The organism is Myxococcales bacterium (assembly GCA_016720545.1).
Classification (GTDB): domain Bacteria; phylum Myxococcota_A; class Polyangia; order Polyangiales; family Polyangiaceae; genus JAAFHV01.
This window is the reverse complement of sequence record JADKKK010000007.1, coordinates 57,672-279,322: the sequence shown is the minus strand read 5'-3', so window position 1 is coordinate 279,322 and position 221,651 is coordinate 57,672. Positions and strand designations below refer to the sequence as shown.

The following is a 221,651-nucleotide window of genomic DNA, read 5'->3' as shown; positions in this document are numbered from 1 at the left end:
GGCGGCGCAGGTCACCGTGCGCAGATCGCTCTCCCACGCAGAGACCTTGGCCGCTTCGGTCGCCGGCATGGTCTCCTTGCCGAGGCGCGCCACGCTCACGCTCGTTCGCTCGCTGTTCACCGCGAACCACGGGGCGCGGCACTCGAGCTTGCCGGCGGCCGAGACGAAGACCACGCTGCCCTGCGCCCTCCCCTCGCCGCGCGGCCCTGGAGGCGACACGCTGTCGGTCACGACCACCGCGAAGCCCGCGGCCTTGGCGAGCTTACGTGCGCTCTGCACGCGAATGTTCTTGGCGTTGAAGCGGTTCGCGTACCCCAGGACCTCGGGGCTGTCGACCGCGGTGCCCCCGCAGAGCGGGGCGACGCCGGACGCGCCCGCCGCGACGTACTCGTCGGTGCCGCGCGCCATCTCGAGCAGGGTGAGCTCAGAAATCGCCAGGTAGTCAGCGTGCTCCCCGGCGCGGCACGTGGGCGCGGTCGCGGGAGCGGCGAGCGCCGCGTTCACGGGAGCCATCTGGCGCTGTATCGCCTGCCGGGCGTCGTCGAGCGACATGCAGCCCGAGGCCGACAGGCCGAGCGCTCCGACCAGCGCCCAGGCGGCACGCCGACTGAACCCAGACATTGGTAGATTCAGCTTTCTGCCACGCGAAGGTGGCCATATGCAAAACCCCCGTTCAAACCGTGCGTGCGGATTTCCCGCACACGGCTTACCGGTGGTCTCTCGTGTCGCCGCATTACGCGGCCTCCGGATACTGGACGGTGCCTCGCAGTCGGTGGAGACCGAAGCCCTTGGTGAAGTAGTCGCGGGTCCACTTCTCGAACGCGCCCGCCTTCATCCGAGAGCCCGCGCTTGACGCGCAAGGTCCTGAGACGCCGATAGACGTACGAGTCGAGCTGGTTGAACTTCACGGCGGCGTTCCCGGTCTTGAAGTAGCCGCCCCATCCACGCAGCACGGGGTTGAGCAGCGCGATGACCTCGCGCAGATCCTCGTGGCAGCGTGACCTCGGGGTCAGCTCCTTCACGCGCTGTCGGACCCGCTTCATCGCACGCGCGCTCGGCCATCTCTGGAGGAAGTAGACCCTTCGGCCTTCTCGCTCCCAGATGGGACCGCTCATGCGCTTCTGCAGGTGACAGCCGAGGAAATCGAAACCCTCCTTGCCCCAGGAGAGGTCCACCTTCCTCGTCTTCTCCGGGTGTAGCTCGAGCCCGAGCCGCGTCAGCACATGCTTCACGCGTCGCTCGGCCTCGTCGACGTCTCGCTTCGTCTTGCACAGCACGACGAAGTCGTCCGCGTAGCGAACCAGCACGCCGAGATGCGCGCACCGCTTCTCCCACACGGTGTCGAGCACGGACAGGTAGATGTTCGACAGAAGCGGAGAGATCACCCCACCTTGCGGCGTGCCGCGCGAGGGGGTCGTCACCACGCCGTCTTCCATCACGCCCGCCGTGAGCCACTGCCGCAGCAGCTTGAGCACCCTTCGGTCCGAGATGCGCCTCTCCACGAGCTTCATCAGCTTGTCGTGGTCGATGCTCCCGAAGTAGTCGCGAATGTCGGCGTCGAGCACGTGGTTGTGCCCCTTCGCGCCGAGCTTCCTCAGCGTCTCCAGGGCGTCCGTCGCGCTCCGCCTCGGTCGAAAGCCGTACGAGCTCGGACGAAAGTCCGCCTCGAAGATGGGCTCCAGCACCAGCTTCGCCGCCATCTGCACTACCCGGTCCCGTACCGTCGGGATCCCAAGCGGCCTCTTCTTCCCATCGGCCTTCGGAATGTACCGACGCAACACCGCTGCCGGCCGGTACCTGCCTGCGAGGAGCACGACGCGGAGCTCTTCCAGGAAGCTCTCCACGCCCTGCTCTTCGAGAGACGCGATCGTCAAGGCATCGACGCCCGCGGCCCCCTTGTTCTGTCTCACCCGCTTCCATGCTTCCGCGAGGACGTCACTCCTCGCGATGCGGTCGTACAGCGCATGGAAGCGGCGCTCCGGTTGCCGCTTGGCTGCGACACACAGTCGGCGTTGCAGTTGTCGCACTTTGTCCGCGGGCTCGCGCCCTCGGGGTGGTTGGAACCGGTCTCGCCGGCCATGCCCTCGCGCTTACCTGCTCTGCCGACACGACCACCCCAGGGACCTTTCCCTCCCGCCGCGTTGTTCTGCGCGGCGTTCGTTCCCGCGGCTCGCGCCCCGGTCTTCGGTACAGTGATCCCCTCGGACTCCCGCTGCGCAGACGTCGATTTCGCCACTGGCTTATACGACGCGCCTTGCCCTGACGAGGGCCGCGCAGACGGGTCTCCCGAGTTCCGCACCTCTCCTTGCACACGTGCTGCGCCCCTTACCCCGCCGGGACCGACGACGCGCTTCGGAACAAACGCCGTCGATGTTGCCTTCGCCGCGACATGATCGGCTCGGCTCCCGGATTGTTTCTCTGACGAGGCTGCAGGCTTCACTTCATGTTGCAGCCCGCGTGCTTGCTCGGTCCGTGGACCCTCTCGACGCCCCGCTCGGCCGTCGGGATCTCTCCCGCTCGGCTGGGGCCTGCTACCCGGCGCTCCGACGCCTACCGGGACGGGACTTGCACCCGCTGGAGAAGTGCGGCGCGAAGAAAGCACCTCGCCGCTTCGCGGCTCGGTCCGATCTTCTTCACGGCGCACCATGTGATGAGGATACGCCGTTCGGCGCTCACGCGCGACACGCGGCTGCTTCTTGCGCCACACGGTCACCCCCGCATGGCGACGACCGGCGGAACCCGCGCCGCCCGAAGCGCCGGCAGGAAGCCCCCGAGGAGGCCCATGACGAGCGAGAAGACGACCCCGGTGAGCACGATCCCCGGGGTGGGCTCGAAGGTGAAGACCACCTCCGACCCGGAGGCGAAGTTCATCATCGACACCTTCTGGCCCCCGAGCGCCAGCGCCGCGCCCAGACCAACGAGCCCGCCGAGGCCCGACAGCATCATCGACTCGATGACGAACGCCACGAGGATGGAGAAGCGTGAGAACCCGAGCGCCCGCAAAATGCCTACTTCGCGGCTCCGGCTGGCCACCGCGGCGTACATGGTGATCGCCGCCCCGAGGATCGCGGCGAGGGAGAAGAACACCGAGACAAGAGTGCCAATCACGGTGATGAAGAGCCCTGTCCCCTCGGACTGCTTCTCATAATACGTGGTCTCGCGCATGGCCTGCAGGCCGAGCCGCCGGTCTTGCTCCACGGCGCGCTGGTAGTCGGCGAAGGCGCCCGGGCTCGAGAGGCGAACCCGCACCGACGAGCGGATGCCCTCGCGACCGAAGGAGCTCCGCAGCGTGTCGAGCGGCACCCACACCTCCGACTCGTGCGACGAGCCCTGGTCGCTGAACACCCCCACGACGGTGACTGGGCGGTTCTTCTTGATGTCGAAGCGCTGGCCGAGCTCCATGCCACGGAAGCGCCCCCGCACGCGCTGCCCGACGATCGCCTCGTCGACGCCCGGCTTGGGCGCCCGGCCCTCCACGAGGGTGACCGTGGGCCGGAAGGCCAACACGTCGTCGTTCACGCCCCGAACGAGCAGGTTCGTGACCCCCTTCGCGCCAAGCTTCTCGACCGCCGTGACGACCACCACCTCCGCGACGAAGGCCGGCGCCCCCGCCCCGGCTCCCTTCACCTGCGTCGGCGTGGTCAAGAGCCCCACGTTCGCGTCCTCGATGGTGCTCCCGAGCTCGTTGTCGCTGCCCTTGCGGAGGACGATCGCGACGTCGTCGTGGCCCGAGGCGCCGAGCGTCTTCTTGATCCCGTTCGAGAGCATCATGGAGATCGCGAGCACCCCAACGACGAGGCCGATGCCGAGCGCCGTGGCCACCGTCGTGACCTTTCGGACAGCGAGGCTGCGCAGGTTGTAGCGAATCGGGACCATGGAACGCCTCTTTCTAGCGAGCGAAACGGGAGTGGGAGAGTTGCCTCTAGCTAGGCGATGCGGCGGAGCGCTTCGGTCACGCGGAGCTTGGAGGCGCCCACCGCCGGGATGATGGCAGCGACGACGGCCAGCGCGACCGAAAGGAACATGGCGACGGCCCAGATGTGGGGCGGCACGCTGAAGAACGGGAAGAAGCTCCCCATGTTCTCCTCCAGAAAGCGCCCGAGTCCGCGGTTCACCAGCGGATACGAGAGGAGCACCCCAACGGCGCCGCCCAGCCCACCCACAAACGCGGCCTCCGCGAGGATGAAGAACGCCACGTGGCCCGGTGAAAAGCCCATGGCCCGCAGCGTCCCGTACTCGAACGTTCGCTCGCGCACGCCCATCGCCACTGTGTTACCGAGGACGAGCATCATGATAACCAGGATGATGATCGAGATGTAGTCGACCGCCACGAGCAGCGCGGAGATGCCGGCCAGGAAGGAGGCGTTGAACGCGGCCTCGTCCTGGCTCAAGGTCTGAATGTCTTGCACATCGAACTTGGCGTCGAGCGCCAGTCCGATGTTGGCGGCCTGGGCGGGGTCGTCCACGCGGCTCACGATCCACCCCACCTGGTCTCGCGCCGTGGACGCGACTCCGTCGTTCAGCGTGTCCCACTGGAAGATGAAGCTGGAACGATCGACAGACTTGCGCGTCGCCGTGTAGATGCCGCTGATCGTGAAGGTCCAGGGGTTGTCGGGCTGGCTGGGGTAGAGCCCGGACTCGAGGGTCACCTTGTCGCCTACCTTCCACCCGAGCTTGTTGGCGAGCGCGTCGCCCACGATCGCGCCTCGGCGGTCTTCCTTCCACCGCGCGAGCTGGTCGGGGGGCACCAACATCTCGTCGTACACCTGAAAGTAGGTGTCACGGTCCACGCCAAACGCGCCGAAAAATTCCTGGTCGTGCTTCGGGTCTTTGCCCCCAAACCAGCTCGCGAACGTGCTGAGCCTCACGCCCTTGGTGGCCCGCACGTCTTCCACGTACTTCTTTGGCAGGGGCATCACGAAGGTGACTTTGTGCCTCGTGACCACGCGGTCTTTCGCCGCGAAATCGGCCTGCGCCGTCCACGCTGCCACGAGGGTTCGAAGGGTGATGAAGGCGAGAACGGCGATGCTCGCGCATGCCACCGTGAGGGCCGTGCGCACGCGGTTTCGCCACAGGTTCTTCGCGGCCAGCGTGGCGAGGTTCACGTGGCCTCCTCGCCCTCGCCGCTCGCGCGCTCGGCCACGCCGAGCCGCCCCTTGTCGAGATGAAGCCGCACGGAGGCGCGCTCCGCCGCCGCCGGATCGTGCGTCACCATCAGGATGGTCTTCTTCAGCTCCGTTGAGAGCTTCGTGAGGAGTCGAAGCACGTCGTCGGCGCTCGCCCGGTCGAGGTCTCCTGTGGGCTCGTCGGCGACGATGAGGCGTGGGTCGTGGACAATGGCCCGCGCGATGGCGACCCGCTGCTCTTGACCGCCCGAGAGCTGCCGCGGGAGGTGGTTCATGCGGTCTTCCAGGCCCACCACCCGGAGCGCGGTCTGCGCGCGGCGCCTCCGCTCGGCGCCGCCGAGCTTCGTGAGGAGCAGCGGCAGCTCCACGTTCTCGAGCGCGGTGAGGACGGGGATGAGGTTGAATGACTGAAACACAAACCCCACGTTCTCTGCGCGAAACTTCGCGAGCTCGCCTTCGCTCATTGTGTCGATTCGCTTGCCGGCGACCTCGATCGTGCCCGACGTGGGCCGGTCGAGACCGGCGAGCAGGTGGAGCAGCGTGGATTTCCCCGAGCCCGAGGGCCCCATGAGCGCTTGAAACGAGCCCTCGGGGATTTCAAGGTCCAGGCCAGAGAGCACGTGGAGCGACTCACCGCCCCGGGTGTACGTGCGCGTCACGCCCTTCACGCGGATCAGGATGGGGGCCTTCTCGGCGGGCTCGCGGTACGACTCTTTGGCGTTGCTCATTGGCTCTTCTCCTTGACCGATTGCCCATCACGGAGCTCTTGGGGGGGGCTGCGGACCACCTTGGTGCCGGGCGCTGGGCCGCTCTTCAATTCGACGTCTTCCCCGAGCGCCTCACCAAGCGAGACAGGCGCGGCGCGGACGCGATCGCCGTCGAGCACGAAGACCACTTTGGCGCCGCCACGCTCGACCACCGCCGCGGCCGGGACGACGGTCTTGGGCAGGGCCGTGCGCTCCGCCTCGGCGAGAGGGCGGCTGAGAAAGCTCACGCGCGCGGCCATCTCGGGGCGCAGGTCGCTCGGCGGGGCGTCGAGCCGCACCTTCACCTGCGCTGTGGCCTTCGAGCGGTTCAGGCGCGGGGAAATCGACACCACCTTCCCCGCGAAGCGCTCGCGCGCGATGGCCTCGAGGGCGACCTCGCACGCACCACCCGGGCGCACCTTGCCGAGGCGCCCCTCGGGCACGTCGGTCTCGATGAGGAGCGACGAGAAGTCGACGAGCTCCACGAGGGTGCTGGCCGGCCCGACGACGTCGCCCAGCTCGGCGGGCTTCGTGACAGCCACTCCGTCGATGGGGGCCTTCACGGTGGCGCTCGCGAGACCGACGGCGAGAGCGGCGAGGTCGGCGCGCGCGGCGACCACCTCCGCCTGCTGCGCCTTCACCTGCTCCCGCGCGGTGGCCACGCGGGCCGCCAGGTCGGCCACGTTCGCCGCAGGCACCGCGCCCGTCTTGGCGAGCGCCTCCTGGCGCGCGAGCTGGAGCTCGACCTCCTGGAGCTGCGCGCGGGCGGCTTCGACCTTGGCCGCAGCCGAGAGGACCCGCGCCTGCGAGGCGTTCACGGCGGCGCGCTGCTCGCTTGGGTCGAGCTCGAAGAGCACGTCGCCCGCCTTCACCGCGGCGCCCTCGCGCACGCCGACCTTCGAGATTCGTCCGGTCAGTTTGGAGCCAACTTTGGCCACGACCTGCGGCACGACGTAGCCGCTCGAGGTGACCTCGACCGCGCCCTGCACCGGCGACAGCGAGCCCACTTGGGCGAAGGCGACCTCGGTCTTGAAGAGCTGCGCGCTCGCGGCGGTGCGCGCCGCGCGCGCCCCGACGAGGACCAGGCCCACCACGAGCAGCGCGCCGACGACCTGGACGACGCGGCGCCCGGCGGCCCCCCTTGGCGCGCTCGTGGGCTCCCCGCGGTCAATGCGCGGCTCGCCATGCAGGGGGCCACGATCGATTCGCAGCGACTGGAGATCTCGGGAGAGTTGGTCGTCGGTCGACATACGGCGCGAGGTCTTCGGGGGAGGCCAGTCCTAGCGCGACGCCTTGTGGAGTGCGAGCGCTCCCGACATGTCGCGTGAGGCGCCACGCCCGCCCGGTCTCGCCGCGGCGGCGCGCTCGGTTTACCTTGGGCGCATGGCACTCACGCGCCTCACCGTGCGGTTCTTCGTCCGCGTCTCCGCCGCGGCGCTCGTCGTCACCACGGCGCTCGTCGCCGCCTGCAACGACGTCGGCTCGCTCGGCGGCTGCGCCCCCGACCACGCCGAAGGCACCGATCCGGCGGTGTGCACGAGCAAGCGCTGCAACCGCTCGCTCCTCATCAAGGAGGCGAGCAGCGGCGTCGAGCACCTCTTCTGCACCGTGCGCTGCGATCCCGACGCCGGCACCGGCTGCGCCAACGTCGAGATCTGCTACCTTGAGCCCGCGGCGCCGACCAGCGAGGCTTACTGCGCGCTCAAGTGCACCGACGAGCGCTGCAAGCCCCCGCTGAAGTGCCAGGCGAACGGCACGGTCTGCTTCTAGGTCTAGGAGCCTGGTGTTTTTCAAACACAAGGCTCCGTCGCTCCTGCTCATCAGGGAGAGGCTCGCGCCTCTCCCCCCCAAAAAAACGTCGTTTTTTGGGGTCCCCCCCTCTCCGCGGCGAGCTCCGCTCGATTCGGATTGGGTTTTTCTACGAAAAACACCAGCCTGCTAGAGCACGAGGTCGGCCTTTGTGGGGCTCGCGGGTCGCGCGCGCTTCTGCGGGCGGCGCAGCCGGGACGCCTCACGGCGCGCGTTCTCGAGCTCTTCACGGTTCTCGTACGGACGCGGCGCGGCCTGGGTCCGCGCGAGGTACGTAGGCAGGTCGACGATCTGGTAGCCGTACCGCTCGGGGCGCCGCGGGCTCCATTTCCGGTCGTAGAGATAGGCCAAGACGAGCTTCAGCGTGGGGAGCGTCGCCGGGCGTATGTCGTGGAGCAGCACCACTCCGCCGCCGTTGCGCTCGAGCTGGGCCTCGATGCGCTTCGCCATGGCCGCTGGGTCGTCGTTGAGCATGTCCTCGGCCTCCACGCTCCACAGCACGAGCTCGAGCCCTCGCTCGCGGAGCAGCTCGCGCCCCGTCGCGTCAAGCTGGCCAAACGGCGGCCGGAAGTACCTCGGCGGTTCCCCGGTGGCCTGGGCGATGAGCGCGCTGTCGTCGTCGATCTGCGCGGCCGCGTCGCTCCGCGCGAGGCTCGTGAGGAGCTTGTGGTTCTTCGTGTGGTTGCCGACCACGTGGCCGGCCCGTGCCATGTCGCGGAGCACCTTGCGCGCGCGCTCGGCCCGCACGTCGCTGCCCTCGAGGTACTGCCCGACCACGAAGAACGACGCGCGGATCTTGCGCTGATCGAGCACGCGCAGGATGGCGGGCGTGGTCTCGACGAACGGCCCGTCGTCGAAGGTGAACGTGACGTACCGGCGCCCGTCCCGTGCCTGCGGCTCGGGTCCCTCCGCGAGGAGCCACGCGCGCGAGACGCTGGCCTCCGGATTCGTGGGCGCGGTCGTCGGCGCGGTCGTCGGCGCGGTCGTCGGCGCGGTCGTCGGCGCGGCGGAGAGGTCGACGCGCGCGAAGTCGCGAGGCGCCGCGGGCCCCGACGCGGCCGGCGGCGCGGAAGCGGCCACCTTGGCGGCGAGGCTAGGCGCGAGGCGCACGCCGACGCACGCGAGAGCGACGGCAAGGAGGGCGGGCGCGAGCCACGCTGCGCGCGGGCGGCGCGTTCGGCGCTCCGGCAGCTCGGGCGCCCCTCTCCTCGTCGTACTCATGCTGGACGGATCGTAGAAAGGCGCGACGGGGCAGGGCAACTTCGTCGCGGGCCGCCCTCAGCGCTTGGCGCCGACGTTCCGGTAGACCTTGGGGACGGCGAACAGCGCCGCGTCGAGCGGACGCTCGCTGATGGCGGTCACCAAAAGGACGACCTTCCCCTTGCCCGCGGGATCCGTCCGCACCGCGCGCAGCGGGAACGCGCCGCGCGCGCCGAGCTCGCGCAGCCACCGCGGCCGCAGCGACCCCTTCGGATCCGCGAAGGCACCTCGCTGCAGAATACACACATCAAGGCGGGCGCTCCCGTCGGTCAGCCGCCACACGTCGCACGCCGCTCCGGCCACCGTGTCGTGCTCGGAGGTCTTGTCGACGAGCACGTCGCCGCCGGTCGCGTCGATGGAGGTCGCGGTGAACGTGGCCTTCGCGTCGTCCACGTGGAGGCTCCGGCCCGTGGCCGCGTCGACGACCACGCGCGGGCCGGACGCCGGCGCGAGGCGCACGAGCGAGCCCTTCACCCACACGACGCGTGACTCGCCCGACTCGAGCGTCGCGGTGACCTCGCCCTCGAGCTGCCCGGCGACGCGGGGCACAGGCACCCACCCCTGGCTCGCGTCCTGGCTCGCCTCGGCGCTCGCGGCGTCCTTCGCGGGCCGGCCCCGCTTCTTGTCGATGAGCGCCTGCGGCACGCAGTAACCGCCTTGCAGCGGCACGCCGCGCTCGTCGCGCTCGTCGAGCTCGACCGACACGCACCGGATGCCCGGCGCGCAGTCCTCGCCTACGGTGCACGGACGGCTGCATACGCCCTCGCCGGCCTCGCCGCTCGCCGACTCGCGCATGCAGCGCGGCGCCGCCGGCCCGCAGTTGACCGCCCACGCGCAGGGCCCGCCCAGGGGCGACTTCGGCGCGAGGTACTTGCCGTAGGCCCAGAAGCCCACCGAGCCGAGGCCGAGCGCGAGGAGCACGAAGCGCACGGCCCAGCGCGCGCGGCTCGTGCGTGGCGGAGCGTCGTCGAGATCCATGCGCTCTACATGCGTTCCGTCACGTGCGCGCGGCGACGTGGCCGACGAAGAAGGGCCCCATTTGGGCGATGAACTCGCTCGTCTGGCGGGTCTTTCGCATGGCCTGCACCAGGTGCGACAGCGGATGCAGAGTGCCGCCCACCAGGCCGATGACGAACTCGTTGTCCGCGGCGTCGATGCCGTGGCACGCGAGCCTCACGTCGTGGGCCAGCTCGGTCTGGCCGTACGCCATGCCGAGGGCCGCGTGCTCGCGGAGGATGTGGCTCTGGTCGATGGGCTCGAGCTTCGCGAACGTGCCCTTGCGGCGGAGCGGGTACCACACGTGCCAGGGGAGCTCCTCGCGCAGCACGTTCTTGATGGGGCGCTCGAGGAGCACGAACTCGAGGTCGGGCTCGTGGCCGGTGGAGTAGGTGCGCCCGAGCATGGTCCAGCCCGGACGGAACTCCACCTTCGAGAGCTCGGGGCCCTCGAACAGCGGGCGGACGCGGGTCACGAAATGGGCCGCGTCCTCCGCCCAGGTGAGCAGGCCGAAGCCGCGGGGCGCGTTCGCGTCGGCGTAGACCACCGCGGGCACGGCGGCCTCGCGGAGCGCGGCGACGAGCTCGGCGCGCGCGGCGGGGGCGCTCGCGCCGGCGGGCACGTCGAACACGAGCAGCTGCATGAAGAGCCGGCGGTTCAGCGCCTGCTTCACGCCGTCTCTCTTGCCGCCGTACTCGTTGACGTCGACCTCGGGGAGACCCGGCTTCTTCTCGGCTGTGGGCTCGGCGCTCATGCCCTCCGTGTACACCCAAACGGCGTCCGGGGGACAGGGCTCCGCGAGGGTCATATTTGTGCACTCTACACGAGTACGTCGAGCTCCCCGCGCAGGAAGTCGCGCGCCACCACCACGTCGTGGACCGCGTCGGGGCCGTCGGCGATGCGCGCCGCGCGCGCGTACCGGTAGAAGAGCGAGAAGGGCACGTCGTCCGAGTAGCCGAGCCCACCGTGGAGCTGGATGGCGTCGTCGAGCACCTGGCAGAGCAGCTTGGCGACGTGGTTCTTGGCCATCGACGAGTAGGGCCTCGCCTCCTTCGCGAGCCCCTTGTCGATGAGCGTGGCGCAGTGCCACGTGAGCAGGTTGCCCACGTGGATGGCCGTCGCGTTGTCGGCGAACATCTTCTGCACGAGCTGGTGGTGCACGAGCTCCTTGCCGAAGCTGCGCCGCGTGGTCGCCTGCAGTTTGCACATTTGCAGGACGCGATCGGCGAGGCCGAGCCACCGCATGCAGTGGGTGAGCCGCGCGGGCACGAGGCGCGCTTGCGCCAGCTGAAAGCCCTGCCCCACCTCGCCGAGGACCGCGTCGGCGCCCACGCGCACGCCGTGAAACTTGAGCTCCCCCTCGCGGTGCGTGAGGAGCGGGGGCGCGAGGCAGGGGATGTCGCGCACGTACTCGACCCCCTCGGCCGCGCGGTCGACGAGGAACATCGTCGCCCCGCGACGGGGATCGTCGCTCGTGCGGGCCATGACGATGAGGAACGCCGCGTCAAACGCGCCGGTCGAGTACCACTTGTGCCCGTCGATCACGAACCCGTCGCCGTCGAGCGTGGCCGTGGTGCGCAGGTTCGACGGGTCGGCCCCCGCGCCGGGCGCGGGCTCGGTCATGCAGAAGGCGCTCGTGGACTCGCCGCGCGCGAGCGGGCCGAAATAGCGGTCGCGCAGCGCGGGGCTCGCGGCGCGGAGCAGGAGATCCATGTTGCCCTGATCGGGCGCGTCGCAGTTGAAGATGGAGGCGCCGAGAAGCGAGCGCCCCATCTCGCGGAAGAGCGCGCACATGCCGAGCACGCCGAGGCCGAGGCCCCCGTGCTCTTTGGGCAGGTGGGGCACGAAGAGGCCCTCGGCCTTCGCGAGCGCGCGGAGCTCGATGAGCCGGGAGGTGTCGCCGCGGAGAGCCACGTCGAAGAGCTCGCGCTCTGCGGGCAACACTTGGGTGTCCATGAAGTCGCGCACGCGCGCGCGGAGGGCCTTCAGCTCGGGAGAAAGTTCGAAGTCCATGACAGTGCTCCTCGTGGCGTGATCCCGCTCGCGCGGGAGCCTCACTCGATGTCGGCGCGGGTGTCGAAGCGGGGGCTGTTGACGCGCAGCTTCGCGAGCAGCGAAGCGCGGAGCGCCGGGCGCATCGCGTCGAGCTCCGCGGCGGAGGTCTTCGGATCGCGGATCGCCTCGCAGAGGCGCCCCTCGAGCGCCGCGACCCGTCGCTTCTTGTCGCGCAGGCTGTCCGGCGCGGGCACGCCGTCGCCGGTGAGCGCGCGCAGACGCTCGAGCTCCGCCGCGACGTCGGCGTCCTCGTCCATCGACTCCATCGCGGCGGTGAACGCGAGGTGCGCGCCGACGAGCACGCGGAACGAGGCGCGCGGCTCCTTCACGAGCGGGCGGATCTCGCGCTCCAAGAACTTCGCGAGGCCGAGCAGGATCGTCTCGCGATCGGGTGCATCTTGCATGTTACAGGGCTCCCTTCTCGACGAGGCGCAGGGCCTCCCACTCCATCTCCGAGGCGCGCCGGCCAATCGCGAGCAGCTCGAGGTCCTCCTCCCCGCCGTGGGTGTAGCGCTCGGTCTGGCAGGCCGCGCCGAGCGCCCAGGCCACGTTGCCGAGCACCTCCCAGTAGTGGAGCTTCGCCGTATCGAGCGCGCGTCCACTGGCCGCCTCGTAGGCGTCGTAGAACGGCCTTCGCGCGGAGAACCCGCCGATGGGGAGCGCGAGCTGCCCAAAGCGCCAGTCGCGCACGGAGAGCCAGGCGAGGTCTTCGTAGGGTGAGCCGAAGTGAGCAAATTCCCAGTCGAGCACCGCGGAGAGCCCACTCGGCTCGACGAGGAAGTTGCCAGTACGGAAGTCGCCATGAGTGAGCACGCTCACCGGATCGTTGCTTGGGGCGTGCTCTTCGAGCCAGCGCACGAGCCACGCGAGCGCGGGTCGCTCGCGGCGGAGCGCGCTCATGGGCCCCCGCATGCCCTCGATGCGCGCGTGCGCGGCGCTCACGGCCGGCAGAGCATCGCCGAACAGGTGAGGCTCCGTCGTCGGCGTGACGGAGTGGATGCGCGCGAGCTCCGCCGCGAGCTCTCCCGCGAGGCCGGCGCGCGCCGCGGCGAGCTCGGGCCCCTTCACGATCTTGCGGCCGATCGCCTCGCCGGCCACGAACGGCACGAGGTAGGCCGAGGTCTTCGGCGCGAGCAGCTCGCCCAGCAGCGCGAGCGGCTCCGGGGTCTTCACGCCGGCGCGCGCGGCGGCCTTCATGACGGCGAACTCGCGGGCACGGTCGATGCTGCCCGGCAGCGACGTGCGCGCGTCGGAGCGCAAGACCCACCGCGCCGCGCCCGCCACATCGATGAGGAAGTTGTCTTGGCATGCCCCGCCCGCGAGGCGCGTCGCGCGCACCACCTCGGCGCCGAGGACCTCGCCGAGGCGGGTGAGGGTGCGTGCATCGAGCGCGAGATCCGCCATCGCGGCGAGCATAGCCCACGTGCGGGCGGCGCGTCGCCGGCGCGATTCCAGCCAGCTCGGCGCCGGTCGCGCCGCAGCGACCCGCGGGGAATGGTATGGTCTCGCCCACCATGGATGAGAGCCCTTTTCAGGCCTTTCGGTCGGTCCCCAAGACCGGTGTCATCTACGTCACGAGCGAGGCGAGCAAGCGCGGCTTCTCCCCCAGCAGCACCGACTGGTGCAACCTCGGCCAGGGCCAGCCCGAGACCGGCCCCCTGCCCGGCTCGCCGGCCCGGGTCGACAGCGTCTCCATCGGCGTCGACGACCAAGAGTACGCCCCGGTCGCCGGGCTCTGGGAGCTCCGCGAGGCGATCGCCAACCTGTACAATACCCTCTATCGCAAGGGCCGCGGCTCGAAGTACAGCGCCGAGAACGTGTGCGTCTCCGGGGGCGGCCGCGCCGCGCTCACCCGGGCCGCCGCGAGCCTCGGACAGGTCAACCTCGGGCACTTTCTCCCCGATTACACCGCCTACGAGGAGCTGCTCGACATCTTCGGCGCGTTCACGGCCATCCCCATCTTGCTCGAGGGCGACCGCGGGTACAGCTTCACCGCGCAGGATCTGCGCCGCGAGGTCTTGGGCCGGGGGCTGTCGGCCGTGCTGCTCTCGAACCCATGCAACCCGACCGGCAAGCTCGTCGGCGACGACGAGCTCGCGCGGTGGGTCGAGACCGCGCGCGAGCTCGACTGCACGCTCCTGCTCGACGAGTTCTATTCACACTACATCTATCGCGGGCGCCCCGGCCAGCTCCCGATAGAGAGCGCCGCGCGCTACGTCGACGACGTCGAGAAGGACCCCGTGGTCGTGTTCGACGGCTTCACGAAGAACTGGCGCTACCCCGGGTGGCGCATCACGTGGGCGCTCGGGCCGAGCAGCATCATGGAGAGCTTCGCGAGCGCCGGCTCGTTCCTCGACGGCGGCGGCTCGAAGCCGCTGCAGCGCGCGGCGATCCCCCTTCTGGAAGAGGCGCACGTCGTTCAAGAGACCCTCGCCATCCACAACGCCTTCAGGGAGAAGCGCGACTTCATACTCCCGCGCCTCGAGCGCCCTGGGTGTGCGGTTCGACCGCACCCCCGACGGCACCTTCTACGCGTGGGGCAACGTCGCCAACCTGCCCGCGCCGCTCAGCGAGGGGATGTCGTTCTTCCGGGCCGCGCTGGAGGAGAAGGTCATCTGCGTGCCTGGGGAGTTCTTCGACGTGAACCCGGGCAAGCGGCGCTCGAACCGCGCCTCGCGCTTCCGCGACTACGTGCGCTTCTCGTTCGGTCCCTCGCGCGAGACGCTCGAGCGCGCGCTCACGCGGCTCGACGGGCTCGTCACGCGCACCGCGTCCACGGGCTAGCGGCTCAGCGCGCGAGCTGCTTCTTGCAGAGCGCTACGCACATCTTGTCGCCCTGCTTCTGGCAGATGTCGAGGAGCAGCCGCGTCTCCTCCGTGGGCGCCTTCCCGTCGATGACCCTCGACTCGAGCAGGGCCCGCGCCTCCTTGTCTTTCCCCTTGAGGTGCAGATCCCGCGCCTTGCTGAACGGAGTGTCGGCGGGCCGCTCGACGCTCGGCGCGGCAGAAGCGCCCGCGCGTGCGCCGCCGTCCAAGGAGACCTTGCGGCCGAGCTTCCGGGCGCATTGCTGCACGCAGTCGGCGTCGCTCTGAGCCATACAGATCTCGAGCAAGAGCTCCGCCTCCGGGCGCCCGCCCTCCGCCGCGAGGGCGCGCTTCTCGACGAGCAGGCGCGCGAGCCAGTTCTGCCCGCGCGAGTGGTACTCCCGCGCCTGTTCGAGCGGGCTCTTCTCGTCGGGCCCAGGACCGGCGTCGGCGAAGGCGCTCACCGGCTGGGAGGGGACCGTCGGCTTGGGCGGCGGCTCCGGGGTTGAGACAACCTCCACGGTGCCCGGCACGTTCGCGGGATCGAGCGGCGGATCCTTCGAGCTGCACATCGGGGGGAGGGCCACGAGGAGCAGCGGGCCGGCGAGGAAGCCTCGGGTCACGGCTTCTTGATCCAGAGCTCGACGTTTCGGTCCTCCAGCTTGCCCGCGCCGCTCGCGGGGCCCCAGCCCGAGTCCATGTCGACCACCGAGCGCCGGCGCCCCTCCTTCGCGACGTCGTCGCCGTCCTGCGCGTAGTCCACGCACGTGGCCCGGAGCATGATCCAGCCGTTGTCCTGATCGAAAATCTCCACAACCCTGAATTCATTCGGGAAATCGGCGATGGCGCTGGTCATCACCTCCCAGTAGGCGTGGCCCGTCGTCGGGGTCACCGCGCGGATGCGGTGCTCGTGCGTGTGGCCCACCATGCTGAAGACGACGTTCGTGTACCCGCCGAGGAAGGTCGCCCATTCGTCGGGGAGCACCGCGTCCGCCGCGGCGGTGCCGAACACGCCGCCGTCCTTCGTGAGGCTCGCCTGCGCGTGGTGCGACGAGAGGATGACCCACTTGTTGTCGGCCTTCGCCTTGTCGAGCGCGGGCTTGATGGTGCGGTCGATCTCGGAGCGGGTGAGGAGCCCGTCGGCGCCGCCGGTGTCCGTCGCCGTGTCGATGACGAGGAAGCGGATCGGGGTGCCCTCGACGTCGAAGGTGTAGGTGGCCCGGCCCGAGGCCTTCTGCGCCTCCCCGAGGCCGTGGCCGTCCGCGTGGGAGGCGATCTTGGCCATGAGCGCCTTGCGGTCGAGCAGCGCGCGGCGCTCGTCGGCGAGGACGTCATCCCGGTTCACCTCGCCCTTCTTTCCGTCTTCGTAGTGCCGCGTTCCGCCGTTCGAGGTCACGCCCACGGCCTCGGCCTTCTTGGGCGCGCTCACGCCGAGGTTCCCCTGCACGAGCACGTCGTGGTTGCCGGTGACCCACTTCCACGGCATCGCCAGGCCCTCGGCCTTGAACGGGTCTTTGCCGTCGTTGTTGGGCCCGGCGATCACGTCGTCGTCTTTCCCCGAGTCGCACTTCAGGCGCTCGGAGCCGGAGAGGACACCGAACACCCAGTCGACCTCGTTGGTCTGAGCGCTGTCGGCGTTGTCGCCGCCGAGCAAGACGAACGCGATGGGATCCTTCTTGTGCAGCACGTTGACCGTGCGCACCGCCGCGTTGGCCATTCGGCACAGGTAGGGGTCTTGCGGCCGCAGCGCCGCGTCCGGTCCGGGCGGGGGCGAGTCGAAATTGCCGAGCCGGGTGGGCGACTCGTCGTCGGGGATCTGCAGGTCGGGCATGTGCACGAAGCGCGTGAGGCGCTTCGCGTTGGGGCCGGCGGGCGGCGGCGTCTCGGCCGTGATGGCGCGCGTGGTGTAGGCCTCGCCCTTGCCCTCCACCACCTCGCCGAACCCCTTCGTGACGTAGCTCTCGTAGGCCTCCGGGAGGGAGGGGTTCGGGCCAGACGCCGACGGCTGCCGCGGCTGCTTCGACGTGAAGGTGCGGTCGAGCGTGGTCTTCACCTCGCCGAGCGGCGCGAGCGGGATGACCTGCACCTCGCCGGGCGTCGGAGTCGGAGTCGTGCCGCCGGGCCCCGGATCGGACGAACACGCGGCGACGATGAACCCAACCCCCAGCGCGACAGCTCTTCTCACGTGCACTCTCCCGGCTCGAACCTCGGGCAATTCTACACGGTCACGCCGCGCGGGCGAGCGCCGGCTTCTCCGCGCGGCGCTCACGCTCGACGGCGCGGCCCCTTCGCGCGGCGGGGGCGGGCGACGCGCGCAAGGGGCGCGGGCGGCGCGGGCTCTCCCACGCCGGGCCCTAGCCCGCGCACGAGCAGCTCGAGCAGATCGCGGAGCGACGCCGACGCGCCGTCGATCGAGGCGAACCCCTGAAGCCACGCGGTCAGCACCGAGAAGTAGAGCGCGAACGCGGCGTGCGCCGCGAGCACGGAGCCCACGTCGCGCCGCACCTCGCCGCGCCCCTTCGCGCGCTCGACGAGGCCGGCGAGCACGCCGACGAAGCGCGTGGTGACCTCGAGGCCGTAGGCGGAGTGTTTCGCCTCGAGCGAGGGCGACATCGAGACCGAGAGGAACGCCTCGGCGACGCGGCGGTGCTGCGCGTAGAAGCCGAGCAGGCGCGAGAACATGCGCATCCACTCGTCGACCAAGGCGCCGTCGCCCACGCCGCCCGCGAGCTCGTCGACCCGCGCCTCGAGCTCGGCGTACACCACCGCGCGCAGCAGGTCGGCCTTGTCGGTCGCGTGGACGAAGACCGTGCCGGCGGCCACCCCCGCGCGCTCCGCGATGGCCTTCGTGGTCGTCGCCGCGTACCCCACGTCCGAAAAGAGCTCCCAGGCGGCGCGGCGCACGCGCTCCGCCGTCTCGTCTTTGCGTTGCTGGCGCACCTCACCACTCTACGCGAGATGGAAGGGTGAACTCGGTCATTGACTACGCTCAGCGAGCCCTGCCGCTCCCGAGCAGACTCGACGGGGCCGCGGTCGCCGCCTTGGGCACCGGCCGCGGTTCAAGGCAGGCGCCACGCTCAAGCCCGCTCAAGCCCGCTCAAGGGATCGGGCGCGTGAGGCACTCGCCCTCGCCGCGGAAGTGCCCCACGGTCCGCGTGAGCGCGGTCACGTACGCCTTGAGGTCGACGATGTCCGCGGCCGAGCCGGTGCCGTAGGGGCCATTCTCCTTCGGGAGCCGCGCGAGCTTGGTCGCCTCGAGCTCGGCCAGGGTGATCTCGCCGTTCTTGTCCGCGTCCGCGTCGGCGAGGTTCTGGAAGCGCAGCTTGGCGGAGGGCGACTGGAGGTCGTCGTAGAAGAGGTGATCGCCATGGATGGTGAGCTCGATCGAGTCGGTGCCTCCGTTCGTCACGTTGGCGCCGTCGACCTCTTTGCCGGAGACCTCCCCCTTGCAGGCGTCGAACAGGGTCTTCGCGGCGAAGCCCCACTTGAACGACCGGCTCTCGGCGCCCTTCGTGGCCTTGCCCTCGACGTAGAGCCCGAGGCCGCCCGCCACCATCGCCGCCTTGTCGGATTCGGTCGCGCCCGCCCCGAGCGCCGTGGCGGAGGACGCGGGGACGAGCTGGTAGGAGACCTTGGGCCAAGGCTGCGCGGCGAGCCCCGACGCCTCGAACACGGCCTTGGGCTGCGGCGCGACGTGGTTGAAGAGCTTCGTGCCGGTCATTTCCCCGCCGACCACGCCGGCGCCGTCGGCGACCTTCACCCCACCGAGGACGACGAGGAACGTGGAGTACTTCACCGACCAGCCGTCCTCGAGCTCGGAGGCCGGGATGCCGGCCTCGATGTACTCCTCGCCCCAGGTGGTGAACGTCACGTTCCCCACCCCGGCGCCCGAGGAGCAGCTGACCAAGGCGGCGACCGCGCAGAGGACCAGCGAGATCGTCGTGCGGTGCTTCGTCGTATGCATGCCACGATCGTTATCGTTCGTAGCACGGTCGTGTCACGAAAATAAAATTCGTGCTCTCACTTGGGCTTGGGCTCGAACGCGAACCGGTAGCGATCGGCGCCCTTGATGCTCCGCACGAGCTCGGCGCGCGGGACGTCGGCGAGCTTCGACGCGGGGCCCGGCGGCACGAGCTCGAGCTCCACCTCGGCGAACCACGCCGCGATCTGGACCGAGAGGGTGACGCGGCCGTCCGACTGGAGATCGACCTCCTTGAACGGACAGCCTTCGATCTGCAGCCTCCCGCTCGCGTCGAGCAGGTCCGCCGCGTCCACCTCGGCGCGGAAGGCGCGGGCCTCGCCGCCCTTCTTGGCCGTCCCCTCGAGCACGATGACGTGTCCCCCGAGCTCACCCGCGAGAGCGCCCGAAGGCGGCGAGGCGAACGACATCGTGGCGCTCCGAACGAGGCCCGAGAGGCCCCGGCCTTCGCCGAGGGGGGTGTCGGCCGCGAGGAGATCGACGCTCGACGCGGGGAGCAGCTCCCCGCGCGCCGCGCCGGCCACGTAGTGCCCAGGGTGGGCGTGCGCGACGCGCTCGCCGAGGAGCCACGCGAGCGGGTCGACGGACGGCGGTCGCGCCCGCGCCGTCGCGCCCGCGAACAAGGTCTCGCCGTCGAAGAAGTAGAGCGGACCTGTGGCGATCAGGGCCTTCGTGAGGGACACCTCCCACCCCTGCTTCGTGACGAAGGTCTTCGGGGCGCCGACGACCCGCACCTCCAGGGCGACCCGCCGGCCCGTGGTCGTGTCGGGAGCCGCGTCGCCGCAGCCGCTGGCGGCGAGCGCGAGCGCCGCCAGCGCCGCCAGCGCGCGACGAGGCACGTTGCGAAGGATCGAGGGCGAGGTCATACGCGTGGGCGATCCGTGTGGGTTACACATAAATGACACAGTCACAGGTGAAGCGTGAGGCTCGCGTAGATCGCGCGGGGCGGCCCCGCGGTCACGTGGCGCTCGGCGATGCGCGACGGGCTCGCGCTCCGCGCGAAGTTCGAGGCGAACACGAACTGACCGTCGTAATACGCTTGACCGAGCAAATTGGTCGCGTCGATGGAGAGCTCGACCTCGCGAAAGCGGAGGCCCGCGGTCGCGTCGGTGAGCACCACGTTCTGGCCGATCTCGCCGTAGGGGAGCGGGCGTCGAATCACGCCGTCGAGCCCCACGCCCACGCGCCCCACGAGGTCGCGAGCGCGCCACGTGGCCAGGCGATGCTCGAGGCGTACGTCGCTGCGGACGACGAGCTGCGGGACGTACGGGAGGAGATCGCCGGCCGCGTAGTCGACCGAGGACGCGACGAACGCCGCGCGCGTGTACGTCGCGCTCCCGGCGAGCACGAGGACCTGCCCAGCGCGCGCGAGCAGCTCCACGGTGCCGCCTACCCTGCGCGTGCCGGGCACGGCCTCGTTGCGCGCCGTGACGGGGTCGAACACGAGGTCGTCGGACAGCTCGGTGGTGTACGCCGCCGCCGAGGCGGAGAGCGCGCGGCCGTGTGTCCAGCGGGCGCCGAGCTCGAGGCTCGTGACCTTGGCGAAGGGCGCGTTTTGGCCATTCGCGAGGCCGCGCGCCTGCGGAGAGCGGAACCCGTCGCCGTAGCTCGCGAGCACGTGGAGGCCGCGCGCCGCCGCGTAGTCGAACGTGACCTTCTTCCCGAGGTTCGACGACTGCGACGCGCGGGTAGGGCCGGGCGTCCCGGCGCGGTCTTCCACGGAATAGGCGAGCGCGTCGACGCGGAGCCCGCCGCGCACGACGAGCTTGGGGGTGGGGCGGAGCTGGGCGTCCACGTACCCCGCGACGTTTGTGGCCGCGACGCGGGCGTCGACGGGGGTCTCGGTCACCCGATCGTCGACCTCGGCCAGGCGCCGCTGCGACTGCTCGATGCGATCGTGGCGACCGTAGACGCCGGCCTCGAGCGCGTCGTCGCTCGACAGAATCGCCACCGTCCTGCGGTACGAGCCCGTGCCGCCCAGCATGACGGAGTCTTGGAGCTGCTCGGTGTTGTCCGAGTCGAGCGTGTCGCGGCCGCCGCGCAGCGAGTCAGTCAGGTACCCGGTGAAGTTCTGGCGCAGCGACAGGCCACGAAAGGCAACGAACGGGGCGATCTGGAAGCGCCCCGCGCCCTCGTCGCGGTGGAGATCGACGAGCAGGTGCGTCCGCGTCGAGCGGCCCCCCTGCTTCGCGTCGAGCGTCGCGTAGCGATCGAGCCGCCCCGCCTCCACCTCGCGCTGCGGGACGACCCCGGCCGAGTCGAAGCGCCCCGCGTAGGTCGTGAAGAGCGCGCGGAGCGAGAAGCCCGCGTCGAAGTCGTGGGTGGCTTGGGCGACGAGCGACCCCCGGCGCGCCGCGCGGTTCGGACCGAAGCCGTCGGTCGTGTACTCCTCGAAGGACGCGAAGGTCTCGTCCGAGGCCTCTTGGGGACGGTACACGAGCAAGAGCCGCCGAGAGCCGAAGGACCCTATCGTGCCGCGCGCGTGGACACCTGGCTCCGCGTAGCCGAGCTTCATTCGCATCGAGCCCGCGACCGCAAAATCGCCCTGCCGCGGATCGTACGTGCCCCCCTGCGCGACGACCTCCTTCACCACCTCCGGCGGGACGAAATGAAGATCGGCGTAGCCCTGCCCATGGATGTTCGACACCTCGTTCACCGGGATGCCGCCGACCCAGAGCTCGACATCTTGCCCGTGGACGGCGTCGAAGCCGCGCATGAAGATCTGGTGGGCCTTCCCTTCGCCGCTGTGCTGGGTGACGAAGACGCCCGGCACCACGTTGAGCAGATCGCTCGCGGTCCGGTGCGGCGCGGCGCCGAGGACGTCCCGGCCGCGCACGACCTCGGAGGCCGAGCGCGCCCCGGCCCGCCCCTCGACGCGCACAGCGGCGGGGACGCTCGGGGGCGCGCCCGCAAGCGCGACCGCAGGCGGCGTAGCTGGAGGCGGGACCGGCGACACCGCAGGACCGACCGGGACCGCTCGCGCGAGGCCCTGGAACCGCACGACGTCGCGCACCTTCGCCGCCACGGGCTTGCCGTCGCGCGTGGCGGGCTTCCACACGGAGCGCGCGGCCGCCGCGAGCGCGGCGCGATCGATCTCCGGCGAGACGGGCGCCTCGACCTCGGCGGAGATCACCTTCCCCTCCGCGCTGACCACCAGGATCACCGGCACGACGACGTCGTGGTGATCGGGCGCGTGCGGCCACTCGCCCGCGGCGCGCGAGACGACGACCGGCGGCTCGAGCTCATGGGCGAACGCGGGGGCGGGGGCGAGCGACGCGAGCGACGCGAGCGACGCGAGAGCCACCGACAGGATCGCCCCGCGCTTCATCCTCCGGGTCGTAGCACGATTTTCTACTTTCTCGCTACGAACGCCCCCTCCACGTGCCCCCCGCCGCTCGAGGAGCACGCCGCCGGCCGCGCGAGGCGCGTCCAGGCCTTCGTCGATCGCACAAAATACTGACTGCAGTCATTGACTACGCTCACCGAGACCCTACAGCTCGATCTGGAGGTCGACGATGGAAGGCGAGCGAGACATCACCCTTCGGGCCGCGCTGGCGGGCTACTTCGCGGACAACGGCTTCGGGGCCGACGGCGGCTACGGCGACGCGTGGGTCGACTTCTCCCTCGGGCCGCTGCCCTTCCCGTTCCCCAACACCGAGGGCCGCAAGCGGGCCGTGCGGTTCCACGATCTGCACCACCTCGTCACCGGGTACCCGACGGACACCGTCGGCGAGCTCACGATCTCGGCCTGGGAGATCGGCGCCGGCTGCGGCGACTTCTACGCCGCGTGGGTCATCAACCTGAGCGGAATGGGCCTCGGGGCGCTGGTCGCGCCGTCACGGGTGTTCCGGGCGTTCGTGCGCGGGCGCGGGTCGCGCACGTTCTACGGGGAGGTCTACGAGGAGGTGCTCGAGGAGCGCGTCGCCGACGCCCGCGCGGCGCGGGTGCGGGACCGCGCGCCCACCCTCGGCGACAGGGCGCTCTTCGCGGCGGGGGCGGCCGTCGGCTGCGCGGTGGCCACCGTGTTCGCCGCCGCCGCGCTCCCGCTCTTGCCGCTCGGCCTCTTCAACCTTTGGCGAAAGCGCCGCGCCACGGCGCCGGCGGGCGTGCTCTGACGCGCGCGCAGGTCGCTGAGCGCGCTCAGCTGGGCTTGTCGGGCTCGGCCTCGGCGCCCTGCACCACGGGCTTGGGCGGCGGCGGGAACACCACCGCGTAGACCGCGAGCGCCGCGGCGCAGACCACGCCGATGACCGCGTACGTGCCCCACACCCGGAGCGGCTGCGCGGGCCCCACCTTGGGCAGGTGCGCCGCGATGAGGCGGCCCGAGAGCACGCCGCCGACGAGCCCGCCCACACCAAACGGGACCAGCCCGAGCCCCATGTAGAGGCCCTCGCGCCCCTTCGGCGCGAACGACGAGACGTACTCGTAGTAGCGCGGCGAGTAGATCATCTCGGCCAAGGCGAAGACGAAGAAGCTGCCTGCGGCGCCGAGGAGCGTGGGCACGGCGCCCATGAGCGCCATCGACAGCGCGCCCACCAAGACGCCGAACGCCATGGCCGGCACGGCGGGCAGGCGCTTCGTGACGCGGCCCACGAACACCTGGAGGAGCGCGATCGACAGCGGGTTGATGAGGGTGATCTCTTCGCGCGGCGCCTTCTCGCCGAACACGCGCACGATGTACACAGGGAACGTCTGGTAGAACTGCTCGATGAGCAGGTAGTAGCCGCTCACGACGACAAGAAAGATCACGAGCCGGCGGTCGGTCAGCGCCGCCCCCAGGCTCGGCAAGAACGCCGCGGCCGGCTTCCGAGGCGGCGTCACGGCCTCCCCCTGCGCCTCGGCGGCCTTGGCGCGCGGCGCACCGATCGCCGGCTCGAAGAACGCGAGGAACGCGACCGCGAAGCCCACCACGCAGGCGACGACCGAGTTCACCATGCTCGCGCGGAGCGACACGAGGGTGCGCACGATCTTGGTCAAGATCTTCCCCACGACGCTGCCCGCGTTCACCGACGCGTAGAAGATGGAGAAGCCCTGGGTCTCGCGGCCCGCGGGCGCGTAGCGGCGCACGGCGCCGGGGATGACGGGCTTGAGGAACGCTCCCGCGAACGCCATGCCGAACACCGCGCTCCAGGCCCCCACGCGCGACGGGAAGGCGAACAGCGCGGCGTACGCGAGCACGTAGAAGGCGAACGAGAGCAGCAGCGCGCGACGAAACCCGAGCCTGTCGGCGAGCGCGCCCGTGCCCACGGGGAGCCACGCGCGCACGAGCGCGAACAGCCCGAGGAGCGCACCGTTCTCCTTGTCCGAGAGGCCCACGGTCTGCGTGAGGTAGACGCCGAGGTTGATGTAGACGCCGTAAAACGCGAGGCGCTCGAGCACCTCGAGGCCGATCGCCACCCAGAACACCCGCGGGAAGGGCACGAGGGCCTTCACGCCCGGGCCGGCAGCGGTGAGCGCGCTCATCGACTCGGCTCGTAGCACGGGTCTCGCGGGGTCGCTGGCGCAGTTTCGGCCCGCGCCGGCGGAGAACTGGGGTAGACCGCCGGCATGGCACGGGTCGTCCGCAGTGTGGTCCGCAGGTTCAGTGCGCGCTTCGCCGCAGCGGCGGCCGCGTTCGCCCGCGAGGGCGGCCACGCGGTGGTCTGGGAGACCGAGGGCAAGGCTCGCCTTGTGGTGCGCGCGCCGAAGCGCGGCGACTTCACCGATTTGGGCGCGTGGTCGATGTACGACCTCGGCCTCGAGCGGTGGACCGTGCGCAAGACCGGGCCGTTCGCGGGGCTGGCCACCGTAAAGGTGCCGGACGACGCGCTCCACATCGTGCGGCGGCGCGCCGAGCGCGACTCGATTCACCCCGAGGCGACCCGCGAGGTCGACTTCGACTGCCTCGCGTGCGGCGCGTGCTGCCGCGACAACGAGGTCGTGCTGGACGAAGACGACGTCGCGAAGCTGCGCGCCGGCGGGCGCGCCGACCTCTTGAAGAAGCCATGGTCGAAGCGCAAGAACGGCCGGATCGTCCTCACGCTGAAGGACAACGGGCGCTGCCACCACCTGCGGCGCGACAACAAGTGCCGCATCTACGAGCTCCGGCCCGCGGCGTGCTCGGTGTTCCCGGTGGCGAGCGAGTGCTGCGTGTCGGCCCGCGAGTACGAGCTCGAGATCTTCGACGGCCTCGCCCCCGAGGGGGAGTGGCCCTGGCCCGATTGACCTGGCCCGATCCGCGCGTGAGCGGCGGCCCCTGTCAGACCGTGAGCGCGGCCACCACCGCGCCGACCACGGCCGCGGCCGCGAGCACCGTCGCGATCCCCGCGCCCCAGTAAGACACGAGCAGCGCACGACGGGCCGGCTCGCCCTCGAGGTGGTAGGCGCCCTTCAAGAACGCGAGGGTGGCGCGCGTGGGCAGCCCCGAGACGGTCGCGAGCCCGCGGATCATCGCGCGCGGGCCGACGGTGAGCGCGAGGAGCACCGCGCCCACGGGACCTATCATGAGATCCCACCCGGCCGCGTAGAGCCCGAAGCGCAGGGCGAGCGTGCGGCTTGGGCGCGAGGCGGGGTCGAGGCCGGTGTCGCGCCGGCCGCCCAGATCGATCGACAGCCCGTGGAGCACGTGCGCGAGCGAGAGGAGCACCGCGAGCCCTGGCACACCCACGGCCAGCGCGCGGAGCACGGGCCCGCGGAGCGCGGGGTCGAACAAGCACGCGCGCGCGACGTCGGGGAACAGCGCGCAGAGCGGCACCCCGAGCACCCCCAAGAGACCGAGCGCCGCGAACAGCTCCGCGGTGAGCGCGAAGGTGAGCGCGGGCCCCACGGGCCCGTCGGGCAAGCTCGCGAACAGCACCTCGCAGTCGAGCGTGGAGGCCCGCGCCGTCGCGAAGAGGCGGCGATGCCAGGGCCACTCGGCGTGCTCCCACGCGACCCGCGCGAAGACGCCGGACGCGCGGGGATCGAGGCACGAACCGCCACACTCGGAGAGGCCGCAGCGCGCGCACAAGACCGCCGCGGGCACGTCGACGCCGTCGAGCGGGTCGACCGACTGCCGCTCGGGCGCAGGGTCCGCCGGCTGGGGCGGACCGCGCGTGCTTCGCGTCGCGCTCACGTTCTCGCTCACGTTCTAAGGAGTCTGTCTCCATGCACGGGAGCCCGCCACCGCGAATCGCCTGAGCGCACGCGGCGCACGCAGCGCGAGGGACGCGCGACGACGCGGGTCGTCAGTGGAGCGTCTGCCCGCGCGACGAGCCCTTCGACACCTTGATGTCGTCCCGGGCGCCGCCGAACCGGAGCGCTGCCACGACGCCGATGAGCGAGAGGGCGAGGGTCGCGTAGAGCGGCAGGCCGAACGCGAACTGCACCTTGAAGAACGCCCCGTGCGGCGGCTTCGCGAGCAAAATACCCGCACTTATCGCTGGGATAGCCGCAAGAAAAGCCGCCGCGATGCGGGCGCCGCGCATCTGCACGATGGTGCGCCGGCTGAGCACGGTGGGGATGAGCACGGTCCACGCGACGGCCACGGCCCAGAGCCAGCCCAGCCTGTGGCGCGAGAGGTCGAAGGCCGAGAGGTCTTGCTCGTACGGGAGCCGGAGGTGAATCCACGGCAGGAAGAACAGCGGGAGCCCCACGAGCGCGAGGGCGAGCAGCACACCCTTGCCTCGCCCGAGGGAGGTCCACGGCAGGGTCTCGCTCTCGGGGAGCGCGGGCACGCCGCCGTCTTCCTGGTGCGCGTCGAGGGAGGGCGGGAGCTTGTCGAAGGGCTTCAGCGCCATCCCGCAGAGGGGACAGGCCGTGGCCTCGCCGTCTTCGAACATCTCGCGACAGAAGGGGCATGCAAGGAGCGACACGCGAGGAGCATATCCAATGGCCATCCGAACCTCCGCCAACCTTGCGACACGCGGTCGCGGAAAAGGTTCCCGGGCGCCCGAGCTTTCACGCGAGGGGGTCGCCCAGGCGGGCGACGACGGCCACGCGCGGCCACGCGCGGGCACGTTTGCGGTTGTCGGCGCGCGCGACCCATCGCAGAGTCGCCGCATGCTCCGCCCGCCCCGCCTCGACGCCGAGGTCGTCTCCGCCTGGCTCGCGACCCACCCCGGCTGGGAGCGCGACGCCGGCCCCGCCGAGGGCCTCGTGCGCGCGTACTCGTTCGCCGATTTTGCCAGCGCGCTCGCCTTCGTCGTGCGTGTAGGCCTGTTCGCGGAGCGCACCGACCACCACCCCGAGCTCGCGCTCCGGTGGGGGCTCGCGACGGTGAGGTTCTCCACGCACGAGCCGCCGGGTCTCACCCAGCTCGATTTCGACGGCGCCGAGGCGGCCGACGCCGCCTACCGCGCATGAGCCGCGCCGCGCGCCCCGCCCCGAGCGCGAGCCGCAAGGATCGCCAGCGCCTCGACGAGGCCCGAGCGCGCCTCCACGCGCGGCTCGTCGAGCTGAGCGGCGCGTCGGAGCTGTCCCGGTTCGACGAGGCCCTCACGCACCCGAGCTACTCGAACGAGGTGCCCGGCCTGCCCGACAACCAGCGCCTCGAGTTCTTGGGCGACGCCGTGCTCGGCCTGTGCGTGAGCGAGGTGCTGGCCGAGGAGAACCCCGAGGCCGACGAGGGCATGCTCACGCGCATGCGCGCGGCCCTCGTGAACGCCGAGGCCCTCGCCGCGTGGGCGCGCGCCATCGACCTCGGCGACGCGATCGCGCTCGGCAAAGGGGCGCACCTCGGCACCGAGCGCAAGCAGACCAACGTGCTCGCCGACGCCGTCGAGGCGCTCGTCGCGTGCGTGTACGAGGCCGCGGGCCTCGCCGGGGCGCGCGCGCTCGTCCGGGACGTCGTCGCCGAGCGCGTGTCGAGCGGGGCGTCGCTCCACGATCGTGATCCGAAGAGCGCGCTGCAGGAGCTCGTGCAGGCCGAGGGCCGACCGAGCCCCTCGTACCGGGTGCGCGGCTCGAGCGGGCTCGAGCACGAGCCGGTGTTCGTCGTGGAGGTGCTCGTCGGCGACGAGGTCCTCGGCTCGGGCGAGGGGCGCTCGAAGCGGCTGGCCGAGCGAGCCGCCGCGTCCGACGCGCTCCTGCGACGCGACGACACGAAGGAGCCCTGAGCGGCAACCGCCTCGCTCGCGCGACGCATCCGCCACGGACGAGCTACCTGCCGGCGACCCGAAGGCGATGGCTAACCCGCGTGAGTTTTCGCGGTTTCGGGCTAGAACGTGCGCCCTATGCCCGGTCTGCACCGCCACCCGTACGCCGACTTCGTCCACCGCGTCCAGAAGCCCGCGCGCTACCTCGGCGGCGAGCTCGGCGCGCGCGTGAAGGACTTCGACGCGACCGACGCGCGCGTCTGCCTCGCGTTCCCCGACGTCTACGACATCGGGATGAGCCACCTCGGCTTCAAGATCCTCTACAAAATCCTCAACGATCACCCGCGGATCCTCGCCGAACGGTGCTTCGCGCCGTGGGTCGACATGCAAGACGAGCTCCGCGCGCGGGGGCTCCCGCTCGTGTCGCTCGAGACCGCGCACGCGCTCTCCGAGTTCGACGTGATCGGCTTCTCCCTGCAGTTCGAGCTCACCTACTCGAACATCCTCACGATGCTCGACCTCGGGGGCGTGCCGCTGCGCGCCGCCGATCGGGGAGAGGACCATCCGCTCGTGCTCGCCGGCGGCCCTTCGGCCACGCACCCCGAGCCCATCGCGCCGTTCATGGACGCGATCGTCATCGGGGACGGGGAGGAGCGCGCGACCGAGGTGGCGCTGCTGTGGACCGACCTCCGCAAGAAAGGTGTATCTCGCACGGATCGCCTCCGGGCGCTCGCCGGGCTGCAGGGCGTTTACGTGCCTTCCCTCTACGCGGTGGAGACCTGCGCCGAGACGGGTGCGCTCGTGGTGGCGGCGCCCACCGACCCGACCCTCCCCTTCCCGATCGTGCGTTCTCTCGTGGACGACCTGAACCGCTTCCCCTTCCCCGACGACGGCCCCGTGGGCGGTCCCGAGGCCATCTTCGATCGCATGTCGATCGAGATCGCGCGCGGCTGCACGGAGGGCTGTCGCTTCTGCCAAGCCGGGATGATCTACCGCCCAGTGCGCGAGCGAGACCCCGACCAGATCGTCGAGACCGTGGCCTCTGCGGTGAAGAAGTCGGGCTACGACGAGGCGAGCCTCACCTCGCTCTCGACCGCCGACTACTCGTGCATCGCGCCGCTCATCAAGAAGGTCGCCGATCGGCTCGCGCCCGAGAAGGTGGCGCTCGGGGTCTCGTCGCTGCGCGCGTATGGCCTCGAGGAGGACGTGCTCGACGACATGACGCGCGTGCGCGCGCAGGGCGTCACGTTCGCGCCCGAGGCGGGCAGCCAGCGCATGCGCGACGTGGTGAACAAGAACGTCACGGAGGAGCAGCTGCAGACCACGGCCGAGCGCATCTTCTCGCGCAACTACGCGAGCATGAAGCTCTACTTCATGATCGGCCTGCCCACCGAGCAGGAGGACGACGTCCGCGAGATCGTGCGCGTCGGGGCGCGCACCCACGACACCGGCAAGCGACTCTGGAAGGCGCGCGGGAAGTTCGGCGCGCCGAAGGTGACCGTGAGCGTGTCGACGCACGTGCCGAAGCCGCACACGCCGTTCCAATACTGCGCGATGGACGCGCCCGACACGGTGCGCCAGAAGCAGGAGTGGCTGCGCTCCGAGGTGCGGGGCACGGGCGTCGATCTGCGCATGCACGACAGCGAGACGTCGTGGCTCGAGGGCGTGTTCGCGCGTGGCGATCGGCGCCTCGGCGCGGTGCTCGAGCGGGCGTACCGCCTCGGCGCGCGCTTCGACTCGTGGGAAGACCAGCTCCGGCTCGACCTCTGGGAGGAGGCCTTCCGCGCCGAGGGCGTGGACCCGGGGCTCTTCCTCGGCACGATCCCCACGAGCGCGCGCCTCCCCTGGGACCACATCGACGTGGGCTTGGAGGAGGGCTTCCTCGCGCGTGAGTACCGAAAGGCGCTGAAGAGCCGCCTGTCGGTGCCGTGCGGCAAGGCCGCCGGGATGTTCATCCACCACACGAACCTGGAAGACGCGAAGGCCGACCCGCGCAAGCTCGTCTGCTACGACTGCGGCGTCGCGTGCGATCTGTCGGCGATGCGCGAGGAGCGCCTCGTGCTCCTCTCGCGGCTCGGCGCCGAGAAGCGCCGCTCGCGCACCGAGGCCGAGGTGGCCGCGATCCGCGCGAAGGTGCCGAAGGGCCGCAAGCCGCCGCCGCGCATCGTGCAGGGCGAGGGCCGGCGCGTGCGCTTCGCCTACGAGAAGCTCGGGCCGAGCGCGTTCCTCTCGCACCTCGATCTCGTGCGCGCCATCCCGCGCGCGTTTCGTCGCATCGACGTGCCGATGTTCTACTCGTCCGGCTTTCACCCGAAGCCCGACATGGTGTTCGGCCCCGCGCTCTCGCTCGGCGTGTACAGCCTCGACGAGTACCTCGACCTGAAGCTCACGTGCGACGTCGACGAGGCCACGCTGGCCGAGCGGCTCTCGGCCGTGTCGCAGGACGGGCTCCGCTTCACTGGGGTGCGGGTGCTCGGGCCGAACGACGCGGGGGTGAACAAGCTCATCGCGGCGGCGCGCTACGTGCTCGCGTTCCCCACCGCCACCCTGCCCGGCGGCGTCGACTTCCTGCGCGCGCGCGCGGCCCACGTGATCGCGGCCGAGGAGCAGAAAATCCTGCGCAAGATCGAGGGGATAGGCAAATGGATCGACGTGAAGCGCTTCCTCACGGGGCTCCGCGTCGAAGACCCCTCCGCCGGGCCCATCGTCGCGCGCGCGGGGCTCGGCGGCTCGCTCGTCACGGTGCTCGTGGACGTCGCGATCACGAACGCGGGCGCCGTGAAGGCGCACGAGGTCGCCGAGGTGCTGCTCGGCGAGGGCGCGCGCGACACGCCGTACGCCGTCGTGCGCGCGGCGATGGGCGGCCTCATCGACGGCGCGCTCGTCTCCCCACTGGAGCTCGAGCGCTTCCGGAAGGCCCCGCCGGCGCGCGAGCCGCTCGGCGCGCCCGCCGCGCCCACCGCGCTCGAGACGTGAGCGATCCGTGAGCGACGTCTCGCTCCCCCTCACCCTAGGCCTCGCGGCGGCGGCGTTCGTGGCGGGCATGGTCGACGCGATCGGCGGCGGCGGCGGCCTCATCACGGTGCCCGCGCTGCTGGCAGCGGGGCTCGACCCGCGGGTCGCGCTCGCCACGAACAAGGGGCAGGCGGTGTTCGGCGCGGTCTCGAGCGCGGCGTCGTTCGGGCGCCACGGCGCGGTGGCGCCCGAGCGCGTGAAGGTCGCGTTCGCGGCGGGGTTCGTGGGCTCGCTGCTCGGCGCGCTCCTGCTCGTCACGCGGCGCCCGGAGCCGCTGCGGCCGCTCGTCATCGTGCTCCTCTTGACGGCGCTCGCCGTCGCGCTCGTGCCGCGCGACCGCCTCCCGAAGCTCACGCCGCGCCACCCCACCGTGGCGCTCGTGGCGGTGTCGCTCGGGCTCGGCGCCTACGACGGCTTCTTCGGCCCCGGGGTTGGCAGCATGCTCATCGTCGCGAACGTCGTGCTCTTTCAGGAGCCGCTCGTGCGGGCCTCGGGCAACGCGAAGATCGTGAACCTCGCGTCGAACCTCGCGGCGTTCGGCCTCTTCGCGGCCCGCGGCGCGATCCTCTGGCGCGTGGCCTTGCCCATGGCGATCGCGAACGCTCTCGGGGCAAACGTCGGCGCGCGCCTCGCGCTGAAGGGCGGCGAGAGGCTCGTGCGGCGCGTCGTCGTCTGCGTGGTGCTCGCCGTCGTCGCCAAGCTCCTCCGCGACGTCGTGAAGGGGTAGCGCTCGCGTCGCCGTCACGAGTCGCCATCGCGCCGGCGACGGGGCGCCACGAGTCAGCCCGCGGGCGCGGGTGCGCGCGAACCGAAACTTGCACCCTGAGATGTTACGCTTCCGCCATGAGCGTTCTCTCGGTGGATCTCGGCGGGACTCGGATGCGCGGCGCAGTGCTCGACGAAGACGGCGCCCTCCTTCATCGCGACGTGCGCCCCACCCCCGTGGCCGACGCGGAGCCGGCGGGGCTCGTCGATCTCATGCGGGAGCTCGTGCGGCACGGGTCGCGCCCCGCGCGCGCGATCGTGGGCGTGCCTGGCCGCGTCGATCATCGAGAAGGTCGGCTGGACCGCGCGCCCAACCTGCCGCCCTCGTGGGCGCCGCACCTCACCGAGGCAGCCCTCGGCGCGGCCATCGGCGTGCCGGTGCGGCTCGTGAACGACGCCGACCTCGCCGCGGTGGGCGAGGCGTATTTCGGCGCCGGGAGAGGGTTCTCCGACGTCGCCTACGTGACCCTGTCCACGGGGGTGGGCGGCGGGGTGCTCCTCGGCCGCCGGCTCCTCGTGGGGCGGCGCTCGCTCGCGGAGGTGGGCCACATGGTGATCGATCGCGGCGCCCACGCACGCGGCGAGCCGTCGACCTTCGAGCAGCTCGCGTCGGGGAGGGCCCTCGCGCGGGTCGCAGAGGCGCACGGCCTCGCGCTCACGGGGCGCGAGGTGGTGGAGCGGGCACGGGCGAACGACGCCGCGGCGCTCGCCGTGCTGGGCGAGATCTGCACCGCAGCTGCGATCGGCGTGCGCGACGTCGCGTTCGCGTTCAGCCCCGAGATCGTGGTGATCGGGGGCGGCCTCGGCCTGAACGACGACCTCCTGCACCCCGCGATCCGCGCGCACCTCGACGCGGAGGGGCCGCCCGCCATGCGCGTGGAGCTCGCGCGCGCCACCCTCGGGGACGACGCCGGCCTCATCGGCGCCGCCGCCCTCGAGCGAGCCCTCGCGGGGGGCCCGTGAGCGGTGACGTGAGCGGCGTGAGCGCGGAGCGCCCCGCGGCCGCTCGGCGCGACCCCGAGTCCGAGCGCCTCCTCGAGGACCTGCTCCGAAAGAAGAACTGGAAGCGCTGGGGCACCTACCTCGCCGACCGCCAGTGGGGCACGGTCCGGGAGGACTACTCGGAGGACGGCGACGCTTGGAGGCACTTCCCCCACGCCCACGCGCGCAGCCGCGTGTATCGCTGGGGGGAAGACGGGCTCTTCGGGCTCACCGATCGGCAATGCCGAATGTGCCTGTCGCTCGCCCTGTGGAACGGCAAGGACCCCATCCTCAAGGAGCGCCTGTTCGGACTCACCAACGAAGAGGGCAATCATGGGGAAGACGTAAAGGAACTTTACTTTCACCTCGACGCGACGCCCACCCACTCGTACGCGAAGGCGCTCTACAAGTATCCGCAGGCGGAGTTCCCGTACGAAGAGCTCGTCCAGCGGAGCCGCGGTCGCGGCCGCGACGCCTCCGAGATCGATCTCGAGCACCTCGGGGTCTTCGACGAAGATCGCTATTTCGACGTGACGTTCGAGTACGCGAAGCGCGGCCCCGACGATCTTCTCGGGCGCTTTACGGTCGAGAACCGCGGCCCCGAGGCGGCCGAGCTCCACGTCTTGCCCACGCTGTGGTTTCGCAACGTGTGGGGCTGGGGTCGCTCGGGCGAGGGCTACGGCCACGAGCCCACCATCTCCAGAGCGGGACGGCGCACCCTCCGGGCCGTGTCCGACGCGCTCGGCCCGTACGTCCTCGAGGTCGAGCCCCTCGAGCAAGGCGGGCGGCCGAGCGCGCAGCCCGCGCCCTTCCTCTTCACCCACAACGAGACCAACCGCGAGCGGCTGTACGGCGTGCCGAACGAGCGCGCCTCGGTGAAGGACGCGTTCCACGACGCGGTGGTGCACGGACGCTACGACGCGACGTCGGCGGACGAGTCCGGCACGAAGGCGGCGGCGCACTTCGTCATGAGGCTGCCCCCCGGCGGCCGGGCCGTGGTGCGGGTGCGGCTCTGCGACGAGAGCACCTGGCAGCCCCTCGTCGATCAAGTGGCCGAGGGCGCCCGCCCCTCCGCGAGCCCCGAGGAGCGCGCGGCCGCGATCGACGCCGTGTTCGCGGAGCGAATCGCGGAGGCCGACGCCTTCTACGCCACGAAGACCGGCGCCACCTGGTCGGAAGAAGACCGCACGATCGCGCGCCACGCGTGGGCCGGCCTCTTGTGGACCAAGCAGTTTTACCACTACGCGATCAAGGAGTGGCTCGAGGGCGATCCGTCGCAGCCGCCGCCGCCGCCACGGCGGGCCGCGCGCGCGCGCAATCGGGAGTTTTCCCACCACCTCTACAACCGCGACATCATCAGCGTGCCCGACAAATGGGAATACCCCTGGTACGCGGCGTGGGACCTGGCGTTCCACATGTTACCACTCGCCACGATCGACCCCGACTTCGCCAAGGGGCAGCTCGAGCTCTTCTTGCGTGAATGGTACATGCATCCGAACGGGCAGCTGCCTGCGTACGAGTGGAACCTGTCGGACGTGAACCCGCCGGTGCACGCCTGGGCGGCGTGGCGCGTGTACAAGCTCAGCGCCCCTCGCGGGAAGCGCGACAAGCGCTTCCTCGCCCACGTCTTCCAGAAGCTGCTCATGAACTTCACCTGGTGGGTGAACCGGAAAGACGAGGGCGGCAACAACCTGTTCTCCGGCGGGTTCCTGGGGCTCGACAACATTGGCCTCTTCGACCGCAGCAACCCGGTCCCCGGCGGCGGCCACGTCGAGCAGGCCGACGGCACCGCGTGGATGGCGTTCTATTGCACCACCATGCTGGGGATGGCCGTCGAGCTCGCCGCGAGCGATCCGGCCTACGAGGACCTCGCCAGCAAGTTCTTCGAGCACTTCGTCGCGATCGCCGAGGCGATGAACGAGCTCGGGGGGACGGGGCTCTGGAACGAAGAGGACGGCTTCTACTACGACCAAGCGACGGTGGGGAACACGTCGATCCCGCTCCGCGTGCGCTCGATGGTCGGCATCATCCCGCTCTTCGCGGTGCTCGCGATCGACGTCGACGTGCTCGAGGCGCTGCCGGGCTTCTCCAAGCGCATGAAGTGGTTCCTCGACAACCGCCCCGATCTTGGGCGCTTCGTGACCCGCCGCACCCAGCCCGACGGCAGCGTGCAGCGGCTCTTGGCCATTCCCCCGGCCGACAGGCTCGTACGCGTGCTCCGCTATGTGCTCGACGAAGAGGAGCTGCTCTCGCCGCACGGCGTGCGGTCGCTGTCGAAGGCGCACGCCCACCCGTACGAGGTCGCGCTCGGCGGGGAGATCCGCCGCATCGCCTATGTGCCCGGCGACAGCGACTCCGGCATGTTCGGCGGAAACTCCAACTGGCGAGGTCCGGTGTGGCTGCCGGTCAATCACCTCCTCATCGAGGCGCTCGACCGCTACCACTACTTCTACGGCGACTCGCTCAAGGTCGAGTGCCCCACCGGCTCCGGGCACCTCATGAACCTGCGCGACGTGGCGACGTTCCTGTCGCGACGCGTGGCGGGCCTCTTCCGGCGCGGCCCCGACGGCGCGCGCCCCTCCATGCCCCCGCACCCCGTGTTCGGCGATCTCCCGCTGTTCCACGAGTACTTCGACGGCGACACCGGCCGGGGCGTGGGCGCCGCGCACCAGACCGGGTGGACGGCCCTCGCAGTGCACGCCCTCGGGCGCTGAGGGGCGGGCGCCGGGCGCTGAGCGCGCGACGCTGTTGTATGGAATGCGAGCGTCACAGGAGACGACTTGAAGCTCGGCCGGCCCAGCGGCGGCGCTCCCAGGCGATGTGAGTCGCCATCCCGGTCGAATTCGGGCCCGGGATGAGGTTCGTCGCCCCGAGGAGCAGCGCTCTTCGGTGAGCCAATTGCGACCGGTCGCCACTTCGTCCTGCATCATCGCGACGTGCGCGCGGGCCGGTCGCGCCGAGCCGGAGGAACAGGAGCGCTCGCGCAGCGTGGTGCGTTCGTCGTTCGGCCCGACTGCCCAGCTCGGCGTGGTCGGACGCGCGCTCGCCTTCACAGAGCTCCCGGCGCGCCCTGCCGACAAGGATTGGGCGCCTCGCGAGGCTCGACCTGCAGGGTCGAGTGATCGATCTCGAACCGGTTGCGCAAGGCAGCCCCGACGTCGCCGAGAAAGCGCGGCTCGCACGTGTTCGTCGCCATGACGAGGTGCGCCGTGAGAGCGGTCTCGGTGGTGCTCATCGCCCAGATGTGAAGGTCGTGGACCTCGAGCACGCCGGGCAGACTCGCGAGGTAGAGTTGGACCTTCTCCGCGTCGATCCCATCGGGCACCGCGTCCAGCGCCAGGTTCAGCGACTTCTTGAAGAGGCCCCATGTGCCCACGAGGATGACGCCGGAGACAAGGAGGCTCACGAGAGGGTCGAGCCATGTCCAGCGCGTCCGCAGCATGATCGCCCCCGTCACGACGACACCGAGCGAGACGGCGGCGTCCGCGGCGAGGTGCAGGAAGGCCCCTCGAACGTTCGCGTCACTCTTTCGGCCCTTCGCGAACAACATCGCCGACACCCCGTTGATGACGACCCCCACCGCCGCGACGGCCATGAGCGCGCCTCCCTCGACGGGCGCCGGGTGCCGGAGCCTGCCGATCGCCTCCCATGCGACGCCGCCGACGGCCACGACGAGAAGGACGGCGTTGCCGAGGGCCGCGAGGACGGTCGTCTTCCGCAGGCCGTACGTGCGCTGCGCCGTGGGCTTCCGCCGGGCAAGCGCGAGGGCCGCCCATGCGAGCGCGAGCCCGAGAACGTCGCTCAGGTTGTGGGCCGCGTCCGCGACGAGGGCGACGGAGCCGGCGGCGATCCCGAAGGCCGCCTCGACGACGACGAAGGCTACGTTCACGGAGATTCCGATCGCGAAGGCGCGCCCGTAGCTCTCGGCGCCGGGTTCGTGGGGGTGGTCGTGGTCATGAGCCATGTGCACCTCAGTCGATCGCGAAGATTCCGGCCCCATCGGTCTGCGAGCCCCGGCGTGGCCGGAGAAATCACCCCTCGTCGCCCGCCACGCAGCACTCGCGCTCCGCACACCCGCAGTCGTCGCACGAGCGAGCGCTCGTGGTTCCGCAGTGACGCTTCATCCTGTCCCGAAGCTCGCTACGGGCACGGAAGAGCCGAACCGTGAGCGCGTTGGTGGTGAGGCCAAGCTCGGTCGCGACGACGGCGAGACGTTCTCCGCGCTCGTCGATCCGCCGAAGCACCTCAGCGTGGTGCGGCCGGAGTCGACTCGCCTGGGCGCGCACGCAGAAGCACGGCGTCGCGACAACGAGCGGAGTGGCCAGGTGATCCGTGGGGATGTCGACCCTCCCCCTAGCCTGCCGCGCTCGCGCGCGCGTCGCGTCGATGGCCTTCCGGTCCACGATGCGCCCCACCCACGCGGAGAGGCGCCCTTCGTCGCGGAGGGCTCCGGCTCGCCGGATCGCGGCAAGGACCGCGTCCTGCACAACGTCTTCCGCGTCCGCGATCGAGCCGACCGCGCGCTTCGCCCGCCGGAGCAGGCGCGCGCGCTCTCGAGCCCAAGCCTCGCTCACGCGCACCGCGGGTGTGTTGGAGCCCGGTTCGATCCACATTTCGAGCGAGGCTAGCACACTTCAACAGATAGTGAATTATCACATTGTTGGTAAGATTCCGCGAAGTCGAGCGTCACGGCAACGACCACGCTCCTCGTAACGGCCCCCCGACAGGTCTCCCATGAAGCTGCTCGTTCGAGGCGCGATCCTCGCTTCCCTCCTTCTCCCGAGGGGAGCCCGGGCCGAGCCTTCTTGCAACACGATTACGCGAGACAACGTCGCCCCGTGCGCGGTCTCTGCGAGCCTCCCCGTACGCGCCGCGGCGCTCTCCACGATCGCCCGCCGCGCCGACGCCGAGCGCGCCAGGGTGCTTCTTCCCTCCAACCCGACCCTCGCGTTGTCCCTCGCGGGGCGACGCTCGACGGGCGACTCCGCGTTCAACGCGTACGGTCAGCTTGGCCAAGAGATCGAGATCGGCGGGCAGCGGGGCGCGCGCTCGCGCGAGGCCGAAGCGCGCGTCCTCGCGAGCGAGGCGCAGCGAGGCGCCACGGCCCGCGACGTGGCCGCGGAGGCGCTGACAGCCTACTTCGAGGTGCTCGCGGCCCGCGAAGAGACCGCGCTGCTTCGCCGCGTGGAGGTCCTCGCGATCCGCGTCGCCGACACCGCGCGCGCGCAGGCGAAGGCCGGCGCGGTCGCCGAGGTGGACGCCGACGTGGGCGAGGTGCAAGCCGCGAAGCGCACGCAGGCACGCATCGTCGTCGAAGGCCGGCTCGCCGCCGCCGAGGTGCGCCTCGCTCGGCTCGTCGGTGCGAGCGGCAGCCCGGCGGTCGATGGTACTCTCCGCCCGCTCGCGGTCCCGTCGCGCAACGAGACGTCGCCACGGATCGCCGCGTTGACGAAAGAGGCTGAAGCGCTCGACGCTCAAGCCACCGTCCTCGCGCGATCGAGGATCCCGAACGTGACCGTGTCGGTCTTCGCGCAGAGCGATGGCTTCCGTGAGCGCGTGATCGGTGCCGGTCTCGCGCTCCCCATCCCGCTCCCGGAGCCCCTCGGGCAGTCGCGATCGAGCGAGATCGCGCACGCACGGGCGGAGGCCGAGAGGACGCGCACCGAGGCACAGGGCATGCGAGTCGCGCTCGCGCGCGAAGCGGACGCCTTCGAGGCCGAGGCCACGGCGCTCCTTCATGCGAGCACCGTCGTCGACGACGCTCGCGCGGCGCGCGTGGAAGCGAGCCTCGCGAGGCTCGCCAACGAGGTGGAGAAGGGGCGCCTACAAGCCAGGGACGCGTTCGTCGCTCAGGACGCCCTCGCCGACCTCCTCGTTCAGCGCGTCGCCTCGAAGCGCTCGGCCTGCGTCGCGTCGGTGCGCCTCGCAGCCCTGCGCGGCATCGCACTCGAACGAGGGAATCCTTGAGGCGCGACACGCTCGCCGCGCGCCGCATCGGGATCCTCGCCTGCGGGCTCGCAGTCGTGCTCTCGTCGGCATGCAAGACGCAAAGGGCGCCGACCGAGAAGACCGAAGGAAGGGAGAAGGTCGAGGACGGCGGCGAGGCCGAGCACGCCGAGCTCCCCAAGGTGGTGAAGCTCGACGCCGAGCCGCGCACGCGCGCTGGCGTGCGCTCCGAGCCCGCCAAGAGAGAGACCCTCGCGAAGAGCCTCTCGCTCGCGGGCGAGATCGTGGCTGACCCCGACCGGACGGCCAAGGTCTCGTCGCCCATCGCGGGGCGCCTCGAGCGCGTGGCGATGCGAGAAGGCGCGCTCGTGAAAAAGGGCGACGTGCTCGCAGAGCTCCGTGTCCCGGACCTCGGGCGCGTGCGTGGCGCCCTCGCTTCGTCGACGGCACGCGCGAAGGCAGCACGCGCAAACGAAACGCGACTCAAGGGGCTGTTCGAGGCAAAGCTGACGTCCGAACAATCGTACCTCGACGCAAGAGCAGACGCCGACGCACGGGACGCGGAGTCGCGCGCGCTCAGCCTCGAGCTCGCCGGTCTCGGGGCGGGGGGCGCAGAGGGCGGCGTGCTCCTGGCGCTCCGCGCGCCGATCTCGGGCTCGGTCGTCTCGCGCGACGCGGTCGTCGGACAGCCGGTCTCGCCAGACCAGGTGCTCGGCCAAATCACCGACATGGGCCAGGTGTGGTTCCTGGGCCGCGTCTTCGAACAGGATCTCTCGTCCCTCGTCGTCGGAGCACGCGCCGAGGTCGTGCTCAACGCGTATCCACTGTCACCGTTCTTGGGCGCTGTGGAGGCCATTGGCCAGAGGGTGGACCCCAGCGCGCGCACCGTGGTCGCGCGCATTCGCCTTGAGAACCCGAATGGCCTCTTGCGCCTCGGCCTCTTCGGGAAGGGAAGCGTGGCTATGCCCGATCCCGCCGCTACAGAGCCCGTGCTCGTCGTGCCTCGCTCCGCCGTGGTGGAGGTCGGCGGACAGAGTGTGGTCTTCGTCGAGGAGAGGGTGGACACGTTCACGCGCCATGACGTCACGCTCGGCGCTTCTGCCCCGGGAAGAGTGCAAGTGATCGCGGGCCTTCGGGAAGGCGAGGCGGTCGTCGTGGCCGGGGCGTTTACCCTAAAGAGCGTGCTGCTAAAGGCCGCCATCGCGGAGGACGACTGAGATGGCCGTCCTCGCCTTCATTGTCGCGTTCGCCCTACGAAATCGCGCGGTCGTCTTGCTCGCGACCCTGCTCTTTCTTGCGATCGGCCTGCGCGCCGCCACGACGCTCCCCGTCGACGCCGTCCCGGACATCACCAACGTCCAGGTGCAGGTGATCACGGCCTCGCCCGCGCTAGGGCCGACCGAGATGGAGAAGATCGTGACCATTCCGGTCGAGCGCGCGATGGCTGGAATTCCGAAGACGACGGAGGTGCGGTCCATCTCCAAGTACGGCGTCTCGGTCGTGACCGTCGTATTCCAGGACGGCACGGACATCTACTTCGCGCGGCAGCAGGTCAACGAGCGCATGCGCGAAGCCCAAGAGGCCATCCCCGAGGGTTATGGGAAGCCGGAGATGGGGCCGAACTCCGGGGGGCTCGGTGAAATTTACCAGTTCACGGTCGAGAACGAATCCCTCACGCTCATGGAGCGCGAGGAGGTGCTTGACTGGCAAGTTGCGCCCGCCCTTCGCGCTGTCCCTGGCATCGTCGAGGTTAACAGCTTCGGAGGGGAAGACCGACAGTACCAGATCGAACTCGACCCTGGGCGAATGCAGGCCGCGGGGCTCTCCACGGCGCAGGTCATCGACGCCCTGCGCATGGCCAACGCCAACGCGGGAGGCGGCTACCTCGAGGCCAATCGCGAGCACGTGGTCATAGGCACCGACGGCCTCGTACGCAGCCTCGACGATCTGAGGAACGTCGTCTTGGCGGCGACCACGGAGGGTGTTCCCATCACCCTCGCGTCCGTCGCCGACGTCCACTTCGGCGCGCGACTCCGGCGCGGGGCGGCTTCGCGCGACGGCAAGGGTGAGACCGTGCTCGGCGTCGCCATGATGCTCCTCGGCGAGAACTCGCGCACAGTCACGGCCGCCGTGAAGGCGAAGCTCGCGGCCATCGAGCCCTCGCTCCCTCCGGGCACGAAGCTCGTACCTTTCTACGATCGCTCGGTGCTAGTGAACCGCACGACCGGGACCGTCGGCATGAACCTGGCTGAGGGTGCTGCGCTGGTCATCTTGGTGCTCTTCGCACTCCTCGGCGATCTCCGGGCGGGCCTCGTCGTCGCGATCGTGATCCCGCTCTCGCTCCTCTTCGCGATCGCGGCCATGAACGCGCTCGGTCTGTCGGGGAACCTGATGAGCCTCGGTGCCATCGACTTCGGGCTGCTCGTGGACGGCGCGGTGATAATCGTGGAGAACGCCGAACGGAGGCTCTCGGAGGCGCGCCGCGACCGTGGGCGGGAGCTTACCCCGGAGGAGCGCACGACCGTGGTCGAGTCCGCGACGCTCGAGGTTCGCTCCGCGAGCCTCTTCGGAGAGGCCATCCTCGCGATCGTCTACCTGCCACTTCTCACGCTCAGTGGAATCGAGGGGAAGATGTTCCGCCCGATGGCCACGACCGTGCTCCTCGCGCTCGCGGGGGCGTTTCTGCTCTCGCTCACCTTGATTCCCGTCCTCGCGAGCCTCGTGCTCGTGCCTCGGAGGGAGCACAAGGAGACATGGCTACTAAGCAGGATACACGCGACTTTCGTGCCGTTGCTCGGACATGCGTTCAAACGCCGCGGGCTCGCCGTTGGCTTTGCCGTGGCCATGCTCGGCGTGGCCGTCGCGTGCGGGAGCCGGCTCGGCGCCGAGTTCATTCCGCAGCTCGACGAAGGGGACCTGCTCGTGGAAGCGCGGCGGTTGCCGGGCGCTGCGCTCAGCGAGACGATCCGGACGGACACCGAGCTCCAGCGGGCCTTGCTCAAGATTCCCGAAGTGAAGCACGCCGTATCGCGGGCGGGAGCGCCGGAGATCGCTACCGATCCGATGGGGCTCGAGCAATCGGACGTCTACATGTTGCTCGCCGATCGCTCCGAGTGGCGAAGAGGCCTCACGAGAGAGGACCTGGCGAAGCAGGTCTCCGAGACGGTCGAGAGAGAGACTCCGGAGGTCGCCGGCGGTGTCTCGCAGCCCATTCAAATGCGCACGAACGAGCTCGTGGCCGGCGTTCGCTCAGACGTCGCCTTGCTCCTCTATGGGACCGATCTGGACGAGCTCGCGCGTCTCGGTGACGTCGCGGCGAAGACGATTCGCCGCGTGCCGGGCGCCGCGGACGTGCGCGTCGAACAAGTGGCGGGCCTCCGGTACCTCCGTATCGTACCTGATCGCCGCAAGCTGGCGCGGTACGGGCTCACGGTACAAGACGTGAACCAGCTCACCGAGACGTTGTCGGTGGGGCTCTCGGTCGGCCAGGTGCTGGAGGGCGAACGGCGCTTCTCGATGGTCGTGAAGACGCGCCACGCGTACGACGGTGACGCCGCGCCGCTGCGGACCTTGCCGCTGCGAACCGTGAGCGGTCAGGTCGTCCCTCTCGGTGACGTGGCCGACATCGTCTTCGTGACCGGCCCCGCGCAGGTGAGCCGAGCGAGCCAGTCCCGCCGTCTCACCGTCGAGTTCAACGTGCGCGGGCGCGATCTCACCACCGTGGTGAACGAGGCACGCGCCGCCGTGGAGAGGGCGCAGAAGCTCCCCGTCGGCTACCGCGCCGAGTGGGGAGGTCAGTTCGAGCACTACGAAGAAGCGCGAGGGCGCCTGATGATCGTCGTGCCAATTGCGCTCGGGCTCATCGGGTTCCTGCTTTGGCTCGCATTTCGGTCCGCGAGGCTCGCCGCGCTCATGTTCTCGAACGTGCCGTTCGCCACCGTCGGGGGTGTCGTGGCGCTCGCGGTTCGCGGTATTCCCTTCTCCATCTCCGCTGGCGTCGGCTTCATCGCCCTCTTCGGGGTCGCGGTGCTGAATGGCCTCGTGCTCGTCTCGTTCGCGCGGGACCTCGAGGCGGCCGGGAGCACACACCTCGGCGCGATCCGAGAGGCCACTGAGCTGAGGCTGCGCCCGGTGCTCACCACTGCGCTCGTAGCTTCACTCGGGTTCGTCCCCATGGCGCTCTCCACCGCGCCCGGATCGGAGGTGCAACGGCCGCTCGCCACCGTGGTGATCGGTGGGCTGCTGAGCGCCACCGTGCTCACGCTCATCGTGCTCCCTGTCGTCTACGCTTGGCTCGCCCCCGACGTGGCGCACGGGACGCCTTCCCTGCGGCCTCCGCCGTCATTCCGAGTCAGAGGAGAGGCCTGAGCCGAGCGCGGCTCAGGGACGCGGGTGGTCCTTGAAGAACCGGAGGACCACGTCACCCCACGCCACCGCCGCGGGCGGCTTGCAGCTGAAGAAGAGGGTCTGCCCGGGCGCGCCCGCGCCGGGCTGGTCGGCGCCCCCGGGGACGCAGTGCCCGCGCAGTAGCAGCGGGAAGAGCGGCGGCGTGACCTCGGTGTCGTGGCGCAGAAATTCGTACGCCGTGCCCTTCGGGCTGAGGTAGCGCGTGCGCTCGTGGAGCGCGTCGGACGAGACCACGACCGGCGCGCCGAGCGACCACGCGGCGACCGCGGCGTCGCGCTGCTGGAGGCCCTTCGCGAACGGCACGAGGGCGTCCTTCGTGCCGTGCATGTGCAGGATGGGGACCTCGGCGGCCGGCGAGCCGCGGCCCTCGAACGGGCAGTCGAGGGCGAACGGGGGGCAGGCTGCCCGACAGGGTCGTGCCGTGCGCCGCCGCGATGGGCTTCACGCGATTTCACTGCGTGGTGCAGGAGGGGGCGATCACGAACCTCTACCTCACGCAGCTCACGAACGGCGCGACGGCGGCTGGGCCGGCCGCCGCCCTCCGCGTGCTCGCGCCGGCCGAGGTGAGCTACGCGGGCGCGATCGGGGCGCTCACGACGCTCACGTTCCAGAACGCGCTCGCCACCGACTACTCGGGGGCCCCCTGGTCCGCCGCAACGAAGAAGGCCTTCGACGTCGTGCTGGTCTGGACGGTGGAGGCGGCGCGCTCCAAATTCATCTACACGAAGGTGAACTCCATGCTCGGCGGCGCGGCGATCGACGGCGATCTGCGGAAGGACGTCGCGCAGAAGTACGGACACCCCCGGACCGCCGCGGGCCTCGCCGCCTTCCGCCCCCTCGATCTGTTCGACTATCGCGCGCTCTACGTGAACGACAAGGAGAAGGGCAACGTGGCGCTGGGCGTGTACGCGCAGATGGGGCTCTGAGCGCTCGCCTCAGGCCCGCGCTCGATACCCGCACAATACGTGCGTAATACATTCATTTCCGGCGCGGCGTACGCTCCGAACGCTCCTATACTTCCGGCGGGCGCGGCTCCGGTAGAGCCGGTACCGCGCGCACGGGTTGGGGGCCGACCGACGAGACGACCGCGAGGAGCTGGCATGACGGACACGCTGACCTTCGGATACTTCGCCCAGGAAGAGAGCACCCGGGAGGCCTCCGAGCGACTGCGCGCGTGGATGAGCGAGCGACTGGGCGTGCCGATGTCCCTTCATTTCTGCGGCGGCTACGAGGCGCTCGCCCGCGAAGTGGAGTCCGGGAAGGTGGACGTGGCGTGGCTGCCGCCCGTGGCGTTCGTGAAGCTGCCCCCGGAGAAGGTCGAGGCGCTGCTGGCGCTCGAGCGCGGGCGCCAGACGGGCTATAAGTCGGCGCTCGTGGTGCGCTCCGACTCCACCATCGAGTCGCTCGAGGATCTCCGGGGCGCGCGCGCAGCCTGGGTCGACGCCTGGAGCGCGAGCGGCTTCGTGGTCCCGCGGGTCGGCCTGAAGAACTTGGGCGTCGATCCGCGGAACCTGTTCCGCGTCGAGGCGTTCCACGGCTCGCACAGCGCCGCGATTCGCGCCGTGATCGACGGCGCGGCCGACGTGACGGGCACGCACGCGAGGCCCAAGGCGAGCGGCGAAGAGGGCGTCGAGGGTTCGTGGACGCTGGTCGACGGCGTGGCGATGCGTGTATTACGCACGTTTGGCGAGGTGCCCGCCGACCTCATCTGCGTGCGCCCGGCCCTCCCGACCGACCTGAAGACCCGGATCGCCGAGGCCTTCAAGGCGGCGTGCGCGGGGGAGCCGAAGGCGGACGTGAAGGCCATCTTCGGGGCCGACCGGTTCACCGACGCGCCGACCAGCGGCTACGCCGCGCTCCGCGCGTCGCTCACCGAAGCGAACGCCGCCGGGCTCTTTGACTGAGTCTGCTCACGACCAAACAGGGAGGGGGCGCGAGGGGGAACGCCCTCGCACTCGACGCCCAACTCCGTACCGCCCCGACCAACAGGGGGGGCGCGAGGGGGAACGCCCTCGCACTCGACGTCCAACTCCGTACCGCCCCGCTCGAGGAACGCCCGACGACCAAACAGGGGGGTGACGCCCTCGCACTCGACGTCCACGCCGTACCGCCCCACGCGAGGAACGCAAGACACGCAGGGGGTGTGCGCGAGGGGGAACGCCCGACGAGACAGAGGGGGGTACGCGAGGGGGAACGCCCTCGCACTCCCCAACTCCGTACCGCCCCCAACCCCCCTAGAAGCCGAGCGTCGCCCGCAGCCGCGGGTACATGTCCCGCGTGAGCACTTCGTACTCGTCCGGGGTGTCGCACTCCATGAACGGCACGTCGGGCCCGAGCCCGGCCACGTGCATCCGGTCGGCGAGCATCATGCGCTGGGTGATGTCCTCGTGCTCGCTGCGCGCCTTCGCGGTGGAGTAGCGCACGACCCACTCGGTGACGCGCGCGAGCGCGTCGTGGTCTCCGGGCTCCCACAGCAGGATGCCGGTGGCCTCGCCCACGCACCGGACGCTCGCGGTCATGGGGGTCTCCAGCATGCCCTTCCCGTGGTACCGCGGCACCTCGGGCGTGGCCGGATCGGCGAAGACGAGCACCTCTTCTTGCGTGTTCCGGAACTCGGTACAAACGAGCGTCTTGGAGCGAGGCGACGGGTGGGCCGCGAGCACGTCGAACGCGCGCGGATCGTAGAGCACGTCGGCGTCCATCAGCACGACACGCGAGCGCCCGTCGAGGATACGGTGCTCGCTCTTCCACGCAAACCAGGTGGAGTGACCGCTCCCAGAGGTGGAGACGTCTTCGGTGGGGTTCAGGATCCATGCAGCTTGCATGGTCTTGGAGCTGGGCAGCGGCGTGCCAAAGGTGCGCGCGTTCCCGACGAAATAGGCCTCTTTGCAGCCGGCGCGCTCGAGGGCGCGGAAGTGCCAATCGAGAAACGTGGGCGACGAGCCGCGCTCGCCGGAGAGCGGCAGCAGAGGCTTCGGCACGTCGCGGGCGACCGCCGAGATGCGGTTTCCGAGGCCGGCGGCGAGCACGACCGCCTTGTCGATACCGCTCATTTGGCCTCGGCCGGCCTGGAACTGGGGGGCGCGGGCTCGGCGCCGCGACGGAGCCAGCTCGCGCAGGTGAGCGAGACGACGAGGAAGGTGGTGAAGCCGGCGGCGATCATCGTCTTCTCGACCGCCGCGACGGCGAACGTGAGGAGACCGAAGTTGAAGAAGGTGATCGCGTTGTCGCCGGTCACGATGGAGGCGAAGCGGAGCAGGCGCCGGAAGCCCGGCGAGCGCGCGCGGCGCCGCGCACCCGCGGCCAGCGCGACGAGCGACGGGTCCTCGCAGCCCGCGCCGGGCCGGTCGGTCTCCCGGCGGATGCGCTCGAGGAGCGAGGGGATCGAGGAGGGCGCGAGGAGGGCGGTCTGGAGCCACTCGAAGACGAGGGCGAAGCGCACCACGACCCCGCCCTGGCCGTCGCGAGCGAGCTTGGCGCTGCGGCGCACGAGCTCTTCGGCCGGGCCGTCGTTCGTGCCCTTCAAGAGGCTCCCGAAGGTGCGCTTGTAGTAGTCGTAGGTCATCGCCATCCAGCCGGGTACGAGCAGGCCCGCGGCGAGCATGAAGACCAGGTTCTCGCCGGGCGCGTGGCGGTGGATATGCACGAGCGCGCCGACTTGCATGCCCACGTAGCCCACGCCGTCGCCCATCTCGTCGATCGTGCGGCCATAGGGCGACGCGAGCTTCTTCGCGCGGGCGACCACGCCGTCGAGGCAGTCGAAGATCATCCTCGCTTCAGCGAGGATGAAGGCGGCCACGAGCTCGCGGGGAGAGCCACGCGCGATGAGCACACCCGCGGCGATACCAATGCACGCGTGGAACGCCGTGATGTGGTTGGGCGTGAAGGGCAACCGCATGAAGACCGGGAGCATCGCCTTCGCCACGGGGTAGCGGTAATACCGGTTCATCGGGTCGGTCATCTCGGAGAGGATGGCGTCGACCTCGGCGGCGTCGTAGGGCGCGAGCGCCGGCGACGGCGCGTCCGTGGGCTCGCGGTCGGCTTCGAGATCGAACGTGCCGCTCTCGAGAGCCGCTCGGCCGAGCGAGGCGTGGGCGCCGCCCTCGGCGCTGGTCTCCATGGTGTCGATCGATGGGGTCATCAGGTCCGCTCGCCGACGCGAGGCGCCGGTTGGTTAGCACGCGTCGCGCGAGAGACCACCTCAAACGGTTGCAGAGCGGCGAGGATCCTCGGCGGCATGCCGAGGAGCTACGCAAGCTTCACGCCATCGCCGCCTGGATCTCAACGAGCAGCCGCGCCATGTCGGCGGCGTCGACGTCGCCCATGACCGCCACCCGGAACATCTCGCCCGAGAACGGCCCCTGGCCGGCGTACACGATAAACCCTGCGCGTTTCAGGTGATCGTGGAGGTGGTCGTAGGCGAGGCCCGCCGGGAGCCGGTAGCTCGCGAGGGTCGAGCCGTAGCTCTCGGCGTCTTCGAGGAAGGGGCGTATGCCAAGTGCGAAGAGCCCTTCGCGCACCTGGCCGGCCAGCGCTGCGTACTTCTGGTGACGCCTCTCCCAGCCGCCCTGGTCCTCGAGCTCGCACAGCGCCTCCTCGAGCGCGTACATCGCCTGCACCGCCTGGGTGAAGGGAGAGAAGCCGTTCTTCTGCTCCTTCCGGTAGCGGAAGAGGTCGAGGTACACGCTCGTGGCGCCCGACGTACGCTCGGTGAACACCGCCTCGTCGACGAGCACGAACGCGACGCCCGGCACGCCGTGGAGGCACTTGTTGGCGGTGGCCGCGCACGCCTCGAGGTTCCACTCGTCGAAGCGGAGGCGCTCACCGCCGAAGCTCGACACCGCGTCGAGCAAGAGCTTCACGCCGAACTTCTTGCAGAGTGCACCGAGTCCGTCGAGATCGTTGAGCCGCCCCGTCGTGGTCTCGTGGTGCACCGCGAACACGTGGCCGTAGGCGCCGCTCGCGAGGGCGCGCTCGACGGCCGGGAGGTCCATCGGCGCGGTCCACGCGGAGGTGACCACGTCGTGTGCTTTTCCCTGCGCCGTGAGCATGGCCGCCGCGCGCTCGCCGTACACGCCGTTGGCGACGACGAGCACCTTCTTGCCGCCGCTCTGCTCCGCCCGCGGGACGAGCGAGAGCATGGCCTCGACCGCCCCCGTGCCCGAGGACGTGAGCAGCACGGGCACGTAGCGCGCCGCGGCCTCCGGATAGACGCGGCGCAGGCGCTCGAGGATGCGCGTGCACATCGCGGCGAACTCGACCTCACGGTGGCAGAGGTCGGGGCGGAGCATGGCCTCGCGGACGCGCGCGGTGAGCGTGACGGGCCCCGGGTTGAGCAGCTTCATGTGACTTCCTCTGGTGTTGGCGTGGTGCTGCGGAGCCTGCGCTCAGCCCAACATGTACGCGGCGAGGCGCTCTTTGACCTGGATGGGCGTGACGGTGGGCCGCGGGAGATCGGCCGGCGCGCCAGGCTTCATCTTCACGTGCGCGAAGGTGAGCTCGGTCGTGGGCGCGGCGACGAGCGCCGCGAGCGCCTCGGCGGTGGTCACGCGCTCTACGCGCGGGTAGCCAGAGGCCGCCGCGACGAGCGCGCTGTCGACCGAGTGGGTCACCGTGGACTGTCCGCCGGTCGACTCGTGGAGCTCGTTGTCGAGCAGGACGTGCAGCAGGTTCGCGGGCCGCTCGAAGCCGAGCGTCGCGAGCGCGCCGAGCCGCATGAGCGCCGCGCCGTCGCCGTCGAGCACGATCACGCGGCGCTTCGGCTGCGCGAGCGCGAGGCCGAGCCCGAAGCTGCCCGCGCACCCCATGCTGCCCACCATGTAGAGCTGGCACGGCTTGTCGTCGAGCGCGTAGAGCTCACGCCCCGTGTAGCCCGTGGTCGCGACGACGACGTCGCCAGGCCGGAGCGCGCCCTGCACCGCCGCGAGCGCCTCGGTGCGCGAGGGTCGCTCCGCCGGCCACGCGAACTCGGACGCGAGCTTCGCGGCCGAGAGGGCCTTCGCCTCGGCCTTCGAGCGCAGCTTGTGCGAGGCGACGGCGTCTTTCCGCATGACGAGGCCGTACGGCTGCTTCTTCTCGGACATGTGCTTGGTCACCCGCTCGAGGCACGGGCCGATCGCCGCTTCCTCGTCGGGGAAGTACTCCCAGGGGATGCGCATGAGGTCGAACAGGCCGGTGGTGATCTGCCCCATGAGCGCGTGCTGAGGCTCGTCTTTCGGGCCGCCGGGCTCGCCGCGGAGCGTGGTGATGACCAGCACCGGGATGTCGAAGATCATGTTCAGCGAGGTGAGCGGGTTCACCGTGTTGCCGAAGCCCGAGTTCTGGAACATGACCACCGAGCGGCGGCCACCGAGCTCGGCGCCCGAGGCGATCGCGACCGCGTCGCCCTCGTTCGTGGCGCCCACGTAGTCGAGGTCGGGCGCGTCGATGACGTAGTTGATGAACGGCTTGAGGTACGAGCAGGGCACGCCCGTGTAGAGCGAGAAACCGTGGGCCTTCGCGGCCACGAGGAACGACTCGGCGGTGATCATGGCGGGGTCCCTCCTCAGAAGCTCGCGCCGAGGACCACGTCCTCCACGCTGTCGACGTCGAGCCAGTGGCCCGTGGTGTAGAGTACACGAATATCGTGGCCCTCCTTCAGCACGAGGCGGAGGAGATCCGGCATCTTCATGGCGTCGAAGCGCGCCTTGTCCTCGCCCTCGAGGCGCTCGAGCAGCGCCTTCAGCGCGGCGGCGCCCGCCTCGCTCAGCTTGAGGAAGCCCATCCACTCGCCCGTCACGTCGCCGCGCTCGCCGTCGCCGACGAAGTCCTTCAGGGTGACCTTCTCGAGGAACGCGCGCTTCGAGTTCGGCTGCGAGCAGGTGACGAAGTCGGCGACGCGGCCCTTGTTGCGGCTCTCGCGCCAGTTCGCGTCGACGCAGATCACAAAATCGTCGGTGGTCTCGGCGAGCTCCTGGACGATGTACTTCTTGAAGAGCACGTCGCCGTACGACACGATCGTCTGCCCCGCGAGGGACGCCTTCGCGCGCGCGAGCGACGCCACCTCCTGCGTGGTGTCGAACGTGTCGTTGTCGACGTACGTGAGGCTCGTGATGCCGAAGGCCTCCTTCTTGTAGCCGCGCACGACGGTGATGTCCTTCACGCCGACCTCGCGGTACGTGCCCGCGATGTGGGCAAGGATGGGCTGCCCCTTCACGTCGACCATCGCCTTCGGCTTGTCCTTCGTGAGGTCGCCGAGCTCCGAGCCGCGCGAGGCGGCGAGCACGATCGCGCGCGTCGACTGGCCGTGCTTGGGCAGGTAGAGCTTCTCGGCCTGCGCGAGCTCGTCCTCGCCTTGGATGCGGAACACCTCGGCGACGGTGACGACCTCGCTCTCCACGTTGAGGAGGCTCTGCTCCTCGAAGATGCGCTTGGCCGTGCGCTGCATCGCGGTGAGCGCGGAGCGCATCGCGTGGTTCGCCCAGATCACCGTGGAGAAGCCCGCGTCGCGGAACACCTCGGTCGGCGTGGTGTAGTACTTCGTGGGCACGATCACGACCGGCAGGCGGTCCCCCCACTCCTTCTTGAACGACAAGATCTCGCTCGGCGAGCGGAGCGCCGAGTGGATGAGGATCGCGTCGGCGCCGGCCAGGCGGTACGCCTCGGCGCGCTTCAGCGCTTCCTCCAGGCCCCAGCCCGCGATGAAGGCCTCGACGCGCGCGACGATCACGAAGTCGTCGTCCGACTGCGCCTCTTTGCCCGCCTTGATCTTGCCCGCGAACTCGTCGATCTCGGCGAGCGGCTGGGCCGTGCCGCGGATGAAGCTGTTCGTCTTCGGGAAGATCTTGTCCTCGATGCACACGCCCGCGCAGCCGCGCTGCTCGAGCTTGCGCACGAGGCGGCGCATCGAGTTGAAGTTGCCGTAGCCGGTGTCGCCGTCGAGCAAGATGGGGATGCGCGCGGCGTCGGCCATGAACTCCACGACCTCGAGCACCTGCGTCCAGCTCGCCTCGTTGTTGTCGCGGCAGCCGAGCGCCGCCGAGATGGACAGACCGCTGCCCCAAATGCCCTCGAAGCCGGCCTCCTCCGCGACCTTCGCGGAGAGCCCGTTGTGCGCCTCCATCAGGAACGCGAGCTCCGGGCGAGTGATGAGCTGCTTGAGTTGGGTGGTCTTCTTCGGGGTCGTGGGAGCCATGGGAGCCTCGGGGTGGTGGGTCCCGCACTTAGCACCGAATGAGACGCGTTGATTCCAAACGCGCAGCGTCAAGAACGAACCCGTCGGCCGAGTGCGCAACGCCTGACGCACCTGACGACGCTCCTGACGACGCTCCTGACGACGCTCCTGCCGGACGCGCGCGCGGCGCGGACGTGTCCACCGGACGCGACCGCGCCCGACGGAGAGAGGCGCGGGCGCGCGAGCCGTGGTACGGCGAGCGGCCATGGACGATCGGGCCAGCGCGCGCATTCTGGAGGGGCCCCTCGCGTGGGAGGTGTTCCGCTTCGGCATCCCGCTCGCGGTGGGCGCCATCCTGCAGACCTCGTTCAACCTGGTCGACGCGTACCTCATCGCGCAGCTCCCGAAGGCCGAGGTGGGGCCGGCGGTGGGCGCGCTCGGCGTGTGCGATCAGCTCGCCGCCGTGGGCACGATCTTCAGCTATGGCGTGTCGACGGCGGCCGCCACGCTGGTGTCGCACCACAAGGGCAAGGGCGACGCCGAGGCGGTCAAGCGCGCGGCCTGGCAGTCGTTCATCGTCGTGGCCGGGCTCTCGCTGCTCTTCGGTGTTCTGGGCGCGGTCGCGGGCCCGATCGCGTCGAGCGTGATCGGCCTGAAGGGCGCGGTCGCCGACGTGGCGACGCGCTACCTCCGCGTCATCCTCGCGGGCAGCGGCACGATGTTCATGCTGCTGCAGCTGACGAGCATCCAGCGGGCGCTCGGCTCGTCGAAGACGCCCGTGGCGCTCCTCGTGCTCGGCAACGTGTTCAACGTGGTGTTCGCGGTGGTGTGCCTCTTCGGGCCGGTCGCGCCCAACGAGGGCCTCGCGTGGGGCGCGAGGCTCGCGCAGCTCTCCGGCGTGCCGGCCATGGGCATGGAGGGCGCGGCCTGGGCCACCGTCGTCGCGCGGGCGCTCGTGCTCGCGCCGAGCTTCCTCGTGCTCGCGCGGCGCTTCGACATCCTGCCGGCCAAGGGCGCGCGCGGCCCCGACGCCCGCGCCATCCGCGAGCTGATGGCGCTCGCGTGGCCCACGAGCGCGCAGTTCGTGCTTCGCATCACTGCGATGTTGCTGATCAATTCGCTGGTCGCGCGGTTCTACTCGACCGAGACCGATCAGACCGCGACCACGGCGATGGGCCTCGTCTTCCGCGTCGACTCCGTCGCGCTCTTCGTGGCGATGGGCTGGGGCGGCGCCGCGCAGACCTTCGTGGGGCAGAACCTGGGGGCGGGCAAGCTCGATCGCGCGAGCCGCGCCGGCCTCCTCGCCGCGGCCTACGACGCCGCGATGAACCTCGCGTTCCTCGCGCTCCTCTCGGTCCACGCCGAGCGCGTGCTGCGGTTCTTCGGCAAGGACGACGCGCCCGTCGCCATAGGCCTCGAGTACCTGCACATCGTCGCGCCGAGCTACGTGGGGCTCGGCGTGGGCATCGTGCTCGGCAACGCGATGGCGGGCGCGCGCGCCGCCAAGCTCGCGTTCCGCATCGACCTCGGCGTGCTCGTGGGCTTCCAGCTGCCGGTGTGCCTCGCGGGGGTGCTGCTCGTCCACATGCGGCTCAACGCCCTCTTCGGGTGCGTGACCGCGACGGCGTTCGCCGGGGCGCTCGTTTACGGGGCGATCTACGCGCGCCGCAAGTGGCTGACCGTCGCGCCAGAGCCCGCTCCGAGGGAGACGGCGGCCGCGCCCGCCTCGGGGTAACAGCGGGGTAACAGCCGGGTAACAGCCGGCCGCCCGAGGTCCCGAGACCTCACCCGCGTGCGCACCGGCGCGCGCTCACGCTTGCAGAGCGAGGGGGACGCTGGCACCGTTCTGCCCGTGCGGCGCGGCGTTCTCGCGCCCCGAGGAGGAGCGATCCAATGGCGATGTTGCGACGTGGGCTCTCTGGCGAGCCGGTCCGAATTCTTCAAGAGCGCCTCGGCCTCACGGCCGACGGGATCTTCGGCCCCAACACCGAGGCGGCCGTGCGCGAGTTCCAGAGCAACAACGGCCTCCAGGTCGACGGCGTCGCGGGCCCTGACACCTTCATGGCGCTCGAGCTCCCGCAGCTCGTGATCCTGCACAAGCCGCTCCGCGGCGAGCAGGTGCGCCGCCTCCAAGAGGCCCTCGGCGTCGACGCCGACGGCAAGTTCGGCCCGGGCACCGAGGCCGCGGTCAAGCAGTTCCAAGAGCAGAACGGCCTCGAGGCCGACGGCTTCGCGGGCCCGCAGACCCTCGCGCTGCTGCCGGGCTTCGCCATCGAGCCCGAGCAGGTGGAGGCGTCGCTCATCACGGAGGAGACGCCGGAGATCCCCGAGGAGGTCATCGAGCAGGCGAAGGCCGAGGAGCCCCCGCCCCCGGAGCCGAGCGGCTTCGTGTCGACGCTCGCGGCGGTGGCGTTCCCGCTGCCCACGATCGGCAAGACCATCTGGAGCACGGTAAAGAAGATTTTCTAGTTCGCCACGCAGGTACGGACGGCCCGCCGAGCCACGCTCGCGCGGGCCGTTCTCTTTTCGTGCGGGCTCTGGGCTACGCGCCGAGCGCGCGCGCGACCACGAGCACGTTGCCCGAGGGATCGGCGAAGTACGCCGCCTCGTCGCCCCACGGGCGCGGGGCGCGAGGGCTGAGGCAGCGCGCCCCCGCGGCCTCGAGCGCGGCGATGGCGGCCTCGAGGTCGTCGGCGTGGAGGTAGAGCTCGGTGGTCGAGAGCGCTCCCGCGGGCACGCGCGCGGGCACTTGCCCCGTGTTCCGGCCGAAGGCCTCGCGCTCGTAGAGGCCCAGGCGCTGGCCGCCGGGCAGCGCGAGCTCGACGTAGACGGGGGTCTCGACGGCCTCCGGCCACGCGAAGGCGGCGCGGTAGAACGCGACGCTCTCGGCCAGGCGCTCGACGGCGAGGATGGTGAGTGTGTGACGCACGAGCATGGAGGTTCTCTTGGGGAACGCGCGCGGGGGCGAGCGGTCGGCCGAAGCAGGAAGCCCTTGCGCGCCGGCGCGCCAGCGGCTAAGTGCAGGGCGGCCTTTGGAGAGGTGACCGAGTGGCCGAAGGTACTCCCTTGCTAAGGGAGCGCGGGTCAAAAGCCTGCCGCGGGTTCGAATCCCGCCCTCTCCGCAGTAGTTCTTGAGACGCCTGCCCTTGAGGCCGAACGGCGCAAGTCCGCGTCCGGCGGCACCGTCGTCGACGGTCACGTCGCTTGGTGACCTCTCCGTCTCGCCGTCCGCAGCGCGACCACTCCTGACGCGGTCGCCGGCGCGAGTATGTCGAAGGACCCTTCCCACACGACGACGAGCGCCCCTCGCGGCCCGGGCAGCCATGGCACAGAGTGGCACGGGGACGCGCCGTTATCCCGCGCGCTCGCACCCGCCCCAAGGACGCGCGCTGGGAACAAGCCGCGCCGACCGGTGGGGCACGCTTCATGCTGCTCTCGCGGGCATGAAGATCTTTCGATGGCTGCCTCTCCTCGCCCTCGCGGGCGTCCCCCTCGTGAACTGCGGCGGGACCACGCCGATCACGCCCGCTCCCGACGGCTCGGTCCCCGACGCCTCCGCGGACGTGACGCCGACTCCGCCCCTCGACGCGGCTACGCCACAGCCGACGCGGACAGCGGCCCGCCGAAGCCGCCCCCGGGCCCGCCCACGCTGTCGAAGGTCGACGTACTCTTCGTGGTCGACAACTCGCGCGCGATGCTCGAGAAGCAGCGCGTGCTCGCGGCCTCCGCCGGCACGTTCATCGAGCGACTGCTGACGCCACGGTGCGTCGACGCCGCCGGCGCGGTCGTAGGGCGCTCGGTCGACGGGGTGTGCGCGAGCGGAGCGCTCGAGCACCCGCAGGTGAAAGACCTCCACGTCGGCGTGATCACCTCTGCGCTGGGCGGAATGGGCTCCGACGTCTGCGCGCCCGATACCGTGGGGAACGACGACAAGGGGCGGCTCGTCAACCGCCCGAACCTCGCGAGCGCGCCTGGCGGGTTCTTGGCCTTCGCGCCCGGTGCGCCGGCGCCCGCGCTCACCGAGCCCGCCGCGCTCGTGCGCGACACCGCGACGCTCGTGAGCGGCGTGGGAGAGCGCGGCTGCGGGCTCGAGGGGCCCCTCGAGTCGATGTACCGCTTCCTCATCGCGCCCGACCCGGCCGCGCCCGTGCGGGCGGGCAATCAGGCGAGCGCCGGGCCCCTCGACGTGACGCTGCTCGCCCAACGCAAGGCGTTCCTTCGCGAGGACTCGGTGCTCGCCGTGATACTCCTCACCGACGAGGACGACTCGACGGTCGACCCCTATGCCCTCGGCGGTCAGGGGTGGGCCTTCATGAACATGGTCTTTCCCGCGTCGGCCGGCATCGCAGGTGCGCAGCGATCGCCCAACCGCGGCGGCAGCACCGCGCCGAAGGGCACGACCGCGTGCGCGCAGAACCCCGCCTCCGCCGACTGCACCTCGTGCGGCTTCCGCGCCGATCCGAGGGTCACGGCGGACCCTCGGTGCGCGGAGAACAGCGGCTATTACGGCCCCAACGACGACGACATGAACGTGCGCTTCTTCGACATGAAGCGCCGCTTCGGAGTGGATCCGCAGTACCCGGTGAAGCGCTACGTCGACGGCCTCGGCGCCCTGCAGATCTCTCGCGGCGCCACCGAACACGACGCGAATGGCAACTACGTCGGCGGGACCGAGTGTCGTAATCCGCTCTTCGCCAAAGACCTCCCGAGCAGCGGCTCGGCCGAGCTGTGTCGCCTCTCGCCCGGGCCGCGGACTCCCTACGACGTGTTCTTCACAGTCCTCACGGGGCTGCCCCCGGCGCTCGGCTCGCGGCCCTCGGCGACGGGCGCGCCGGTGCCGCTCACCGCGGGCGAGTGGACGAAGCTCGTGGGGCGCGATCCGGACGCGTACGACGCGACCGGGCTCGATCCCCACATGGTGCAGTCGACGGAGCCTCGCGCCGGCCTCGCCCCGCCGAGCGCGGCGAACGACGCCGATCCGGTCCACGGCCGCGAGTGGAGCACGAATAAGCAGGACCTCCAGTCGGCGTGCACGTTCGCCCTCGCGACTCCCCTCGACTGCTCGCTGCCGGCGAACCGGGAGGTCTGCGACTGCACGGCAGGCGCCACGGCGCCGCTCTGCAGCGCTGCGTCTCCCACGGTCCAGGAGCGAGGGCGCGCCCTGCCCGGCATTCGCCACCTCCGCGTGGCGAAGGGCCTCGGCGACCAATCGGTCGTGGGCTCCATCTGTCCCACGCAATCGAACGATCCCGCGCGCGACGACTTCGGCTATGCGCCGACGCTCTCGCAGCTCGGAGTGCGTGTGGGTCAGCGCCTCCGCCGGTAGGACGGGGTTCGCGGAGACAAGGGGCGGGATTGCTGTACGCTTGGGCCATGCGCTCGCCCCGTACGCTCCCCCGCTCCGGCGGCCCGCCGCGCTCCCTCGCCCCGCTCCTCGCGCTGGTCCCGCTCGTCCCGCTGGTCGCGCTGCTTCATTGTGGCGCGGGCGAGGCGCCGCCCGCCGGGGTGACCTTTCCCCCGGTGGACGCGGCGATCGCGCCGCCGCCCGACGCGAGCACGACCGCCGACGCGACCACGGCCGACGCGAGAGCTCCCGACGCCACCCCCGCGGACGCGGCCCCCTGACGCGTCCGATGCGGCCGTCGACGCGGCCGACGCGGCCGTCCGCTATTTGCCCACGTTCTACGCGGTGAACCACGTGCTCTCGACCGGCCAGAGCCTCTCGGTCGGCTCGCAGGGCACGCCTGTTCTGTCGACGAGCCAGCCCTTCGACAACCGCATGCTCAACACAGGCGTGCTGCGGAGCGCGACGCGCGCGACGTCGTTCCTCCCTCTCGTGGAGGGGAGCGTCGAGACCATGTCGAGCGGGCTCGCGAACCTGGTGGCCGACGTGGCGCAGACCGAGGTGCTCTTTGGGCTCCCGGCGCCGAACGATCGGCATCGACTCCTCGTCAGCTGCCACGGGATCGGCGGCACCGCCTACGTGGGGCTGAAGAAGGGCACGGCCGCCTTCACGTCCGGCCTAAACCAAGTACGCGACGCGAAGACGATCGCGACGGCGGCGATGGAGAGCTACGTCGTGAGGGCGGTAACCAACGTGCACGGCGAGTCGGACCACGTCGCCGGGAACGCCACCTACGCGGCCGATCTCGCGGAGTGGCAGTCAGACTACGAGACCGAGGTGAAGGCCATCACGGGTCAGACCGAGCCCATCCCCATGTTTCACACGCAGATGAGCTCGTGGACCAAGTACGGACAGGCCACGAGCGCGATACCCCTCCAGCAGCTCGAGGCGTCGATCGTCAGCAACGGCAAGATCGTCCTCGTGGGGCCGAAATACAACGTCCAATACGCTCCCGACGGCGTGCACCTCACGGCCGCGGGCTACCGGCACATGGGCGAGTACTACGCCAAGGTCTATAGGCGGGTCGTGCTGGAGGGGAGGCGCTGGGAGCCCCTGCGGCCGGTCTCGGCCACCCTGACCGGCGACGAGATCCGAGTGAAGTTCGTCGTGCCCGTCGCGCCGCTGGTGTTCGACACGACCACGGTCACCGATCCCGGCAACAAGGGCTTCGAGTACGTCGACGACAGCGCCTCGCCGCCCACGATCACGGCCGTCACGCTGGAGGGGCCGGACACCGTGCGCATCAAGCTCTCCGCGGCCCCGGTGGGCGCCGGCAAGACCATTCGCTACGCGGCGACCGGCGCCGTGGGCGCGCGCGCGGGCGCCACCACCGGGCCCCGCGGCAACCTCCGCGACTCGGACGCGTCGAAGTCCAGAAATGGCGACAAGCTCGAGAACTGGGCTGTGCACTTCGCGATCCCCGTTCCGTAACGCTGACGATCGGGCTCGAAGAAAGCTCAACCAGCCGTGGCCGGCGCGAAGAAGGTGTCGGGCAGCACGCCGTAGTCGCGCATCGACTCGCGCACGGCCTCCCAGCCCTGCTCGGCGGCCAGATCGAACGACTCGAGCGCCCGCTCGACGCGCTCCTCCTTGTTGGAGAAATCGCTGAACGAGAACGTGCGCCAGAAGGGGAAATACTCAAATCGCACGAGCGGCTTCATGCAGAGCGCCCGCAGAATGGGGCAGTCGAACTTCGCGAGCTCGCGGGCGATGCCCGGGGCCACCGTGAGCTCTTGTTCGAAGTGCAGCGCCTGGACGAACAGGTGTCTCTTGCGGGTAAGGTCGAGCTCGCGCCCGGCCGCGCGCGCGGCGTGCGCCTCGTTCAAGGCCTCGAGGAGCGCGCCGTTCACGAGCGCCTCGGCGCCTCGTTCGCGCCCGTGCTCCCGCGTGAAGTACCAGTTCGTGTAGGTGTCGATGAACACCTCGCGGTTCACCGCCTTGAAGCCCTCGGCGAAGGCGTTCAGCATGGCGTGGCGCGTGGCCTTCTCCTCGGCGTCGAGGAAGTAGCGGTAGGAGATGATCTCGCCCAGCTTGCCTGTGGTCTCGAAGAAGTTGTAGCCCCAGAGCGCACCGTGGAGCGCGATCAGCGGGAAGGCGTGGTTGCCCCGCGAGTCCTGGTAGATCGCGTGGTGCTCCATCACCCGCTGCGCGATGTCGCCCGGGCGACCGGCCCGCGCGCGGGCGCGCGCCTTGAGCGCGTCGTAGGCGGCGCGGAGCCGGTCGGACATGCTCGCAATCTAGCAGCGGCGTTCCCGCGGGGTCGAGGCGCGGCGGGATCGCCTTCGGGGCTCACTTCAGGTTCTCGGTTCGGCGAGTTGCGGCTACCTTTGCGGCCGATGCCGAGGCGCCGCGACTCCCGTAGGGGCTCCCTCGCCGCGCGCTCGGCGGGGCGAGCGACCGCGGCGCTCGTGGGTCTCCTGGCCCTCGCGACCCCGAGCGCGGCGTGGAGTCGGCCCCAAGCGCGCCTCCTCCACGTGCGTGAACCGGGGGCCGACCGGTGTCCCTCCGCCGAGCAGCTGCGGTCCCGCGTCGCCGAGCGCCTGGGGTACGACCCGTTTCGTGACGACGCTCACATGACCGTCCGCGCAGCGTTTCGCCTGGACGAGCGCCAGGAGAACAAGCTCGCGGCCGAGGTGGAGGCGTTCGACGACCGCTCGACGCTGCTCGGGCGGCGAAGCCTCGCGAGCACCGACGAGACGTGCCGCGATCTGGCCGACAGCGTCGTCCTCGCGGTGACCCTTCTGCTCGATGCGCCCACGTCGAACGGCTCGAACGGCTCCGCGGCCGCCCCCGCGACCGGCCCGGCGAGCCCAACCATCGCCTCGGGGCCTCTGCGCGAGCCCGGCGCGGGCCCGCCTCCCGCTCGCCCCACGCCCGCCCCCGCGCTGCCCTGGACCGTGTCGGTCGGCCTCGATCTCGTGGCCGGGGTGGGCTTCGCGCCTGCGCCTTCGGTGGGCGCGCGGCTCACCGCGAGCCTCCGCCGCGGTCCCTGGTCGGTGGTCGCGGGCGGGCGGTTCGATCTGCCCGCGGAGGGGCGCTACGCCGTCGGTACGGTCGAGACCGCCGTCCGCTTGGGTGAGCTCGCCGGGTGTGGACACCTCGGGCGCGGGTTCCTCTGCATCGTCGGCGCGGCCGGCGCCATCGCGGCCGACGGAACGAACGTGCTCCAGGCCCGGCGCACCGTCGGCCCCTTCGGGACGCTCGGGGCGCGGGTGGGCGGCGATCTCGCGCTCTTCGGGCCGGTCGCCCTCCGCGCCTCCGCCGACGTCGCGACGCTGCTCGTGCGCACCAACATCACGGTCGGCCCGGAGACCCTGTTCACCACCCCCGCCCTGGGGGGCACCGTCGGAATCGGCCTCGTCGGTCGATTTCCGTGACGGATCCTCCCCTAGAGGGCGAATGTCGCTCGGGAAGCATGGATTTCCGCCGGATCTTCGACGAGCACGCCTCCTATGTCTTTCATTCACTTGCCCGGCTCGGCGTGCCCAACCACCACCGCGACGACCTCGTCCAGGAGGTGTTCATGACGGTCCATGCGCTCTTCGAGGACTACGATCAGAGCAGACCTTTTCGCCCCTGGGTGTTCGCCATCGCGTACCGGGTCTGCCTTCGGCACCGCCGGAAGAGCGGGAGAAACCGCGAGCTGCTCGTCGAGAGCGACGCGCCTTCGACCGAGGCGGGACCGCACGAGGCGCTCGAGGGGGCGGAGGCGCGCGCGCGCGTCCGCGAGGCCCTCGCGAACGTGGAGGTCCACCGCCGCGCGGTGCTCATCCTCAAGGACATCGACGGACAGTCGATCCCCGAGATCGCCCACGCGCTCGGCATTCCCCTGAACACCGCCTATTCTCGCCTCAGGCTCGCTCGCGCGGATCTGGCGGCCGCGCTCACCGCGAAGGACGTCACGACGGGAGGTGCGGCGTGATGGACGACGAGCTCGACCCCGCGCTCGCGGCGCTGCTCGCTCCGGAGCGGGACGCCCCCGCCGTGGACGCCGCGCGCCTCGAGGCCGTCCGCAAGAACCTCGAGGCCGCGATCGCGCCGACGGCGGGGGCGGACCCGTCGCCTCGAGCGCCCGCTCCGCCGCTCCCGGCGTCCGGCGCGTCCGCCGCGCCGAGCGGGCTCGTTCGCCTGGGCGGCATGTTCGCCTTGGGCCTGGTGGTGGGCGCCGCCGGCTACGCTACACTTGGACCCAAGCCCATGCCGCTCGCGCCTCCCCTCGAGCCCACGCCCGTCGTGCTCTCGGTGCGGTCGCCGGAACCGGCGCCGCCCGTCGTGCAGCTGGCGCCACCGGGCACCGCGAGCCCCGCGCCCTCGAGCGCCCCCGCGCGGGCGGTCGTGTCCGCCCACGCCCCGCCTGCCGCGAGCTCGAGTGGCGTCGCGCTCGCACCGACGGCACTGACGGCAGCGCCGCCCGCACCTCCGCTCGCACGACCCGCGCCCGAGCCGAGCGCGCGGCCGCAGACCCTCCTCGACGAGGAGCGCGGTCTCCTCGAGCGAGGCCGCGTGGCCTTGGGCCGGCGGGACTGGGTGTCGTCGCTCGAGGCCGTGCGCGCGCACCGACAGCGATTCCCGAAGGGGCAGCTCGCCGAGGAGCGTGACGCGCTCGAGGTTCAAGGTCTCGCGGCAGGCGGCCACACCGCCGACGCTCGCCGACGGGGCGAGGCGTTCCTCGCGGCCTATCCCCAGAGCATCCTGCGCGGCCGCATCGACGCCCTGCTCCGAGAGCTTCCCCGGTGACCACGCAAAATCGTTCTCGTGTCGTGACGGAAACGGACCGGTGCCGCGAACAAGGGAATATGAAGAAGCACTCTCACACGTCACTCTTCGCGCTCGCCGCTTGGCTCGTCGTCGGATGTGGGTCGAACCTCAACATCGGAGACCCCGAGCCTACGCCGGCGCCCACGGCGCCCACGGGCACGACCGCTTCACCCGAGCCGACGCCGGCACCGACGAGCTCCTCGCCCGCGCCTCCCTCTTCATCGTCACTCGTGCCTTGTGCCACGGGCACGCTCTGTTGGGCCAACACCGAGTCCACGCGAAACGACCTGGTCTCCACCTGGGCCTCCGACGCGGCGCGCAGCGTGTGGTCCGTCACGCGCCACGGGGAGATTCTTCACTGGGACGGCGTCTACCAGACGCTGCGGTTTCGGATCGACGGGACGTTCGACGACGCGCTCGTGTTGGGCACCGCGGCGGACAACGTCTACGCGTTCTTTCACCGCGCGAAGACGCCCGCCGAACCCTTCGGCGCGACGACCGTCGTGCGCTTCCACGACGGGGCCTTTCAAGTGCACGCGAGCAGCGGCGCTTACGCGATCGGCGCGCTTCGCCCCGTCCAGGTGCCGAAGCTCGGCATCGTCGCCGTCCTCTCGAAGGCCAACGATCCGGCGAGCGTCGCCCTCGTCGACGCCGACCTCAAGCCGCAGCTCGTGCTCCCCGCGCTCCCGATCGCGAGCGAGCTCGCCGCGAGGGTCGACGAGACCTTCGACGCCACCGCTTCGGTGAACGCCGTCAACGTGCTGTCCGTGTGGGTCTTGACGAAGACCGGGCGGGTCTTTCGATGGACCGAGGGAGGCGCGGCGTGGGACGAGATCAGGCCCTTTCCTCCGACGAGCGTCGGTCCCGGCGAGTATTCCGAACTCTCGCGCGGGACCGGGATCGCGACCCGAGGGGAAGGAGTCCAGGTGATTCGAGACACATGGCTCACGAGGACCGGGAACATCGACCTCGGCTATGGTCATCGAGCGGTCGCCACGTTGGAGGGGAGCGGCTCCGTCGTCACGAGCATTCCACGAGGGGTCCAACCAGAAGAAATCCTTCCGCACGGCCGGTCGGTAACACCCGGATACGGAGGCGCTCGATTCGTGGGCGCGGGCGGGAGTTGTGGTGGTTTGGGGTGCGGCTGGTGGGGAACCATCCTCTCGCAATGGGACAATGTTTGGACCAGGTTCGAACTTCCGATTGACGCAGGGTTTGTCCTGGGCGACGAATCCGGCGGGCTTCACACGGTAGGTACGGGGGGCCAGTTGTACACTCGGCTTTCTACGCCGAATGGCTCGATCGATGCCAATTGGGTGCGCAGAGAGGGGCGGAGCCCCTCGGACCGAGTCTTTGCGATCGACGCGCTCGCGGATGACGACGTGTGGGCGTTGGAGTCCCGCGAGGGGACCCACCGAGCACGGCACTACGACGGGCGCACCTGGTCCGAAGGGGTTGTTGCGCCAGGTCGCAGCGGGGCACCCAGCCGCTTTGTGGAAGGGGTTGATGAGGCGCCGCCCGGCGACACGATGGTCGCCTTGAAGGACAGCGTGTGGTTCAAGAATTCCGAGGTCTTGTCCCGCTGGAAGGGGGGAGGCTGGACCACCTTCTCCCTTGGCGCGCCGGTGTCGCGACTGGCGAAAGACGGCCCGGACTCGCTGTGGGCCGTGAGCCAATCGTCGCCGGCGGGGGGCGGCGTTCGGGTCGCGCGGCTCCATCGATGGGACGGGACAGCTTGGTCTGACTTGGGCAGCCCGTTTGCTCCGAACGAGGACATCCGCGGCCTCGCGGCGGCGGGCGGTGTGGTGTGGGCAACGGGGGACGCCATCTATCGACGTGAGGGAGCTCGCACCGACACGATCGTGTGCTCTAGCCTGCCAACGGGCACCGCGTATTCCGCGGTCTTCGCTGTCGGGGACGAGGCGTGGGTCGTGGCGTCCCTGCCGACGCCGGGGGCGCGGGAGACCGCCCTGCTCCACATTGCGGGCACGAGGTGCATGGTGGTGGGGACCCCTCCCGGGGAACAGCTGAGTATTCGAAACGTCGTCGGTGTCCGCGCCTCGGACGCCTGGGTAGTGGCCACGACGACGGTTCCCTCGAACGGCAACCCGACTCGAGACCGGACCGAACCTCGCCTCTTCCGTTGGAACGGTCGGACCCTCGAGCCCGCGAAGCTCGCGGTCGACCCCAGGTTCGTCTCGGCGTCGGTGTCACCGCTCGGCACCCTCTGGGTCGGCGGCACTCACGGGGCCATCCTGCGGTCGGCGGTGCCGAAACCGAACTAGAGCACCGAACAGGTTGAATCCCGTCGGCTTTCGCAGGTTTAGCGGCGCCTCGCGTTGTCGCTCCTCCTCGGATACGATAGTATCCGTCGTCGTCGCTCCTAGCGATGCTTGCTAACCCAGCGAAATCCTCGGTCCTTCAACCTGATCGGTGCTCTACGGCTCCGCTCATCGACCGCGGGGTGCGAGATGGGCGCCTCGCGGTCGTACAAAATCGTTCTCCTGGCGTGACGGAAACGGACCGGAGCCGCGAACAAGGGAATATGAAGACGCACTCTCACACTTCACTCTTCGCGTTCGCCGCGTGGCTCGTCGTCGGATGTGGGTCGACTCTCAACATCGGGGACGCACCTCCCACGACGGACGTTCGATTGCCCCCGACGGCCACGAGCGCGGAGCCCGAGACGACGAGCTCCTCGCCCGCGCCTCCCCCCTCGGCGTCGCTCATGCCTTGTCCCACGGGCACGCTCTGCTGGGCCAATACGGAGTCCACGCGCAACACGCTGGTCTCCGCTTGGGCCAGCAACACCGATAACGGCATATGGTCCGTCTCGCGCCGCGGAGAGATCGTGCGCTGGGACGGCGTGAGCCAGAAGGCGCAGTTTCGGCTCGACGGGGACTTCGACGACGCGCTCGTGTGGGGCACCGGAGCGGACAACGTGTACGCGTTCTTCCATCGCCCGAAGACGCCGGCCGAACCCTTCGGCGCGACGACCGTGCTGCGCCTCCGCGACGGGGCCTTCCAGGTGCATCCGAGCAGCGGCGCCTACGCGATAGGCGCGCTCCGCTCCGCGGACGTGCCGAGGCTGGGCGTCGTTGGGGTCCTCTCGAAGGCGCACGATCCGGCGAGCGTCGTCCTCGTCGACGCCGACCTCGAGCCGCGCCTCGTGCTCCCCGCGCTCCCGCTCGCGAGCGGCAGCGGCGCGACGGTCGACGAGACGCTCGACGCCAGCGCTTCTTTGAGCGCCGAGGACGTGCTGTCGGTCTGGGTCTTGACCCGCGCCGGCCGCGTCTTCCGGTGGACCGAGGGAGGCGCGGCGTGGGCCGAAATTCGGCCATTTCCGAAGAGCGGAGGTCTCGCCGAGGTCTCGCGAGGGACCGGGATGGCGCCGACACGAATCCAGAACGTGAACGGCGTTCAGGTGATTCGAGACGTATTCCGTGCGGAGGGGGGGCATCTCCGCCGGGAGATCGCCACCTTGGAGGGGAGCGGCTCCATCGTCACGAGCGTCCCCCCGCGGCCGATCTACGCCGCGGGCGATATTCTCCCGCACGGCCGCTCGGTCACTTACGACCCGTCCCCGGGCATCTATGGCTGGGACCCGCCCCTCGTCGACTCCGGCCCGTGGTGTTGGTCGATGGGGTGTCGCTCGTGGGGGACCGTCGACTGGCAACAAGATGGAGTGTGGACCAACACGGCCTTGCCGGTAGACGGGGCCCCTCTCATCCTAGGCTCCACGCGCAGCACACGGTACGCGGTGGGGACGGGTGGCCAAGTGTACACGCGGGGCCGTTCGACCCCTCCAGCGCGCGCGCTCGACGCCATGTGGGTGCGCAGAGAGGGGCGGGGCAGCGGAGAGCAGGTCCTGGCGATGGACGCGCTCTCGGACGACGACGTGTGGGCGGTGGAGCACACCGAGGGGACCTACCAAGCACGACACTACGACGGACGCGCGTGGGCCGAAGGGTTCCGCGCGCCAGCCGGCAGCGTGATGGTCGCCTTGAAGGACAGCCTGTGGTTCACGGGTACTCTGGACTCGGCGACAAACGAAACCGGGCGGGTGTCGCGCTGGAAGGCCGGCCAGTGGACGACCTTCTCCGTTGGCGCGGGCGCGCGTGTGTCGCTGCTGGCGAAAGACGGCCCTGATGCCCTCTGGGCCATTGGCCACGAGACCACGACGAGCGGCGCGCTCACCCCGCGACTCTATCGATGGGACGGGACGGCTTGGGCGAGCGTCGGTGCCCCGTTCTCTTTGAACGAGCAGTTCGGCGGTCTCTCGGCGGCGGGCGGCGTCGTGTGGGCCACCGGGTTCGACATCTATCGACGTGAGGGGGCACGCACCGACACGATCGTGTGCCCAGGTCGCCCACCCACGACGCACGATCGGACGTGGTACGGCCCTGTCCTCGCTCTCGGGGACAAGGCGCGGGACGAGGCGTGGACCGTGGACGCCGAGTCGACGCTGTTCCACATTTCGGGCACGACGTGCACGCAGGTGGGCCCCGTGGGAGCGAAGCTGTCGATTCGGAACATCGTCGGCGTGAACGCCTCGGACGTGTGGATAGTGGGCTTTTCGGTAGTCGACGCGGGCGGGCCTCGCCTCGTTCATTGGAACGGGCGGACCCTCGAGCCGGCGAAGCTCGCGTTCGACCCCGTCTTCCTCTCGGCGTCCGTGTCACCGCTCGGCAACCTCTGGGTCGGCGGCACCCACGGGGCCATCCTGCGGTCGGCGGTGCCGAAGCCGAATCAGAGCACCGAATAGGTTCCGCTCATCGACCGCGCGGGCGACGAGGGCCCTCGCGATCGGCGCCTCGCGTTCGTGCTAGAGGAGCGCCCATGAGCACGAAGCGCCTCCTCTTCCTCGAGGGTCTCCTCCAGAAGGGCACCGACGACCCGATGGCGTACTACGGCCTCGCGATGGAGTACCGGAGCGCGGGCCGGGTCGACGACTCGCTGCGGGTGTTCGGCGAGCTCAAAGCGAAGAAGCCCGACTACGTGGCCATGTACCTCATGTGCGGTCAGCTCCTTCAGGAGGCCAACCGCAAAGACGAGGCCCGCGCGTGGCTCGAGGAGGGCATCGGCTGGGCTCGCAAGACTGGCAATAGCCACGCCCAGGGCGAGCTCGAGTCCGCGCTCGGGGCGCTGTAGCGACAGCTCGGGCGCGCGGGGCTCAGCGCGGCTCGGGTCCAGCGTCGCCGCAGGAGCCCCAGGGAGTCCAGCCGCCGCTCTCGCACACGAACAGATCCTCGCACCCGCAGCAGCCTGTCGAGCACGCGAAGCCGGTCGCGAGCGGGCAATCGGGGGGCTGGAGCGTGCGGCACCCTGGCCCGCCCGAGGCGCCCGGCGGCAGCACGAACCCGGCGTCGCGAGGCGAGATCGCGGCGTCCGGCGGTGGCGCTACGGGGCCTGCGGAGGCCTCGCGCTCGGGGCAGAGCTTCTCGAGCTCCCAGGTGTTGTCCTCGCGGCAGAGATACACGGCCTTGCACGTGGGGTCTTCGCACGCGACCCCGCGCGAGCGCGGGCAGCCGCCGTCGGGCACGTTGCGGCAGGGCTGTGCCGGCGGAACGTCTTCGCGGCACGCGACCGTGGTCGCGCCGAGCGCCGCGGCGATCAGCAGGCCAAATGCGAGCTCGACGGCCAGGCGTGGCGAGCGAGGCGAGCGCGTGCGTGACAGGAGCGGCACGCGCGGAGGGTGGCACGGCCGCAGGGGGGCGTCGAGGCCCGCGCGCGCGCCCTGAAACTCGGGTAGCTTTGGGGGCATGTCGACCGTGCGCCTCGCCCTCGCGTCCCTTCTGTTGCCCTCGGGGGTCGTGCTCGCGGCTGCCGCCTGCGGGGCGCCGCCCAAGGCACCCGACGGCCCGGCCGCCGCGACCTCTGCCGCCGCTTCGGGGTCTGCGTCCGCGCCTGCCGCCGAGCCCACGAGCCCGCCCACCACCACGACCCAGCTCGAGGCCGACGCGGGGCTCGGGACGAAGCTCGAGCCCAAGCGCTCCACCGACGGCCGGGGCGCCGCCGACATCGACGCGGCCGTGAAGGCCCGCAAGGCCGACACCCGCGCCTGCTACGACAAGGTCGCGTCGAAGGACCCGAAGATCGAGGGCGACGTCCGCGTCTCGTGGACGATCGACACGAAGGGCGCGGTCACCAACGTGGCGGTCGACCCGGCGCAGACCAACGTCGGCGACGACGCGGTCGGCAAGTGCCTGGTCGAAGTGGTCAAGTCCCTTCACTTTCCCGCGAGCACCAAAGGCTTCGAGACGCCGAGCGGCTACAAGTGGAATTTCCGCCGAAACATGGAGCAGTTCCGCGCAGCCCGCGACGCCGGGCTCGTCCCGTAGAAGCCCGTCCCGCGCTCTCGTTTGCGGGTCGTGGCGAGCGGTCAGCCGGTCGCGAGGTAGGGCTCCCACTCGGGGAAGTGCGCCGCCGTGGACATGGCGAGGTGCGCGGCGAGGGCCCAGCGCGGGCGCGCGGGGCGGCGCGCGAGCTTCATGCCGGCCTCCTCCGGGGTCCGCCAGCCCTTCTTCAGGTTGCATGGGCGGCAGGCGATCACGAGGTTCTCCCAGGTGTCCTGGCCGCCGCGCGAGCGGGCCTGCACGTGGTCGATGTTGAGATCGCGGAGCGGCGGGCGCTTCAGGCAGTATTGGCACTGCTGCTCGTCGCGGAGCATGAGGTTCTTCCGCGTGAGCCGGAGCCGGAGCCGTGGCGCGCGATCGTACTCCACGAGGTGCAGCACGCGCGGCACGCGCAGGGCGCCGCCGACGATCGGGATGGCGTCGTCGTCCTGGCGCACCGGCAGCCGACGCCAGGAGTCGAAGTCGCATGGGGCTCCCGACTCGTCGAGCGCGTGGGCCGCGCCGCCGTAGAGCAGCACCATGCCCCGCTTCGCCGTGGTGAGCTGCACGGGGGCGTAGTTTCGATTCAGGACGAGCACGGGCTGGGCGAGGACATCGGGCAAGGCACACCTCGAAGCGGTCAGGGCGCGGCGCGAAAACGCGAAAACGCGAAAACGCAGAGACGCGACCCGACTCTCTTGAACGTAGCAACGCGCCGCGAGAAGGCACGCGGTGCGACCCTCCGACCGCCGCCAGGGTCCGAGTGGACGCGGGTCGCCGTCCGCCCTACACTTCGCCGTGCATGACGGAGCCCACCCAAGACCCGCCCGAGCCGCCCCGCGACGAGCTCGCGAGCCCTACGTACGAGGTGCCGCTCCGCCGCCGTGAGCGCGAGGCCCTGGACACGACCACGCGCACGGGGCTGCTCATCGTGATCCCCCTCGTCATGGCGGCCGCCGCGGTGGTGGGCCTGGTGTTCACGGGCATGGAGGGCAAGGGCATCTACTCGAAGCCGGTGGACGAGCTCGTGAAGGCCAAGGGCGCCTTCAAGGGGCGCGCGGTCCGCGCCGAGGGCAACCTCGTGCACGGCACGCTCCAGAAGCGCGAGCAGCCTTGCGAGTACCGCTTCACCATCGAAAAGAACGGCGTCCAGGTGCCCGTGCGCTTCGCGCAGTGCGTGGTGCCCGACACCTTCCGCGACGTGCCCGACATGGACGTGGCCGTGACCGTGGAGGGCGAGCTCCTGGCCGACAATTCGTTCGAGGCGACCAGCGTGCTCGCGAAGTGCCCCAGCAAATACGAGATGAAGGATCGCGCGCAGAAGGGCGAGCGCATGCCCCACTCGGCCACGCCCCCACCTTCGATGTGAGGCGGGGGGCCGAGTGAACGTCACCTCCGTCCCTTGGATCGCCGAGTTCGCCGCGACCCGAGGCTTCCGCTACGAGCCCGACGCCGACGAGCGCTGGCTGCGCGTGTGGGAGCCGTTCGCGACCTTGCGGGTGCCGCACCGCTACGCCCACGCGCTGAGCGCGACCGGCGGCATCGGCTCGATCTCGCTCGCCATGATGGTGCTCGACGTGCCCGCGCCACACATGGTCGCGGGGACCCGCGAGATCGCCACGTGGATCGCGATCGTGCAAGACACACGTATCAGCGCGCGGTTCGCGGTGACGAGCGACCGTCAGCTCGTCTTCGGCGAGTCGCTCGACCTCGTGTCGATGCCGCGCCAGAGCGGCGGCGACGCGTGGTTCGACGGCGTCTTCGCCACGTTCGCGGCCACCCAAGAGGCCGTGAACGACGGGCTGACGCCCAGCCTGAAGAAGCTCCTGCTCGGCTGGCAGACGCCGCTCCACGCGGAGGTGCGCCCGGGCGGCTTCATCCTCTCGGCGACGGCGCTGCCGCCCGACTACGCCGGCCTGGCGTGGCTCGCCGAGGCCACCACGCTCTTCGGCGAGAAGGCGACCAAGTCCCGGGCGCTCCGCCCTCTCTGAACGGTCTTTTCCATGCCCCACGCTCTCCCCTCAGCCACGCACCCCTCCCGCGAGCCCCGCCACCTTCGCCCCCGCGTCCGCGCGCTCCTCCCCCGCGCCATCGGCGTCGGCGCGGTCGCGCTCGGTCTCGCTCTCGGCGGCTCCGCGCGCGCCGCGCAGCCGCTGGAGTATCCGCCCGCCACTTGCACCCGCGCAGAGTCACCGGACGCCTCGCGCGCCGCGTTCGTGCGGGCAACGGCGGCCTACGATCAGTCGAGCAACGACGAGGCCGTGACTCAGTTCGCGCTCGCCTACCGCCTCGACTGCACGCGCCACACGTTCCTCTCGTTCCTCGCGCAGGTGCTGGAGCGCCAGACCCGCTTCGAAGAGGCCGTCGGCGCGCTCGAGGTCTACCTCCAGCGCGCCCCGGATGTCCCCGCGAGCGAGCGCGCGACGATCGAGGCCAAGGTGAAGAATCTGCGCGAGCAGGCGCGCAAGAAGAAAGCCGACGAAGCCGCCAAGGCAGCCGCGTTCGCCGCCGCGGCGGCCGAAGCCGCCAAGAACGCGCGCCCCGCCGAGATCCGCGAGCACACCGTCCCGCCGTGGCTCGTCGTCGGTGTCGGCGGCGCGGCGGTCGCGACGGGCATCGTCCTCATCGCGGTGGCGCCCGACCTGCCCAAGACGTGCGACGAGAAGACGCGCCAGTGCCTCATCACGGCGAGCCAGGCCGACCGCGATCAGGCGGGGCTCTCCCAGAACCTCCCGCTCGCCGGCACCATCACGGTGATCGGTGGCGGCGCGCTCGTGGCCGGGGGTCTCTTGTGGCACTTCCTCGAGCCCACCGGCCCCGTGACCACCGGTTCGCCTCGCACGCTGGTCCCCGCGTTTGGCCCGGGCTACGCCGGCCTGGCCGCGAGCGGCACGTTTTGAAGGGAGCGGCCCGGCTCGTGGCCCTGGAGGACGTCGGCGCGGGGCTCACGCGGGTCTCGCTCGCGGCGGTGCCCGGCGTGCGTGAGACGTACACGCGGCCGGGCCAGGTCGTGCAGGTCAGCGCAGGCGGTGAGACGGGCTACTTCGCGCTGGCGTCGCTCGTGGGGGCCGACACGTGGGAGCTGCTCGTGCGCGACGCGGGCGTCGTCGCGCGGGCCCTGCTCTCCGCGCCCCTCGGGGCCGACTTCGACGCGGAGATGACCTCACTCGCGGGCTTCCCCCGCACGCAGGGCGAGCCCGGCCCGTTCACGCTCGTCGCGGTGGGCAGCGCGCTCGGCGCGGTGCGCGGGCTGCTGCTCTCGCTCGAAGCCGAGGGCCGGTGCGGCGAGGCGCGCCTGCTCTTGGGTGTCCACAGCGCTTCCCGGGTCCCGCTCGTGGGTGAGCTCACGCGGCTCGCGGGGGCGGGTCTGCGCGTCACGCTCTGCCTGTCCGACGCGCCGCCCACGCCCGGAGCGCACCCCTCGTTCGAGCAACACGCGGGCCTCGTGCAGAGCGCGCTCGCGCACGCGCGCGAGGACCGCGACGCGATCGGCGCCGTGTTCGTGGCCGGCCCACCTGAAATGATGAACGAATTTAGAGACTTGGGACGCTCGCGCGGCTTCGTGGTGCACGCGAACGCCTGAGCCCCCCGCGCGACCGCGGGTTGAAGTCGGCGGCACCTCCTGTACGCTCGCGACATCGTGAGCAAGTCCGCCAGCGCGCAGGCCAGCACCGTCAAAGGGGGGAAGGAGGAGCTCCGGGCCTCCGTGCTGAAGCCGTACCTGCTCCGCCTGCGCGCCGAGCAAGGCGAGAAGGGCGTCCGCAAGCTGCTCGCGGGCGCGGGGATCGATCCGGCGACCGCGGAGAACGAGACCTCGTGGCTCAGCGTCACGGCCGTGCGCCGGGCGCTCCGCGGCGTGGTCGCGCTCTTCGGTGAGGACGCGCTGCGTAAGCCCGGCGAGTGGGCCACGAGCCCCGAGGCGCTCGGCACGATGGTGCGCATGCTGCGCTCGGCCGAGCACCCCATCGACGCCTACCGCTTCCTCGCGCAGAACTACAAGGAGCTCACGCGCATCGCCGTGTACGAGCTCGACGAGCGCCTCGACGGCAAGAACGCGCCCGCCGACCCTGGCAACCCTGGCAACCCTGGCAACCCTGGCAACCCTGGCAACCCTGCGAAGGCGTCGAAGGCCAGCATCTCCGAGGTGCGCGTCAGCTACCGGCTGCGCCCCGACGCGTACGAAGACGGCGTCGACGCGGAGGCCGCCGACGAGGACGTGCTGTGCGCCGCGCGCGAGGGCCAGCTCGCCTCCTTCCCGTGCATGTGGGGGCTGCCCGAGGCCACTGTCACCCACGAGGCGTGCCTCGCCAAGGGCGGCGACGAGTGCCTCTACCGCGTGTCGTGGCAGGCCTCGCGCCCCGCGCGTGGCGCGATCGCGATGGGCATCGCGGCCGCGCTGCTCTGCGGCACGTTGATGGCCGTGGCGGGCGGCCTCGCGGCGGCGATCCTCGGCGCCCTCCTTGGCGGCGGCCTTGGCGCCGGGGTCGGCTTCTTCTGGGACCGCACCCGCGGAGAGGAGGCGCTGCGCGTCTTCGAGAAGAACCGCATCAAGGCGCTCGAGCGAGGCCTCGACCTGCGCGGCGAGACGACCCCTGCGATGCAGGGCGAGCTCACCGGCACCATCCTCGGCGCGAAGTACAAGATCGGCCGCAAGATCGGATCGGGAGGGATCGGCGCCGTGTACGCGGCCGAGCACACGTCGCTCGGCCACGAGGTGGCCGTCAAGGTGCTGCGCGGCGCCGCGGCCCGCGACGGCAGCGAGATAGCCCGCCTGCGCCGCGAGGCGCACATCCAGGTGCACGTCGACCACCCGAACGTGGCGCGGGTGCTCGACCTCGACCAGATGCCCGACGGCTCCATGTACGTGGTCATGGAGCGCCTGCACGGCAAGTCGCTCGCCGACAAGCTCGGCCGCGAGTACGTGGTCACGCCCGCGTTCGGCGTCCCGGTGTTCATCGACGTCTGCAAGGCGCTCGCGGCCGCGCACGCGAAGGACGTCGTGCACCGCGATCTGAAGCCCGGGAACGTGTTTCTCTGCGACGACGGCACGGCGAAGGTCCTCGACTTCGGCATGGGAAAGCTCACCTCGGCCGAGTCGCTCACGCAAGCCGGGTACACGCTCGGCACGCCCGAGTACATGGCGCCCGAGCAGTGCATCGGCGCCGCCGTCGAGCCACGCACCGATCTCTACGCCCTCGGCGTGCTCATGTACGAGGCGCTCGTGGGGGAGCTGCCCATCCAAGCGCCCAACCGCCGCGATCTGCTCGACATGCACCAGCGCACGCACCCCACCCCCATGCGCGTGCGCCGGCCCGATCTCGACCTGCCGCAGGCGCTCGACGACCTCGTGCTCAAGTGCCTGAAGAAGAAGGTCGCCGATCGCCCGAAGGACGCCGCCGAGCTCGAGCGGTTGCTGGCCGCGGTGCCTCTCGAGGGGCTGCCGCTGAAGTACCCGGCGGGCGTGGCGCGCAAGAAGAGCTCGCGCCCGACTCCGGTGCCGGCGGCCCGCGAAGAGGAGAGCACGCTCGACAAGGTCCTCGTGCCGCCTCCGCCGAGCCGCCCCGAGGGTTGACCGATTTCCGGGTGCCAGCCCGGTCGAGTCGCTAGATTTGGGGCGTGCCACGCCCGTCGCCGCTCCCGCCCGCGCCTCCGTCGATGCTCGATCCCGAAGGGCGCCCCGTGCTGGGGGCGTTCACGGGGCCGCTGCCGCCGGTGCGCCTCGGCGCGAGACACGACGGGCTCCGCGCGCGCACCTTCCGCCGCAAGCGCTGGCTCTTCTTGTCGGTGCAGACCGACACGTGGCTCTTCGGCATGGCCGTCGTGCACCTCGGCTACATCGCGAAGAGCTTCGCCTACGCGTTCGACGGGACGCGCCGCCGCATCGTCGCCACGAAGTCCTCGCTCGGCCCCACCGCGGCGTGCCGCGTGGGAGAGACGTGGGGGCCGGGCGCGGTCGCCAGCTACCGGTTCGGCGGCCTCCAGACGCGCCTCGCCCGATCCGAGAGCGCGACGGACGAGCTGCGCGCCTCGGTCTCGGCCGCCGGGCTCGAGGTCGCGGCGGCGGTCGATCTCGCGGGAGCGCCGGCCACCCTCGCGGTGGTCGTGCACCCCAACGGCGATCGGTCGCTCTTGAACGCCAACGAGAAGCGCCTGCTGCTCCCCACGCGGGGCGTCGCCACGGTGAACGGGCGCGAGATCTCGCTCGACGGCGGGTTCGGCGCGTACGACTACACGCACGGCGTCCTGCCGCGGCGCACGCAGTGGCGCTGGGTGTCGTTCGCCGGACGCGCGGCCTGTGGGACCCCGCTCGGCCTGAACCTCGTCGAGGGCTTCAACGGCGAGCCCGAGTGCGCCGCGTGGATCGGCGACGAGCTCGTGCCGCTCGGGGAAGGCATCGTCTCGTACGACCGTAAGAACCCTCGCTCGAGCTGGTCGATCAAGACCCGCTGCGGCGCCGTCGACCTCACGCTCGACGTCGGCGATCTCCACCAAGAGACCACGAATTTCAAGCTCGTCGCGGCGAGCTTCACCCAGGCGACGGGCCACTACAGCGGCACCGTCACCCTGCCGGGACGCCCGCCCCTCCGGCTCGAGGGCGTGCTCGGCGTCGCCGAAGACCAAGACACCTTGTGGTAGGAGACCTCGTGCCGCTGCTGCCTCCACGCGCTCCACGCGCTCCACGCGCTCCACGCGCTCCACGCGCGGCCGCGCTGACCGCGCTGACCGCGGCGCTCCTCGCTCTGCCGGCCTGCGGCCCGGGGGCCGTCGCGCAGGCCGTGACGCCCAACGCCGGCCACGACACGGCGCCGCTCGCGCGCTGCACCGTCGCGGCGAGCCACGATCAGCCGCTCGTGACCGAGTGGCCCGCCTCGTACAAGGCGCGCCTCGAGGCGGTGATCCACGAGGGCGCCGTGGCGGTGGAGTACTCGGGGTGCGAGCTTCGCATCGTGGACACCTGCCGCATCCCCGGCGCGTACACGTGGAAGAAGACCACGTTCTCGACCGACACCACCGACATCCACGACGAAGACGACCTCTACGCGAAGCTGCCGCTCGGCGCGCTCGCCCTCTCGGGCCAGCTCAAGACCTCCGGCTCGCTGCACGTGCAGACCTCGGTGTCCGGGCAGATGCAGCTCGTGAGCCGCCCCGGCGACGACGCGACCCGCGGGGCGGAGTGCCAGAAGGCCACGCACCTCGTGACGGCGCTCAGCATCGGCGCGTTCAAGCTCGTCGCCGGCGGCGCGGCGTCGGCCACCGTCGGCGCGGAGAGCGGCGCTGTCGGGGTGCACGGTACGGGCTCACAGACCAAGTCGGTGCTGCGCTCCGCCGGCGATCCCGAGGGCTGCACGCGCGCCACGCAGTCGGAGCCCAACGCCGACTGCCGGTCCCCCATCCAGATCTTCCTCACGCCCATCCGCCGATCGGTGCCGCTCAACAAGCTGTCGCCGTTGCCCGACGAAAAAGGCTGACATTTCATGCATATGCGCGCCAATTTGCGCGTCTCCCGCGCCCGCCGACGTGGCCGCGCCGCCCTCTCGGCGGGCACCGCGCTCGCCGCGCTCGCCGCGCTCGGTGCGTCGGCGTGCGGGCGCTCGTTCCCCACGCCGTTCACGACCTCGGATCTGGCGCGCGAGGGCTCGGGCGCGGCGCTGACCCACTACCTCCACCAGCCCGGGGCGACCGCGACCGTGTGCGATCGGCGCGCGCAAGGCGAAGGCTTCCGCGGCGAGTCGCGCGAAGACTTCGAGGCGCTCGCGGGCGGCTTGCTCTCCGGCACGATCGCGCCCGCGCTGTGGCAGCGCTGCGCGATGCTCATGCTCGAGAGCCTCCCGGCGGGAGGCGCCGCGTCGCTCCTGGACGAGCTCGCCCACGCCTACCGCACGCTCGTGTCGCGGAGCGCGGTCGAGACCGATCCGGCCGAGCGCGCGCGCCTCGAGGCGCTGCACAAGACGCTGCTCTTTCGACCGCGGGGCACGGCGCCTCACCCCGAGGCCGTCGCCGACGACGTCGCCAAACTCACCGCGGCGCTCGACAAGGGTCGCCTCGGCCCCATTGCCGCCCGGTATGGGCGCGATCTGCTCCTCGACATCGACCTCGACCGCGGCGTGCTGTCGGGCGCGCCGGTCACGGTGGCCACGCTCGACGCGCTGGCCGCGCGGAAGGACGAGCTGCTCCTCCGCCGCGTCGCGCAGCGCGTCCCCGACGCGACCCTCCGGGACGAGGCGCGCCGTCGGGTCGTGCGGCTGCATGTGGCGGCGAGCGAGTCTCCGTACGTTCGCGCCCACCGGGACGAGGCGCAAGCGCGCGTCATGGCCGAGGGCCGCAACGCCGTCGACCTCGGCCAGCACCCGCCGACCGCCGGCTGGGTCGACGAGGAGCGGCTGCGCGTTCGTGGCCTGCTCGTGCGGCAGAACGTGTGGAAGCAGACCTCCACGCTCCTCGCGGTGGGGGGCGCGGGGCGCGCGCCCGGCGGGCCCCAGGTGCTCCCGTCGATCGAGCTGCGCGGCGCCCTCTTCGTGCGCGCCACGGGCTTCGAGGAGCCCCTCACCGTGTGCGCCCCGCCCGACGCGCTCGACGTCACCCCCTGCGTGCTGCCGAGCGAGGTGCGCCCGGCGATCCCCATCGTGCAGGTCGACGGGCAGGGCCTGCTGCACTTCGTCGAGCGCATCGCCACGAAGGACGCGCTGAAGCTTGTGTACAATACACCAAACCTCCCGCTCCCCATTCTGGTGCACGAGAAGGAGCTGTTCACCCTCGAGTGGCCCATCCGGTTCGAGCGCCCAAGCCCGATCGTCTTCACCGGTCCGACCAGCGGGCGCGGGCCCGACCTCCGGGTGGCGCTCCAGCGGCGCTACGCGCCCCGCGTGCTCTTCGAGGTGAACGGCCCCGAGGGCCCGCTCGTCGGCGTGGTGGAGGCGGAAGACCTCGACGCCTTCGTCATCGCGACGCGCGGCGGCGCCGGACCCGCCGGCGCGCGCGGCACCGACGGGGCGCGGGGCTCGAACGGCTCGAGCGGCTCACCGGGCTCCTGCCCTGGCAGCCCGGGGACCAGCGGCGGCTCGGGCGGCGCGGGCGGCAGCGGCACCGCGGGCGGGCCGGGCGGCCCGGGCGGACGCGGCGGCGACGTCGTGGTCCGAGGCTCGTGCGTCACCGGCGACTGCGCCGCGCTCGCGAAGGCCGCGCGGAGCTTCGTGCGCAGCGAGGGCGGCGCGGGCGGCCCCGGCGGCGAGGGCGGGCGCGGGGGCCAGGGCGGCTCGGGCGGCTCGGGCGGCTCGGGCGCTTCGTGCACGGTGAACGGGCGCTTCACCTCGGTGAGCGGCGGCATGACCGGCTCGGCGGGCAGCAACGGCGCGAACGGCGCGCGCGGCGCGAACGGCGCGAACGGCGCGCCGGGGCGGGTCGAGGTGCGCGTCGATTCGCCGCCTTGAGGCGCCGGCTCGACGCACCGGACGTCGCGGTTTGGATGGCACGCTTGATCCGCCGGATCTCGCAGGGCGGCTGATGCGCCGAAGGACCTCGGTGAGCCGCCCTATGCCCTCGCGCGGACGTTCCCGCACCTGCTCCAACCCGAGTGGCACGCCTCGAATTTCATGGTAGAGTCTCGCGTCTTCCATCCGTCCCGCCGAGCCCCGCCTGAGCGTGGGCCCCTCCGCCACCACCGGGGCCCCCCCACCCCCCCCCCCCCCCCCCCCCCCCCCCCCCCCCCCCGGCGGCCGGCCCCAACTCCCCCCCCCCCCCCCCGCCCCCCCCCCCCGGGAGAGCTTCCTCTCCGCGGTGCGCGTGCGGAGTCATCTGCGCGCCGGGCGGATTCTCACCTCCGGCGCCGCCCAAGAGAGCGCGGGCGGCATCCGGCTGAAGTAGCGGCAGCCGACGCCTGCCGGCGCAGACCCTACGGCTGGGCACGCGCGCATCCGCTCCGAGGTTGGTCGACATGCCCACGCCCCAGACCTCCCTCGCCGCCGCCTTCGAGGCCCAGCTCGCCTCACTGGAGCGGCTCGGCCCTTCGCCTGGGCTCGGCGGTCGCCCACGCATCCACCACGAGCACGTCGCCGCGGGCGATCTCCTCGTGGTGCTCCCGGCACGGCAGCCCTCGCGCCCCGAGCTCGAAGGCGCGGCATCGCGTGGTTGTGCGGCCGTGGCGCTGCGCCCTGAGGATCGCCACCTCACCGCGGGTTTGCCCATCACCACCTTCTTGTGCGACGACCCCCTCGCGCTCTGGGGTCGACTGGCCGCGGCGTACCGGGCGATCGCCCTGTCGATGCCCGTCGTCGCCATCACGGGCTCGATGGGCAAGACGACGGTCAAGGAGCTCTGCCTGGCCGCGACCGCGGGCGCCGGGACGCTCGGCAATCAGAACAACCTCGAGAGCGTCCCGTTCACGCTGCTCGGCATTCCGCCCAGCGCACCCTGCGCGGTGCTCGAGCTCGGGACGAACGCGCGCGGGGAGATCGCGCGTCTGGCAGCGATCGTCGCGCCGACCATCGCGGTGCTCACGACCATCGCGCCCGCCCACCTTGAAGCGTTCGGCTCGCTCGATGGCGTGGCCGCAGAGAAAGGCGCCCTCCTCGACGCGACCGACCCGAGCGGCGCCGCCGTGCTCAACGCCGACGAGCCGCGCGTCGTGGCGCTGCGGCGGCGCTTCAGAGGGAGCCGGGTGCTCTGGACGTCGGCCTCGGGGCTCGCGCACGCGGATCTCGCCGTGACCCGCGTCCTTCACAGCGACGCGAGATCGCTCGCCGCGCGCGTACGCGTCTTCGACCGCGAGCACGAGCTCGAGCTCGGGTTGCCGGGGTGCACAACCTCGGCAACGCCCTCGCGGCGATCGGCGCCGCGATCGCTGCCGGCGTCGAGGTCGAACGCGCGCTCGATCGCCTGCGCCGCGCGCGCCCGACCTCGATGCGCTTCGAGGTCCACCGAGTCGGTGGCCGAACGCTGATCGACGACAGCTACAACGCCAACCCGGCGTCGGTGCGTGCCAGCGTCGCGTCGGCGCTCGAGCTCTCCCAGTTGCGCCCGCTCGTGGTCTGCCTCGGTGATCTCGCCGAGCTTGGTCCGGACGCGGGCGCTCACCACGCGGAGCTCGGTCGTTGGCTCGCCCAGCAGGGCGTCCACCGCGTCCTGGCGACGGGCGAACGAACGCGGGCGCTGGTCGACGCCGCGCGCAGCGAAGGGTTGCCCACCGCCGAGCACCTCCCCGATCCGCTCGCGCTGGTCGAGCGCGCGCGAGAGGCCACGCCGGACGGAGGGATGTGCCTGGTGAAGGGCTCACGGGTCGCCGAGATGGAGCGCGTCGCGATTTCCCTACGCGCCGAGTGGGCGCGCGGGCTCGGCTGGCGCGAGCGGCTCCGCGTGCGCGCCGCGTGCGTCTGCGGCTGCGGCTTCGACGAGGTCGACGGCGGCCTCGCGGATCTCCTCGAGCAGCTCGAGGAGCGGCTCGGCGCCCCGCTCCCGCTGACCTCGGTCTGCCGCTGCGCGCGCCACAACGAGGCGGTGGGCGGCGACGACGCGAGCCCACACACGCGCGGGTTGGCGGCGGACCGCGTGCCGCGACGACCGCCTGCGCCAGCGCATCGTGACGTCGTGGATCGAGCTGCTCGCCGCGCACAACCGGCGCCCGGACGCGGCCCTCGTGCCCGTGCGTGTCGAGCTCGGGCCGGAGCACGTCCACCTCGACGTCGATCGCCACCTGCCACCGCGACTTTGGTTCGCCCCGCCCACCTTCGTCGACCTGGGCAACGGCGGCCGAGCTCCCGCGGCCCCCCTCACGATCGGCGTGACGGGCACCAACGGCAAGACGACGACCACCACCCTCCTGGCGGCGGCGCTGCGCACGCTCGGTCGGTCGACCCTCGCGGTGACCACGGTGGGCAGCTTCGGGGGCCGGCCCCCCCCGCCGCCGCCCGGCGCCCGGGCGACCGGCGCCGGGCGCCCGCGGTGGGGCGGCGGCCCTGGGCAAGCGGGGCGCTGGCCGCCCCCCCCGGGGCCGCCGGCGCGCCCCCCCCCCCGGCCTGTCGCGGGATCACCTTCACTCCCACGGGACGGTGGAGCGCTACCTCGCGGCGAAGGCCGGCTATTTTCCCCCCCCCCGCCCGCCGCCCGACGGGCCTCTGAAGGCTCTGCGCGCTGCTCTGCTCCCTGGGGACGCGTGCTCCGCTACGGCCTCCGCGCAGGCCGCCTCGCGCCTGCACCTCAGGGGAGGTCGAGCTGGCTCGGGGCACGACCGCCCAATCGCGCGACCTCCCGACCGCTGGCGGAGTGCCGCGCTCCGCACGCGCGTGGGAGGTCCACGCCGAACGCCCTCCGGCGTTCCTCGCGGCTGGCGGCGGGCGTCTCGCGACCGCGGCGCGGCGATCGCCGAAGACACACCCGGCGGTTCGAGGGATCCCCGCCGTGGTCGCGTACTCGCGCCTCCCCGTGGACCTTCAGCGCGCGCTTGACGGGGATTGTGGGTGGTCGTGGTGGGCGGTCACGAGGTGCGCGTGTGGGCGCGCCGCGGTGATTTCGGGATGCGGCGGTGCCTCGCCTCGGGCTCCGCGGCCTGCCGAATCGTGATGGCGTCGCGATGCGCTCGCGATCAGGCGTCCTCGGAGGTCGACCTCGTGTGCTCGCGGGGGCGGACACGAGGCCGGAGAGGCCGCAGACGATCCGCACGGGGGCGCCTCGGACGCCGACCTCGCGCGGATTGCGCTCGCCGAGCGGCAGACCGCGGCCGCGCCCGCGACGCACGCTGTACGTTAGCAGCCCGTTGATAAACTCCCGTCGCCCCCGCGCCGCCGCATCGGCACGGGCTGCGTTGCGATCCTCCGGTGCCTGCTCCCTCAAAGCAGGCTCCGCGGGCTCCTCGGATCGCCCTTGCCCGATGCCGCGCGGACCGACCGAATCGTCCCAGGCCGGCACGCCACGGTCGAAGGCCCCGGTCCCGGCTCTCGTGAGAAGCCGAAGGCGCGAGCCGTGGGATTTCGGGCTCGATCACAGTGAGCACTGCCTTAGCTGTTCGGGGTCGTGTCCACGAGGCGCTCGAAGGATGAAGCTGCTCGCGCACCCGTACGGATACGTCGCGGCGTCGCCCACGTCGCCGCCCCGGTCGGGTCCGCACCGTTGGAGATCGTGACCTGCGCAGTCGGAATCCCCTACGGAGTGAGCTTCGCCACGAACACTCCATCACCCGAGTGCCGTGTCGCCCCGATCGTGACGCCCTGGACGAGCACGCCCGTAAGGAACACGCTCCCGAGCGAGTCGACGCCGATGCCCAGGCCGCGGGCCCTGGACGAGCTCGCAAGCCCTCTGCTCCAGAGCGGTGTGCCCGAAGGGCTGAGCTCGAGGACGAATGCGTTCTCGGTGCCGCCAGCGAAAGGGATCGTGCCGGTGCCGAAGGGCACAGGGCCGGAGTGATATCCGGTAACAAAGACGTTGTTCGACGCGTCGGTCGCGACGCCGGCGGGATACTCGTTCCGAGGGGAGCCAAAGCGCCGAGCGAAGATGGGAGTACCAGCAGGGCTGAATTTCCCAATGATGACGTCCAAGAGGCCATTGTCGAGCAAAACGCCGGTACCCAGGTCCGCGGGACCGCTGGCGCCGCCCGTGACGACGACGTCGCCGGCTGCGTCAACCGTCACGCCTGCTCCGCTCTGGTAGCCGTTCAAAGCTCCCCACTTCTTGCTCCATTGATGCTGCCCGCTCGCGTCGAGGGCGATGAGGAAGCCATCCGACTCGCCAATCCCGGGAGCAGGCCCCTCGCCGAGGTCCGTGGTTCCTTTGCATGTTCCGACCACGAAGACCTCGCCGGCGGGCCCGGACGCGATCCCGCTCGCGCGGCTCTCCGGGCTCGTAGCTACGTGCTTGCTCCAAACGTGGTTTCCCGCGGAGTCGAGCTTGGCAACGAACCCCGCGAAACCAGACGAGGTAAGCGGCCCTCCGCCGAAATCGAGCGAGCCCGAGGCCATGCCCCCAATCAAGATGTTGCCCGTCGCATCGAACGCGACGGCGTTCCCCTCCTGCTGATTTACGTCGCCGAACCGCTTGCTCCAGAGGTGATTTCCGTTCGCGTCTAGTTGAAGAACGAAGACGTCCCATACGCCGGAGGTCACGAGCGGACCGCCACCAAAGTCGACCGTGCCGCTCATCATGCCGGTCACGACGATGTTGCCGGCCGCGTCGGTCGCGATCGCGGTGGACCTATCGTCGCCGGTGCCCCCGAAGCGACGGCTCCAAACGGTGTTGCCGTTCGAGTCGATCTTGGCCACGTAAATGTCGCTGCTGCCAGCGGAGGTGAGAGTGCCTCTTCCAAAGTCGATGGTTTGAGCGAAGGTTCCCGTGACGACCGGCGCTCCGGTGGTGTCCACCGCGAGCCCAGTGGCGAGCTTGTACCACTGGTCTCCGTAGGACTTGCTCCAAGCCGAACGTCGGCACGTGCCCAGACACGCACCCTCGTTGTCGCACGTCTCGCTGCCGGCGACGATACCGTCGCCACATACGGTGTCGCAAACCATGGGGGCACCGGAGCAGGACCAGCCGCGCTCGATCTGGCAGTTGGCGTTGCAGCCGTCACCCGTCGTGAGATTGCCATCGTCACACTGTTCGCCCACCGCGACCACTGAATCGCCGCACACGGCGGGGGCTGCGTCACGCGGAGAGGGAGCGCCGGCGTCATGGGGACCGGTGTCGCCCGGAGCCGCATCTCGCGACCCGTCGGCGGCGCTGCCACCGTCGTGGCCATCGCGCCCGCCGCCATCGCCCACGCTGCCTACCCCCGGATCGTAGATGAGGCCTCCGCAGTTGATGAGGGTGGCCGCGAGGAGAACGAAGGTGAGTGAGCCGAGCCGAGACATCGTGGCACCATAACGTGGCGTCGCTTCATTGTCTTCCATGGGCGGCAGCCCTCCAGCCTCGGCTCGGAGGATATCGAGACGTTCCGCTCCCACTCTTGGGGTGAAGCTGCCGCTCACGGAATCTGGACGGGCGAGTGCCTGTTGATGGTCGTGCCGTCGCCCAGCTGACCTTCGGTGTTGCGCCCCCAGCAAAAGAGCCTTCCGTCGAACTTGCAGGCGCACGTATGTGTCCCGGCGCTCACGTCGCTCCAATCAGTGGCATCGTCGACCCTCGCGGGCGAGAGGAGCTCGCCGGTGGTTCCGTTGCCCAGCTGCCCCTCGTCGTTGTGTCCCCAGCACCAGAGCGTGCCGTCACGCTTGCGAGCGCATGTGTGGTTGCCCGCCGTGCTCACCTGCACCCAGTCGGTATCCGTGCCGACTCGAACAGGCGACAGCCGTGGGGTCTTGGTTCCGTCGCCCAGCTGACCGGCGACGTTGCTGCCCCAGCACCAGAGCGTGCCGTCCTGCCTCCGCCCACACGTGAAGCCGAAGCCTGCGTTCACTTCGACCCAGTCGGTATCTGCGCCGACCCGAACCGGCGATAGCCGTCGGGTGGTGGTGCCATCGCCGAGACGACCGGATATGTTGCCGCCCCAGCACCAGAGCGTGCCATCGAGCTTACGAGCGCACGTGTGATCACCCCCTCCGCTCACCTCGACCCAGTCGGTCTCCACGCCCATCTTGGAGGGCGCGAGCCGCCCGGTGGTGGTTCCGTCTCCCAACTGCCCAGCGGAGTTGCTCCCCCAGCACCAGAGCGTGCCATCGAGCTTGCGAGCGCACGTGTGGCTGCCGCCTACCCCCAGCCCGGTCCAGTCGGTTGCGACGCCAACTCGAACAGGCGAAAGGCGATCATCAAATTGCGTGCCGTCGCCCAGCTGACCCTGGTTGTTGCCACCCCAACAAAAGAGCATGCCATTGATCTTGCGGGCGCAGCCGTGGCTCTCGGCCCTCAGCTCGATCCAGTCGGTCGCAGCGCCAACTCGAACCGGTGAGAGTCGCGTGGTGTAGGTGCCGTCACCAAGCGTGCCATAGATGTTCCAGCCCCAGCACCAGATGGAGCCCTCGACGGTGCGGCCACATGAGTGCGTACCCGCGGTGCTCACGGACACCCACGCCCGGCCGCCCACCTCCGCATCGGACGTATGTCCCGCATCGGCCGCGTCGGCGGGAAGTGTGGCGCTCATGCCATCCGATGGGCCATCCGGCGCCCCGGCTTTCGGCGGGGAATGGCCGCCCGAGTCTTCGGGCAGGTCTCCCCCGAGAAGCCCAAGCTCGCTGCGCGAGCAGGCCGCCGTTGCGAAGAGAAGGACAACAGCGAGCGTCGCGACATTCATGCAGTTCATCGATTCCATACGCGCGATTCGCCGGCTTGTGTGTGCGTGTGTGGCGGCGCCCTACGGCCCGGTGCGCTTCGGGTCGAACTGGCCTTCGTATTCGCGGGCGTCCCCTCCGAGAGGAGAGGCCAAGCAGAGCAGATTTCCCACCCAGATCGTCGTGACCTGCGCGGTCGGAATCCCCTAGGAGGGGCCTGCTGATCAACAGCGGAGCCGGGACGTCGCACCAAGGGTAGACTCCGCTCCGGGAAGCACCCCGATCCGAGTGGCCTTGGTGGACGGGGACGGAAGGCCCGACTTCGTGGTGGCCGACCACGACAGCAGCGCCGTGAGTGTCCTGATGAGCGGAGGCCCCGTGCCTGCGGTGGAGTCGGTGGAGTAGCTCACCGGTGATTCGGCTCGAGCGAGTGGCGAGCGCACCTGAACCCAGGCGCCTCCAGACGGGTGCCGCCGTCCTCACGAGAGCCGCCGGCGCCTCTGGACACGTGCCGCGGGTTCTCGCGAGAACCCAGCACTTCCAGGCGGGTGCCGCGGGTTCTCGCGAGGACCGCTGGCGCGACGGCCCGTAGGGACCTGCCTCACGAGAGGCTCGGGCGGCCTTCACGGAGACGGCCTTCACCCCGCCCGAGGCTCCCGAAGCCCACGAGCCTCCGGGCTCATGCTCGTAAGAGCAGGCCTTCGTACCAGGGGCCGCGCGGATCGTTCCGCGGCGGCGCGAAGTCCCCTCGGCTCGTGGTACGCTTTCGTCATGTCCGGGACCAAGCCAACATGGACCGGGGGGCGCGTGGGGAGCCACCGAGAGCTCGACGCGGCAGACCAGGCCTTCTGGGACGACGCGGGCCCGGTCGCGCGGTTCGAGGCGTGCGTCGAGCTCTCGCAGACGGTCTGGAGCCTGAGCCACCCCGATGAGCCTACCCCGCGATTTGATCGAGCTTCTCTGTGCGCTCACGGCGGCCGGCGTGCGTTTCCTGGTCGTGGGCGGGCACGCCGTCTCGCTCCACGCGCGCCCGCGATCGACGAAGGACCTCGACCTGTGGCTCGACGCCGCACCTGAGAACATCGCGCGCGCGTGCGACGCCCTCCTCCGCTTCGGAGTGCCCGAGGTCCTCGTGGGCGAGCTGCGCTGCGCGCGATCCGACGAGATCGTGTGGCTTGGGCGCGCCCCCGCGCGCGTGGACCTTCTTCAGGAGCTCCCCGGTGTGACCTTCGAAGAGTCATGGCTCCGCCGGGTGACGGTCGACCTTCCCGGCGGGCAGGCGACGTTCATCGCGGACGCCTCATTCCACTGAACGCCCGAGTACCCATGGAGCACACGGGCGTGTAGAATGCGCGCATGCGCCTCGTGACGATCGCCCGCGAAGGGGTGCTGCGCGTCGACGGCGCGCCCCTCGGCGGCGCCGCGGGCGCGTTGGCCGACGACCCGAACCGGCTGACGTTCTCGAGCGCGAAGGACCCCGCGGCCAAGACGTACGCGCGGGCGCTGCGCCTGCTCACGCTGCGCGCCCGCACGGTCCACGAGCTGCGCACGAGCCTGCTCGAGAAGGGCGAGCCCGCAGAGAACGTCGAACCGGTGCTCTCGCGCCTCACGGTGGCGGGGCTGCTCAACGACGCGAAGTTCGCGGAGGACCGAGCCCGCGCGCAGCTCATGGGCAAGGCGCGCTCGCGGCGTCGGCTCGAGCACGACCTGGCGGCACGCGGCGTTCCCCGCGAGGTGGCGAGCGCCGCGATCCGACGCGCCCTCGTGGTGGCCGAGACGACCGAGGCCGACGTGGCCGAGCAGGCCGCGCGCCGCAAGCACCGGGCCCTCGCGCGCCTACCCCTTGAGGAGCAACGCGTGAAGCTGTTCGCCTACCTCGCGCGGCAGGGCCACCCCGCCGACGCCGCGCGCGACGCCGTGCGGAAGGTGCTCGGCACCCGCTGACGAGAACCTGCGGACGCCCGCGCATCTGGCGCTTTGTGCGGACGCGCGGGCGCCGTATCGTCAGGTGATGGCGTCCTTCGTCCCCTGCCCCCGGTGTCACCGGCACGTGCGCTCCACCGAGACCGCGTGCGTCTTCTGCGGTGTCGCCCGCGCGTCCCAGGCGGCGGCGCTCCTCTCCGCCGCGGCGCTCGCCCTCGGGGGCTGCGATCCCAAGCCCGCCGCGGAGGTGCCGACCCCGCCGGCCACGTCCGCGAGCGCGACCGCACCCTCGGCGGACCCGGCGCCGTCGGGCGCGGCGGTGACGCCCTCGGCCACTGCGCCCGCCGTCGCGGCGTCGGTCGCGCCGACTGCGCCCGTCATGGGCGCGCAGGAGCCGCCGGTGCGCCCCGCCATGCGCTACGGCATCGCGCCGCGCAAATAGCCCGCCGATGACCGGGCCTCGCAGGCGCGCGTCTTCACCGGCGTCGGGGGTCGCGCGGCTCCCAGTCTTGCCGAGCGCGCCCGCGCAGCGACGGCACCTGCCGCTGGCCGAGGCCGCGAGGCCGGCGGATCGCGCCGCGCGTCCGGGGTACGTCGTGTGGGAGCTCACGCTCAAGTGTGATCTCAACTGCCTGCACTGCGGCTCCCGCGCGGGCAAGGCGAGGAGGGGCGAGCTCACCACGGCCGAGGCCCTCGGCCTCGCCGAGCAGATCGCCGACCTCGGCGCACGCGAGGTGACCCTCATCGGCGGCGAGGCGTACTTGCACGACGGCTGGCTCGACGTCATCGCCGCGCTCCACTCGCGAGGGGTCGAGGTGGGCCTCCTGACGGGCGGGCGAGGGCTCACCCGTGAGCGCGCTCGCCTCGCGAAAGACGCTGGGGCGACCACGCTCAGCGTCTCGGTCGACGCCTGCGAGGCGACGCACGACTTCTTGCGCGGGCGAGCGGGCAGCTACGCGAGCGCGCTCGCCGCGATCGAGCACGCGCACGCGGCGGGCCTTCGGGTCTCCGCGAACACCCAGATCGCGCGGCCCGCGCTGCGCGAGATCGAGCCCATGTTCCAGGTGCTCCTGGACCGCGGCGTGTGCGCGTGGCAGGTGTCGATGACCGTGCCCATGGGGCGGGCGGCCGACCACCCCGAGCTGCTCCTCGAGCCGTACAGCGTGATCGAGGTGCTGCCCATGCTCGCGCGCATCGCGCGCCGCGCGAAGGCGCGGGGCGTAGGGGTCTTCCCGGGGAACGACATCGGGTATTTCGGGCCGCACGAGCACGAGCTGCGGCCCGAGGCGCACCGCTCGCCGTGCAGCGCGGGTGTGCTCGGGATGGGCATCGAGGCCGACGGCGCCATCAAGGGGTGTCCGTCGCTCCCCTCTCGCGACTACGTGGGTGGGAGCGTGCGCGACGCCTCGCTGCGCGACGTGTGGGAGCGCGCGGCGCCGCTGCAGTTCAACCGCGGCCGAGGTGTGGAGTCGTTGTGGGGCTATTGCGCGACCTGCTACTACGCCGAGGCGTGTCTCGGAGGCTGCTCATGGACTGCCCACGTCCTCTTCAGCCGAATAGGCAACAATCCTTACTGTCACCATCGCGCGCTCGAGCTCCTGGCTGAGGGACTCCGGGAGCGCATCGTTCCGGTGGCCCGCGCGCCGGGCGAGCCCTTCGACTACGGTCGCTTCGCGTGTGTCACCGAGCCATGGCCTGGGGAGGCGCGCGGGCGCGCCGAGCAGATCGTCGCCAGCGGCGAGGGCTTCCTCGAGGGCGACTGATCGCGCCGTGCGCGGTGGCGCCCTCGAGGCCGTGGCACCCCGGGCGTGCCGCGGGGCGGAGATGGGCTTCGGCGGTGGGGTCCTCCCGTGGGCGGGCCCCGAGGCGGCGCCCGGGCTCTGCCCAGATGCGGGAACTCGAGCCCACCTGGGCCTTGAAGGGGCCGGTCGTGGGGCGGGGCGGGCGGGCGCTTCGGTCGTCCCCTGGTCACCGCCCGAGTTCGACAATAGAAGCCCGATGGTGCCATCGCAGTCGCTGATCGATCGGGCGCGGGCGGGCGAACGGGCTGCGCTGGAGGAGCTGCTTGAGAGCGTCGCCCCGTCGATCCATCGCTTCGGCCTGCGCATGTGCCGGAACACCCACGACGCCGACGACGTGCTCCAAGACACGCTCCTCAGCGTCACGAAGCACCTCGCGGAGTTCGAGGGGCGCTCCTCGCTTACGAGCTGGGTCTTCGCCCTCACGCGCAGCGCCTGCGCGCGGCGACGACGTGGCCTGAAGAACCAGCCTCCCGTGAGCGACGACCGCATGGCCGACGAGCCGCACGCGGGCCGGAGCCCGGAGGCGGAGACCGCCGATCACGAGCTCGGCGAGGCGCTTGGCCGCGCGCTCGACGCCCTGCCCGAGGAGCACCGCGAGGTGGTGATGCTCCGCGACGTGGAGGGGCTCACGGCCCCCGAGACGGCAGAGGCCCTCGGGGTGTCGGTCGACGCCGTCAAGAGCCGCCTGCACCGCGCGCGCGATGCGCTCCGGCGCGAGCTGAGGCCGCTGCTCGAGGCGCCCGCGCCCGCGCATGCGAAGCCCTCCACGTGCCCGGACGTGTCGGCGATGTGGTCGCGGAAGCTCGAGGGCGATCTCAGCCAGGGCGACTGCGCGGCCATGGAAGCCCACCTCACGACCTGCCCCGCGTGCGCAAGCGCCTGCGACGCGCTGCGACGCGCCCTGCTCGCCTGCCGCCACGTGAGCACCCGCGCGGTGCCGCCGGAGGTTCAGGCGCGGGTCAAGGCCGCCGTGCGGGCCTGGGCCGGCGAGCTCACGGCTCCAGGCGCGCCCCGCTAACGCACACCCTGGTTCGTCGAGGAGGAGCTCCTGCACGCCGTGGCGCGTCGGATGGGTGCGCGGGCGGTCGCGCGAGTGGTAGCCTGAGGGCTCATGCAACTGCGTGCCGACAAGGAGGTCCTCCGGCGCACGGCGCTGTTTCGTCGCCTCGACGAGCACGAGCTCACCGCGCTCGCGGTGTGCCTCCGCGTGCGCGTGTGCGACGCGGGCGCGTGGTTGTTCCGGCAAGGTGACCCCGGCGCCTCCATGCTCCTGGTCGCCGAGGGGGCGTTCGCAGCGACCGTCCGCGAGCACAGCGAAGAGGAGCGCGAGATCAACCGCATGGGGCCGGGCGAGGTCATCGGCGAGATGGCCTTCCTCGACGCAGCCCCGCGCTCGGCGTCGGTGCGCGCCATCACGTCCGCGACCTACTACGAGCTGGATCGCGACGGCATGGAAGCCCTGCGCGCCCACTCGCCTAGCGCGGCGGCGGCCGTCACCTGGGCTGTCATTCGCGACGTGACCCGACGCCTGCGGCGCATGGATGCGCTCATCGAGGTCGAGCTCGAGCGCGCGGGACGGATCGCCTGAACCCGCTGGCGACCGAGCTCCCGAGCGGGACGCCTTTCGGGCGCTACATCATCGACGGCGCGCTCGGCTCGGGCGCCATGGCCGTGGTCTACCGCGCCCACCACGCCGAGCTAGGGCGAGCGGTCGCGCTGAAGGTGATGCACGGCGCGTTCGTGTTCAGCGAGCCTCACGTCGAGCGCTTCATGGCGGAGGCCCGGGCGTCCGCGACGCTCCGTCACCCCCACATCGTCGACGTCTCCGACGTGGGCGAGCTCGACGGGCGCCCCTACATCGTCATGGAGTACCTCGAGGGCGAGACGCTGGCGGCGCTGCTCGCCCGGCGGGGCCGCCTCCCGGCGGGCGCCGTGGCCGATCTCGCCCTGCCGCTCGTGTCCGCCGTGGCGGCCGCGCACGCCGCGGGCATCGTCCACCGCGACATCAAGCCCGAGAACATTTTCCTCGCGACCGACGCGCGCGGAGGTGAGCGCCCCGTGCTCCTCGACTTCGGTATCTCCAAGAACGCCGCGCCTCGGAAGAAGGCGCTGACCGAGGCCGGCCTCGTGCTCGGCACGCCGTACTACATGTCGCCAGAGCAGGTGCAGCGCGCGAGCGAGCTCGACGGCCGCGCCGATCAGTACTCCCTCGGCGTGACGCTCTACGAGCTCTGCACCGGCGTGCTCCCGTTTCGCTCCGACGCCTCGCTCTTCATGTTGATGGCGGAGATCATGCACGGGCGGCCTGAGGCGCCGTGCAGCCTGGTGCCGGAGCTGCCCGCCGGCTTCGAGCGCGTCGTGCTCCGCGCCATGGCCACGTCTCGCGACGAGCGCTTCGCCTCGATGGCCGACTTCGGGCGCGCGCTGTTGCCGTTCTGCACCGATGAGGTGCGCGCGAAGTGGGTCGGCGAGCTCGGCCTGCCCGGCCAGAGCGAGGTGCGCGTCCCCTCGCTCAGCCACCTCCGCCCCAAGCCCTCGTGGCGGGTCACCGCCGACGAGCCTCCGGCGAGCGCGCTGCCGATGGCCCCCTGCGCGCTGCGCGCGGCCGACCTCCGGGCGATCCCTTGGCTCGACGGCTGCTCGGACGCCGAGCTCGCGACCTTCCTCGGCGGAGTGACCCCCCATCGCTACGCCGCCGGTGCGCCGCTGTTCGCGCAGGGCGAGCACGCGACCACGGCCTTCCTCGTCGTCTCGGGGCAGCTCTCGATCGACGTGGTCGCCGACGACGCGAGCCCCGACTTGGCGCTCATCGGCCCGGGGGAGCTGGCCGGCCAGATCGCCCTCATCGAGGACATCCCGCGCGCGGCCTCGGTGCGAGCGCGGACCGCGACGACCGTCCTCGCGCTCGAGCGCGACGCCTTCGAGCGCCTCCTCGCCGCCGCGAGCCCCGTCGCCGCCCACGTGCAGCTCATGGTGGCCGTGGCGGGCATCCGGCAGCTCCGCTGCGCGACGAAGCGGCTCGCGGTCCTCATGGAGGAGCGCGACGAGGCCGACGCCGCGGGAGCGAAGTCGCGACGCCTCCAGCACCTGCGCGCGGCGATCGCCGAGTGGTCGGTCACGATTGAGGCGAGCTCGACCGCGCGGGCCTGAGCGGCGCCGTCCGAGTCTTCAGCTCCGCTCCACCGGGTAGCCCTTGTCGGCCCAGTCGGTGGAGAAGCGGGTCGGCAGGTCGAGGACGAACACGTTCTTGCGGCCAAGCGCCTTCACCGCCTCGCCGGCGGGCCGGACGTTGGGGCAGTTGCGGACGGGGCAACAGCCACAATAAACAACGATTTCCGTACCTTCCGGAGTTGCCTTGAGCGCGGCCTTCAGCTTCTCGAGGCCCTCCTCGGAGTCGACCTCGGAGAGCGCCTTGGCGCCCGGCACGCGGCCCCGCCCGAACAGCGCGCGCGGCCCCACGTAGAACACCGCGATCTTCCCCGACTTCACCTCGTCGACCCGGGCAGCCAGGGTGGCGGGCGCCATCATCGGCCCAGACGCGGAAGAGGGTCCGGCGTCGCGGCACGCGAGGAGGCCCGCCCCCGCGCTCACCCCCGCGCCCATGGTGACGACCCCCAAGAGTAGCGCGCGTCGACGAACCTTCACGGCAGATCGCATGTGCAGAAGAGCCAGCAGCCGCCGAAATGGGTTCACCGGGCGCGCTGGTGGAACGCCCACGCGTCGCCGACGATCTCGTCGAGGCTCGTGCGCTTGGCCTGCCAGCCGAAGGTCTCGAGGGCCTTCTTGGCGCTCGCGACCAGCACCGCCGGATCCCCGTCGCGACGCGGCCGCACCACGACAGGCACGGGCCGCCCGGAGACGCGCTCGACCGAGGCGATGATCTCGTTCACCGTCGTGCCGCGCCCGGTGCCGAGGTTGTAAGCCCCCGAGCCACCGCCGGACTCCAGGTGGCCCAAGGCCGCGAGGTGCGCGTCGGCGAGGTCGAGCACGTGGATGTAGTCGCGCTCGCAGGTGCCGTCGCGCGTCTCCCAGTCGTCGCCGAAGACCCCGATGTCCTTGCGGAGCCCGGCCGCCGCGTCGAGCACGAGCGGGATGAGGTGCGTCTCGGGATCGTGGCGCTCACCCAGGCCCGCGGCCGGATCGGCGCCCGACGCGTTGAAGTAGCGCAGCGCGGCGTACTTCAGCCCGTAGGCGTCGTGGTAGCGGCGCAGCGCGTGCTCGATGAAGAGCTTCGACTCCCCGTAGGTGTTCACGGGGCGCTTCGGGTGCGCCTCGTCGATCGGCGTGTACTCGGGATCGCCGTACACCGCCGCCGTGGACGACAGGATGAACGCGCCCACGCGCTCGTCGAGCAGGGTCTCGAGGAGCGCGAGCGTGGCCACCAGGTTGTCCTGGAAGTACACGCGCGGCTTCACCATCGACTCGCCGACCTGGATCTTCGCGGCGAAGTGGACCACGCCCGTGACCCGGTGCTCCTTCACCAGCGCCGCGACCTTCGCGCGATCGCGGATGTCGCCGTGCACGAAGCGGGCCTTCGGGTGCACGGCGTCTTCGTGGCCGCTCGAGAGATCGTCGAGGACGACGACCTCCCTGCCCGCCGCGATCAGGGTCTTGACCATGTGCGAGCCGATGTAGCCCGCGCCTCCCGTGACCAGGATGCTCGCCATCGCGTTCAGCGTACCACCGGCGGTCGCGCCGGCCGGGCCAGCGTGGCGCCGCGGGTTAGAAATAGTGCGCGCAAAAAAAGAGGAGCCCAGCCGAGGCTGAGCTCCTAAGAGTGGGCGAAGACGGACTTGAACCGTCAGCCAATGGATTAAGAGTCCACTGCTCTACCAATTGAGCTATTCGCCCGAGAGGGCCGGGTGGATACCGCCTGCAGCCGGGGGTGTCAATCAAAAACCGATCGGCGCCTCGTGGGTGCGCTTGACGACCATGCGGCCCGTGAGATCGATGCGGTGGAGGAGCGGACGGTTCGTGCCGAACTCCGGGCCCGCGAAGTACTCATCGACGGCCTTGCGGGCGCCCTGCCAGTAGCCGTAGTCGTCGAGGATCAGCACGCCGCCCTCGACGAGGCGCGGGTAGAGCACCTCGAGCTCGTGCTTGGTCGACTCGTACCAGTCGGTGTCGAGGCGGAGCAGCGCGATGCGCTCCGGAGCGGCTTCGGGGAGGGTGTCCTCGACCTTGCCGCGCACGAAGTGCACACGGCGAGAGGGGTACCCGGTGCTGAAGACGTTCTGGCGGACGTCGTCCTCCCCCGCGATGCACCACGCGGAGCGCCCCGCCTCGCGGCTGGTCTTCTCGAGCATCTCCTCCGCGGTGCGCGAGTCGAAGGCGCGGTCGTGCTCGGTGGGGGGGCTCATGCCCTCGAACGTGTCGCACAGGTAGAGATCGCGAGCGTCGCCCAAGGCGAGCAGGGTCTTCGCGACGACCATCATGCTCCCGCCTCGCCACACCCCGCACTCGACGACGTCGCCCTCGATGCCGTTCTGCACGAGGTAACGGACGGCGTCGTGGAGCGCGAGGATGCGCTCGGGGCTCGTCATGGTGAAGTCGGCGACGGCCTCGCAGAGGGCGATGTCGGCGGGGCGGAAATCTGGCGGATAGGTGACCTGCTCGACGGCCTGACGGACCCAGTCGCTCGCCTTGCGCGGCAAGAGGCGGCTCATCACACTGCGGGGGGCTCGCGTTCCACTCGTGCTCATCGGGCTGCTCCGTTCTCCGTGGCTCGCGCCTTCACGCCGCTCTCACGCTTCTCACGCTTCTCGCGCCGCTCACGCTCTCTTCGCGCTCCCGTGTGCACGGAGCGCGCCTAGGCCGCGCCGGGCCGGGCAACGACCAGGTACACGGCCGCGTTGTCGCGCAAGATCGCCCGAGGCGTGATGGCGTCCTCGAGCGTCATGCGCACGTTCATCGCCGTCGCCAGGGCCGGCACGAGGGCGCGCCCCACGAGGGGCACGGCCGCGAGGGCGTGCCGCAGGCCGAGGAGGCGAAACTGGGTCGTCCAAGCGAGCGGCCCCACGAGCGAGTCGGTGTGCTCGACGACGAAGCCCGACGACGCGAGCTGGCGCTCGAGCCCCTCGCGCGTCCACCGGTGAAAGTCGGTGGGGTGAGGGTGGTAGAGCCAGGTGCCGTGGGTCGACAGCAGGAGCCTGCCGCCCGGCTTCAGGAGGCGCCGCGCCTCGGCGAGGTAGGTGTCCACGTCCCACACGTGCTCGAGCACCTGGAAGGAGACCACGGCGTCGGCCGAGGCGTCCGGCAGCGGGACGGGCTCGCCGGGCGTGAGGATCACGTCGGCGTCGCCGCCGAGATCGCAGCCCACGTACGCAGCTCCCGCGGCGGTGAAGAGCGACGCGTACGGCTTGTCGCCGCAGCCGAGGTCGACCACGCGCGCGCCCGGCGCGAGGCGGAGCCGCGGAAGGTGCTCGCGGATCGAGCGCGCGAGCGCCCGGAGCACGTGCCGCTGGTGGTCCCAGAGCGGCGGATCGAGCCGCGCAGCGCCCTCGTCCATCAGGACGCGCGCTCCCATAGCGAGAGGAACTGGAGACCGTTCGTGGCGAGCCCCACGGGGCCGCGGTTGACGGCCATGGGGTGGAGGTGGATGCGCCGCGCGAAGCCGGCTCGCTCGAGCACCCGGTCCCACGTGAACCGCCGCTGGTAGTGGTAGTTGCTGGGCACGCCGAACTTGCGGTTGCCGATCTCGTCGAGGACGCCGAGCGCGAGCCACCCGAGCTTCGTGCGATAGGTATGATCTTTTATCAGGAAGAAGCGCGAGGTGCACCGCAAGATCTCTTGCAGGCTGGCCTCCGGATCCGGCGTGTGGTGCAGCACGTCGAAGGCCGAGGACACGTCGAATGAGCGGTCCTCGAATGGCAGCGTGACTCCGTCGTACATGACCGGCTCGATGAGCACGCGCTCGCGGCGGAGCACGTCGACGGGCACCACCTCGCGCGCCAGCCCCTTCGCCGCGATCTGCTGGGCGAAGAAGCCGTCGCCCGAGCCGAAGTCGAGCCACCGATCGACCGGCGCGAACAGCCGACACCAGGGGACGATCTCGTCCAGGATGCGTCGCCGATAGGGGTTCATCGGTGGCCCTCATAGCACGGCCCGCGCCGCGCGCGGCGTTCCACCGCGACGGAGAGTGGGGTACCTTGCGCGCCGAATGGTCCTGCTCGCCCTGCTGACGACGCTCGCCTTCGCGGCCTCGCTCGCGACGGCGACGCGTGTCCTGAAGGGCACCGCGGTCGGCGAGGACGACGAGGCCGCGGCGGCCGAGGCTGAGCCGCCCGAGCCTGCCGCGCTCGCTGCGCCTGCTGAGCCTGAGCCCGCGGAGACCGACGCGCCCGCGCAGAGCCCGGCCGAGCGCCTGGTCGCGACGATGGTCGTGCTGAACGCCCTGCTGGTGGGGCCCGTGTACGTGCTCGGCCTCGCGAACGTGCTCACCCGGGCGACGCTCGGCCGGACGGTCGTGGTGCTCTCGGTCGGGCTGCTGGGGTTCGCGTATCACCGCGGCCTGCGGCCGAAGGCGCTCGCGCGCGCGTGGCTCGACTGCCTGCTCCTGCCGCTCCGGGCGGCCTGGGCCACGGTCCGCACGGCCAGCTTCACCTCGATCGGGTTCGCGTTCGCCGTGTGGTTTCTCGTGTGGACCGCGATCGCCGTCGTCCACGCGCCCACGTGGCGCGACTGGGACGGCCCCTGGTACCACGAGTCGATGGTGGGGTTTACCCTACAAAACCACGGGTTTTCCATCGTCCCGCTGCCCGAGTACCTCCAGAAGATAAACGGGTATCAGCGCCTCGGTGAGATGTCCCAGCTCTGGTTCGCCATGTGGGCGGGGAGGCCGATGGTCGAGGCGTCGAACCTCTTCTACTCGCCCATCCTCGTGGGCTCGGTCTACCTGCTCACTCGCCGCTACACGCGTGACCGCGTGACCGCGATCGCATGGTCCATCGCGTTCCTGCTCGTCCCGGGCAACGCGCGCCTCCTCCAGAGCACCATGGTCGACCCCCACGCGGCGGCGCTCTTCGTGGCGGCGGCGTTCTACGCGACCGAGGAGCGGCTGACCCTCCGCACCGCGTGGCTCGCGATCGTCGCGCTCACGATGGCGGTGGGCGCGAAGACCTTCCTGCTCATTCCCGGCTTCTTCCTCGCCCTGCTCTTCCTCGCGAGGCTCATCGCCAATCGCCGCGAGCTCGGCGGCAAGGCCACGGCGGGCACGATCGCCCTCGGCAGCACGCTGCTCATTGGCATGGTGTGCGAGACGCACCTGCGCAACTACATCTATTTCAGGAACCCGGTGTGGCCCGACCTCTCGGTCGACGTGCCCTCCCTCGGGATTCACTGGAAGGGCATGGCGGTCTTGTTCGACCCGGACCTGCCCACGACCCAGCGCGTCAACGCGAACGTCGACGCCAGCGATCTGTACGAGAAGATCATCGCGCCCCCGTGGTCCAACACCTGGGGCGATCACTCCTGGCAGATCGCCGACTACGGCCCCGGCGTAAGCTGGTTCGCCCTCCCCGTGGGCCTCTTGGTGTGCGTCGTCGTCGCGCTCGTGCTCCTCCGAGACCTCGTCTGGAGGCTCCGAAAGCGCCCGGTGAACGACGCGCGCGCGACGCGGACCCGCCTCGCGGCGATGCTCGCGGTGCCCGTCCTCTTCGCGTACGCCGCCTCGCCCGCGGTGTACATCGGCCGGTACCACACGGCGCTCGTGGGGCTCTTGTTCGGGCTGCTCGCGTGGGTGGGCTCGCACGCGCGCTTCCGACGTTTCTCGGAGGGGCTGCCGCTCATGCTCCAGCTCACCGCGATCATGATGACGCTGTGGACCCCCGCGGCGCGCCGATACTGGCTCACCACCGACCAGATGAAGGAGCTCTGGCGCACGCCCTCCGCCGAGCGCGAGGTGGCCGAGCGCCTCGGCGCGCCCCTCCACGAGGCCACCGGCCTCGCGCGCGAGGCCGAGATCCACGCGGGCGACGTGGTCGGCTTCGACGGGTTGCACTTCGTCTCGCTCCTCTGGAACAACCAGTACTCGAACTACGTCGCGTGGCTCGGCGCCGAGCGGGACCCCCTCGGGAAGGCCGAGGCGATCGGCGCAAAGTGGGTGTGCGCGGGCAGGGGCACGGTGCTGGGGAGGCAGGTCGCCGGTAACCCGCGGTGGGTGCTCGTCGGGTGGCTCGAGGCCGAGCGCTTCTCCGTGGTGTACCGGCGGCGCTGAGGCGGGCGCGACTTCCACGTTTCGGTTCCCGAAACAGGCGAACGCGACTATGGTCCGCTCGCTTTTCGCCGTGGAAACTCCGCCAGACCCAGAACAGCCGCTCGAGCTCTCGGTCGTCATCCCTTGCCTGAACGAGGAGAAGACGATCACGTTCTGCATCGAGAAGGCGCTGCGGGCGATGAAGGAGCACGACATCCGCGGCGAGGTGCTCGTCAGCGACAACGGCAGCACCGACGGCAGCATCGCGATCTCGCGGGCGGCGGGCGCGCGCGTGGTCGCGTGCCCCACGCCCGGGTACGGGGCCGCCGTGAAGTACGGGTTCGAGAACGCCTGGGGCGCGTACGTGCTCATGGGCGACGCCGACGACTCCTACGACTTCTCCGAGCTGCCGCGGTTCATCGACAAGGCCCGCGAGGGCCACGACTACGTCATGGGCACCCGCCTCCGCGGCACCATCATGCCGGGCGCCATGCCCTTCCTGAACCGGCACCTCGGCACGCCGGTGCTCACGCGCATTCTGAACTGGCTGTTCGACACGCGCATCACCGACTGCAACTCCGGCATGCGGTGCATGAAGCGCGAGATGGTGCTCGGCCTCGGGCTCATCTCTCCGGGCATGGAGTTCGCTTCGGAGCTCATCGTGAAGGCCGCGAAGGCCGGCGTGAACATCGTGGAGGTGCCCATCACCCTCCACAAGGACAAGCGCGACAGGCCCCCGCACCTGCGCCCCTGGCGCGACGGCTGGCGCCACCTGCGCCTTCTTCTTTGGTACGCCCCCAACAAGACCATGACCCAGCCGGGCCTCGTGCTCCTCGGCGTGGGCCTCGCGCTGGTGGTGAGTCAGCTGTTCGGTCCGTTCACCCTTGGCGGCGTGCGGTTCGATTTTCACTTCATGATCCTGGGGCTCACGCTGAGCCAGCTCGGCCTCTCGGCCACGTCCATGGGCGTGGCGATTTACGCGGTCATGCCGGAGCCGAAGCGCCACTCGCCCCTCGTCGACTGGCTCACGTTCGACAAGGGCGTGGTGCTCGGCGCGGCGCTGTTCCTCGCGGGCCTCGCCTGCGATGGCTACGTCCTCGGCCACTGGCTGGCGACCCACCGCGGCGAGATCACGCCAGGCCTCACCCGGCTCACGCTCGCGGGCATCTTGCTCATGGCGATGGGCTTTCAGTGCATTCTGGCGGGGCTCCTCATGGGGAGCGCGCTGACGGCCCAGGCTGGCCACAAGGCGCGTGCCGCGCGCGGTGATGACTGATCCCCTCCGCCCGCCGATGGCGCTCTTGTGGCCCATCTCGGCGTGCATCCTCTACGTCGCGGTCGCGATTGTGTCGCGCCTCCGCCTCCCGAGCCGCGGAGAGCGCATCGTGGCGGTCGCGCTCGTCGCGAACGTCGTCGCCGTAGCCCCGATCTTCCTGCTCGGGGCCGCCAACGCCCTCACTCGCACCTCGCTGGGCGTGGCGATCATCGTGATCACGGCCGCGACGACCCTCGCGGCCAACGGCCTCCGCAAGGAGGGCGTCGCGCTCGCGAAGGAGCTCGTGGCGGTGCCTGTCGCCGTGTTCCGCGAGGCGCTGAAGCAGAACGCGCCGGTCGCGCTCGTCGCGCTCGCGACCGCCGGGTACGGGCTCTTCTCGATGTACGCGGCGTACTGGGCCCCTACGTGGCGCAGCTTCGACTCGATTTGGTACCACGAGCCCATCGTGGGCTTCACGATCCAGAACCGCGGCTTCGCCTGGGTGTCGGTCCCGGTCGAGCTCGAGGTCGTGAACGCGAACCCCCGCGCCAGCGAAATGCTGCAGGTGCTCTTCGCGCTCTACGGCGGGCGCCGGGTCGTCGAGCTGCCCGCGAGCTTGGCGTTCCTCGGCGCGGGGCCCGCGCTCTACGCGCTGCTCGGGCGCGTAAGCTCACGCGTCGATCAGCGCGTCGGCTTCGCGACGGCGATCCTGCTCGTCCCCGCGTTCTTCATCCAGCTCGGCACCACCTACATCGACACACACGTCTTCGCGCTCCTCGTGGCGGCGTGGGTCTTCGCCTCGACGCGCGAGCTCACGCGCGCGCACCTCTGGCTCGTCGCCGTCGCCATGTGCCTCGCGATGGGCGCCAAGGCCACGATGTACCTGCCCGGTGGCCTCACCATGGCGGGGGTCGCCGCCCGCTACGCGTACGAGCGGCCCTCGCGAGCGCGGGGCGCCGCGGAGAGCGCGCTCGCCCTCACCGGCTCGCTCGCCCTCGCCGCCCACACCCTCACACGGAACTGGATCCACTACCGAAATCCGGTGTTCCCGATCCCCCTCTCCGTGCCGTCGTTGGGTATCGATTGGGCCGGGCTCGGCAAGCCCTTCGAAGACGAGGCCGTACTCGAACCCTTCGCGGACGTGTGGAAGAACGCGCTGGCGCAGCCGCTCGGCGACGGCCGATACAACTATCCGTTCTTCGTCTTGCCCCACACGGCGAGGGAGGCGGCGTCCGCCTACAACTACGGCTACGCGGTCGCGTACGTGCTCGTGCCCTTCGGCTGCGTCGCGCTGCTCTTCCTCGGTATGCGTCTCGCGCTGTCCCCGGCGCTCGGCCTCCCCGCCCACCGCCTCCGCGGCTCGGTCCTCCTCCTCTTCGCGGGCGTCGTGGCGGGCGCGCATTGGCATACGCTCCACTACCTCCACCTCGCGCGCTACCACGGCGTCCTCCTCGTGCTGCTGGCGGCGGCGATCGGCGCGGCGACGGAGGCGCTGGGCGCCACTCGCTGGGGCGCGGCGCTGTCGGGGGGCGCCTGCCTCCTCGCCGTGGTCACGCTGCACCTCGAGAAGCCTCGCTGCTACCTCCTCCCCACGGACGTGCAGGACATGGCCGAGGTGCCCTACCCCGACCGCGAGGTGGCGCCGGAGCACGGCGCTCCCACCACGCTCACGGGCGGGCGCATTCGCGCGCTCGACTTCGGCCCTGGCTCGATCGTCGCCTACACCGACGGCCTCCAGGCGATAGCGCCGCTGTGGAACGACTCGTATTCGAACGAGGTGGTCTACGTGCGGGAGGCGCGCGCCATGCTTCCCGCGCTCGAGGCGAGCGGCGCCGGCCACTTCGTGTGCGGGAGCAACTGCTGGGACCACCAAGACGTGCGCCGCGCGTGGCGAATGGTGGGCCCTTTCTTCTCGTTCAGCACGACCACCTCACTGTACGCCCGGCCCGCCCCTTCGGCAGATTCGGGCGGCGGACTTCGCGTGGGGCGTCGCCTCGGGTACGGTGGCCCCCCATGACCCGCGAGACCGCAGCGGCCCAGGCGACGGACGCCACGAGCGAGCGACCGGCGCCGCAGGGGCCCGCCTCGTTCCTCGTGTCCGCGGCGGTGCTCGCGGTCGCCCTCTTCGCGGGTGAACAAGCCTATCGGCGCTCGCCGCTCCCCGCAGCGATCGTCCCCACCGACACCTACCAGACCAAGGTCGCCGACTACGCCCGAGGCGGCGGCGCCGACGTCGTGGTCGTCGGCAGCTCGCGGGTGTACCACGGGGCCAACACCCCGCTGCTGAGTCGGCTCGCCACGCAGGCGGTCGGCCACCCGGTGTCGGTCTACAACTTCGGTGTGCCTGCGGGCGATCTGCCGGGCTACCTGCTCACCGTCGAGGACGTGCTCCGGCCCGGCCTGAAGCGCCCCGCCCTGTTCGTGTTCGGCATGAGCCCCATCGAGTGGACGTGCTGCCCCACGACCAGCGTGCCCTCCTCGGCCAAGTGGATCTCCGCCGTGCGCCCGCGCCACGCTCTGGGCCTTTTTTTCGCGGCGAGCGACGCGGAGGAGGCCTTCACCGACCTCACCGTGGGCATGTTTCAGAGCTACGGCGCGCGCACCCACGTGCTCAACCAGGTGCTCCGCGGAGTGGCGCCGCAGGGCTACGCCGACCCCGGTCGTCAGGGCTGGGTGAGCTTCGGCGGGTCGGTCGACCCGTACACCCAGAACGTCCGCGCCACCGGGCGCGCCGAGGCCTATCGCCCGAACTTCTACGCGCCCAAACACTTCGACCGCGGCGGGTCGATGCGTTACTTCTCGCGCGCGCTCGCCCGCCTCGAGGGCGCGGGCGTGAAGGTGGCGATCGTGGGCACTCCGCAGGCGAGGCAGCTCGACCGCAACAACGACGCCGCGGGGTATTACCCCGAGTACGTCGCGACCCTCGAGGCCGAGGCCCGCGCGCACGGCACCGAGCTCGTGAACTTCAACGATTTTCCCGGCCTGGTGAACTCCGACTTCGGCGACGGCGATCACCTGCTCGAGGGAGGCTCGGTGAAGTTCTCGCGCGCCCTCTCGGAGCGCGTGATCGTCCCCTCACTCCGCGGCGAGCGCCCCCTCCCGCTCCCCGCGAAGTAGCCCTCAGGGGACCCTCACGCCTTCGCGCGCGGCTCGGCCACCACGTACTCGTCGAGGAGGTTCGACGCGAAGTCGGCGAGCAGGCCGTCGGTGACGCGCAGTCTCCGAGACATCTCGCGCGCGATGTTCAGCACGATGAGCGTGTAGGCCTTCAGGTCGTAGCGGTAGAGGGCGTCCATGTCCTCCGACGAGACCCGGAGGAGGCGAGCCTGGCCGAGCGAGCGCACGCTGGCCGAGCGCGGCTGGAGGTCGATGATCGACATCTCGCCGAACGCGTCGTTCGGCCCGAAGATCGCCACGCGGGTGTCGCGGCCGCGGCGGCTCTTCTTCATGACCTCCATCTCGCCCTCGAGGACCACGTAGAGCTCCCTGCCGTGTTCGCCCTCGCGGAAGATGACGTCGCCCGGGTGGACCCGCAGCGTCTTCAGCGTGCCGCACAGGTGCTCGAGCACGTCGTCGGGGAGCGCGCCGAAGAGGCCTATCTCGCGAAGCTGGGCGGGGGTGACGGGAGCGTCGACGCGTGGCGCGACGAGCATGCGTGAAGACGAGCGGTCGGTCACGGGCTTCCTTTCGACATCAGGCGCTCGGGCCGAGCACCTTGGTGAACACGAGGCGCTTCCGGTCGCGACCCGCGTAATCGTCAATCGCCTCGGTCTCCCAGCCGACGGCCTCGTGGAACCGAATCGAGCCCTCGTTTCCGAGGGTGGTGATGGCCTTCATGCGCTCGCACTCGGCCCGCCGGCAGCGCTCGGTGAACTCGGCGTACAGCACGCGCCCGACCCCACGGCGGCGGTAGTCGGGGTGAATGCCCACGAGGTGGACATAGCCGGTGCGCACGGGTCGATGCGCGATGAAGCCGAGCAAGAAGCCAATCATCTTGTTGTCTTCCTCCACGATGAGGGCGTGGTCGCCGAGCTCGTAGAAGAAGATGGGGTGGGCGAACGTCCCGATGGGCCCCCCCCACCAGCGATCGATCACCTCGACGATCTCGTCGAAGTACGCCTTGGTGATCTCGCGCGTCTGCATCACGCACAGGTTCGACCCATTCACTGCGCGACGCAAGGCCGAGCGACCCACGCAGAAACTGCGCCTCGCGCGTGCGCGCGCCACGCCGCGCTTGACGCAGCGGTCGCGGGCTGCGAACCACGGGACATGAGCCGTGCGCGCGTGCGAGTCGCCCCGTCGATCCTCTCTGCCGACTTCGCCCGCCTGGGCGAGGAGGTCCGGGCGCTCGAGGCGGCCGGCGCCGACTGGATCCACGTGGACGTGATGGACGGGCGCTTCGTCCCCAACATCACGCTCGGCCCACCCGTCGTGGCGGCGCTCCGCAAGGTGACGAGGCTGCCGCTCGACTGCCACCTCATGATCGTGGAGCCCGAACGCTACGTGGAGGCCTTCGCCGAGGCAGGAGCCGACACGATCTCGGTGCACGCTGAGGCGAGCACCCACCTCCATCGCACTCTGTCGCACATACGCTCCCTGGGGAAGCGCGCGGGCGTCGTGCTGAACCCCAGCACCGACGAGCACGCGCTACGCTACGTCCTCGAGGTGACCGATCTCGTGCTGGTGATGACCGTGAACCCGGGCTTCGGCGGGCAGAGCTTCATCGAGCCGGCGCTGCCAAAGATCGAGCGCGTGCGCCGGCTCATCGACGCGCAGGGCCTCGCGATCGACCTCGAGGTCGACGGCGGGGTGCACCGCGGCAACGCCCAGCGAGTGGTCGACGCGGGCGCGGACGTGCTCGTGGCGGGCAACGCCGTCTTCTCCGCGCCGAGCTACGCCGAGGCGATCGCCGCGCTCCGGAGCCCGGCATGAGCCGCGCCGCGGGTAGGGCTCGGTGGTGGGCCTGCCTCGCGGCCGCCTCGTGGGCGGGCCTCGCGGGGTGCGATGGGCCGCGGGTCCCCGCGCTGACCCCCCGCGCCACGCCGCCGGCTGCGGTGCCGAGCGCCGATCCCGCGGTCCCGCCGGCCGGCGCCGCGCGCGCGGGCACACCGGGCCCCTCCCCACAGGAGAAGCGGATCGCGGCCATTTTGCGACGCGCCAGCGAGGCGCGCGGGCTCGCGGCGCTTCGCCCGGTGCCAGGCGTGGTGCTCGAGCGCACCGAGCTCGTCGCCGCCGTGCGCCGGAAGGCGAACGACGAATATCCGCCCGCGGCGCTCGAGCGCGACGCGCGCGTCGTGGAGCTCATGGGCTTCGCGCCGACGCCCTTCGACTACCTGAAGGAGCTGTCGGCCCTGCTCGAGGCGCAGCTCGACGGCTTCTACGAGCCGAAGACGGGCACGATGTACGTGGCCGCCGACCTCACGGGCGACACGGCGCAGCTCGCGCTCTCCCACGAGCTCGTCCACGCCCTCCAAGACCAGCACTTCGACCTCAAGAAGCGCTCCGGCTACCACCCCGGGATGAGCGATCAGGTCATGGCCGGGAGCCTCCTGGCCGAGGGCGACGCCACGAGCGCGATGCTCGACGTGATGATGCGCCCGCAGGGTCAGACCGCGCTCGACCTGCCCGAGGCCATGTTCACGAACATGCTCATGAACGCCATGAACGTCGGCGAGGCCGCGAACGCGCCGCGTTTTCTGCGCAGCACCCTCGTTTTTCCCTATGTCGAGGGCACGTTGTTCGTGCACGCGCTCCGTCGCGAGGGTGGGTTCGCGCGGGTCGACGAGGCCTGGAGGAGCCTGCCCACGTCGACCGAACAGGTGCTCCACCCGGCGAAGTGGGCGTCCCACGAGCCGGCGTTGGTCGTGCCCGCGCCCACCGCCACGGCGCTCGGCCCCGGGTTCGCCCGCGTCGACGAGGACACGACCGGCGAGGGCGGGCTGCTCATCGCGTTCGAGGAGTGGGCGCGCCCGGCCGACGCGCGCGCCGCGGCCGCGGGCTGGGGTGGCGATCGCACCGGCGTGTTCTCGCGGGGCGCCGAGTGGGCGAACGCCGAGCTCGTCGTGTACGACAAAGACGGCCCCGCGGGCGACGGCTTCGCGAAGCGGGCCTTCGAGAAAATGAAGCCTGGAATCGCGGGGATCGCCGGCCCGGGCGGCTCGGCCGGACGGATCGGCGCGAACGACGCGAGCTTCGTGTGCGTCGAGCGGCCGGCGCTCGGGCCCCTCGCGCTCGCGCGACGCGGGCGCGCCCTCGCGCTCCTCGCGGGGCCGGCAGAGCGCAGCGTCTCGGCCGTGTGGACGCCGAAGGCCACGTGCGCCTCGACCCGAAAGTGGGCCGACGAGGTGCTGGCGCAGGGCGCGACGGTCAGGTGAGGCTCACGTGAGCTCGGCCGCGGCCCGGCGCAAGAGCTCGAGGCCACAGCGCGCCGCGTACGCCTGGACGTGCTCGCGATCGTGCGCGAAGGACCGGTGCTCGACCCGGGTCTCGCGCGCCGTCGACACCGCGAGGTAGACCGTGCCCACGGGCTTCTCGACCGAGCCGCCCCCCGGCCCGGCGACGCCCGTGATCGCGAGGCCGACGTCGGCGCCCGCCCGGAGGCGCACGCCCTCGGCCATCTCGCGCGCGACCTCCGGGCTGACGGCGCCGTGCGCGGCCAGCGTGTCAGGCGAGACGCCCGCGAACGTGGTCTTCGCGGAGTTGGCGTACGTCACGGCGCCCGCGAGAAAATACGCGCTCGCGCCCGCCCCCCGCGTGAGGAGGTGCGCCACGAGCCCACCGGTGCAGCTCTCGGCGAGCGCCATCGTCAGGTGCCGGTCGACGAACGCCCGCGCGACCACCTCGGCGAACGCGCCGCGCCCCTCGCCCCACACGGCCTCACCGAGCCGCTCGCGGACCTCGGCCGCCGCGGCCTCGGCGAGCGCCCGCGCCTCGACGGCGGCGTCGGCGCGCGCGTGGACCTTCACCTCCACCTCGGGGAAGTGCGCCCGGTACCCGAGGGTGACGCCGGGGTAGCCCGCCTCGATCCCCGCGAGCCGCTCGCCGATGACGCTCTCCGCCATGCCGAACGTCCGCAGGCTGATCTGGTGGGTGTCCGCCGGGGCGAGGGCGCGGACGCGGGGGATCACCTCGACCTCGAACATGCGCTCCATCTCGCTCGGCACCCCGGGCATGAAGAAGAAGCGGCACCCGTCGAGCACGATCCCGAAGCCCGCGGCGCTGCCCACGGGGTTCGCCAGCACCTCGGCCCCTTCCGGAAAATCTGCTTGTTTTTCGTTCGTTTGGCTCATTGTGCGACCGAGCCTCGTGAAGCGCGCGCGCATGTGCGCGAGGGACGCCTCGTCGCGCACGAGCCCAACCCCGAGGGCTGTCGCCGCGCACTCGGTGGTGAGGTCGTCCGTGGTCGGGCCGAGCCCCCCCGTCACGACGACGAGCTCGAACCCGGCCGCCATGCGCTTCAGCGCGCCGACCACGCGCGTCCGGTCGTCGGGGATCACGAGGTGCTCGCCCACCTCGAAGCCGAGCTCGGTCAGCCGCTCGGAGAGCCAGGCGGCGTTGCCGTTCACGAGCTCGCCGCGGGTGAGCTCGGTGCCGATGGTCAAGACTGCGCACGTCATAGGGGGCCCTCTCGGTGAGCCCGGAGGTTTGTGCCCGGCGGGGCGCCACGGCAAGCCCTACCTGATGTCGCGGACGTCGCGGATGTCGCAGCCGTCGACCGCACCGGTCATCGCCCGCGTGCGGCGTCGTAGGCACAGCGAACCCCCGCGTCGTCGCGGGCGTCGGGGCCGACGTCGCGCGAGGCCCACGTACGCAGCTCGGTGGCGAGCGACGTGGCGAACGAGCCGCCGCGGAGGCGCGGCTGGCCGCTCGGAGTCTCGACCCACTCGGCCACGTTCCCCGCCAGGTCGTGCACGCCGAGGTCGCTGTCCCCGTCGACGTGCGCGCCCACGGTGTCGGGGCCCTCGCCGCCCGTGGCGCACGGGCCCCGCGCGGTGCCCCACGCGCCCCGCCGGCACACCGCGCCGGTGTCGCCCCACGGGTACCTACGCGGCCGGGCGCCGCCGGCCGCCACGAGCCACTCGTCGTCGGTGGGGAGACGCCCGCCCTTCGCCGCGCAGTGCGCCCGCGCGGTGGCGAGATCGAGCCCGCCCATCGCCCGCCCAGGATCGCCGGCCCTGTAGAGCGCAGGGCGCGGCATGAGGCAGGTCGGGCAGGTGAGCTCGTCCACCTGCGCTTCGAAGGCGTCGATCCAAAAAGGTGCGGTATGCACGCGCCTCGGGGCGACCCGGCCCTCGGCCTCCCAGTCGGAGGGGCCCACGAGCACGTCGGTCTCGGGGATGGCCACGCGGCGAGGCGCCCCCACGCAGCCCCTCGGGCCGCGCGTGAGCGGCGTGGGGCACGGCAGCCCGGACGGCGCGTCGCCGCCACCGCACGCGCCGGTCGGCGCCACGCAGCAGCGCGCGGCGCGTGGGAAGAAGCCACCGCCGCACGAGGCGCCGGGAGCCGGGGAGTGCCCCACCGCGACCACTACGGCGAGCCCGATGCCCACGAGCGACACGACGCCCACGGCGACGAGGCGCGCGCGCTGCGAGGGCGCGGTCACGCCTGGTCGCGCACGCCGACGCGCAGCTCTCCGATGCCGTCGATGGCCACCACGAGCTCGTCGCCCGCGGCCAGCGGCCCTACCCCCTCGGGCGTGCCCGTCACCAGCAGATCGCCGGGCTCGAGGGTCATGACGTGGCTCATGGCGCTGAGCAGCGTGGCCACCGAGAACACCATCTGCGACGTGCGCCCCGACTGGCGGAGCGCGCCGGAGACGAGGCAGCGCACGGCGAGGTCGGACGGATCGAGCTCGGTCTCGAGCCACGGCCCGGTAGGGCAGAACGTGTCGAAGCCCTTCGCCCGGGTGAACTGCACGTCCTTCCGCTGGAGGTCGCGGGCGGTCACGTCGCACACGCACGTGTACCCGAACACGTACCCCAGCGCTTCCTCGGGTGACACGCGCCGCGCGCGCCGCCCGACGACCACCCCGAGCTCGGCCTCGTGCTCCACCCGCTCGCTCGCGCGCGGCCGCACGATCTGCTCGCCCGGCCCGATGATGGCGCTCGGGGGCTTGAGGAAGAGCAGCGGCTCCTTCGGCACCTCGTTGCCCAGCTCCTTCGCGTGCGCCGCGTAGTTTCGGCCCACGCACACGACCTTGGAGGGTCGGACCGGCGCCCGAAGCTCGGTCGGGAGCCAGCGCACGCGCCGCTCGCCGAGGAGGCCTCCCTCGAACGGCGACCCGTCGAAAGCCGTCGCCCAGGCGTCGTCGTCGAGCCGATAGAACGAGGGGCCACTTCCTTGATCGAGCACCGCGACGCGCATCGCCACGGTGTACCAAATCGCGCGCCCGAGGACACGCGCGGCTGGTCCCAAGGCGCCTCGCGCCCTACGTGAGGGCCGCCGCGGTCGACGAGGGTTGCCTTCCCCGCGTCGTCCGTGCGCAAAGTGGCGCGCGATGGGGCGGGGCGGGGTGGCCCGCTCGCCTCGCTGCCCGCCTGCCAGGAGCCTCCCGTGCCGACCTTGAGCCTCGCGTTCTCGCCCGACAGCGACGACATCTTCATGTTCCTGCCGCTGCTCCGCGGCGACGTCGACACGGAGGGGGTGACCTTCCGGCACACGCGAGCCGACACGGAAACCCTCAATGATCTCGCTGCAAAGGGCGAGGTCGACGTGCTCGCGCTCAGCGTCGCCACCTACGCCCGCCTCTCGGGCACCTACGCCCTCATGCGGAGCGGCGCGTCCGTCGGTCGGGGCTACGGCCCGGTGCTCGTGTCGCGGGAGGGCGGGGCGCTCGAGGCGTACCGCGGCAAGCGCATCGGCATCCCCGGCCACGGCACCACCGCGGCCATGGTGCTGCGGCTGCTCCTGCCCGAGTTCGAGCCGGTCGTCGTCCCCATCGCCCCGTACGCTCGCTCGTTCGAGGCCCTCCGCGCGGGCGAGGTCGACGCGGCGGTGCTCATCCACGAGGGTCGCCTGCTCTACGAAGCGGAGGGCTTCCCCCTCGTGCGCGACCTCGGCGAGGGGTTCGCCGCGCTCACGGGCCTGCCGCTCGCCCTTGGCGGAAACGCGGTGCGCCGCGGCCTCGGGCCCGAGACGATGAAGCGCGTCGCGAGGCTCTGCAAACGGTCCATCGCGTGGGCGCTCGAGCACCGCGAGGCGATGATGGACGCCCTGCTCGCCGACGAGTCGCGAGGCGATCTCGCGCTCGACCGCGGCCTCCTCGACCGCTACCTCACGATGTACGCCAACGCCGACACGCTCGAGGCGCCAGACGACGTGCGCCTCGGGATCGTGGAGCTCTTCAAGCGCGCCCACGCGGCGGGGCTGCTCGCCTCGGTCCCCGAGGTCACGTTCGCCGAGGATGGCGGTCAGGGCTGAACGTGCGTCACGCTGGCGCCGTGTGCAGCCAGATCTTGCGCCCCTGCCCGCGGGCCGTACACTGCCTTCGGGGGCTGCCCGTGTGTCTGGCTTGTCGAGCAGGAGTTCCATGATCCGTCGCTTTCGCTTCGCCTCCGCGCTGTCCGCGTCGTTCGTCGTGGGCACCTTGGCGGCGCTGCCTGCCTGCTCGTCGCACCCCGCCGAGGGGTCGCCCGAGCTCGGTACGAGCACGCACGGCATCCAGGGCGGCACCCTCGACTCCAGCAACGAGTACACGTTCAACGTGGGCCTGTGCCTGGGCGGCCGCGGAAACTGCCGCTCCGTGTGCTCCGGCACCCTCATCACGCCGAACCTCGTGCTGACGGCGCGCCATTGCGTCGACGACTCCCCCGACAAGGTCGACTGCTCCAGCGGCGAGGTCTTTGGCGGTCAGGTCATCGCGACCAACCAGATGTTCGTGACCACCCACAACCAGATGACCGGCCAGAGCACCCAGGGCTGGCACTCGGTCAAGCAGGTCCTTCGGCCGCCGGTGAACCTCCCCTGTGGCGCCGACATCGCGCTGCTCGTGCTGAACGATCGCGCCACCGAGGCCAAAATCGCGATCCCCGCGGTGCAGTCGGCCGTGTGGGATCGGGCCCGCTACGGCTCCGTCATGCAGGCCATCGGCTACGGCAGAACGTCGTTCGCCAACAACGACGCGGGCACCCGCCGCTACCGGCCGAACGTGCCCATCCTTTGCATTCCGGGCTCGCCGAACAACAACTACCGGGAGGCCTGCCCGACGGGGATCTCGGAGAACGAGTTCGTGGGCGGCGATGGCGTGTGCCCCGGCGACTCGGGGTCGGGCGCGATGGACCAGGCGTCGCTCGCGACAGCAACCCCGATCGCCCTCGGCGTCGTCGTGCGCACGGGTCAGGACGGCAGCGACTGCCAGGACAGCTTGCTCACCCGCACCGACGTCTGGCGCGATTTCATCATCGCGGGCGCGCGCACGGCGTCGGCCAACTGGTCGCTCTACCCCGAGCCCAGCTGGACCACCTTCGTCGCGCCGCCCCCTCTGCCGCCGCGCCCGAGCGGCCCCACGACTCCCAAGCCGCTCGGCGAGGCCTGCAAGCTCCTCGTCGACTGCGAGTCTCGGCTCTGCAAGAACCGCCCGGACGACGGCTCTCTCGTCTGCTCGCAGGCGTGCAGCCCCTCGAAGGAGTGCCCCGCCGGCTACGAGTGCGTGGACAAGCTCTGCTTCACGCCCACCCCGCCAGAGCCCCAGCCCACGCCCGCGCCGGCCGCGCCCGCCCCCGCGCAGCCTCCGGCCGCGGAGGCTCCCGCCACGGTCACCACGACCACCTCGGGCTGCTCGGCCGCGCCCGACCCCACGAAGCCCGTCCCTTGGCGCGCCGTCGCGGGCCTCGCCGCCGCGCTGGGCCTCACCCTGCTCCGCCGTCGGCGCCGCCCCTGAGCGTGACGCGCGGCCTCTCCCGACGCGGCGCGCTCGTCGGCGCGCTCGCGCTGGGGGTGGGCTGCGCTCGCTCTACGCAAGCGACCCGTGGCTCGGACGCGGGCGCCGCGCCCCGCGTCGTCTCGCTCGGACCCGCCACCACGGAGGCGCTCTTCGCGATCGGCGCGGGGTCCCGGGTGGTCGGGCGCTCGCGGTTCTGCGACAAGCCCCCCGAGGCGCGGGCGCTCCCGTCGATCGGCGGCCTCACCGACCCGAACCTGGAGGCCATCCTCGCCTTGCGGCCGACCCTCGTGGTGGGCGTGCGAGGGCCCGCGGGCGCCGCGCTCGTCGCCGCGCTCGAGGCGCGTGGCGTGCAGACGTACGTGCCCGAGGCCGAGTCGAAGAGCCAAATTGTCGAGCTCATTCATGAACTTGGGGCTCGCACGGGGTGCACACAGGGGGCCACGACCGTGGTCGCAGCGCTAGAGCGGACGCTGGCCGAGGTGCGCGCGTCGGTGGCGGGGCGCGCCCACCCGAGGGTGCTGCTCTTGTTCGGGCGCACGCCGCTCGTGGCCGCGGGCTCGCGCAGCTTCCCCGACGAGATGCTGGCGCTCGCCGGCCTCGACAACGCGTGCTCCTCGCGCGAGCGCTACCCCACGATCGAGCTCGAGCGGGTGCTCGCGATGGATCCTGACGTGGTCCTCGACGCGTCGATGGAGGGCGACGACGCCAGCTACTTCTCGGGCGCGGGCTGGCGGCGCGCGCGCGCCGTGCGCGAGCGGCGCGTCCTGCGCGTGACGGACGTGGACGTGCTCCGGCCGGGTCCGTCCCTGGCGAACGGGGTTGCGACGCTCGCACGAATGGTGCACGGAACGACCGCGGGCGCAGGCAACGCGGGGAAGGGGCCAACGTAGCCGTGGCGATCAAGGTTCGCATCGACCAGCGGATGGTGCAGCTCGGCCTCGCCGACTCGCGCACCCGCGCGCAGGCCCTCTTGCTCGCGGGCGTGGTCGAGGTGCGCGGCCAACGCGTCGACAAGGCGGGCACCCTCGTCCCCGCCGACGCGGAGGTGCGGGTCCGCGGGGCCGATCACCCGTTCGTCTCGCGCGGCGGGGTGAAGCTCGAGGGCGCGCTCGCGACGCTCGGGGTCGACGTGACGGGCCTCCGCTGCCTCGACCTCGGCGCGTCCACGGGAGGCTTCACCGACTGCCTCCTCCAGCGCGGCGCCGCGCGCGTGGTCGCGGTCGACGTGGGGTACGGCCAGCTCGCCCAGAAGCTGCGCGACGATCCGCGCGTGGACGTGCACGAGCGCACGAACGCACGCTCGCTCACGGCCGCCCTCGTGGGGGGCGAGGTCGACCTCACCGTGGTCGACGCGTCCTTCATCGGCCTCGGCAAGCTGATGCCCGCCATCGCGCTCTGCACCCGCGCGGGGGGTCAGCTCGTGGCGCTCGTGAAGCCACAGTTCGAGGTGGGCCGCGCGGAGGCCTCGCGGGGTCGCGGGGTCGTGCGCGATCCCAGCGCGCGGAGCCGCGCCATCGCCGGCGCCTCGGACGACGTGAGCGCCGCGGGGTTCGAGCTGCTCGGCACGTGCGACTGCGCCATTCGTGGCCCGAAGGGCAACCTCGAGGCGTTCGTCCATGCGCGCCGGACTGGGGCCGTCATGGGCGGCGGGTGAACCGGGGCTGAGCGCGACCAGTTACTTCTCGCCAACAACGCGAACGCGAACGCGCAGCGGGCGCGCAGCGGCGCCCCTTGCGGGTGGCTCGGCCACGCGCGAGGCACCGGCGGCGAGCTCACAGTCGTCACCCCGTCGACGCGAGCGCGCCCTCTGCCGCGCGCAGGGAGCGCGAGCTTCCGCTAGATCGTTTCCGCCCATCGCGCGTAGCCGCTCCATGCGCCACCGTGCCCCTCGGGCCCTCCTCACGGCCGCCACGCTCGGACTGAGCCTCGCCCTCGGCGCCCACGCAGCAGCCTGCGCGCCAAGCCCCGATCCGGTGGTGTCTGGTCGACCCCCTCCGGACAGCTCGCCGCTTCAGCGCGCCGAGTCCCTCGACCGCCGCGCGAGCGCACTGGAGCTCGAAGCCACGCACCTCACGCTCGAGGCCACGGCGCTGTCGCGGCGCGCCTCCTCGCTCCGCGTGCAGGCTTCGTCGTGGGGCGAAGAGCGCGCCCGGCTGCTGGCCCTCGCCACGAGCATCGAGAGTGACTCGGCCTCGCTGCGCGCCGCCGCGACCGCCGCCCGCGGGCCGCGACGCCGGCCCGCGCGCGCGGCGCCGCCCGTCGATTACGGCCGCGCGAGCGAGGCGAAGAGGAGCGCTGCTCGGCGCGGGGGCGCGCCGGCCTCCAACCGCGGTGAGAGGGAGAGGGGGCGGCCGCGACCGCTTGCGTCGATTACGGACCGCGTATGCCGCCGTCTCGCGAAAGGGCTCGGGAAATCCGGGTGCCCCCAGCGGTAAGTGGGCGAAAGCGGCGGGCGGTCGGTAAGGTGGCCCCGGCGCGCCCCTCCGGGCCTGGGATGGGCATATTCGGCAGCGGCGGCGGCGCGCTCGCGGCCCGCGCCCGTGGCCAACCGCGCGATGACGAGGATGATTTGGCGCCGTGGCGAGTTCTCCGTCGACGGCGACGTGGTGGGCTCGCGCTGGGGCAACCACGGCGGCCCGATGATCACCACTCAGGTGTACACCGCACTCGATGCGGCCGCGCCGGCTCCCGGCGTGATTCGGTACACCCTCCCCGCCGGCGCGACCGGCGCCGCCACCGCGAGGAGCCTTGCGTTCAGCAAGGCCACGGGGCTCCCCAACACGTTTTTCTATGGCGCCGACGGCATGGTCGACCTGCCCTTCGGAAATCTCGCGATGCTCACGTACACGGGGAGCGGGGCGGGCTTCCCCGGCGAGGCGCTGCTCTACTCGAAGGACTACGACCGAGTCGTCGCCCGCGCGAGGAGCAACGGGGTCTATTCCACGGTGGGCACGGGGACCAAGACGTTCGTCTACGCGGCGCTCTCGCCGTTCGCCGCGGCCGCCAGCGCGAGCACCGACAACGGCCTCTATGCCTCGGAGCTCTGCGCTCAGGAGCTCGTCGCCACGGGAGCTTGCAAGGCGCCCGCGAAGCTCTTCGGATGGACCGGGAGCTCCGGGCCCGTCGCGGTGGACGGACTCGGCAACGCGTTCGTAGGCGCCTCTCTCTCCGGTGGAGACGCGATCTACGGGGCCGCGGCCTCCGAGGTGGCCCGCGTGGGCGCGGCGACTCGCGTGGAGCTCGCCACCGTGACGAGCCTCGGGACCTCCTCGCTGGCCGCGATCGCGCCCGAGGGCACCGCCCCCGGGTTCGTGGTGGCGAAGACCTACGACGGCGCGACGCCCTCACCGGCGTACGCGCAGGCGTACACCGCGGCCGGGGAGCTGAAGAAGCAGGGCGCGCTCCTTCCCGAGGCCGTCAAGGCGGGGCCCGCCGCCGAAGGCTTCTCGGTCTTCGCGAACCCTGCCGGCGATCTCTGGATTGCCGTCGACCTGAAGTCCGGATCGCCGAAGCACGCCTTCGTTCAGCTGCGAAGGAGACCGTGAAGTGTGCGGCGACCCCGCGTCTCCGCGATGACCCGGGCCCCGGCCGGCTCTTCCCCGAGAGCGGGGCGCAGCCCTGCGTTCACCCGTGGCGCCGCGCCGACGGAGCTCTCCTCACCGCGGACTGGCCAGTGGGCGTGCGTCGAAAGAGGGTGCGACTGCTCGGCGTATTCGTCGTTGGCGGAACCCTCACGGGCGCCGCCCTCGCCCACATCCCAGCACCCCACAGGATGCCGGTTGAACAACTCCCGCACGCGCGCCGCCGCGTCGGCGCGGGCTTCGTTGCGATCCTCCGTCGAGGTCGGGGCCCAGAAAAACGGCGTCGGTAGCGGTCTCCAGGCGCTTGGGTTACACAAGCGCGATGGGCTCGGGGACCGCGGCGCGAAGACTCGGCGACGTGATTGGCAAGTACACGCTCGTGGGCGTGCTTGGCGAAGGCGGGATGGCCACGGTCTTCGCCGCCGTTCACCGCAACGGCAACCATGTCGCGCTGAAGCTCCTCCATCCGCAGCTCGCTGTTCACGGTGACGTGCGCGCGCGCTTCATCGAAGAGGCGTACACGGCCAACAAGATCGCGCATCCTGGCGTCGTTCGCGTCCTCGACGACGACGTGACGGCCCAGGGCGAGGCCTACATGGTCATGGACCTCCTCGTGGGCGAGACACTCGACGCCTGGCAGCGGCGCGTCGGGCCGCGGTTACCCGCCGAGGAGGTCTTCGTCGCGGTGAGCGACGTGCTCGATGTGCTCGCGGCGGCCCACGACGCGGGCATCGTTCACCGCGATCTCAAGCCCGAGAATCTCTTTCGAACAACCGAGGGGCGCATCAAGGTGCTCGACTTCGGTATCGCGCGAACCGCCGATTCGAATAGGCCCGGGAGGACCGGCGTGGGCAGTCTCCTCGGGACGCCAGGGTACATGCCTCCTGAGCAAGCGCAGGGGCGCACCGAGCGTATCGACGGGCGAAGCGACATCTGGGCAGTGGGAGCGACCGCGTTCTGTCTGCTCACGGGGCGCTGCGTCCACGAGGCCGAGACCGCCGCGCTGATGCGGATCTCGTCCGCGATGGAGCCCGCCCCACCCGTATCCTCGTTCGCGGGCGGGTTGTCGTCGGAGCTCGCCGCCGTGGTCGACACCGCCCTACGGTTCGCTCGAGAAGAACGATGGCAGAGCGCACGCGACATGCACCGCGCCCTCGACGAGGCGTTCACACGAACCTATGGTCGCGGGTTGGCTCGCCCGTCGTCTCCCCCGGCGTCTGCGTTGGGCGCCCCCCCTCGGGCAGGCGCGAGCGTGCGCCCCGAGGGGGTTCACGCGAACCCGCGCTCGGCGCACGCCACCACGCTGCACGCGATCGGCCCCACGCTCGCGGCCCCCTCGACGGCCCCCGACGGCCCGGGTCCTCCGGTCGGAGCCCCTCGCGCCATCCTGGTCGTGGACGACGACGCGCCGGTGGGCGAGATCCTCGGGGCCCAGCTTCGACAAGCCGGATACGACTGCCAGGTGGTGACGTCGGGCGCGCAGGCGCTCGAGGCGCTCGAGCGTCGCCCATTCGCCATGGTGCTCTCGGATCTCCAGATGCCCCGAATGGACGGTCGGGCGCTCTTGGCCGAGATCGGAGCGCGCTGGCCACACGTGCCCGTCGCCCTCGTCAGCGCGTACGGCACAGTCTCGGTCGCGGTGGAGGCGATGAAGGCAGGCGCCGTAGATTTCGTGCAGAAGCCCTTCGATCGCGCCGAGCTGCTCTACGTCGTCGGGAAGGTGTTGGAGACGCGGTCGGCCGCCTCGACGTTGTCGAAGCCTGCCTCGCGCGCGGGAGCCGATGGGCTCGACTCGGAGGGTCTGCGAGAGCTGCGGACGCTCATCGCGCGCGTGGCGCCCGGGAGCGGGGCTGTGCTGGTCCGCGGAGAGCCGGGGACGGAGAAGGCGCTCGTGGCGCGCGCCATTCACGACACGAGCCCCCGCGCGGCGAAGTCCTTCGTTACCGTGCGGTGCGCGGCCTTCTCCGACGAGCTCCTCGAGCGCGAGCTGTTCGGCTACGAGAAAGGCGCCTTCGTAGGCGCGGCGCAGTCGAAGCCGGGCCGCGCGGAGCTCGCGGAGGGAGGGACCCTATTTCTTGATGAGATCGGGAGTATTCCGCTACCAATCCAGGTGCGGCTCGTCCATCTGTTGGCGGAGCGCGAGATCGAGCGAGTCGGCGCGACTCGATCGATGGCAGTCGACGTGCGCATCGTCGCGGCCACACACGCCGATCTCGGCGCCCTCGTCGCGGCAGGCGCGTTCCGAGAGGACCTCTATTATCGACTGAACGTCGTGCCGATCGAGATCCCTCCACTCCGCGCGCGTCCTCGGGACATCGACGCCATCGCGAGCCGACTGGCCACCGAGCACGCAGCCTCGGGCGGGCAACCCGTGACGTTCTCATCCGAGGCGCTCGCCTGCCTCCGCGCGCAGCCGTGGGCGAACAACGTGCCCGAGCTCCACGCCTTCGTCGAGCGCCTGCTGATTCTTCATGAAGGAGCCACGCTGGAAGCTGACGAAGTCGAGAGCGCGCTCAGCCGGTAGCGACGCGGAGTCGCTGCCCCCTGCACTTTGCAGCTTTCCCGGGGGCTCGTCGGGTCGACCCGCGACCGGCGCTGCTGGCGGCGCTCGCCCCGTCACTCGTTCTCACGCTGGGTGCCTCGGCTTCGAGGAGCGGAGCGCTAGCGCTTTCCCGCGCTCGGCTTGGGAGGCGCGACCGCGCCGGCAGAGGTGAACGGCTTGGGCGCGGGGGGCGCCGGCGTGTCGACGGCTGGCTCGGGCGGCGGGATGTCCTGGGGCGGGGTGACCAACCCTGGTGCGCGCGGAGGCGCGGCCGGCTTGGGCGCGGGCGCCTCCGAGCGTGGCCACGCCAGGAAGGCCACGAGCGCCAGGGCCACGAGCGCGAGCGCCACGAACAACCCAACGGGTTGCCGCGCCGGCACCTGGAGCTCGTCGCCGGGGTCTGCGGTCTCCCGGTCGACGGTCTCGAGCTCCTCGGAGGGGGCCGCCGGGGGCTCTGCGACTCGCGCGGAGGGCTCGGGGTCGCGCGGGGAAGACGGGGCCATGGACACCGCCTCGAACCACGGCCCGGGCGGAGGTGCCTCGCTCGGGTTCGCCGGTGCGCTCATCGAGGAGGGGCGAGGCGGCGGGTGGGAAGGCGGCGGCCACTCGCCGAGCGTGGACGTCACGGGGTTGCTGCTGGGGCGCACCGACTCCGGGGCGGGTTCCGCGTCGGAAGCGGGCTCGGCGAGCGTGGGGAGCGCGAGCTCCACGGACGTGACGGCGTCCACGGCGGGCGCGCGAGCCGTGCGGCGCAGCGAGGTCGGCCCCAGCGGACTCACCGAGCTCGCCCCCGCGTACCCGGGCACCTCGCGGAGCGCCTCCTGCATCGCCGCCGCGTCCTCGAAGCGATCGTTCTTGTCGAAGGCGAGCGCACGATCCACGAGCGCGATGAGCTCGTCGGGGAGCTCAGGCGCCGCCTCGCGCAGCGAGCGCGCCGGCCGGGTCGCCGTGTAGATGATCATCTGCTGCGGTGTCTCGGCGACGTGGACGTAGTCGCCCGTGAGCAGCGTGAACATCACCGCGCCGAGCGCCCACAGGTCGGTGCGCCCATCGATCTCGCGGGTGAGCCCCTGCGCTTGCTCGGGCGGCAGGTACCCCGGCGTGCCCATCAACACCCCGGAGCGCGTGGCCGAGAGACCCGCCGTGCGGGCGCGTGCGATCCCAAAATCGAGGACGCGGACGGTGCCTGCCGTCATGACGAACAGGTTCTCGGGCTTGATGTCGCGGTGGACGATTCCCTTTTCGTGCGCGGCCCCGAGCACCTCGAGGATCTCGTGGGCGAAATACGTGACCTCCGCGACGCTCAGCGTGCCGCCGAGGCGGCGGCGGCGCGCCTCGATCGTCTCGCCCTCGAGCAGGTCCATCACCAGGTAGACCGAGCCGTCCTCGGCCACGTCGTCGTCGAGCACGCGGACCGTGCCCGCGTGGTCGACCGAGTTCGCGACGTAGCCCTCCTTCAGGAACCGCGCCGAGACCTCCTGGTGCCGGGAAAAGACCGGGTGGAGCATCTTGATGGCGACGCGGTTGCCGTTCTTGCGGTGGCGGCCTCGGTAGACCACCGCCATGCCGCCAAGCCCGATCAGCCCCTCGAGCTCGTACTTGTTGGACAAGTGCTGCCCGATTCGGCTTTTGGCGAACTCGAGCTCGTCGTCCACGCGCCCAGCCTATCATGGGTGCGCTGGCACCCAAGGATCATGCGCGGTCGTCCCCGGGCTCGTCTGCCCCGTCGCCCGCCGGCCGCGTCGGGTCGGGGCTGTCGCCCGGCGGGCCGTCGCTCGAGGGCGTCGCTTGGGCACTCACCTCGGGGCTGGCGGCCACCGCCGGTCCCTCCGTGGCCTGAGGCTGCGCCCCCGCTTGCGCCCAGGCGTGGGCCGCCGCCGGGTCCCAGTAGCCCTGCGGAGAGACCGGCCCCTGCTGCGGGAGGGCCTGGGGGCGGACCGGCTTGGGCCGCGGCGGGCTCTTCTTCCATCCTCCACCGGTCGTGAACGCGCCCCAGCCCCACTTGAGCCAGCGGATGACCGCGAGCGCGGTCCACAGCGCCCAGCCGAGCATCAGCCCGCGGTACCCGAGGATGGGGAGCGACACCAACCACGGCCCAGGCAGCGCGGCGTCGGTGCGGTCCTGAAACCACCGGAGCTCCGAGAGCGACGAGCCGTTACCGCGCACCTGCATCTCGGGATCGCCGAGCAGGCCATTGTAGATCGACGCGAAGAGCACGGCGATGGCGGCGAACGTGAGGACCGCGAGCCCGATCTGGCGAAGGTTGAACGTCGCCGGGGAGAGCCCCGCGCCGTCCGACTTCTCGCGGTACCCGAGCGCGAGCAGCCACGCCACGAAGAGCCCTCCGAGGACGATGTGCACCTGCGAGAGGCCGATCGCGAGCAGCAGCCAGTGACCGGTCTTGAGTGGCGTCTTCGCGTTGCGGCCGAGGAGCACGGCCACCACGAGGAGGACGGCGAGCAAGCTCCAGAAGAGCACCGCCGGGCCCAGGCGGGGGCCGCCGACGAAGAGCAGCCAGCGCCCGCCCGGCACGTGGACGACCACGTTGGCGTTCACCGTGGCCGCGCCCGCGTCGAGCGGGCTCACGGCGAAAAACGGTGAAAGTCCGCGATCTTCGCGGAACCCGAGCGTTACCGTCTGCGCGCCTGGCACCACCGGAAAAGTCACCGCCCGCGAGTCTTGACGAATGGGCTGCGTGGCGCCGTTGATGGAGAGCGACTCGAGCACGGCGCCCTCGGGCAAGGTCACCGTGTGCTGGGCGCCGCGGCTCGACCTGAGCTGAAGGGTGAGGGTCGTGTCGGTCGAGCGGATCCCGGGCCGTACGTCGAGGGTGCTCTCGTCGACCGTGAGCGTCTGGCCGGGCACGCCGTCCGGGCGCCCGAGCGTGACGCTCGCCTCCTCGCCGGGCCAAGGCCGCCACTCGGGGAAGCGCACGCCGGCGACGGGCTGGGTGTGCACGAAGGGGATGCCCCCGTAGGTGGCGTGCCAGATCGGCCCCACGTCGAGCCGCCACACCTCGATCCACGCGGTCGACTTCGGCGCCGCGAGCTTCACGGGAGAGCGCTGCTCGAGCACGGAGTTCCACGTGACCTCGGTGACGCGCGGGCCCATGTTCACGAGGGCCTTGCCGCCGACCACGCGCACGTCGGCGGTGGTCACGTTCTCTCCGGCGAGCAGCGGCACCTCGAGCACCACCGCGCTCCCCGCGGGAGAGAGCCGCACCACGCGCGTGTCGACCTGCCAGTTGAGCCCGACGCGGAGCGTGCGCTCGACGCGGACGAACGGGGGCAGCGCGCCGGGCTGGAGCGACGCGCCGCCGTCGGTGGCGACGCGTTTGCGTGTAAACTGCAAATTGTCGTCGGCGAGCCCGTCCTCGTGGATGCCCTCGACGGTCCAGCCCTCGGCGATCGCCGAGACGTGGTGGGGCTTCTGCGGGAGCGCGAGCTGGAGCGACTCTCGCTCGGGCATGGGGCCCTCGACGACGACCTGGTGCCTGCCGGGCGCGAGCAGCGTGTAGAGCTGTCCCCCGTCGCCGCGGAGCAGCGCCTTCGCGGGCTGCCCGTCGACGAGCACCTCTCGCGGAACGAACTGCCCGATCGACCCCGGGAGCGCGAAAGGTGCGCTCGCCGCGCTGTCGACCTCGAGCCGCGCGCGCAGGCTGTCGCCGCGCGCCTCGAGGAGCATGCGCCCGCTCGTGGTGCACGCCGGCGTGCACTCGGGCTTCCGCAGGAGCTTCGTCCGCAGCTCGTCGAGCATCGACGAGTCCGGCACCTCCGCGCGTGCGCCGCCGGCCGTGAGCAGCAGGGCGAACAGCGTCGCGGCCGAGGCCGCCGCGGGTCCCCAGCCCTTCGGGAAGAAGCGCTGCGTGTACGGGAAGAGCCGCAGAAACACGACGAGGAGCAGGAGGGCGCGGAGGAGCGCGAGCGCGAAGTTCTCGCCAGGCGAGGCGAGGTAGAGGTGCAGCCGCTGCGCCGCGGTGACCGGCCCGCTCCAGCTGAGCTCGAGGGAGGTCCACTGCCAGCGCGGCAGACCTGGGCCGGTCTGCACGATCGCCGCCGGATCGTACGTCATCGCGTTCGACTGGAACGTGGTGGACTTCCTCGACGAGCCCCAGGCCTGCACCGGCGCGGTCGTCGCGGGCGCGGACCGGGCCTCAGCCTTCTTGCCGTCCTGCTGTGGCTCGATGTCCGCCGGCGGGGCCGCCGCCCGCGCGACGCCCGCCGCCCCTGCCCCTTCGCGCGGGCCTTGCTCCGCGGGCTTCTCGGACTCCGCCAGCGCGATGTCACTGCTGCGCGGCGCCTCGGCCTTCGCCAGGAGCGAGATGGCGTCCGTCGCCTCCCCCGCGTGCGTGGGCTCCGCCAGCGCGGGCCTCGCGCCCTCGCGGACGTGCTGCACGAGGAACGGCACCGTGACGAGCGCGACGACGACGAGCGCGAGCCCTCGCGCCCACGAAAACACGGTCTTCGCCTTCCCGACGGGGAGCGCACGAAAGAGCGCCTCGCACGCGAGCACGGGCACCCACGACCACTTCGGGGCGCCGCCCTCGGGGAACGAAAGACCGAACAAGATCAAAGCGATGACACCCCAGCGTGGCCCGTAGAGGCGCCCCACGGCGACGGTGAGGACGAGCGCCAGAAAGAGCTCGAGGAGCGACCAGTGGCGGACCCAGGTGCCGGGCACGTCGTCGACCCCGGCGGCGTGCAGCAGGCGATAGCCGGGCGGCAGGTGGAGCGTCGCGTGCACCTTGTGGAAGTCGTGGGCCCAGCTCACCGCGGGCACGTCGACCGGGCTCCCCACGATGCGGCTGTCCGCGGCGACCGAGAGCTGCCCCTGGCGGATCTCGACGCCCGAGCCGAGCCCCGCGAGCTTCGTGATGAACTGGTCCTTTCCGTTGATGGCGACGCGGCCGAGCGTCGTCGAGTCGGCCATCGTGAGCCGCGAGTCGCGCGAGAGCGTGCCCTGGAGCGAGTCGCTCACGGTGAAGCCCTTGCCGTCGAAGTCGAGCCAGAGCCTCCGCGTGAGCGAGAGCTGGTTCTGCGGAGGATCCGCGTCGCCGCGGCGTCGCTCCTCGAGCGTGAGCGTGTCGCCGAGCTTCATGGGGTACGCGGGCAGGCGCTTCCACTCGTCGGGCAGCGTCGTCTGAGACGGATCGATCGAAGGTACACCCTCGACGGTCACGACCCGGAGGTCGGCGCGCGCGTCGAACACCCACACCTCGTCGCCCTCGCGCCACGGGCCCTCGGGCTTCGGGCGCGCGAGCTTCGAGACGGGACCCTCGCCGCGGGCGACGAGCTCGAGCGTGAACACGCCCGGGCGGAGCTGGACGCGGATGTGCCCGTCGGGCTCGAGGCGCGCGGGGATGGGCGACTCGAGGGACAGCGGGACGAAGCCGGGAGGCAGGGCGCGGCCGAGGAGCGCCTCGCGGTTCTTTCCCGAGGCGTGCAGCTCGATGCGCGTCGTGAGGAGCAGCGGAATGTCGTCGCTGACCTTGCGGTGGACGACGAACTCGAGCGCGTCGCCCTCCTCGTTCTTGGCGGTCTTCTGAAGCCACACCACGCCCTCGGCGTCGCGGTTGGGAGAGGGCACGGCGGTCCCGCGGAGCGTGAGCGAGAGGAGGCCGGTCTCGGGAGGAATGCGGAGCGACTCCGGCAGGCCTTCCCACACGAAGCTGCCCGTAACCACATGATCGCCGCGCTCGAGCCTCACGCTCGGCGCGCCCCCGCGGAGCACGACCGCGCCGCCGGCAGCGCCGCTCTTCACGTCGAGCGGCCATCGCTTCGCGTCGCCGGGCAGCGGCACCCACTGGGGCGCCTCGAGGTGCCAGCGCTGCGTGAACCTTCCGCCCTTCTCGTCGAGCACGAGGTCGGCGCGGGCGGGCCACGCGCAGCGAGGCCGCTCCTGCGGGGGTGTGCCCGCCGGCCGCAGGTTCCCGAGCCCGCCCACGCTGTCGGGCAGCACGGGGCAGGTGGCCTCGTCCCGGCCGTCGAGCACCCACGGCACCCACGGGCGGAGCTCGGGCGGCAGCGCCTTGGGGTCGGCCGGCTGCGCGCGGACTCCTCGCGGGTACCCCACGAGGAGGGCGACGGCCACCAGGCACACCAACAGGACCAACGCCGGGAGGCGCGCGAGACGAGACATCGAGGAAGGCTCGGTCACCGCCCGAGGCGTGTCAATCGACGCGGTCGCGGCGCCTCGACGCCACGCCCGAGCCAACGCGAGGGTCGCGGGCGGTGCCCTCCCCGGACGCGAGCGACGCTCTACGCGCCAGCGCACGGACCCCGCGAGGCTCCCGCCGCGACGCGCGTGAGCTCTGCGGGTCGCGCCACGCCGCCCCGCGGCGGGTCGTGCTAGGTAAGGCCGCCCATGGCAGCAAGAAGGGCCTCGCTCGGCGCCATATTCCTCACGGTGTTCCTCGACCTGCTGGGCTTCGGGCTCGTGCTCCCGTTCCTCGCACAGGAGGCCCGCGCCACCTTCCACGTGTCGGCGTTCACCGGCACGCTGCTCTCAGCGGTGTACTCCGCGTCTCAGTTTCTGTTCATCCCCATTTGGGGCCGCCTCTCCGACCGCGTGGGGCGCAAGCCCGTGCTCGTGTGGTCGGTCTTGGCCACCGCGCTCGGCATGGCCGCGCTCGCCGGCTCGCTCGTGTTCGGGAGCACCGTCGCCCTGCTCTTCCTCGCGCGCGCGTGGAGCGGCATGGCCACCGCGAACCTCGGCACCGCCTCCGCGTACATCGCCGACGTGACCGGCCCCGAGGATCGCGCGAAGGGCATGGGCCTCATCGGCGTCGCGTTCGGCCTCGGCTTCATCCTCGGGCCCAGCCTCGGCGGGCCGCTGGCGGAGATCGCCATCCACGGGCGCACCGGCGCCGTGCCCTGCATCGTCGCGGCGTGCCTCAGCCTCGTGAACTTCGCGTGGATCGTCTTCGGCCTGCCCGAGTCGCTCCCGAAGGAGGCGCGCGCCCCGTCGAAGCGGCGCCTCACCCCGATCGACCTCGAGGCGCTCCGCGAGGCCTTCACCCTGCCCGGCGTGGCCACGGCGGTGCTGGTGAACTTCGTGCTGATCTTCGCCTTCACCGGCATGGAGCAGACCTTCCGATTCTTCAACGAAGACCTCTTCGCGATGGGCCCTCGCGACACCGGCTACCTGCTCGCGATGATCGGCGTCGTCGCCGCGCTCGTGCAGGGCGGCATGCGGCAGCTCTCGAAGCGCTTCACCGAGGCCCAGCTCATTCGCGCCGGAAGTCTGCTGCAAGCCGTTGCTTTTACAGGATTTTGCGCCTCTCCGGTGGTGGGGAAGTGGTTCCTCTACGTGTCGGGCGCCGTGCTCGCGCTCGGCAACGGGCTCACCCAGCCGAACACCTCGGCCTACGTCTCGAAGCGCGCGACCAAGCAGAACCAGGGGGCGACGCTCGGCGTAAACCAGTCGATCGCGAGCCTCGCGCGCACCTTCGGGCCCGCCGCGGGCGGCCTCCTCTACTCGGCCGTCGGCGCGCGCGCGCCCTACGTGGCCTCGGGGCTCGGCATGCTCCTCGCGTTCGGGCTGGCCCTCCGGCTGACCGAGGCGGGCGTCGTGGGCGCCGGGGGCGAGCGCGCCCAGCGCGGAGCGAGCCCCGAGCCGGTGGCGCCCGCCTCGTAAGACCGAGCGCGATCGCGTGAATGCCCCGCGCGCTTGGTCGTCCATTCCTGGCTCGGCTACCCTCGAGTCATCCGCCTATGCAACCTCACCACCCGCCCTCGCCCGCGCCGAACCGACGTCGACGCACGGCCCTCTTCGTCGCGCTCTTTTCCGTCGGCGGGCTCCTCGTGGTGGGCGGCGGGCTGCTCGGGAGGGCGCTCATCCAGCCGAGCGACGGCGGGTTCCTGCACTTTGCCGGGCAGACCCCGCGCAACGAGTGGCGCAGCGTCGACAAGAAGCACTGGCAGGCCGTCGCCGCGGCGGGCACGATCGAGGCCACCGACATCACCGACGCGCGCGAGAAGAACCGCGGCGCGTGCGGGCCCGGCATGGTCGAGGTGAGCGGCCGCTACAAGCTGGACGCCGACGGGAAAGACTCCTCCGGGGGCGTCGAGGAGCTCCAAAACAGCGCCTGCGTCGACTGGATCAGCAAAGAGTTCCCCGCGCGCTGCAAGACCTTCGACCGGCCGGGCTGGCTCGACCTCTCCCAGAAGCTGCCCACGAAGCCGCTCCGCTACTGCATGGACCGCTTCGAGTACCCCAACAAGAAGGGTGAAAACCCAATTATTGTGGTCACTTACAACGAAAGCACGGCGCTCTGCAAGGCGGCGGGCAAGCGCCTCTGCAACGAGACCGAGTGGACCTTCGCCTGCGAGGGCGAGGAGGCCGTGCCCTACCCCTACGGCTACGAGCGCGACGCGGAGGCGTGCAACGTCGATCGCCCGTGGAAGCCCTTCGCGGAGAACGGCCTCGCCCCGCGCGACGGCCAGAAGGCGCGGGCCGAGCTCGACCGCCTGTGGCAAGGGCAGCCTTCGGGGGCGAGCCCGAAGTGCAAGAGCCCGTTCGGCCTCTACGACATGACCGGCAACGTCGACGAGTGGACCAAGACCACCCGCACGAGCGGCGGCTTCGCGTCGGTCCTGAAGGGCGGCTACTGGGGCCCGGTGCGCGCGCGCTGCCGCCCAGCCACCCGAGCGCACAACGAGAACTTCGTGGCGTACCAGCAGAGCTTCCGGTGCTGCTCCGACGCGCCGGCCTCCACGACGACGGGCCTGGCCGACGCGGGCTCAGGGCCGGACGCAGGGCCGGACGCGGGGCCCGCCGAGCCGCAGCCCGCAGGCGTGCGCCTCGTGCCCGTCCCTCAGGAGGCGCGTAGGTCGGTCGAGGTGGACGACCAGGACGAGCAGGAGGAGCTGGCGAAGAAGGTCGGCCTCCAGTGTGGTGTGCGCGCCGTCGGTGATGTCGGCGATGTGGGCGATGCCGGCGCGTTCGCGGCCTTCGCCGTGGCGACCGCGCTCGGGGCCCGCCGCCTCCGCAGGCGGTCTGCGGGCTGAGACTTGACACCCCCGCGCCCGCGGGGGATATCCGCGGCATGGCCGACACGCACGCCCCGCGAGAGGAAGAGCCCAAGACCCCGATGTGGCTCCCGGCGCTCGGGGCCGCGCTGTTTCTCCTCGGGGGCATGTGGTGGGCGTGGTCGAGCTCGCCCTCGGCCACCCCGGCGGACCCGGCCCACCCCGCGGCCGGCAAGCCCGCGGCGGCGGCGCACCCCTGACGACCGTCGCGGGGTCGCCCGCGCAACGCCGCTGCCGGCGCGGTCTGCTTTCGCGGCGAAAGCGCTACCGCGACCGTAAGCCTTGAAGTTTGCGGAAAAACCCCGTAACCGCGCACGCCGTGAGCACCGCGCATCGGGTCATCATCGTCGGCGCCTCGGGGTACTCGGGCGGAGTGCTCGCGCGCCTCGTCGCGAGCCACCCTCGCCTCGAGCTCGCGGCCGCCACCTCCGACGCCCGCGCGGGCCGCTCGGTCGGGCGTGAGCTCGGCCTCCAGAGCGATCTCGCGTTCGTGAAGAACGGCGAGGCGCTCTCCGCCGCGGCCGGGTGCGACGTCGCGTTCCTCGCCACGCCCGCGGAGGTGTCTGCGGAGCTCGGCCCGCGCCTCGCAGAGGGTGGGCGGACGGTGATCGACCTCTCGGGCGCCTTCCGCCTCGCGACCGCCGACGACGTGCGTGTACATTACAGCTTTGCGCACCCCGACCCGGGTCGCCTCGGCAGCACGCCCTACGGGTTGCCCGAGCTCTTCGGTACGCCGCCGCGCGGCGCGCTGGTCGCCAACCCTGGCTGCTACCCCACCGCGACGCTGCTCGCGCTCGCGCCGCTCCTCCGCGCCGGGCTCATCGAGGCCGAGGGCCTCGTGGTGGACGCGAAGTCGGGCACCACGGGCGCGGGCCGCCAGGCCAAGGAAGAGCACTCGTTCGCCGAGGTGGCCGAGAACCTCCGCGCGTACAAGGTCCTCGCGCACCAGCACGAGCCCGAGATCGCGCAGAAGCTCGCGGCGTACGCGGGAACCCCTCCGCCCGGCGGGCCACCCGTCGCGCACGACCTGGTGTTCACCCCGCACCTCCTGCCCGTGCGACGCGGCCTGCTCGCGACCTGCTACGCGCGCCCGCGCGGCGGCGCCAACCTCGACGCCCTCGACGCGTGCCTGCGCGCGGCCTACGCGGGCGCGCCCTTCGTCGACGTCGTGGCGCCCGGCGAGGTGACCCTCGCCGCCGTGGTGGGCACGAACGTGTGCCGCGTCGGTGTGGCCGCACGGCCGGGCCGCGTGATCGTCATTGCAGCCATCGACAACCTCCTGAAGGGCGCCGCCGGCCAGGCCCTCCAGAACGCCAACCTCGCCCTCGGCCTCCCCGAGGCCATGGGCCTCGACGGCCTCCACCGGAGCGCAGCATGAGGATTCCTAAGGGTTTTTCGTTCGCTGGGGTCAACGCCGGGGTGAAGGCGCACCGCAAGGACATGGCGCTCGTGGCGAGCTCGGAGCCGTGCTCCGCCGCGGGCGTCTTCACCGTCAGCGCCGCGCGCGCGGCGCCGGTGGCCGACGCCGCCGCACGGCTCCCCGGCACGGGCTTTCGCGCCATCGTGGCCAACAGCGGCAACGCGAACGCCCTCACGGGCGCGCAGGGCCGCGACGACGTGGCGGCGGTTCACGCGGCCATGGGCAAGGCGCTGGGCGTGCCCGTCGAGAGCGTGCTGTCGGCCTCGACCGGCGTGATCGGCGTGCCCCTGCCGGTCGGCAAGCTCGTCGCGGGCTGCGCCGCCCTCGCCAAGCAGCGGGGCGACGCCCTCATCCCCGCGGCCGAGGCGATCCTCACCACCGACACGCGCGTGAAGCTCACGCACCGCACGGTCGCGGTCGGCGGCGTCACGGTCACGATCAGCGCGTTCTGCAAGGGCTCGGGCATGATCGCCCCCGAGCTCGCGACCCTGCTCGCGTTCATCGTCACCGACGCGACCGTCGACCCCAAGACGCTCCAGGCGATGCTCGAGCGCGTCACCCAGGGCAGCTTCGGCTGCCTCAACGTCGACAACGAGATGAGCACCAACGACGCGGTGTTCATGCTCGCGAACGGCGCCTCCGGAGCGCCCGCGCTCCGCGACAAGGCCGAGCTCGCGAACTTCGAGACCGCCCTCGCGAGCCTGTGCGTCGAGCTCACGCGCGCCGTGGCCGAGGACGGCGAGGGCGCCACCAAGCTCGTCGAGGTGCGGGTCTCGGGCGCGCCCACCGTGGAGATCGCGCGCGATCTCGCGAAGATCGTGGCAGGGTCGAACCTCGTGAAGGCGGCCATCTTCGGCGCCGATCCCAACTGGGGGCGCGTGCTCGCGTCGGTCGGCGCGCGGGCCGGGGCGAAGAAGTACCCGGTCGACGTGCTGAACGCGCGGGTGAGCATCCAGGGCGAGGTCGTGTTCGCCGAGGGCCGCCCGGCCGACGTCGACAGCGCGCAGCTCCGCGCCCGCATGCGCGAGCCGCAGGTGAAGATCGACGTGGCGTTCGCAGTCGGCGGAGGCGTCGGCGGCGCCGCCGAGGCGCTCGCGTGGGGCTGCGATTTCTCCTACGACTACGTGAAGATCAACGCCGACTACATGAGCCTCACCGGGGCCTCCCCCGAGGGCGTGGTCTCGCGTGACGACCGCCTCACGAACTACAGCCCCGCCTTCAAGCGCACGCTGCTGGTCGAGGCGCTCTCGTACATCGACAAGTTCGCGAAGAAGCGCACGGTCATCAAATACGGCGGCGCGGCCATGGTGAAGGACTCCCTGAAGGCGAGCTTTGCCAACGATATCAATCTCTTGCGTTCAGCCGGACTCCTGCCCGTGGTGGTGCACGGGGGCGGCCCCGAGATCTCCCGCACCCTCGAGAAGCTCGGGCAGGGCAAGAGCGAGTTCGTCGACGGCGTGCGCATCACCGGCGTAGAGGACGTCAAGGTGGTGGAGATGGTGCTCACCGGGCGCATCAACACCGAGCTCGTGTCGCTGCTGAACCAGCGCAGCGCGAACGCCGTGGGCGTGTCGGGCAAAGACGCGGGCCTGCTCCGCGCGCGCCGCCTCTACGGGAAAGAGGGCCGCGATCTCGGCATGGTGGGCGAGGTCGTGCAGGTGAACCGCGAGTACCTCGAGATGCTCCTCGAGAAGGGCTACGTGCCCGTGGTCTCGCCCGTGGGCCTCGGCGAAGACGGCGCGGGCTACAACATCAACGCCGACACCGCCGCGGCCGAGATCGCCGTGGCGCTGCAGGCCGAGAAGCTCATCTACCTGTCGGACGTGGCGGGCATCCTCGACCGGGGCGAGCTCATCAGCGAGATCTCCGCCACGGAGCTCCGCGCGCGCATCGACTCCGGCGTCATCGCCGGCGGCATGGCCGCCAAGGCGGAGAGCATCCTCAAGGCGCTCACCGGCGGCGTGCAGTCGGTGCACATCATCGACGGGCGCACCCCGCACGGCCTCATCGCGGAGCTCTTCACCGACCGCGGCATCGGCACCCTCGTACGGAGAGACTGACATGGCGACCGACCCGACCCCCGCCGCGAGCCTCGCCCGCACGGCCGCCACTGGCGCCGGCGGCATGCTCCCCGAGCTGCTCGCGTGGAGCTCGTCGATGGACGACGATCGCGGCCTCGCCCGGGAGGATCTGCTGGGCAGCGCGGCCCACGTCACGATGCTGGGCGTCACGGGGCTCGTGCCAGCCGAAGACGCGCGCGCGCTCCGCGCCGAGCTCCTCGCCATGCACGCGGCCGCCGAGCGCGACGAGCTGCCGCTCCTCACGGAGCCGTCGAACGAAGAAGACGTGCACATGGCCATCGAGGCCGCGCTCACCGCGAAGCTCGGCCTCGTGGGCAAAAGGCTGCATACTGCACGCTCCAGGAACGACCAGGTCTCCACGGCCCTGCGGCTCCACGTGCGCCGCGCGCGCGGCGAGCTGCTCGCGCAGGCGGGCGGCCTCTTGCTCGAGCTCGCGGGCCGCGGCCGCGAGGAGCTCGACCTCGTGCTCCCCGCGTACACCCACCGGCAGCGCGCGCAGCCCATCAGCGGGGGCTTCCTGCTCGCCGCGTGGGCGACCGGTCTCCACCGCGCCGCGCTCCGCCTCCGCGCGGTCGACGTGGGGCGCTGTCCGCTCGGCTCGGGCGCGTGCTCGGGCTCCTCGCTCGGCATCGATCGCGCTCTCACCGCGTCACTCCTCGGCTTCCGCGGCGGGCCCACCGAGAACGCGCTCGACACGGTGGGCGATCGCGACTTCTCGCTCGACTACGCGTACGCGGGCGCGCGGGTGCTCCTCGCGCTGTCGCGGCTGGCGACCGACGTCATCGACTACGCCACGAGCGAGTTCGGCTTCGTGAAGCTCGGCGACTGCATCTCTGCCGGGTCCAGCATGATGCCGCAGAAGAAGAACCCCGACGTGTTCGAGCTCGTCCGCTCGAAGGCCTCGTTCGGGGCAGGCAACGTCGTGCAGATGCTCACCCTCGTGCGGGGCCTCCACGCCGGCTACAGCCGCGACCTGCAAGACGATCGGCGCGCGACGCTCTCCACCGGGCCGCTCGTCCACGGCGCCCTGCGGGCCGTGCGCCTCGCGCTCCCGCACGTCACGTTCGACCGCGCGGCGTGCCTCCGCGCCGTCTCTGACGGCTCGACGCAGGCGACCGATCTCGCCGAGGCCCTCGTGCGGGCGGGCACGCCGTTCCGCGAGGCGTACCAGGCGGTGGGCGCGCTCGTGAGGGAGGCGACGGTGCTCGGCCGCCCGCTCGTCTCGCTCACGCCGGAGGTGGCCGCCCGCGTGCACCCCGCGCTCACGGCCGAGGCGCTCCTCGCCCTCGACCCTCGGCGCGCGGTGGCCGCGAAGGAGAGCGCTGGCGGCACGGGACCACGGGCAGTCACGGCGCAGCTCGAGGGCCTCGAGCGCGCCGCCGGCGAGCTGCTCGAGGCCGCAGGGCGTGACTCGCTCGCGGGCGTGCCCGAGCGCATCGCCGCGGTCGCCCTCTAGCGCTGGCCCCTCGCGCTCACAAAAGCGCAACTCTTTCGGGAACCTACAATGAAACGTGACTTCCTCTGCCTCTCCGATCTCACGCGCGCCGAGCTCGACTCGGTGCTCGACCTCGCGGCCACGCTCAAGGCCAAGCCGCGGGGCGCGGGCGTGCACCTGCTGCGCGGTCGCGCGATCGCGATCGTCATGGAGAAGGCCAGCACCCGCACGCGCATCTCGTTCGAGGTGGGCGTGGCGCAGCTCGGGGGGCACCCGGTCATCGTAACGACGCAGGGCACCCAGCTCGCGCGCGGCGAGCCCGTGCGCGACACGGCGCGGGTCCTCGCCCGCTACTGCGACGCCATCGTGTATCGAACCTTCGAGACCGCGCGCCTCCGCGAGATGGCCAGCGTGGGCGTGCCCGTCGTGAACGCGCTCACCGACGACGCGCACCCCGTGCAGGTGCTCGCCGACGTGCTCACCATGCGCGAGAGCCTCGCGGCGCGGGGCCTCGGCGCGCTCGCGGGCAAGCGCGTGGCGTTCGTGGGCGACGGCTCGAGCAACATGGCCCGCTCGTTCGTCGAGGCGGCGCGGGTCTTCGAGTTTCACCTCGCGCTCGCGTCGCCGAGCGACTTCCGTCCGCCGCCCGGAGAGCTCGAGACGGCCGGCTCGTGGGTGTCGGTCCACGCGAGGCCAGAGCCCGCGTGCGAGGGCGCCGAGTTCGTGCACACCGACGTGTGGACCAGCATGGGTCAAGAGGCCGAGAACGCCCGGCGCCAGGCGGCCTTCGCGGGCTACACGCTCGACGCCACGCTGCTCGCGAAAGCCTCCACCACCGCGCGAGTGATGCACTGCCTGCCCGCACACCGCGGCGAGGAGGTCACGGCAGACGTGCTCGAGTCGCAGGCCTCGATCGTCTTCGATCAAGCCGAGAACCGCCTCCATGCGCAGAAGGCGCTGCTCCTCTTCCTGCTCGGCCTCGGCGACGCCGACCTGGGCGCGTAGCCACGCCTCGCAAGCTCGACCGCGCGACGTGCGCGACGTGTCGAGAGTAGCCGCGGTCTCGCGCGGGGGCGCTCGGCGTCGTTCATCGACGGAGGCCTACGGCGTAGATCGAGCCCGCGGTCGAGGGATCGACCCACGCCGACACCTCGAGCTGCTGCGAGCCTCGGCGAAACGTGAGCGCGATGGCGCCCTCGCTCGCCACGAAGTCGGCCTCGACGAACCCATGGCTCAGCGCGAGCGCGCGGAAGTGCGCGGCGACCTCGCTGGGCGCGCCGGTCGGCAGGGTGAAGCGGTACGAGCGCTCACGCGGGCGGTCCTGGAAGGTGTCCGGCGTGGAGCCCGGCACGGGCACGAGCGTGAGCCCCCACGCGTCGAGCACGGTAGGCGGGAGCGGCGACGATGAGCGTCGGCGCGCGCAGTTGTCGGCCATGAAGGTGAGCAGCGGCGTGCGGGTCGAGTCGACCGTACACGTCACGGTGAGCAGGATGGTGGACCGCTCGGCGCTGAGCGAGAACGCCCCGGCCTCGAACGTACGCCCGAGCGTGTGGAACGAGGCGTCGTCGATGGCCGCGTCGTAGTGGGCGAGGAGGTGGCCGAGGTCGTCACCCGCGCACGCGAAGCTCGTGTGGCGCACGCCCTCTTCCTCTTCGTCGAGCAGCGGCTCCAGCGGCCGGTGCAGCTTGAGCCGTGATTCCCAGAGCGCGAGCTCCTCCATACTGAAACCCCCACCACGGACCCTAGCGCGTGCGCGCGCCGGGCGCGACTCGCGTACGGCGTGCGACTCGCAAGCCCTCGATTTCACGCAAGTAAGCGCCCCCCGCCGCGAGGCGAGGGGCGCTCCATGCGACGCGCTACGGTTCAGTAGCCCGCGCCGTAGCCCCCGGGCGGCGGGCCGCCGTAGCCACCCCCTGGCGAGCCGTAGCCACCCCCGAAGCCGCCCGCCGGAGGAGGCCCGCCGGGCGCGCCGAAGCCGCCGGAGAACCCGCCACCCGAGAAGCCCCCGTAGGTGGGATCTTGTCCGGTGAGGCGGAGGTACACGATGGCGTACGCCAGCGACACGAGGGGGAGCGCGACGAACATGCCGATGTAGCAGGCGACGCAGCCGACGATGAGGATGCCGACCGAGATGAGGCCGAGCAAGAAGAGCTTCACCTTGTGCCCGTTGGTCGCCTCCCAGCTCGCCTTCAGCGCCTGGATGGGGCCCATGTTCTTGTCGACGACGAAGTACTGCGCGAGGCCGAGCCCGAGGGCGAGGATGACGCCCGGGACGAGGAAGAAGAGCATGCCCGCGTAGATCGCGAGCATCATGAGGAACATCGCGGCGAGCATGGCCGGGAAGCGCCCCATCGACGAGAACATGTCGCCGAACTGAGGCGTGCCGCCGCGGCCGGCGGTGAGCCAGATCTTGATGAGGCCCGGCTGGAAGAGCATCTGCACGATGAAGCCGATGAGCGCGCAGACGCCGTTCACGGCCTGGTACTCGTCGCTGTGCACGTCCATGGCGCCGCTGGCGACCAGCCCCGCGGGGAACGCGCGCGGGATGCCACCGATGAGGCCCGCGAGGAACATCGAGAACACGAGCGTCGCCCAGTGGGGGCCAAACTTGCCCCACGCCGAGCTCACGATCTCGCCCGGTTCCCAAGGCTGCGGCGCGCCGCTGGCCTGGGCGAAGCCGTCTGGCGAGGGCCCGCCGGGCTGCGCGGGCGCGGAGTACGGATTGTAGTTCATGGCAACCCCTCGCCTTCGGCTCGGGCTCGCCTTCGACCTGCGTTCGCCCCTTCGGGGCTCACTTCGAGGTTCATGGCAACCCCTCGCCTCGGCTTCGGCTCGCCTTCGGCTCGCCTTCGACCTGCGTTCGCCCCTTCGGGGCTCACTTCGAGGTTCATCGGGGGTCTCTCCTCGCGATTGCGGACGCCTCGCGGCGTGGTTCGGCGCCCATCGCGGAGCGCTTGCGCGGAGTGTAGCTCCCGATCCGAGCGTGCGCGACCGAATCGCTTCGAGCGTCAGCGCCGGCTCGAAGGCGGCCGTGCGCTCGCCGGGCCGGTCGCGACGCGCTCCGCGGCGTCGCGCTTCACCGTGGATGGTGGCGGCGTGGAGGCTCGACTCGCCCGCCGGTCGGCGAGGCGCCCGTGGCGGATGTCCTTGCCGCGCACCATGAACACCACCATCTCGGCGATGTTGGTGGCGTGGTCGGCGAGGCGCTCGATGTACTTCGCGATCGATTGGACCCGCGTCGCGCGGTAGATGTTGCGCGGGTTCTCCATCATGTAGGTGAGGAGATCCCGGAAGATAGAGTCGTAGTAGGCGTCGACCGCGGCGTCGCGCTCGATCACGGACTCCGCGCGCGTCACATCGGAGGCGACGAACGCGTCGAGCGCGTCGCGCAGCATTCCCTGCGCGGCCTCCGCCATGTTCACGAGGTCGACGTAAGGCTTCAGCGTGGGCTCCGTGTTGAGCTCGAGCACGCGCTCGCAGATGTTCACGCCGAGGTCGCCCATGCGCTCGAGGTCGGTCACGAGCTTGAGGGCGATGGTCAGGAAGCGCAGGTCGGAGGCGACGGGCTGCCGCCTCGCGAGCACCCGCAAGCAGAGCTCGTCGGTCTCCACCTCGAGGCGGTTGATCTGGCGGTCGGTGTCGAGGGTGCGCTGGGCGAGCTCGCTGTCGCGCTCGATGAGCGCGCGCATGCTGTCGCGCAGCATGTCCTCCACCTTGGCGCCCATGAGGAGGAGCTGCTCGCGGATCTTTCGCAGCTCACCTTCGTACTCGCGGTCGGTGTGGGCCCGGCTCATTCGACGGGGCACGGTGTAGTCGAAATTGGACCGCACCGCGAAGTCGCTGTTCCGCGCCACGCCACGCGTGCGAAGATTCCGCCAGGAGGTGGACATGGCGCTCCGAGCGACGCTGGGTGCATGGGTGACGGTGGGGCTGATGGCCTGCGGGCCTGCGATCCCCGAGGACGGCTTCTCGCAGCAAATCACGGCCCGGTGCGCGACGGCCGGCGGATGCGAAGAGGCGCTGAAAGAGGCCAACGCACGCGCGGCGAGCTGCAAGGCGAAGGGCGGTGACTGCATCTGGGTCAACGAAGACCTCGCCTCGGTCCAGCGCCTGAACAAGCGGCACGTCGACGAGTCGCAAGCTCGGGCGGCCCGCGCCGCCCAGCCCGCTCCCACCGCGGCGCCCACGAGCTCGGCCGTCGCGGCGTCCCTCGCGGCCGTGCCTATGTCGGAGCACGAGTCCGTGCTGCGGACGGCGCTGGCCGACTGCAAGGCGACGGCGAAGCTCGAGCGGTGCACCGAAGGCGCCTCCCCCGCGGAGCAGGCGAAGTGCGAGGACGAGTGCAAGAAGTTCGGGGCCCAGCGCTCCGACGACCTCTTCAAGGGGCAGCTCCGCGCCTGCGCCGAGGCCGCGGTGGCCGATCCGAAGGCGACCCAGTGCGCCACCGACGGGCGCGTGTGGGCCCCCAAGGAGCGCCTGGGGGAGTGCTCGAAGAAGTGCGCCGCGCTGGGCCCGAAGCTCCGCGCGTACGACGCGGCCCGCGTGAAGTGCTGCGACGGCACGCGCTCGGCCACCTGCACGAACGCGATGCACGGGGCCGAGTGCTGCGCGGCGAACGGCGGGGTGTGCCAGGAGCCCAAGCCCACCGAGTGACCCTCCGACCCCCGCGACGAGCAGGCTCCTCGTCCTCCACGCCGCGGGGGCGAACGCGGAACCTCCGCCGCCAGATCCAGGTGCCTCTCCGCGCCGACGGCGGCCTCACGCTCGTGGTCGTAGCCGACACGCACAGCGAGCCGCACGCCGAGGCCACGCGACGGATCGCCGCGGTTGGCCCCGATCTTATCGTGCACGCGGGAGATATCGGCGCGCGCCGCGTGCTCGACGACCTCGGCGCGCTCGCGCCCGTCTACGCCGTGCGGGGCAACATCGACGAGCGGGCGCCCGACCTGGCCGACGAGCTCATCCTCGACCTCACCGACGCGGCCGGCGCGGTGGCGCTCCGGCTCGCCGTGCTCCACATCGGGCAGAACGGTCCTCGCCTCCGCGCCGACGCGACGCGCCTCGCGCGCGCCGAGGGCGCCGATCTGCTCGTGTGCGGGCACTCGCACGTGCCCTTCGTCGGGCGCGACGCGGGCGTGGTCGTGTTCAACCCGGGGTCGATCGGGCCGCGGCGCTTCCACCTGCCGATCGTGTTCGGCGTGCTCGAGATCGCGGCGGGCGCGATGCGCACGCGCCACGTGTGCTGCGAGACGGGCGAGCCGTGGTTGCCCGCGCCGCCGCGGCCGTAGCCCGAAGCCGCGTAACGGCATAGAATCACTAAAGAATGCACCCCCTACTGGTCGGCGGCGTATGCGCACTGCACCAGCGCACACGACTCGGCGGCGCAGTGCACGAACGCACGCCGGCGCGCGGGCACGATGGCGCTCAGGGCGGCTCGGCACGCGTCGAACGTCATGTGCCGATAGCGACGCGGCACCCGGGCGCAGCGGTCGGCGACGTCCCGGCACTCGCGATCGATCGCCGGGGTCGGGTCGAGACACGCGACGCCGAAGGACTCCGCGGCGCACGCCATCGCCGCGTTGAACTCGCAGAGCTCGGCCTTGCCGCTCTTCGCTTGGAGGCACGCGGCGGCGTGGGCGGCCGCGCGGGGCGTGAGCCACCGCTTGAAGCGCTGGCACTCGTTCAGGGTGTCGCGATAGCTCTCGCAGGTCGGGCCCGGCGGCCGCGAGAGGGCGCAGCCTGGCCACGCGCCGACCGCGTTTCCGGCGGTGGCGCAGGCTTGCGGGTGGAGGCTGCTCGCGAGCGGCGGCGTCGCACCACTCCCGGGCTCGTACGGGGCCTCGTCGCCCGTATCGCTCGCCGCGGACGCTGGCTGTGGCTGTGGCGGCTCGGGCGCGACGGGGCGCTCGGGCACACCCGCGTCGAGCGCGACGGGCGCGACGGGCGCGACGGGCGGCGGAGGGAGCTCCGGCACCGTGACCGAGTCGGCCGCGACCGGCGGCGCCGTCGGACCGCAGGCGGCGAAGAGCGCGGCGGTGAGGGCGAGAAAGCTCGCGCGATCGACCTGCATGGCCCGAAGGTATCACTTCGCGCCCGCGCGCAAGCAGCGGCCGGGAGCGTACAATCGACGGATGCGGCTCGGTCCCTGCCTCCTCCTGCTTGGCTGCGCCGCGCCCGCGCGCCTCGAGGGCACGGCCGGGGCGGCGGGCGCTCCGGCCTCTTCGGGCGCTCCGGCCTCTTCGGGCGCTCTGGCCTCTTCGGGCGCTCCGGCGACCGCGTCCGTCGCGACGGTGACCTCCGAAGCCCCCACGTCCGCGGAGGGCCCCTGCGGAGGGCGCGCGAAGCGGTGGTCCTTCAACGAGGGCTCGCAGGCCTTCGCCCGCGTGCAGCGAGGGTGGTCGAAGGCTCGGGTCAGCGCGGCGCTCGGCGCACCGTCCAGCTGCGAGCGCGACGTGTGGACGTACGTCGGCGGACCGTACACGGGACCGGAGGTGCGTTACCGGCTCACCTTCGCGCGCGGAGTGGTCGCGGCCATCGACCACTCCGCCGTGGCCTGCCGCATGGTGGAGCGCACCGAGTGAACAGTACCCCGAATCACGCCGCGACCGTCGCCGCACGCCACCTCGTTGGCGTCGCGGCCCGCGCCCGACGGGCGGTGCGCTCATGAGCGACGACAAGACGAACGACGCCCCGACGCCTGCCACGGCCGAGGACCGCGAGGACCGCGACGCGATCGTGGCCCGGAGGCGCCTGCTCGTGGACGCGACTCTCCGAGCGCCGGTGACACCGCGCCCACCCACCGGAGCGCCCCAGGCGTCGCCGATGCCCTGCCTCAGCATCGCGTCCGGGCACCCGATGGAGCCCGTCGCGCCCGCCGGCTTCGAGCTGCCGCCGCCGCCGCCGGACAACGCGCGGCCCGCGCGCCTCGCCCTCGGGGCGCTGGCCCCGATCACCGCCGTCGGCGCCTTCGTCCTGGGCGTCCCCGAGCTCAGCCTCGTGTCCGTCGCGTTCGCCGCGCTCTGCGCGCTCACCGTGCGGGGGCGGCGGGAGACGGTGGGGCAGTCGCTCGCGATGGCCGCGCTCGACCGCGCGGCGCGCGGGCGTTTCGACGAGGCGCGCGCGCTGCTCGACGCGGTGGCTCCGCCCCGACACTTCTCGCACCTCGGCCAGGTGGTCGACTCGCAGCGGGCCGCGCTCGCGCTCTACGAGGGCGACCTCGAGGCCGCCGAGGCGTTCGCCACGGAGGCCGCGCGGGAGGGCGCGCGGCTGGGAATGTTGGGTGAGCTGCACCGGGGGAGCGCCCTCTCTCTGCGCGCCGTTGCGCGGGCGGCCCTTGGCAAAAAAGACGATTCTTTGTCTGATGTTGCGAAGCTTCGAGGGTCCTCGTTTCGGCAGGGTTCGTTCGTGGCGAGGGCCGCGCTCGCCGAGGCGCTCTTGTTCGCGCGGGAGCGTGATCTCGAGTCGCTCTCTCGTGTGCTCCGCGACGAGCGTGCGCTCCTGTTCGGTGCCACCGGCCCGCGCGAGCGCATGGTGGCGAGGGCCCTCGCGCGCATGGTGGCGGCCCGAAGGGTGAGCGTCTACCGGGAGCCGGGCAAACGCGACGAAGAGCCGCTCAGCGAACAGGCCTCGTGGGTGGCGCGGCTCGCGCCGGACGCGGCGGCCTACGCGAACACGGCAACGCTCGGCGCGCCCCAACCCGCCCCCGCTCGCCTCGACCCGGACGTGATCGCACGCGCAGAGAAGGGCGCGCCAAAGCCGCGCTCGCGTCGTGCGCGGCTCCTCGCGGTCGCGGGGTTGCTCCTCCTCGGGTTCTCCGCGCTCCTCGTGCTCGTCCGCGCGCGCGGACCGGCGCTCGAGCCGGCACCGATCGAGCCGGCGCCGATCCTCCCGCTCACGGTCGCGCTCCCGGTCCTCGCCGGGCTCGTGGGCGTCATCGCTTATCGGTACCTGCGCAGCAAGCGCCGGGTCGCGGACCTCAGCGCGGCCGGCGAGCTGCGTCTCCGCGGGCTCCACGAGGAGGCGCGCGCGGTGCTCGCGCCGCTGGTTCGCGACAAAGGGCTCCTGGTGGCGCCCCAGGCGCACCGCGAGCTCGCCGCGATCGCCAACGCGACGGGCGATCCGCGCGAGGCCGCCGCCCAGGCCGAGGCGGGCATTCGTGGCGTGCACGTCAGCGAGACCTCGAGGACGCTAGCGAGGCCCGTGCTGCTCCCGCAGCTCTACGGGGAGCTCGCGGCGGCGCTCGCCGCGGAGGGCCGCGTCGCCCGCGCAGAGGAGGAGCTCGACCGCGTCCGCGCGCTGCACGCCGACTACCCGTTCCTCGCGCGCGACACGTTCCGCGTGCGGCTCGTAGGCCTAGCCGCCACCGGGCGCCTCGACGAGGCCGCAGAGCTCGCCCGCTCGCGCCCCGTCGACCTCTTCCTCTCGATGCACGAGGAGCTCCTCTGCGACGCGCTGCGCGTCCACGCCGGCGACAGGCTCCCGGAAGGAGAGCGCGAGCGCGTCGAGCTCGAGGTCGGCGAGGAGCCCCGCGGCGGCTTCCTCGCGCGGGTCGCGCCTGCGCTGCACGCCGAGCTGCCCCGTCGCGGGGCGCGCGTCGTGGTCGCGGAGGAGCCCCCTCCCTCGAGCGGCCTGGCCGACGACCAAGAGGTCGAGGAGTCGGAGCCTCCGGAGCGCGCACAAACGCGATGAGCGCGATGAGCGCGATGAGCGCGATGAGCGCGATGAGCGCGATGAGCGCGATGAGCGCGATGAGCGCGCCTCAGCCGAAGCGACCGGTGATGTACTCCTCGGTGCGCGGATCTTCGGGCCGCGTGAAGAGGACGTCGGCCAGGCCGTACTCGACCACCTCACCCAGGTAGAAGAACGCCGTGTAGTCGGACACGCGCGCCGCCTGCTGCATCGAGTGGGTCACGATCACGATGGTGTACCGGTCGCTGAGCTCGTGAATGAGCTCCTCGATGCGCGCGGTGGCGATCGGATCGAGCGACGAGCACGGCTCGTCCATGAGGATCACCTCCGGCTCCAGGGCGAGACACCGCGCGATACAGAGCCTCTGCTGCTGCCCGCCGGAGAGGCCGCCAGCGGTCCTCCCGAGCCCGTCCTTCATCTCCGACCAGAGCGCCGCCTGGCTGAGCGCCGCCTCGACCACCGAGTCGGCGTTGGCGGGCCGGATGCCGTTCAGGCGCAGGCCGGAGAGCACGTTGTCGCGCACGGACATGTCCGGGAAAGGATTGGGTTTTTGGAACACCATCCCGACCCGACGCCGCACACTCACGGGGTCGACCTCGGGCCCGTAGATGCTCTCGCCGTCGAGCAGCACCTCGCCCGTGCGCGTGGCCCCGGGGACCACCTCGTGCATGCGGTTCAGGCACCGGATGAACGTGGACTTGCCGCAGCCCGAGGGCCCGATCACGGCGGTGACGCGGTTCTCGACGACCGGCATCGTCACGCGCTTCAGCGCGACGGCCTCGCGGAACGCCGCGCCGAGCGCGACGGCCTCCATCTTCGCGGGCCGGGGCTTCGGCGGCGGCGCGCTCGAGCGGCTCATGGGCGCTCCTCGCGGCTAGGACGAGACGGGGAGACGAGGCGCGCGACGACGTGAAACGTCAGGACCACCGCCACGAGCGCGAGGGCGGCGCTCCAGGCGCGCGCGCTGGCGACGGCGGGGTCGGGCTCGGTCGAGGCCGTGTACACCGCCACGGAGAGCGCCTCGACGCGAGCGCTCGCGCCGAGGAGCAAGAGCGGCGCGGTCTCCCCGGCAGCACGCCCGATCGCGACGAGCGCGCCGGTCGCGATGCCCCGGGCCGCGCTCGGGAGCACCACGCGCGCGATGACCTGGAACCGGGTCGCGCCGAGCGCGAGCGCCGCCTCACGCACGCGCTCGGGGACGCTGCGGACGGCGACCTCGGTGGCGCGCGCCACCGTGGGCACCATCACCAGCGCGAGCACGGCGCTGCCGAGGAGCGACGACGGGCGCGCGCCGGTGCCCGCGACGACCACCGCGGCGAAGGCGGCGAACACGACCGACGGGATGGCCGCGAGCCCGTCGGCCGCGACGCGCGCGGCGGCGACGAGACGGCCGGTGCGCGCCTCGGCGAGGTGCACGCCTGCGAAGAACCCCACGGGGAGCGCCGCCGCGCACGCCACGCCCACGACCTCGGCCGTCCCGAGGGCCGCGCGAAGCAGCCCCGCGCCGCCCCGTGCGTGCGCGAGCCCGCGGAGCCCGTGAGCGATCACGGAGAACAGGACCTCGCCGAGCGCCACGACCGTGATCACGGTCGCCACCGTGGCGAGCCCGCGCACGAGGGCTTCGCTCGCGCGGCGCGAGCCGAGGGTGCGCTCGGAGCGGGCGCCGTCCAGCGCAGCCAGGGGCCCGCGGGGGATCTCCGGGCGCGCGCGCGCGGCGGTGGAGGGGCTGGGCGTGGCGAGGCTCATGGCGCCTCGCCGAGCTCGCCCTCGGAGGGACCGGTCGAGAGCCCCGCCGAGCGGCGGCGGAGCGTGCGCCGGACGACGCCGTGGGCGCCGAGATTGAAGGCCACGGTGGTCACGAGCAGCACGAGCCCAAGCTCGCTCAGGGCGGAGGCGTGCGCGCCCTCCGCGCCCCCGAGCTCCGCGAGGAGCAGGCTGGCCGCGGTGTGCGCGGGCGTGAGGAGCGACGACGCAGAGCGCACGCTGCCGCCGATCACCATCGAGACCGCCATCGTCTCGCCGAGCGCGCGGCCGAGCCCGAGCATCACCGCCGCGAACAGGCCCGCGCGCGCGTGGGGCAGCACGACATACCGCACCACCTCCCACCTCGTACCTCCAAGCGCGAGCCCCGCCTCGCGCAGCGACGCGGGCACGGCGGAGATCACGTCGCGCATGACGGCCGTGATCGTGGGGAGGGCCATGAGGGCGAGCACGAGCGCCGCGGAGAGCACGCCGAAGCCCGCGCGCGGGTCGTGGTGGACGGGGCGCGCGAGGGCCTCGCGCACGAACGGGACGAGGACCGCGATCCCCCAGAGGCCGTAGACGACCCCGGGCACGGCCGCGAGCACCTCGACCAGCGACGCGAGCGGCCCTCGCGCCCTCGGCGGCGCGAACTCGGTCACGTAGAGGGCGACGAGGAAGCCGCCCGGGACGGCGAGGGCGAGCGCGAGGGCCGACGTGAGCCACGTGTCCGCTAGCACGGTGAGCGCGCCGAAGCTGCCCGCGGCCGGGTCCCACGTGGACGTCGAGACGAACCGGAGCCCCTCGGACGAGAGGGCCCCCCGCGCGCCGAGCGCGAGCGCCACGACCATCCCGGCCACCGTGGCCACGAGCAGGACGCACGCGGCCTGCGCGAGGCCACGCAGCGACACCGCGACGCCGCGCGTGACGCGCTCGACGGGCCGGCTCACGCCTCGCTCCCCTCGCTCGCGTTTGGCGCTCACGGCAGCGCCCGGTTCGAGGGGCGCTCGCGCGGCGTGATCTTCTGCGCGGGGAGGCTCACCGTGAAGCACATTCCGCGGCCCGGCGAGCTCTGCACCTTCACGCCGCCATCCATGGCCTCCGAGAGGTGCTTCACGATCGCGAGCCCGAGCCCGGTGCCGCCCACGTCGCGCGAGCGCCCCGGGTCGACCCGGTAGAACCGCTCGAAGAGGCGCGGCAGGTGCTGCGCCTCCACGCCCGGGCCCGTATCGCTCACCGTGAGGCGCGCGAGGGGACCCTCCAGCGTGGCGCCGATCGTGACCGACGAACCCTCCGGGCAGTACTTGACCGCGTTGTCGACGAGGTTCGTCACGACCTGCTCGAGGGCGCGGCGGTCGGCGTAGACCTCGACGCCGTCGGCGACGTCGACCAGCACGCGCATGTCCTTCTTCTGCGCGCGCTCCTTGAAGAGCGTCGCGACGTGTTGAGCGAAGGCGCGAAACGCGAGCAGCTCGGGCTTGAGCTTGAGCTCGCGCGACTCGATGCGCGAGAGATCGAGCAAATCCTCGATGAGGCGCTGGAGCCGCTCGCCGTTGCGCTCGATGATCGAGAGGAACTGCTCGGCGGCCTCGGGGTCTCTTCGCTGCGCGATGCGGAGGGTCTCCGCCGCCGAGAGCACCGCCGTCACGGGCGTGCGCAGCTCGTGGGAGACGTTCGCCACGAAGTCGCGACGCAGCGACTCGAGTCGACGGATCTCGGTGACGTCGAAGAACACGGCGAGCACGCCGCCGCCCTCGCCCTCGAACGACGAGGCGCGCACGAGGAGCCGCCGCGGCTTGATGCCGCCCACCTCGACCTCGCCCGAGCACGCAGACCTAAGCTTGCGCGCGCGGTCGAACAGCTCCTTCAGCTCGGCGTGCCGCACGACCTCGAGGAGCGGCACGCCCACCATGTCGCTGCGCACGAGCAGCATCTCGCGAAACGCAGGGTTCATGAGCGCCACGTCCCCCGCCCCGTCGAGCAACATCACGCCCTCTTGCATGCCCTCGAGCACGCCGCTCAGGAGGTCGCGCTCCTCGCGCAGCTCACCGAGGGTGCGCGCGAGGTTGCTGGCGAGCTGGTCGAGCGCTTGACCGAGCTCGCGGGACTCTTCTTGCTCGTGGACGCCGAGGGTCCGCGCGCTGAGGTCTCCCTCTTGAATGCGACGCGCCGCCTCGGTCAGCGGGCGCACGAGCGACAGCGCCGCCCGCGCCGAGGCCTCCGAGACCAGCGCCGCGCACACCGCCGCGCCGAACAGCGCCGCGAGCGCCGCGCCGCCCGTGAGCCTCGAGGTGAGCGCGAGCGTCGTCGCGCCGAACAGCGCAAAGAGCGCCAACGACAGGGGAAACAACCGCCCGCGAACGCCGCCGCGCAAGGCGCCTAGCTCGCGTCGTCGGGCGTCGACGCGAAGCGATAGCCCACGCCGCGCACGGTCTCGATGTAGTCGCCCGACGCGCCTAGCTTCTCGCGCAGCCGCTTCACGTGGGTGTCCACCGTGCGCGTGGTGATGTCGGCCTCGATCCCCCAGACGTCGCTCAGCAGCGTGGCGCGGCTCTGCACGCGGTTCTTGCGGTCGTACAGCGTGACGAGCAGCTTGAACTCGAGCGCGGTGAGCTCGAGCTCGTCGCCCGCGGACCACACGCGGTGCGCGTCGCGGTCGATCTTCAGAGTGCCGAACACGATCTCCGCGCCCGCCGTGGGCTCGAGCGTGCCGCGCCGGAGAATGGCCTGAATGCGGAGCAGCAGCTCGCGCACGCTGAACGGCTTGACCACGTAGTCGTCGGCGCCGAGCTCGAAGCCGACGACGCGATCGATCTCCTCGCCCTTCGCCGTGAGGATGACGACCTGCGTCCCGCGGAGCGCCGGATCGGCCTTGATCTGACGACAGACCTCGGTGCCGGACATGTCGGGGAGCATGAGGTCGAGGAGCACGAGATCGGGCTTCTTCTCGCGCACGGCGCGGAGCCCGTCGTCGCCCCGGCTCGCCACCACGACCTTGTGGCCCCGGTCGCGCAGGTTGTACTCGAGGACCTGCTGGATGTCCGCCTCGTCTTCGATGACAAGGATCTTCGCCATGCGCGCAGTCTAGGCCGTCGAGGGGCGTGGGCTGTGACGAATGGGTGTCATGAGCGCGACGACGCGCACGCGCCTCGCGGTCGTAGCGGTTGACGCGGCGCCCGCGCCGTTCGATAGCAGCGTTGGGATGTTCGAAGGGATCCGCGTGGTCGTCGTCGTGCCGGCCTACGACGAGGAGCGGCACCTCCGCGCGGTGCTCGCGGGCCTGCCCGCGTGGGTCGACTCCGCGCTCGTGGTCGACGACGCGAGCCGCGACGGCACCCGCCGCGTGGCGCGCGAGGTGGCGGCGCTCGACGGGCGCGTGCGACTGCTTTGTCACCCCTCGAACCGCGGCGTCGGCGCGGCGATCGTGACCGGCTACCGCGAGGGCGCGGCCCTGCACCCGGGCGACCGCGTCGCCCTCGTGGTCATGGCGGGCGACGGGCAAATGAGCCCCTCCGACCTGCCCGCCCTGGTGGCGCCGATCGCCGCCGACGCCGCCGACTACGTGAAGGGAAACCGCTTCGCGCGCCCCTCGATCGCCCAGATGCCGCGCGATCGCTACCTGGGCTCGCTCGTGTTCTCGCGGCTCACCGCCGCCGCGACGGGCCTCCCCATCCACGACAGCCAGTGTGGGTACACCGCGCTCTCCGGCGAGGCGTGCGCGGCCCTCGACCTTGACACACTCTGGCCCGGCTTCGGGTATCCCAACGACCTCCTGGGGCAGCTCGCGGTTCGCGGGCTCCGGGTGGCGGAGGTGCCCGTCGAGGCGAGCTACGCCGACGAGACCAGCAAGCTCCGGTGGCGCCACCTCCCCGCGATCGCCTGGCTGGTTGGCCGCGCCCTCTGGCGGCGCCGCGGCCGGGAGCCCCGCCGACGGTGACCCGTGCGTGCGCTGACGGAGGCGCCCCACCTCTGCCCTCCACGCGCGAGCGGACGCCGAATCCACGCCTGAGCAGGTCGGCACATCTTTTGCTTACTCACACCGCTCACTCACCCGAAGGAACGCTGATGCCCCGTATCCCCCGTCGACTCACCCGGCCGCTGGCGCTCTTCGCGTCGCCCGTGCTCCTCGGGTTCGCCGCGCTGGCCTCGCTGACCGTGCCGGCCTGCGGGGGCCTGGTGACCGATCCGCCCCCGGCCGAGGTCGACTCCGGCGTGGTCGTGCCGCCGCCGCCGCCGCCGCGCGACGCGGGTCGGCCGGGGCTCGACGCCGCTCTCCCGCCGGCTCCGCCGCGGCCGCCGCTGCCGCCCGTGACGCAAGCGCCCGAAATCCTGTTCGACCCCGTCGAGTCCGGCCAGACCGTCACGCTCGCGGTGCCGCCCAACGCGCTCGGCTTCAACGTCGTGGTGCGCGGCGAGGCGAACGACGTGGTCGGCATTCGGACCCTCACCAGCCCATCGGGCGAGGTGGTCCTCCGCGACCACCGGGTCATCGGAGCCTCCTTCGAGACGAGCGAGGGCGACCAAGGCATCGCCGCCGCGTCGGTGCCCCAGAACCGCCTCGCGTCCGCGGCCCCGGTCGAGCCTGGCGCGTGGACCGTGCAGGTGACCGGCCCCACCGGCCGCGCCCTGCGTGTGTCGGCGCGCGTTCAGATCTCCGGGGACGGCACGTTCCGAGGGGGCGCCGCCGATCTCCACGTCTACCTGCCCAAGGGGCTGCGCATCGACGACCCCACGTCCTCGCACGTCGTCAGCGCCGCGACCGCGGCCACGGATCGGGCCGTCGAGGCGCGCCTGTCCCCGTTGTTTCAAGGGCTCGAGGCCGGCTTCGGCGTCATCCGGGGCGACGTGACCTTCCACGACGTCGACGCAGCCTTCCTCCGCATCGCCAACGAGAGCGCCCTCGCGCGCGCGTTCGGCGCGTCGAGTGGCGTGGCCGACGGGGGGCAGGCGCTCCACGTGCTGTTCACCAACGACCTCGACCTCGGCGACGGCGTCTGGGGCATCGCCCCCGGCATTCCGGGAGCGGCCACGCGCACGGGCACGTCCATGAGCGGCGTGGTGCTCGCCATCACGCCGGAGACGCCCGCCGACCTCGACGGCCTCGCCTTGCTCCACGAGTTTGGGCACTTCATCGGGCTCGCCCACACGACCGAGTTCAGCCGCGACTTCGTCGATCCGCTCGACGACACGCCCTCCTGTGTCGGGATCCTCGATCCACAGCGACCGTCGAGCATCGACCGCTGCCCCGACAAAAACAACCTCATGTTCCCCACGCTTTGGGGAGACACGATCACCGTGAGCGACTCGCAGCGCATCATTCTGCGCGGCTCACCCTCGTACAAGGCGTTCGTCGGCGCCGCCACGCCCGTCGCCGACGCCGGGACCCCGCTCGACGCCGGGACCCCGCCCGGCTTCATGCCGCCGCGCGCCCCCGGACCGACCGCGCTGCCGATCGCTCGCGGGGCGATCCGGCTCACGCGCTCTGGGCGGCCCCTCACCGCGACCGAGCGCTTCGTGTTCGGTGGCCTGTGCGGACAGACCCCGCTCGACGCCGGGCGCTTCGCAGGTCACCTTGGCGGGGTCGCGGCCCGCGAGGAGCTCGCCCGCATGGCCCACGACGCGGACCTCCCAGGTATCCTGCGCACGCGCGCCGCCCGCATGCTCGCCCACGCGCCGCGCTGAGACCCGCGCGCCTCGCCTACTCGAGGCGCTCCTTGGCGACCTCGATGCCGCGGAGCGCCTCCTCGGCGACCGCGAGGAAGTCGCTCGCGGTGATCATGCCCACGAGGGCCCCGTCTTCGGCGACCACCGGCAGCGAGTGGATGCCCGAGTCGAGCATCGTTCGCGCCGCCGTGTGGGCGTGGGTGGTAGCCCGCACGGACTTCACGGGCGTCTGCATCACCGCGCCCACCGGATCGGTGCGGTTCTTGTCACCCGCGAGCGCGTTCAGCAGGTCGCGATCGGAGACCAGCCCGACCAGGTGGTAGCGACCATCGACCACGGGGAGGTGGTGCACCCGCGCCGTCGCCATGACGTGCATGGCCTTGGCGATGGGCTCCCCCTCGCGGACGGAGAGGACGTCGGTGATCATCAGCTCGTCGACCTGGCGGTGGTGACGGTGCATGGCTTGCTCCTCGTGTCGGGTCATGGGCTCGCCCGGCGCAGGTGTCGCGCGGCGCGACAGAAGCAGAGCACAGCCGCTGGGGGCGTCAATCGGCGTGGAACAGCCGGCGCTCTTCCGCGTGCTCGCGCAGCAACGTGGCGGGCTTGAAGCGCTCGCCGAAACGCGCCTCGTACCCACGCAGGCGGCGAAGCAGCTCGACCGCTCCGAGCGTGTCCACGTAGCGGAAGGGGCCGCCGCGGAGGGCGGGGAAGCCGAGCCCGAGCACGGCGCCCACGTCGCCATCGCGTGCCGAGCGGAGGACCCCCTCTTCCAAACAGCGGACGGCCTCGTTCACGAGGGGGAGCGCGCAGCGCATCTGCACCTCTTCGGCCGCGAGGCGCTTGCTCGGCTCCACCCCGATGACCTCGTAAATAGTGGGATCTACATACTTTCCAGGCGTTCGGCCGGTGTACGAGTAGAACCCGAGGCCGCTCTTCCGTCCGAGCCGACCTCGCGCGACCAGACGCTCGAGCCCCGCCGGGGCGCGCATGCGATCGCCGTAGGCCGCGGCGGTGCGGGTCGCCACGCGAGCGCACACGTCGAGGCCGATCTCGTCGAGCAGCCGCAGCGGCCCCACCGGGAAGCCCCACGCCACCAGCGCCGCGTCGATGGCGTCGATGGCGACACCCTCGGCGAGCAGGTAGGCCGCCTCGTTCAGGTACGGCGTGAGCGTGCGGGTCGTGAAGAAGCCCGTGCCGTCTTGGACGACGATGACCGTCTTGCCCTGGCGTTTGCCGAGGGCCACGGCGGCCGCGATCGCGGGATCGCCGGTGCGCTCGCCACGGACGACCTCGAGCAGCGGCATGCGATGCACGGGGTGCGCGTAGTGCATCCCCACGACCCGCTCCGGGCGCGCCGCGCCCTCCGCGATACGGGTGATCGGCACGGACGAGGTGCAGGAACCGATCACGCAGCCAGGGCTCGCAGCCTCGATCTCGCGCACGACGCGGCGCTTCAGCTCGAGGTCCTCGAAGACCGCCTCGACGACGAGCCCGCAGCGACCGAGCCCCTCGTACCCGACCCCACCTTCCACGCGCGCGAGGATCCGCGCGGGCTCCGCGAGCGCGATGCGACCGCGGGCCGCCCACGTGTCGAGCAGCGACCGGATGTGGCGACGCGCCCCCGAGAGCGCCGCGCTGTCGAGATCGCTCAGCGTCACGTGGAGCCCAGCGAGCGCGCTCACGTAGCCGATGCCCGCGCCCATGACGCCCGCGCCCACCACGGCGACCTCGGCCGGCGCCTCGGCCGGCGCGGGGGCGCTCGGGCGGGCGCGTGGGTCGAGGCCGGTCTCCTTCTTCAGCGCCGTCGTCGCGAAGAAGAGCGTCATGAGCTGCTTGGCCACGTCGCCCACGACGAGCTCGCCGAAGGCCTGGGCCTCGAGCGCCCCGGACGCCTCGAACCCCTTGCGCGAGTGGCGCTCGAGCACGTCGACGATGCGCTCCGGCGCGGGATAGAGGCCGCGGGTCTTGGCGTGGAGGTCGGCGCGCGCCTTCGCGAACAGCACACGGGTACCGATCGCGTTTCGCTCGAGCAGAAGGGTGCGGAGGGCCTCTCCTGGGGTGGCGCGCGGGAGCCTCCGGCGCGGCCCGCGCTTGTCGCGGGCGAGGGTGAGGGCCCGCGCGACGGCGGTGGCGAGGAGGGCCTCCTCCGAGCAGACCTCGTCGATGAGCCCGAGCCGCAGGGCCTCTTCGGCGCTAACCGTGCGCCCGCTGAGCCCGAGGTCGAGAGCGCGCTCGAGCCCGGCGCGGTCGGCCAGGCGCTGGAGGCCGTTCGAGAACGGGAGGAGGCCGAGCTTCACCTCAGGCAGGCCAAAGCACGTGCGGGGATCGCGCGTGGCCACCACGGCGCGCGCCGCGAGGGCGAGCTCGAAGCCGCCGCCGAGCGCCGCTCCGTGGACCGCCACCACGACCGGGTGCCCGGTGGTGAGCTCGGCGAGCCGCCGGGCGAGCTCCAGGGCGAGATCGCGCGCCTCGGCCGCGACCCGCACGGCGCGGAGGTGCCCGATGTCGGCCCCGGCCACGAACGAGCCCGGCTTTCCGCTGCGGACCACGATGCCGAGCACGCTCGAGTCGTCGCGGAGCGCCCGCAGGGCCGTCGCGAGGTCGTCGCCCAGCTCGGGGCCCAGCACGTTCAGCGGGCGCGCGGGATCGTCGAGCGTGACGACCGCCACGTGGTCGTCGCGCACCGCCACCGACGCCTTCGGCGTGCGGCCCGCATCACCACCTGGGTCCGCCGCCACGGGGCCGCCCAGCCTCACCGGCGGCGCGCCACGGGTGGAGAGGTCGGCGGCATCATGCCGCGACTATCGCCACCCTAGCGCGTCGCGTCAACCTGCATGGCGACACCGCGCCTCCGGCCCGGGCCTTCGGCTCACGTGGCGGTTCGCGACCAGGTAGCGAAAATCACGAAACATTTCGACAATGTTAGGGCGCCGCCCGGACTCACGTGCGCGATAGGATAAAGTGTGTTAGGGGGGCACAACAGGGTGTGCGGCGAAGCGCGCCTTCCGGGAGCCCAACGGCGGGCCCCGGCCGCCCTCCTCGACAGGTGCACGATGCCCACGCTCTCGGAAGTACTCACGAACGAAGCCAAGAAGAGCCAAGTGATCAAAGACTGCTGCGAGCTCATCGACGCAGAGGTGAAGGACAAGAGCGGGATCTCCGGGCTCGCGATCAAGGCGGGCTTCAGCGCGGTGAAGGGTATCAAGCCGGGCTTCGTCGAGCACGCGGTCGAGGACCTCCTCCCCGAGTTCGCGCGAGTCCTCGACCCGCTCTTCCAGGACGCGAAGGGCGCGAGCCGCACGGCCCACGAGCACTTCTCCGCGCACTCCGGCAAGGTCGCCGACGCGCTCCTCCAAATCACCGACGCGAAGGCTACCCGCGCCAAGAACACGATCGCCAAAGGCGCCTACGAGAAGCTCCGCGGGACCGCGAAGAAGAACGTCGAGGCCGCCGCGCCGCGCCTCGGCAAGATGATCGACAAGTACACCTGAGCGCCGCCGCGCTTGACGCGCGCTCCGCATGAGGTTGACGAAGGGAGCCACTCCCCGATGATGATCGGGTGGCTCCCTTCGTTCGTCGTGGCCTGAGGCGCATCGTGGCTGGGGTCGCGTCGGTCGCCGCGCTCGCGACGTGCGCGCCCGCGAGCCCGCGCGGCGCCGGGCCCGCGCCCGCGGTCCCCGCTGCCCGGGGCGCGCCCCCCGCGTCGGGGCCGAGGACGATCACCTACGACGTCACGTACGACCCGGCGACGATGCGACTCACGGTGGACGCCCGCTTCCCCCCCGGGACGGGCTTGCTGGCCGTCGAGCCCGGCGCGGAGCGGTGGCTGCAGGGACTGGTCGTGCCGGCGGGCGAGGCGGGCGCGGTGCATGCGCGCGCCGACGGCCGCGTCGCGGTGGAGTGCGCGGGAGGCTGTGGGGTGCGGTACGGCTATGCCGTCGGCGAGGCGGGCCGCGCGCTCCGAGATCTCGACGTCGCCTACACCGCCGGCGCCACGGTCATCGCGCCCGCCTCGAGCTGGTTGCTCGCGCCCGTCGGCGCCCCCGAGGACACGAGTGCACTCTACACAGTTCGCGCCCGGGCGCCGGCGACGTTCGTGTCCGGCCTGGCGCCCGATCCCGGCGGCGAGCGACGGAGCGCGACCCTCGCCCATTTGCGCCGCGCCCCGTACTCGGCCTTCGGTGAGCTCGACGTCGTCCCCGTGCGCGCGGAGGACACGGAGCTCACGCTCGCGCTGCCCCGCGGCGCGCCCGCGCCGCCGCGCGCGGATCTCGTCGCCTGGGTGGAGCGCAGCGCACGCGCCGTGCGAGCCGCGCTCGGGGTCTTCCCCGCGCGCCACGCGGCGCTCCTCGTGTTGCCCGTCCCGGGCGACGACGTGGAGGTCGGCTTCTCGATGGCAGGCTCGTCGATCGTGCTCCGCGTGGGCCGCGACACCCCGCGGTCGGCGCTCGAACGAGACTGGGTCCTCACCCACGAGATGCTCCACTTCGCGTGCCCCTCGCAGCCCGTCGCGCGCGACTGGGCCGAGGAGGGCATGGCCACCTACGTCGAGCCGTTCGCGCGCGCGCGCGCCGGGCTCATCACCAGGGAGGAGGCGTGGTCGGGCCTCGTGCGCGGCTTCCACTTCGGCCAACCGCAGGCGGGCGACGAGGGGCTCGACCTCACGCGCACCTGGGGCCGCGTCTACTGGGGAGGGGCCCTGTTCTACTTTGTCGCGGACTACACGCTCCGAGTCCGCACCGCCGGGAAGAAGACGTTGTTCGACGCGCTGGCGGCGATCGTCGCCGACGGCGGGACCAACGCCGCCACCTGGCCGCTCGAGCGGGTCTTCGCGATCGGTGACGCGGCGACCGGCGCGACCGTGCTGAACGAGCTGCTCCTCGCGCACGGCGCGCGGCCCACGCGCTTCGACTACGAGGCGGCCCTCGCCGACCTGGGCGTGCAGCGCCGAGGCGAGGTCGTGGTGCTCGACCCACGCGCGCCCCGCGCGGCCCTGGCGCGCGCCTGGTAGCGCCCAATTCGAAGAGACCGTCCCCTCCCCGCGAGGCTTCCCCGCGGGCGCGACCCGCGTAGACTCCGCTCGCCTTGCCCGCCCTCGCGCCCCAACGCACGCGCCCCCGGCCGCGCCCCCGCCCGCCCTCGCCTCGCGACGCGCGCGCGCGCGCCGGCGTGCTCGCGCTCGCGGTCGCGGCGACCCTCGCGCCGGTCGTGGCCGCGGCAGACGGCCCACCCAGCGGGCCCGACCCTACGAAACGCACCTCGACCCTCGGCTGGCTTCGCCTCGGTGGCGCGGAGGGGTGCGTCGCCACGCAGCCCCTCGCCCGCGCGGTGGAGGAGCGTCTCGGCCGCACCGTCTTCGTCTCGCCGGCCGATGCGGACGTCTCGGTAGAGGGGCGTATCGAACGAAAAGGACAGGGTTTTTCGGCGACGATCTTGCTCCGCGACGCCGAGGGTAGGGCGCTCGGCACCCGTACGCTCGATCGGGTGGAGCCTCGGTGCGAGGCGCTGACCGAGTCCCTCGTGCTCATCATCGCGGTGATGATCGATCCGGACGCCGCGCTCGCCCCCGCGGGCAAGGCGTCCGCCTCCGCGTCGTCTTCGGCGCCGCCCAGCGGCTCGGCCACGCCACCCCCGTCGGCGCCCGCGAGCTCGACCGCGCCGCCCGCCGCGCCCTCGATCCCTCCGCCGCCTACACCCGCTCGGCCCTCGGAGCCCGCCGTGCGCGTGGAGGGAGGCCTCGGAGGGCGGCTCGCCCTCGGGGTCGTGCCTGGCGTGGGGGGCGTGGGGGTCGGGGCCTCGGCCTTCGGCGTCCTCGTGCCGCGCGGGTTCCCTGGCCTCCAGGTGCGGGCCGCGTTCCTGTTCCCGCAGAGCAGCGCCGCGGCGCCGGGGAAGAGCGGCGCGGAGTCGGCCGAGGTCTCTTTCGCCCACGCGAGCCTCGGGAGCGCGCTCTGCCCGCTCGCCCACGAGACCGGGCGGCTGTTCCTCACGGCGTGCGTCGAGGGCGAGCTCGGCCTCCTGCTCGCGCGCCCGTCGGGGCTCCCGCGCGCGGTGAACGAGGCCCGACCGACGCTGGCCGGCGGCGCGAGCTTCGGGCTCTCCGTCCGCCTCGTGGGCCCGCTCACGCTGCGCGCGGGGGCCCTCGGCCTCGTCCCGCTGCTCCGCGACTCGTTCCGCATTTCTTTGCCAAGTGGCGAAGACTACGAGGTTTTTCGCCAGTCACCGGTGACCGGCGCGCTCGACCTGGGGCTCGGTCTCCGATTTCCCTAATAATCGCGGACGCGGCCCTCCACTCACTGGGAGTCCGCTCGATCCCCGCAAGAGAGACCCCTGTGCAGGCCGCCGCCACGCTCCCCGATCCGCTCCCCGATCCGGTCCAGGATCCGCTTCAGGATCCGCGGGGCGCCCCGCTCGACGTGGCGACGGTGTTCCGCGAGCACCTCCCGTTCGTGTTCCGCGCGCTCCGGCGGCTGGGGGTCGCGGAGGGCGACATCGACGACGTGTGTCAGGAGGTCTTCGTGGTGGTCATGCGCAAGCTCGCGGAGTTCGAGGGCCGCTCCCAGCTACGCACGTGGATCTACGGAATCTGCGTGCGGAGCGCCTCCGACTACCGCAAGCGGGCGCCGCGGCGCCGCGAGGTGCTGACCGACGAGGTCCCCGAGGGCGTCACCGGCAAGGGGCCGCACGAGTACGCGACCGAGGCCGAGGCCCGCGATCTGCTGGACCGCCTGCTCGCCGAGCTCGACGACGACAAGCGCGCGGTGTTCGTGCTCTACGAAATCGAGGAGCTGACGATGGCCGAGGTGGCGCTCGCCCTCGAGTGCCCGCTCCAGACCGCGTACTCGCGGCTCCACGCCGCGCGGAGGCGGGTGCAAGAGCGCGCGACGGAGCTCGCCGCCGCCGAAGGGCTCGCACCGAAGGAAGGACGGCGCCCGTGACCGACGATCCCATTCGCTTGCGGGACGAGGGCTCGGACTTCTTGAAGAAGGCCCTCGCCTCGGCGCGCGCCGAGGTCCCCGACGCCGCGCGCGCCGCCGCGCTGGAGGCCCGGATTCTGCCGCTGATGTTGCCGCCTCCGACGCCTCCGACGCCTCCGACACCTCCGACACCTCCGACGCCCCCGGGGGCAGCGGGGGCCGGCGGCGTTTCTGGGGGCCTCGTCGTCGCGAAGGGCCTGGTCTCCTTGAAGGCGGCGGTCGGGATCGCGGCGCTGGCGCTCGCGGGGAGCGCGGCCATCGCCGTCACGCGCCCCAGCGGCCCGTCGCTCCCCGCGGCCCCGGCCCCGAGCGTCGTCTTGGTTTCCGCGCGCGCGCCCGCGCCTGCGACTCCAAGCGCGCTCGTGCCGCTCGTGCCGCTCGTGCCGCTCGACGTGGGGCCAAGCGCGCCCGCGCCCGCGCCCAGCGCGCACCCCTCACCCGTGGTCCCTCGGTCGAGCGCCAGCGTCGACGATCTCGCGGCCGAGGCCGCCCTGCTGCGGGCCGCGCAAGACGGCCTCCGGGGTGATCCGAGCGCGGCCCTCGCCCGAGCGAGCGAGCACGCGCGGCGCTTCCCGCGCGGGGCCCTGACCCAGGAGCGCGAGGCCATCGCGATCGAGGCCCTCGTCAAGCTCGGCCGCGGCGGGGAGGCGCGCGCGCGGGCCGAGCGGTTCGCGAAGACCTTCCCGGGCTCGACCCACCAGCGGCGCCTCGACGCGCTCGTGGGTCGCTGAGTCAAAGAGCTCGAACTCAGGACGCATTTCGGCTGTCGATGCGATCGACTCCCCCCCCCCCGCCGCGGCCCCCCCCCCCCCCCCCCCCCCCCGCCCCCCCCCCCCGGCCCCCCCCCCCCCCCCCCCCCCCCCCCCCCGGCCCCCCCCCCCCCCCCCCGCCCCCCCCCCCCCCCCCCCCCCCCCCCTCCCCCCCCCCCCCCCCCCCCCCCCCCCCCCCCCCCGGGCCCCGCCCCCCGCCCCCCCACCCCCCCCCCCCGGGGCAGCGCGAGCCGAGGAACCACTGCTCGCGGAACCACGAGGGCATGCCGAGGGTCTCGGCGGGCAGCTCGGCCTGGCGCTCGAGCCCGTCGAGCTCCCCGGCGAGCCCAAGGCGCGCGGCGATCGACGCGATGAGCGCTCGCTCGTCCGCGGAGTAGTCGCCGTCGATCCGCGCGAGGAAGATGAGGTCCCGCACGATCGCCACGCGGGTGCGGCGGGAGAGCGTGGCCGAGTGCGCCAGCGCAGGCTCGAGGGCCGCTCGGTGCTCTCGCGTGGCCGTCGAGAGATCGAGCGGCACGCCGAGCAGGTGCGCCTGCTCCTCGATGAATCCTCGCTCGCGCTCGTGCAGCACCTCGTCGGCCATGGCCACCGCGCGCAACGTGGCGAGGTAGGCCCGCGCGTCGAACGCGCCGTCGCCCGCGTGCCGAGGCTCGTCCGTCTCGCGCCGGCCCGGCGCCCGGGAGAGCGCCGCCTCGTCGGCCTCACGGAGCGCCTCCCCGTCGCGGGGCGCCGCGCAGAGCACCGAGATGATGGGCTCGCCGCCAAACTCGATCGACGCGTGGGTGTCCCGCGCGCGAACCTCCACGCCGCCCTCCGCGGGCATCGGGACGCTCGCGTCGAACCGCGCCTCCCACCCGCTCGCCTCGAGACGCCGGAGCCACGACGCCGTGCTCTCGTGCCGCTCGGTCCTGCGGCCCTCGGGGCGCCCGAGCATGTCGACGATCTCGCGCCCGAAGAAGCAGACCTTCAGCGCGTTCTTGTCGCGGTCCTGCACGGGCAGGGCGTCGATGGCGGCGAAGACCACCTCGAAGTGGCTGAAACACAAGCAGAATCGGGTGTAGAAGTCGCGCTCGTGGCTGTGCAGGTTGGGCTCGCTCAAGACGAGCAGACGCGGGCCGAGCCACCGCAGGCGGCGCAGCACGTCGTCGCGCACGTCGCGGCCGTCGAGATCCGCCACGTGGTGGAGGGCGAACGAAGCGTTGATGACCGGCGGGCTCGGGCAGAGCGCGCGCATGCGGCGCCAGTCGCTCGCCGTGAGGGACTCGGCGGCCCCTTCGAAGGCGTGGAACGTCACCGCGACACCCGCGCGCCCGCCGCCTCCGCGACGCTCCGCCCCGCCTCCGAGAGGGCCGCGCCGGCCGGCTCCACCCCGAGGATCGTGAGGGAGGGTGGCGCCGCGAGGCCGGCCGGCGAGGCCGCCCCGAGCGCCTCGATGAGCGTGACGAGCTGCCGCCCCGAGCCGACGCCGACGTCGATCACCGTCGGCGAGGGGTCGCCTAGGCAGGCCCGGGCGAGCAGCGTGTTCGACAGCGACGTCGCGAGCCCGACGAGCGGCAGCGACGTCACGAGGAGCTGGAACAGGTGGATCTGCGGCACCTCGAACTGCTCGAGGTAGAGGCCCGCGCGACGCTCGGTCGCGGGCGACAGGCGACGCGCGAGGGCCGCGCCGAAGACATAGAGCAGCACCGCGCGCGGATCCGCGTCGTCGCCCACGTCGTCGAGCAGGCCCGCCAGCTCGCGGTCCGCCCCGGCCTCGTCGTGGGCGATCCGTTGGGCGATTCGGTGCAGTTGGTCGACACGAGCTTGGTGCAAGAGTCCTCCGAGCGAGGCGCGGAGGGTAGCAGCGGACCCACGCGCGGAGCACGCCTCCGCCGTCCGAACGCGAGCCAAACAAAAAAGTGCACGCCCCTCATAACGGGCCCGCCCTACCGCCACCCACCCTCCGAGCGACGAGCAGCGTGAACGATTGCGCGCGCGCGGGGCGCGACGCGCGGCACGGGTCGCGACGCGGAGGTGAGCATGAACCCCAGCGGCTCCCAGACGCCCGTCACCCACGCGGCCGGTACCTCGGGGCAGACCCCTACCAAGCAGCGCCTGGCCTTCAAGAGCCTCACGCTCTTCGCCACGCGCGAGGACGCCGCGGCCGATCGCGGCGGCTATGCGGTGTACGACCTCGGCGCGAAGCCCGTCGAGGCGGGCGTCGGCCAGGGGGAGGACACGGTCATCACCAAGCTGCCCATCCGCTCGCTCCGGGCCGGGCATTACGCCGCGGCGCGCGTGCGCGTGGCCTACGTGCGGTACGCCGTGCGCTCCACCCCTGCACTCGCTCGGCTACGCGGTGCCCGGCGAGTACGAGAACGTCCAGGTGCTCGCCAGCGACACTCTGCTCGACGGCCAGCTGCGCCAGAGGGGCTACTACCGCTACACGTTCCGCTCCCCCCTGACCGCCCCGGTGAGCGTCGAGGGGACCGACGCGCCCGTCCCGCTCACCACCGGGCTCGGGGGGATCTCTCTGGAGACCGGGGCCGACGGGTTGACCTACCTCGTGCCGGTCGACCTCACGATCGACACGGCGGTGTCATACGACCTGCACGCGATCTACGAGGTCAACACCCACGAGAGCTTCCGCTGGCGGGATGAGGCGGCGCCCGGCTACGCCGCCGGCGTCTACGACACCACGCCCACCTCGTTCGAGCCGGTGGTCAGCTTCGGGGCGAACAGCGCGCGGCTCTACTGGGAGCAGTGAGCGAGCGCGGCGTGGGTCGCGCCCGAAGAGAGCGGGCTCGCGTTCACGTGTGAGGTGCCGTAGACCTCGGGAATGCCCGGGGTCGCTCGCCTCGTCGTCGCGTTGACCTTCGCCCTCTCCGCGCTCGGCTTCGCCGTGAGCGGCTGCGGCTCCAACGTGGACCTAGGCGGCTTCCGGTCCGCCGACGCCGGCCCCGACGCCCCGGACGCCTCGACCGACTGAGCGCTCGACGCCCCGCCCCGCACGCCGGGGCGCCCGCGTACGGGCCCTGCGCGCCGCGCGGCCGCAGCCGCCCGGACATCCTGTAGGATGTCGGCCCGGCGGATGCTCTTCAACAGCTTCTTGTTCCTCTACTTTTTTCTGACGGTGTTCGCCCTCCGCTGGGCGCTACCGCAGCGCTTCGTCGGGCCGTTCCTCCTCGCGGCCAGCTACGCGTTCTACCTCTCGTGGGGGCTGAAGTACGGCGGGCTCATCCTCGGGATGACCCTCTTCACGTACGTGGCCGCCGGCCGCATCAAGAGCGCGCCGGACGCCGCCACCAAGAAGCGACGCCTCCTCGGCACGGTGGTGCTGCTGCTCTTGCCGCTCGTGTTCTTCAAGTACACCGACTTCCTCCTTGGCACGGTGGGCTCGAAGACTCGCCTCGAGATGGCGCTGCCGCTCGGCATTTCGTTCTTCACGTTCGAGATGCTGAGCTACGTGATCGATCTCTATCGGGGTGGCCCAGAGGCCAAGAGCGTCACCGAGTTCTTCCTGTACATTGCCTACTTCCCGCACCTCGTGGCCGGCCCGATCGTGCGCGCGGACGAGCTCTTGCCGGAGCTCGGGCGGGAGCACACCTTCGACTCCGAGAAGGTGTCCGAGGGCGCCTTCATCGCCCTGTTCGGCCTGGCGAAGAAGGTCGTCATCGCCGACAACCTGGGCGCCTTCGCGAACGCCGTCTTCGGCGCGCCCGACAAGCAGACAGGCCCGTATCTCTGGCTGGGCGTGCTGGCCTACACAGGTCAGATCTTCTGTGATTTCTCGGGATACACCGACATCGCGCGGGGCGGGTCGCTCATGCTCGGCTACGAGCTCCCCGACAACTTCGACTACCCGTACGCGAGCGCGAACATCGCCGAGTTCTGGCGCCGCTGGCACATGACCCTCTCGCGCTGGCTTCGCGACTATCTCTACATCTCGCTCGGGGGCAATCGCGGGGGCGCGCTCCGCACCTATCGGAACCTGTTCCTCACGATGCTGCTCGGCGGCCTGTGGCACGGCCCGCGGTGGACGTTCGTGGTGTGGGGCGGCTACCACGGGGCGCTCCTCGCGCTCCACAAGCTCTACGCCGACCGCACCGCGAAGGTGCCGGCGCTCGCCGCGCTTCGCAGATCCCTGCCCTACCGGGCGGTGGCCGTCGCCGTCACACTCCTCCAGGTGGTCGTAGGGTGGGTGTTCTTTCGAGCGGAGACCTTCGAGAAGGCCTGGACCGTGCTCCGCGGGATGGCGCTCGCGCGCGGCCCGGTGCCCACCTACGCCACCCTCCCCGACGACGCGAAGCTCACGCTCGGCCTCCTCGGCCTGCTCGTGGTCATTCATGTCTTCGGGGTGCACAAGGCGGGACTCCGCGCGCACCGCTGGCTGCCCGCGCCCGCGCGCGGCCTCGTGTGGGCCGCCCTCGCCTACGTGTGCTTCTTCTTCGCCACGAGCTCGCCGCTCTTCATCTATTTCAACTTCTGAGCGCACCCAGTGAGCCGCACAGACGACGCTGCGATAGCCCGCCCCGACACGCCCGCGCCCCTCCCCCCCGTGCACGACAGACCGCGCCCCGCGCGCCTCGCCGCGGCCAGGGCCTGGGCTCGGCGGCGCGTGGGGCTCATCGCCGTGTGGGCCGTGGCAGCCCTCGCGCTGGTCGACTACACGACGCGCTGCGCGCGGGTCATCACCCGCGACGACCCCGCCGAGCTCCAGGTGCTCGCGCTCGCCGGCGGGATCCCGCACGGCACGAGCTATCCCCTCTACGTGTGGCTCGTGCGGCTCTTCGTGAAGCTGCCGCTCGGGCCCATCGCCCTGCGCTTCAACCTGTTCTCGTCGCTGTGCGGGGCCCTCACGCTGTGCGCGCTCGGCGCGCTCGTGGCCGTCGTCGCGCGGCGCGACGGGGCGCGCGGGTGGTTCGCGGGCGCGTTCGCGGCGGGCGTGTTCGCGGTGGGTCACAGCTTCACCCAGGTGTCGATCTTCACCGGGATGTACACCCTCCACACCCTCATGGCCTTCGGGGGCTCTTCTTCTTCGCGCGCTGGATCGTGGGGCGAGACGGCCAGCGCCAGGGACGCGACGTGCAGATCGCGCTCGGCATTTTTGGCGCGATGTTGGCCAATCACGTCATGACCGTCGCCCTCTATCCGGGGGTGCTCGCGCTGCTCCTCTGGACCGGATACCGCGACAAGACGCAGCGATGGGCCATCGCCAAGGGCGTCGCGTGGGGCGCCGTCGCGGTGCTCACGCTCGACATCTTTCTCTATTATCTCCTCTGGCGAAACCACGTCCGCTACGACCACTGGGCGAGCATCTTGGCGGCGCCCAAGTTCTTCGACGTGCGCCCCGACCAGGCGCGCTCCTTCTGGTACTCGTGGTGGTACGAGGTGACGTGTCGTCAGTTCCGGTTCGACGTGACCGGCGCGACGTGGGGGCAGCGGGCCGCGCAGCTCGGCCTCATCTTTCCTCGCCTCTCGTGCGAGCTCTCCCCGGTGGTGGTCGCCCTCGCCATCGCCGGGGTGGGGCGGCTGTACATGCACGATCGCCGGCTCTGGTCCCTGTTGGCGCTCGTCATCTTCATGCACATCTATTTGGCGACGGGCTACACGGCGACCCTGAAGACTCATATCTATCTGCTCCCCGTCACCGGGCTCACCGCCTGCCTCGCGGGGTATGGTGTGCTCCCGCTCTTCGCGTTCGCGCGCGCGAAGCTCGGACTCCGTCGGCACGCGAGCCCAGCCTTCTTCGCCGCCGTCGCGCTCCTCGGGCTCGCCGCCCTCCCGCACCCCGTGAGCCGCAACCTCTTCGAGCGGTTGGCGCGGCACCACCCGAACGCGGGCACGCTCCTCCCCTTGCTCGGTGAGCGCCCCGATGAGCGCGAGGAATGGGAGAACCTCGCGGAGGCGCGGCTCACGGTCAGCGCGTTGCCTCCGCGCGCCCTGGTGTTCGCCGGGTGGTCCATCGCCTACGCCATCCAGTACGTCGGCCGCTTCGAGCGAGGCACGCACGAGCTCGAGGTGTACGAGCCGATGCCGTACGGCGTGGGCCGTTGGGAGTTCCCCATCGACTACGTCGAGCGCATCACGGACCCGAACCGCACGATACCTGTCTACTTTCAAGGCCAGAGCCAGCCGCCTGCGATACCCGGCTTCGTGCCCGTGCGCCGCACCCCCCAGCTCGTGGAGATGGTGAAGCAGCTTTGAAGCCGATGCGCATCCTCACCGTCACGCACTACATGCCTCCCCACCTGGGCGGCATCGAGATGGTCGCGGACGCGCTCGTCCGCGGCCTCGCGGCGCGCGGCCACGACACCCGCTGGGTCGCCTCGGCGGTGCCCGCGCGCCCAGGCTGGGACGGCTCGCGACTCCGCGTGCCCGCGTGGAACGCGCTCGAGGCGCGGGCCGGGCTGCCCTATCCGCTCTGGGCCGCCCGCGGGCTGCGCGACCTCGATAGGCAAGTCACCCTCGCCGACGTGGTGCACGTGCACGACTGCCTCTACATGGGCTCGGCCGCCGCCGTCGCCTCGGCCAGGCGCCTGGGAAAGCCGGTGTTGCTCACCCAGCACATCGGGATGGTGCCGTATGGACCGGTGCTCGATCGCGTCGAGCGGCTCGCCTACGCGACGCTCGGGCGCGCCGTGCTCGCAGGCGCCGACAAGCTCGTCGCGTGCGCCCCGCACGTGCCCGCGTTCTTCGCGGAGCTCGGCGTCGCGAGGCCGTTCGAGCTCATCCGCAACGGAATCGACGCCGAGCGCTTCGTGGGGGCGAGCCGCGAACGCCGCGCCGCCCTCCGCGCGCGCTACGACCTCGCCGACCGCGCGTGGTCCTCTTCTCCGGGGCGCCTGGTCGCGAAGAAGGGGTCGACAAGGTGGCCACCCTCCAGCGGACCCTCGCGGCCGACACGCCGGGGTCGGAGCTCTTCGTGGCCGGCGATGGCCCCCTGGCGCACCTGCTCCACGGCTCCCCGCGCACGCGCCGGCTGGGCGTCGTGTCGCCCGCCCAGATGCCGGAGCTCTACGCGCTCGCCGACCTGATGGTGCTTCCGTCGCACGGCGAGGGGCTGCCGCTCGGCGTGCAGGAGGCCATGCTCTCAGGAGCGAGCGTCGTCGTGTCGGACGACCCCGCGTTCCGCGACGGCCTCACCGGGATGCCGGGCGTGCGCTTCGCCCGGACCGCGGAGGAGCTGCTCGCCGCGAGCCGGCTCACGCTCGCGTCGCCCACGCCGCGCGCGTGGGTTCGCGAGGCCGCGGCGGCGCGCTGGGGCCTCGAGCCCTTCCTGGACGCGTACGAGCGCGCTCGCGTCGCTCCTGAAGGAATGAGTACTCGAAACCCGTGTCGAATATGGCGACTGAATAGAGCGATTGATTATTGCGACTAAATAGAGGAGCTAAATAGAGGGTCTGATTGTGCCGCCTGCTCGTGGCGACTGGGGCCTCAGTCCCGGGTCGCGTCGGGCGAGGCGTCACCGCCGTCGACCGAGGCGTCACCGCCGTCGACCGAGGCGTCGCCAGCGTCGACCGAGGCGTCGGGAGAGCTACCGTCGAGCCCGGGGGAAGCGTCGGATAGCGGCGGGGTCGAGGCGTCTCGCGGCAGAGCGGCCTCGCCATCGCCAAAGTTGCCGCCCGCGGAGGGCGCGCCCGTGGGCTCGGCCGCGATGCGATCGTCGTCGCCCGGCGGCAGCGGCTGCGGATTCAAGCTGCACGCGACGGTCGCACCCAGGAGGGCGCCGGCCGACGCGAGCGCGAGCGCGAGCCCGACGGCGGCCCGGGCGGGCAGACGAGGACGTCGGCGGTGGCGAGGACATCGTCCTCCGATGCGCGTGCGAGGTGCGCGGGTTCGGCATGGGAGACCTGAGGAGAATAGCGCGCCCGAGGCTCGGACGCATGGGACCTCTAGCAAGGTCTGCGCCCAGCGGCTCCCGGGCAAATCGAGGGGATCGCGCCCATGTGCCAGAGGAGGTCGTTCGGAGCCGGCACTTGGTGGCACACGATCCTTGCTACACTGCCCGGGTGGGCCCTGTTGTGCGAGTCGAGGCGGTGGAGCAAGCGCGTACGCGACGGCGACAGCGAGGGCCGCCGCACTGTGCTCGCCGAAGTCTCGTTCTCCATCGAACGCGGTGGACTCGTGATCCTCCGCGGCCCGAGCGGCTCCGGGCAAGACGACGCTCCTCGCGGTGGTGGGCGGCATGCTCTCCCCGACCTCCGGCGAGGTGTACCTCGACGGCGAGCCCACCTCCCGGCTCCGCGAGGCACACCGGGCGGAGGTGCGACGGCGCAAGGTGGGGTTCTTGTTCCAAGACCTCCAGCTCATCGACGCCCTCACCGCGCTCGAGAACGTGCTGCTCCCCGAGGTGCCGCTCCACGCCGTCACGCGGGCTCGGGAGGATCGCGCCATGGGGCTCCTGCGGCGCTTTGGGGTCGATCACCTCGCCGCCACCCCCGCGCGCTCGCTGTCGGGCGGCGAGCGGCAGCGCGTGGGCTCGCCCGCGCCTGCTCTTCGATCCCGCCTCGTGCTCGACGAGCCCACCGCCCACCTGGACGACGCCCGGACGCGGATCCGGGGACGAGCTCGTCGCCATGAAGGCCGAAGGCCGCGCCATCCTCGTCGCCAGCCACGACACGCGCGTCGCCTCGCACCCCGCGGTCACTCGGGTCCTCGTGCTGGCCGATGGCGCCTTGACACCTGAAGCGGACACGCCGGTCGGTGGGAGGAAGACCTCGTGAGGAACCTCGCGAGCCCCTAGGGCGAACGATGGTCTATGGCGGCCGCGAGCCGAAGGCGAGGTGTCGCCATGAACACGCAAGCGAGCCACCGGCGAGCGGCGTGCCGGCCGCCCGACCAGGAGGAAGGCGAACACGCAAGCGAGCCACCGGCGAGCGGCGTGCCTATGCCGCCCGACCGAAGGGAGGAAGGCATGAACACGCAAGCGAGCCACCGGCGAGCGGCGTGCCTATGCCGCCCGACCGAAGGGAGGAAGGCATGAACACGCAAGCGAGCCACCGGCGAGCGGCGTGCCTATGCCGCGCGAGCGGCGTGCTTATGCCGCCCGACCGAAGGGAGGAAGGCATGAACACGCAAGCGAGCCACCGGCGAGCGGCGCCTATGCCGCCCGACCGAAGGGAGGAAGGCATGAACACGCAAGCGAGCCACCGGCGGGCGGCGTGCCTATGCCGCCCGACCGAAGGGGAGGAAGGCATGAACACGCAAGCGAGCCACTGGCGAGCGGCGTGCCTAGCCGCCCGACAGGGAGGAAGGCATGAACACGCAAGCGAGCCACCGGCGAGCGGCGTGCGTCGCCCGACCGAAGGGAGGAAGGCATGAACACGCAAGAGCCACCGGCGAGCGGCGTGCCTATGCCGGGGGGGAAAACTTCGTTCTCCCAAGCAGCCCCCCGGCGAGCTTCCCGACCGAAGGGAGGAAGGCATGAACCTGCTCGAGCCCTGGGTGGCGCTGCGACTGGCCGCCGGCCTCGTCTCGGGCGTCTTGCTTTTGCGTGCATCTTCAGGACTCCGGTGCTCCGCCATTTCGGCTGGCGCGCGCCACCGAGGGGCAGCTCTTGCTCGAGCGGCGCGTCGAGCTCGCCGGCACGTTCGTGCGCGTGGGCGCCTTCGTGCAGGTCGCGTGTGTGGCGTTCTCGGCCCTCGCCGCCGACCGCCTGAGCCTCGGCATCCGCGGCGCCATGTGCGGGTACGGCGTCTTCCAGGCGAGCCCCTGGGGCTTCCTCGCTGCTCGCCGACGCGGGCCTGGCGCTCGTCGCGGGGCTCGTGGTGCAGGTCTTCGCGTTCGACGCGCGGATGCGCACCTTCGAGCTCGCGCGGCCGCTCGCGCTCTTCATGGTCGGCCTCGGGCCGCTCGCGCTGCTCGATCTCGCGCTCTCGACGCGCTTTCTGCTCGATCTCGACCTCACCGTCGTCGCGTCCTGCTGCTCGGTGAGCCTCGACGGGCTCGAAGCGGGCGGCGCGGGCGGGCACGCGCCGACGGGCCGCGCGCCGCGACGACCCTCGCCGCGCTCGTCGCGATCGTCGCCACGCTCGCGGTGGGCGCCCTCGCCGCCCGCCGCCCGAGCCGCGGGCGGGCCGTCCTCGCGGGGCGCTCTCCGCTCGCCGCCCTGCCCTTCGCGGTCGGGGCCGCGATGCTCGAGGTCGCGCCGCACGCCTTCGAGGTGCCGCAGCACGTCTGCCCGTTCTGCCTGCTCAAGCCCGAGGTGCTCGCCCTGGGGTACCCGCTGTTCGGCGCCATGTTCGTGGGGGCCACGTGGGCGGGCGGCGCGGCCCTCGGCGCGGCGCTCGCGCGCAGCGAGACGGCCCGCGCGACCTTCGCGGGGTTCGCGCGCGAGGCCTCCGCGCCGCCTCGTACGCGTGGCTCGCCGTGCTAGTGGTCGGCGCGGCGCCGATCGTGCGCTATGCGGTCGTCTCGAACTTCACGCCCCTCTTCCCATGAAGCACCCGTCTCACTCACACACGCACTTGCACTCGACGCCGCGCGCGCCGTTCACCCGCCGCCGGGCCCTCGGCGCGCTCCTCGCCGTCGCGCTCGCGGCGAGCGGCTGCAAGAAGGACGCGACCACCGCGCCGGCAGCCGCCCCCCCCGGCCGCTGCGCCCACTGCGGCATGAAGCTCACGCCCGGCAGCGCCTGGCTGACCGAGCTCGTGGCCGCCGACGGGTCCAAGAGGTCGTTCGACACGCCTCGCTGCGCCCTCACCGCGCGCCTCGCGGGTGGCGGCGCCAAGGTGCGCGTCCAAGACTTCTACGACCGGACGTGGCGCGACGCCGGCGACGTGCTCTTCGTCGTCGGGAGCGACGTCCTTGGGCCCATGGGCCCCGATCTCGTCCCCGTCGACACGGCCAGGGCCCCTAAATTCCTGAAGGATCACGAGGGCGAACGCGCGCTCAAGCTCGACGAGATCACCAAACCCGTCCTCGAGGGTCTCAAGTAGCGCATGTCGGAGCCGGTCCCGCCTCTCCCGCCGCCCCCTGCCCGCGCCTCCTCCGGCGGATCCTCGAGCTCGTGTACGGCGTCGACGGCGTGGTCGAGGCGCGCGTGTGGGAGTGGGAAGCGGGCGTCGCGGTGGGCGTGCGGCCCAGCGCGAGCTCGTCGGCGACCGAGCTGCTGGCGCGCGTGGAGGCGCAGGTGCTCGTGGTGCGGCAGCCCGGCGAGGCGTGGAGCTTCGGCGTGCTCGACGACTGAGGCCGCGGCGGCCCCGCGGGCGCTCAGCGCGGGCCCGCGTCCGCCAGATCGACCCGCACGGTCGCGAGCGCCGCCTGGTCGATCTCGACCTTGTGCTTCTTCTTGAGCTCCGGGGCACGGCCTGCTCGCGGTCGCGGATCTTGTCCTGCGCGAGCTTCACCCGGATGACCCGCTCGGCCTCCGCGAACGTGCGGTCGCGCGCGTCGAGCTTCTGGGAGAGCCGCACGACCCAGTACTTCCCGGTGGCCTTGATCACCTTCGGGAGCACCTGCCCGACGCCCTCGATCTGGAAGGCCGCGGCGCGCACCTCCTCCGGCACGCGCGCGTTCTCTCCGCGGGCGTCCCCGGGCGGGCTCACGATGCCAAAGTCGCCCGCGAGGTCGACCGGTACGCTCGCCCGCGCCTGCAGGTCGGTCGATCGCTGGCGCACCACCTCGCCCCACGCGGCGGCGGTGGTCGCCGCGCGCGCTGCGTCGAGCGCGACCTTCGCGGCGGTCGTCTTTGGTGACGATGCACGAGACCCGCCGGCGCTCCGGATCGTGGTAGTCGGCCTTGTGGGCGTCGAAGTACGCGCGCACTTCGCCCTCCGGGATATCGGCCGGCGACGGGGAGCCCTTCCGCGCGTCCGCCAGCATCGCCTCGCGGAGAACGGCGCGGAGCTCCGCCTGCGCGACGGGGTCCTTGTCGTAGCCCTTCTGGGTCGCCTCTTGAGCGAGGAGCTCGACGCGGATCATCTCCTCGAGCAGCTCCTTGCGGCGCTCGGGGGCGCGGTAGCGGAGGCGATCGAACTGATCCATGTGCTCGAGCGCCGCGAGGTAATCGCCGAGCGTGATGGTGCGGTCGCCCACCTTCGCGAGCACCTTGGCGGAGAGCTCGGGGGTGAGCTGCTCCGTCGTGGCGTGCTGCTCCCCCGCATCGACTTGGGGCGCCGGGCCGCCACCCTTGCACCCGTCGCACCCCGCGGTGAAGCCCAGCGCAGCCACCAGGACGAGCGGTCCCAGCGTTCCTGCGAGGGTGGATCGGCCGGGCGGACGCATGCGCGTGAAGACTTACCACCGACCCCACGCCTCGTGCCACGCTCGATTGCGGAGCGCTTCCGGCCCGAGTAGAACGCGACCCATGAGCTCCGACGACCGCCAGGCCGACTTCACCGTCTCACCGCCCGCGATTCACCCCGGGCTCCGCTACAAGCGCATCCTCCTCAAGCTGAGCGGCGAAGCGCTCGGGGGCGCGCAGGGTGGCCTCGACCCGACGTGCTCCGCGAGACCGCTTCCGAGCTCGCGGGGGTCTACAGGCTCGGCGTGCAGGTGGGCATCGTGGTCGGCGGCGGCAACATCTTCCGAGGCCTGAAGGGCGCGGCCGCGGGCATGGATCGCACGCAGAGCGATTACATGGGCATGCTCGCCACCGTCATGAACGCGCTCGCGCTGCAAGACGGCCTCGAGAAAGTCGGCGTCCCGACGCGCGTGCAGACCGCCATCGAGATCCGCCAAATGGCCGAGCCCTACATTCGCCGGCGCGCGATGCGGCACCTCGAGAAGGGCCGCTTCGTGATTTTCGCTGCGGGCACGGGCAACCCGTTCTTCTCGACCGACACGGCCGCCGCCCTCCGCGCGATGGAGATTGGCGCCGAGGGGTGTTCAAGGCCACCAAGGTCGAGGGCGTCTACGACCGCGATCCTGTGAAATTCCCCGACGCGCGCATGGTGTCGACCATGAGCTACGACCGCTTCATCTCCGAGCGCATCGGCGTGATGGACTCCACGGCCGCGACGATGTGCCGCGACAACGGTATGCCCATCCGCGTGTTCAAGCTGGCGCCCGGGAACATCACCCGCGCCGTCATGGGCGAGGCGATCGGCACCACCGTCGGCGGCTCGTCGGCCTGAGCAAGCCTGGGCGAACCTGACGCGCGCCGCTCACTGGAGCAGCGCGCCGTGCTGGAGCGCGGGCGACGGCGCGGGCCCGCAGGCGGCGCAGGCGTCCCGGGCGTCGGGGGTGAGGTCTTGGCGGGCGCAGCGACCGCGGGCTTCGGCTTCATGGCGAGTGGCTTGTCCCCCACACGTGCGGGCGCCTCCGCGGGTGCGGCGGCGGCCGGTGGTGCGGCAGCCGGTGGCGCGGCAGCGGCCCCCACCGCGGCGGTCGGTGGTGGCGTGGCCGGCGGTGGCGTGGCCGGCGGCACGGCGGCGCGGCGGCGGCCGAGGTGCGCGGCGCACCCAGGAGGCCATCGTGGTGGAGCACCACGGGCAAGCCCACGAGGAACGAGGCGGTCAGCGACGCGCCGAACGCGAGGGCGCGCTGCGCGACGGTGAACCGGGGCGCGAGGCCGGCGAGCGGCGCGGCGCCGGTCGGCGCGCCCGCCACGCGGGTGCTGCCGTGGGTCGAGCGCCCGTCGGACTCGGGCCCGCCCAGCGAGGCCAGGAGCGTGTCGGTGCCGGGCGCGCCACCGCTCCCTCTCGATCCGGCGCTCGGCGGCGCCCTCCGTTGCTCCCCGCGTTCTCGCTCATGCTCCCCTCCTAGTCTAGCGCAGCAGCGAGCACCCGGTAAGCGGAGGGCACGCCACCGTGGACGAGCCTTCACTGTGCCCGGGCCGGGCGCCCGCTTTTCGTGCGGGCGGGCAAGCGACAGCCTGGCACCAGGCTTGCTGGACCGCCTGCCATGGCCCCTCCCCGCGCCTCCCGGCCTCGCCACCACCCGACCGTGCTCGCGCGCGCCCTCGCCCTCACGTCGGTGGCGGTCGTCGTGCTGCCGGGCTGTCTCCGCGGCGACGCGCTCAAGCTCGCCACCATCGCCGCGGTGGTCGCCGTGAAGACCGTGCAGCTCGTCGCCGCCTCCTCACGGCAGGAGGGTCGCGGGAAGGTCTCGAGCGGGAGCGGCGGCTACAGCGGGCGGGCCGGCGGTCCCTGCGGCGTCTGCCGGGAGCCCGACAACGGCTACGCGGTGTGCTTCGTCTCGACGTGCGAGATCCGCTGCATCGATGGCTACGTGCTCGTGGGCGACCGCTGCGAGTCGGCCTCGCGCTCCGGGTGGGAGGCGCCCGACGGCTGACGTGTCGCTGACTTTCGGTTCTCTCGCCCTTGACACCGCGAGGCTGGTACGGGTCTTGCGCGCGCCTGGGGCGTGCTTATTTCCATGGCGTGCCCGCTCTCTTGGGGAGCGAGCCCAAGCGACGGTCTACCAGCGGCGATCTGCCCGCGGCGGATCGAAGAGAACCACTTCGGCGGCTCGAAGCCGCCGCGAAGGGAGAGTCACATGCGCCCCGAGAAGCTGACCACGAAGAGCCAGGAAGCGTTCGCCGCCGCGCTCGACATCGCCGCGCGCCGAGGGAGCCCCGAGCTCATCCCCGAGCATCTCCTCGTCGCGATGCTCGCGCAGGACGAGGGCGTCGCGAGGCCGCTCGTCCAGAAGGCGGGCGCCGACGTCGACGCCCTCACGGCCGACGCCGCGAAGGTGGTCGAGGGCCTGCCGCGCGTCACGGGCGGCGCCGATCCCAGGCTACTCGCGCCGCACCATGGAGGTGCTGCGCCGCGCCGAAGACGAGGCCAAGTCGCTGCGCGACGACTTCGTGTCGGTCGAGCACTTCCTGCTCGCGATGGCGAAGCACGACCGCGAGCTCAAGACCGCGTTCGAGCGCCACGGCGTCACCTACGACAAGCTGCTCGCCGCGCTCGCCGCGGTGCGAGGGAGCCAACGGGTGACCGACCGCGATCCGGAGGGGAAGTTCCAGGCCCTCGACAAGTACTGTCGCGACCTCACCGAGGCGGCGCGGAAGGCAAGATCGATCCGGTCATCGGCCGCGACGAGGAGATCCGCCGCGTGATGCAGGTGCTCTCGCGCCGCGGGAAGAACAACCCCGTGCTCATCGGCGAGCCCGGCGTCGGCAAGACCGCCATCGTCGAGGGCATCGCCCACCGCATCGTGCGCGGCGACGTCCCCGAGTCGCTGCGCGACAAGCGCCTCGTGTCGCTCGACATGGGCGCGCTCATCGCCGGCGCAAAGTACCGCGGCGAGTTCGAAGATCGCCTGAAGGCCGTGCTGAAGGAGGTCGAGGCGAACCAGGGCAAGATCGTGCTCTTCATCGACGAGCTCCACACCATCGTGGGCGCCGGCGCCTCCGAGGGCTCCATGGACGCCGCCAACCTGCTGAAGCCGGCGCTGGCCCGCGGCGAGCTTCGCTGCATCGGCGCCACCACGCTCGACGAGTACCGAAAGCACATCGAGAAGGACGCCGCGCTCGAGCGCCGCTTCCAGCCGGTGGTCGTCGCGCAGCCGAGCGTCGAGGACACCGTCGCCATCCTCCGCGGCCTGAAGGAGCGGTACGAGGTGCACCACGGCATCCGCATCCAGGACGCCGCGCTGGTGGCCGCCGCCACGCTCTCCGATCGCTACCTCACCGAGCGGTTCTTGCCGGACAAGGCGATCGACCTCGTCGACGAGGCCGCGGCCAAGATCAAGATCGAGGTCGACAGCATGCCGGCGGACATCGATCGGGTCGAGCGCAAGCTCACCCAGCTCCGCATCGAGCAGCAGGCGCTCAAGAAGGAGCGCGACGCCGCGTCGAAGGCGCGCCTCGAGGCGCTGGCCGGCGAGCTCGCCGACCTCGAGGAGGAGAGCTCGGGCATGAAGGCCCAGTGGCTCCGCGAGAAGGAGATCATCGACCAGATCCGCGAGGCGAAGCCCAAGCTCGAGGAGCTTCGAAACGACGCCGAGACCGCCCAGCGCAAGGGCGACCTCGGGCGGGCCGCCGAGCTCCGCTACGGCAAGCTGCCGGAGGCCGAGCGCGCCATCGAGGCCTTACGAGCCAAGCTATCGAAAGTACAGGAAAAACAGGCCTATCTCACCGAGGAGGTCACCGAGCACGACATCGCCCAGATCGTCGCCAAGTGGACGGGCATCCCCGTCGCCAAGATGCTCGAGGGCGAGATGGAGAAGCTCCTCCGCATGGAGGACGCCCTCGCCTCACGCGTGGTGGGCCAGCGCGACGCGATCGAGGCCGTCTCGAACGCGGTGCGACGCTCGCGGGCGGGGCTCGGCGACGAGAAGCGGCCGGTCGGCAGCTTCCTCTTCCTCGGCACCACCGGCGTCGGCAAGACCGAGCTCGCGCGCGCCCTCGCCGAGTTCCTGTTCGACGACGAGCGGGCGCTCCTGCGGCTCGACATGAGCGAGTACCACGACAAACACACTGTGAGCCGGCTCATCGGCGCGCCGCCCGGGTACGTGGGCTACGACGAGGGCGGCCAGCTCACCGAGCCGGTGCGCAGGCGGCCCTACTCGGTCATCCTGTTCGACGAGGTCGAGAAGGCGCACCCCGACGTGTGGAACACGCTGCTCCAGGTGCTCGACGACGGGCGCCTGACCGACGGCCAGGGGCGCACGGTCGACTTCAAGAACACCGTGATCATCCTCACGAGCAACATCGGCTCGCACCACGCCGAGGCGCTCGCGGAGGACCCCGCGCTCACGGAAGAGGAGCGGCGCGCGGTGTTCGAGGAGTCCGTGCTCTCCGACGTGCGGCAAGCGTTCCGGCCCGAGTTCCTGAACCGCCTCGACGAGATGGTCGTCTTCCAGCGCCTCGATCGCGCCGAAGTGCGGCAGATCGTCGACCTCCAGCTCGCCCGGTTCACGAACCGCCTCGCGTCGCGCTCGCTCGTGGTCGACCTCACCGACGACGCGAAGGCCTTCCTCGCCGAGGTCGGCTGGGATCCGAAGCGGGGCGCGACCGCTGAAGCGCGCCGTGCGCAAGCACCTCGAGGACGAGCTCGCGAAGCACGTGCTCGGCGGGCGGTACTCGCCCGGCAGCGTCGTGCGGGTCGAGCGCGGAGGCAGCGGCCTCGTGTTCCACGAGCTCGCCTCGAACTGACCGCGGGCGGACGGTCGCGCGCGGGTTCCAGGTGGGAGGCCGCGCGCGACGTGTTTTGTGCGGTCGGCGCGGGGTCCGCCGAGCTCCGGGCTACTTGCCCTTCTTCGCCTCGGCGCCCGACTTGCTCGCCTTGGCCGCGGCGGCGGCGCTCTTCTTGTTCTTGTCGGACGCGTCCTGCTTCTTCGCCTTGTCTTTGCTCTTCGGAGACTTGTCGCCCATGGAATCACCGCCCGGTAGGAGTGTCCTGAGAGCATCCGCGCTTCACGCGAACAAGTCCACGTGTGTCTGAGGGTCTCGTGATTCCGCCTCACCCGCGAGAGCCGAAGAGCGCGCGGAGCCGCGTTCGAGCCCGAGGGAGCGCGCTGGCGACCTGAAGCTCCGCGAGGCGCGTCTCCACGGGGCCCAGCGTCCAGCAGGCTTCCTCGCGGAGCTCCTCCAGCGCTTCACCGGGCTCGTTCTTGGGACAGTTGTCGCGCAGCTCGTGCTGATGCAGAGGCTCGCTCCCGGCGCCCCCCGCGCTCGGTTCATCCTCCTCCAGCCAGCGCAGCGGGAGGCCCTGCGTTCGGCACACGTACGGGCGGTCCTCGTAGATGCGACAGGCACCCTCCGCGTCGAGGAAGGCGCACGCCCCCGCGGGGTGGGCCGCCCCCGAGGCGAGGAGTCCGCCGTGGTGCCGGCGAATACGGGCCGCCTCGACCTCGAACACGGTCAGCTCGTCCACGCAGCAGGAGGCGCTGCCGCTCCGACACTGGAGGCGCGACGCGTGGAGCACGTGCAGGTGGCGTGTCTCGCGCTCGACCTCCGCGTGGAGCGCGACGACCGCGTCGCCGAGGTCGGCCTCGTCGGCGTCGCTCAGGTCGCGTCGGAGGGGCAATTCGATGAGTCCATGAGGCCTTGTAGCGCGCCTGCGCAGAGCGGAGCGATTCGGCGCACGCGCGGCGCAGCGCCACGAGAAGATAGTCACGAATGGGCTCGCGCGGCTCTCCGACCGGGCTCCGAAGCCAGCAACCACCCGAATCACCGCTGCCAACGCGGTGGATTCCGTTGGGTCTTCAACGGGGAGTGCAAGGAGGCGAGAAGTCGTTGGAGGATGCAGCCTGCCAGACGACCGGTGGGGCCTGGAGGACGCGCCCTCCTCGCCGGCGGACGGACCTCAGGCCCTCTCCGCCATGAGCTGCTTGGCCCGCGCCTCCACGCGCGCGTCGAGGCCGGCCCCGCGGCTGAGGGCGCGCTCCAAGTGGACCCTCGCGTCGGCGGCGTCGCCCGCGGCGAGCGCGAGCTCGCCGCGCGACGCGAGCAGCGGGGGTCGTCGGGCAGCACGGCGAGGCCGGCCTCGAGCACGCGCAGGCCTCTTCGAGGGGACCCGGACGCGCGGGCTCGAAGGCCCGAAAGCCCAGAAACGACGTGAGCGGCTCGAACGAGCGGGCGGGAGGCCAGTAAGCGGCGCCGCGAGGCGCGCGAGGGCGTCGGTGGGGAGAGGCGCGTCCTCCGCCGCGGCGAGGAGCGCGGCCACGATCGCCTTGAGCTCCTTCAGGCACGCCGCCATCGCCTCGCGCGGCGAGGCCAGCGGGCTCTTGCGGCGCTCCATGGCCACCCGCTCGCCGTAGTGCACGAGGTCCGACCAGCGCCGCGCGGCGCTGACCGGGAGGCCAATCGCGAGCGCCGCGGCGATGGGCGGGACCTCGCTCGCCTCGTACGGCACGAACGTCGCCGACGCGCGGTCGAGCCGGAAGTAGCGCGCCTCGCGCGGGAAGAGGCACACCTCGAGCCTCGCCGCTCGATCGCCGACGCGCGTGGTCACGACGTGTCGACCGGGGCACACGCTGCGCAGCCCGTGGGGGCCGGCGCCGAGCAGCTCGGGCCGCTCGCGGTACCCGGCCTCGCCCGGCGCGGGGCTCGGTGGCTGGACGCCGCGCACGGGCACCGGCACGCCGTCGACCTCGCACGCGTCCCAGTCGTTGTGACCGAGGACGAGCACGCACTGGTCGTCCCCGGTGCACGCCGCCTCGAGCTCCGTCCAGTGCTCTCGCTGAAGGATCTGCTCGGTCGACTCGGACGAGGGCAGGTACCCCGCGCTCGACTTCGAGGGGTCGTTCAGCAGGTTGTAGAAGAGGTTGGCGAGGCCCTGAAGGAGGCGAAGGATGAGGCCAACGGGGATCAACATGGCGGCGCGAGTATGCACGGCGGCGAGACGGCGCGCTGCCCATTCGCGGTCTCATTCATTCCAAGGATGGTGGGGCACTTCACCTTACGAAATGAATGACGGTGGGCACCGAACAGCATCGGCCTCGACGTGGGTCAGCGTTCGGCGACACCACGCCAGGTCGAGCCGCCTCGGCGAGGCCATCGGGCACCGTTCAGGTGCCTCGACCCGCGCCGTCCCGCCGTACTCCAGCTTGTAGAGAATGGCTCAATTCGCCTACGCTTCGCCTGCGGGGGAGAACAGCGCCGTGTGTGGGCAAGTCGAGCAGTACTCGAATTGAGCGGGGGAGCTGACGATGAGCATCCGTGAGAAGTTTCGCGTTCTGTTCGGCGCGTCCAGTTTGATCGCGACCGGCGCACTCGGCGTCTCGCCGGCGGGATGCGCGACCAACCTCACCGCGACCACGAGCGGTCGCACAGCCGGCGAGGTCGTGGACGGCGAGCTCCGCTGCTCGGCGATCGCCGCGCAGGCGCAGCCGCTCGTCGTCGACTGGACCGACGAGGATCGCGCGCAGCTGAGCGAGGCAATGGCCGGGGGGCTAGCGGTCTTCCGCTACGACTGCGCGGGCCTGAAGCTGCTCCGTGGGTGCAAGGCACAAGGCTCGTACGGCTTCGCCGGGACGAGTCGAAAGGAGGAGCTCGTCCGACTTGCCGACCGCTCCGAGGTGCGCCTCAACCTGCCCACCTTCGGAGGCGCGCTCGCCTCGAGCCTCGCGTCGCGTGACCGAACGCTCGACGTCGCGATGGTCCTCATCGGAAAGCAGCGCGCCCTCAGCACGAGCGTCGGAGCGAAGCAGCTCGAGGGGGCGGGCGCCTGCGCAGGGGCGACCCACTTCCTGCGAGGCGCTCACCTCGGCGCGTTCGCCCTCGATACCGGGGCGAAGGGCACGCCGCGCCAGCCGTCGTCGGTGTTCGAGGCGCACGCGGCCGGAAGCCCACTCTCGGTGCGCCGCGACGGAGACGTACGCCGCTGCGCCGAGACCGATCCCACGGCGGTACGACCTCCGGATGGCTGCGGTTCGTTCGTTCGTCTCGAGCTCACGAAGGTGGGAACGCCGGGCGGCGAGGACGCCGCAGAGGACGCCTGCCCGTCCGGGCTCGTCCTGGCCGAAGGAAAGTGCGCACTTCCAACGAGTGCAACCGCGCACCAGTGCAAAAAGACCGAACCAAACGACTGCGTGGCCCAGTGTGCGCGTGGCCATGCGAGGAGCTGCGAGACGTTGAGCTTCCTGCTCGGTGAGGGGCGCGGTGTCGAGAAGGATCAGGGACGAGCATTCGAGATCGCACAGAAGGCGTGCGACGACGGCGCTTCTGGAGCGTGCTTCCTAGCCGGCCACGCGCTCCACGAGGGACGCGGAGTCCGGCGCGATCCGTCCCGAGCCGCTGTGCTCTACCGTCGTGCGTGTGACGACGGCGAGATGGTCGCGTGCTGGGCGCTCGGCAGCCTGACGAAGAAGGGGCTCGGCGTTCCGAAGAACGCGGCGGTCGCCGTCGCTCTCTACAAGAAGGCATGCAACGGCGCCGTCCCCGGTGCGTGTATCGCCCTCGCCGAGGTGATCGCTGCTGACGAACCGGTCGAAGCCGCGAAGATCGTGGCGCGGACCTGCGATGCGGGACACGACGCCGCCTGCGTCTCCGTCGCCAAGTGTTTTCTCAACGGCATCGGAGTGCCCAAGGATGCGGAGCGCGCCGCAAAGCTCGCCGGCGAAGTGTGCGAGCGGAAGGAAGCGAGCGCGTGCGCGCTGCTCGGCTCGATGCACGAGGCGGGGGACATGGAAGGCGCCAGCGCCGTGGAAGCCCGGCGCCTGCTCCAGAAGGCGTGCGACCTCGGCAACGGTCCCGCGTGCTCCGACCTGGGCGTGATGTTCAATGCGGGCAAAGGAGGGGAGAAGCTGCCTGAGCGCGCCGCCGAGCTCTACGCTCGCGGATGCGATCTCGGCTTCTCGTCGGGCTGTTCCAACGCCGGACTCTTGTATTCTCAGGGCAAGGGAGTGGCCGCGGATCCAGCGCGCGCAGTGAGCTTCTTCGAGCGCGGCTGCGAGGGGGGCGACGGCAGGTCGTGCAACTTCTTGGGTGAGCACCTCGAATCAGGGGAGGGCGTGCCGAAGGACCAGAAGCGCTCGGCGGAGGTCTACGAGCGTGCGTGCGAGCTGGGGCATGCCCACGGCTGCTATGGCCTTGGCTGGCTCTACGCGAAAGGAATCGGCGTACCCCAGAGCGACACGACCGCGACGAGCTGGCTGCGCCGCGCCTGCCGTGGCGGAAACCGACAGGCGTGCGAGATGCTCCGCGGGGCCGGACAGAGCGAAAGATGAGCGCTCCGTTTCAGGTTCGAGCTGGGACCACCGGAGGGCTCGCGCTTTGCCTCGGGGTCCTTGCTGCGTGCGGCGCGACGCCAGGAGCGCCCACGGGCGCTCGTTCGCCGAGCGAGGCGCTCGATGGCGAGGTCCGCTGCTCGTCGATCGCCGATCGCGCACAGCCGCTCGTCGTCGATTGGAACCAGGACGAGCGCGCTCACGTTCGGGAGGCGATGGCCAGTGGGCTCCCCGTGTTTCGCCACGACTGCGGAGGACTCGTCCTTCTCCGCGGTTGCACCGCGCGAGGCGCCTACGGATTCGTCGGCTCCAGTCGCAAGGAGGAGCTCGTGCGACTGGCGGACAAGTCCGAGGTAGTCCTCAACCTGCCGACGTTCGGGGCGAGCCTTGCCCGAACCTTGTCGTCGCAAGAGCGGACACTCGACATCGCGACGGTGCTCGTCGGCATGGAGCGGACACTTCACTCGAGCGTTTCCCCGCACCAGCTGGAAGGTGGTGCCGCATGCGCAGGGGCGACGCACTTCCTACGTGGCGCTCACGTTGGAGCATTCGCGCTCGACCTCGGGGTGAAGACCGGTGCAGCGCGTCGAGCGTCGAGCGTGTTCGAGTCGCGCACGCATGATGGACCGCTCGCGACGCGACGCGACGGGGACGTGCGTGCCTGCAACGACAGCTTGCCCACCGCCGTGCGAGCTCCGGATCGGTGCTCCACACTGGTTCGGCTGGAGCTGACGAGGATTGGCATCGAGCACGGCGACGACGCAGCGGACGACTTCTGTCCGTCGGGCCTGGTCTTCGCCGAAGGGAGGTGCACTCTCCCGACGAGCGCAGCCTCTCACCGGTGCAAGAAGACCGATCCCGGCGACTGCGAGCGGCAATGTCGCCTGGGGAATGTTCAGAGCTGCGCAACTCTCAGCTCTCTGCTGGGCGATGGCCGTGGCGTCGAGAAGAACGAGGTTCGCGCCTTCGAGCTCGCGCGAAAGGCGTGCGACGACGCCTCGCCCGACGGCTGCTTTCTGGCGGGCCTCGCGCTGCAGTTCGGCAGGGGCGTGGCCAAGGACACGGCCGAGGCCGTCAAGGCTCACGAGCGCGCTTGTGATGACGGCGTGCTCACCGGTTGCTGGGCGCTCGGCGACCTCGTGAGGAAGGGCGCAGGCGTTCCGCGTGACCCCGCTCGCGCGCTCGCACTCCACAAGAAGGCCTGCAGCGGCGGGCTGTCGATCGCGTGTATCGAGCTTGCGAAGCTCACGTCGCAACACGATCCGAAAGAGGGCGCCGCTTTGATGGCTCGCACGTGCGAGGCGGGGCACCCCAAGGCCTGTGCTGTCCTTTCGGCGTACTACGCCGAAGGAACGGGCGTCGAGCGTGACTTCGAGAAGGCCACCGAGCTCGCCAGCCGAGCGTGTGCGAAGAACGATGCGACCGGCTGCTTCCACCTCGGCCTGCTTCATCAGAAGAGCATCATCGCCACCCCGGACATCGCGGAGGCAAGGCGCCTCTTCGAGAAGGCGTGCGAGATGAAGGAGGGACCTGCCTGCAACAACCTTGGCGTCATGTACGAGCTTGGCCAAGGAGGCAGCAAGGACCCGGCGCAGGGGCTCGCGATGCACGTGCGTGGATGCGAGCTCGGTTGGGGGACCTCATGTCTGAACGCTGGCCTCTCCCACGCACAGGGAAAGAGCGCGGCTCCGAACGGAGAGCGCGCCGCGCATTTCTTCCGCGAAGGATGTGATCGCGGCGACGCACAATCCTGCTCGATGCTCGCGGAATGCTTCAAGGATGGCACCGGGGTCGAGGAGGACCCGAAGCGCGCAGCGGAGCTCCACCGGCATGCCTGCGAGCTTGGACACGCCCGCGGTTGTTCCGATCTGGGGTCGCTCTACTTCAAAGGGCGAGGCGTTCCGCAGAGCAACGAGGACGCATTCACCTGGCTTCGTCGCGGATGTCGGGGGGGCGACACCTGGGCTTGCGATCAGCTCAGGCGCAACGGGCGGATGTAGGGGCCGAAGCTCCTCGGAGAGAAGCACCATCAAGACCTCCGACGCCGGAGGTGCCACGACTTCCCTCGATTTCATTGACGTTTTCGAACCCTTGCCGAACCGGGACGGGGGTCGGTTTTGTGTCGCGAGGGGGTCAGTTTACAACGCTCAACACCTGGTGATCGACGTCAACTATTCTTGCAGGCGCATTGACTCGCCCGGGTTGCTACTGGGCGGGGGTCGTTGCCTCATCAACTTTGCTACCCGAGGGGCGGGTGGGAAGGAGACCTCGATGGCAACGATCAGCAAGGAAACTCGGCGCCAGCTCGTGCTGGCCGTCGGCGAGAGGTACCGAGTGGCCGACCGGGAGACCCGCGAACGAATTCTGAACGAGTTCGTCGCGACCACCGGCTACCACAGGAAGCACGCGATACGCCTGCTCAACAGCACGCAGCGCAACGTGAGGCCTCCACCGGTGCCGAAGCGACTCCGCTTGTACGACGACGCGGTGAGGGAGGCGCTCGTCACGATGTGGGAAGCGTCAGACCGCGTCTGCGGGAAGCGCCTCAAGGCGCTCCTTCCCACCCTCGTCCCCGCCCTCGAGCGCCACGGGCATCTCCATCTCGACGAGACGGTCCGCAAGGCGTTGATGGCGATCAGTTCGGCGACGATCGACCGCGCCCTCGCACCACAGCGGTCTGTGCGACGTCGAGTCTCTCGGAAACCAGCCGTGCGGAGCGAAGTGCCCGTACGGACATTTGCAGACTGGGACGACCCCGAACCTGGGTTCCTCGAAATCGATCTCGTGGCGCATTGCGGTGGCAACGCCTCAGGCAGTTTCGCACACACGCTGACGTTGACCGACGTTGCGAGCGGATGGACCGAGTGCGTGCCGCTCCTGGTGCGAGGCCACGCTCGTCGCCGACGGGCTCGAGCGCCATGCGTCTCTCGATGCCGTTTCCGCTTCGTGGGGTCGATGCCGACAACGGATCGGAGTTCATCAACGAGGTACTCATTGCCTATTGCCGTGATCGTAATATCGAGTTCACTCGTTCGCGCCCATATCGCAAGAATGATCAAGCCTGGGTCGAGCAAAAGAACGGATCAGTCGTTCGGCGCCTTGTCGGCTACGGGCGTATCGAGGGAATTGCCGGGGCCGAAGCGCTCTCGCGCCTGTATTCCGCGTCGCGTTTATTCGTGAACTTCTTCCAGCCATCGTTCAAGCTCGCCGAGAAGACCCGCGTCGGAGCGAAGGTGAGCAAGCGTTATCATCCACCGGAGACTCCTGCGGCACGCCTGCTTGCATCGGCGGCGATCGCGGACTCGATGAAGGAGCGGCTTCGTGCGACCCTTCTCACGCTCGATCCCCTCCGGCTCCTCGACGAGATCCGAATGGTCCAGGAGCATGTCGCGGCCATCGTCTCGGGGGACGATGTCCACGTGCTCGCGCATCGCGACGCGGATCTGGATAGGTTCCTGAAGACCCTCGCGGTCGCGTGGAAAGACGGTGAGGTCAGGCCAACCCACCGTCGCGGACCGAAGCCGGCCCGTCACTGGCGCACGCGCACGGATCCGTTCGCCGAGGTGTGGGCACGCATCGTGGTGTGGCTCAACGAAGAGCCCCATAGGACACCGCGAGAGCTCCTCGCGCGCCTCGAAAGGGAGGGAGTCTCCTGGCACGGTCTCCGTCTCACAACTTCGAACCCTTCAGCGGCGGGTCAGGGAGTGGAGGCGGGCGGAAGCCCGGCGGCTCGTCTTGTAACCGGTGCACATGGCGCGCGCGGCGTCGGAGGAGCGCGACCCACTGGGCAGGGCAAGACGGCAAGCGGGGGGGCTCGCGGCGAGCTGATCACGAAGCGGGAGCGGAGGTCGTCCCCCGATCACGCCGGGATGAGGGCGAGCGGCGGCGGGACGGTGACGTCGCCGAGGGGGGCCTCGAGCTCGTCCGGGTCGAGGCGCGCGCGGGTGGCCCCCCAGTTCTTCGGGGCGAGCTCGAGGTACCGGTCCTTCGGCCAGGTCGCGAGGAGTCTGAGCACCTCCTCGAGGTAGATCTGCGGATCGAGGTCGTGGAGTCGGCAGGAGGCTACGAGGCTGAAAGAGCGCGGCGGCGGCGTGGGCGTGGAGATCGCTGCCATAGAAGAGCCAGTTCTTGCGGCCGACCACGATGGTGCGAAGGGCCCGCTCGCTGCGTGTGTTGTCGAGGGGGAGGCGGCCGTCGAGGAAGACGCGGCGGAGCTCCTGCTCCTGGTTCTCGGCGTAGCCGAGCGCCTTCGTGGCGAGCGTCCTGCCGAGGGTCGCGCGCGCGGTCGTTCGCACCCAGGCAAAGAACTCGTCGACGAGCGGGAGGACGCGCGTGAGACGCTCTCTCGTCCGATCGATGGGCGGCATGTGGGCGAGCGCGTTGTCGGCGACGTAGATCGCGCGGATCCGCGTGAGGCCTGCGACTCCGATGGGGTACTTGCAGATCGCAGCTTCGAAGAAGTAGCGGCGGGTGTGGGCCCAGCAGCCGACGAGGAGCACCGGCGGATCTGCGCCGCCGTGTCCGCGGTCGAGGATGTCGTAGACGCTGCTGGCGTCGGACTGGAGATAGCCACGGAAGCCCTTGAAGAGCGAGGCGACGGCGTCCTGCGTGTGGCGCTCGACATAGGAGAAGAGCACGTGATCGCGATCGGCCACGATGGTGAAGAAGTGGCCCTTCTTGCAGGCGCGTTTGGGGCCCGTCGCGGGCGCCCGGCTGGATGGCGGCGCCCGTGGCGTCGGTCGAGAGGACCGAGCACGTCTCGATGGCGTCGCGCAGCATGGCGTGCACGATGGTCGCGCCGAGCGTGCTGCCAAGGCCCTCGAGGTTGCGGCACATGGTCGAGCGATCGAGGACTCGCCCATCGCCGAGACGTGTCGCTCGAGGCGGTAGTTCGGGACCCCGAGCGCGAACTTCTGCACGGCGAGCCAGGCGAGCACCGAGGTGTGGAGCATGGCGCGCGGGAACAGCGGCTTCGGCGAGGGCGCGACCATCACCCTCGCCGCGCCGTGAACGGAGACTTCGTACTTCGCCACCTTCTTCACGAGGACCTTGAAGCAGGCGCGCTGGAACATCAGCTGATAGCTCGTCTCCCAGTCAATGAGCCTTCCGCCGCTCGCCTCGGCGCCGCCATCGCGGATCTCGACCACCACCCGCGGGAGCTTGGACGCGGAGAGATCGCGGCGCCCCTTCGGGCGCGGCTTCTCGCTCTCGGCCTCCTCGGGCGGAGGCGGGGGCGAAGCCGGCTCCGGTGCCGGCTCCGGCGCGCCGTTCTCTCCCGTGGTCCCCGTAGGTTGCTTCGTGAGCGCGTCGAGCTCCGCTTGGAGCTTCGCCTGATCCGCGAGCAAGTTGCCGAGCGTGAGCTGAAGCTCGCTGGTGCCGCTTCGTTCGGACTTCGTGCCGTACAGCCGCCGCTTGAGTAGCTCGTTCTCGCTCGCGTGGTTCGTGAGCGCGCTCTCGAGCGCGGCGATCGTCCCCTGCAGCGACGCGATGAGCGCCTGAAGCGACGCGGCGAACAGGGCCTCGAACGCGACCTCGCTCACGATCACGCTCGTCTCTCCCTCCCTCTCGGGTCTGGGGATCTCGAACACCCCGCGGTCCAGGCGCTTGTACCAGAGCACCGCTCCCGTGCCGTCCCACGTCAGTATTTTTACAGTCTGCCGACGCTTGCCGAAGAACACGAACAGCGCCTTGGACCGAGGCTCACGCCCCCATCCGCTCGCGCACCAGCCCCGCCCAGGCGCTCGAACCCGAAGCGCATGTCCACGGGCTCGACGGCCACGAAGATCTCCACTCCCTGCGGGATCACGACGCGCCCCGGCCAGCGCCCTCACGACCTCGCGCAGGAGCCCCGCGTCGAACCCCGGCTCGACGCGCACCTTCGCGGGCCCCACCTCCACGACGAGGCCTCCCACCGCGCGGGGCGCGACCTCGAGGCGCACGAACGCTGTCCGTGGCTCGGGAGCCGGCCGGACTCGAGACCCCGCCCGTCCACCTCCGCGGCCCAGCGACAGAGGCTCCCCTTCGACAGCCCGTGCTCTTCGCTATACTTCGCAGCGCTCACCCCGCTCGCCCGCCACGCCCGCACTTCCGCCCCGCGCTCGCCCCTGCTTCGCTGTCGTCCCATGGGTGCAGTTTGCACTCCCCCGATCACTCGCGCGACGTGGGGTCCGCGCAGCGGTTACGATTGACGAGACCATCGAGATATTGGCGCCAGGAAAGACTTGTTCCAGCAGTAGCCCGAGCCGCAGGTACTCCTTCTCGTCGATCGTCACGATGAGCGCCGAGTCGTCCGGGTTCAGTAGCTCCTTCGCGAGCAGCAGCCGCCGCTCCATGAACGCCAGCCACTTCGAGTGGCGATACAGGTCGTCGCCCTCGACGTAGTCGTTGTTGTACTTCCAGTCCTTCGCGCCCGTGTTGTACGGCGGGTCGATGTAGATGCAGTCGACCTTGCCGCGGTGGGTGAAGGTGAGGGCCTTGAGGGCGTGGAAGTTCTCGGCGTTGATCACGGTGTGGAACGGCTTGTCGCCGCCGCGCTCCACCTTCCCGGTGGACACCAGGCCCGGGTAGATCGCGTCGCGGAAGCCGGCGACTACGACGAGATCGTCGACTGCGGCCGTGATGTTCTCGGGTCCCGCTTCGACCTTCGCGAGGGCGAGCTGATCGCCGCCCTCCGCGTCCACCACCACCGCCTCCAACCGCGCCTTGCCCGCGGCGCGGTCGAGCGCGACGACTCGCCACAGCTTCTCGTCCGCCTTCTTCGGGGCCTTCCCACGCGGCGCCAGCACACGCACCTTGTCACCCTTGCGAACGGGCCGCCCGGGCAGCTCCACCGCCTCCGGCACGTGCCGCTCGAAGTTCAGCCCGAACGCGCGCCGGTCGTTTAGCGCGGTTACCTCGCGTTCGAGGTCCCGCGCCAGGACCGGTTCTCGGTTTCGCAACGTGGCGTGATGACCATGCCGTACACCCGCGCCCAAGAGGACGCGATCGCGTGCCTTGACAGACCGCTCCAGATCATCGCGTGCGCGGGCTCAGGCAAGACCCAGGTCATCTCCCAGCGCATCGCAAAGATCCTCGGGCAGCCCGGCGTGCGTCCTCGCAACGTCGTCGCGTTCACGTTCACCGAGAGGGCCGCGGCCGAGCTGAAGGAGCGCGTTCTCCGCATCGTACAGAAGGAGCTCGGCGAGCTGCCAGGTATGGCCGAGATGTACATCGGCACCATGCACGGCTACTGCCTGGACCTGCTGCAGCGGCTCGTGCCGGAGAAGTTCAAGTTCTCCGTCTTGACCGACGTCACGTCGCGTCTGCTTGTCGATCGCTACAGCGCCAAGTCCGGCCTGAGCCGGTGCCCGACGACGGCCAAGCAAGGGGTGCTCAGGCGCTACCTGAACTCTCGGCTCTACTTGCAGGTCGTCAGCGTCCTGCGAGAGGACGACGTCGACCTCAAGGCCGTCCCGCCCGACGTCGTCGCGTCATCGGAGTTGTACCTGGCGCTCCTTCAAGAGCGGGCGATGTTCGACTACACGGAGATCATCGGCGCCGCCGTTCGATACCTCGAGGGCGACCCCCTGGAGGACGACGACTTCGATCACGTCCAGGACCACGCACGGGACGACATTCGCTACCTCGTCGTCGACGAATACCAGGACGTGAACGCCCTGCAGGAGCGCCTTGTCCGCGGCCTCGTGCGGTTCGGCGCGAACCTCTGCGTCGTAGGCGACGACGACCAGACCATTTACCAGTGGCGAGGGAGCCAGGTCTCCAACATCGTCCGGTTCGCCGAACGCTACGAGGCCGTCGCGCAGGTCACCCTCGACGACAACTTCCGATCGAGCAAGGGCGTCGTCGAGCTCGGCAAGTCCATCGCCCAGCGCATTCCCGCTCAGCAACGGCTGCCGAAGGCGATGGTCGCGGCGGGACACCAAACCTGGCAGCGGGGGGACCTGCTCGCGGTGGAGCTCGGCGACCCCGCCGACGAAGCGAGGTGGATCGCCGACCGCATCCAGCACCTTCGCGGCGTGCCATTCAACGACGGCCCCGACGCGACGCCGCGCGGCCTGTCGTGGTCGGACTGCGCGGTGCTCTACCGCTCCGTCGCGCGGGACTCCGAGCCGCTCGTCTTGGAGCTGCGGCGCCGCAACATCCCGTTCGTCGTGAAGGGCCTCAACCGGCTCTTCGACAGTCCGGAGATCGTAGCGGTCGTCGGCGTCTTCCGGTTCGTGGTTCGGGCCATCGACGCCGCGCAGCTGCGGGCGCTTTGGGACGCGGCCTCGTTGGTGCCGTCCGAGGCTGACTGGTTGAAGGCCATGAAGGTCCTCGAGGGCGGGCGCGACTTCGACGCGAAGAAGCGGCACGCGGTCTACAACATCCAGCGCCTCTACCTCGACTTCCTCGAGGCGCTCGACTTGCGCGAGGACACCCTGCCGGGCGACCCGAGCCGACGCGAGCTGGTCTTCTACCAGCTCGGCAAGTTCAGCCAGGCCATCTCGGACTACGAGCAGATCCACTTCACGACGACGCCAAAGGCCAAGTATGAGGGGTTCGCCCAGTGGCTCGAGCATCAAGCCCCCGACTACTATGCGGACGCAGATTCCGATGCCGGCTACGCGGCGCCGGACGCCGTGACCATCGCGACGGTCCACCAGTCCAAGGGCCTCCAGTGGCCCGCCGTGTTCCTGCCCGCGATGCGCAAGAACCGGTTCCCGTCGCGCCCGATGGGCGGCGTGCAGCTCCACCACGTCATTCCGGAGGTCGCGCTGGTCAACCCGGAGCGCTACCGCGGCACGGTGGAGGACGAGACGCGCCTGCTCTACGTGGCAGTCACTCGCGCGCAGAAGTACCTGTACGTCACGTACGCCCCGATCGCGGACAATCAACAGCAGCGGTCGCGCTCCGAGTTCTTCGACCACATCGCGAAGCAGCAGTGGGTGTCGACAGTCCAGGTGGCCATCGGTGAGGCTCGGCTCCCGCCGCAGCCCAAGCAGGAGACGCCACGGGTCTCGCTGTCATTCTCCGAGTTGAAGTACCTGTTCGAGTGCCACTACCAGTTCAAGCTGAGGTTCCTCTACGGGTTCAACGCGCCCATCCACGAGGCGCTCGGCTACGGCAAGGCCCTGCACGACGCGCTGTCCGAGATCCACAAGCGTGCGCTCGAAGGCGACTTCGTCACGAAGGACTCGGCCGGCCCGCTGCTCGAGCGCCACCTGAACGCGCCGTTCGCGTACGGAAGCGCTGCGCGAGCAGCTGAAGAAGTCGGGCGTGAAGGCGATCGAGCGGTACCTGGACGCGCACGGCGACGAGCTCGCCAACACCGAGTTCTCAGAGAAGCCCATCCAGGTTCACATTGCGCCGGGCATCACCGTCGACGGGCGCATCGACCTCATTCGCCGCCTCGACACGGGCGAGACGGCGATCGTGGACTTCAAGTCCAGCGAGCGCGCTCAAGCCGAGGACGTGACCCGCGACCAGTTGCACGTGTACGCAGTCGGGTATCAGGAGCTGACTGGCAAGAGCGCCGACCTCATCGAGGTGCTCAACCTCGACGAGAAGGGGAAGACGACGCGCGAGCCGGTGAACGCCCCGCTCCTGACCGGCGTCCGCGACAAGATCCGAGCCGCGGGAGAGGCGCTGCGCGCGAACGACCTGCCACGCTTGCCCACGTGGGAGAAGCACGCGTGCGGCTCGTGCGACATGGTAGGCCTGTGCCGGAAGCGCCCTACGGAGCAGGAAGGTAGGAACGCCAGGAACGAGGCCCAGCGAAGTTGAAAGCTGGGGATTGGCGGTCGCTCTGTTGGTCACCTTTTTCGCTGTCGCCCACCGCACGCGTTGGCTTGTCCACGTCGAGCATCGGCGCGCGATCGACCACGAGGTCGACCATGCAGGACTCCTCGCCCCGGCGCGCGAGGAGCCTGCGAAACTCCGGGAATGTCTTCACGGGCTCCGTCGTGCCGCCGAGCGAAATGGCCGCCGTGGAGAGCGCCCTGGCCGCGTCATCGAGCGACGCGCCCGGCGGAGCGAACAGATCGAGATCCTCGGTCGTGCGGTGGCCGAGGTAGAAGCCAGACAGTGCCGCGCCCCCGGTGAGGAAGAACCCCTCCTGTCGCTCGAAGAACGCGACGAGCAGGTCGCGCTGCAGCGCCGTCAGCTTGCTACGATGCGAGAAGTCCACGTGCCCGCCACCCTTCGAGGAGGAAGTCCCAGAACGCGCGCGAGCGTCCGAGGTGCCGACGGATCCACGACCAGTCACGGACGACCTCGTCGAGAGACACGTACCGCCACACGTCCGCGAACCGCGCCTCGCGCATGACCCGCGCCTGCCACTGAGCGCGGATCTGCGGATCGGACGCGCGACTGTGACCTTCGTTGGTTTCAAGCACGGCTGAACCCAGGAACGGCGAGCGGTCGACGCAACCAAACCCGCTGCGACCACTGGCCCACGCGCACGAGGGCTACGGCTACGGCTACGGCTACGGCTACGGCTACGGCTACGGCTACGGCTACGGCTACGGCTACGGCTACGGCTACGGCTACGGCAGGAGGGGGCCGGGGCGGTTCGTGGGGATCGTGTTGGGCTCTTGGTGCGAGGTTGGCCATGGGATCGCTGCCCGGGGCCGCGCGAGGATTGGGTTTTTGGGTCACGCGAGAGCGCGCACGAGTCGCGCCAGCGCTGTCGCGGGACGGTACGCGGCTCGGGCGCTGTCACGACTCCTGCGCGACCGGGGGCATGACCCAAAAACCCAATCCTCGCGCTGCAACGCTTCCGCACCACCGGCTCATTGCGTACGGCGTGTCCGTCGAGCTCCTCCTGGCCGTCAAGGCCGCCAACATCCGCGACGCCAAGCTCCGGGACGAGGCGGTCCGTGCGGCGAAGGGCACCTGCCTCAACTGCGCGGAGGCCGCGGGCCGCGTCTCGCGCGCCGACAAAGCTCGCGTGTTCGCCATCGCTCGAGGTGAAGCGGTCGAGGCCATCGCCGCGGTCGAGATCGCTGCCCACGCCGGAGACACCACCTCCGCGGCCGCCGAGCAATGCGTCCTCATCGGCGAGAGGCTGCTCGCCCTACTCACCGCGCTCACTCGATAGCCAACACCAGGGCCCCTCTCCCCTCGTGGGAGAGGGGCTCGCGGGCGCCACTACGCAGCGCGAGGGGAGAGGGCTCGCGCGATGAGGTTCGTTGCGACGAGGCACCTAGACCGCAGCGAAAAGCTCGCACTCCGCACCGCAGGACCGAGGCGTACTGTCCCGGAGATCGACGAGGTCCTTGATCTCCGCACGGCCGAGGAGCGCGCTGATCTTGTTGGCCGCAATCTCCCGCGCGAGCAGGTCGCGCTGCAGCGCCGTCAGCTTGCTACGGGGCGAGAACCTTCCGCAATGGCCCGATTTCCATCCGCCTGCTATGACCACCGCATGGAAGCGCTCACGCCTGAGGCTGCGGCGAAGGTCGTGCTCGCTGGGCTCGAGGGCCACCAGCGCCGCTTTTCCATCGTCGGTCGTCAGGGCTCGGGCAAGTCGTCCACCTTGGACGCGGTCGGCGTCGGCCTCACGAAGCGCGGCCGGCCCTTTGTCCGACTTGGGTTCTCTCACGACGAGGACGCTCCCTTCTCCGCGCTGATCGACCTCGCGTCCCAGCTCTCGATCACCTCGCCCGATCTTCTCCATCTCGTCCGCGACGCCGGCGTGGGCTGGCGCGCCAAGCTCGAGCGGGTAACGAGCGAGCTCGTGCTCGCCGCGCCGGTGGTGTTGTTCGACGAGCCTCGGTCGCCCGGCACCACCCTCGGACGAGGCGTGTTCGCGAGCTGCGCTCACGAGCTGAGCCACGCCATCCTCTCGGCGGACAAGCTCCGGGTCGTCGCGGGAGAGCAGACTCACGGCAGCTTCGTTCCCTCACACGCGGTCGTCTCCGTGCAGCCTACATCGCTCCCTCGCCAGGTGCTCGAGCGTGCATGGTCGAACAAGGCGCTGGAAGCCGCTGCCGCCGCCCTCATGGAGCAGGACGCCACGCGGCTAGCCCGCTATTCCCCTCTCGAGCTTCGCCTCGCGGCGGCATGCGTGGCAAACGGCGCCCGCGCCCGCGATCTCGCGGAGCGGCGGTGGAGCCCGCCCGAGCTCGTTCGGTGCGCCGTCTCCAACGATGCGCTTCGCGGCGCCGTCGCGCGGCTGGCACTCTGCCGCATGGGAGCCCCGCACGATCTCGCGCACGATCTTGCTGCAACCGGCGAGCTCTACGCGTTCCTGAAGGACGTCGTCTTTATCGAGTCGCCCGCCGGCGCGATCGTGCACGACGTCATCGCGCACGAAGCGCTCGAGGGACGATGGCTTCCCGACCTCTCCGCAGAGCAAGCGCACGCCACCATCGCCGCCTGGCACCGGCGCCAGTTTGAGGAGGCGAGCGCCGTGAACGACCTCTCCAAGGCGACGCGTCACGAAGTGGAGGTGGTGCACCACCTCACCGAGTCGCGCGACGCGGTAGGTGTGCTCTCTGCGGCGGTGTTCTTCTCCGAGCAATACGATCTGCTTGGGAAGGAGCTCAGCCTCGCCAAGCGGTACCAAGACGCGGTAGACGCGTACGAGCGCGCCCTCGCCTACGACGCGAACGACGCGTACGCGCACCACTACCTCGCGTTCAATCTCGACGCGCAGGGCAAGCAGGCGAGCCGCGTAAAGGCTGGCTACGAACGGGCCCGCGACCTCCATCCGCAGCGCGCGCGCTACCACGGCCGCTACGCGACGTTCTTGGTCACCGTGGGCCGAATGGCCGAAGCCGACGACGCCTGGGCGCAGGCGCTCAGCGAGCTTGGGTACGACGCGTTCGACCCCGCGCTCCTCGTCCGCCAGCTCCACCTGCCGCTCGCCGCGCTATTGCTCCATCGGGGTGAGCTGGATTTTGCCGAGCGCGTGCTCTCGGCCTTTCCTCGGTCCTTGCGCGACCGGCCGGCGTTTCGCTCGCTCGAGCTGCGCCTCACTCTCCTGCGCGAGGTGGAGAACGAGACCAACGTCTTTCCGCCCGCTCTCGCGATCGAGAGCCGCTGGAAGAGACCCGCCCTCTTCGACGCCGCGGACCCACGCAAGGTGACGCGTTATCGGCCCGGCCGCATCTGCGACGTGAGCGAGCGCGGCGCACGCGTGCTCATGGGCGAGCGCGCGGCAGACGGGCCGCCCTCGTACCGATACGTCAACTTCACGCGCGCCGAGCTTGCGGCATTGGGCGCCGAGAGGCGTAGTGGCTTCCCTCTCGCGGTCGGCACGTTCGTCGAGCACCTCGAGCTGGACGACGGCACCGAGCGCTTCCTGAGCTGGCAGCCGCAAGCGAACGCCCTTCCATCCCTCGAGCTCGGCTTCCCGCCCGACCGCTACATCCGTGTCGCTGCCTCCGCTTCGGAATGACGCGCTGACGGTCTTCGTGCTCGGACCGGGCACGGGCGAGTCAGTCGTGGTGCATGCGCCATGCGGCGCGTGGATGGTCGTGGATAGCTGTCGATCGAGTGGGAAGGGCCTCGCGCGGAAGCTCCTCGACCACTACGAAGCGCGCCCGAGCTTGCTCGCCCTCACGCACCCGCACCTCGACCATGCCTCGGGCTTTTCGGACCTCGTGAATGCCTTTACGAAGCCGGGCGACAGCCAATGGCCCAAGCTCGGAATCGTGCCGTCGCCGGCCACCAAGACGGCGGACGGCTGGTGGGACTTGGAGCCCGCGCTGAAGAGTGGCCAAGTGCAGCAAGCCATCGCGGCGGTGCTCACGCGATGGGAAGATCGGGAAACGTCGCGGTGGGACATGAAGCAGGGCGAAGTCGAGCCGCTCGGCGACGCGAAGGTTTACGTCATCTCGCCCAGCCCAGCCGAGCGTGCCGCGGCGCGCGACGCATGGAACCGGGGATCGGACCACGACTTCAACCGCGCATCGTCTGCTTTCATCGTGGAGTGGCAAGGGCGCACCGTGCTTCTCGGCTCCGACCTGGTGGAGAATCCGGGCAAGGGATGGTCGGACGCGACCACCATGTTTACCCACGCGGTCTCGCACGACGTCTACAAGCTCGCGCATCACGGCTCGGATGGCGCACGAGGGCCGCAGCTCGGGACGGCCACAGCCACCGCGCGGGTATGGATCGCCACGCCGTTTGCGCGACAAGACTTGCCGACGGCCCAGGACCTCGCGCCGCACTTGGCGATAGAGCCGAGCGTGCATCTCACCGGGCTACCGACGAGATACGACGACCAAAGCAGCCGGCATCGAACAGTAGCCGTCGGCGGGCTCGGAGCGCTCCATGCAACGCCGCCTCCGGGAGGATTTCCTGATTGTTTTGTGTGTGTGGTGGTGCCGCGGGCGGGGCCGTGCGTGGTGACGTGCGGCTCGGGGGCGGTCACAGTCACGAGGTAATGTGAGAGGCTCTTGCGCATACCGGTGAGCCCGTGAGCGGGGCTGTGGATCTCCGCTGCGGTACCCGAGCTCGCGCCAGGCGCCTCAACCAGCGCCGCTTCTGGTAAAACCCCCTCCCCATGAGCTCTCGCGCGTCGCGGTTCGTGGGCCCCTTCGTCGTCGCGCTCGCCTCCGTGGCGTGCGGAGGTGCGGCGTTCACGTCGACCAAGGCGGCCGAGCCCGTGCTCATCGCCAAGTCCGAGTCGCCCGCCGAGGTGCGCGCGGCCGTCGTGAGGGCCATGCAGAGCCGGCGCTTTTCTGCCCTCGGCGAGGAGCCCGGCAAGATCTCCGCGCGCCTCACCAGGGGCGACGTCACCCTCGACGTCGACGTCGAGTACTCGGGCACGCAGTACCTGGTGCGCTACGTGAAGAGCTCGGGCCTCAAGACCAAGCCCGGCCCCGGCGGCGAGGTGCTGGTCGACGATCACTGGGCCGGCTGGGTGCGGGGCCTCCGCGCGCGCATCGGCGAGGAGCTCCTCGTGCCCGCCAAAGAGGCCGCCGAGACGGCCAAGCGCGAGCGCGACTACCAGCTCCTCCTGGAGCAGCACAAGACGGCCCAGGCGCAGGCGAACGCGCAGGCCGCGCAGCAAACGAACGCGCAGCCGGCGCAGCCCACCGAGGTCTCGTCGCCTGCGCAGCCCGCGCCCGCGCAGCCCGCGCCCGCGCAGCCGCCGATCGTGATCCAGCCGGTCATCCCGGCCCTCCCCGTTCCGGTGCCGCAGCTCCCCGCCGGTGGCGTCAACCTGAGTCGCTCGACGACGCAGGGCAGCCAGACGATCACGTGCTGCATCAACGGGGCGCTCTACGTGTGCCCGAGCCAAGGGCCTTCAAGAAGTGCTTGCGCTTCGGGCCGCACGAGTGCACGCGGGACCCGAGCAAGAGCTGCAAGTAGCCGTTCTGCAGCGTACGCCGCGTACGACAGCGGCGGCAGCGGCTTCGGTTCACCCCTTGGGCTCGCGGAGCGACGGCACGTGGAGGTCGTCGAGCATGCGAAAGAACGAGCCGTCGCGGGCCGCACGCCGGCGCGACTGCGCCTGCTCGTCGCTCAGGGTGGCGCGCACGCGGAGCGCCTCGACGCGCAGCTCGCCAGCGGTGGGCCACCGCTGCTCGCGGTCGTAGGCGAGGGCCTTGTCGACGAGGGTCACGAGGGCCGGCGGCGCCTCGGGGGCGGGCACCGCGAGGGAGCGCGCCGGCTGGGTGGCCGCGGCGAACCAGGCCGAGTAGTCGTCCTGGCCCTCGTGGACGCGCTCGCCCACGAGGCACTGGAAGAGCACCGCCCCCAGCGAGAAGACGTCGGCGCGCCCGTCGACCACGCTCGCGCCCTGCGCCTGCTCGGGCGCCATGTACGCGGGGGTGCCGAGCAGCGACCCGGCCGCGGTCTTCATGGCGATCGCGCGGCTCTTGCCTACGCCGAAGTCGAGGAGCTTCACGCCGGCGGCCGTGAGGAACACGTTCGGCGGCTTGAGGTCGCGGTGGACGATGCCCGCGCCGTGGACCTGGCTCAGCGTGTCGGCGAGCGCGATGGCGATGTCGAGCGACTCGCCGATCGTGAGGCACCCCTCCTCCGCGAGCCGGTCCTCGAGGGTCTGCCCCGCGAGCAGCTCCATGACGAGGTAGGGGCACCGGTCGGCCTCGGAGACGCCGTCGTCGACCACGACGCACACGCCGGGGTGCTTCACGCTGTTGGCGAGGTAGGCCTCCTCGAAGAACCTCGCGACCGCCACGTCGTCGGCGGTGAGCGGGCGGTGGAGGACCTTCATCGCGAAGCGCGTCCCGCGGTCGTCGGCGACAGCGTAGACCGTGGCCATCCCGCCGAGGCCGATGATGCTCTCGAGGAGGTATTTCCCCACGCGCGTTCCGACGCGCCTGTCCTTGGTCACGGGTGTCGCCATGTGCCCCTCTCGACGTCGCCTCGGGGCCAGGCTACCACGCGGCGCGCTCGCTCGACGCGGCTCGACGCGGCACGCTCATTCGCCGCGCTCGAGCACGCGGTAGAGCCCCTGGCGGCTGAGGCCGAGGGCGCGGGCGGCCTCGCGCTTGTTGCCGTCGGCGGCGGCGATCGCGCGACCCACGAGCTCGCGGAGCTCGGCCTGGTGCCTCGCGCGCAGCGCCGAGAGCGTGGTCTCGCGGAGCTCGCGCTCGGCGCGCGGACCTCCCGCGGGCGCGCGCGCCATCGCGGCGGTGATGTCGGGGCGCCCGATCACGAGGCCGTCGGCGAGGGCCGCCGCCGCGCGGAGCACGTTGCCGAGCTCGCGGACGTTCCCGGGCCACGCGTGCTCGGTGAGCGAGGTGAGCGCCGGCACGTCGAGCGTGTGGGCGCGCGTGCCGGGCTCGCGCGCGAGGAGGGCCCGCGCGACGAGGGGGATGTCCTCCATGCGCTCGCGGAGCGAGGGCACGGGCACGGTCAGCGCGGCGAGGCGGTAGTACAGGTCCTGCCGGAAGGCGCCCCGCTCGACGAGCTCCGGCAGCGCGCGGTGCGTCGCGGCGACGACCCGGAGGTCCACCTTGCGGGCCCGACCACCCCCGAGCGCGCGCACCTCCCGGTCCTCGAGGACCCGGAGCAGCTTGACCTGCATTTGTGGAGTCATTTCAGCGACTTCGTCGAGGAACAGCGTCCCGCCCTCGGCCTCCTCGAAGAGCCCGCGGCGGGCGCGCTCGGCCCCCGTGAACGCGCCGCGCTCGTGGCCGAAGAGCTCCGCCTCGAGCAGCGGCTCGGGCACGGCGCCGCAGTTGATGGCGACGAAGGGCCCTCGAGCGCGCTCGGAGATCTGGTGGACGAGGCGCGCGAACAGCTCCTTGCCGGCGCCGGTCTCGCCGAGGAGCAGCACGCTCGTGGCGCTGCGGGCGGCGCGCGCGAGGGTCGCGACGCTCCCGAGGAGCGCGGGAGACTCGCCCACGAGACCGACGCTCGTCATCGCGCGGCGCACCGGCTCACTGACCCGCGCGTCCGCGGCTGTGGAGGCCCCATGGGCGCGCTGCTCGGCGAGGCGGCGCTCGATGCGGCGGAGCAGGCGCCGGAAGGGGGCGCGGTGCTCGGTGGGCGTGCGGTCGACGAGGCGAGCGCGCAGCACGGGCAGCGTCGCGCGGGCGAGGCTCCCGATCGGGTCGGGCTCGCTCACGAGGGCGGCGCACGCCTCGTGCTCCACCCGGCCCGCCGCGCCGCTCCCCGCGATCGCGAGCGCGCCGAGCCAGCGGAGGAGCCAGGCCCCGGGCGGTCCGGCCCGCGCCGCGAGCGCGAGGGCCTCGGCGGCGTGCAGGCGAATGCCGGCGTTCGCCTGGGGCCCCATCAGGGCTATCCCCACGCGCTCCGCCTCCGCGCGGCCGCCGAGCGCGAGGTGGGCGTCCGCGCGCACCTTCTCCAGCGCGAACCGCACGGGCCGCAGCAGCGCGGGGAGCGCGAGCCCCTGCTCGGCGAGCGCGACGGCGCGGCGCGGGTCGCCCGTGCCCTCGAGGGCGAGCGTCGCCTCCAGGGCGAGGTGCTGCGCGCGCTGCCACGACGGCGCGTCGTCGTCGAACGCCGCCTCGCCCAAGATGGCGTCGGCCGCTGAGAACGCGCCCACGTCGAGCAGGGTCTGCACGCGCGCGTGGCGCAGCGCCCAGTCGGCGTGCCCGCCGGCGCCCCCATCCGCGAGGTCCGCGGCCTGGCCGAGCACCACGAAGGCCTCCGAGAAGCGGCCCGCGGCGCGGTGCACGCCCGCCAGGTTGTAGAGTACACGAAATGCGCGCGACGGCGGCAGGTCGTCGAGCGGCGTCGCGAGGAGCAGCTCGAACGCCTCGCGGGCGCGCTCGTGATCGCCGAGCCGGCCGAGCAGCAGCGCATAGTCGGCGAGCACCACCCGCTCGGTCGCGGGATCCTTCGCGCGGGCCGCGAGGGTGCGCGCGCGGGCGGCGTGCTTCAGCCCCGCGATGTACTCGCCGGCCGCGCGGCGCACGTCGGCGAGCACGAGCTCCCCGAGCGCCTCGTCGCGGTACGAGCGCGCGGTCCGGGCGACGCGCACCGCCTCGGCCGCGACGCGCTCGGCCTCGGTCGCGTCGTCGTCGAGCAGGAGCGCCGTCGCGAGCAGCCGGCGGCTCGCGGCGCGGGCGCCGTCGCGCGGGTCACGATCGGCGCGCGCCACCGCGCGCTCCGCGAGCGCGCGCGCGCCGCGAAAGTCTGCGCGGTCGAGGGCGGCCTGCGCGGCCACGAGGAGGTCCTCGCAGGTGGCGCCCGGGACGGGCAGGCCCCGCGCGGCGCGGGATCGTTCGCGGGACATGTGTCCGAATGGTGGACACTCTCGCGCGGCGCGGTCAAGTGGGTTGACGTTTGGGCGGGCCGCTACTCGGCTGGGGAAGGCGCCTCGCTCGGGCCCGGGGGCGAAGCCTTGATGCCGAAGAGGCGCGCGAGGTGGCCCTTCGTGTTCTCGATGGTGAGGTACACGACGGGCACGACCACGAGCGACAGGATGGTGGAGCTGATGACCCCACCGATGACGGCGATGGCCATCGGCGAGCGGAACTCGCTGCCTTCTCCGTTGGACGTCGCTGTCGGGAGCATGCCGAGGATCATCGCGGCGCTGGTCATGAGGATGGGCCGGAGGCGCTCTGGGCCCGCCGCGAGGATGGCCTCGAGCGGCGTGTCGCCGTGCTCACGCACCCGCACGAGCGCGCGGTCGAGCAGCAGGATGGCGTTCTTGGTGACGAGCCCCATGAGCAAGATGATGCCGATCATCGCGCCCATCGCCATGGTGCGCTGGGCGATGAAGAGGCCGTAGAACGCGCCCACGAAGCCGAGCGGGAGCGTGAGCATGATCGTGAGCGGGTGGATGAAGCTCTCGAACTGCGACGCGAGGATGAGATAGATGAAGATGATGCCGAGCCCCATGGCCGCGCCCATCGAGCCGTTCGTCTCGGTCATCTGACGGATCTGCCCGTCGAAGTGGTAGCTCGCGCCCGGGGGCAGCTTGATCTTCGCGAACGCGGCGGTGAGCTCGGGCACGATCTCGCCGAGCGATCGGCCCTTGGTCGAGGCCCAGATCACGATCTGGCGCTCGCGATCCTCGCGCTCGATGACGCTGGGGCCCTCGCCGCGCTCGACGGTCGCGAGATCCGCGAGCGCCATCGGGCCGCTCGGGGTCTGCACGGTCATGCGGAGCACGTCGTCGACCGTGGCGCGGTCGCCCGACCGGAGGCGCACGCGGATGGGCACCTCGTCTTTGCCCTGCCGCATCTTGCCGGCCTCGTCGCCCTCGACCGAGGCGCGGAGCGCGAGGGCGATCTGCGCCACGGGCACGCCGGCGCGCGCGGCCTTGTCGCGGTCGACGCGCACGCGGAGCTCGGGCTGGCCCGGGCTATATTTGACCTGGAGGTCAGCCATGCCGGGGATGGCGCGCATGGCCTGCTCGAACTCGTGGGCGAGCGGCGCGAGCTCGTCGTAGGTGGCGCCCCGCACCTGGACCATGATGGGCGCCTCGGTGGCGGCGCCCTCGACGAAGGGCGGGTCGGTGACGGTGATCTTGGCGCCGGGCATCGCGGCGTACGCGATGTCGCGGGCGCGGTCTTTCAGGTCGGCGAGCGGAACGTCGCGGTGGCTCTTCGGCACGGTGACCACGCGCCAGCGCACCTTGTTCACCTCGCCGGCCGCGCCGAGCGTGGAGAGCACGGTGATGAACCTTTTGTCCTCCAGCACCTTGAGCTCGGCGGGGAGCGACAGGCGCGCGGTCTCGTCGAGCTTGGTGCCGGCGGGCAGCTCGGCCTCGAGCACGAACTGGCCGCGGTCCTCCTGGTTGACGAACTCGTTGCCCATGAGGCCGGCGACGGGGCCGATCGAGAACAGCGCCAGGAACGCCCCGAGCCCGACGACGATCTTGTTCCGGAGCGCGAACCCGAGCACGCGGCGGTAGACGCCCTCGATCCCCTCGAAGACGGCCAGGAACGGCCGCTTGAGGGGCATGAACGGGTCCTTCGCGCCGGCCACGTGCGCCTTCGAGAAGCGGCTCGAGAGCATGGGGTCGAGCGTGAACGCCACGAAGAGCGACACCAGCACGGCCGCGGTGATGGTGAGCCCGAACTGGCGGAAGAACTGGCCCACGATGCCGCTCATGAACGCGACGGGCACGAACACGGCGACGATGGTGAGCGTGGTCGCGAGCACCGAGAGCGAGATCTCGCGGGTGCCCTCGAGCGCCGCGCGCCGGGGCTCCACCCCCCTCTCCAGGTGCTTCGAGATGTTCTCGCGCACGACCACCGCGTCGTCGATGAGGAGCCCAATCGCCAGCGAGAGCGCGAGCAGGGTCATCATGTTGAGCGTGAAGTGCAGCGCGTACATCACGAAGAACGTGGAGACCACGCTGGTCGGCAGCGCGACCGAGCTGATCAAGGTCGAGCGCAGATCGAGCATGAACATGAGGATGACCAGGATGGCCATCGCGCCGCCGAAGAGGATGGCGACCTCCACCTCGTGCGCGTTCTCGCGGATGAACTTCGACTGGTCGACGATGACCGAGGCCTTGTACCCCTCGGGGAAGGTGCGCTCGAGCCCCGCGAGCTTCGCCTTCACGAGGTCGGCGACCGCGACGGTGTTCTTGCCCGACTGCTTCACCACGTCGAACGACACGGCCTGCGAGCCGTTCGCGCGGATGCGCATGCGGAGCTCTTCGTAGCCGTCCTCCACCTGTGCGATGTCGGAGAGGCGCACGCTCGAGCCGTCCTTCGTGGTCGCCACGATCGTGTCGCGGATCGCCTCCACCGTGCGGAGCTCGCCCACGGTGCGGACGCTGATCTCCTTTACGCCCTCGTCGAAGTGACCGGCGGGCACGTTCAGGTTCTGCGCGCGCAGCTGCTGGAGGATGGCGATGGGCGAGAGGTGGAGCGCGTCGATGCGCGCGAGGTCGAGGTCGACGTGCACCTCGCGCTCGGCGCCGCCGAGCACGTTCACCGCGGCGACGCCCTCCACCTGCTCGAGCGAAGGCTTGATGACGTCGCGCGCGAACTTCGCGGTCTCCGAGAGCGAGCGGCCGCCGCCCTCGAGGGTGTAGGTGATGACCGGCGCCGCACCCACATCGATGCGGCTGATGAGGGGCTCTTTGGTCTCCGTGGGGAGCTTGTAGCGGGTCTGCGCGACGCGCTCGCGCACCTCGGTGGCGGCCTGCTGGATGTCGACGTCGAGCTTGAAGAGGACGATGACCTGCGACGCGCCCTCGCGCGAGTAGGTCTTCACGCGGTCGATGCCGTTCAGTGAGACGACGGCCTCTTCTAGCGGGCGCGTGACGAGCTGCTCGACCTCGCCGGGCGCCGCGCCGGGGTACGGCACGGTGACGGCGACGACGGGGAACGACACGTCCGGGAAGAGGTCGGTCCCGAGCTGGGTGTAGCCCATCACCCCGAGCACCATGAGGGCCAGGGTGACCATCACGGTGAAGACCGGGCGATTGATGGCGATCGATGAGATGTTCACGGGCGGATCTCCAGAGGCGTGGTCTGGCGCGTCACTTTTTGTCGGGCGAGGGCGCGGCGATCTCCACCGGGTCGCCCTCGTGCAGGTCGTCGGAGGGGCTCAGCACCAGCTGGTCGGTCGGCGCGAGGCCGCCGGTCACGATCCACGAGCCGTCGGTGTCCACCGACTGGACCACCCGCACGCGCTGCGCCTTCCCGCCGACGACGCGCACGACCTCGTTCTGCGAGCCGACCCGCCGCGCCGCGGCCGGCACGCGCAAGGCGGCCACTTCTTCTGTGCCGTCGATCTGCGCGCGCACGAAGCCATAGCCGAGCAGCTTCGCGCTCGCGTCGGTGGGGACCTCGATCTCGACGGGCGCGCGGCGCGTGGCCTGGTCGAGCGAGGGCACGAGCGCGATGACCTTCCCCACGACCTTGTGGCCTTGGTAGGCGATCGTGACGGGGGAGCCGAGGCGGACGATGCCCACGTCTTGCTCGCTCAGCGTGGCGCTCAGGCGAAAGCGCGTCACGTCCTCGAGGCGAATCAGCGGGACGCCCGGGTTCACCACGCTGCCGATCGCCGTCGGGGCCCGGGTGACGACGCCGGCGAAGGGGGCGACGATGGAGTGCATGCCGGCGCCCTGCTGCGCGAGGTTCGTCGTCGCGCGCGCGCCCTCGAGCTGGGCCCGCGCGAGCGCGACCTGCTGCCGCGCCTGCTCGGCCTGGGCCTCGGGGATCGACTTGGTGGCGATGAGCGCGTCGGTGCGGCGGAGGTTGTCTTCGGCGATGGCGAGGTTCGCCTCGGCGGCCTTGGTCTGCGCCACGGCCTGGTTCACCTGGGCGCCGGCGCGCGAGGCGTCGAGCACCGCGAGCAGCGCGCCGGCCTTCACCGTGTCGCCGGTGGCGACGTTGAGCTTCACCAAACGCCCCGGGGTCTCGAAGCCGATCTCGGCCTCTCGCCAGGGCTTGAGCGTGCCCGTGAGCTCGACCCGCGGCTTCCAGCGCATGGGGGTGGGCGACACGACAGAGACGGGCGGGCGCTTGGCCAGCGCGGCGGCCGCGACGGTGCGCTCCTCCGAGGTGTCCTTCCGCTTCTGGAGGGCCTGGGTCACGCGGAGGCCCATGATCCCCGCGAGGCCGAGCCCCGCCACCAGACCGACGATGAGCACGACGCGGCCGCCGCCGCCCCCCCCCTTGGAGGGCGCGGGCGCCTCCGACGAGGTGGTGGGGTAAGAGTGTCCGGGCTCCAACTGGGGGCTGCCTGTATGCATGGGTTTTCTGTGTAGTTTCGTGCTTGTAACAGTGACTGAGCGGGCCTCAGCTCGACGGGCGCCTCGGCCGAGCGACGCGCCGCGCCGCGCCGGCCGCGCGGTGGCTGGACTCTGAGGTCGGCAGGGTCACCCGGGAAGAGGGGGCCCTCGGGATCGTGCTCGCTTTGTGATCGGCGGTGAGGCCGAGCGCGAACACGCGGTGCGTGGCGAGGAGCCAGTCGCGCAGCGGAGGCTTGCGCTCGCTCGCGAGCATGGCCTTGGCGAGCTCCCCGTGCGCGCCCACGATCAACGTCGCGACGAGCTGGGGGTCGAGGTCGGCCCGGTAGAGGCCGCGGCGCATGAAGAGCTCGACCCAGCCCTTCGCGTTGCTGAGGAGATCGCGGTGGAACGCCTCGAAGAGGTAGGCGTAGTCGCCCTTGCAGGTGTGCAAAATGGCCAAAATCGCGCGATTTTGCCACAAGAACTCGAAGAGCTCGACGTTCTCGTCGACGCCACACTCCGCGATGTCTTGGCCCTGCTTGCTGTCGAGCAGCTCAGCCGAAGGGCTGCGCAGCAGGCTGCCGCACCGCGCGAGGAACGCCTCCACCACCTGGAGGAACGCCTCCTCCTTCCCGGAGAAGTGCAGATAGAACGCCCCCTTCGAGACGCCCGCGAGGCGCGCGATCTCTTCGACCTTCGCGGACTCGAGGCCCTTCTTGGCGAAGACCTCCTCGGCGGCGCGGAGCAGCGAGATGCGGGCGGTGGGATCGGCGACGCGAGACATTGTGACCGGCTGGTCAGTTATAGGCACGCCTCGGGCGGAGGCAAGCCGGGGCGACACATTCGTCGCGCTCTTTTTTTGGCCCACCCCGGCGGCGCGTGCGACCACCTACTCCGATGACCAGTCGTGCCGCACCCGAGCTCGTTGAAATCCGCAAGGCCGCCGAGGAGCTCGCGAAGGGGCGAGGCGAGCGCTTCTCGACCGCGCACGTGCTCGCGGCGCTCTCGGCCAGGCCGGGGGACGTATCGCAGCTCCTGGCCGACAGGCGGCTCGACGGCGACACGCTGCTGCGGGCCGCGCGCGTCGCGACCGACGGCTCGCCCGACGCGCTCCTCCGCGCCGTGACCCGCGCGCAAGACTTCGCGCAGCGGGCGGTCCAGCGCGCTCCGCTCGCGCGCGGCGAGAAAGACAGCCGGGCGCCGAACGCGCTGCACCTCCTGTTCGCGCTCTGCCAAGACACCACGTCGGCCGCGTACCGCGCGATGGTCCAGTGCGGCACCGACGTCTCGAAGGTGCGCTCCGCGGCGCTCCAGCTCGCGACGGGCGCGAGCCTGCCCCGGAGGCCTTCTGCGCCGCCGCCGCCCGCCAGCCCCCCCAGCCCAACGACCCAGCTCCAGCGTGCTCCAGCGCCGCTCACGAGGACCGCGGCCCCCACCCGCCCGGCGCCGCGCCTCTCGTCGGAGCCCCCGGCCTCGGCCGGCCCCACCGCGCTGCCAGGAGAGGCCCGGCCCGTCGTGGGGACGCGGGCGCCCCGCCGCGGCGAGCCGAAGCGCACAGCGCTGCCCGCGCACGAGCTGGATCCAAAGCAGTTTCCGCTACTTACGTCCCTTGGTCGGGACCTCACCAAGCTGGCCCGCGAGGGCGCCTTGGACCCGGTCGTCGGGCGCGACGAGGAGGTCGAGCGTACGCTCGACGTGCTCGCGAAGCGCACCGCCAACAACCCCTGCCTCATCGGCCAGGCGGGCGTCGGCAAGACCAGCGTCGTGCGCGGGCTGGCCCAGCGCATCGCCGCGGGCGAGGGTGTGGCGTCGCTCGATGACCGGCTGGTCATCGAAATCGAGCTCCCGCAGCTCTTGGCCGGCACGGGCGTGCGCGGCTCGCTCGCCGAGCGCCTCGGGCAGCTCCGCGCCGAGGTGAAGCGCGCGCAGGGCAAGGTCGTGGTGTTTTTCGACGAGGTGCACACGCTGTTCGGGCCCGACGCCGGCGACGAGGCCCAGGCCGAGCTCAAGCTCGCGCTCGCGCGGGGGGAGCTGCCGTGCATTGGCGCGACCACGACCGAGGAGTACCGCCGGTTCATCGAGTCGGATCCGGCGCTCGCGCGGAGATTCACCCCGGTCGAGGTCGTCGAGCTCGGCCCGGAGGAGGCGTTCCTCGCGATCGAGCAGGTCGCGCCGCTCTACGAGGCGCACCACGCGGCGAAGTACCAGCCGGAGGCGCTCGCGCGGGCGGTGACCTGGAGCGTGCGCTACCTGCCGGGCCGCGCGCTCCCGGACAAGGCCATCTCCATCCTCGACCTGGCGGGCGCGCGCGCGCGCCGGCGCGGCGGCCACGAGATCACGCCGGAGGGCGTCGCCGAGGTGGTGGCGGAGCTGTCGGGCGTGCCCGAGGAGCGCCTGCTCGAGACCGACGGCGACCGGCTGCTCCGCTTCGAGCAGCTGCTCGCCGAGCGGATCGTGGGGCACTCGTCGGCCCTCGCGAAGGTCGCCACGGTGCTCCGCCGCAACGCCTCCGGGTTTCGCTCGAAGCGCCCGGTGGGCACCTTCCTCCTGCTCGGGCCGACCGGCGTGGGCAAGACCGAGACGGCGAAGGCGGTCGCGGAGTGCCTGTTCTTCAGCGAGAGCGCGATGACCCGCATCGACATGAGCGAGTACGCGGAGGCGCACGCCATCGCCCGGCTCGTCGGCGCCCCGCCCGGGTACGTGGGCCACGACTCCGGGGGCCAGCTCACCGAGGCGGTTCGCCGCAGGCCCTACCAGGTGATCTTGCTCGACGAGATCGAGAAGGCCCACCGCGACGTGCTCGAGGGCTTCCTCCAGGTGTTCGACGAGGGGCGCCTAACGGACGGGCGCGGGCGCACGGTCGATTTCACCAACACGGTGCTCCTCCTCACCTCGAACATCGGCGCGCACGTCTCCGACGACGAGACCCGCGAGCGCGGCCGGATCGGCTTCGGCAAGCGCGGCTCGACCCCACGGGACGCCACACGCTACGAAGAGGCGATGGCCGAGGCCGCGCGCGCGGCGCTGCCGCCAGAGCTCTACAACCGCCTCGACGAGGTGCTCGCGTTCGCGCCCCTCGAGCGCGCCGACGTGGCCGAGGTCGCGCGGCGCATGCTTCGGGGCCTCTCGGGCGACCTCGAGCGGCAGCGCGGGGTGTCGCTCACGATCACCGAGGACGCGATCGAGGTGCTCCTCGACGCGGGCGGCTTCGACCGTGCGCTCGGCGCGAGGCCCATGCGGCGTACCCTCGGACGCCTCGTCGAGGCGCCCGTGGCCGAGATGCTCCTCCGCGGCGAGCTCACGCGGGGCGACGCGGCCCAGATCGGCGTCGAGCGCGACCGCATCGTCATTCTGCGCGCGCCGCGAGGCCGCGCCCCGCGTGACGCGCCGCTCTCGATCTCCCTGTAGCGCGACCTCGGCTCCGCCGGGCTTCCGCCCGCCACCCCGCGTTTGGCGCCGCTGTGCGTCAAGCGCACGCGACGTGCTGCCGAGTGTTGCGGGGTGCTCTGGTGTGCGCTAGACGGCCGCTCCATGCGACGCTGGCACTTGTTTCCGCTCTTTGGGTCCCTGCTCCTCCTCGCCTGTGGCTCGACCAGCGGTGTCCCGACCGAGGGCGAGGTCAGCGACGAGGTCACGGCCGAGGCGGAGGACGCCCTCAAGGCGGACGGCCGGTCCACGTTCTATTTCGCGCGCCACGACGATCGCCGCTGCGCCTCGCCCATGTGCGGCGGCGCGTGGGTCCGACGCGTGAACTACCCCACCACCCGCTGCTCCGACGGCACCTACCAGGCCGAGTGCTACGTCTCGGAGCTCCGGCTCCCCGCGGACGTGGCCGAGGTCCCCACGGCGCAGGCGCTCTACCGCGGCACGATCGGCACCAAGACCTACTCGGGCATCGGCCGCTTCGGCGTCTTCAAGGCGACCGAGGTGTGGAGCCCCGACGCCGACACGGTCGACGAGCCATCGACGTCGGCGGGCACGTTCTATCGCGTCGAGGCGTCCGGCGTCGTGTGCGTGCGCGCGCCCTGCCCCAGCCTCCGGCAGGGCAAGCTAAACTCGACCGCCCGCCCGACGAGCCTCACGGTGCTCGATCTCTCCGGCGCGCCGGGCACCGCGGCGCAGCACCGCGCGGCGGCGTCGGAGGCCCTCACCTCGGCCGTGCTCGCCGTCGGGACGAACATCCTCGGCAAGGACGGGCTGCAGCTCACCGCGACCCAGTACTACCGCCGCGTGCAAGCGGCCGCGCCGGTCGAGGGCAAGGCCGACGGCGACACCTGCGCCGACACGAGCGAGTGCGCGGGCGGCCTCGAGTGCTGCTACCCGTGCGGCATCCAGGGCTGCGTGAACCGCTGCATGCCGCCCGCGCCCGGCGGCGGCTGCCCCCTGTTCCCCTGAGCTTGTGCCCTGAAGTTCGCCCGCGACGCGAATTCTGGCCTCGCCAGCGCCACCCCTCAAGGGGCGAGCGTGATGGCGCGCCGGTAGCGCTCGCGACGAGCGGGATCTCGAAGGATTTCATAGGCTTCCTCGAGCACCACGGCGATGTGCTCGACGTCTTCGCGGAGGTCGGCCGTGGCCGCCGTGAGCATGCGAGAGGGCTCGAACTCGCGGCGTAGCGCGAGGTAAGCGCGCCGCACCTCGTAGCCCGTCGCGTCGTGACCGAGGCCGAGCACCGCGAAGTAGTCGCCGTCTTCGACCGGCGCCATTCGGGCGCGCACGCGGGCGCGGATGGCCTCCTCGTCGAGGGCGAGGACATCGCCTTCGGGGACGTCGTCTTCGCGGTCGCGCTCGCGGGCGCGGTCGCGCTCGAGCCGCTCTCCTCGATCGCTCCGACGCGGCGCGCCGAGCGCGCGCACGACGACGAGCGCGCCTAGCAGCACGAGGGCGAAGGCGATGGGGAGCGCGTCGGCGTTCGACTCGAGGACCTCGGCCACGGTGCGGCCCTTCGCCGCGTCCAGCGCCCGCGCGTCGTCGGGGGCGAGGTGGGCCTCGACGACGAGCTTCGCGTTGGGCCCGTCGGCGAGCTTCACGTCCACGCCGAGGCGCTCCGCCGCCACCGCGGGATCGAAGACGCTGCGGACCGCCTCGACGAACGTCGCGACGCCGGGGGCGCCGCCGAACACGTTGGGCTCAGTCTTCAAACGCCCCGTGAGCTCGACCTCCAGCGTCGCGGTGCCACCCGCCACACGCAGGCACGCCGCCAAGACCCACTCGGCGTGGGCGCGAAGCACGGGCCAGAGTTGGTCCTGCACGAGGTGGCCGTGCGCCACCAGCGCCGCCCCCGCGTGGCGGCCGTAGGGAGGCAGCTTGGGCCGAAGCTGCGCGGCGACGTCACGGGGCAGCTCGCCCCGCTTGCTCAGGAAGGCCACCAGCGACTCTTCCTCTTCGCTCGAGGCGGCGGTGACGATGTCGCCCTCGCGCAACAGCACGCGACGGAGGGTGCCCTCCGACGCGAAGGCGAGCGCGCCCGAGAGGCGCCCGGAGATGGCCTCCGCCAGGGCCCGTGGTGCGTCGAGGCTCCCGAGCACGACCGTCTTGCCCGCCTCGCGCAGCGGGAGAGGAGGCAGCGTCAGAGCGCGCTCGCTCGCTCGCGGCGGAGACGGCACGGCGGCGGTCATGGGCGGAGGGGCGGGCGGCGGCGGGCGCTCGGCGACGCGGGCGCGCCCCAGCCCGTCGCGTGGCGTGGGCGGCAGCTCGCTGTCCCGAGACGGCGTCGGGGGCCGGCTCGGCCGCGGGGGCTTCGCGGTGACCCGGCGTTCATCCCGCTCCTGTTCCTCGCGCTCGTGGCGGAGCCGCTGCTCGGCCTCTTGGCGTTCGCGTTCGCGTTCGCGTTCGAGGCGCAGCCGCTGCTCACGCTCGGCCTCGTGCTTCTGCCGCTCTCTCTCTCGCTGCTCGCGCTCCGCCTCGTGGCGCTCGCGCTCACGCTCGTGCGCCTCGCGCTCGCGCTCACGCTCGTAAGCCCGGGCGCGGTCGCGCTCCAGCTCGTGGGCCAGCTCCCGGGCACGCTCGATCTCGCGGGCGCGGTCGTGGGCCTCGCGCTCCACCTCGAGCTCGCGCTCGCGGACACGCACGAGGTCGCGCGCCTCACGCTCGCGGCGCAGCGACGTCTGGCGATCTCCAGTGCCCGTCCGGGCGCCCGTGCCAGTGCCGCTCGAGGTCCCGCCCTTCGCCGGGCCGACGATCGCGTCGAGCTCGTCGTCCTCGTCGATGGGCTCGTCGAGCGAGTCGAGGAGATCGGCAGGCAGCACGGCCTCGAGCTCCTCTTCCGGCGACAGCGGCCCCTCGGTGTGACCCTGCACGCGCTGCTCGGCCTGGGCAAGCATGAGCTCGAGCTCGGGGCTGAGCGGGTTCACGAGGGACGGGCGCGCGGCGGGGAGCAGCGATGGACCGCTGAGCGGCGCCGGCGGCATGAGGCCCGCGGCCCCGTGACCGGAGCGGGCGGTGTGCGGCTCCGACTTGAGCGGCGCGGAGGGGACGCTCGGCGCGGCGGGCGGCTGGGACGGGCTGCGAAAGTTCGACGGCGGCAGCGTGGGCCGCGTCGCGCGCCGGGGCGCCGGCGGGCCGAGGACCTGCTCGATCGCCGAGAGGAGCGCGGGCTCTTCGATGGGTCGCCTGAAAAACCTCGTAATTCCGACGCTTTGCGCGTGTGCAACGTCCCGGATTGCGCCCGCCTGGCGGCCGAAGGCGAACACGCCGATAGGGGTCGGGTGGGCGAGCTCGCGGAGCTTGCCCAAGGTGTCGATCGCGGCCTCTTCGTCGGCGTCGAGCAGCACGAGCGCGGGCGGCTGCACCGTGACCCTCTCGCGGAGCAGCGAGAGCGGCACGTCGACGACGGTGTACCCGAGCATGCGCGCCCTCTGGGCCACGCCCTCGAGCTCGGCCGACGCGTCGGTGAGAAAGATGAGGCCCCGGTCCCCCGCCAGGGCGGGAGACTCGACTTCGGGCGGGCGGCTCGGGCGGGGCTCCTGGGACACGGCGTGCTTCGAGCCTTAGCTTGGGTCGTGGCTGTCGGGAAGGTGATCACTTCGGGTCGCGGGCGCCGGCGCCGGCGCACCGGCCGGGACGCCGCGCGAGAACAGCCGCCCGAGGAACCGGCCGAAGCGCGGCAGGAGGCCGGCGGCGTAGATGAGCGCGAAGATGAACGCGGTGAGGCCGAACTCGGCCCGGGTCATGCCCAGGATCATGGGGGTCCGTGGTGGGAGAGCGTGGCTGAGCGATCCCGAAAGAGGATGTCTTCTTCGCGAACAACATCTTTACCACGGGTCGCCGGCTGGGTCAGATTGCCGGCAATGAGCGCGAACGACGCGGAAGACGGCGGGCTGCCGCAGCCGCCCGAGCACGCCGCGCGCGACGTCGTCTACGTGCGGGAGCCAGGCGGGACGGCGAGCCGCGTCCCGATCGCGGCGCTGACGCACGGCGACCGGCCGGCGCCCGTGCGCGTGTCCGCGCACACCGAGGTCGCGATCTCGGCCCGCGGGCCCTTCGAGCCGCTCGCCTTCGCGGTCGCGCGCGACGCCGCGATGCGCTCGCGGCTCGCCGCGGGGCTGAACCTCCCGATCGTAGGGGCTTATTCGCGGCTCCGGCCCTTCTTTTACGTGGGCCTCGTGCCGTTGCTCATGCTCGCCGAGCTCGACCGCGAGATGCTCCACGGATACCACGGCGCGCGGGTGCGCCTCGCGCTCGGCCTCGCGTTCGCCGTGGGCATGGCGGTGGATTTCGCGCGGAGGGTGCCGCGCCACGCCGGGGCGTCGGCGGCGGTGCTGCTGTGGGTGGCCGCGCGCTACGCGCACATCCTCGCCGTCACCTGCGGCCGCACCGAGAACGCGGCGGTCGGCGTGTTCGCGCCGGCGCTCGCCGTGGGCGTGGCGCTCACGCTGCTCGCGCGGGCGCCCAGCGGGAACCGGCTCACCGAGGCGATCCTCGACAGGCTCGGCGTCGACCCCTCCGAGGTGGTGCGCGTGCGCCTCGGCGAGCCACCGTCGCGCGCGCTCGTGGCCACGAGCGTCGGCGCCGCGGTCGCGCTCCCGCTGCTGCTCGCCGCGATGAACCGCGCGGGGGCGGGCCTCTGGACCACGGGGCTCACGCTCGTGCTCTACGGCGCCGTCGTCCCAGACCTCGTCACGCGCCTCCTCGAGCGCCCCGCCAGCCCTGCGCCCCCCGCGCCCCCCACGCCGCGCGCGCGCTTCGGTCGAATCGCGCTCGCGGCCACGGTCGGGTTCGCCCTCACCTACGGGCTCGTGTCCGGCGCACACCGCAGCTTCGACGCGGGGATTTACCTGCAGCGCTGTACGCACCCGGACGCGTTCGAGCGCGAGGGGCGTCGCCTCCTCGAGGCGGAGACGCGCGAGGTCGAGCGCGGCGTCGCGCGCGCGAAGGACCGGCTGCCGATCCTGCTCATGACCGTGCTCGCCGTACCGCTCGCCGAGGAGCGCCTCTACCGAGGGCTCCTCCAGCGCGTGCTCACGCGACGCTACGGCGAGCGACGCGGGCTGGTGGCCGCCTCGCTGTTGTTCGGCGCCGCGCACCTCGCGGTGTACCGCGTGGCGTCCTACCAGGCCGCGCTGCTCGGGTTCGGGTTCGGGACCGCGTGGGTCGGGGGCGGCCTGCCCGCCTCGCTCCTCGCACACGCGGTCTGGAACGCGCACCTGCTCTTGTGAGCCCGTTCCCCGAACGGCACACCTACGCAACCCACGTAGTTCTCGAACAACGCCGGGCCGCGGGTGGACTCAGCCGAGGACCTTGTCGACCAGGAGCCCGCGGATGCGGTGGGTCTCGGGGAAGCCCGACCCGACCAGCGGCCGGCAGTACGAGTAGAACGCGTCGGTCACGCCGTTGCCGGCCTCGTTGATGAACGCGTCGGGCATGGTCTTGGTCTTCGCCGCGACCTCCTCGACGGGGACGAGGTCGTACTCGACCGAGTAGTTCAGCACGGGGCGCCGGAGCACGATCGAGCCGTCGACGTTGTCCCACATGGCGAACTGCACGGCCTTCTCGCCCACCTCGCGCGCCTCGTGCGCGTCGCGGTCGGACACGCACCCGACGAACGAGCGCTGGAGGTACCCGAACGTGTCGGAGCGGACCCGCTTGATGCCGAGGCGCTGCTTCACCGTGCCGGCGAGCAAATCGGCGAGGGCGCCGGTGCCGGAGAGCTCCACGTTGCCGTGGGCGTCGCGCTCCCGCTCGACGAGCGTGGTGAGGATCGGCGTGTGGTTCGCGTCGGCGATGCCCTCCGACACCGAGACGATGCAGCGCCCGTGACGCGCGTAGACCTCCTGCACCTCGCCGAGGAAGCGGTCGAGCGAGAAGGTGCGCTCGGGCACGTAGATGAGGTGCGGCCCCTCGTCGACGTACTTGCGCGCGAGCGAGGCCGACGCCGCGAGGAACCCGGCGTGCCGGCCCATGATGACCGCGATGTACACGCCAGGCAGCGCGCGCGTGTCGAGGTTGATGCCCATGAAGGCCTGCCCGACGAAGCGCGCCGCCGAGCCGAAGCCCGGGCAGTGGTCGTTGATGACCAGATCGTTGTCGATGGTCTTGGGGATGTGGATCGCGCGGAGCTCGTAGTTGGCCGCGTCGGCCTGGTCCTTGACGATGCGCACGGTGTCGGAGGAGTCGTTCCCACCAACATAGAAAAAGTAACGAATATCATGCGCTTGCATCACCTTGAACATGCGCGCACAGTACTCTTCGTTGGGCTTCTCGCGGGTCGACAGCAGCGCCGACGAGGGAGTGTTCGCGACGCTCTCGAGGTTGTGCGTGGTCTCCCGGGTGAGGTCCACGAACTCCTCGTTCACGATGCCCTTCACGCCGTGGAGCGCGCCGTAGACGCGCGTCACCTGGGTGAACTTGCGGGCCTCGAGCACGGCCCCCACGAGGCTCTGGTTGATGACGGCCGTCGGGCCGCCGCCCTGCGCGACGAGGACCTTCCCTTCGAGTCTGCTCATGGTGTCTCCAGTTCCTTTTGTCCGGGTACTGCCCGTACTGCCCTGCCCGATCTCTCATGAAACGGCCGGCCTGACCACACGTGAGGCGAGGCGCGCAGAGCAGCCTCGAGGCGACGAGGCTCACCACCGTCGCCGTGAGCATCAGCGCTAGAAACATGACGACCCCCGAGAGCGTCGCCCCATGCGACGCTCACCTGCTCACCCCTGCGCGCCCCCTGCTCACCCCCTGCTCGCCCCCTGCTCACCCCCTGCTCACCCCCTGCTCACCCCCTGCTCACCCCCTGCTCACCCCCTGCGCGCCCCCTGCGCGCCCCCTGCGCGCCCCCTGCGCGCCCCCTGCTCCCCGCCCTGCTCGCGAGGTACACCCGCCATGACACGAACCTCGACCCCCTCTCTGTCCTCACCCCCTTCCGCCGCGCTCGCCGGCCGCTGGCCGTTGCCGTACTACGCTGTCATTTTCACCTCCGTTCGCGCGGCTCGAGACGAGGGCTACGGCGACACGGCGAACCGAATGCTCGAGCGCGCCCGCACGCAGCCGGGCTTCCTGGGGATCGACTCCGCCCGGGACGGCGTGGGCATTACGGTGAGCTACTGGCAGACTCTGGAGGCGATCGCCGCGTGGAAGCGCGACAGCGAGCACCTCGCGGCGCAGGAGGCCGGCCGCCGCGCGTGGTATGTCGCGTACAACACGCGCGTCGCCAAGGTGGAGCGCGAGTACGACTTCGCAGCGACGTAGGGAGCACCCCGGCGTCGAACCGCTCGTGCGACCGGGCGGGGGCGGCTACGCTCTCAGGCATGGGATACCTCCGCCACGCGCTCGCCGTCTCCGCGCTCGCGCTCGCCGCCTCCGCGCTCGCCTGTAGCCGGGCCGAGCGAGCGCCCGCGACGGCCAAGTCCCAGGAGCCGCCCACCAGCGGCATGGCCCCGGGGTCACCGCCCGTGGCCGCCGCGCCGCTGCCCACCACCGAGCCACGGAAGGAGCCGCCGGCACCGCAGCCGCCACCGCCACCGCCACCGCCACCGGGCGGCAACCTGAAGGGGGCGGGCGGAGGCCGCCCGGGCGGCGGGACAGTCTCCGCCGGGACGGCGCAGGTGTCGGGCTCGCTGGCGCCCGAGGTCATCGCGCGGGTGGTGCGCCAGAGCTTCGATCGCATGCAGGCGTGCTACTCGACCGGGCTCCGCGCGAACCCCACGCTGCAGGGCCGCGTGAGCGTCAAGCTCGTGATCGGGAAGAACGGGGGCACCAAGTCGGCCGCGGTCGCCTCCACCGATCTCGCCGACAAAGAGGTCGCGACCTGCGTCGCCAAGGTCTTCGGGAGCCTCTCGTTTCCGCAGCCCGAGCGCGACGAGGTGACGGTGGTGTACCCGATCGCGTTCAGCCCGGGCGAGGCGCCGTAGGCGCGCGCGCGGCCTGTCAGGGCACGATCTTCATGGCGTACCGCTCGAGCGCGCCGGTCGACACCAGAGAGCCGTCGCTGAACTTGCAGAAGCCGTCCTCGCCGCCAGGGCCGCGCCCGTTCAGCAGCTCGTTCTTCAACGCCTGGCACACGCGCGCCCCGGGGCTCATCCGGCCATCGAGCAGCGCCTTCTTGATCGGCACCACCTCGCCCGCCTTCAGCGTGCGGAGCGCCTCGCAGTCGAGGGCGGCGCCCCGGAGACAAGAGGCCTTCGAAAGGGTGATGCGTGGGCCAGCAAACATGAGAAAATCGGTGGGACCGAGCTCCTCCAGGTTCCACGACTCCACCTTGGCCTGCGCGGGATCGAGCTCGGGGAAGGTCGCGCCAGCGCGCGCCCGGGAGCAGCCCGCCAAGGCCCCCGCGAGGGTGAGCGCAGCGAAGATCGCGCTGGCCGGCGTCGCGAGGCGTGGGAGGCAGCGTGGGTCGGTCATCGGGACGCCTGTCGAGAGAGAGTGAACGTGCTGCAGCCCGAGCTCCCCAGGCGCCCCTGGAAGCCCGCGGGCCCAAGGGTACCTTCGAGGTCGGCGGCGTCGAGATCGTCAGACTCGTCGGTCCAGTCGCCGGCCTCGAGGCGCATGCGGTGCGTCGCGGCGGCGTACGTGCCCGTGACCCTGTAGGTGCCCGTGCTCGCGCCACGCGCGCTCACCTGCACCGTGCCGGTCACGTCTTCGCCGTCGAGCCCCTCGACGTGCAGGACGAGCGTCCGCGGCGTCCGCCGGCAGATCGCGGTGCCACGAAAGACGTCTCCGGCGTGGAGCATCTCGCCGGTCTCCCCGCGGATCGCGCTGTCGGTCCCCGCGTCTTCGGAGGTGGGGAGCACGGCGGACTTCGCCCCCGTGGGCAGGATGGGCGCGTCGACCAGGGCGCTGCGCCCGCACGCCCAGATCCCGCCGACGGCCAGCAGCGCGCCGGCGAGCGAGAGGGTGCGCCGTGGGATCGTCGGCGGAGGGCTCACCCGCTCAGTTTACCAGGACGTCTCCCGCGGCGGGCGAATCCTGCGGCGCGGTCTCCGAGGGCGCGGTCGCCCGGGCACGCGCGGCGAGCACGCGCGCGACCTCCGCGTCCATCTCGCCGCGGGCGATCTTCCCCCACATGACGAAGTCGGCCTTGAGCGACCAGAGGGGGTAGGTGAACGTGGCAGGCCGGTTCTTCTCGATGAAGAAGTGGCTGACCCACGCGGGCCCGTAGCCACAGAGCGGAGCGACGGCGAGGAGCCAGCGCTTGCCGAAGAGGAGCCCGGCCGCGGCGCAGCCCACCGCCGCGGTGGTGCCGACGAAGTGGAGGGTGCGCGTCGACTTCTTCGCGTGCTCACCCACGTAGTACGGCCAAAACTCTTCGAAACTCCGGATTCGCTCGCTCGTGTTGGGTGAGCTCAAGGCGCGCCTCGCGTGGGGGACTGCGTGGGGGACTCGGACGAGTCGTGGGTCGATGTGTGCGGCGCCCAGCATGGCCTCGAGGCGCGCGTCGCGCAACCGGGCGCGCAAAGAACGCGCCGCCCCGCCTCGCGCGGGCGGGGCGGGGCGGGGCGGGGCGGGGCGGGGCGGGGCGGGGCGGGGCGGGGCGGGGCGGGCCGCGGGGCGATCAGTCGGCGGGGCTGAACGCGAGCGGGTAGACGACGGTCACCTGTCCGCCCGAAGGCGCGGGGAACGAGAGGTTCTGGAAGCTCCGCACGACGCAGTTCACCACCTCGGAGCTCGGCAGGTCCGAGCCGCCGTTCAGGCTGACGCCGACCGCGCCGTCGCGACCGATGACGAACTTGGTGACGACGCGGCCAGCGAGGGCGGGGTTCGTGCGCAGACCTGCGTCGTAGCAGTTGCGGAAGCGACCGAAGTTCGAGCGGACGATGCGCTGGATGACGTCCGCGGGGAGGTGTCCGTTCACCTCGGTCTTGAGCTCGCGGATGGGGCCAGGGCCCTTCGGCTTGTGCGCGCCGTTGACGTGGCCGCGCGAGTTGCCGAGCCCGTCGCGCCCCGGGCCGAAGCCCTGACCGTCGCCGCCGCCGAGGCCGTGGCCGAGCCCGCCGACCCGATCGAGGCCGATGCCCTGGCCGAGGCCGCCACCACCCTCCTCGTTGCCCGACAGGCCGAAGCCGCCGGCGCCGAGCGCGTCACCGATCGAGGGCGCCCACATGCTGCCCATGGCGCTCTTGGAGTCCGCGCCCTCCGCGGCGAAGGCGCCCCACTTGGCCGACGGGGCGTTCGGGTCGTTCGCCGAAGGACCGGCCGTGTTCGTGAGCAGGAGCTCCACCATGCCGAACTGCCGCGCGAGCTCGCGGTCGCTCTGCTGCACTTTGGGATCCTTCGACTCGCCCTTGAAGGCCCAGCGACCGCTGGTCGCCGCCGTGGACTTGCCCATGGTGCCCTCGGCGCCCTGGGCGCGCTCGCCCTTGCCGCCCGACTCGGCGGGGGTCGACTCGCCGCCGGACGAGCCGGGCTCCTCCTTCTGCTCCGCGGGCGCGCTCGCGTTCAGGTATTTCTGCATGAGGAGGAAGTTCTCGCGCGACGCGGACTCGGCGTCGTCCGCCGCCATGCTCGGCATGAAGTAGGCGAGGCTCGCGACGACGCCGAGGTGACCCACGAGGGAGAGGCCCACGTACTTGCTGACGGCCCCGGAGATCGCCCCGAGGAGGCCGACCGCGGCCGGCGCGCGGCCGGCGCGCACGCCGCGGACGACGTAGGAGATGTCGCTGCCGCGGAGGGTCACGCGGACGCTCTGGTCGGCGACGATGGGCAGCGCGAGCGTCTGGTCCGTGGCGGACGACGCGCGGCCGAGCGCGAGGAGGTCGGCGGCGCTCTGGGGAGCGGCGTCGCCGACGCGGACGGTGGCGTCCATGGGGACGATGACCTGCGGCGCGCCGCTGGAGGCGTCGACGAGGGACAGGCGCTCGCGGCCGAGCGTCTCGGCGGCGAGGACGAAATCCGCGCCCTCGCCCGACCCCACGATGAACCCCTTCCCGTCCGTCACGTGCGCGACCGACAGCACCGTCGCGCCCCAGAGCACCTGCACCTCGACGGCCGACGCCGGCGTCTCGAGCTCCTCCGCGGAGACCGCCGGACCCTGCGCGAACAGCGCGTAGCTCTCCTCGCCGACGGCGGGAGCGGCCACGGGGGCGGCCGCGACGGGCGCGGGCGAGAAGGGGTTCTGGGTGGGGGCGAAGGCGAACGACGGCTTGGAGAACGAGGTGGACATGGCTTGGCCTCACTGCCACACGGGCATGGAGATGCGCGTGGGCGCACGGTTCGTGGTTGGTTGGGTGGGAAGGCGCCCGGGCGCTCCGGGCTCTCGCCCTCGCCGCTTCATCGAACGCCTTCGTGCCTAAGGACAAGGCGTCGCCGAGAAGGTTCCGGGAGCTCGGAAAAAATCTCTCGCTACTCGGCCACGCGCTGGGGGCCGGACACGCTTACTCGTCCGTAACTATAGGAGATTTCCTTCACGTAGCGACCCTTGACGTCGACGGCTTTCGCGTGGATACGGCTCGGATCACCGGTCGTCTTCATCTCCGCCATGGCGCGCGGGAACACGAGCTGGGCGAGCACGCGGGGGGCGCTGTCGGCCGCGGTGAGCGTCGTGGAACCGGGTGGCTGCGCGCGCCCGACGACGAAGCCGCACCGGCGCGCAGGGCCTTCCGGCGTGCAGCCCCCGAACACGAGCAGGTCCTCGTTGCCTACGGGCTGCCAGATCCACGCGCGGTCGACCGCCAGGTCGCGGCTGCCCCACTCGGCCGTGTCGAGGAGAGGGAGGAGCGGCGCGGCGCGCTCTTCGGGCTTCGCGAGGAGGGTGAGGGTGTGGGCCGCCAGGTGCACGTCGAGGGTGACCTCGGCCGAGCTCGGGTCGCCCGCGCAGCAACGAAACCCAAACGACGCCTGTCGCTTGCTCGCGGGGCGCCCGATCGCGTTCGCGCAGCGACCGACGATCTCGCCGGCCTCGGCGTTTCCGCCGCGGAGCACCCCCATCGAAGGATCGTGGGTGCCGCGGCCCCAGGTGCTCTGGGTCCACTCCCACGCGCCCCCGTGCAGCTCGCGCACACCGAAGCCGCTTCGGCAGGCGGAGCGCTCACCGGACGGCCGACGGAAGCCGAGCTCGGCGGACTGACCCGTGCCACAGAGGGAGCTGCGGTAGGTGTCGCCGTACTCGTAGGTCGCGCTGTCGGGCCCCTTGCAGGCGCGCTCCCACTCGAGCTCGGTGCAGAGGCGCTTGCCCTTCTCGCCGCACAGGCGCGCCGCTTCGTCGCGCGAGACGTTGGGCTGCGGGATGGCGCCGGGCTCGTTCGGGAAGGGGAAAATGTCGATGTAGAACGGGCCCATCTCGACGGGGACGCCAGGCAGCTCCTCGGTGGCGATTCGCGGCGCGCGATCGAGCGGCGTGCCCGCGCGAAAGGTGCCCGCGGGGATGAACGCCATGCCGGGCCTCGGGGCGCCAGGGCGGGGCGCCGCGTCGAACCCGACGAGGGCGCCCCCGTCGCCCCCGGACGGGCCCGCGTCCTGGCCCGCGGCGCGGCAGCCGCGGCACCCCACGAGCGCGACGGCGACCGCGACCGCGACCGCCAGACGAGGGCATGTGCCGCGACGTCGGGTCGGCGGGCGCCCGCCGCAGACGTGCGGCGACCACATCAGTCGGCCTTCTCGGCGGCCTCGCGCAGGCCGAGCTCTTTCATTTTGAGCTGCAGGCCCTTCCGCGAGATCTTGAGGAGGCGCGCGGCGTGGGTCACGTTGCCGTTCGTCTGGGTGAGGGCGCGGCTCACGATGTCGCGCTCGAGCCGGCTCATGGCGACCTTCACGTGCTCCTTCAGGCCGGCCTCGCCGGAGAGGTTCACGGGCGCGGCCGACACGTACGGCGGCAGGGGCGTCGTCGTGTTGCCGTCACCGCGGAGCTCTTGGGGGAGGTTGGCCGCGGTGAGGTGCTGGCCGTCGCAGAAGAGCACGGCGCGCTCCATCACGTTCTCGAGCTCACGGATGTTGCCGGGCCAGCCGTAGGCGGCGAGCGCCTCGAGCGCCGCCGGCTCGAGCCCTTGCACGCTCTTCTTTAGGCGCTCGTTGAACTTGGTGAGGAAATGTTCGGTGAGGAGCGGGATGTCCGACACGCGCTCTCGCAGCGCGGGCAGCCGGATGGACACGACGTTGAGGCGATAGAACAGATCTTCTCGGAAGGTGCCCTGCGCGATGAGCTTCTTCAGATCGCGGTTCGTCGCCGCGACGAGGCGCACGTCGACGCGGATGGTCTTGATGCCGCCGACCCGCTCGAACTCGCTCTCCTGCAAGGCGCGCAGCAGCTTCACCTGCATCTCGATGGGGATCTCGCCGATCTCGTCGAGGAAGAGCGTGCCGCCGGACGCGAGCTCGAAGCGCCCCGGCTTGGACGAGACCGCGCCGGTGAAGGCGCCGCGCTCGTAGCCAAAGAGCTCGCTCTCGATGAGCTCCTTCGGGATGGCCGCGCAGTTCACCTTGATGAACGGCTTGCCGCGGCGGGACGAGTGGTCGTGGAGCGCGCGCGCGACGAGCTCCTTGCCCGTGCCGCTCTCGCCCGTGATGAGCACGGTGGTGGGGCTGTCCGCCACGCGCTCGAGCACCGAGTAGACCTCGTTCAGTCCCGAGGCGCTGCCGATGATGCCGAACCGCGCGCCCGGGACGAGGTTGGGAGACTGCGAGGCCTCTTGGCCGGCGAGGTGGCGCGTGCGGAGCGCCTTCGCGACGATCTGCCGCACCTCGTCTTTGTCGAAGGGCTTGGTGAGGTAGTCGAAGGCCCCGGTCTTCAGGGCCTCGACGGCCGTGTCGACGGTGCCGTGCGCGGTGATCATGACCACCGGCAGATCGGGGTCTTCGCGCAGCGCCTCGCGGAGCAGCGTCATGCCATCGACCCTCGGCATGCGCAGGTCGGTGATCATGAGGTCGATGTGGTGCTCGCGGAGGGTGGCGAGGCCCTCCTCGCCGTCCTCCGCGAGGAGCACGTCGTACCCGTCCCGCGAGAGCTGAGCGGCCAGGATCTTGCGCAGGTTCGGCTCGTCATCGACGATGAGGACCTGCTTCTTCTCGGGGAGCATGTGCGGCGGAGCTTACCAAACCCCGCGCCGATGCGCGCTGCCTTCGCAGCCCACGCGAGCGCGTGCCCCCAGGAAGCGCCTACAAGCTCGCGGCGTAGAGGGCGGCGAGGTCGGCCTCGGTGCAGGCCCGCGGGTTCGAGGCGTGGCACCCGTCCTGGATGGCCTTGGCGGCGAGCTTGGGGATGTCGGCGTCCGTCACGCCCTGGGCCGCGAGGCCGGCGGGCAGCCCGAGCGCGGCCCGGAGCGCGCGGAGCCCCTCGGCGAGGGTGCTCGCCGCGGGGCACAAGAGCTGGCGCACGCGCTCGACGCGCTCGGGCACGACGGACGCGTTGAACTCGACCACCGCGGGCAGACAGAGCGCGTTCGCGAGGCCGTGGTGCATGTCTTTCTCGCTCGACAGCGGGTGCGCGAGCGAGTGGCAGGCGCCGAGCCCCTTCTGGAAGGCGACGGCGCCCATCATCGCGGCCTGCATCATGCCCCCGCGCGCGTCGAGATCGCCGCCGTGCTGGGTGGCCCGGACGAGGTGGTCGCGGCAGAGCTCGATGCCGGCGAGCGCGATCCCGTCGGCCATGGGGTGACAGCCCTTGGAGAGGTAGGCCTCGAGGCAGTGGGTGAGCGCGTCGAAGCCGGTCGCCGCGGTGACGTGGGCGGGCATCGAGGTGGTGAGCTCGGGGTCGAGGAGCGCGACCTTCGCCAGCAAATACGGGCTAAAAATCACGGTCTTACGGCCGTTTGCGGTGAGCGTGACGACGCCGGAGCGCCCGACCTCGCTGCCCGTGCCGGCGGTGGTGGGCACGGTGATGATCGGCGGCACGTTGGGGCCGATGAAGGCGTCGCCGCCGGTCGCGTCGTCGTAGTCGACCAGGGGTCGATCGTGCGTGGTCATGAGGGCGATGAGCTTGCCGGCGTCCAGCGGGGAGCCACCGCCCACGGCCACGAGCAGATCGGCGTTGTGCGCCTTGTACGCGGCGACGCCCTCGAACACGTTCTGCTCGATCGGGTTGGGCGAGACGGCGTCGAACACGCGCGCCGGCACGCCGGCGGCCTCGAGGATCGCGGTGAGCTTGGCGACGATGCCGGCTTTCACGACGCCAGGATCGGCGACGACGAGCACGCGCTTCCCGCCGAGGCGGGTGACGTGGTCGGCGAGCTGCGCGGCCGCGCCTGGACCAAAGACGATGGTGGTGGGGAAGCTCCAGCGGGCGAGGGTCATTGCGCGACAGGCTACCGAAGTCGGCGGCGCTCGCGTGAGACTTTCAGCAGGTGTCCTTCAGGAGCTCGAGGACGGCCGACGCAGGGAACGGCTTGTCGAGGCGCGGCAGGCCCACCTCGGCGAGGAACGCCTTCGCCCGGGGCGTGAAGGCGCCGCCGCTCATGAACACGAAGCGGGCAGCCTGCGCTGGGTCGCGCTCGCGGACCGCCGCGTGGACGTCCATGCCGGTGAGCCCCGGCATCATCAGATCGCACAGCACCAGATCGTAGCGCTCGCCTGCCTCGAGGCGGCGCAGGCCCTCCGCGCCGCTCGTCGCGATGTCGACGGCGTGGGCGTCGAGCAGGCGCGCGAGGGTGCGCGCGAGGTTGGGCTCGTCGTCGATGATGAGGAGCCGGGCGCGCGGGGGCTGCGGCGCGGGCGACGGCGCGGGCGCCGCCACAGAGGGCGTGGCGCCCGTGCCCACCGGGAGCAACACGCGGAAGGTGCTCCCCTCGCCCGCGGTGCTCTCGACCGTGATTTCGCCGTCGAGCTCGGTGATGATCTCGTGGCAAATCCAGAGCCCGAGCCCGGTGCCCTGGCCGACCGGCTTCGTCGTGAAGAAGGGCGCGAAGAGCCGCGGCAGGTGCTCCGCCGGGATCCCGACGCCGTTGTCCGAGATCTCGACCATCACGCGCCCGTCGAGGAGGGCCGTGCGGACGCGGATGACGTTGTCGTCGGCGCGCTCCTCCGGCAGGGCGTGGGCGGCGTTCACGAGCAGGTTCAGGAACACCTGACCGAGCCGCGCGTGGTTGCCCAAAATGGCCGGCACGCCCGCGAAGTCGCGCTCCACGCGGGCGCGATAGCGGAGCTCGGCGGCGGCCAAGCTGAGCGCGCCGTCGAGCGCGCTGGCCACGTCGACGAGGCCCGTCTTGGTCTCTTCCGGTCGGGTGAACCCCTTGAGATCACGAACGATTCTCTGAATGCGGCGCGCGCCGTCCTGGACCTCGCCGAGCCGCGAGACGAGCCGGTCGGGCTCGATCTCGGAGGGCCTCGCGAGCTGTCGCTCGATCCACTCGAGGCCGAGCATGACGAACGTGAGGGGGCTGTTCAGCTCGTGGGCGACGCCCGCGGCCATGGTGCCGAGCGAGGCGAGGCGCTCCGCGAGGGCCAGCCGCTCCCGGCTCTGGTTGTACTCGGTCATGTTGCGGACGACCGCCACCGCCTGATCGGTGCCGTTGGGGACGATCCGCGCTTCGTAGTCTTGCGCGCCGCGTGGCCGCGGGAGGCGGTAGGTGACGAGCTGGAGCTGGCGCTCCTCGAGCGCGCGACGAACGCCCACCATCAGCTCGTGGGCGACCTCGCGGGGCAGCACTTCGTCGACGTGCTTGCCGAGGAGAGTCTCGATGGGGGCCGAGGGCCCCGCCCCTCGCGGCGTGTGGACGCCAAGGTAGCGCCCGTCCGCGCTCACTCGCACCACCAGATCGGGGAGCGCGTCGACGATGGCGCTCGCCTCGAGGCGGCTCTCCGCGAGCTTCGCGCGCGCCTGCAGCACCTCGGTGACGTCGGTCGCGATGAGGGTCGCGCCGCTCGGCGCGCCGTCGCGAGACTCGCGAGCGTCGGAGAACGGGACGACGCGCACGCGGTAGTGGGCCCCGTGCGACACGGCGTCGTAGGACTGCGACTCGCCCGTGGCCATCGCGCGCTCGAGCGCGCCGAGGAAGGCCGGCGCCGTGGCGGGCGGGAGGTGATCGATCGCGCGGGTGCCGACCGTCTCGCGCACGGTGCTCGCCATGGCGTCCCGGTTCATGTAGGTGATGTGGCCGTCGGCGTCGACTTGCAGAATGAAATCGGTGGTTTGCGCCAGAGCTGTGGCGGCACCGCGCGGGGGCGTCGGCGCACGGGGGGCGCGATCGGCGTGCCGCAGCAGGACGCGAACGCGGCCGAGCTGGGACGGGGTGAGGACGTCGTCGAAGCCGTCTTCGAGGGCCTGATCGACCACGGCCGACGTGGCGTCGGTCACGACGGCCACGAGGTAGGGGCGGTGCTCGCCCGCCTGCCGCGGGAAGGCGGCGCTCAGGTGCTCGGACGCCAGAGCGCGCTCGCCGGGCGCACCGCCTACGAAGACCACGGCGAGGTCACCCATGCCCGCGAGATCCGCCGGTTGGCTCGCGAGGGTCACGTCGGTGCAACGGCAACGCGCCAGCGCCGCCACGAGCGACGCCAGCGCCCGCCCGTCGGGTTCATACACTCCTGCGCGCAACCCTGCCCCCATCCTCGGGGGAAAGTCTGCCACGCCGCGCCGCGGGGCGGGGAAAAACGTGTGGCCCCAGGACGGGGCGCGGCGGGCGCCTACCGACGGACACCTCGGGCGCGCTCCGCGAGGGCGAGCACGCCGGCCATGACGCGGGGGTAGCCGCGCGGCAGCAGCCTCACCATCGCCTCGATCAGGTGGGCGTCGGGGCCGACGAGGATGCGCGGCTCGTTGGCCAGCACGCCTCGCCAGATGGTCTCGGCGGCCTTCTCCGGGGTGGTGCCCGCGAGGCGTTCGAACGTCGCGGACAGGGTCTGCGTGTCGACGGGGCGCCCGTGCACGTCCTGGTAGTGTCGACCGTTGGCGACGATGCCGGTCTTCACGCCGCCGGGGCAGACCACCGACACGCGCACGTTCGTGCCGATGAGCTCCTGGGCCATCGCCTCGCTGAAGCCTCGCACGGCAAATTTGCTCGCGTTGTAGGCCGACTGGCGGGGCACGCCGATGAGGCCGAAGACGCTCGACACGTTGACGACGTGGGCCTCGTCGCGCCGGTGGAGCTGGGGGAGGAACGCCTCGGTGCCTCGCACGACGCCCCAGAAGTTGATGTCCATGAGCCACGCGAAATCGTCGCGCTTCATCGTGCCGACCGAGTCGGAGAGAGACACGCCCGCGTTGTTGACGACCACGTGCGCGCCCCCGAGCTCACGCTCGACCTCGGCGGCGAACGCGAGGACCTCGTCGTCGCTGCGGACGTCGACCTTGCGAGTCAGCGCGCGCCGCGCCGACGCGCCCGTGAGCGCGAGGGTCTCGTCGAGGCCCTCGGCGTTCCAGTCGGAGAGGGCCAGCGAAGCGCCGCGGCGGGCCGCGCCGATCGCGAGCGCGCGGCCGATCCCGGAGCCCGCGCCGGTGATGACGACGACCTTGTCTTCGAGGGTCTTCATGGAGGAGCTCCGTGACGTGCGTGGGCACCTGCGCGTGCGTGCGCTGAGAGAACACTACGCCGCGGAGGACGCCCTGTCGTCGACCGACTCGCGGCCCTCGGGGTCGAAGCCGAGCTTCTCTCGCGCGCGCCGCAGCGCCTCGGTGGTGTCGCGGTCCCACGGGTGAAAGCCCGGCCGGTAGTAGTCGAGGTACGCGGGCACGAGCTTGCGGAACCAGCCTGGGTTGCCCCAGAGGGTCCAGGTGCTCTGGAGCCGCACACGCAGCCCCTCGAGGCCCTTCGCCGCGCGCACGTTCGGGTCGTTCTTCATGAGCTGCTGCTTCATCCACGCGACGTGCGTGATGAACCGAAAGGTGATGATCGCCATCGCGAGCACACGGCGCGGATACGTGCCGCCCACGTGCTCGTACACGTCGAACGCGACCGACTTGTGCTCGGTCTCCTCGATGGCGTGCCAGAGCCAGAGCTCGGCCATCTTCGGGTCGAACTGCGCGAGCATTTCGGGCTCGGTCAGGAGCTGCTCGGCCATGATCGCGGTGAAGTGCTCGAGCGCGCAGGTCGCCGCGAGGCGCATGATGGGCGGGAAGTGCTTGCGCCCGAGCGCGATGCGCTCTTTCACGCTCGCCAGGAGCGGCTCGTTGTCGAAGCCCTGCGCCCGCACCCACGCGTTGAGCTCCTCGTGCGCCTTCGCGTGCGTCGCCTCCTGCGCGAGGAAGCGCGCGACCTCCTTCTTCAGCGCGGGGTCGGTGATCTGCTTTCGGTAGTGCGCCACCGAGTCCATGAACATGCGCTCGCCGTCGGGGAACGCCGCCGAGAGCGCGTGCAGCAGGTGCGTGAGCGACGGCTCGCCGAGCATCCAGTAGGGCCGCTCGTTCGAGAAGTCGAACGCCACGCGGCGCACCGGGATGGGTCGCGGCTCGCGGCTCGCGGGAGCGGGACCGGCCTGATGATCGGGGCCAGCCGGACGAGCGAGGGGCGTAGGCGCGGGGTGGGCAGCGGTGGTCATGGGGCCTCGAGAGGGCGGGGTGGGCGCCGCGTGGCGCAGGCCTCGGCGAGGCCTCGCGCGGCGCGATTCACCGATTGTGGCTCCTGTTGAACGAAAGTCAATAGACCGAGCGAGCACCTACGCGCTGGAGGCGTCGAGCCCGAGCAGAGTGCGCCGGAGCGCCTCGGCGTCGACCGGGAGCTTCCAGCCGCGGGCCACACACGCGATGCAGGTGACGAAGGTCTCCATGGCGAGCGAGAGCGGCTCCTCGAGCGAGACCGTGTGGGGCTCGCGCGCGGCCCACTCGAGGCTGAGCGCCTCGACGAACCCGATCCACCCGCGGAGCGCGAGCACGACTCGCGGATCTGCTCTTTGCTCCTCGGGGAACGGAAGGCTGGTCACGATGCGATCGAGCAGGCGCTGCCTCGTGCGCTCGAGGATCTTGGCGATGCTGCCGCCGCTGCGCCCGCGCATGAGGGCGACG

At 71.6% G+C, this 221,651-nt stretch carries 179 protein-coding genes, 2 tRNA genes and 7 pseudogenes (1 of these 188 only partly in view); 100 read left to right on the top strand and 88 right to left on the bottom strand.

The window, feature by feature from the left end; genetic code table 11:
- From IPQ09_16960 to IPQ09_16935, 6 genes are all read right to left on the bottom strand, one after another.
- Positions 1-621: hypothetical protein (locus IPQ09_16960; protein MBL0195881.1), on the bottom strand; the 621-nt coding region annotated here is incomplete at its 3' end.
- 8 nt (positions 622-629) lie between these two features.
- Complete coding sequence (gene ltrA, locus IPQ09_16955; protein MBL0195880.1) at positions 630-1,910, bottom strand: group II intron reverse transcriptase/maturase; 1,281 nt, start codon at positions 1,908-1,910, stop codon at positions 630-632.
- A gap of 799 nt (positions 1,911-2,709) precedes the next feature.
- On the bottom strand, positions 2,710-3,876 hold the full coding sequence (locus IPQ09_16950; protein MBL0195879.1) for an ABC transporter permease: 1,167 nt from the start codon (positions 3,874-3,876) through the stop codon (positions 2,710-2,712).
- Positions 3,877-3,926: 50 nt separating this feature from the next.
- The gene (locus IPQ09_16945) at positions 3,927-5,105 is read right to left on the bottom strand and encodes an ABC transporter permease (protein ID MBL0195878.1); all 1,179 of its coding nucleotides are present in this window, start codon (positions 5,103-5,105) and stop codon (positions 3,927-3,929) included.
- A complete protein-coding gene (locus tag IPQ09_16940; protein ID MBL0195877.1) occupies positions 5,102-5,854 on the bottom strand; it encodes an ABC transporter ATP-binding protein in 753 nt (250 codons plus the stop codon). Before IPQ09_16940 ends, IPQ09_16945 begins: the two co-directional genes overlap by 4 nt.
- A complete protein-coding gene (locus tag IPQ09_16935) occupies positions 5,851-7,122 on the bottom strand; it encodes an efflux RND transporter periplasmic adaptor subunit (protein MBL0195876.1) in 1,272 nt (423 codons plus the stop codon). The genes IPQ09_16940 and IPQ09_16935 overlap by 4 nt, the downstream gene beginning before the upstream one ends.
- 133 nt (positions 7,123-7,255) lie before the next feature.
- Between IPQ09_16935 and IPQ09_16930 the strand changes: the two genes are divergently transcribed.
- Entirely contained in the window at positions 7,256-7,642 is a 387-nt protein-coding gene (locus IPQ09_16930; GenBank protein MBL0195875.1) for a hypothetical protein, read from the top strand.
- A gap of 168 nt (positions 7,643-7,810) precedes the next feature.
- Here the strand turns inward: IPQ09_16930 and IPQ09_16925 are convergent, their stop codons facing one another.
- From IPQ09_16925 to IPQ09_16900, 6 genes are all read right to left on the bottom strand, one after another.
- The gene (locus IPQ09_16925) at positions 7,811-8,902 is read right to left on the bottom strand and encodes a polysaccharide deacetylase family protein (GenBank protein MBL0195874.1); all 1,092 of its coding nucleotides are present in this window, start codon (positions 8,900-8,902) and stop codon (positions 7,811-7,813) included.
- Positions 8,903-8,959: 57 nt separating this feature from the next.
- Positions 8,960-9,919, bottom strand: coding sequence for a DUF4412 domain-containing protein (locus IPQ09_16920; GenBank protein ID MBL0195873.1), 960 nt, complete (start codon positions 9,917-9,919; stop codon positions 8,960-8,962).
- A gap of 19 nt (positions 9,920-9,938) precedes the next feature.
- The gene (locus IPQ09_16915) at positions 9,939-10,691 is read right to left on the bottom strand and encodes a chlorite dismutase family protein (protein ID MBL0195872.1); all 753 of its coding nucleotides are present in this window, start codon (positions 10,689-10,691) and stop codon (positions 9,939-9,941) included.
- Positions 10,692-10,756: 65 nt separating this feature from the next.
- Positions 10,757-11,950 carry an acyl-CoA dehydrogenase family protein gene (locus IPQ09_16910; GenBank protein MBL0195871.1) on the bottom strand — a complete coding sequence of 398 codons (1,194 nt, stop codon included), beginning with the start codon at positions 11,948-11,950 and terminating at the stop codon, positions 10,757-10,759.
- Between the two features lie 41 nt (positions 11,951-11,991).
- Positions 11,992-12,396: a hypothetical protein gene (locus tag IPQ09_16905; GenBank protein MBL0195870.1), complete on the bottom strand. Its 405-nt coding sequence runs from the start codon at positions 12,394-12,396 to the stop codon at positions 11,992-11,994.
- Between the two features lies 1 nt (position 12,397).
- On the bottom strand, positions 12,398-13,396 hold the full coding sequence (locus IPQ09_16900) for a phosphotransferase family protein (GenBank protein ID MBL0195869.1): 999 nt from the start codon (positions 13,394-13,396) through the stop codon (positions 12,398-12,400).
- Between the two features lie 110 nt (positions 13,397-13,506).
- On the opposite strand from IPQ09_16900, the pseudogene IPQ09_16895 reads away from it, so the two are divergent.
- A pseudogene (locus IPQ09_16895) lies at positions 13,507-14,776 on the top strand (pyridoxal phosphate-dependent aminotransferase).
- Between the two features lie 4 nt (positions 14,777-14,780).
- Here IPQ09_16895 and IPQ09_16890 read toward each other — a convergent pair.
- The 6 genes from IPQ09_16890 to IPQ09_16865 all read right to left on the bottom strand — a co-directional run bounded on the left by IPQ09_16890 (position 14,781) and on the right by IPQ09_16865 (position 22,103).
- Positions 14,781-15,419, bottom strand: coding sequence for a hypothetical protein (locus tag IPQ09_16890; GenBank protein ID MBL0195868.1), 639 nt, complete (start codon positions 15,417-15,419; stop codon positions 14,781-14,783).
- Positions 15,416-16,981, bottom strand: a complete 1,566-nt coding sequence (locus tag IPQ09_16885; GenBank protein ID MBL0195867.1) for a hypothetical protein — start codon at positions 16,979-16,981, stop codon at positions 15,416-15,418. Before IPQ09_16885 ends, IPQ09_16890 begins: the two co-directional genes overlap by 4 nt.
- A gap of 80 nt (positions 16,982-17,061) precedes the next feature.
- Positions 17,062-17,736, bottom strand: coding sequence for a TetR/AcrR family transcriptional regulator (locus IPQ09_16880; GenBank protein ID MBL0195866.1), 675 nt, complete (start codon positions 17,734-17,736; stop codon positions 17,062-17,064).
- A 157-nt stretch (positions 17,737-17,893) separates the two neighbouring features.
- Positions 17,894-18,760, bottom strand: coding sequence for a hypothetical protein (locus IPQ09_16875; protein MBL0195865.1), 867 nt, complete (start codon positions 18,758-18,760; stop codon positions 17,894-17,896).
- A gap of 56 nt (positions 18,761-18,816) precedes the next feature.
- Positions 18,817-19,641 (bottom strand): hypothetical protein, encoded by an 825-nt coding sequence (locus IPQ09_16870; GenBank protein MBL0195864.1) that lies wholly within the window; start codon positions 19,639-19,641, stop codon positions 18,817-18,819.
- A 41-nt stretch (positions 19,642-19,682) separates the two neighbouring features.
- Complete coding sequence (locus IPQ09_16865; GenBank protein MBL0195863.1) at positions 19,683-22,103, bottom strand: TonB-dependent receptor; 2,421 nt, start codon at positions 22,101-22,103, stop codon at positions 19,683-19,685.
- Positions 22,104-22,290: 187 nt separating this feature from the next.
- Between IPQ09_16865 and IPQ09_16860 the strand changes: the two genes are divergently transcribed.
- Positions 22,291-22,890, top strand: a complete 600-nt coding sequence (locus IPQ09_16860; GenBank protein MBL0195862.1) for a hypothetical protein — start codon at positions 22,291-22,293, stop codon at positions 22,888-22,890.
- A gap of 25 nt (positions 22,891-22,915) precedes the next feature.
- Here IPQ09_16860 and IPQ09_16855 read toward each other — a convergent pair whose 3' ends face one another.
- Positions 22,916-24,238, bottom strand: a complete 1,323-nt coding sequence (locus tag IPQ09_16855; protein MBL0195861.1) for an MFS transporter — start codon at positions 24,236-24,238, stop codon at positions 22,916-22,918.
- Between the two features lie 84 nt (positions 24,239-24,322).
- Here IPQ09_16855 and IPQ09_16850 point away from each other — a divergent pair, with 84 nt between their 5' ends.
- The gene (locus IPQ09_16850; protein ID MBL0195860.1) at positions 24,323-24,979 is read left to right on the top strand and encodes a YkgJ family cysteine cluster protein; all 657 of its coding nucleotides are present in this window, start codon (positions 24,323-24,325) and stop codon (positions 24,977-24,979) included.
- A 34-nt stretch (positions 24,980-25,013) separates the two neighbouring features.
- On the opposite strand, the gene IPQ09_16845 is transcribed toward IPQ09_16850, so the two are convergent.
- Both IPQ09_16845 and IPQ09_16840 read right to left on the bottom strand, forming a co-directional pair.
- Entirely contained in the window at positions 25,014-25,880 is an 867-nt protein-coding gene (locus IPQ09_16845) for a hypothetical protein (protein MBL0195859.1), read from the bottom strand.
- Between the two features lie 100 nt (positions 25,881-25,980).
- Positions 25,981-26,574, bottom strand: coding sequence for a hypothetical protein (locus IPQ09_16840; GenBank protein ID MBL0195858.1), 594 nt, complete (start codon positions 26,572-26,574; stop codon positions 25,981-25,983).
- Positions 26,575-26,794: 220 nt separating this feature from the next.
- On the opposite strand from IPQ09_16840, the gene IPQ09_16835 reads away from it, so the two are divergent.
- The 6 genes and pseudogenes from IPQ09_16835 (at position 26,795) to IPQ09_16810 (ending at position 35,303) form a co-directional block, all read left to right on the top strand.
- On the top strand, positions 26,795-27,097 hold the full coding sequence (locus IPQ09_16835; GenBank protein ID MBL0195857.1) for a 4a-hydroxytetrahydrobiopterin dehydratase: 303 nt from the start codon (positions 26,795-26,797) through the stop codon (positions 27,095-27,097).
- A complete protein-coding gene (rnc, locus tag IPQ09_16830; GenBank protein MBL0195856.1) occupies positions 27,094-27,849 on the top strand; it encodes a ribonuclease III in 756 nt (251 codons plus the stop codon). The genes IPQ09_16835 and rnc overlap by 4 nt, the downstream gene beginning before the upstream one ends.
- Before the next feature lie 108 nt (positions 27,850-27,957).
- Positions 27,958-30,645 (top strand): annotated as a pseudogene (locus tag IPQ09_16825) (TIGR03960 family B12-binding radical SAM protein).
- Positions 30,646-30,871: 226 nt separating this feature from the next.
- Positions 30,872-31,570, top strand: coding sequence for a TSUP family transporter (locus tag IPQ09_16820; GenBank protein ID MBL0195855.1), 699 nt, complete (start codon positions 30,872-30,874; stop codon positions 31,568-31,570).
- Between the two features lie 116 nt (positions 31,571-31,686).
- Positions 31,687-32,571 carry an ROK family protein gene (locus tag IPQ09_16815; GenBank protein MBL0195854.1) on the top strand — a complete coding sequence of 295 codons (885 nt, stop codon included), beginning with the start codon at positions 31,687-31,689 and terminating at the stop codon, positions 32,569-32,571.
- A 17-nt stretch (positions 32,572-32,588) separates the two neighbouring features.
- Positions 32,589-35,303 carry a glucosidase gene (locus tag IPQ09_16810; GenBank protein MBL0195853.1) on the top strand — a complete coding sequence of 905 codons (2,715 nt, stop codon included), beginning with the start codon at positions 32,589-32,591 and terminating at the stop codon, positions 35,301-35,303.
- A gap of 335 nt (positions 35,304-35,638) precedes the next feature.
- Here IPQ09_16810 and IPQ09_16805 read toward each other — a convergent pair whose 3' ends face one another.
- Positions 35,639-36,553, bottom strand: coding sequence for a cation transporter (locus IPQ09_16805; GenBank protein MBL0195852.1), 915 nt, complete (start codon positions 36,551-36,553; stop codon positions 35,639-35,641).
- A gap of 67 nt (positions 36,554-36,620) precedes the next feature.
- Positions 36,621-37,202 carry a sigma-70 family RNA polymerase sigma factor gene (locus IPQ09_16800; protein ID MBL0195851.1) on the bottom strand — a complete coding sequence of 194 codons (582 nt, stop codon included), beginning with the start codon at positions 37,200-37,202 and terminating at the stop codon, positions 36,621-36,623.
- A gap of 121 nt (positions 37,203-37,323) precedes the next feature.
- Here IPQ09_16800 and IPQ09_16795 point away from each other — a divergent pair, with 121 nt between their 5' ends.
- Genes IPQ09_16795 through IPQ09_16785 form a run of 3 tightly spaced genes read left to right on the top strand, consistent with a single transcriptional unit; the run spans position 37,324 to position 42,903 of the window.
- The gene (locus tag IPQ09_16795) at positions 37,324-38,556 is read left to right on the top strand and encodes a TolC family protein (GenBank protein ID MBL0195850.1); all 1,233 of its coding nucleotides are present in this window, start codon (positions 37,324-37,326) and stop codon (positions 38,554-38,556) included.
- Positions 38,553-39,752, top strand: a complete 1,200-nt coding sequence (locus IPQ09_16790; protein MBL0195849.1) for an efflux RND transporter periplasmic adaptor subunit — start codon at positions 38,553-38,555, stop codon at positions 39,750-39,752. The genes IPQ09_16795 and IPQ09_16790 overlap by 4 nt, the downstream gene beginning before the upstream one ends.
- A 1-nt stretch (position 39,753) precedes the next feature.
- Positions 39,754-42,903, top strand: coding sequence for an efflux RND transporter permease subunit (locus IPQ09_16785; GenBank protein ID MBL0195848.1), 3,150 nt, complete (start codon positions 39,754-39,756; stop codon positions 42,901-42,903).
- Positions 42,904-42,915: 12 nt separating this feature from the next.
- Here the strand turns inward: IPQ09_16785 and IPQ09_16780 are convergent, their stop codons facing one another.
- Positions 42,916-43,269, bottom strand: a complete 354-nt coding sequence (locus tag IPQ09_16780; protein MBL0195847.1) for a hypothetical protein — start codon at positions 43,267-43,269, stop codon at positions 42,916-42,918.
- An 89-nt stretch (positions 43,270-43,358) separates the two neighbouring features.
- Between IPQ09_16780 and IPQ09_16775 the strand changes: the two genes are divergently transcribed.
- Both IPQ09_16775 and phnD read left to right on the top strand, forming a co-directional pair.
- Positions 43,359-43,868, top strand: coding sequence for a hypothetical protein (locus IPQ09_16775; protein MBL0195846.1), 510 nt, complete (start codon positions 43,359-43,361; stop codon positions 43,866-43,868).
- Positions 43,869-44,042: 174 nt separating this feature from the next.
- Positions 44,043-44,846, top strand: coding sequence for a phosphate/phosphite/phosphonate ABC transporter substrate-binding protein (gene phnD / locus IPQ09_16770; GenBank protein ID MBL0195845.1), 804 nt, complete (start codon positions 44,043-44,045; stop codon positions 44,844-44,846).
- A 330-nt stretch (positions 44,847-45,176) separates the two neighbouring features.
- Here the strand turns inward: phnD and IPQ09_16765 are convergent, their stop codons facing one another.
- From IPQ09_16765 to aepX, 5 genes are all read right to left on the bottom strand, one after another.
- Complete coding sequence (locus tag IPQ09_16765; protein ID MBL0195844.1) at positions 45,177-45,995, bottom strand: NTP transferase domain-containing protein; 819 nt, start codon at positions 45,993-45,995, stop codon at positions 45,177-45,179.
- Positions 45,992-47,083, bottom strand: coding sequence for a CDP-alcohol phosphatidyltransferase family protein (locus tag IPQ09_16760; protein MBL0195843.1), 1,092 nt, complete (start codon positions 47,081-47,083; stop codon positions 45,992-45,994). Before IPQ09_16760 ends, IPQ09_16765 begins: the two co-directional genes overlap by 4 nt.
- A 118-nt stretch (positions 47,084-47,201) precedes the next feature.
- Positions 47,202-48,287 carry an aminotransferase class V-fold PLP-dependent enzyme gene (locus IPQ09_16755; protein ID MBL0195842.1) on the bottom strand — a complete coding sequence of 362 codons (1,086 nt, stop codon included), beginning with the start codon at positions 48,285-48,287 and terminating at the stop codon, positions 47,202-47,204.
- Positions 48,288-48,329: 42 nt separating this feature from the next.
- Positions 48,330-49,472 (bottom strand): phosphonopyruvate decarboxylase, encoded by a 1,143-nt coding sequence (gene aepY / locus IPQ09_16750; GenBank protein MBL0195841.1) that lies wholly within the window; start codon positions 49,470-49,472, stop codon positions 48,330-48,332.
- 14 nt (positions 49,473-49,486) lie between these two features.
- Positions 49,487-51,115: a phosphoenolpyruvate mutase gene (gene aepX / locus IPQ09_16745; GenBank protein MBL0195840.1), complete on the bottom strand. Its 1,629-nt coding sequence runs from the start codon at positions 51,113-51,115 to the stop codon at positions 49,487-49,489.
- A 244-nt stretch (positions 51,116-51,359) separates the two neighbouring features.
- Between aepX and IPQ09_16740 the strand changes: the two genes are divergently transcribed.
- Complete coding sequence (locus IPQ09_16740; protein ID MBL0195839.1) at positions 51,360-52,829, top strand: MATE family efflux transporter; 1,470 nt, start codon at positions 51,360-51,362, stop codon at positions 52,827-52,829.
- Between the two features lie 158 nt (positions 52,830-52,987).
- Positions 52,988-53,563: a peptidoglycan-binding protein gene (locus tag IPQ09_16735; protein MBL0195838.1), complete on the top strand. Its 576-nt coding sequence runs from the start codon at positions 52,988-52,990 to the stop codon at positions 53,561-53,563.
- 73 nt (positions 53,564-53,636) lie between these two features.
- On the opposite strand, the gene IPQ09_16730 is transcribed toward IPQ09_16735, so the two are convergent.
- Positions 53,637-54,029, bottom strand: a complete 393-nt coding sequence (locus IPQ09_16730) for a VOC family protein (GenBank protein MBL0195837.1) — start codon at positions 54,027-54,029, stop codon at positions 53,637-53,639.
- A gap of 99 nt (positions 54,030-54,128) precedes the next feature.
- Here IPQ09_16730 and IPQ09_16725 point away from each other — a divergent pair.
- The 4 genes from IPQ09_16725 (at position 54,129) to IPQ09_16710 (ending at position 57,929) form a co-directional block, all read left to right on the top strand.
- Positions 54,129-54,216: transfer RNA gene (locus IPQ09_16725), tRNA-Ser, on the top strand.
- A 551-nt stretch (positions 54,217-54,767) separates the two neighbouring features.
- Positions 54,768-56,420 carry a hypothetical protein gene (locus tag IPQ09_16720; protein MBL0195836.1) on the top strand — a complete coding sequence of 551 codons (1,653 nt, stop codon included), beginning with the start codon at positions 54,768-54,770 and terminating at the stop codon, positions 56,418-56,420.
- A gap of 47 nt (positions 56,421-56,467) precedes the next feature.
- Positions 56,468-56,719, top strand: a complete 252-nt coding sequence (locus IPQ09_16715; protein ID MBL0195835.1) for a hypothetical protein — start codon at positions 56,468-56,470, stop codon at positions 56,717-56,719.
- A 46-nt stretch (positions 56,720-56,765) separates the two neighbouring features.
- On the top strand, positions 56,766-57,929 hold the full coding sequence (locus IPQ09_16710; protein ID MBL0195834.1) for a hypothetical protein: 1,164 nt from the start codon (positions 56,766-56,768) through the stop codon (positions 57,927-57,929).
- Between the two features lie 26 nt (positions 57,930-57,955).
- Here the strand turns inward: IPQ09_16710 and IPQ09_16705 are convergent, their stop codons facing one another.
- Positions 57,956-58,726, bottom strand: a complete 771-nt coding sequence (locus IPQ09_16705) for a hypothetical protein (GenBank protein ID MBL0195833.1) — start codon at positions 58,724-58,726, stop codon at positions 57,956-57,958.
- Between the two features lie 345 nt (positions 58,727-59,071).
- Here IPQ09_16705 and IPQ09_16700 point away from each other — a divergent pair, with 345 nt between their 5' ends.
- The 6 genes from IPQ09_16700 to IPQ09_16675 all read left to right on the top strand — a co-directional run bounded on the left by IPQ09_16700 (position 59,072) and on the right by IPQ09_16675 (position 66,407).
- Positions 59,072-59,875 (top strand): hypothetical protein, encoded by an 804-nt coding sequence (locus tag IPQ09_16700; protein ID MBL0195832.1) that lies wholly within the window; start codon positions 59,072-59,074, stop codon positions 59,873-59,875.
- Positions 59,876-59,913: 38 nt separating this feature from the next.
- Positions 59,914-60,420, top strand: a complete 507-nt coding sequence (locus IPQ09_16695) for a sigma-70 family RNA polymerase sigma factor (protein ID MBL0195831.1) — start codon at positions 59,914-59,916, stop codon at positions 60,418-60,420.
- Positions 60,420-61,235 (top strand): hypothetical protein, encoded by an 816-nt coding sequence (locus IPQ09_16690; protein MBL0195830.1) that lies wholly within the window; start codon positions 60,420-60,422, stop codon positions 61,233-61,235. The genes IPQ09_16695 and IPQ09_16690 overlap by 1 nt, the downstream gene beginning before the upstream one ends.
- A 59-nt stretch (positions 61,236-61,294) precedes the next feature.
- Positions 61,295-63,541 (top strand): hypothetical protein, encoded by a 2,247-nt coding sequence (locus IPQ09_16685; protein ID MBL0195829.1) that lies wholly within the window; start codon positions 61,295-61,297, stop codon positions 63,539-63,541.
- A 260-nt stretch (positions 63,542-63,801) separates the two neighbouring features.
- Positions 63,802-66,021, top strand: coding sequence for a hypothetical protein (locus IPQ09_16680; GenBank protein MBL0195828.1), 2,220 nt, complete (start codon positions 63,802-63,804; stop codon positions 66,019-66,021).
- A gap of 74 nt (positions 66,022-66,095) precedes the next feature.
- Complete coding sequence (locus IPQ09_16675) at positions 66,096-66,407, top strand: tetratricopeptide repeat protein (protein ID MBL0195827.1); 312 nt, start codon at positions 66,096-66,098, stop codon at positions 66,405-66,407.
- Between the two features lie 22 nt (positions 66,408-66,429).
- Here IPQ09_16675 and IPQ09_16670 read toward each other — a convergent pair whose 3' ends face one another.
- Positions 66,430-67,020: a hypothetical protein gene (locus tag IPQ09_16670; protein MBL0195826.1), complete on the bottom strand. Its 591-nt coding sequence runs from the start codon at positions 67,018-67,020 to the stop codon at positions 66,430-66,432.
- Between IPQ09_16670 and IPQ09_16665 the strand changes: the two genes are divergently transcribed.
- Positions 67,019-67,597 (top strand): AgmX/PglI C-terminal domain-containing protein, encoded by a 579-nt coding sequence (locus IPQ09_16665; GenBank protein MBL0195825.1) that lies wholly within the window; start codon positions 67,019-67,021, stop codon positions 67,595-67,597. The genes IPQ09_16670 and IPQ09_16665 overlap by 2 nt on opposite strands.
- A gap of 41 nt (positions 67,598-67,638) precedes the next feature.
- Here the strand turns inward: IPQ09_16665 and IPQ09_16660 are convergent, their stop codons facing one another.
- Positions 67,639-68,133: an HNH endonuclease gene (locus IPQ09_16660; protein ID MBL0195824.1), complete on the bottom strand. Its 495-nt coding sequence runs from the start codon at positions 68,131-68,133 to the stop codon at positions 67,639-67,641.
- Between the two features lie 260 nt (positions 68,134-68,393).
- Between IPQ09_16660 and IPQ09_16655 the strand changes: the two genes are divergently transcribed.
- From IPQ09_16655 to IPQ09_16615, 9 genes are all read left to right on the top strand, one after another.
- Positions 68,394-68,960, top strand: a complete 567-nt coding sequence (locus IPQ09_16655; GenBank protein ID MBL0195823.1) for a cytochrome c maturation protein CcmE — start codon at positions 68,394-68,396, stop codon at positions 68,958-68,960.
- 13 nt (positions 68,961-68,973) lie between these two features.
- Positions 68,974-69,582, top strand: a complete 609-nt coding sequence (locus IPQ09_16650; protein ID MBL0195822.1) for a hypothetical protein — start codon at positions 68,974-68,976, stop codon at positions 69,580-69,582.
- Positions 69,583-69,594: 12 nt separating this feature from the next.
- Positions 69,595-70,491, top strand: coding sequence for a hypothetical protein (locus tag IPQ09_16645; protein ID MBL0195821.1), 897 nt, complete (start codon positions 69,595-69,597; stop codon positions 70,489-70,491).
- A gap of 17 nt (positions 70,492-70,508) precedes the next feature.
- The gene (locus tag IPQ09_16640; GenBank protein ID MBL0195820.1) at positions 70,509-71,174 is read left to right on the top strand and encodes a hypothetical protein; all 666 of its coding nucleotides are present in this window, start codon (positions 70,509-70,511) and stop codon (positions 71,172-71,174) included.
- Positions 71,175-71,231: 57 nt separating this feature from the next.
- Entirely contained in the window at positions 71,232-73,163 is a 1,932-nt protein-coding gene (locus tag IPQ09_16635) for a serine/threonine protein kinase (protein ID MBL0195819.1), read from the top strand.
- A gap of 44 nt (positions 73,164-73,207) precedes the next feature.
- Positions 73,208-74,227, top strand: coding sequence for a DUF2804 domain-containing protein (locus IPQ09_16630; GenBank protein ID MBL0195818.1), 1,020 nt, complete (start codon positions 73,208-73,210; stop codon positions 74,225-74,227).
- An 8-nt stretch (positions 74,228-74,235) separates the two neighbouring features.
- The gene (locus IPQ09_16625) at positions 74,236-75,060 is read left to right on the top strand and encodes a hypothetical protein (GenBank protein ID MBL0195817.1); all 825 of its coding nucleotides are present in this window, start codon (positions 74,236-74,238) and stop codon (positions 75,058-75,060) included.
- Positions 75,061-75,066: 6 nt separating this feature from the next.
- Positions 75,067-77,019, top strand: coding sequence for a hypothetical protein (locus tag IPQ09_16620; GenBank protein ID MBL0195816.1), 1,953 nt, complete (start codon positions 75,067-75,069; stop codon positions 77,017-77,019).
- A 1,363-nt stretch (positions 77,020-78,382) separates the two neighbouring features.
- Complete coding sequence (locus IPQ09_16615) at positions 78,383-79,702, top strand: hypothetical protein (GenBank protein ID MBL0195815.1); 1,320 nt, start codon at positions 78,383-78,385, stop codon at positions 79,700-79,702.
- Between the two features lie 1,019 nt (positions 79,703-80,721).
- Here IPQ09_16615 and IPQ09_16610 read toward each other — a convergent pair.
- Positions 80,722-82,419, bottom strand: a complete 1,698-nt coding sequence (locus IPQ09_16610) for a DUF4215 domain-containing protein (GenBank protein MBL0195814.1) — start codon at positions 82,417-82,419, stop codon at positions 80,722-80,724.
- A gap of 113 nt (positions 82,420-82,532) precedes the next feature.
- Positions 82,533-83,810, bottom strand: a complete 1,278-nt coding sequence (locus tag IPQ09_16605; GenBank protein MBL0195813.1) for a hypothetical protein — start codon at positions 83,808-83,810, stop codon at positions 82,533-82,535.
- 887 nt (positions 83,811-84,697) lie between these two features.
- Here IPQ09_16605 and IPQ09_16600 point away from each other — a divergent pair.
- The 7 genes from IPQ09_16600 (at position 84,698) to IPQ09_16570 (ending at position 90,644) form a co-directional block, all read left to right on the top strand.
- Positions 84,698-85,081: a hypothetical protein gene (locus IPQ09_16600; GenBank protein ID MBL0195812.1), complete on the top strand. Its 384-nt coding sequence runs from the start codon at positions 84,698-84,700 to the stop codon at positions 85,079-85,081.
- 44 nt (positions 85,082-85,125) lie between these two features.
- Positions 85,126-85,713, top strand: coding sequence for a regulatory protein RecX (locus IPQ09_16595; GenBank protein ID MBL0195811.1), 588 nt, complete (start codon positions 85,126-85,128; stop codon positions 85,711-85,713).
- Between the two features lie 67 nt (positions 85,714-85,780).
- Positions 85,781-86,134 (top strand): hypothetical protein, encoded by a 354-nt coding sequence (locus IPQ09_16590; GenBank protein MBL0195810.1) that lies wholly within the window; start codon positions 85,781-85,783, stop codon positions 86,132-86,134.
- A gap of 67 nt (positions 86,135-86,201) precedes the next feature.
- Positions 86,202-87,455 (top strand): radical SAM protein, encoded by a 1,254-nt coding sequence (locus tag IPQ09_16585; GenBank protein MBL0195809.1) that lies wholly within the window; start codon positions 86,202-86,204, stop codon positions 87,453-87,455.
- A gap of 235 nt (positions 87,456-87,690) precedes the next feature.
- Positions 87,691-88,512, top strand: a complete 822-nt coding sequence (locus tag IPQ09_16580) for a sigma-70 family RNA polymerase sigma factor (protein MBL0195808.1) — start codon at positions 87,691-87,693, stop codon at positions 88,510-88,512.
- A gap of 93 nt (positions 88,513-88,605) precedes the next feature.
- A complete protein-coding gene (locus tag IPQ09_16575; GenBank protein MBL0195807.1) occupies positions 88,606-89,082 on the top strand; it encodes a cyclic nucleotide-binding domain-containing protein in 477 nt (158 codons plus the stop codon).
- Positions 89,083-89,159: 77 nt separating this feature from the next.
- On the top strand, positions 89,160-90,644 hold the full coding sequence (locus IPQ09_16570; GenBank protein MBL0195806.1) for a protein kinase: 1,485 nt from the start codon (positions 89,160-89,162) through the stop codon (positions 90,642-90,644).
- 18 nt (positions 90,645-90,662) lie between these two features.
- On the opposite strand, the gene IPQ09_16565 is transcribed toward IPQ09_16570, so the two are convergent.
- The 6 genes from IPQ09_16565 to IPQ09_16540 form a co-directional block, all read right to left on the bottom strand.
- Positions 90,663-91,151, bottom strand: a complete 489-nt coding sequence (locus IPQ09_16565; GenBank protein MBL0195805.1) for a rhodanese-like domain-containing protein — start codon at positions 91,149-91,151, stop codon at positions 90,663-90,665.
- A 32-nt stretch (positions 91,152-91,183) separates the two neighbouring features.
- A complete protein-coding gene (gene galE, locus IPQ09_16560) occupies positions 91,184-92,161 on the bottom strand; it encodes a UDP-glucose 4-epimerase GalE (GenBank protein ID MBL0195804.1) in 978 nt (325 codons plus the stop codon).
- A gap of 111 nt (positions 92,162-92,272) precedes the next feature.
- A tRNA-Lys gene (locus IPQ09_16555) sits at positions 92,273-92,345 on the bottom strand.
- A 41-nt stretch (positions 92,346-92,386) separates the two neighbouring features.
- Entirely contained in the window at positions 92,387-93,160 is a 774-nt protein-coding gene (locus IPQ09_16550; protein ID MBL0195803.1) for a class I SAM-dependent methyltransferase, read from the bottom strand.
- A 143-nt stretch (positions 93,161-93,303) separates the two neighbouring features.
- Positions 93,304-94,020: a class I SAM-dependent methyltransferase gene (locus IPQ09_16545; GenBank protein ID MBL0195802.1), complete on the bottom strand. Its 717-nt coding sequence runs from the start codon at positions 94,018-94,020 to the stop codon at positions 93,304-93,306.
- Positions 94,002-94,577, bottom strand: coding sequence for a class I SAM-dependent methyltransferase (locus IPQ09_16540; protein ID MBL0195801.1), 576 nt, complete (start codon positions 94,575-94,577; stop codon positions 94,002-94,004). Before IPQ09_16540 ends, IPQ09_16545 begins: the two co-directional genes overlap by 19 nt.
- Positions 94,578-94,653: 76 nt before the next feature.
- Here IPQ09_16540 and IPQ09_16535 point away from each other — a divergent pair, with 76 nt between their 5' ends.
- From IPQ09_16535 to IPQ09_16520, 4 genes are all read left to right on the top strand, one after another.
- On the top strand, positions 94,654-96,708 hold the full coding sequence (locus IPQ09_16535) for a hypothetical protein (GenBank protein MBL0195800.1): 2,055 nt from the start codon (positions 94,654-94,656) through the stop codon (positions 96,706-96,708).
- Positions 96,709-96,778: 70 nt separating this feature from the next.
- Positions 96,779-97,963, top strand: coding sequence for a glycosyltransferase family 2 protein (locus IPQ09_16530; GenBank protein MBL0195799.1), 1,185 nt, complete (start codon positions 96,779-96,781; stop codon positions 97,961-97,963).
- Entirely contained in the window at positions 97,953-99,959 is a 2,007-nt protein-coding gene (locus IPQ09_16525; GenBank protein MBL0195798.1) for a hypothetical protein, read from the top strand. The genes IPQ09_16530 and IPQ09_16525 overlap by 11 nt, the downstream gene beginning before the upstream one ends.
- Entirely contained in the window at positions 99,956-101,059 is a 1,104-nt protein-coding gene (locus IPQ09_16520; protein ID MBL0195797.1) for a hypothetical protein, read from the top strand. The genes IPQ09_16525 and IPQ09_16520 overlap by 4 nt, the downstream gene beginning before the upstream one ends.
- Before the next feature lie 14 nt (positions 101,060-101,073).
- Here IPQ09_16520 and IPQ09_16515 read toward each other — a convergent pair whose 3' ends face one another.
- Together IPQ09_16515 and IPQ09_16510 are read right to left on the bottom strand one after the other, a co-directional pair.
- A complete protein-coding gene (locus tag IPQ09_16515) occupies positions 101,074-101,595 on the bottom strand; it encodes a cyclic nucleotide-binding domain-containing protein (GenBank protein ID MBL0195796.1) in 522 nt (173 codons plus the stop codon).
- A 40-nt stretch (positions 101,596-101,635) separates the two neighbouring features.
- Positions 101,636-102,085 (bottom strand): GNAT family N-acetyltransferase, encoded by a 450-nt coding sequence (locus tag IPQ09_16510; protein ID MBL0195795.1) that lies wholly within the window; start codon positions 102,083-102,085, stop codon positions 101,636-101,638.
- A gap of 126 nt (positions 102,086-102,211) precedes the next feature.
- On the opposite strand from IPQ09_16510, the gene IPQ09_16505 reads away from it, so the two are divergent.
- Positions 102,212-102,874, top strand: a complete 663-nt coding sequence (locus tag IPQ09_16505; protein ID MBL0195794.1) for a ribulose-phosphate 3-epimerase — start codon at positions 102,212-102,214, stop codon at positions 102,872-102,874.
- Complete coding sequence (locus tag IPQ09_16500) at positions 102,871-104,316, top strand: hypothetical protein (protein ID MBL0195793.1); 1,446 nt, start codon at positions 102,871-102,873, stop codon at positions 104,314-104,316. The genes IPQ09_16505 and IPQ09_16500 overlap by 4 nt, the downstream gene beginning before the upstream one ends.
- A gap of 3 nt (positions 104,317-104,319) precedes the next feature.
- Here IPQ09_16500 and IPQ09_16495 read toward each other — a convergent pair whose 3' ends face one another.
- The 3 genes from IPQ09_16495 to IPQ09_16485 all read right to left on the bottom strand — a co-directional run bounded on the left by IPQ09_16495 (position 104,320) and on the right by IPQ09_16485 (position 107,305).
- Positions 104,320-105,558 carry a competence/damage-inducible protein A gene (locus IPQ09_16495; protein MBL0195792.1) on the bottom strand — a complete coding sequence of 413 codons (1,239 nt, stop codon included), beginning with the start codon at positions 105,556-105,558 and terminating at the stop codon, positions 104,320-104,322.
- A 107-nt stretch (positions 105,559-105,665) separates the two neighbouring features.
- Positions 105,666-106,544: an SUMF1/EgtB/PvdO family nonheme iron enzyme gene (locus IPQ09_16490; protein ID MBL0195791.1), complete on the bottom strand. Its 879-nt coding sequence runs from the start codon at positions 106,542-106,544 to the stop codon at positions 105,666-105,668.
- The gene (locus tag IPQ09_16485) at positions 106,541-107,305 is read right to left on the bottom strand and encodes a fumarylacetoacetate hydrolase family protein (protein MBL0195790.1); all 765 of its coding nucleotides are present in this window, start codon (positions 107,303-107,305) and stop codon (positions 106,541-106,543) included. The genes IPQ09_16490 and IPQ09_16485 overlap by 4 nt, the downstream gene beginning before the upstream one ends.
- 189 nt (positions 107,306-107,494) lie before the next feature.
- On the opposite strand from IPQ09_16485, the gene IPQ09_16480 reads away from it, so the two are divergent.
- The 6 genes from IPQ09_16480 to IPQ09_16455 all read left to right on the top strand — a co-directional run bounded on the left by IPQ09_16480 (position 107,495) and on the right by IPQ09_16455 (position 115,928).
- The gene (locus IPQ09_16480) at positions 107,495-108,361 is read left to right on the top strand and encodes an ABC transporter substrate-binding protein (protein ID MBL0195789.1); all 867 of its coding nucleotides are present in this window, start codon (positions 107,495-107,497) and stop codon (positions 108,359-108,361) included.
- Positions 108,362-108,470: 109 nt separating this feature from the next.
- Positions 108,471-109,820, top strand: coding sequence for a trypsin-like serine protease (locus tag IPQ09_16475; protein MBL0195788.1), 1,350 nt, complete (start codon positions 108,471-108,473; stop codon positions 109,818-109,820).
- 2 nt (positions 109,821-109,822) lie between these two features.
- On the top strand, positions 109,823-110,713 hold the full coding sequence (locus IPQ09_16470) for an ABC transporter substrate-binding protein (protein ID MBL0195787.1): 891 nt from the start codon (positions 109,823-109,825) through the stop codon (positions 110,711-110,713).
- 2 nt (positions 110,714-110,715) lie between these two features.
- Entirely contained in the window at positions 110,716-111,477 is a 762-nt protein-coding gene (locus tag IPQ09_16465) for a TlyA family RNA methyltransferase (GenBank protein ID MBL0195786.1), read from the top strand.
- 910 nt (positions 111,478-112,387) lie between these two features.
- A complete protein-coding gene (locus IPQ09_16460; protein ID MBL0195785.1) occupies positions 112,388-113,368 on the top strand; it encodes a hypothetical protein in 981 nt (326 codons plus the stop codon).
- Between the two features lie 358 nt (positions 113,369-113,726).
- Entirely contained in the window at positions 113,727-115,928 is a 2,202-nt protein-coding gene (locus IPQ09_16455) for a sigma 54-interacting transcriptional regulator (protein MBL0195784.1), read from the top strand.
- A gap of 137 nt (positions 115,929-116,065) precedes the next feature.
- Here IPQ09_16455 and IPQ09_16450 read toward each other — a convergent pair whose 3' ends face one another.
- Together IPQ09_16450 and IPQ09_16445 are read right to left on the bottom strand one after the other, a co-directional pair.
- A complete protein-coding gene (locus IPQ09_16450; protein ID MBL0195783.1) occupies positions 116,066-117,601 on the bottom strand; it encodes a protein kinase in 1,536 nt (511 codons plus the stop codon).
- Positions 117,602-117,638: 37 nt separating this feature from the next.
- Entirely contained in the window at positions 117,639-122,084 is a 4,446-nt protein-coding gene (locus tag IPQ09_16445) for a hypothetical protein (GenBank protein MBL0195782.1), read from the bottom strand.
- Positions 122,085-122,309: 225 nt separating this feature from the next.
- Here IPQ09_16445 and IPQ09_16440 point away from each other — a divergent pair, with 225 nt between their 5' ends.
- From IPQ09_16440 to argF, 7 genes are all read left to right on the top strand, one after another.
- Positions 122,310-123,581: an MFS transporter gene (locus IPQ09_16440; GenBank protein ID MBL0195781.1), complete on the top strand. Its 1,272-nt coding sequence runs from the start codon at positions 122,310-122,312 to the stop codon at positions 123,579-123,581.
- A 77-nt stretch (positions 123,582-123,658) separates the two neighbouring features.
- The gene (locus IPQ09_16435) at positions 123,659-124,954 is read left to right on the top strand and encodes an SUMF1/EgtB/PvdO family nonheme iron enzyme (protein ID MBL0195780.1); all 1,296 of its coding nucleotides are present in this window, start codon (positions 123,659-123,661) and stop codon (positions 124,952-124,954) included.
- A 38-nt stretch (positions 124,955-124,992) separates the two neighbouring features.
- The gene (locus IPQ09_16430) at positions 124,993-125,175 is read left to right on the top strand and encodes a hypothetical protein (GenBank protein ID MBL0195779.1); all 183 of its coding nucleotides are present in this window, start codon (positions 124,993-124,995) and stop codon (positions 125,173-125,175) included.
- A 119-nt stretch (positions 125,176-125,294) separates the two neighbouring features.
- The gene (gene argC / locus IPQ09_16425) at positions 125,295-126,353 is read left to right on the top strand and encodes an N-acetyl-gamma-glutamyl-phosphate reductase (protein MBL0195778.1); all 1,059 of its coding nucleotides are present in this window, start codon (positions 125,295-125,297) and stop codon (positions 126,351-126,353) included.
- On the top strand, positions 126,350-128,455 hold the full coding sequence (gene argJ / locus IPQ09_16420) for a bifunctional glutamate N-acetyltransferase/amino-acid acetyltransferase ArgJ (GenBank protein ID MBL0195777.1): 2,106 nt from the start codon (positions 126,350-126,352) through the stop codon (positions 128,453-128,455). Before argC ends, argJ begins: the two co-directional genes overlap by 4 nt.
- A 1-nt stretch (position 128,456) precedes the next feature.
- Positions 128,457-129,932: an argininosuccinate lyase gene (gene argH, locus IPQ09_16415; protein ID MBL0195776.1), complete on the top strand. Its 1,476-nt coding sequence runs from the start codon at positions 128,457-128,459 to the stop codon at positions 129,930-129,932.
- Between the two features lie 48 nt (positions 129,933-129,980).
- Entirely contained in the window at positions 129,981-130,916 is a 936-nt protein-coding gene (gene argF, locus IPQ09_16410) for an ornithine carbamoyltransferase (GenBank protein MBL0195775.1), read from the top strand.
- A gap of 82 nt (positions 130,917-130,998) precedes the next feature.
- Here argF and IPQ09_16405 read toward each other — a convergent pair whose 3' ends face one another.
- The 3 genes from IPQ09_16405 to phoU form a co-directional block, all read right to left on the bottom strand.
- Positions 130,999-131,631 (bottom strand): hypothetical protein, encoded by a 633-nt coding sequence (locus IPQ09_16405; protein MBL0195774.1) that lies wholly within the window; start codon positions 131,629-131,631, stop codon positions 130,999-131,001.
- 143 nt (positions 131,632-131,774) lie between these two features.
- Positions 131,775-132,644, bottom strand: coding sequence for a hypothetical protein (locus tag IPQ09_16400; protein ID MBL0195773.1), 870 nt, complete (start codon positions 132,642-132,644; stop codon positions 131,775-131,777).
- 275 nt (positions 132,645-132,919) lie between these two features.
- A complete protein-coding gene (gene phoU / locus IPQ09_16395) occupies positions 132,920-133,705 on the bottom strand; it encodes a phosphate signaling complex protein PhoU (protein MBL0195772.1) in 786 nt (261 codons plus the stop codon).
- Positions 133,706-133,799: 94 nt separating this feature from the next.
- Between phoU and IPQ09_16390 the strand changes: the two genes are divergently transcribed.
- Positions 133,800-134,564 (top strand): hypothetical protein, encoded by a 765-nt coding sequence (locus IPQ09_16390; protein MBL0195771.1) that lies wholly within the window; start codon positions 133,800-133,802, stop codon positions 134,562-134,564.
- Complete coding sequence (locus IPQ09_16385; protein MBL0195770.1) at positions 134,561-135,199, top strand: metallophosphoesterase family protein; 639 nt, start codon at positions 134,561-134,563, stop codon at positions 135,197-135,199. Before IPQ09_16390 ends, IPQ09_16385 begins: the two co-directional genes overlap by 4 nt.
- Positions 135,200-135,243: 44 nt before the next feature.
- On the opposite strand, the gene IPQ09_16380 is transcribed toward IPQ09_16385, so the two are convergent.
- Positions 135,244-135,981: a hypothetical protein gene (locus IPQ09_16380; protein ID MBL0195769.1), complete on the bottom strand. Its 738-nt coding sequence runs from the start codon at positions 135,979-135,981 to the stop codon at positions 135,244-135,246.
- Positions 135,982-136,042: 61 nt separating this feature from the next.
- Between IPQ09_16380 and IPQ09_16375 the strand changes: the two genes are divergently transcribed.
- Together IPQ09_16375 and IPQ09_16370 are read left to right on the top strand one after the other, a co-directional pair.
- Entirely contained in the window at positions 136,043-136,492 is a 450-nt protein-coding gene (locus tag IPQ09_16375) for a hypothetical protein (protein MBL0195768.1), read from the top strand.
- Positions 136,493-136,574: 82 nt separating this feature from the next.
- Positions 136,575-138,599: a hypothetical protein gene (locus tag IPQ09_16370; GenBank protein ID MBL0195767.1), complete on the top strand. Its 2,025-nt coding sequence runs from the start codon at positions 136,575-136,577 to the stop codon at positions 138,597-138,599.
- A 70-nt stretch (positions 138,600-138,669) separates the two neighbouring features.
- Here IPQ09_16370 and pstB read toward each other — a convergent pair whose 3' ends face one another.
- The 5 genes from pstB to IPQ09_16345 are packed head-to-tail and all read right to left on the bottom strand — an operon-like array spanning position 138,670 to position 143,414.
- Positions 138,670-139,458, bottom strand: a complete 789-nt coding sequence (gene pstB / locus IPQ09_16365) for a phosphate ABC transporter ATP-binding protein (GenBank protein MBL0195766.1) — start codon at positions 139,456-139,458, stop codon at positions 138,670-138,672.
- On the bottom strand, positions 139,455-140,345 hold the full coding sequence (locus tag IPQ09_16360) for an ABC transporter permease subunit (GenBank protein ID MBL0195765.1): 891 nt from the start codon (positions 140,343-140,345) through the stop codon (positions 139,455-139,457). Before IPQ09_16360 ends, pstB begins: the two co-directional genes overlap by 4 nt.
- Positions 140,342-141,289: a phosphate ABC transporter permease subunit PstC gene (gene pstC / locus IPQ09_16355; GenBank protein ID MBL0195764.1), complete on the bottom strand. Its 948-nt coding sequence runs from the start codon at positions 141,287-141,289 to the stop codon at positions 140,342-140,344. Before pstC ends, IPQ09_16360 begins: the two co-directional genes overlap by 4 nt.
- A gap of 29 nt (positions 141,290-141,318) precedes the next feature.
- Positions 141,319-142,674 (bottom strand): PAS domain-containing protein, encoded by a 1,356-nt coding sequence (locus tag IPQ09_16350; GenBank protein MBL0195763.1) that lies wholly within the window; start codon positions 142,672-142,674, stop codon positions 141,319-141,321.
- A 44-nt stretch (positions 142,675-142,718) separates the two neighbouring features.
- Positions 142,719-143,414 carry a response regulator transcription factor gene (locus IPQ09_16345; GenBank protein ID MBL0195762.1) on the bottom strand — a complete coding sequence of 232 codons (696 nt, stop codon included), beginning with the start codon at positions 143,412-143,414 and terminating at the stop codon, positions 142,719-142,721.
- 127 nt (positions 143,415-143,541) lie between these two features.
- Between IPQ09_16345 and IPQ09_16340 the strand changes: the two genes are divergently transcribed.
- Both IPQ09_16340 and IPQ09_16335 read left to right on the top strand, forming a co-directional pair.
- On the top strand, positions 143,542-144,276 hold the full coding sequence (locus IPQ09_16340; GenBank protein ID MBL0195761.1) for a glycosyltransferase family 2 protein: 735 nt from the start codon (positions 143,542-143,544) through the stop codon (positions 144,274-144,276).
- A gap of 128 nt (positions 144,277-144,404) precedes the next feature.
- A complete protein-coding gene (locus tag IPQ09_16335) occupies positions 144,405-146,021 on the top strand; it encodes a hypothetical protein (GenBank protein ID MBL0195760.1) in 1,617 nt (538 codons plus the stop codon).
- Positions 146,022-146,037: 16 nt separating this feature from the next.
- Here IPQ09_16335 and IPQ09_16330 read toward each other — a convergent pair whose 3' ends face one another.
- Positions 146,038-146,463, bottom strand: a complete 426-nt coding sequence (locus IPQ09_16330; GenBank protein ID MBL0195759.1) for a CBS domain-containing protein — start codon at positions 146,461-146,463, stop codon at positions 146,038-146,040.
- Between the two features lie 85 nt (positions 146,464-146,548).
- Positions 146,549-148,753, bottom strand: coding sequence for an enoyl-CoA hydratase/isomerase family protein (locus tag IPQ09_16325; GenBank protein MBL0195758.1), 2,205 nt, complete (start codon positions 148,751-148,753; stop codon positions 146,549-146,551).
- 303 nt (positions 148,754-149,056) lie between these two features.
- On the opposite strand from IPQ09_16325, the gene IPQ09_16320 reads away from it, so the two are divergent.
- From IPQ09_16320 to IPQ09_16300, 5 genes are all read left to right on the top strand, one after another.
- Positions 149,057-149,494, top strand: coding sequence for a hypothetical protein (locus IPQ09_16320; GenBank protein MBL0195757.1), 438 nt, complete (start codon positions 149,057-149,059; stop codon positions 149,492-149,494).
- 104 nt (positions 149,495-149,598) lie between these two features.
- Entirely contained in the window at positions 149,599-151,014 is a 1,416-nt protein-coding gene (locus tag IPQ09_16315) for a hypothetical protein (GenBank protein MBL0195756.1), read from the top strand.
- Positions 151,015-151,088: 74 nt separating this feature from the next.
- Positions 151,089-152,270, top strand: coding sequence for a hypothetical protein (locus tag IPQ09_16310; protein ID MBL0195755.1), 1,182 nt, complete (start codon positions 151,089-151,091; stop codon positions 152,268-152,270).
- Between the two features lie 62 nt (positions 152,271-152,332).
- Positions 152,333-152,938: a sigma-70 family RNA polymerase sigma factor gene (locus IPQ09_16305; protein ID MBL0195754.1), complete on the top strand. Its 606-nt coding sequence runs from the start codon at positions 152,333-152,335 to the stop codon at positions 152,936-152,938.
- Positions 152,935-153,708, top strand: a complete 774-nt coding sequence (locus IPQ09_16300) for a hypothetical protein (protein ID MBL0195753.1) — start codon at positions 152,935-152,937, stop codon at positions 153,706-153,708. Before IPQ09_16305 ends, IPQ09_16300 begins: the two co-directional genes overlap by 4 nt.
- Before the next feature lie 16 nt (positions 153,709-153,724).
- Here IPQ09_16300 and IPQ09_16295 read toward each other — a convergent pair whose 3' ends face one another.
- Positions 153,725-155,041 (bottom strand): hypothetical protein, encoded by a 1,317-nt coding sequence (locus tag IPQ09_16295; GenBank protein ID MBL0195752.1) that lies wholly within the window; start codon positions 155,039-155,041, stop codon positions 153,725-153,727.
- Positions 155,038-155,559, bottom strand: coding sequence for a hypothetical protein (locus IPQ09_16290; protein MBL0195751.1), 522 nt, complete (start codon positions 155,557-155,559; stop codon positions 155,038-155,040). Before IPQ09_16290 ends, IPQ09_16295 begins: the two co-directional genes overlap by 4 nt.
- Before the next feature lie 526 nt (positions 155,560-156,085).
- On the opposite strand from IPQ09_16290, the gene IPQ09_16285 reads away from it, so the two are divergent.
- From IPQ09_16285 to IPQ09_16255, 7 genes are all read left to right on the top strand, one after another.
- Complete coding sequence (locus tag IPQ09_16285) at positions 156,086-156,493, top strand: hypothetical protein (GenBank protein ID MBL0195750.1); 408 nt, start codon at positions 156,086-156,088, stop codon at positions 156,491-156,493.
- Between the two features lie 72 nt (positions 156,494-156,565).
- Positions 156,566-156,715 carry a hypothetical protein gene (locus tag IPQ09_16280; protein ID MBL0195749.1) on the top strand — a complete coding sequence of 50 codons (150 nt, stop codon included), beginning with the start codon at positions 156,566-156,568 and terminating at the stop codon, positions 156,713-156,715.
- Between the two features lie 102 nt (positions 156,716-156,817).
- Positions 156,818-158,215 carry an MBOAT family protein gene (locus tag IPQ09_16275; GenBank protein MBL0195748.1) on the top strand — a complete coding sequence of 466 codons (1,398 nt, stop codon included), beginning with the start codon at positions 156,818-156,820 and terminating at the stop codon, positions 158,213-158,215.
- 69 nt (positions 158,216-158,284) lie between these two features.
- Positions 158,285-158,863, top strand: a complete 579-nt coding sequence (locus IPQ09_16270; protein ID MBL0195747.1) for a DUF2723 domain-containing protein — start codon at positions 158,285-158,287, stop codon at positions 158,861-158,863.
- Complete coding sequence (locus IPQ09_16265) at positions 158,812-159,933, top strand: hypothetical protein (protein MBL0195746.1); 1,122 nt, start codon at positions 158,812-158,814, stop codon at positions 159,931-159,933. The genes IPQ09_16270 and IPQ09_16265 overlap by 52 nt, the downstream gene beginning before the upstream one ends.
- A 5-nt stretch (positions 159,934-159,938) precedes the next feature.
- Complete coding sequence (locus IPQ09_16260; GenBank protein MBL0195745.1) at positions 159,939-160,763, top strand: glycosyltransferase family 4 protein; 825 nt, start codon at positions 159,939-159,941, stop codon at positions 160,761-160,763.
- Positions 160,733-161,107, top strand: a complete 375-nt coding sequence (locus tag IPQ09_16255) for a glycosyltransferase family 4 protein (protein ID MBL0195744.1) — start codon at positions 160,733-160,735, stop codon at positions 161,105-161,107. The genes IPQ09_16260 and IPQ09_16255 overlap by 31 nt, the downstream gene beginning before the upstream one ends.
- Positions 161,108-161,163: 56 nt before the next feature.
- Here IPQ09_16255 and IPQ09_16250 read toward each other — a convergent pair whose 3' ends face one another.
- The gene (locus IPQ09_16250; protein ID MBL0195743.1) at positions 161,164-161,424 is read right to left on the bottom strand and encodes a hypothetical protein; all 261 of its coding nucleotides are present in this window, start codon (positions 161,422-161,424) and stop codon (positions 161,164-161,166) included.
- Between the two features lie 490 nt (positions 161,425-161,914).
- On the opposite strand from IPQ09_16250, the gene IPQ09_16245 reads away from it, so the two are divergent.
- The 4 genes from IPQ09_16245 to IPQ09_16230 all read left to right on the top strand — a co-directional run bounded on the left by IPQ09_16245 (position 161,915) and on the right by IPQ09_16230 (position 164,917).
- Positions 161,915-162,415 carry an ATP-binding cassette domain-containing protein gene (locus IPQ09_16245; protein MBL0195742.1) on the top strand — a complete coding sequence of 167 codons (501 nt, stop codon included), beginning with the start codon at positions 161,915-161,917 and terminating at the stop codon, positions 162,413-162,415.
- Positions 162,416-163,222: 807 nt separating this feature from the next.
- The gene (locus IPQ09_16240; protein ID MBL0195741.1) at positions 163,223-164,104 is read left to right on the top strand and encodes a hypothetical protein; all 882 of its coding nucleotides are present in this window, start codon (positions 163,223-163,225) and stop codon (positions 164,102-164,104) included.
- Between the two features lie 61 nt (positions 164,105-164,165).
- Positions 164,166-164,666 (top strand): nitrous oxide reductase accessory protein NosL, encoded by a 501-nt coding sequence (locus IPQ09_16235; GenBank protein ID MBL0195740.1) that lies wholly within the window; start codon positions 164,166-164,168, stop codon positions 164,664-164,666.
- 71 nt (positions 164,667-164,737) lie between these two features.
- Positions 164,738-164,917 carry a hypothetical protein gene (locus tag IPQ09_16230; protein ID MBL0195739.1) on the top strand — a complete coding sequence of 60 codons (180 nt, stop codon included), beginning with the start codon at positions 164,738-164,740 and terminating at the stop codon, positions 164,915-164,917.
- A 172-nt stretch (positions 164,918-165,089) separates the two neighbouring features.
- Here IPQ09_16230 and IPQ09_16225 read toward each other — a convergent pair.
- Positions 165,090-165,512: pseudogene (locus tag IPQ09_16225) on the bottom strand (peptidyl-prolyl cis-trans isomerase).
- Between the two features lie 524 nt (positions 165,513-166,036).
- Between IPQ09_16225 and IPQ09_16220 the strand changes: the two are divergent.
- From IPQ09_16220 to clpB, 3 genes and pseudogenes are all read left to right on the top strand, one after another.
- Positions 166,037-166,805 (top strand): annotated as a pseudogene (locus IPQ09_16220) (UMP kinase).
- A gap of 769 nt (positions 166,806-167,574) precedes the next feature.
- Entirely contained in the window at positions 167,575-167,964 is a 390-nt protein-coding gene (locus IPQ09_16215; GenBank protein MBL0195738.1) for a hypothetical protein, read from the top strand.
- 204 nt (positions 167,965-168,168) lie between these two features.
- Positions 168,169-170,776: pseudogene (gene clpB / locus IPQ09_16210) on the top strand (ATP-dependent chaperone ClpB).
- Between the two features lie 307 nt (positions 170,777-171,083).
- Here clpB and IPQ09_16205 read toward each other — a convergent pair.
- Together IPQ09_16205 and IPQ09_16200 are read right to left on the bottom strand one after the other, a co-directional pair.
- Positions 171,084-171,650, bottom strand: a complete 567-nt coding sequence (locus IPQ09_16205; GenBank protein ID MBL0195737.1) for a YkgJ family cysteine cluster protein — start codon at positions 171,648-171,650, stop codon at positions 171,084-171,086.
- Between the two features lie 279 nt (positions 171,651-171,929).
- A complete protein-coding gene (locus tag IPQ09_16200) occupies positions 171,930-172,940 on the bottom strand; it encodes a hypothetical protein (GenBank protein MBL0195736.1) in 1,011 nt (336 codons plus the stop codon).
- A gap of 334 nt (positions 172,941-173,274) precedes the next feature.
- On the opposite strand from IPQ09_16200, the gene IPQ09_16195 reads away from it, so the two are divergent.
- The 3 genes and pseudogenes from IPQ09_16195 (at position 173,275) to IPQ09_16185 (ending at position 179,034) form a co-directional block, all read left to right on the top strand.
- A complete protein-coding gene (locus tag IPQ09_16195) occupies positions 173,275-175,293 on the top strand; it encodes a sel1 repeat family protein (protein ID MBL0195735.1) in 2,019 nt (672 codons plus the stop codon).
- Positions 175,290-177,293, top strand: a complete 2,004-nt coding sequence (locus IPQ09_16190; protein ID MBL0195734.1) for a sel1 repeat family protein — start codon at positions 175,290-175,292, stop codon at positions 177,291-177,293. The genes IPQ09_16195 and IPQ09_16190 overlap by 4 nt, the downstream gene beginning before the upstream one ends.
- A 271-nt stretch (positions 177,294-177,564) precedes the next feature.
- Positions 177,565-179,034, top strand: a pseudogene (locus IPQ09_16185) (transposase family protein).
- Here IPQ09_16185 and IPQ09_16180 read toward each other — a convergent pair.
- Together IPQ09_16180 and IPQ09_16175 are read right to left on the bottom strand one after the other, a co-directional pair.
- Positions 178,980-180,971 carry a transposase gene (locus tag IPQ09_16180; protein MBL0195733.1) on the bottom strand — a complete coding sequence of 664 codons (1,992 nt, stop codon included), beginning with the start codon at positions 180,969-180,971 and terminating at the stop codon, positions 178,980-178,982. The pseudogene IPQ09_16185 and the gene IPQ09_16180 sit on opposite strands and share 55 nt — an antisense overlap.
- A 363-nt stretch (positions 180,972-181,334) precedes the next feature.
- Positions 181,335-182,231 carry a site-specific DNA-methyltransferase gene (locus tag IPQ09_16175; GenBank protein MBL0195732.1) on the bottom strand — a complete coding sequence of 299 codons (897 nt, stop codon included), beginning with the start codon at positions 182,229-182,231 and terminating at the stop codon, positions 181,335-181,337.
- Between the two features lie 9 nt (positions 182,232-182,240).
- Between IPQ09_16175 and IPQ09_16170 the strand changes: the two are divergent.
- Positions 182,241-185,055: pseudogene (locus IPQ09_16170) on the top strand (ATP-dependent helicase).
- Here the strand turns inward: IPQ09_16170 and IPQ09_16165 are convergent.
- Complete coding sequence (locus tag IPQ09_16165; GenBank protein ID MBL0195731.1) at positions 185,006-185,458, bottom strand: nucleotidyl transferase AbiEii/AbiGii toxin family protein; 453 nt, start codon at positions 185,456-185,458, stop codon at positions 185,006-185,008. The pseudogene IPQ09_16170 and the gene IPQ09_16165 overlap by 50 nt on opposite strands.
- Positions 185,459-186,013: 555 nt before the next feature.
- Here IPQ09_16165 and IPQ09_16160 point away from each other — a divergent pair.
- The 3 genes from IPQ09_16160 (at position 186,014) to IPQ09_16150 (ending at position 189,662) form a co-directional block, all read left to right on the top strand.
- Positions 186,014-186,370, top strand: a complete 357-nt coding sequence (locus IPQ09_16160) for a four helix bundle protein (protein ID MBL0195730.1) — start codon at positions 186,014-186,016, stop codon at positions 186,368-186,370.
- A 324-nt stretch (positions 186,371-186,694) separates the two neighbouring features.
- Complete coding sequence (locus IPQ09_16155) at positions 186,695-188,671, top strand: hypothetical protein (GenBank protein MBL0195729.1); 1,977 nt, start codon at positions 186,695-186,697, stop codon at positions 188,669-188,671.
- Positions 188,646-189,662: a hypothetical protein gene (locus IPQ09_16150; GenBank protein ID MBL0195728.1), complete on the top strand. Its 1,017-nt coding sequence runs from the start codon at positions 188,646-188,648 to the stop codon at positions 189,660-189,662. Before IPQ09_16155 ends, IPQ09_16150 begins: the two co-directional genes overlap by 26 nt.
- A gap of 562 nt (positions 189,663-190,224) precedes the next feature.
- On the opposite strand, the gene IPQ09_16145 is transcribed toward IPQ09_16150, so the two are convergent.
- The 6 genes from IPQ09_16145 to IPQ09_16120 form a co-directional block, all read right to left on the bottom strand.
- On the bottom strand, positions 190,225-190,491 hold the full coding sequence (locus IPQ09_16145) for a hypothetical protein (GenBank protein ID MBL0195727.1): 267 nt from the start codon (positions 190,489-190,491) through the stop codon (positions 190,225-190,227).
- Positions 190,492-190,642: 151 nt separating this feature from the next.
- A complete protein-coding gene (locus IPQ09_16140; GenBank protein ID MBL0195726.1) occupies positions 190,643-191,593 on the bottom strand; it encodes a serine/threonine protein kinase in 951 nt (316 codons plus the stop codon).
- Positions 191,594-191,668: 75 nt separating this feature from the next.
- Positions 191,669-193,954: a sigma 54-interacting transcriptional regulator gene (locus tag IPQ09_16135; protein MBL0195725.1), complete on the bottom strand. Its 2,286-nt coding sequence runs from the start codon at positions 193,952-193,954 to the stop codon at positions 191,669-191,671.
- Between the two features lie 62 nt (positions 193,955-194,016).
- Positions 194,017-197,133: an efflux RND transporter permease subunit gene (locus IPQ09_16130; protein ID MBL0195724.1), complete on the bottom strand. Its 3,117-nt coding sequence runs from the start codon at positions 197,131-197,133 to the stop codon at positions 194,017-194,019.
- A 31-nt stretch (positions 197,134-197,164) separates the two neighbouring features.
- Positions 197,165-198,382 carry an efflux RND transporter periplasmic adaptor subunit gene (locus tag IPQ09_16125; GenBank protein MBL0195723.1) on the bottom strand — a complete coding sequence of 406 codons (1,218 nt, stop codon included), beginning with the start codon at positions 198,380-198,382 and terminating at the stop codon, positions 197,165-197,167.
- A 46-nt stretch (positions 198,383-198,428) separates the two neighbouring features.
- Entirely contained in the window at positions 198,429-199,145 is a 717-nt protein-coding gene (locus tag IPQ09_16120; GenBank protein ID MBL0195722.1) for a helix-turn-helix transcriptional regulator, read from the bottom strand.
- A 113-nt stretch (positions 199,146-199,258) separates the two neighbouring features.
- On the opposite strand from IPQ09_16120, the gene IPQ09_16115 reads away from it, so the two are divergent.
- Positions 199,259-201,769 (top strand): ATP-dependent Clp protease ATP-binding subunit, encoded by a 2,511-nt coding sequence (locus IPQ09_16115; protein ID MBL0195721.1) that lies wholly within the window; start codon positions 199,259-199,261, stop codon positions 201,767-201,769.
- 123 nt (positions 201,770-201,892) lie between these two features.
- Positions 201,893-202,756 carry a hypothetical protein gene (locus tag IPQ09_16110; GenBank protein MBL0195720.1) on the top strand — a complete coding sequence of 288 codons (864 nt, stop codon included), beginning with the start codon at positions 201,893-201,895 and terminating at the stop codon, positions 202,754-202,756.
- 56 nt (positions 202,757-202,812) lie between these two features.
- Here IPQ09_16110 and IPQ09_16105 read toward each other — a convergent pair whose 3' ends face one another.
- Complete coding sequence (locus tag IPQ09_16105) at positions 202,813-205,332, bottom strand: hypothetical protein (GenBank protein MBL0195719.1); 2,520 nt, start codon at positions 205,330-205,332, stop codon at positions 202,813-202,815.
- Between the two features lie 15 nt (positions 205,333-205,347).
- On the bottom strand, positions 205,348-205,530 hold the full coding sequence (locus IPQ09_16100) for a hypothetical protein (GenBank protein MBL0195718.1): 183 nt from the start codon (positions 205,528-205,530) through the stop codon (positions 205,348-205,350).
- 117 nt (positions 205,531-205,647) lie between these two features.
- On the opposite strand from IPQ09_16100, the gene IPQ09_16095 reads away from it, so the two are divergent.
- Positions 205,648-207,015: a CPBP family intramembrane metalloprotease gene (locus IPQ09_16095; protein ID MBL0195717.1), complete on the top strand. Its 1,368-nt coding sequence runs from the start codon at positions 205,648-205,650 to the stop codon at positions 207,013-207,015.
- Positions 207,016-207,084: 69 nt separating this feature from the next.
- Here IPQ09_16095 and IPQ09_16090 read toward each other — a convergent pair whose 3' ends face one another.
- Positions 207,085-208,302: a 6-phosphofructokinase gene (locus IPQ09_16090; GenBank protein ID MBL0195716.1), complete on the bottom strand. Its 1,218-nt coding sequence runs from the start codon at positions 208,300-208,302 to the stop codon at positions 207,085-207,087.
- 370 nt (positions 208,303-208,672) lie between these two features.
- On the opposite strand from IPQ09_16090, the gene IPQ09_16085 reads away from it, so the two are divergent.
- Complete coding sequence (locus tag IPQ09_16085) at positions 208,673-209,038, top strand: antibiotic biosynthesis monooxygenase (protein ID MBL0195715.1); 366 nt, start codon at positions 208,673-208,675, stop codon at positions 209,036-209,038.
- Between the two features lie 59 nt (positions 209,039-209,097).
- On the top strand, positions 209,098-209,700 hold the full coding sequence (locus tag IPQ09_16080) for an AgmX/PglI C-terminal domain-containing protein (protein MBL0195714.1): 603 nt from the start codon (positions 209,098-209,100) through the stop codon (positions 209,698-209,700).
- 16 nt (positions 209,701-209,716) lie between these two features.
- On the opposite strand, the gene IPQ09_16075 is transcribed toward IPQ09_16080, so the two are convergent.
- From IPQ09_16075 to IPQ09_16025, 11 genes are all read right to left on the bottom strand, one after another.
- Positions 209,717-210,190, bottom strand: coding sequence for a hypothetical protein (locus IPQ09_16075; protein ID MBL0195713.1), 474 nt, complete (start codon positions 210,188-210,190; stop codon positions 209,717-209,719).
- Entirely contained in the window at positions 210,187-210,714 is a 528-nt protein-coding gene (locus tag IPQ09_16070; protein ID MBL0195712.1) for a hypothetical protein, read from the bottom strand. Before IPQ09_16070 ends, IPQ09_16075 begins: the two co-directional genes overlap by 4 nt.
- Positions 210,715-210,718: 4 nt before the next feature.
- Entirely contained in the window at positions 210,719-211,207 is a 489-nt protein-coding gene (locus IPQ09_16065; protein MBL0195711.1) for a DUF962 domain-containing protein, read from the bottom strand.
- Between the two features lie 133 nt (positions 211,208-211,340).
- The gene (locus IPQ09_16060) at positions 211,341-212,948 is read right to left on the bottom strand and encodes an AgmX/PglI C-terminal domain-containing protein (protein ID MBL0195710.1); all 1,608 of its coding nucleotides are present in this window, start codon (positions 212,946-212,948) and stop codon (positions 211,341-211,343) included.
- A gap of 179 nt (positions 212,949-213,127) precedes the next feature.
- Positions 213,128-214,369, bottom strand: coding sequence for an SUMF1/EgtB/PvdO family nonheme iron enzyme (locus IPQ09_16055; protein MBL0195709.1), 1,242 nt, complete (start codon positions 214,367-214,369; stop codon positions 213,128-213,130).
- Positions 214,369-215,796 (bottom strand): sigma-54-dependent Fis family transcriptional regulator, encoded by a 1,428-nt coding sequence (locus tag IPQ09_16050; GenBank protein ID MBL0195708.1) that lies wholly within the window; start codon positions 215,794-215,796, stop codon positions 214,369-214,371. The genes IPQ09_16055 and IPQ09_16050 overlap by 1 nt, the downstream gene beginning before the upstream one ends.
- Positions 215,797-215,875: 79 nt before the next feature.
- A complete protein-coding gene (locus IPQ09_16045) occupies positions 215,876-217,009 on the bottom strand; it encodes an iron-containing alcohol dehydrogenase (GenBank protein MBL0195707.1) in 1,134 nt (377 codons plus the stop codon).
- 43 nt (positions 217,010-217,052) lie between these two features.
- A complete protein-coding gene (locus IPQ09_16040) occupies positions 217,053-219,236 on the bottom strand; it encodes a PAS domain-containing protein (protein MBL0195706.1) in 2,184 nt (727 codons plus the stop codon).
- 101 nt (positions 219,237-219,337) lie between these two features.
- Positions 219,338-220,183 (bottom strand): SDR family oxidoreductase, encoded by an 846-nt coding sequence (locus IPQ09_16035; GenBank protein MBL0195705.1) that lies wholly within the window; start codon positions 220,181-220,183, stop codon positions 219,338-219,340.
- Positions 220,184-220,237: 54 nt separating this feature from the next.
- Entirely contained in the window at positions 220,238-221,188 is a 951-nt protein-coding gene (locus tag IPQ09_16030) for a metal-dependent hydrolase (GenBank protein ID MBL0195704.1), read from the bottom strand.
- A gap of 117 nt (positions 221,189-221,305) precedes the next feature.
- On the bottom strand, positions 221,306-221,651 hold the end of the coding sequence (locus IPQ09_16025; protein ID MBL0195703.1) for a TetR/AcrR family transcriptional regulator. 440 nt of this gene lie beyond the right edge of the window; only the last 346 of its 786 coding nucleotides appear in the window; its start codon lies beyond the right edge, outside the window — the gene reads right to left on this strand; it ends in the stop codon at positions 221,306-221,308.

What these genes read in the sequence shown, in the direction of transcription:
- IPQ09_16075 (MBL0195713.1), bottom strand. Translation starts at nt 210,190, where the DNA reads ATGACCGACCCACGCTGCCTCCCACGCCTCGCGACGCCGGCCAGCGCG.
- IPQ09_16610 (MBL0195814.1), bottom strand. Translation starts at nt 82,419, where the DNA reads ATGTCTCGGCTCGGCTCACTCACCTTCGTTCTCCTCGCGGCCACCCTC.
- IPQ09_16340 (MBL0195761.1), top strand. Translation starts at nt 143,542, where the DNA reads ATGTTCGAAGGGATCCGCGTGGTCGTCGTCGTGCCGGCCTACGACGAG.
- IPQ09_16920 (MBL0195873.1), bottom strand. Translation starts at nt 9,919, where the DNA reads ATGGATCTCGACGACGCTCCGCCACGCACGAGCCGCGCGCGCTGGGCC.
- IPQ09_16245 (MBL0195742.1), top strand. Translation starts at nt 161,915, where the DNA reads ATGCTCTCCCCGACCTCCGGCGAGGTGTACCTCGACGGCGAGCCCACC.
- IPQ09_16280 (MBL0195749.1), top strand. Translation starts at nt 156,566, where the DNA reads ATGCCCGGGGTCGCTCGCCTCGTCGTCGCGTTGACCTTCGCCCTCTCC.
- IPQ09_16620 (MBL0195816.1), top strand. Translation starts at nt 75,067, where the DNA reads ATGCATATGCGCGCCAATTTGCGCGTCTCCCGCGCCCGCCGACGTGGC.
- IPQ09_16870 (MBL0195864.1), bottom strand. Translation starts at nt 19,641, where the DNA reads ATGACCTCGCCCTCGATCCTTCGCAACGTGCCTCGTCGCGCGCTGGCG.
- IPQ09_16565 (MBL0195805.1), bottom strand. Translation starts at nt 91,151, where the DNA reads ATGCGATCTGCCGTGAAGGTTCGTCGACGCGCGCTACTCTTGGGGGTC.
- IPQ09_16655 (MBL0195823.1), top strand. Translation starts at nt 68,394, where the DNA reads ATGACGGAGCCCACCCAAGACCCGCCCGAGCCGCCCCGCGACGAGCTC.
- IPQ09_16580 (MBL0195808.1), top strand. Translation starts at nt 87,691, where the DNA reads ATGGTGCCATCGCAGTCGCTGATCGATCGGGCGCGGGCGGGCGAACGG.
- IPQ09_16200 (MBL0195736.1), bottom strand. Translation starts at nt 172,940, where the DNA reads ATGTTGATCCCCGTTGGCCTCATCCTTCGCCTCCTTCAGGGCCTCGCC.
- IPQ09_16030 (MBL0195704.1), bottom strand. Translation starts at nt 221,188, where the DNA reads ATGACCACCGCTGCCCACCCCGCGCCTACGCCCCTCGCTCGTCCGGCT.
- IPQ09_16160 (MBL0195730.1), top strand. Translation starts at nt 186,014, where the DNA reads ATGACCCAAAAACCCAATCCTCGCGCTGCAACGCTTCCGCACCACCGG.
- IPQ09_16345 (MBL0195762.1), bottom strand. Translation starts at nt 143,414, where the DNA reads ATGGCGAAGATCCTTGTCATCGAAGACGAGGCGGACATCCAGCAGGTC.
- IPQ09_16570 (MBL0195806.1), top strand. Translation starts at nt 89,160, where the DNA reads ATGGCCGTGGTCTACCGCGCCCACCACGCCGAGCTAGGGCGAGCGGTC.
- IPQ09_16700 (MBL0195832.1), top strand. Translation starts at nt 59,072, where the DNA reads ATGACCGTCCGCGCAGCGTTTCGCCTGGACGAGCGCCAGGAGAACAAG.
- IPQ09_16485 (MBL0195790.1), bottom strand. Translation starts at nt 107,305, where the DNA reads ATGCGCGTCGCGGTGCTCGATCAAGGAAGTGGCCCCTCGTTCTATCGG.
- IPQ09_16320 (MBL0195757.1), top strand. Translation starts at nt 149,057, where the DNA reads ATGCCCACGCTCTCGGAAGTACTCACGAACGAAGCCAAGAAGAGCCAA.
- aepY (MBL0195841.1), bottom strand. Translation starts at nt 49,472, where the DNA reads ATGATCACCGCCGAGTCGTTCCTCGTGGCCGCGAAGGCCCACGGTTTC.
- IPQ09_16235 (MBL0195740.1), top strand. Translation starts at nt 164,166, where the DNA reads ATGAAGCACCCGTCTCACTCACACACGCACTTGCACTCGACGCCGCGC.
- IPQ09_16455 (MBL0195784.1), top strand. Translation starts at nt 113,727, where the DNA reads ATGGGCTCGGGGACCGCGGCGCGAAGACTCGGCGACGTGATTGGCAAG.
- IPQ09_16360 (MBL0195765.1), bottom strand. Translation starts at nt 140,345, where the DNA reads ATGAGCCTCGCCACGCCCAGCCCCTCCACCGCCGCGCGCGCGCGCCCG.
- IPQ09_16670 (MBL0195826.1), bottom strand. Translation starts at nt 67,020, where the DNA reads ATGCCCCCAAAGCTACCCGAGTTTCAGGGCGCGCGCGCGGGCCTCGAC.
- IPQ09_16095 (MBL0195717.1), top strand. Translation starts at nt 205,648, where the DNA reads ATGAGCGCGAACGACGCGGAAGACGGCGGGCTGCCGCAGCCGCCCGAG.
- IPQ09_16260 (MBL0195745.1), top strand. Translation starts at nt 159,939, where the DNA reads ATGCGCATCCTCACCGTCACGCACTACATGCCTCCCCACCTGGGCGGC.
- IPQ09_16515 (MBL0195796.1), bottom strand. Translation starts at nt 101,595, where the DNA reads ATGCTCGTCGCGCCACGCGTCGACGCTCCCGTCACCCCCGCCCAGCTT.
- IPQ09_16780 (MBL0195847.1), bottom strand. Translation starts at nt 43,269, where the DNA reads ATGCACGGCACGAAGGACGCCCTCGTGCCGTTCGCGAAGGGCCTCCAG.
- IPQ09_16405 (MBL0195774.1), bottom strand. Translation starts at nt 131,631, where the DNA reads ATGGAGGAGCTCGCGCTCTGGGAATCACGGCTCAAGCTGCACCGGCCG.
- argH (MBL0195776.1), top strand. Translation starts at nt 128,457, where the DNA reads ATGGCGACCGACCCGACCCCCGCCGCGAGCCTCGCCCGCACGGCCGCC.
- IPQ09_16375 (MBL0195768.1), top strand. Translation starts at nt 136,043, where the DNA reads ATGCGGCTCGGTCCCTGCCTCCTCCTGCTTGGCTGCGCCGCGCCCGCG.
- IPQ09_16060 (MBL0195710.1), bottom strand. Translation starts at nt 212,948, where the DNA reads ATGTCCACCTCGTTCTCCAAGCCGTCGTTCGCCTTCGCCCCCACCCAG.
- IPQ09_16665 (MBL0195825.1), top strand. Translation starts at nt 67,019, where the DNA reads ATGTCGACCGTGCGCCTCGCCCTCGCGTCCCTTCTGTTGCCCTCGGGG.
- IPQ09_16125 (MBL0195723.1), bottom strand. Translation starts at nt 198,382, where the DNA reads ATGCATACAGGCAGCCCCCAGTTGGAGCCCGGACACTCTTACCCCACC.
- aepX (MBL0195840.1), bottom strand. Translation starts at nt 51,115, where the DNA reads ATGGCTCCCACGACCCCGAAGAAGACCACCCAACTCAAGCAGCTCATC.
- IPQ09_16400 (MBL0195773.1), bottom strand. Translation starts at nt 132,644, where the DNA reads ATGAACTACAATCCGTACTCCGCGCCCGCGCAGCCCGGCGGGCCCTCG.
- IPQ09_16500 (MBL0195793.1), top strand. Translation starts at nt 102,871, where the DNA reads ATGAGCCGCGCCGCGGGTAGGGCTCGGTGGTGGGCCTGCCTCGCGGCC.
- IPQ09_16840 (MBL0195858.1), bottom strand. Translation starts at nt 26,574, where the DNA reads ATGTTCGAAGACGGCGAGGCCACGGCCTGTCCCCTCTGCGGGATGGCG.
- IPQ09_16900 (MBL0195869.1), bottom strand. Translation starts at nt 13,396, where the DNA reads ATGGCGGATCTCGCGCTCGATGCACGCACCCTCACCCGCCTCGGCGAG.
- IPQ09_16545 (MBL0195802.1), bottom strand. Translation starts at nt 94,020, where the DNA reads ATGGGAGCGCGCGTCCTGATGGACGAGGGCGCTGCGCGGCTCGATCCG.
- IPQ09_16055 (MBL0195709.1), bottom strand. Translation starts at nt 214,369, where the DNA reads ATGTGGTCGCCGCACGTCTGCGGCGGGCGCCCGCCGACCCGACGTCGC.
- IPQ09_16535 (MBL0195800.1), top strand. Translation starts at nt 94,654, where the DNA reads ATGGTCCTGCTCGCCCTGCTGACGACGCTCGCCTTCGCGGCCTCGCTC.
- IPQ09_16115 (MBL0195721.1), top strand. Translation starts at nt 199,259, where the DNA reads ATGACCAGTCGTGCCGCACCCGAGCTCGTTGAAATCCGCAAGGCCGCC.
- IPQ09_16135 (MBL0195725.1), bottom strand. Translation starts at nt 193,954, where the DNA reads ATGTCCCGCGAACGATCCCGCGCCGCGCGGGGCCTGCCCGTCCCGGGC.
- argJ (MBL0195777.1), top strand. Translation starts at nt 126,350, where the DNA reads ATGAGGATTCCTAAGGGTTTTTCGTTCGCTGGGGTCAACGCCGGGGTG.
- IPQ09_16940 (MBL0195877.1), bottom strand. Translation starts at nt 5,854, where the DNA reads ATGAGCAACGCCAAAGAGTCGTACCGCGAGCCCGCCGAGAAGGCCCCC.
- IPQ09_16930 (MBL0195875.1), top strand. Translation starts at nt 7,256, where the DNA reads ATGGCACTCACGCGCCTCACCGTGCGGTTCTTCGTCCGCGTCTCCGCC.
- IPQ09_16380 (MBL0195769.1), bottom strand. Translation starts at nt 135,981, where the DNA reads ATGCAGGTCGATCGCGCGAGCTTTCTCGCCCTCACCGCCGCGCTCTTC.
- IPQ09_16440 (MBL0195781.1), top strand. Translation starts at nt 122,310, where the DNA reads ATGGCAGCAAGAAGGGCCTCGCTCGGCGCCATATTCCTCACGGTGTTC.
- phnD (MBL0195845.1), top strand. Translation starts at nt 44,043, where the DNA reads ATGACGGACACGCTGACCTTCGGATACTTCGCCCAGGAAGAGAGCACC.
- IPQ09_16795 (MBL0195850.1), top strand. Translation starts at nt 37,324, where the DNA reads ATGAAGCTGCTCGTTCGAGGCGCGATCCTCGCTTCCCTCCTTCTCCCG.
- IPQ09_16035 (MBL0195705.1), bottom strand. Translation starts at nt 220,183, where the DNA reads ATGAAGACCCTCGAAGACAAGGTCGTCGTCATCACCGGCGCGGGCTCC.
- IPQ09_16595 (MBL0195811.1), top strand. Translation starts at nt 85,126, where the DNA reads ATGCGCCTCGTGACGATCGCCCGCGAAGGGGTGCTGCGCGTCGACGGC.
- rnc (MBL0195856.1), top strand. Translation starts at nt 27,094, where the DNA reads ATGAGCCGCGCCGCGCGCCCCGCCCCGAGCGCGAGCCGCAAGGATCGC.
- IPQ09_16520 (MBL0195797.1), top strand. Translation starts at nt 99,956, where the DNA reads ATGACCCGCGAGACCGCAGCGGCCCAGGCGACGGACGCCACGAGCGAG.
- IPQ09_16855 (MBL0195861.1), bottom strand. Translation starts at nt 24,238, where the DNA reads ATGAGCGCGCTCACCGCTGCCGGCCCGGGCGTGAAGGCCCTCGTGCCC.
- IPQ09_16680 (MBL0195828.1), top strand. Translation starts at nt 63,802, where the DNA reads ATGAAGACGCACTCTCACACTTCACTCTTCGCGTTCGCCGCGTGGCTC.
- IPQ09_16695 (MBL0195831.1), top strand. Translation starts at nt 59,914, where the DNA reads ATGGATTTCCGCCGGATCTTCGACGAGCACGCCTCCTATGTCTTTCAT.
- IPQ09_16155 (MBL0195729.1), top strand. Translation starts at nt 186,695, where the DNA reads ATGGAAGCGCTCACGCCTGAGGCTGCGGCGAAGGTCGTGCTCGCTGGG.
- IPQ09_16120 (MBL0195722.1), bottom strand. Translation starts at nt 199,145, where the DNA reads ATGTCTCGCGTCGCCGATCCCACCGCCCGCATCTCGCTGCTCCGCGCC.
- IPQ09_16740 (MBL0195839.1), top strand. Translation starts at nt 51,360, where the DNA reads ATGGACGATCGGGCCAGCGCGCGCATTCTGGAGGGGCCCCTCGCGTGG.
- phoU (MBL0195772.1), bottom strand. Translation starts at nt 133,705, where the DNA reads ATGAGCCGGGCCCACACCGACCGCGAGTACGAAGGTGAGCTGCGAAAG.
- IPQ09_16065 (MBL0195711.1), bottom strand. Translation starts at nt 211,207, where the DNA reads ATGCTGGGCGCCGCACACATCGACCCACGACTCGTCCGAGTCCCCCAC.
- IPQ09_16370 (MBL0195767.1), top strand. Translation starts at nt 136,575, where the DNA reads ATGAGCGACGACAAGACGAACGACGCCCCGACGCCTGCCACGGCCGAG.
- IPQ09_16110 (MBL0195720.1), top strand. Translation starts at nt 201,893, where the DNA reads ATGCGACGCTGGCACTTGTTTCCGCTCTTTGGGTCCCTGCTCCTCCTC.
- IPQ09_16800 (MBL0195851.1), bottom strand. Translation starts at nt 37,202, where the DNA reads ATGTGGATCGAACCGGGCTCCAACACACCCGCGGTGCGCGTGAGCGAG.
- IPQ09_16660 (MBL0195824.1), bottom strand. Translation starts at nt 68,133, where the DNA reads ATGGTGCTGCTCTACGGCGGCGCGGCCCACGCGCTCGACGAGTCGGGA.
- IPQ09_16140 (MBL0195726.1), bottom strand. Translation starts at nt 191,593, where the DNA reads ATGGCGACACCCGTGACCAAGGACAGGCGCGTCGGAACGCGCGTGGGG.
- IPQ09_16910 (MBL0195871.1), bottom strand. Translation starts at nt 11,950, where the DNA reads ATGGACTTCGAACTTTCTCCCGAGCTGAAGGCCCTCCGCGCGCGCGTG.
- IPQ09_16865 (MBL0195863.1), bottom strand. Translation starts at nt 22,103, where the DNA reads ATGAAGCGCGGGGCGATCCTGTCGGTGGCTCTCGCGTCGCTCGCGTCG.
- IPQ09_16460 (MBL0195785.1), top strand. Translation starts at nt 112,388, where the DNA reads ATGATTTGGCGCCGTGGCGAGTTCTCCGTCGACGGCGACGTGGTGGGC.
- IPQ09_16925 (MBL0195874.1), bottom strand. Translation starts at nt 8,902, where the DNA reads ATGAGTACGACGAGGAGAGGGGCGCCCGAGCTGCCGGAGCGCCGAACG.
- IPQ09_16820 (MBL0195855.1), top strand. Translation starts at nt 30,872, where the DNA reads ATGGTCGACGCGATCGGCGGCGGCGGCGGCCTCATCACGGTGCCCGCG.
- IPQ09_16735 (MBL0195838.1), top strand. Translation starts at nt 52,988, where the DNA reads ATGGCGATGTTGCGACGTGGGCTCTCTGGCGAGCCGGTCCGAATTCTT.
- IPQ09_16190 (MBL0195734.1), top strand. Translation starts at nt 175,290, where the DNA reads ATGAGCGCTCCGTTTCAGGTTCGAGCTGGGACCACCGGAGGGCTCGCG.
- IPQ09_16090 (MBL0195716.1), bottom strand. Translation starts at nt 208,302, where the DNA reads ATGAGCAGACTCGAAGGGAAGGTCCTCGTCGCGCAGGGCGGCGGCCCG.
- IPQ09_16275 (MBL0195748.1), top strand. Translation starts at nt 156,818, where the DNA reads ATGCTCTTCAACAGCTTCTTGTTCCTCTACTTTTTTCTGACGGTGTTC.
- IPQ09_16575 (MBL0195807.1), top strand. Translation starts at nt 88,606, where the DNA reads ATGCAACTGCGTGCCGACAAGGAGGTCCTCCGGCGCACGGCGCTGTTT.
- IPQ09_16935 (MBL0195876.1), bottom strand. Translation starts at nt 7,122, where the DNA reads ATGTCGACCGACGACCAACTCTCCCGAGATCTCCAGTCGCTGCGAATC.
- IPQ09_16685 (MBL0195829.1), top strand. Translation starts at nt 61,295, where the DNA reads ATGAAGAAGCACTCTCACACGTCACTCTTCGCGCTCGCCGCTTGGCTC.
- IPQ09_16605 (MBL0195813.1), bottom strand. Translation starts at nt 83,810, where the DNA reads ATGGAATCGATGAACTGCATGAATGTCGCGACGCTCGCTGTTGTCCTT.
- IPQ09_16390 (MBL0195771.1), top strand. Translation starts at nt 133,800, where the DNA reads ATGGCGCTCCGAGCGACGCTGGGTGCATGGGTGACGGTGGGGCTGATG.
- IPQ09_16510 (MBL0195795.1), bottom strand. Translation starts at nt 102,085, where the DNA reads ATGCAGACGCGCGAGATCACCAAGGCGTACTTCGACGAGATCGTCGAG.
- IPQ09_16550 (MBL0195803.1), bottom strand. Translation starts at nt 93,160, where the DNA reads ATGAGCCGCCTCTTGCCGCGCAAGGCGAGCGACTGGGTCCGTCAGGCC.
- argF (MBL0195775.1), top strand. Translation starts at nt 129,981, where the DNA reads ATGAAACGTGACTTCCTCTGCCTCTCCGATCTCACGCGCGCCGAGCTC.
- IPQ09_16050 (MBL0195708.1), bottom strand. Translation starts at nt 215,796, where the DNA reads ATGCTCCCCGAGAAGAAGCAGGTCCTCATCGTCGATGACGAGCCGAAC.
- IPQ09_16785 (MBL0195848.1), top strand. Translation starts at nt 39,754, where the DNA reads ATGGCCGTCCTCGCCTTCATTGTCGCGTTCGCCCTACGAAATCGCGCG.
- IPQ09_16335 (MBL0195760.1), top strand. Translation starts at nt 144,405, where the DNA reads ATGCCCCGTATCCCCCGTCGACTCACCCGGCCGCTGGCGCTCTTCGCG.
- IPQ09_16255 (MBL0195744.1), top strand. Translation starts at nt 160,733, where the DNA reads ATGCCGGAGCTCTACGCGCTCGCCGACCTGATGGTGCTTCCGTCGCAC.
- IPQ09_16875 (MBL0195865.1), bottom strand. Translation starts at nt 18,760, where the DNA reads ATGCATACGACGAAGCACCGCACGACGATCTCGCTGGTCCTCTGCGCG.
- IPQ09_16755 (MBL0195842.1), bottom strand. Translation starts at nt 48,287, where the DNA reads ATGAAGCTGCTCAACCCGGGGCCCGTCACGCTCACCGCGCGCGTCCGC.
- IPQ09_16145 (MBL0195727.1), bottom strand. Translation starts at nt 190,491, where the DNA reads ATGCAGCACGTGATCGTCTGGCTGCCCTGCGTCGTCGAGCGACTCAGG.
- pstB (MBL0195766.1), bottom strand. Translation starts at nt 139,458, where the DNA reads ATGAGCCGCTCGAGCGCGCCGCCGCCGAAGCCCCGGCCCGCGAAGATG.
- IPQ09_16730 (MBL0195837.1), bottom strand. Translation starts at nt 54,029, where the DNA reads ATGCTCGTGCGTCACACACTCACCATCCTCGCCGTCGAGCGCCTGGCC.
- IPQ09_16950 (MBL0195879.1), bottom strand. Translation starts at nt 3,876, where the DNA reads ATGGTCCCGATTCGCTACAACCTGCGCAGCCTCGCTGTCCGAAAGGTC.
- IPQ09_16675 (MBL0195827.1), top strand. Translation starts at nt 66,096, where the DNA reads ATGAGCACGAAGCGCCTCCTCTTCCTCGAGGGTCTCCTCCAGAAGGGC.
- IPQ09_16475 (MBL0195788.1), top strand. Translation starts at nt 108,471, where the DNA reads ATGATCCGTCGCTTTCGCTTCGCCTCCGCGCTGTCCGCGTCGTTCGTC.
- IPQ09_16835 (MBL0195857.1), top strand. Translation starts at nt 26,795, where the DNA reads ATGCTCCGCCCGCCCCGCCTCGACGCCGAGGTCGTCTCCGCCTGGCTC.
- IPQ09_16505 (MBL0195794.1), top strand. Translation starts at nt 102,212, where the DNA reads ATGAGCCGTGCGCGCGTGCGAGTCGCCCCGTCGATCCTCTCTGCCGAC.
- IPQ09_16915 (MBL0195872.1), bottom strand. Translation starts at nt 10,691, where the DNA reads ATGAGCGCCGAGCCCACAGCCGAGAAGAAGCCGGGTCTCCCCGAGGTC.
- IPQ09_16330 (MBL0195759.1), bottom strand. Translation starts at nt 146,463, where the DNA reads ATGCACCGTCACCACCGCCAGGTCGACGAGCTGATGATCACCGACGTC.
- IPQ09_16540 (MBL0195801.1), bottom strand. Translation starts at nt 94,577, where the DNA reads ATGAACCCCTATCGGCGACGCATCCTGGACGAGATCGTCCCCTGGTGT.
- IPQ09_16715 (MBL0195835.1), top strand. Translation starts at nt 56,468, where the DNA reads ATGCGCTCGCCCCGTACGCTCCCCCGCTCCGGCGGCCCGCCGCGCTCC.
- IPQ09_16600 (MBL0195812.1), top strand. Translation starts at nt 84,698, where the DNA reads ATGAGCCTACCCCGCGATTTGATCGAGCTTCTCTGTGCGCTCACGGCG.
- IPQ09_16085 (MBL0195715.1), top strand. Translation starts at nt 208,673, where the DNA reads ATGACACGAACCTCGACCCCCTCTCTGTCCTCACCCCCTTCCGCCGCG.
- IPQ09_16805 (MBL0195852.1), bottom strand. Translation starts at nt 36,553, where the DNA reads ATGGCTCATGACCACGACCACCCCCACGAACCCGGCGCCGAGAGCTAC.
- IPQ09_16495 (MBL0195792.1), bottom strand. Translation starts at nt 105,558, where the DNA reads ATGACGTGCGCAGTCTTGACCATCGGCACCGAGCTCACCCGCGGCGAG.
- IPQ09_16905 (MBL0195870.1), bottom strand. Translation starts at nt 12,396, where the DNA reads ATGCAAGATGCACCCGATCGCGAGACGATCCTGCTCGGCCTCGCGAAG.
- IPQ09_16215 (MBL0195738.1), top strand. Translation starts at nt 167,575, where the DNA reads ATGGCCCCTCCCCGCGCCTCCCGGCCTCGCCACCACCCGACCGTGCTC.
- IPQ09_16645 (MBL0195821.1), top strand. Translation starts at nt 69,595, where the DNA reads ATGCCCCACGCTCTCCCCTCAGCCACGCACCCCTCCCGCGAGCCCCGC.
- IPQ09_16195 (MBL0195735.1), top strand. Translation starts at nt 173,275, where the DNA reads ATGAGCATCCGTGAGAAGTTTCGCGTTCTGTTCGGCGCGTCCAGTTTG.
- IPQ09_16815 (MBL0195854.1), top strand. Translation starts at nt 31,687, where the DNA reads ATGAGCGTTCTCTCGGTGGATCTCGGCGGGACTCGGATGCGCGGCGCA.
- IPQ09_16435 (MBL0195780.1), top strand. Translation starts at nt 123,659, where the DNA reads ATGCAACCTCACCACCCGCCCTCGCCCGCGCCGAACCGACGTCGACGC.
- IPQ09_16590 (MBL0195810.1), top strand. Translation starts at nt 85,781, where the DNA reads ATGGCGTCCTTCGTCCCCTGCCCCCGGTGTCACCGGCACGTGCGCTCC.
- IPQ09_16765 (MBL0195844.1), bottom strand. Translation starts at nt 45,995, where the DNA reads ATGAGCGGTATCGACAAGGCGGTCGTGCTCGCCGCCGGCCTCGGAAAC.
- IPQ09_16860 (MBL0195862.1), top strand. Translation starts at nt 22,291, where the DNA reads ATGGAAGGCGAGCGAGACATCACCCTTCGGGCCGCGCTGGCGGGCTAC.
- IPQ09_16850 (MBL0195860.1), top strand. Translation starts at nt 24,323, where the DNA reads ATGGCACGGGTCGTCCGCAGTGTGGTCCGCAGGTTCAGTGCGCGCTTC.
- IPQ09_16445 (MBL0195782.1), bottom strand. Translation starts at nt 122,084, where the DNA reads ATGTCTCGTCTCGCGCGCCTCCCGGCGTTGGTCCTGTTGGTGTGCCTG.
- IPQ09_16080 (MBL0195714.1), top strand. Translation starts at nt 209,098, where the DNA reads ATGGGATACCTCCGCCACGCGCTCGCCGTCTCCGCGCTCGCGCTCGCC.
- galE (MBL0195804.1), bottom strand. Translation starts at nt 92,161, where the DNA reads ATGGCGAGCATCCTGGTCACGGGAGGCGCGGGCTACATCGGCTCGCAC.
- IPQ09_16100 (MBL0195718.1), bottom strand. Translation starts at nt 205,530, where the DNA reads ATGACCCGGGCCGAGTTCGGCCTCACCGCGTTCATCTTCGCGCTCATC.
- IPQ09_16760 (MBL0195843.1), bottom strand. Translation starts at nt 47,083, where the DNA reads ATGACCCCATCGATCGACACCATGGAGACCAGCGCCGAGGGCGGCGCC.
- IPQ09_16045 (MBL0195707.1), bottom strand. Translation starts at nt 217,009, where the DNA reads ATGACCCTCGCCCGCTGGAGCTTCCCCACCACCATCGTCTTTGGTCCA.
- IPQ09_16690 (MBL0195830.1), top strand. Translation starts at nt 60,420, where the DNA reads ATGGACGACGAGCTCGACCCCGCGCTCGCGGCGCTGCTCGCTCCGGAG.
- IPQ09_16430 (MBL0195779.1), top strand. Translation starts at nt 124,993, where the DNA reads ATGGCCGACACGCACGCCCCGCGAGAGGAAGAGCCCAAGACCCCGATG.
- IPQ09_16705 (MBL0195833.1), bottom strand. Translation starts at nt 58,726, where the DNA reads ATGTCCGACCGGCTCCGCGCCGCCTACGACGCGCTCAAGGCGCGCGCC.